At 61.9% G+C, this 223083-nt stretch carries 222 protein-coding genes, 5 pseudogenes and 1 riboswitch (2 of these 228 cut by a window edge); of the genes and pseudogenes, 103 read left to right on the top strand and 124 right to left on the bottom strand.

What is annotated here, in order from left to right; genetic code table 11:
• Both CKW09_RS07860 and phoA read left to right on the top strand, forming a co-directional pair.
• Positions 1-253 carry the end of a glutathione S-transferase N-terminal domain-containing protein gene (locus tag CKW09_RS07860; RefSeq protein ID WP_061798392.1) on the top strand. The gene continues 455 nt to the left of window position 1, outside the view, so the window shows 253 of its 708 coding nt (coding positions 456-708); the start codon falls outside the window, past its left edge; the stop codon is at positions 251-253.
• Positions 254-374: 121 nt separating this feature from the next.
• Positions 375-1802: an alkaline phosphatase gene (gene phoA / locus CKW09_RS07855; RefSeq protein ID WP_061798391.1), complete on the top strand. Its 1428-nt coding sequence runs from the start codon at positions 375-377 to the stop codon at positions 1800-1802.
• A 57-nt stretch (positions 1803-1859) separates the two neighbouring features.
• Here the strand turns inward: phoA and CKW09_RS07850 are convergent, their stop codons facing one another.
• Positions 1860-2483 carry a TetR/AcrR family transcriptional regulator gene (locus CKW09_RS07850; RefSeq protein WP_095096507.1) on the bottom strand — a complete coding sequence of 208 codons (624 nt, stop codon included), beginning with the start codon at positions 2481-2483 and terminating at the stop codon, positions 1860-1862.
• A gap of 97 nt (positions 2484-2580) precedes the next feature.
• Between CKW09_RS07850 and CKW09_RS07845 the strand changes: the two genes are divergently transcribed.
• From CKW09_RS07845 to CKW09_RS07835, 3 genes are all read left to right on the top strand, one after another.
• Positions 2581-3414, top strand: coding sequence for an NmrA family NAD(P)-binding protein (locus CKW09_RS07845; protein ID WP_095096505.1), 834 nt, complete (start codon positions 2581-2583; stop codon positions 3412-3414).
• Between the two features lie 460 nt (positions 3415-3874).
• Positions 3875-5452, top strand: a complete 1578-nt coding sequence (locus tag CKW09_RS07840; RefSeq protein WP_095096503.1) for a malate:quinone oxidoreductase — start codon at positions 3875-3877, stop codon at positions 5450-5452.
• Positions 5453-5656: 204 nt separating this feature from the next.
• Entirely contained in the window at positions 5657-6115 is a 459-nt protein-coding gene (locus CKW09_RS07835; protein ID WP_061798385.1) for a helix-turn-helix domain-containing protein, read from the top strand.
• Positions 6116-6188: 73 nt separating this feature from the next.
• On the opposite strand, the gene CKW09_RS07830 is transcribed toward CKW09_RS07835, so the two are convergent.
• From CKW09_RS07830 to CKW09_RS07815, 4 genes are all read right to left on the bottom strand, one after another.
• Positions 6189-7229, bottom strand: a complete 1041-nt coding sequence (locus tag CKW09_RS07830) for a fimbrial protein (protein ID WP_061797613.1) — start codon at positions 7227-7229, stop codon at positions 6189-6191.
• An 11-nt stretch (positions 7230-7240) separates the two neighbouring features.
• Positions 7241-9856, bottom strand: a complete 2616-nt coding sequence (locus CKW09_RS07825) for a fimbria/pilus outer membrane usher protein (RefSeq protein WP_061797614.1) — start codon at positions 9854-9856, stop codon at positions 7241-7243.
• 26 nt (positions 9857-9882) lie between these two features.
• Complete coding sequence (locus CKW09_RS07820) at positions 9883-10566, bottom strand: fimbrial biogenesis chaperone (protein WP_061797571.1); 684 nt, start codon at positions 10564-10566, stop codon at positions 9883-9885.
• 66 nt (positions 10567-10632) lie between these two features.
• A complete protein-coding gene (locus tag CKW09_RS07815) occupies positions 10633-11160 on the bottom strand; it encodes a fimbrial protein (RefSeq protein WP_061797615.1) in 528 nt (175 codons plus the stop codon).
• Between the two features lie 513 nt (positions 11161-11673).
• On the opposite strand from CKW09_RS07815, the gene CKW09_RS07810 reads away from it, so the two are divergent.
• The 3 genes from CKW09_RS07810 to CKW09_RS07800 all read left to right on the top strand — a co-directional run bounded on the left by CKW09_RS07810 (position 11674) and on the right by CKW09_RS07800 (position 14813).
• Positions 11674-12390, top strand: coding sequence for an EAL domain-containing protein (locus CKW09_RS07810; RefSeq protein ID WP_061797572.1), 717 nt, complete (start codon positions 11674-11676; stop codon positions 12388-12390).
• A gap of 21 nt (positions 12391-12411) precedes the next feature.
• Entirely contained in the window at positions 12412-13002 is a 591-nt protein-coding gene (locus CKW09_RS07805) for a LuxR family transcriptional regulator (protein WP_061797617.1), read from the top strand.
• A 188-nt stretch (positions 13003-13190) separates the two neighbouring features.
• Positions 13191-14813 (top strand): FMN-binding glutamate synthase family protein, encoded by a 1623-nt coding sequence (locus CKW09_RS07800; RefSeq protein WP_061797574.1) that lies wholly within the window; start codon positions 13191-13193, stop codon positions 14811-14813.
• 159 nt (positions 14814-14972) lie between these two features.
• Here the strand turns inward: CKW09_RS07800 and betA are convergent, their stop codons facing one another.
• The 3 genes from betA to betI form a co-directional block, all read right to left on the bottom strand.
• On the bottom strand, positions 14973-16640 hold the full coding sequence (gene betA, locus CKW09_RS07795) for a choline dehydrogenase (protein WP_061797575.1): 1668 nt from the start codon (positions 16638-16640) through the stop codon (positions 14973-14975).
• Between the two features lie 225 nt (positions 16641-16865).
• Complete coding sequence (gene betB, locus CKW09_RS07785) at positions 16866-18338, bottom strand: betaine-aldehyde dehydrogenase (protein ID WP_095096500.1); 1473 nt, start codon at positions 18336-18338, stop codon at positions 16866-16868.
• Positions 18339-18358: 20 nt separating this feature from the next.
• The gene (betI, locus tag CKW09_RS07780; protein ID WP_061797577.1) at positions 18359-18955 is read right to left on the bottom strand and encodes a transcriptional regulator BetI; all 597 of its coding nucleotides are present in this window, start codon (positions 18953-18955) and stop codon (positions 18359-18361) included.
• A 403-nt stretch (positions 18956-19358) separates the two neighbouring features.
• On the opposite strand from betI, the gene CKW09_RS07775 reads away from it, so the two are divergent.
• Entirely contained in the window at positions 19359-21398 is a 2040-nt protein-coding gene (locus tag CKW09_RS07775) for a choline transporter (protein WP_061797578.1), read from the top strand.
• A gap of 51 nt (positions 21399-21449) precedes the next feature.
• On the opposite strand, the gene CKW09_RS07770 is transcribed toward CKW09_RS07775, so the two are convergent.
• Genes CKW09_RS07770 through CKW09_RS07760 form a run of 3 tightly spaced genes read right to left on the bottom strand, consistent with a single transcriptional unit; the run spans position 21450 to position 23184 of the window.
• Positions 21450-21725, bottom strand: a complete 276-nt coding sequence (locus CKW09_RS07770; RefSeq protein WP_061797580.1) for a pentapeptide MXKDX repeat protein — start codon at positions 21723-21725, stop codon at positions 21450-21452.
• Between the two features lie 60 nt (positions 21726-21785).
• On the bottom strand, positions 21786-22562 hold the full coding sequence (locus CKW09_RS07765; protein WP_061797581.1) for a molybdopterin-dependent oxidoreductase: 777 nt from the start codon (positions 22560-22562) through the stop codon (positions 21786-21788).
• Between the two features lie 10 nt (positions 22563-22572).
• On the bottom strand, positions 22573-23184 hold the full coding sequence (locus CKW09_RS07760; RefSeq protein ID WP_095096498.1) for a cytochrome b/b6 domain-containing protein: 612 nt from the start codon (positions 23182-23184) through the stop codon (positions 22573-22575).
• 152 nt (positions 23185-23336) lie between these two features.
• On the opposite strand from CKW09_RS07760, the gene CKW09_RS07755 reads away from it, so the two are divergent.
• Positions 23337-24050, top strand: coding sequence for a response regulator transcription factor (locus CKW09_RS07755; RefSeq protein WP_061797583.1), 714 nt, complete (start codon positions 23337-23339; stop codon positions 24048-24050).
• A 3-nt stretch (positions 24051-24053) separates the two neighbouring features.
• Positions 24054-25520 carry a sensor histidine kinase gene (locus CKW09_RS07750; RefSeq protein ID WP_061797585.1) on the top strand — a complete coding sequence of 489 codons (1467 nt, stop codon included), beginning with the start codon at positions 24054-24056 and terminating at the stop codon, positions 25518-25520.
• A 24-nt stretch (positions 25521-25544) separates the two neighbouring features.
• On the opposite strand, the gene CKW09_RS07745 is transcribed toward CKW09_RS07750, so the two are convergent.
• Both CKW09_RS07745 and CKW09_RS07740 read right to left on the bottom strand, forming a co-directional pair.
• The gene (locus CKW09_RS07745) at positions 25545-26966 is read right to left on the bottom strand and encodes a heavy metal sensor histidine kinase (RefSeq protein WP_095096496.1); all 1422 of its coding nucleotides are present in this window, start codon (positions 26964-26966) and stop codon (positions 25545-25547) included.
• Positions 26963-27634 (bottom strand): heavy metal response regulator transcription factor, encoded by a 672-nt coding sequence (locus CKW09_RS07740; RefSeq protein WP_061797587.1) that lies wholly within the window; start codon positions 27632-27634, stop codon positions 26963-26965. Before CKW09_RS07740 ends, CKW09_RS07745 begins: the two co-directional genes overlap by 4 nt.
• A 140-nt stretch (positions 27635-27774) precedes the next feature.
• On the opposite strand from CKW09_RS07740, the gene CKW09_RS07735 reads away from it, so the two are divergent.
• From CKW09_RS07735 to CKW09_RS07725, 3 genes are read left to right on the top strand one after another with little or no spacing between them, the layout of a single operon-like run.
• Entirely contained in the window at positions 27775-28401 is a 627-nt protein-coding gene (locus tag CKW09_RS07735; RefSeq protein ID WP_095096494.1) for a hypothetical protein, read from the top strand.
• A 14-nt stretch (positions 28402-28415) separates the two neighbouring features.
• Positions 28416-29021 carry a cytochrome b/b6 domain-containing protein gene (locus tag CKW09_RS07730; protein WP_061797589.1) on the top strand — a complete coding sequence of 202 codons (606 nt, stop codon included), beginning with the start codon at positions 28416-28418 and terminating at the stop codon, positions 29019-29021.
• Positions 29014-29781 (top strand): molybdopterin-dependent oxidoreductase, encoded by a 768-nt coding sequence (locus CKW09_RS07725; protein ID WP_061797591.1) that lies wholly within the window; start codon positions 29014-29016, stop codon positions 29779-29781. Before CKW09_RS07730 ends, CKW09_RS07725 begins: the two co-directional genes overlap by 8 nt.
• Before the next feature lie 99 nt (positions 29782-29880).
• On the opposite strand, the gene ygbI is transcribed toward CKW09_RS07725, so the two are convergent.
• Positions 29881-30645, bottom strand: coding sequence for a DNA-binding transcriptional repressor YgbI (ygbI, locus tag CKW09_RS07720; protein WP_061797592.1), 765 nt, complete (start codon positions 30643-30645; stop codon positions 29881-29883).
• 280 nt (positions 30646-30925) lie between these two features.
• Here ygbI and ltnD point away from each other — a divergent pair, with 280 nt between their 5' ends.
• From ltnD to CKW09_RS07690, 6 genes are all read left to right on the top strand, one after another.
• Positions 30926-31840, top strand: coding sequence for an L-threonate dehydrogenase (gene ltnD, locus CKW09_RS07715; protein WP_061797593.1), 915 nt, complete (start codon positions 30926-30928; stop codon positions 31838-31840).
• Positions 31840-33099 carry a 3-oxo-tetronate kinase gene (gene otnK, locus CKW09_RS07710; protein ID WP_061797594.1) on the top strand — a complete coding sequence of 420 codons (1260 nt, stop codon included), beginning with the start codon at positions 31840-31842 and terminating at the stop codon, positions 33097-33099. The genes ltnD and otnK overlap by 1 nt, the downstream gene beginning before the upstream one ends.
• Positions 33096-33728: a 3-oxo-tetronate 4-phosphate decarboxylase gene (otnC, locus tag CKW09_RS07705; RefSeq protein ID WP_061797595.1), complete on the top strand. Its 633-nt coding sequence runs from the start codon at positions 33096-33098 to the stop codon at positions 33726-33728. Before otnK ends, otnC begins: the two co-directional genes overlap by 4 nt.
• Before the next feature lie 3 nt (positions 33729-33731).
• Positions 33732-34508, top strand: coding sequence for a 2-oxo-tetronate isomerase (otnI, locus tag CKW09_RS07700; protein WP_061797597.1), 777 nt, complete (start codon positions 33732-33734; stop codon positions 34506-34508).
• Between the two features lie 104 nt (positions 34509-34612).
• Positions 34613-35983, top strand: coding sequence for a GntP family transporter (locus CKW09_RS07695; RefSeq protein WP_061797599.1), 1371 nt, complete (start codon positions 34613-34615; stop codon positions 35981-35983).
• Positions 35984-36042: 59 nt separating this feature from the next.
• Positions 36043-36573 (top strand): GNAT family N-acetyltransferase, encoded by a 531-nt coding sequence (locus tag CKW09_RS07690; RefSeq protein ID WP_061797600.1) that lies wholly within the window; start codon positions 36043-36045, stop codon positions 36571-36573.
• A 6-nt stretch (positions 36574-36579) separates the two neighbouring features.
• Here the strand turns inward: CKW09_RS07690 and CKW09_RS07685 are convergent, their stop codons facing one another.
• The gene (locus CKW09_RS07685) at positions 36580-37452 is read right to left on the bottom strand and encodes a LysR family transcriptional regulator (RefSeq protein ID WP_095096487.1); all 873 of its coding nucleotides are present in this window, start codon (positions 37450-37452) and stop codon (positions 36580-36582) included.
• A 94-nt stretch (positions 37453-37546) separates the two neighbouring features.
• Here CKW09_RS07685 and CKW09_RS07680 point away from each other — a divergent pair, with 94 nt between their 5' ends.
• Positions 37547-38530, top strand: coding sequence for a nitrilase family protein (locus tag CKW09_RS07680; protein WP_095096481.1), 984 nt, complete (start codon positions 37547-37549; stop codon positions 38528-38530).
• Between the two features lie 104 nt (positions 38531-38634).
• Here the strand turns inward: CKW09_RS07680 and ompX are convergent, their stop codons facing one another.
• On the bottom strand, positions 38635-39153 hold the full coding sequence (ompX, locus tag CKW09_RS07675; protein WP_061797603.1) for an outer membrane protein OmpX: 519 nt from the start codon (positions 39151-39153) through the stop codon (positions 38635-38637).
• Positions 39154-39552: 399 nt separating this feature from the next.
• Here ompX and rhtA point away from each other — a divergent pair, with 399 nt between their 5' ends.
• The gene (gene rhtA / locus CKW09_RS07670) at positions 39553-40440 is read left to right on the top strand and encodes a threonine/homoserine exporter RhtA (protein ID WP_061797605.1); all 888 of its coding nucleotides are present in this window, start codon (positions 39553-39555) and stop codon (positions 40438-40440) included.
• Positions 40441-40465: 25 nt separating this feature from the next.
• On the opposite strand, the gene CKW09_RS07665 is transcribed toward rhtA, so the two are convergent.
• Positions 40466-41011 (bottom strand): P-loop NTPase family protein, encoded by a 546-nt coding sequence (locus CKW09_RS07665; protein WP_095096478.1) that lies wholly within the window; start codon positions 41009-41011, stop codon positions 40466-40468.
• Positions 41012-41395: 384 nt separating this feature from the next.
• Here CKW09_RS07665 and dps point away from each other — a divergent pair, with 384 nt between their 5' ends.
• The 6 genes from dps (at position 41396) to ybiO (ending at position 47268) form a co-directional block, all read left to right on the top strand.
• The gene (gene dps, locus CKW09_RS07660; protein ID WP_061797607.1) at positions 41396-41899 is read left to right on the top strand and encodes a DNA starvation/stationary phase protection protein Dps; all 504 of its coding nucleotides are present in this window, start codon (positions 41396-41398) and stop codon (positions 41897-41899) included.
• Positions 41900-42051: 152 nt separating this feature from the next.
• Positions 42052-42318, top strand: coding sequence for a DksA/TraR family C4-type zinc finger protein (locus CKW09_RS07655; protein WP_061797608.1), 267 nt, complete (start codon positions 42052-42054; stop codon positions 42316-42318).
• Positions 42319-42663: 345 nt separating this feature from the next.
• Positions 42664-43407: a glutamine ABC transporter substrate-binding protein GlnH gene (gene glnH / locus CKW09_RS07645; protein WP_061797609.1), complete on the top strand. Its 744-nt coding sequence runs from the start codon at positions 42664-42666 to the stop codon at positions 43405-43407.
• Between the two features lie 103 nt (positions 43408-43510).
• A complete protein-coding gene (glnP, locus tag CKW09_RS07640) occupies positions 43511-44170 on the top strand; it encodes a glutamine ABC transporter permease GlnP (RefSeq protein ID WP_061797610.1) in 660 nt (219 codons plus the stop codon).
• Complete coding sequence (gene glnQ, locus CKW09_RS07635; protein WP_061797612.1) at positions 44167-44889, top strand: glutamine ABC transporter ATP-binding protein GlnQ; 723 nt, start codon at positions 44167-44169, stop codon at positions 44887-44889. The genes glnP and glnQ overlap by 4 nt, the downstream gene beginning before the upstream one ends.
• 150 nt (positions 44890-45039) lie before the next feature.
• Complete coding sequence (ybiO, locus tag CKW09_RS07630; RefSeq protein WP_095096473.1) at positions 45040-47268, top strand: mechanosensitive channel protein; 2229 nt, start codon at positions 45040-45042, stop codon at positions 47266-47268.
• Here the strand turns inward: ybiO and rlmF are convergent.
• Entirely contained in the window at positions 47265-48230 is a 966-nt protein-coding gene (rlmF, locus tag CKW09_RS07625; protein WP_167387240.1) for a 23S rRNA (adenine(1618)-N(6))-methyltransferase RlmF, read from the bottom strand. The two genes, ybiO and rlmF, sit on opposite strands and share 4 nt — an antisense overlap.
• A 142-nt stretch (positions 48231-48372) precedes the next feature.
• Here rlmF and CKW09_RS07620 point away from each other — a divergent pair, with 142 nt between their 5' ends.
• A complete protein-coding gene (locus tag CKW09_RS07620; RefSeq protein WP_095096464.1) occupies positions 48373-49002 on the top strand; it encodes a flavin reductase family protein in 630 nt (209 codons plus the stop codon).
• Between the two features lie 16 nt (positions 49003-49018).
• Here the strand turns inward: CKW09_RS07620 and CKW09_RS24520 are convergent, their stop codons facing one another.
• The 5 genes from CKW09_RS24520 to CKW09_RS07595 form a co-directional block, all read right to left on the bottom strand.
• The gene (locus CKW09_RS24520) at positions 49019-49291 is read right to left on the bottom strand and encodes a hypothetical protein (protein WP_145957246.1); all 273 of its coding nucleotides are present in this window, start codon (positions 49289-49291) and stop codon (positions 49019-49021) included.
• Positions 49292-49539: 248 nt separating this feature from the next.
• Complete coding sequence (locus CKW09_RS07610) at positions 49540-51396, bottom strand: M3 family metallopeptidase (RefSeq protein WP_095096458.1); 1857 nt, start codon at positions 51394-51396, stop codon at positions 49540-49542.
• Positions 51397-51442: 46 nt separating this feature from the next.
• Positions 51443-52402 carry a DNA-binding protein YbiB gene (gene ybiB, locus CKW09_RS07605; protein WP_061797624.1) on the bottom strand — a complete coding sequence of 320 codons (960 nt, stop codon included), beginning with the start codon at positions 52400-52402 and terminating at the stop codon, positions 51443-51445.
• Positions 52403-52438: 36 nt separating this feature from the next.
• On the bottom strand, positions 52439-53071 hold the full coding sequence (locus tag CKW09_RS07600) for an FMN-binding negative transcriptional regulator (RefSeq protein ID WP_061797626.1): 633 nt from the start codon (positions 53069-53071) through the stop codon (positions 52439-52441).
• 58 nt (positions 53072-53129) lie between these two features.
• Positions 53130-54554, bottom strand: a complete 1425-nt coding sequence (locus CKW09_RS07595; protein ID WP_095096454.1) for an MFS transporter — start codon at positions 54552-54554, stop codon at positions 53130-53132.
• A 100-nt stretch (positions 54555-54654) separates the two neighbouring features.
• Between CKW09_RS07595 and CKW09_RS07590 the strand changes: the two genes are divergently transcribed.
• Positions 54655-55491, top strand: coding sequence for a helix-turn-helix transcriptional regulator (locus tag CKW09_RS07590; RefSeq protein WP_061797629.1), 837 nt, complete (start codon positions 54655-54657; stop codon positions 55489-55491).
• Positions 55492-55493: 2 nt separating this feature from the next.
• Here CKW09_RS07590 and CKW09_RS07585 read toward each other — a convergent pair whose 3' ends face one another.
• From CKW09_RS07585 to prpB, 4 genes are all read right to left on the bottom strand, one after another.
• Positions 55494-56123, bottom strand: coding sequence for a LysE family translocator (locus CKW09_RS07585; protein ID WP_095096451.1), 630 nt, complete (start codon positions 56121-56123; stop codon positions 55494-55496).
• Positions 56124-56200: 77 nt separating this feature from the next.
• Positions 56201-57652: a bifunctional 2-methylcitrate dehydratase/aconitate hydratase gene (locus CKW09_RS07580; protein ID WP_061797798.1), complete on the bottom strand. Its 1452-nt coding sequence runs from the start codon at positions 57650-57652 to the stop codon at positions 56201-56203.
• Between the two features lie 38 nt (positions 57653-57690).
• Entirely contained in the window at positions 57691-58854 is a 1164-nt protein-coding gene (gene prpC / locus CKW09_RS07575; protein WP_061797633.1) for a bifunctional 2-methylcitrate synthase/citrate synthase, read from the bottom strand.
• Between the two features lie 33 nt (positions 58855-58887).
• Entirely contained in the window at positions 58888-59778 is an 891-nt protein-coding gene (prpB, locus tag CKW09_RS07570; protein WP_061797635.1) for a methylisocitrate lyase, read from the bottom strand.
• A 244-nt stretch (positions 59779-60022) separates the two neighbouring features.
• Here prpB and prpR point away from each other — a divergent pair, with 244 nt between their 5' ends.
• On the top strand, positions 60023-61627 hold the full coding sequence (gene prpR, locus CKW09_RS07565; RefSeq protein ID WP_061797636.1) for a propionate catabolism operon regulatory protein PrpR: 1605 nt from the start codon (positions 60023-60025) through the stop codon (positions 61625-61627).
• A 13-nt stretch (positions 61628-61640) separates the two neighbouring features.
• On the opposite strand, the gene CKW09_RS07560 is transcribed toward prpR, so the two are convergent.
• Positions 61641-62549, bottom strand: coding sequence for a DMT family transporter (locus CKW09_RS07560; protein WP_061797637.1), 909 nt, complete (start codon positions 62547-62549; stop codon positions 61641-61643).
• Between the two features lie 137 nt (positions 62550-62686).
• Here CKW09_RS07560 and CKW09_RS07555 point away from each other — a divergent pair, with 137 nt between their 5' ends.
• Positions 62687-63121, top strand: a complete 435-nt coding sequence (locus CKW09_RS07555) for an Lrp/AsnC family transcriptional regulator (RefSeq protein ID WP_095096448.1) — start codon at positions 62687-62689, stop codon at positions 63119-63121.
• On the opposite strand, the gene dinG is transcribed toward CKW09_RS07555, so the two are convergent.
• From dinG to CKW09_RS07535, 4 genes are all read right to left on the bottom strand, one after another.
• The gene (gene dinG / locus CKW09_RS07550; RefSeq protein WP_095096445.1) at positions 63122-65320 is read right to left on the bottom strand and encodes an ATP-dependent DNA helicase DinG; all 2199 of its coding nucleotides are present in this window, start codon (positions 65318-65320) and stop codon (positions 63122-63124) included. It abuts the gene before it with no gap.
• Positions 65321-65371: 51 nt separating this feature from the next.
• The gene (locus CKW09_RS07545) at positions 65372-65779 is read right to left on the bottom strand and encodes a tautomerase family protein (protein ID WP_095096442.1); all 408 of its coding nucleotides are present in this window, start codon (positions 65777-65779) and stop codon (positions 65372-65374) included.
• Positions 65780-65814: 35 nt separating this feature from the next.
• On the bottom strand, positions 65815-66129 hold the full coding sequence (locus tag CKW09_RS07540) for a carboxymuconolactone decarboxylase family protein (RefSeq protein WP_061797642.1): 315 nt from the start codon (positions 66127-66129) through the stop codon (positions 65815-65817).
• A gap of 133 nt (positions 66130-66262) precedes the next feature.
• Entirely contained in the window at positions 66263-66916 is a 654-nt protein-coding gene (locus CKW09_RS07535) for a glutathione S-transferase family protein (RefSeq protein WP_061797643.1), read from the bottom strand.
• Positions 66917-67157: 241 nt separating this feature from the next.
• Here CKW09_RS07535 and ompC point away from each other — a divergent pair, with 241 nt between their 5' ends.
• Complete coding sequence (ompC, locus tag CKW09_RS07530) at positions 67158-68243, top strand: porin OmpC (protein WP_095096437.1); 1086 nt, start codon at positions 67158-67160, stop codon at positions 68241-68243.
• Positions 68244-68437: 194 nt separating this feature from the next.
• Positions 68438-69286: a GNAT family N-acetyltransferase gene (locus tag CKW09_RS07525; RefSeq protein WP_061797646.1), complete on the top strand. Its 849-nt coding sequence runs from the start codon at positions 68438-68440 to the stop codon at positions 69284-69286.
• A 39-nt stretch (positions 69287-69325) separates the two neighbouring features.
• Here CKW09_RS07525 and CKW09_RS07520 read toward each other — a convergent pair whose 3' ends face one another.
• From CKW09_RS07520 to CKW09_RS07505, 4 genes are all read right to left on the bottom strand, one after another.
• Positions 69326-69775, bottom strand: coding sequence for a GNAT family N-acetyltransferase (locus CKW09_RS07520; RefSeq protein ID WP_231922129.1), 450 nt, complete (start codon positions 69773-69775; stop codon positions 69326-69328).
• The gene (locus CKW09_RS07515; RefSeq protein ID WP_095096433.1) at positions 69769-70293 is read right to left on the bottom strand and encodes a GNAT family N-acetyltransferase; all 525 of its coding nucleotides are present in this window, start codon (positions 70291-70293) and stop codon (positions 69769-69771) included. Before CKW09_RS07515 ends, CKW09_RS07520 begins: the two co-directional genes overlap by 7 nt.
• Positions 70294-70295: 2 nt before the next feature.
• Positions 70296-70865: a helix-turn-helix domain-containing protein gene (locus tag CKW09_RS07510; RefSeq protein WP_095096430.1), complete on the bottom strand. Its 570-nt coding sequence runs from the start codon at positions 70863-70865 to the stop codon at positions 70296-70298.
• 69 nt (positions 70866-70934) lie between these two features.
• Positions 70935-72368, bottom strand: a complete 1434-nt coding sequence (locus CKW09_RS07505; protein ID WP_095096428.1) for an MFS transporter — start codon at positions 72366-72368, stop codon at positions 70935-70937.
• Positions 72369-72471: 103 nt separating this feature from the next.
• Here CKW09_RS07505 and CKW09_RS07500 point away from each other — a divergent pair, with 103 nt between their 5' ends.
• The 4 genes from CKW09_RS07500 (at position 72472) to CKW09_RS24700 (ending at position 74982) form a co-directional block, all read left to right on the top strand.
• Complete coding sequence (locus tag CKW09_RS07500) at positions 72472-73125, top strand: helix-turn-helix transcriptional regulator (RefSeq protein ID WP_061797651.1); 654 nt, start codon at positions 72472-72474, stop codon at positions 73123-73125.
• A 50-nt stretch (positions 73126-73175) separates the two neighbouring features.
• On the top strand, positions 73176-73667 hold the full coding sequence (locus CKW09_RS07495) for a DUF2878 domain-containing protein (RefSeq protein ID WP_061797652.1): 492 nt from the start codon (positions 73176-73178) through the stop codon (positions 73665-73667).
• A 116-nt stretch (positions 73668-73783) separates the two neighbouring features.
• Positions 73784-74707, top strand: coding sequence for a drug/metabolite exporter YedA (yedA, locus tag CKW09_RS07490; protein ID WP_061797653.1), 924 nt, complete (start codon positions 73784-73786; stop codon positions 74705-74707).
• A gap of 101 nt (positions 74708-74808) precedes the next feature.
• Positions 74809-74982, top strand: coding sequence for a hypothetical protein (locus CKW09_RS24700; RefSeq protein WP_165283105.1), 174 nt, complete (start codon positions 74809-74811; stop codon positions 74980-74982).
• Between the two features lie 123 nt (positions 74983-75105).
• Here the strand turns inward: CKW09_RS24700 and CKW09_RS07485 are convergent, their stop codons facing one another.
• The 6 genes from CKW09_RS07485 to CKW09_RS07460 all read right to left on the bottom strand — a co-directional run bounded on the left by CKW09_RS07485 (position 75106) and on the right by CKW09_RS07460 (position 80874).
• Complete coding sequence (locus tag CKW09_RS07485) at positions 75106-75888, bottom strand: phosphate/phosphite/phosphonate ABC transporter substrate-binding protein (RefSeq protein ID WP_165283104.1); 783 nt, start codon at positions 75886-75888, stop codon at positions 75106-75108.
• A gap of 6 nt (positions 75889-75894) precedes the next feature.
• On the bottom strand, positions 75895-76689 hold the full coding sequence (locus CKW09_RS07480) for an ABC transporter permease (RefSeq protein ID WP_061797656.1): 795 nt from the start codon (positions 76687-76689) through the stop codon (positions 75895-75897).
• Complete coding sequence (locus tag CKW09_RS07475; protein ID WP_061797657.1) at positions 76686-77621, bottom strand: ABC transporter ATP-binding protein; 936 nt, start codon at positions 77619-77621, stop codon at positions 76686-76688. The genes CKW09_RS07480 and CKW09_RS07475 overlap by 4 nt, the downstream gene beginning before the upstream one ends.
• Positions 77618-78772: an ABC transporter permease gene (locus CKW09_RS07470; protein ID WP_161990705.1), complete on the bottom strand. Its 1155-nt coding sequence runs from the start codon at positions 78770-78772 to the stop codon at positions 77618-77620. Before CKW09_RS07470 ends, CKW09_RS07475 begins: the two co-directional genes overlap by 4 nt.
• Before the next feature lie 76 nt (positions 78773-78848).
• Positions 78849-79778, bottom strand: a complete 930-nt coding sequence (gene osmF, locus CKW09_RS07465) for a glycine betaine ABC transporter substrate-binding protein OsmF (RefSeq protein ID WP_061797658.1) — start codon at positions 79776-79778, stop codon at positions 78849-78851.
• Positions 79779-79806: 28 nt separating this feature from the next.
• Positions 79807-80874, bottom strand: a complete 1068-nt coding sequence (locus CKW09_RS07460) for a fatty acid desaturase (protein WP_061797660.1) — start codon at positions 80872-80874, stop codon at positions 79807-79809.
• A gap of 196 nt (positions 80875-81070) precedes the next feature.
• Here CKW09_RS07460 and CKW09_RS07455 point away from each other — a divergent pair, with 196 nt between their 5' ends.
• Positions 81071-82135 carry an NAD(P)-dependent alcohol dehydrogenase gene (locus CKW09_RS07455; RefSeq protein ID WP_095096418.1) on the top strand — a complete coding sequence of 355 codons (1065 nt, stop codon included), beginning with the start codon at positions 81071-81073 and terminating at the stop codon, positions 82133-82135.
• A gap of 143 nt (positions 82136-82278) precedes the next feature.
• The gene (locus tag CKW09_RS07450; protein WP_061797663.1) at positions 82279-83763 is read left to right on the top strand and encodes an MFS transporter; all 1485 of its coding nucleotides are present in this window, start codon (positions 82279-82281) and stop codon (positions 83761-83763) included.
• Between the two features lie 125 nt (positions 83764-83888).
• Here the strand turns inward: CKW09_RS07450 and CKW09_RS07445 are convergent, their stop codons facing one another.
• Entirely contained in the window at positions 83889-85019 is a 1131-nt protein-coding gene (locus CKW09_RS07445) for a Gfo/Idh/MocA family protein (RefSeq protein ID WP_061797664.1), read from the bottom strand.
• Between the two features lie 320 nt (positions 85020-85339).
• On the bottom strand, positions 85340-85528 hold the full coding sequence (locus tag CKW09_RS07440) for a DUF1127 domain-containing protein (protein WP_095096415.1): 189 nt from the start codon (positions 85526-85528) through the stop codon (positions 85340-85342).
• Positions 85529-85700: 172 nt separating this feature from the next.
• Here CKW09_RS07440 and CKW09_RS07435 point away from each other — a divergent pair, with 172 nt between their 5' ends.
• The 3 genes from CKW09_RS07435 (at position 85701) to CKW09_RS07425 (ending at position 88965) form a co-directional block, all read left to right on the top strand.
• Positions 85701-87137 (top strand): aminotransferase-like domain-containing protein, encoded by a 1437-nt coding sequence (locus CKW09_RS07435; RefSeq protein WP_095096412.1) that lies wholly within the window; start codon positions 85701-85703, stop codon positions 87135-87137.
• A 171-nt stretch (positions 87138-87308) separates the two neighbouring features.
• Positions 87309-88334, top strand: a complete 1026-nt coding sequence (locus tag CKW09_RS07430; RefSeq protein ID WP_061797669.1) for an AraC family transcriptional regulator — start codon at positions 87309-87311, stop codon at positions 88332-88334.
• A gap of 130 nt (positions 88335-88464) precedes the next feature.
• A complete protein-coding gene (locus CKW09_RS07425) occupies positions 88465-88965 on the top strand; it encodes a DUF523 domain-containing protein (protein ID WP_061797670.1) in 501 nt (166 codons plus the stop codon).
• Here the strand turns inward: CKW09_RS07425 and CKW09_RS07420 are convergent.
• Positions 88962-89384: an NUDIX hydrolase gene (locus tag CKW09_RS07420; protein WP_061797671.1), complete on the bottom strand. Its 423-nt coding sequence runs from the start codon at positions 89382-89384 to the stop codon at positions 88962-88964. The genes CKW09_RS07425 and CKW09_RS07420 overlap by 4 nt on opposite strands.
• Positions 89385-89486: 102 nt before the next feature.
• On the opposite strand from CKW09_RS07420, the gene sseA reads away from it, so the two are divergent.
• Positions 89487-90332 carry a 3-mercaptopyruvate sulfurtransferase gene (gene sseA / locus CKW09_RS07415; protein ID WP_095096409.1) on the top strand — a complete coding sequence of 282 codons (846 nt, stop codon included), beginning with the start codon at positions 89487-89489 and terminating at the stop codon, positions 90330-90332.
• Here the strand turns inward: sseA and CKW09_RS07410 are convergent.
• Positions 90329-91198 carry a LysR substrate-binding domain-containing protein gene (locus CKW09_RS07410; protein ID WP_095100059.1) on the bottom strand — a complete coding sequence of 290 codons (870 nt, stop codon included), beginning with the start codon at positions 91196-91198 and terminating at the stop codon, positions 90329-90331. The genes sseA and CKW09_RS07410 overlap by 4 nt on opposite strands.
• Here CKW09_RS07410 and CKW09_RS24695 point away from each other — a divergent pair.
• The 5 genes from CKW09_RS24695 to CKW09_RS07390 all read left to right on the top strand — a co-directional run bounded on the left by CKW09_RS24695 (position 91197) and on the right by CKW09_RS07390 (position 93852).
• The gene (locus CKW09_RS24695; RefSeq protein ID WP_165283103.1) at positions 91197-91367 is read left to right on the top strand and encodes a hypothetical protein; all 171 of its coding nucleotides are present in this window, start codon (positions 91197-91199) and stop codon (positions 91365-91367) included. The genes CKW09_RS07410 and CKW09_RS24695 overlap by 2 nt on opposite strands.
• 76 nt (positions 91368-91443) lie before the next feature.
• The gene (locus CKW09_RS07405; RefSeq protein ID WP_095100057.1) at positions 91444-92679 is read left to right on the top strand and encodes an FAD-dependent oxidoreductase; all 1236 of its coding nucleotides are present in this window, start codon (positions 91444-91446) and stop codon (positions 92677-92679) included.
• A gap of 68 nt (positions 92680-92747) precedes the next feature.
• Positions 92748-93008, top strand: coding sequence for a type II toxin-antitoxin system Phd/YefM family antitoxin (locus tag CKW09_RS07400; protein WP_061797675.1), 261 nt, complete (start codon positions 92748-92750; stop codon positions 93006-93008).
• A gap of 1 nt (position 93009) precedes the next feature.
• The gene (locus tag CKW09_RS07395) at positions 93010-93315 is read left to right on the top strand and encodes a type II toxin-antitoxin system RelE/ParE family toxin (protein WP_073970298.1); all 306 of its coding nucleotides are present in this window, start codon (positions 93010-93012) and stop codon (positions 93313-93315) included.
• A 24-nt stretch (positions 93316-93339) separates the two neighbouring features.
• Positions 93340-93852, top strand: a complete 513-nt coding sequence (locus tag CKW09_RS07390) for a GNAT family N-acetyltransferase (protein ID WP_095096406.1) — start codon at positions 93340-93342, stop codon at positions 93850-93852.
• Between the two features lie 294 nt (positions 93853-94146).
• Here the strand turns inward: CKW09_RS07390 and urtE are convergent, their stop codons facing one another.
• From urtE to CKW09_RS07320, 14 genes and pseudogenes are all read right to left on the bottom strand, one after another.
• Complete coding sequence (urtE, locus tag CKW09_RS07385; protein ID WP_061797679.1) at positions 94147-94845, bottom strand: urea ABC transporter ATP-binding subunit UrtE; 699 nt, start codon at positions 94843-94845, stop codon at positions 94147-94149.
• A 12-nt stretch (positions 94846-94857) separates the two neighbouring features.
• Complete coding sequence (gene urtD / locus CKW09_RS07380; RefSeq protein ID WP_095096403.1) at positions 94858-95664, bottom strand: urea ABC transporter ATP-binding protein UrtD; 807 nt, start codon at positions 95662-95664, stop codon at positions 94858-94860.
• Positions 95661-96737: an urea ABC transporter permease subunit UrtC gene (gene urtC / locus CKW09_RS07375; RefSeq protein WP_095096400.1), complete on the bottom strand. Its 1077-nt coding sequence runs from the start codon at positions 96735-96737 to the stop codon at positions 95661-95663. Before urtC ends, urtD begins: the two co-directional genes overlap by 4 nt.
• Entirely contained in the window at positions 96737-98317 is a 1581-nt protein-coding gene (urtB, locus tag CKW09_RS07370; protein WP_095096397.1) for an urea ABC transporter permease subunit UrtB, read from the bottom strand. Before urtB ends, urtC begins: the two co-directional genes overlap by 1 nt.
• 65 nt (positions 98318-98382) lie before the next feature.
• Positions 98383-99651: pseudogene (gene urtA, locus CKW09_RS07365) on the bottom strand (urea ABC transporter substrate-binding protein).
• A 43-nt stretch (positions 99652-99694) separates the two neighbouring features.
• Positions 99695-100399 (bottom strand): GntR family transcriptional regulator, encoded by a 705-nt coding sequence (locus CKW09_RS07360; RefSeq protein WP_095096394.1) that lies wholly within the window; start codon positions 100397-100399, stop codon positions 99695-99697.
• Between the two features lie 42 nt (positions 100400-100441).
• Positions 100442-104065, bottom strand: coding sequence for an urea carboxylase (gene uca / locus CKW09_RS07355; RefSeq protein ID WP_095100054.1), 3624 nt, complete (start codon positions 104063-104065; stop codon positions 100442-100444).
• Positions 104066-104067: 2 nt separating this feature from the next.
• The gene (gene atzF / locus CKW09_RS07350) at positions 104068-105897 is read right to left on the bottom strand and encodes an allophanate hydrolase (protein WP_061797687.1); all 1830 of its coding nucleotides are present in this window, start codon (positions 105895-105897) and stop codon (positions 104068-104070) included.
• Between the two features lie 204 nt (positions 105898-106101).
• Positions 106102-106566 (bottom strand): YehS family protein, encoded by a 465-nt coding sequence (locus CKW09_RS07345; protein ID WP_061797688.1) that lies wholly within the window; start codon positions 106564-106566, stop codon positions 106102-106104.
• Between the two features lie 121 nt (positions 106567-106687).
• Positions 106688-107584: a phosphonate ABC transporter, permease protein PhnE gene (gene phnE, locus CKW09_RS07340; protein ID WP_095100051.1), complete on the bottom strand. Its 897-nt coding sequence runs from the start codon at positions 107582-107584 to the stop codon at positions 106688-106690.
• Complete coding sequence (gene phnE, locus CKW09_RS07335; protein ID WP_061797690.1) at positions 107584-108447, bottom strand: phosphonate ABC transporter, permease protein PhnE; 864 nt, start codon at positions 108445-108447, stop codon at positions 107584-107586. Before phnE (CKW09_RS07335) ends, phnE (CKW09_RS07340) begins: the two co-directional genes overlap by 1 nt.
• Before the next feature lie 70 nt (positions 108448-108517).
• Complete coding sequence (phnD, locus tag CKW09_RS07330) at positions 108518-109450, bottom strand: phosphonate ABC transporter substrate-binding protein (RefSeq protein ID WP_061797692.1); 933 nt, start codon at positions 109448-109450, stop codon at positions 108518-108520.
• Between the two features lie 45 nt (positions 109451-109495).
• Positions 109496-110329 carry a phosphonate ABC transporter ATP-binding protein gene (phnC, locus tag CKW09_RS07325; RefSeq protein WP_095096391.1) on the bottom strand — a complete coding sequence of 278 codons (834 nt, stop codon included), beginning with the start codon at positions 110327-110329 and terminating at the stop codon, positions 109496-109498.
• Positions 110330-110461: 132 nt separating this feature from the next.
• Positions 110462-111484, bottom strand: a complete 1023-nt coding sequence (locus CKW09_RS07320) for a zinc-binding alcohol dehydrogenase family protein (RefSeq protein WP_061797695.1) — start codon at positions 111482-111484, stop codon at positions 110462-110464.
• A 140-nt stretch (positions 111485-111624) separates the two neighbouring features.
• Between CKW09_RS07320 and CKW09_RS07315 the strand changes: the two genes are divergently transcribed.
• Positions 111625-112530 carry a GntR family transcriptional regulator gene (locus CKW09_RS07315; RefSeq protein WP_061797697.1) on the top strand — a complete coding sequence of 302 codons (906 nt, stop codon included), beginning with the start codon at positions 111625-111627 and terminating at the stop codon, positions 112528-112530.
• A 225-nt stretch (positions 112531-112755) separates the two neighbouring features.
• The gene (locus tag CKW09_RS07310) at positions 112756-114114 is read left to right on the top strand and encodes an MFS transporter (protein WP_061797699.1); all 1359 of its coding nucleotides are present in this window, start codon (positions 112756-112758) and stop codon (positions 114112-114114) included.
• Between the two features lie 41 nt (positions 114115-114155).
• On the opposite strand, the gene trpS is transcribed toward CKW09_RS07310, so the two are convergent.
• Entirely contained in the window at positions 114156-115163 is a 1008-nt protein-coding gene (trpS, locus tag CKW09_RS07305) for a tryptophan--tRNA ligase (protein WP_061797700.1), read from the bottom strand.
• 291 nt (positions 115164-115454) lie between these two features.
• Between trpS and CKW09_RS07300 the strand changes: the two genes are divergently transcribed.
• Positions 115455-116330 carry an NAD(P)-dependent oxidoreductase gene (locus CKW09_RS07300; protein WP_061797701.1) on the top strand — a complete coding sequence of 292 codons (876 nt, stop codon included), beginning with the start codon at positions 115455-115457 and terminating at the stop codon, positions 116328-116330.
• A 33-nt stretch (positions 116331-116363) separates the two neighbouring features.
• Here CKW09_RS07300 and CKW09_RS07295 read toward each other — a convergent pair whose 3' ends face one another.
• The 3 genes from CKW09_RS07295 to CKW09_RS07285 all read right to left on the bottom strand — a co-directional run bounded on the left by CKW09_RS07295 (position 116364) and on the right by CKW09_RS07285 (position 119068).
• A complete protein-coding gene (locus CKW09_RS07295) occupies positions 116364-116891 on the bottom strand; it encodes a cysteine hydrolase family protein (RefSeq protein WP_095096388.1) in 528 nt (175 codons plus the stop codon).
• Positions 116892-116918: 27 nt separating this feature from the next.
• Complete coding sequence (locus tag CKW09_RS07290; protein WP_061797704.1) at positions 116919-118022, bottom strand: suppressor of fused domain protein; 1104 nt, start codon at positions 118020-118022, stop codon at positions 116919-116921.
• Positions 118023-118195: 173 nt separating this feature from the next.
• Positions 118196-119068: an oxygenase MpaB family protein gene (locus CKW09_RS07285; RefSeq protein ID WP_061797705.1), complete on the bottom strand. Its 873-nt coding sequence runs from the start codon at positions 119066-119068 to the stop codon at positions 118196-118198.
• 176 nt (positions 119069-119244) lie between these two features.
• Between CKW09_RS07285 and CKW09_RS07280 the strand changes: the two genes are divergently transcribed.
• Together CKW09_RS07280 and CKW09_RS07275 are read left to right on the top strand one after the other, a co-directional pair.
• A complete protein-coding gene (locus tag CKW09_RS07280) occupies positions 119245-119688 on the top strand; it encodes an acetyltransferase (protein WP_095096385.1) in 444 nt (147 codons plus the stop codon).
• A 61-nt stretch (positions 119689-119749) separates the two neighbouring features.
• Positions 119750-119887 (top strand): annotated as a pseudogene (locus CKW09_RS07275) (MetQ/NlpA family ABC transporter substrate-binding protein); the annotation flags it as partial.
• A 42-nt stretch (positions 119888-119929) separates the two neighbouring features.
• Here CKW09_RS07275 and CKW09_RS07270 read toward each other — a convergent pair.
• Positions 119930-120574, bottom strand: a complete 645-nt coding sequence (locus CKW09_RS07270) for a TetR/AcrR family transcriptional regulator (RefSeq protein WP_095096382.1) — start codon at positions 120572-120574, stop codon at positions 119930-119932.
• 175 nt (positions 120575-120749) lie between these two features.
• Between CKW09_RS07270 and bhsA (CKW09_RS07265) the strand changes: the two genes are divergently transcribed.
• The gene (gene bhsA / locus CKW09_RS07265) at positions 120750-121007 is read left to right on the top strand and encodes a multiple stress resistance protein BhsA (RefSeq protein WP_095096380.1); all 258 of its coding nucleotides are present in this window, start codon (positions 120750-120752) and stop codon (positions 121005-121007) included.
• A gap of 204 nt (positions 121008-121211) precedes the next feature.
• Entirely contained in the window at positions 121212-121469 is a 258-nt protein-coding gene (gene bhsA / locus CKW09_RS07260; RefSeq protein ID WP_095096377.1) for a multiple stress resistance protein BhsA, read from the top strand.
• 87 nt (positions 121470-121556) lie between these two features.
• On the opposite strand, the gene CKW09_RS07255 is transcribed toward bhsA (CKW09_RS07260), so the two are convergent.
• Entirely contained in the window at positions 121557-122486 is a 930-nt protein-coding gene (locus CKW09_RS07255) for a bifunctional helix-turn-helix transcriptional regulator/GNAT family N-acetyltransferase (protein ID WP_095096374.1), read from the bottom strand.
• 472 nt (positions 122487-122958) lie between these two features.
• Here CKW09_RS07255 and amyA point away from each other — a divergent pair, with 472 nt between their 5' ends.
• Both amyA and CKW09_RS07245 read left to right on the top strand, forming a co-directional pair.
• The gene (gene amyA / locus CKW09_RS07250) at positions 122959-124449 is read left to right on the top strand and encodes an alpha-amylase (protein WP_095096371.1); all 1491 of its coding nucleotides are present in this window, start codon (positions 122959-122961) and stop codon (positions 124447-124449) included.
• A gap of 124 nt (positions 124450-124573) precedes the next feature.
• A complete protein-coding gene (locus tag CKW09_RS07245; RefSeq protein ID WP_095096368.1) occupies positions 124574-125422 on the top strand; it encodes a PA4780 family RIO1-like protein kinase in 849 nt (282 codons plus the stop codon).
• Between the two features lie 21 nt (positions 125423-125443).
• Here the strand turns inward: CKW09_RS07245 and CKW09_RS07240 are convergent, their stop codons facing one another.
• The 3 genes from CKW09_RS07240 to lsrG all read right to left on the bottom strand — a co-directional run bounded on the left by CKW09_RS07240 (position 125444) and on the right by lsrG (position 127106).
• Positions 125444-125662, bottom strand: coding sequence for a DUF7661 family protein (locus tag CKW09_RS07240; protein WP_095100048.1), 219 nt, complete (start codon positions 125660-125662; stop codon positions 125444-125446).
• A 165-nt stretch (positions 125663-125827) separates the two neighbouring features.
• Positions 125828-126733 (bottom strand): EamA family transporter, encoded by a 906-nt coding sequence (locus tag CKW09_RS07235; protein ID WP_095096365.1) that lies wholly within the window; start codon positions 126731-126733, stop codon positions 125828-125830.
• A gap of 79 nt (positions 126734-126812) precedes the next feature.
• Positions 126813-127106: a (4S)-4-hydroxy-5-phosphonooxypentane-2,3-dione isomerase gene (gene lsrG, locus CKW09_RS07230; RefSeq protein ID WP_061797717.1), complete on the bottom strand. Its 294-nt coding sequence runs from the start codon at positions 127104-127106 to the stop codon at positions 126813-126815.
• A gap of 189 nt (positions 127107-127295) precedes the next feature.
• On the opposite strand from lsrG, the gene lsrK reads away from it, so the two are divergent.
• The 6 genes from lsrK (at position 127296) to CKW09_RS07200 (ending at position 132876) form a co-directional block, all read left to right on the top strand.
• Entirely contained in the window at positions 127296-128861 is a 1566-nt protein-coding gene (gene lsrK, locus CKW09_RS07225; protein ID WP_061797718.1) for an autoinducer-2 kinase, read from the top strand.
• A gap of 226 nt (positions 128862-129087) precedes the next feature.
• Complete coding sequence (locus CKW09_RS07220) at positions 129088-130272, top strand: MFS transporter (RefSeq protein WP_061797719.1); 1185 nt, start codon at positions 129088-129090, stop codon at positions 130270-130272.
• A 59-nt stretch (positions 130273-130331) separates the two neighbouring features.
• Positions 130332-131228 carry a LysR family transcriptional regulator gene (locus CKW09_RS07215; RefSeq protein WP_061797720.1) on the top strand — a complete coding sequence of 299 codons (897 nt, stop codon included), beginning with the start codon at positions 130332-130334 and terminating at the stop codon, positions 131226-131228.
• A gap of 104 nt (positions 131229-131332) precedes the next feature.
• Positions 131333-131674, top strand: coding sequence for an HNH nuclease YajD (gene yajD, locus CKW09_RS07210; protein WP_061797722.1), 342 nt, complete (start codon positions 131333-131335; stop codon positions 131672-131674).
• 267 nt (positions 131675-131941) lie between these two features.
• Positions 131942-132577 (top strand): AAA family ATPase, encoded by a 636-nt coding sequence (locus CKW09_RS07205; protein WP_061797723.1) that lies wholly within the window; start codon positions 131942-131944, stop codon positions 132575-132577.
• Positions 132574-132876: a hypothetical protein gene (locus CKW09_RS07200; RefSeq protein ID WP_061797724.1), complete on the top strand. Its 303-nt coding sequence runs from the start codon at positions 132574-132576 to the stop codon at positions 132874-132876. The genes CKW09_RS07205 and CKW09_RS07200 overlap by 4 nt, the downstream gene beginning before the upstream one ends.
• Before the next feature lie 56 nt (positions 132877-132932).
• Here CKW09_RS07200 and CKW09_RS07195 read toward each other — a convergent pair whose 3' ends face one another.
• From CKW09_RS07195 to CKW09_RS07170, 6 genes are all read right to left on the bottom strand, one after another.
• Entirely contained in the window at positions 132933-133652 is a 720-nt protein-coding gene (locus tag CKW09_RS07195) for a substrate-binding domain-containing protein (protein WP_095096362.1), read from the bottom strand.
• Positions 133645-134424 carry an ABC transporter ATP-binding protein gene (locus tag CKW09_RS07190; protein WP_095096359.1) on the bottom strand — a complete coding sequence of 260 codons (780 nt, stop codon included), beginning with the start codon at positions 134422-134424 and terminating at the stop codon, positions 133645-133647. The genes CKW09_RS07195 and CKW09_RS07190 overlap by 8 nt, the downstream gene beginning before the upstream one ends.
• On the bottom strand, positions 134417-135415 hold the full coding sequence (locus CKW09_RS07185; protein WP_061797728.1) for a FecCD family ABC transporter permease: 999 nt from the start codon (positions 135413-135415) through the stop codon (positions 134417-134419). The genes CKW09_RS07190 and CKW09_RS07185 overlap by 8 nt, the downstream gene beginning before the upstream one ends.
• On the bottom strand, positions 135415-136461 hold the full coding sequence (locus tag CKW09_RS07180) for an ABC transporter substrate-binding protein (protein ID WP_095096356.1): 1047 nt from the start codon (positions 136459-136461) through the stop codon (positions 135415-135417). The genes CKW09_RS07185 and CKW09_RS07180 overlap by 1 nt, the downstream gene beginning before the upstream one ends.
• Positions 136462-136631: 170 nt before the next feature.
• A complete protein-coding gene (gene bglX, locus CKW09_RS07175; RefSeq protein WP_061797733.1) occupies positions 136632-138929 on the bottom strand; it encodes a beta-glucosidase BglX in 2298 nt (765 codons plus the stop codon).
• Positions 138930-139044: 115 nt separating this feature from the next.
• A complete protein-coding gene (locus CKW09_RS07170) occupies positions 139045-139974 on the bottom strand; it encodes a LysR substrate-binding domain-containing protein (RefSeq protein ID WP_061797735.1) in 930 nt (309 codons plus the stop codon).
• Between the two features lie 119 nt (positions 139975-140093).
• On the opposite strand from CKW09_RS07170, the gene CKW09_RS07165 reads away from it, so the two are divergent.
• Positions 140094-141248, top strand: coding sequence for a methionine aminotransferase (locus CKW09_RS07165; RefSeq protein ID WP_095096353.1), 1155 nt, complete (start codon positions 140094-140096; stop codon positions 141246-141248).
• A gap of 33 nt (positions 141249-141281) precedes the next feature.
• The gene (locus CKW09_RS07160; RefSeq protein ID WP_061797739.1) at positions 141282-142061 is read left to right on the top strand and encodes an ABC transporter substrate-binding protein; all 780 of its coding nucleotides are present in this window, start codon (positions 141282-141284) and stop codon (positions 142059-142061) included.
• Positions 142062-142094: 33 nt separating this feature from the next.
• Here CKW09_RS07160 and ddlA read toward each other — a convergent pair whose 3' ends face one another.
• Positions 142095-143198: a D-alanine--D-alanine ligase gene (gene ddlA, locus CKW09_RS07155; protein ID WP_061797741.1), complete on the bottom strand. Its 1104-nt coding sequence runs from the start codon at positions 143196-143198 to the stop codon at positions 142095-142097.
• Positions 143199-143367: 169 nt separating this feature from the next.
• Here ddlA and CKW09_RS07150 point away from each other — a divergent pair, with 169 nt between their 5' ends.
• The 4 genes from CKW09_RS07150 (at position 143368) to CKW09_RS07135 (ending at position 147492) form a co-directional block, all read left to right on the top strand.
• On the top strand, positions 143368-143571 hold the full coding sequence (locus CKW09_RS07150; protein WP_006324220.1) for a ParD-like family protein: 204 nt from the start codon (positions 143368-143370) through the stop codon (positions 143569-143571).
• Complete coding sequence (gene map, locus CKW09_RS07145) at positions 143568-144362, top strand: type I methionyl aminopeptidase (RefSeq protein WP_061797743.1); 795 nt, start codon at positions 143568-143570, stop codon at positions 144360-144362. Before CKW09_RS07150 ends, map begins: the two co-directional genes overlap by 4 nt.
• Before the next feature lie 118 nt (positions 144363-144480).
• On the top strand, positions 144481-146190 hold the full coding sequence (gene dld / locus CKW09_RS07140) for a D-lactate dehydrogenase (RefSeq protein WP_061797745.1): 1710 nt from the start codon (positions 144481-144483) through the stop codon (positions 146188-146190).
• Positions 146191-146640: 450 nt separating this feature from the next.
• Positions 146641-147492, top strand: a complete 852-nt coding sequence (locus tag CKW09_RS07135; protein ID WP_061797746.1) for a DMT family transporter — start codon at positions 146641-146643, stop codon at positions 147490-147492.
• 51 nt (positions 147493-147543) lie between these two features.
• Here CKW09_RS07135 and CKW09_RS07130 read toward each other — a convergent pair whose 3' ends face one another.
• Positions 147544-148134, bottom strand: coding sequence for a Yip1 family protein (locus CKW09_RS07130; protein WP_061797747.1), 591 nt, complete (start codon positions 148132-148134; stop codon positions 147544-147546).
• A gap of 205 nt (positions 148135-148339) precedes the next feature.
• On the opposite strand from CKW09_RS07130, the gene CKW09_RS07125 reads away from it, so the two are divergent.
• The 4 genes from CKW09_RS07125 (at position 148340) to CKW09_RS07110 (ending at position 151206) form a co-directional block, all read left to right on the top strand.
• Positions 148340-148807, top strand: coding sequence for an acyltransferase (locus CKW09_RS07125; RefSeq protein ID WP_061797748.1), 468 nt, complete (start codon positions 148340-148342; stop codon positions 148805-148807).
• Positions 148807-149349 (top strand): GNAT family N-acetyltransferase, encoded by a 543-nt coding sequence (locus CKW09_RS07120; protein WP_061797750.1) that lies wholly within the window; start codon positions 148807-148809, stop codon positions 149347-149349. The genes CKW09_RS07125 and CKW09_RS07120 overlap by 1 nt, the downstream gene beginning before the upstream one ends.
• Before the next feature lie 102 nt (positions 149350-149451).
• On the top strand, positions 149452-150279 hold the full coding sequence (locus CKW09_RS07115) for a DUF1460 domain-containing protein (RefSeq protein WP_095096350.1): 828 nt from the start codon (positions 149452-149454) through the stop codon (positions 150277-150279).
• A 114-nt stretch (positions 150280-150393) separates the two neighbouring features.
• Positions 150394-151206, top strand: a complete 813-nt coding sequence (locus CKW09_RS07110) for a MetQ/NlpA family lipoprotein (RefSeq protein ID WP_095096347.1) — start codon at positions 150394-150396, stop codon at positions 151204-151206.
• 12 nt (positions 151207-151218) lie between these two features.
• On the opposite strand, the gene CKW09_RS07105 is transcribed toward CKW09_RS07110, so the two are convergent.
• A complete protein-coding gene (locus CKW09_RS07105; protein ID WP_061797753.1) occupies positions 151219-152097 on the bottom strand; it encodes a LysR family transcriptional regulator in 879 nt (292 codons plus the stop codon).
• Between the two features lie 102 nt (positions 152098-152199).
• Between CKW09_RS07105 and CKW09_RS07100 the strand changes: the two genes are divergently transcribed.
• A complete protein-coding gene (locus tag CKW09_RS07100) occupies positions 152200-153126 on the top strand; it encodes a DMT family transporter (RefSeq protein ID WP_095096344.1) in 927 nt (308 codons plus the stop codon).
• A gap of 102 nt (positions 153127-153228) precedes the next feature.
• Positions 153229-153771 (top strand): GNAT family N-acetyltransferase, encoded by a 543-nt coding sequence (locus tag CKW09_RS07095; RefSeq protein ID WP_095096341.1) that lies wholly within the window; start codon positions 153229-153231, stop codon positions 153769-153771.
• Positions 153772-153802: 31 nt separating this feature from the next.
• On the opposite strand, the gene CKW09_RS07090 is transcribed toward CKW09_RS07095, so the two are convergent.
• The 8 genes from CKW09_RS07090 to CKW09_RS07055 form a co-directional block, all read right to left on the bottom strand.
• Positions 153803-154720 carry a DUF808 domain-containing protein gene (locus CKW09_RS07090; protein ID WP_061797756.1) on the bottom strand — a complete coding sequence of 306 codons (918 nt, stop codon included), beginning with the start codon at positions 154718-154720 and terminating at the stop codon, positions 153803-153805.
• 118 nt (positions 154721-154838) lie between these two features.
• Entirely contained in the window at positions 154839-155336 is a 498-nt protein-coding gene (locus CKW09_RS07085) for a GlcG/HbpS family heme-binding protein (protein ID WP_061797757.1), read from the bottom strand.
• Between the two features lie 119 nt (positions 155337-155455).
• A complete protein-coding gene (locus CKW09_RS07080) occupies positions 155456-156076 on the bottom strand; it encodes a response regulator transcription factor (RefSeq protein WP_061797758.1) in 621 nt (206 codons plus the stop codon).
• A gap of 2 nt (positions 156077-156078) precedes the next feature.
• Positions 156079-157395 (bottom strand): sensor histidine kinase, encoded by a 1317-nt coding sequence (locus CKW09_RS07075; protein ID WP_061797759.1) that lies wholly within the window; start codon positions 157393-157395, stop codon positions 156079-156081.
• A 116-nt stretch (positions 157396-157511) separates the two neighbouring features.
• Positions 157512-157910: a VOC family protein gene (locus CKW09_RS07070; protein WP_061797761.1), complete on the bottom strand. Its 399-nt coding sequence runs from the start codon at positions 157908-157910 to the stop codon at positions 157512-157514.
• 153 nt (positions 157911-158063) lie between these two features.
• On the bottom strand, positions 158064-158993 hold the full coding sequence (gene pbpG, locus CKW09_RS07065; protein ID WP_061797762.1) for a D-alanyl-D-alanine endopeptidase: 930 nt from the start codon (positions 158991-158993) through the stop codon (positions 158064-158066).
• Positions 158994-159145: 152 nt separating this feature from the next.
• Positions 159146-160249 (bottom strand): adenosylhomocysteinase, encoded by a 1104-nt coding sequence (locus tag CKW09_RS07060; RefSeq protein ID WP_095096338.1) that lies wholly within the window; start codon positions 160247-160249, stop codon positions 159146-159148.
• Between the two features lie 43 nt (positions 160250-160292).
• Positions 160293-161243: a GlxA family transcriptional regulator gene (locus CKW09_RS07055; RefSeq protein ID WP_061797764.1), complete on the bottom strand. Its 951-nt coding sequence runs from the start codon at positions 161241-161243 to the stop codon at positions 160293-160295.
• A gap of 91 nt (positions 161244-161334) precedes the next feature.
• On the opposite strand from CKW09_RS07055, the gene CKW09_RS07050 reads away from it, so the two are divergent.
• A complete protein-coding gene (locus CKW09_RS07050) occupies positions 161335-162012 on the top strand; it encodes a DJ-1/PfpI family protein (RefSeq protein WP_095096336.1) in 678 nt (225 codons plus the stop codon).
• Between the two features lie 50 nt (positions 162013-162062).
• Positions 162063-162626: a DedA family protein gene (locus CKW09_RS07045; RefSeq protein ID WP_061797768.1), complete on the top strand. Its 564-nt coding sequence runs from the start codon at positions 162063-162065 to the stop codon at positions 162624-162626.
• Between the two features lie 2 nt (positions 162627-162628).
• Here the strand turns inward: CKW09_RS07045 and CKW09_RS07040 are convergent, their stop codons facing one another.
• Both CKW09_RS07040 and CKW09_RS07035 read right to left on the bottom strand, forming a co-directional pair.
• Positions 162629-163252, bottom strand: coding sequence for a LysE family translocator (locus CKW09_RS07040; RefSeq protein ID WP_061797770.1), 624 nt, complete (start codon positions 163250-163252; stop codon positions 162629-162631).
• Positions 163253-163329: 77 nt separating this feature from the next.
• Complete coding sequence (locus CKW09_RS07035) at positions 163330-164223, bottom strand: LysR family transcriptional regulator (protein ID WP_061797772.1); 894 nt, start codon at positions 164221-164223, stop codon at positions 163330-163332.
• Positions 164224-164335: 112 nt separating this feature from the next.
• Between CKW09_RS07035 and CKW09_RS07030 the strand changes: the two genes are divergently transcribed.
• Entirely contained in the window at positions 164336-164773 is a 438-nt protein-coding gene (locus CKW09_RS07030; protein WP_061797774.1) for a PACE efflux transporter, read from the top strand.
• 430 nt (positions 164774-165203) lie between these two features.
• Positions 165204-166670 carry an L-asparagine permease gene (gene ansP / locus CKW09_RS07025; RefSeq protein WP_061797804.1) on the top strand — a complete coding sequence of 489 codons (1467 nt, stop codon included), beginning with the start codon at positions 165204-165206 and terminating at the stop codon, positions 166668-166670.
• A 40-nt stretch (positions 166671-166710) separates the two neighbouring features.
• On the opposite strand, the gene CKW09_RS07020 is transcribed toward ansP, so the two are convergent.
• Complete coding sequence (locus CKW09_RS07020; protein WP_095096333.1) at positions 166711-167490, bottom strand: HalD/BesD family halogenase; 780 nt, start codon at positions 167488-167490, stop codon at positions 166711-166713.
• Between the two features lie 116 nt (positions 167491-167606).
• On the opposite strand from CKW09_RS07020, the gene CKW09_RS07015 reads away from it, so the two are divergent.
• A complete protein-coding gene (locus CKW09_RS07015; protein WP_095096329.1) occupies positions 167607-168503 on the top strand; it encodes a LysR substrate-binding domain-containing protein in 897 nt (298 codons plus the stop codon).
• On the opposite strand, the gene CKW09_RS07010 is transcribed toward CKW09_RS07015, so the two are convergent.
• Entirely contained in the window at positions 168488-169240 is a 753-nt protein-coding gene (locus tag CKW09_RS07010) for an SDR family NAD(P)-dependent oxidoreductase (protein ID WP_061797778.1), read from the bottom strand. The two genes, CKW09_RS07015 and CKW09_RS07010, sit on opposite strands and share 16 nt — an antisense overlap.
• A gap of 135 nt (positions 169241-169375) precedes the next feature.
• On the opposite strand from CKW09_RS07010, the gene CKW09_RS07005 reads away from it, so the two are divergent.
• On the top strand, positions 169376-170140 hold the full coding sequence (locus tag CKW09_RS07005) for an arylamine N-acetyltransferase family protein (protein ID WP_095096325.1): 765 nt from the start codon (positions 169376-169378) through the stop codon (positions 170138-170140).
• Positions 170141-170387: 247 nt separating this feature from the next.
• On the opposite strand, the gene dusC is transcribed toward CKW09_RS07005, so the two are convergent.
• The 4 genes from dusC to CKW09_RS06980 form a co-directional block, all read right to left on the bottom strand.
• Positions 170388-171317, bottom strand: a complete 930-nt coding sequence (dusC, locus tag CKW09_RS06995; RefSeq protein WP_061797780.1) for a tRNA dihydrouridine(16) synthase DusC — start codon at positions 171315-171317, stop codon at positions 170388-170390.
• A gap of 80 nt (positions 171318-171397) precedes the next feature.
• Entirely contained in the window at positions 171398-172360 is a 963-nt protein-coding gene (locus CKW09_RS06990) for a D-2-hydroxyacid dehydrogenase family protein (protein ID WP_095096321.1), read from the bottom strand.
• Between the two features lie 26 nt (positions 172361-172386).
• Complete coding sequence (locus CKW09_RS06985) at positions 172387-172836, bottom strand: universal stress protein (RefSeq protein ID WP_061797783.1); 450 nt, start codon at positions 172834-172836, stop codon at positions 172387-172389.
• A 12-nt stretch (positions 172837-172848) separates the two neighbouring features.
• Positions 172849-173628: an IclR family transcriptional regulator gene (locus CKW09_RS06980; protein WP_061797784.1), complete on the bottom strand. Its 780-nt coding sequence runs from the start codon at positions 173626-173628 to the stop codon at positions 172849-172851.
• Between the two features lie 160 nt (positions 173629-173788).
• Between CKW09_RS06980 and CKW09_RS06975 the strand changes: the two genes are divergently transcribed.
• Together CKW09_RS06975 and CKW09_RS06970 are read left to right on the top strand one after the other, a co-directional pair.
• On the top strand, positions 173789-175393 hold the full coding sequence (locus CKW09_RS06975; protein ID WP_061797785.1) for an MFS transporter: 1605 nt from the start codon (positions 173789-173791) through the stop codon (positions 175391-175393).
• A 2-nt stretch (positions 175394-175395) separates the two neighbouring features.
• Positions 175396-176424, top strand: coding sequence for an HlyD family secretion protein (locus CKW09_RS06970; protein ID WP_061797786.1), 1029 nt, complete (start codon positions 175396-175398; stop codon positions 176422-176424).
• Between the two features lie 58 nt (positions 176425-176482).
• Here CKW09_RS06970 and rhlE read toward each other — a convergent pair whose 3' ends face one another.
• The gene (gene rhlE, locus CKW09_RS06965; RefSeq protein ID WP_061797787.1) at positions 176483-177832 is read right to left on the bottom strand and encodes an ATP-dependent RNA helicase RhlE; all 1350 of its coding nucleotides are present in this window, start codon (positions 177830-177832) and stop codon (positions 176483-176485) included.
• A gap of 301 nt (positions 177833-178133) precedes the next feature.
• Here rhlE and cecR point away from each other — a divergent pair, with 301 nt between their 5' ends.
• The 5 genes from cecR to CKW09_RS06940 are packed head-to-tail and all read left to right on the top strand — an operon-like array spanning position 178134 to position 183853.
• The gene (gene cecR, locus CKW09_RS06960; RefSeq protein ID WP_061797789.1) at positions 178134-178832 is read left to right on the top strand and encodes a transcriptional regulator CecR; all 699 of its coding nucleotides are present in this window, start codon (positions 178134-178136) and stop codon (positions 178830-178832) included.
• 17 nt (positions 178833-178849) lie between these two features.
• The gene (hlyD, locus tag CKW09_RS06955; protein ID WP_061797790.1) at positions 178850-179836 is read left to right on the top strand and encodes a secretion protein HlyD; all 987 of its coding nucleotides are present in this window, start codon (positions 178850-178852) and stop codon (positions 179834-179836) included.
• An 8-nt stretch (positions 179837-179844) separates the two neighbouring features.
• A complete protein-coding gene (locus CKW09_RS06950; RefSeq protein WP_095100042.1) occupies positions 179845-181581 on the top strand; it encodes an ATP-binding cassette domain-containing protein in 1737 nt (578 codons plus the stop codon).
• Positions 181578-182735, top strand: coding sequence for an ABC transporter permease (locus CKW09_RS06945; protein WP_095096319.1), 1158 nt, complete (start codon positions 181578-181580; stop codon positions 182733-182735). The genes CKW09_RS06950 and CKW09_RS06945 overlap by 4 nt, the downstream gene beginning before the upstream one ends.
• Before the next feature lie 11 nt (positions 182736-182746).
• Complete coding sequence (locus CKW09_RS06940) at positions 182747-183853, top strand: ABC transporter permease (RefSeq protein WP_095096317.1); 1107 nt, start codon at positions 182747-182749, stop codon at positions 183851-183853.
• 337 nt (positions 183854-184190) lie between these two features.
• Here the strand turns inward: CKW09_RS06940 and CKW09_RS06935 are convergent, their stop codons facing one another.
• The 16 genes and pseudogenes from CKW09_RS06935 to moaA all read right to left on the bottom strand — a co-directional run bounded on the left by CKW09_RS06935 (position 184191) and on the right by moaA (position 197033).
• Positions 184191-184634: a DUF6386 family protein gene (locus tag CKW09_RS06935; RefSeq protein ID WP_095096315.1), complete on the bottom strand. Its 444-nt coding sequence runs from the start codon at positions 184632-184634 to the stop codon at positions 184191-184193.
• A gap of 19 nt (positions 184635-184653) precedes the next feature.
• Complete coding sequence (locus tag CKW09_RS24515; RefSeq protein ID WP_145957245.1) at positions 184654-184917, bottom strand: polymorphic toxin type 15 domain-containing protein; 264 nt, start codon at positions 184915-184917, stop codon at positions 184654-184656.
• A gap of 34 nt (positions 184918-184951) precedes the next feature.
• Positions 184952-185653, bottom strand: a complete 702-nt coding sequence (locus CKW09_RS24510) for a hypothetical protein (protein WP_145957244.1) — start codon at positions 185651-185653, stop codon at positions 184952-184954.
• A gap of 276 nt (positions 185654-185929) precedes the next feature.
• On the bottom strand, positions 185930-186331 hold the full coding sequence (locus CKW09_RS06925; protein WP_095096314.1) for a hypothetical protein: 402 nt from the start codon (positions 186329-186331) through the stop codon (positions 185930-185932).
• 334 nt (positions 186332-186665) lie between these two features.
• Positions 186666-187421, bottom strand: a pseudogene (locus CKW09_RS06920) (RHS repeat-associated core domain-containing protein); the annotation flags it as partial.
• A gap of 207 nt (positions 187422-187628) precedes the next feature.
• Positions 187629-188006, bottom strand: a complete 378-nt coding sequence (locus CKW09_RS06915; protein WP_095096313.1) for a hypothetical protein — start codon at positions 188004-188006, stop codon at positions 187629-187631.
• Positions 188007-188098: 92 nt separating this feature from the next.
• Positions 188099-188263: a hypothetical protein gene (locus CKW09_RS24690; protein WP_167387239.1), complete on the bottom strand. Its 165-nt coding sequence runs from the start codon at positions 188261-188263 to the stop codon at positions 188099-188101.
• Complete coding sequence (locus CKW09_RS06910; protein WP_095096310.1) at positions 188256-188693, bottom strand: type IV secretion protein Rhs; 438 nt, start codon at positions 188691-188693, stop codon at positions 188256-188258. Before CKW09_RS06910 ends, CKW09_RS24690 begins: the two co-directional genes overlap by 8 nt.
• Positions 188693-192891: pseudogene (locus CKW09_RS06905) on the bottom strand (RHS repeat-associated core domain-containing protein). The gene CKW09_RS06910 and the pseudogene CKW09_RS06905 overlap by 1 nt, the downstream one beginning before the upstream one ends.
• 38 nt (positions 192892-192929) lie before the next feature.
• Positions 192930-193052, bottom strand: a pseudogene (locus tag CKW09_RS24505) (DcrB-related protein); the annotation flags it as partial.
• A 236-nt stretch (positions 193053-193288) separates the two neighbouring features.
• A complete protein-coding gene (locus CKW09_RS06900; RefSeq protein ID WP_033637508.1) occupies positions 193289-193999 on the bottom strand; it encodes a Bax inhibitor-1/YccA family protein in 711 nt (236 codons plus the stop codon).
• Positions 194000-194238: 239 nt separating this feature from the next.
• A complete protein-coding gene (gene moaE, locus CKW09_RS06895) occupies positions 194239-194721 on the bottom strand; it encodes a molybdopterin synthase catalytic subunit MoaE (RefSeq protein ID WP_061800138.1) in 483 nt (160 codons plus the stop codon).
• 2 nt (positions 194722-194723) lie between these two features.
• Entirely contained in the window at positions 194724-194969 is a 246-nt protein-coding gene (gene moaD, locus CKW09_RS06890) for a molybdopterin synthase sulfur carrier subunit (RefSeq protein ID WP_061800139.1), read from the bottom strand.
• On the bottom strand, positions 194966-195445 hold the full coding sequence (gene moaC, locus CKW09_RS06885) for a cyclic pyranopterin monophosphate synthase MoaC (protein ID WP_061800141.1): 480 nt from the start codon (positions 195443-195445) through the stop codon (positions 194966-194968). The genes moaD and moaC overlap by 4 nt, the downstream gene beginning before the upstream one ends.
• A 3-nt stretch (positions 195446-195448) precedes the next feature.
• On the bottom strand, positions 195449-195964 hold the full coding sequence (gene moaB / locus CKW09_RS06880; RefSeq protein WP_061800142.1) for a molybdenum cofactor biosynthesis protein B: 516 nt from the start codon (positions 195962-195964) through the stop codon (positions 195449-195451).
• An 82-nt stretch (positions 195965-196046) separates the two neighbouring features.
• Entirely contained in the window at positions 196047-197033 is a 987-nt protein-coding gene (moaA, locus tag CKW09_RS06875; RefSeq protein WP_061800143.1) for a GTP 3',8-cyclase MoaA, read from the bottom strand.
• A riboswitch (molybdenum cofactor riboswitch) is annotated at positions 197020-197164 on the bottom strand. (Overlaps the previous gene by 14 nt.)
• 408 nt (positions 197165-197572) lie before the next feature.
• Between moaA and yvcK the strand changes: the two genes are divergently transcribed.
• Positions 197573-198490, top strand: coding sequence for a uridine diphosphate-N-acetylglucosamine-binding protein YvcK (gene yvcK / locus CKW09_RS06870; RefSeq protein ID WP_061800144.1), 918 nt, complete (start codon positions 197573-197575; stop codon positions 198488-198490).
• Positions 198491-198503: 13 nt separating this feature from the next.
• On the opposite strand, the gene CKW09_RS06865 is transcribed toward yvcK, so the two are convergent.
• Both CKW09_RS06865 and uvrB read right to left on the bottom strand, forming a co-directional pair.
• On the bottom strand, positions 198504-198761 hold the full coding sequence (locus CKW09_RS06865; protein ID WP_061800146.1) for a VF530 family protein: 258 nt from the start codon (positions 198759-198761) through the stop codon (positions 198504-198506).
• 149 nt (positions 198762-198910) lie between these two features.
• On the bottom strand, positions 198911-200923 hold the full coding sequence (gene uvrB / locus CKW09_RS06860) for an excinuclease ABC subunit UvrB (protein WP_061800148.1): 2013 nt from the start codon (positions 200921-200923) through the stop codon (positions 198911-198913).
• A 1207-nt stretch (positions 200924-202130) separates the two neighbouring features.
• Here uvrB and CKW09_RS06855 point away from each other — a divergent pair.
• Positions 202131-202841: an ATP-binding cassette domain-containing protein gene (locus tag CKW09_RS06855; RefSeq protein ID WP_061800149.1), complete on the top strand. Its 711-nt coding sequence runs from the start codon at positions 202131-202133 to the stop codon at positions 202839-202841.
• Positions 202842-202879: 38 nt separating this feature from the next.
• Here the strand turns inward: CKW09_RS06855 and bioD are convergent, their stop codons facing one another.
• Genes bioD through bioB form a run of 4 tightly spaced genes read right to left on the bottom strand, consistent with a single transcriptional unit; the run spans position 202880 to position 206486 of the window.
• Positions 202880-203554: a dethiobiotin synthase gene (gene bioD / locus CKW09_RS06850; RefSeq protein ID WP_061800150.1), complete on the bottom strand. Its 675-nt coding sequence runs from the start codon at positions 203552-203554 to the stop codon at positions 202880-202882.
• Positions 203547-204314: a malonyl-ACP O-methyltransferase BioC gene (gene bioC, locus CKW09_RS06845; protein ID WP_061800151.1), complete on the bottom strand. Its 768-nt coding sequence runs from the start codon at positions 204312-204314 to the stop codon at positions 203547-203549. The genes bioD and bioC overlap by 8 nt, the downstream gene beginning before the upstream one ends.
• The gene (gene bioF, locus CKW09_RS06840) at positions 204298-205449 is read right to left on the bottom strand and encodes an 8-amino-7-oxononanoate synthase (RefSeq protein ID WP_061800153.1); all 1152 of its coding nucleotides are present in this window, start codon (positions 205447-205449) and stop codon (positions 204298-204300) included. Before bioF ends, bioC begins: the two co-directional genes overlap by 17 nt.
• The gene (gene bioB / locus CKW09_RS06835) at positions 205449-206486 is read right to left on the bottom strand and encodes a biotin synthase BioB (RefSeq protein ID WP_061800181.1); all 1038 of its coding nucleotides are present in this window, start codon (positions 206484-206486) and stop codon (positions 205449-205451) included. Before bioB ends, bioF begins: the two co-directional genes overlap by 1 nt.
• An 88-nt stretch (positions 206487-206574) precedes the next feature.
• Here bioB and bioA point away from each other — a divergent pair, with 88 nt between their 5' ends.
• Positions 206575-207849 carry an adenosylmethionine--8-amino-7-oxononanoate transaminase gene (gene bioA / locus CKW09_RS06830; protein ID WP_061800154.1) on the top strand — a complete coding sequence of 425 codons (1275 nt, stop codon included), beginning with the start codon at positions 206575-206577 and terminating at the stop codon, positions 207847-207849.
• 3 nt (positions 207850-207852) lie between these two features.
• On the opposite strand, the gene CKW09_RS06825 is transcribed toward bioA, so the two are convergent.
• Positions 207853-208254: a YkvA family protein gene (locus tag CKW09_RS06825; protein ID WP_061800155.1), complete on the bottom strand. Its 402-nt coding sequence runs from the start codon at positions 208252-208254 to the stop codon at positions 207853-207855.
• A 2-nt stretch (positions 208255-208256) separates the two neighbouring features.
• The gene (locus CKW09_RS06820; RefSeq protein ID WP_061800156.1) at positions 208257-208532 is read right to left on the bottom strand and encodes a metal/formaldehyde-sensitive transcriptional repressor; all 276 of its coding nucleotides are present in this window, start codon (positions 208530-208532) and stop codon (positions 208257-208259) included.
• Between the two features lie 78 nt (positions 208533-208610).
• On the opposite strand from CKW09_RS06820, the gene dmeF reads away from it, so the two are divergent.
• Both dmeF and CKW09_RS06810 read left to right on the top strand, forming a co-directional pair.
• Positions 208611-209582, top strand: coding sequence for a CDF family Co(II)/Ni(II) efflux transporter DmeF (gene dmeF / locus CKW09_RS06815; RefSeq protein WP_073970378.1), 972 nt, complete (start codon positions 208611-208613; stop codon positions 209580-209582).
• 33 nt (positions 209583-209615) lie between these two features.
• Positions 209616-210098: a kinase inhibitor gene (locus tag CKW09_RS06810; RefSeq protein WP_061800157.1), complete on the top strand. Its 483-nt coding sequence runs from the start codon at positions 209616-209618 to the stop codon at positions 210096-210098.
• A gap of 165 nt (positions 210099-210263) precedes the next feature.
• On the opposite strand, the gene pgl is transcribed toward CKW09_RS06810, so the two are convergent.
• Entirely contained in the window at positions 210264-211259 is a 996-nt protein-coding gene (pgl, locus tag CKW09_RS06805; RefSeq protein ID WP_095096307.1) for a 6-phosphogluconolactonase, read from the bottom strand.
• Between the two features lie 178 nt (positions 211260-211437).
• Between pgl and CKW09_RS06800 the strand changes: the two genes are divergently transcribed.
• Positions 211438-212262, top strand: a complete 825-nt coding sequence (locus tag CKW09_RS06800; protein WP_095096306.1) for a pyridoxal phosphatase — start codon at positions 211438-211440, stop codon at positions 212260-212262.
• Positions 212263-212294: 32 nt separating this feature from the next.
• Here the strand turns inward: CKW09_RS06800 and modC are convergent, their stop codons facing one another.
• From modC to CKW09_RS06780, 4 genes are all read right to left on the bottom strand, one after another.
• Positions 212295-213362 carry a molybdenum ABC transporter ATP-binding protein ModC gene (gene modC, locus CKW09_RS06795; RefSeq protein WP_061800161.1) on the bottom strand — a complete coding sequence of 356 codons (1068 nt, stop codon included), beginning with the start codon at positions 213360-213362 and terminating at the stop codon, positions 212295-212297.
• Entirely contained in the window at positions 213363-214052 is a 690-nt protein-coding gene (gene modB, locus CKW09_RS06790) for a molybdate ABC transporter permease subunit (RefSeq protein ID WP_061800162.1), read from the bottom strand.
• Positions 214049-214822 (bottom strand): molybdate ABC transporter substrate-binding protein, encoded by a 774-nt coding sequence (gene modA, locus CKW09_RS06785; RefSeq protein ID WP_061800184.1) that lies wholly within the window; start codon positions 214820-214822, stop codon positions 214049-214051. The genes modB and modA overlap by 4 nt, the downstream gene beginning before the upstream one ends.
• A 164-nt stretch (positions 214823-214986) precedes the next feature.
• Positions 214987-215136, bottom strand: a complete 150-nt coding sequence (locus CKW09_RS06780) for an AcrZ family multidrug efflux pump-associated protein (RefSeq protein WP_073970379.1) — start codon at positions 215134-215136, stop codon at positions 214987-214989.
• 189 nt (positions 215137-215325) lie between these two features.
• Between CKW09_RS06780 and modE the strand changes: the two genes are divergently transcribed.
• The 8 genes from modE to CKW09_RS06740 all read left to right on the top strand — a co-directional run.
• A complete protein-coding gene (gene modE, locus CKW09_RS06775; protein ID WP_095096303.1) occupies positions 215326-216117 on the top strand; it encodes a molybdenum-dependent transcriptional regulator in 792 nt (263 codons plus the stop codon).
• Positions 216118-216207: 90 nt separating this feature from the next.
• Entirely contained in the window at positions 216208-217680 is a 1473-nt protein-coding gene (modF, locus tag CKW09_RS06770) for a molybdate ABC transporter ATP-binding protein ModF (RefSeq protein ID WP_095100040.1), read from the top strand.
• A gap of 123 nt (positions 217681-217803) precedes the next feature.
• Complete coding sequence (locus tag CKW09_RS06765; RefSeq protein WP_061800166.1) at positions 217804-218376, top strand: cysteine hydrolase family protein; 573 nt, start codon at positions 217804-217806, stop codon at positions 218374-218376.
• Positions 218377-218510: 134 nt separating this feature from the next.
• The gene (locus tag CKW09_RS06760; protein WP_095096301.1) at positions 218511-219329 is read left to right on the top strand and encodes a CPBP family intramembrane glutamic endopeptidase; all 819 of its coding nucleotides are present in this window, start codon (positions 218511-218513) and stop codon (positions 219327-219329) included.
• Positions 219330-219615: 286 nt separating this feature from the next.
• Positions 219616-220668 (top strand): galactose-1-phosphate uridylyltransferase, encoded by a 1053-nt coding sequence (gene galT, locus CKW09_RS06755; RefSeq protein ID WP_061800168.1) that lies wholly within the window; start codon positions 219616-219618, stop codon positions 220666-220668.
• On the top strand, positions 220665-221816 hold the full coding sequence (gene galK, locus CKW09_RS06750) for a galactokinase (protein WP_061800169.1): 1152 nt from the start codon (positions 220665-220667) through the stop codon (positions 221814-221816). Before galT ends, galK begins: the two co-directional genes overlap by 4 nt.
• A complete protein-coding gene (gene galM, locus CKW09_RS06745) occupies positions 221810-222853 on the top strand; it encodes a galactose-1-epimerase (RefSeq protein ID WP_095096299.1) in 1044 nt (347 codons plus the stop codon). Before galK ends, galM begins: the two co-directional genes overlap by 7 nt.
• A gap of 197 nt (positions 222854-223050) precedes the next feature.
• A protein-coding gene (locus CKW09_RS06740; RefSeq protein ID WP_061800172.1) for a PsiF family protein crosses the window boundary here: on the top strand, positions 223051-223083 show its 5' end (the start). The gene runs 309 nt beyond the window's last position; only the first 33 of its 342 coding nucleotides appear in the window; its start codon is at positions 223051-223053; its stop codon lies off the right edge, out of view.

The raw sequence follows: 223083 nt of genomic DNA, 5'->3' as shown, positions 1-223083 counted from the left end.
CTACAAGAATGAATCCAAACGCCTGCTGGGCGTGCTGGAAAGCCGCCTCGAAGGGCGCGACTGGATTATGGGTGAGGAATACGGCATCGCCGATATCTCGCTGCTGGGCTGGGTACGCAACCTGATCGGTTTCTACGAGGCGCGCGAACTGGTGGAATTCGACGGCTTCCCGCGCGTTGGCCGATGGCTGGAACGCGGCCTGGCGCGGCCGGCCGTGCAGCGCGGCCTGAACATTCCGGCGCGAGACGTCTGACGATAAGCGGGGCAGCCGCCGGGCCGCCCCCCTTTCGCCGTCATAAAACTGTCATCACCCTGCACTACTCTCCTGGCGTAACAATTTGATGTTATTTGTATTACGACAAGGAGTTTCCCTCATGCAACCTGCTGTTTCCCTGCTCGCCGGCGCCGTGTTATCCGCCCTGCTGTGCTCTTCCGCCATCGCCGATGACGCCCCTGCCCCTGGCGCCGGGCTTAGCGACCGCGCGGCGCGCGGCAATATCGCCGAACCGGGCGGCGCCCGTCGCCTGAGCGGCGACCAAACCGCCGCGCTGAGGGCCTCGCTGTCGGATAAAACGGTGAAGAACGTCATTTTACTGATCGGCGACGGCATGGGCGATTCCGAAATCACTTCGGCGCGCAACTACGCCGAAGGCGCCGGCGGCTATTTCAAAGGTATCGACGCGCTGCCGTTGACCGGCCAATACACCCACTATTCGCTGGACAAGAAAAGCCACAAGCCGAATTACGTTACCGACTCCGCCGCCTCCGCCACCGCCTGGTCCACCGGGGTAAAAACCTATAACGGCGCGCTCGGGGTGGATGTAAACGGCAAAGATCGGCCGACGTTGCTGGAGATCGCCAAAGCGGCCGGCAAGGCTACCGGCAACGTCTCCACCGCCGAACTGCAGGATGCTACGCCGGCGGCGCAGGTGTCGCACGTCACCTCGCGCAAATGCTATGGTCCGGAAGAAACCAGCGAGAAGTGCGCCGCCAATGCGCTGGAAAACGGCGGCCGCGGCTCGATTACCGAACAGCTGCTGAAAACCCGTGCCGACGTCAGCCTGGGCGGCGGCGCAAAATCCTTCAATCAGCAAGCGAAAAGCGGCGAATGGCAGGGAAAATCACTGAAGGAGCAGGCCGTCGCTCAGGGTTACCAGTGGGTCGGCGATGCCGACGGCCTGCGGGCGGTGACGCTGGCCAACCAGCAAAAACCGCTGCTGGGGCTGTTTGCCGATGGCAACATGCCGGTGCGCTGGCAGGGGCCGAAAGCCTCTTACCACGGCAATATCGACAAGCCGGCGGTCGCCTGCGAGAACAACCCGGCGCGCACCGCCGCCGTGCCAACGCTGGCGGCGATGACCGAAAAAGCCATCGACCTGCTGAAAACCAACCCGAACGGTTTCTTCCTGCAGGTGGAAGGCGCCTCGATCGACAAGCAGGACCATGAGGCCAATCCGTGCGGCCAGTTCGGCGAAACCGTCGATCTGGACGAAGCGGTGCAAAAAGCGCTGGCCTTCGCCCGCGCCGACGGCAACACCCTGGTGATCGTTACCGCCGATCACGCCCACTCCAGCCAGATAATCGCCGTCGACGCCAAGGCGCCGGGCCTGACCCAAACGCTGACCACCAAAGACGGCGCGCCGATGACCATCAGCTACGGCAATGCGGAAGAAGGCTCGCAGGGCCACACCGGCACCCAGCTGCGGGTGGCGGCCTACGGCCCGCATGCCGCCAACGTGGTCGGCCTGACCGATCAGACCGATCTGTTCTTCACCATGCGCGACGCGATGGGCATCAAGTAAGCCGGAAGGCTCGCCGTTTCACCGCCGCCTCTCCTTCCCGCCCGGGAGGGAGAGGGTTCAGGCGTCGGTCAGCACCTTGGCCGCCATCCGCTTGTAGCCGTCCACCAACGCCCGCCCCTCTTGCGGCCCGGTGCTCACCGCCAGCCGCATCGTCGCTTCCCCCAGATGCATCAGCAAAAAGGCCGATTGCTCTATGGCCGTACGCTCCGCCTGCGGCCGCAGGCGCGCTATCGCCGCCGCCAGCAGCGCGCCGTTTAGCCGGCTTTCCGCCACCTCCTCCTCACGCAGCGCCTGGCTGGTCTGGGTCGCCGCCCAGATATCGCGCATGACCGGCTCCGCCATAAACAGCGCGTAGTACTCGTCGATCAGGCCATTAAAGGCGTCGACCAGGCGCGGCAGCGAATCCGCCTGAGCCAGGCCCTGTTCAATGCACTCGCGCGCCTCCTGATTGTATCGCTGCGCCAGCACCCGCACGATGGCGGTTTTATCCGGAAAGTATTGGTACAGCGCGCCGATGGAAATGCCGGCCTTCTGCGCCACTTCGCTCATGCGCATCGCGTCGCTGCCCTGCCGGGCGATCAGCTCGGTCGCGCAATCCAGGATCAGCTTGACCTTTTCGCGGCTGCGCGTTTGGCTGGGTTTACGCCGCAGCGGCAGAATATTTTTTTGCTTGCCATTCATCGTCATCGCTCCATGCATAAAAACCCGCCTTGACAATAATACGAGGGTTTCTCATATTTACAAAACATGAGTGATACTCACATTATAGCGAGGCAACATGAACAGCAGCGAAAAAGACTCACCTATTCTGGTGCTGGGCGCCACCGGCAAAACCGGGCGTCGCGTAGCGGAGCGCCTTCAGCGACTGGGCATGGCGGTGCGCCCCGGGCATCGCGGCGCCGCCATCCCCTTCGACTGGCAAGACAGCGCCGGCTGGCAAGCGGCCTTGCGCGGGGTGAAAAAGGTTTATCTCAGCTACCAGCCCGACCTGGCGGCGCCGGGCGCGGTGGCAACGGTCGCGCATTTTTGCCGTCTGGCGGTAGACGGCGGCGTACAGAAAATCGTGCTGCTCAGCGGGCGCGGCGAAGACGAAGCGCGGCAGGCGGAACAGGCGGTGGCCCGCAGCGGTGCAGACTGGACGGTATTGCGCGCCAGCTGGTTTATGCAGAACTTCAGCGAAAGCTTTATTCTCGACGAGCTGTTGAACGGCGCGCTCGCCCTGCCGCCCGGTGAAATTCCGGAGCCATTTATCGATGCCGATGATATCGCCGAGGCGGCGGTTGCCGCCCTCACCCGCCCCGGCCACGAAAATACGCTGTACGAACTGACCGGCCCGCGCCTGATGACCTTTGCCCAGGCGGTGGCTGAAGTCGCCGCCGCCAGCGGGCGTGAGATCCGCTACCGGCAGGTGCCGGTCGACGAGTATGTCGCTTATCTGCGCGCAGCGCAGCTGCCGGCAGAGTGGGTGGCGTTGCTGGCGTATTTGTTCGGCACCGTGCTGGATGGGCGCAACGCTTCATTGACCGACGGCGTTCAGCGCTGCCTGGGGCGCGCGCCGCGCGACTTCAGCGCCTATACCGCCGCCGCCGCCGGTGTCTGGCAAGCGCAATAACCTCCCCATGGCCGCCCGCCACGGCGGCCATTTGCTTTTTGTTACCGCCCGCCATTTGCAATTTATCCGCAATTATTATGTGATAGCCGAATATCCTTTAATTCCCGCTCGATTAACCCCTGTAAATATCGCGGTTATCCGGCGTCGCGAATAGCGCACGGCTTATTCCTTCCGCAATAATTTTAATATCCCCCACCTTATTTGATTTTTTTAGTTACAAAAGTAGTTTTTAACATTATTGCAAACAATAATACCCCGTCAGTAACCTGAGCCGATCAATTTGTACCCAGGCAGCCTGCAATAGTTCACTTTTCGTTAAAAACCCTATTAACAAAAAGGCATTATCACGCATCTCGGTCCCTGCCGGGCGGTTGGCTTTATTTATTATTTACCAGGGTAACTCCCGATAAATTCTTTCACCTGCAAATGAGTAGAATTTACACACAAGAGATTTGATTAAATGAGAAAATTACTCGTTATGATCTTCTGCCTTAACCTGTTTGGCGTATCGCAGCAGGCAGCGGCAGCAGAGAATAAAACCGTTGATGTGGTATTGATCGGCGGCGGCATCATGAGCGCGACATTGGGCACCTACCTGCATGAGCTGGAGCCAACCTGGACCATCGACATGTACGAGCGCATGAATGGCGTGGCGGAAGAGAGCTCCAACGGCTGGAACAACGCAGGTACCGGCCACTCCGCCTTCAGCGAAATGAACTACACCCCGGAAAAAGCCGATGGCAGCATCGACATCAGCAAGGCGGTAGTGGTTAACGAGTCTTTCGAAATCTCCCGTCAGTTCTGGTCTTATCAGGTGAAGAACGATGTCCTGAAAGATCCGAAATCCTTCATCAACAGCGTGCCGCACATGAGCTTCGTCTGGGGTGACGACAACGTCGACTTCCTGCGCAAACGCTATGCGGCGCTGCAGCACAGCACGCTGTTCCGCGGTATGGAATACTCGGAAGACGCCAACCAGATCAAACAGTGGGCGCCGCTGGTGATGAACGGCCGCGATCCGGCGCAGAAAATCGCCGCGACCCGCATGCCGCTGGGCACCGACGTCAACTTCGGCGTGATCACCCACCAGTTGGTCGATGCGCTGACCAAAAGCGACAAGTTCAAGCTGAACCTGAGCCACGAAGTGCGCGACATCAAGCGCAACGCGGACAACACCTGGAGCGTGACCGTTGCCGATCTGAACCGCGACGGTAAAGAAACCACCGTTAACGCCAAGTTCGTGTTCATCGGCGCGGGCGGCGCTTCCCTGACGCTGCTGCAGAAATCCGGCATTCCGGAAGCGGACGGCTACGGCGGCTTCCCGGTCGGCGGCCAGTTCCTGGTGACCACCAACCCTGAAGTGGCCAACCAGCACCTGGCCAAAGTCTATGGCCTGGCCAGCGTAGGTTCGCCGCCAATGTCGGTGCCGCATCTGGACACCCGCATGCTGGACGGCAAGCGCGTCCTGCTGTTCGGACCTTTCGCCACCTTCTCCAGCAAGTTCCTGAAAAACGGTTCGCTGTTCGATCTGCTGCACTCCCTGAGCACCTCGAACCTGATGCCGATGACCCACGTTGGTCTGGATAACTTCGATCTGGTGAAATACCTGGTTGGCCAGCTGATGATGAACGACGACGATCGCTTCGCCGCGCTGCAAGAGTATTTCCCGCAAGCCAAAAAGGAAGACTGGAAGCTGTGGACCGCCGGCCAGCGCGTGCAGATCATCAAGAAAGACGCCGACAAAGGCGGCGTGTTGCAGTTCGGCACCGAAGTCGTCAGCTCCGAAGACGGCAGCATCGCCGCCCTGCTGGGCGCATCGCCGGGCGCATCCACCGCGGCGCCAATCATGCTGCACCTGATGGAAAAAGTGTTCAAAGATAAAGTGGCGACGCCGGAATGGCAGAGCAAACTGAAAGAGATCATTCCGTCTTACGGCCAAAAGCTGAACGGCGATATTGAAATGACCAACAAGATCCGCGGCTACACCAGCAGCGTTCTGGGTCTGAACTACATCGAAGTGAAACCGGAAACCCACTGATTTCCCATTCGTTTCCTGCTGAAAAGGCCGCGCCGTGCGGCCTTTTTTTATACCCCTGCCGGGACAAGAGCATTTTTAGCCCCCTTTTTGCCCCCCGTTAACACTTGCGTAACCCGATTACGCGGCCTATTATCAAAGAACATTCTTGGATAATTACGCTGAGTCTCTGTGACCGAATGTCGTTTCTGCGGGAGAACTTAAATAATGGATCGCGTCAATATCATTCACGATTTACTGGATTGGATTGAAACTCATCTGGATCAACCGCTGTTGCTGGACAACGTGGCGGCCAAGTCGGGCTACTCCAAGTGGCACCTGCAGCGCATGTTCCGCAGCACCACCGGCCATGCGTTGGGCAGCTACATTCGCGAGCGGCGCCTGTCGCAGGCGGCGCAGGCCCTGCGCTCTACCCCGCGGCCAATCCTCGATATCGCCCTGCAATACCATTTCGATTCCCAGCCGTCGTTTTCACGCGCCTTCAAAAAACAGTTCGGCAAAACGCCGGCGGTCTATCGCCGCACCACCCGCTGGGACGTGGCGGAAGTGCGCCCGCAGCCGATCGCGCCGCTGAACGGGCACCGTCACGAATCGCCGGGCGTGCACCTGTGGTACGCGGGGAAATCCGTGGACGGCGTTTGCACCAGCTGGATGGGCCTGCGTTGAAATAAGCGGGCGGCATAAAAAAAGGGTTCAGCCTTGAATGGACTGAACCCTTTTTACATCGGCGATCGTCGGCCTATTTAAAGGTCACGTCGATATTCGCCGAGGCGCTGAACGGCCCCACTTTAGGGTTGGTGTTCAGCCACTTCAGGCTGGCCAAAAAGTTTTTCTCGACGATGGTGCCGTTGACCAGGCCCAGATCGACCGGGCTGTTCATCGGGATCGGCGTATTCGGCGTCGCCGCCTGCGAAATCAAAATGCCGAAGCCGCTGTCGCTGGTCGGCAGGATCAGATTGTTGTCCTGAACCGGATAGGTGGAGCTGAAGCTGGCCTGCAGCGTTTCCCCCTGGCAGTCCTGACCGGTGGTCGGATCCGACATGTTGGCGGTTACCGAGAACGGCATTTGCTTTTCAATCTTGCCCGCTACCGCATTCTGGCGCGGAATGGTGCCAAAATTCACGGTGGAGCCGTTGTTGGCCACCACGGTGATTTTCGGGTTGCAGGAAATGAACTGAATATTGCCCAGCCCGGAAATATAGGCGTTAAAGTTGCTGTTCGGCGTCCCGTTCAGACCGCCCACCCCATCGACCTGGAATACCGAATAGGCATTGCTGTCGTTGATCTTGCCGCCCGCCGGCGGCGCCTTGCCGGTCGCCTTGATGTAAATGGCGTAGGACACCGTCACCGTCAGCGATTTGGCCGGGGACAAACAGCGGCTGCCGGAGCGGCGGCACTCGGTGCCGGGGCCGACGTCCTGCTTCGCGCCCTTGACCGGTTTGATATCAATGCCGTTATAGGTGACGCCGACCTCGATCGAATTGTGGATCTTGCTCATTTGCGTTTGAGGATCCCAATACAGGAAGGCGTTTTCGCCTCTCGGGTTGTTCCAGTCATCCGTACACTGGAACGAAGAGGTGAAGGTCTGCGAACGCCACAGCAAAGCGCCCGGCGCCGTATTGGCGGTAGACACCTTGATGGCTTTATCCAGCACGATGTCCTGACGGATATTGCCGTTCTGCTTGCACGACAGCGCGTAGCTGCTCTGGGAGAAAGCCCCCAGCGTGACCAGCAGCCCCGCCGCCAGCCCGAAGTTTTTATGCTTTAACAAAGAAGACATAACCATTCCTTTTAGGGTTTTCCACAGGTCAGCGTGAGTTCCTGGTAACCCATCAGCCGTTCGGTCGCCGATTTCAGTTCCGGTACGATCAGCGAGCAGCTTTCGCCCGCGTCGCTGCCCCATTTCACCAGCAGACGATCGCCTGCGGATGCACCTGAAATATAAATATCGCCATTGGTACCTACGGTGCCGTTGTTCTTGCCGTCGGCGCTGAACACGTTGGCGCCGATCGGCGGCACGCTGCCGTCCGCCATTTTGCTGTGCACCAGCAGGCTCTGGCCGGTGTGCGTTTCAAACTTGACGCGGGCGATCGCGCCATAGGTCGGCACCACGTCCCTGGCCGCCATCGGGATATCCAGGCCGTTGCCGATGTCTTCGGTGCGCAGCGCCACGCGGTTATGGCGATAAGGCGATGCGGAAGTCATCACCGCATAGCCGAAACGGTCGATGGCCACGCCCGGCTGGTTTTCCAGTCGAACGCCCCTGGCGTCCTTGGCCTCTACCAGCACGAAGGTATTCTGCAGCGGCTGGGTCAGCGTTACGCCGCCGGCGTGCGCCACAATGCCGCCCGCCACGCCGAGTGAAGACTGCTGGTAATCGTTGCTGTAGCTGTAACCGGCGTTGACCGTCCCCATGCTGCCCTGATAGCCGACGTTGGCCGAGGTCGTCTGGCCGGAGTAGCGATCGTGCCCGCTCTGCAGCGCATAGTTCAGACGGTTGTCATCCAGCGCGGTGCCGCTCAGGCCGGCGCTGTAGGTGTTGCCGCTCTGTTTGCTGTGGCCGGCGTTGAAGCTGGCGGTCATATCGGACGAATCGCGGCTGAAGAAGCTGAACGGAATCGACACGGTCAGGTTGACGCTGCGGTCCTTGTAGCCGTAGTTGCTGCGGCTGTCCTGGTAGAACACGCCGTAGCTGATGTTCTTGTAGCTGCTGTTAAAGCCGGTCTGCACCGTGCGATCCTGGCCGGAGCCGCCCCAGTAAGACTGGTTGCTGAGGTTGGCGTACAGCGTTGAGCTGCCGGCGATGCGCTGGTTGATAGACAGCTCTACGCGCTGGCGCTTGTTGTTGAAACGGCTGGTGTAATAGGTACGGCGACGCGATTCCGCCCAATCCGGCACGCCGAGATTGCGATCGTTTTCGTCGTAGTAATCATTGCGGTAGTAGCCATTCTCATAGCGATCGCGCTCCGCCACGGCGTCCGAAAAATCATAGTAGCCGGAGGTCGAGTAACGGTAGCCGGCGATCTGGAATTCAGTGCCCCAGTCGTTGAGCGACTTGGAGTACAGGAAGCGGAAACTCTCCCCCTGCTTGTCGTCGCCGTTGACCAGATTGGTATCGGAATACGACATATCAAAGGAAACCGCGCCCCAGACGCCGAGGTTTTTGCCGAGGCCCAACACCGCCGAGCGGTAGTTTTCCGCCACCAGCACGCCGCCATAAGGCGTGATGTCATAGGCCATGCCGTGCGACAGCGTGCCCTGCATAAATTTCGGCTGATAACGGCTGGTGCCGTCGTGATATTTACCGGCGGTCAGCTGATAGTCCCAAATCCCTTCACGCAGCATGTTCGGCACCGAAGAGAACGGCACGACAAACGTGGTGCGCGAACCGTTGGCCTCGATCACCGTCACGTTCAGGTTGCCGCTCAGGGTGCTGGGGAAAATATCCGTCAGCGCGAACGGGCCCGGCGGCACGTTGGTGCTGTAGATGGTGTAGCCGTTTTGGCGGATCTCGACGCGGGCGTTGGTCGACGCCACGCCGCGCACCACCGGCGCATACCCGCGCTGGCTTTCCGGCAGCATGTCGTTGGCGCTGGACATCTGCACGCCGCGGAACTGGATGCTGTCGAATACGTTGTTGTTGGTATTGGTCTGGCCGATCACCAGACGGCTGCGCAGGGAAACGAGATCGGTCTCCGCCCAGCTGGAAATATTGTTCCAATGAGAGCCCGCGCCCGACTGCCGATTCAGCGTCGAGTTATTGCGCAGGCGCCAGTCGCCCAGGTTAAGGCCGCTGTTCAGACTCAGGAAGTAGTAATCGGAGGTTTTGTCGTTCTGGTTGTTGCCGTAGCGGTTGTGGTTGCCGCTGAAATTGTAATTGACGAAGCCGGCGTTGATCCCGCGGTCATAGACCTTCGGCGAAATGGCGCCCTGCGGGCGCGGCACCAGGAAGACCTGCGGCACTTCCAGATCCATCCGCTGGATGGCGGCGTCATAGCTCAGCTTGGCGCCCGAGATTTGCTGCGGCAAAGCGTAGCATTGCGCGGCGCCGGCGGTCGCGAGATCGCCAGGCAGCTTGACGCCGTAATCCTGATAATCCTGCGCCGTCAGGCAAGGCGCCACCGGGGCGTCTTTGGCGTCTTTTTTAAATTCGATATCGCGGTGATCGATGCGCTGGCCGTTGAGGTAAATATCAAACGGATATTTGCCCGGCAGAATATCGTCGCCGCTGGCCAACGCGGCCACCTGAGCGACGTTGTCATCGCCGTGGATGAAGGAGGTATTGAACCGTTCCTCCGCCATCGCCAGATGTGAGAATGAAAATGGCACGGCAGAAAAATAAATTACACCATTAATCAGCCTGCCCAAACGTTTTGGCGTGAGGGTCGTTATTTTTTTATGTGCCATTTCTTTCATTCCTTGAAGTGCTTCAATCAGTTCAATGCGACGTTCTTAATCTCGGTGTGGCCGCCGTAGTCGTTGATATAGGTGAACGACATGCTATTGGCCGACTGCGCCCCCTGCGGCAGGGAAATGCGCAGGCTATCGTGCGGGCTCACCATATCGGCGTTCACTTTCCAGCTCTTGCCGCCGCTTTTCAGCGTCAACACGCCCAGCGTGACGTACAGCGGGCCGTTATTGGTCACCACCAGATTGCCGCCCTGACGCTGCCACTTCAGCGCTTCCGCCTGCTGTTGCAGGTTGGCCTTCAGCGCTTCAGGGCGGTAAAACAGCTTGATGCGGGTACGGATCGCCACCTGCAGCACGTTGTCCTGCTTAGGCGTTGGCGGAATTTCCTGTACGTTGACCCAGAGCAGAGATTCTCTGTCCTGCGGCAAACCGCTGCCGGAATAGATAAAACGCAGAATGGCGTCTTTCTTGGCAGCCAGTTTTAAAATGGGAGGCGTAACCACGATCGGTAAATTCTTTGGCATCTGGCTTGAATCGCCGGTATCCAGCCAGGTTTGCACCATATAGGTGTCGTCGCTGTCATTGCTGATTGAGAGCGATGCTGATTTACTTGCGCTGTTATAAATTACACGCGTTGCATCGACCTGAATGCCGGCAAAGGCATTTACGGAAAACGCGAATAAAATACAAGAAAGAATTTTTTTCATCGGAATATCTCAACTCTCAAAATTTAGCCGTCCATGGCCAATAACTCTATCTATCCTGCCAGCGAATTATTTGTATTCGATGGTGAAGGTAGCGTTAGAGTTTGCCTGACCAGCAGTGACCAGATCCTGGTAAGATTTGTAGCGAGCGCGCAGGTTGAACGTCGCAGCGCCTGGGTTGTCGCCATCGGCAGCAACGGTCACGGTAGCTGGGGTAGCCACTTCCTGAGAGATTGGCAGCGTTGCGCCGTTGTTATCCAGGATTTCAACGCCAACGCCGTTAGCGCCGCCGGTTACCGCCAGCAGCTCTGGGTGACCGGCCGGGGTGTTGCCGTCGAAACGCAGGGTGTAGTTGCCTGCTTCGCATTTTTCCAGGCTAATATCGAAAGCTTTAGCGCCGCTGGTAGAACCAGACGTTGGGAATGCGGTAGTAGGATATTTACCCAGGTAAACTTCTTTATTCTGGTCTTTATCAACAACTTTACAGGTAGACTGAACAATTTCACCGGTGAATTTAACGTTGCCGCTTGCAGCCATTGCGTTGGAAGCAGTTGCAGACAATACCAGTGCAGCCAAAGGCAATAATACTTTTTTCATTTCCAGCTCCATAGAACAATAAAATAATCGATTCAGTGCCGGGCTTATATATATGTTGCCGGCACTGAGCATACACTCAGCGATAGCACTCCTTGCTGAAAAGGAGTGTTGCTTCGATGAACCCATTGCGGGACGAAATATAGACTAAGCATATTCTTATTGTTAAATCGTTTAAAACATTCATAAGCCCCCTCTTGATAGGAATAAACTATCAACAAATACCTATCGATCGATGTTGACGATTCAAATGAATAGGAATAATCTGTGTTTGGGAAAGCTTAAGAGTTCATCATTTGGCATTAAGGCATGAAAATTAGGGTATTATCCTGATTATTTACAATATGTAACATATAGAACCGTTTGGACTTTGGCACAAATCACGCGTTAAATGGTCGTCATGAGCCATTCGGCCATTTCGGCGCGCTAAATAAGAAATTTACCAATAAACAGCGGAGTAACTTTCTTTTTACACACAAAAATCAACAAGTTAAATATCAATCCAAGGATTGGGAAATGAGCGGTTCTTTTAGAGAGAAAAATAACGGCATTAATTATGTTTTTCAGCCTATGTTCGCAAAATCCGGACAATTGCTGGCCGTTGAATGCTTATCTCGCTTTACGTTTAATAGCCAGTATGCGCATTTTTCTCCAGAACAATTCTTTCGCCACGCCGATAGCGACACCCGGATTGAGATTTTGTTGGATCAGGTCACTCTGATCGAAAAATATAAACACTGGTTTTATGAAAACCAGGTGATAGCCACATTGAATGTGGACGATCACTCGTTGAAATCCCTGGCCAATAACGGCTTTGCCGAAAGAATTAATGCCATGCGCTGTATTCACTTCGAAATCAGCGAGAACTCAACCCGGCTGGTGAAGGACCGCGTCCATGGCGATCCCTCATTGAATAGTTATTCATTTTGGCTCGATGATTTTGGTTCTGGCTATGCGGGTTTTTCCGCGTTGTACAACAGTCAGTTCCGCTTCGTTAAGCTCGACCGTTTTTTGTTGTGGGACTTTATGAAAAAGTCCGGCGGTGAGGGTTTAATGCGCGCTTTATTGCGTTTTTTTTACCTTAATCATTACAAGGTAATCATCGAAGGAGTTGAAACTCCCGAACATAAGAAATGGCTGGACGAAATGCCATATTACGCACTGCAGGGAAAGCTGTGGAAGGAATCCAGCATCATGGATTTGAACTCGCTTCTTACAGCCGAATACTTTTAACTCAGTATGGTGTTTGCCATTATGTCTAAAAACAATGTTCTGGTGATTAGTGAGTGTAAGTACAGCTATGTCGGCCTTTCAGTGCTGCTGAAAAAACATTACGGTCCTTACGACATTCGCCTGTTTTCCGATTTCATGCACGGCGGCGCCAAGGCGGAGAAGATCATCAAGCATGATATTGCGCTGATCTTTACCTCGCAAAATCTGGAGCAGAGCGTCAACGTGATTGAAAGCCTGGTGTCCCTGCACCAGCAATACAACACCAAAACGCGCATTCTGGTGTTTTATGACGATGAGCGGGTGGTGAAACTGCTGTCGATCCTGGGCATTTCCGTGGAGCTGGTGTCAACGCGCATCCCGCTTTATTCGCTGCAGGAAAAAATACAGCGGCTGCTGGAGAGCAAAGAGCCCGGCGGGATCAAGGTGCAGAAAACCCGCGAACTCAGCCCGGCGGAGAGCGATGTTATCTTTAACCTGCTGCGCGGCGACAGCCTGCTGCATATTGCGGAAAAGCGCGGCACGCACCCCAAGACCATCTTTTCACAGAAATACAGCGCGATGAAAAAGCTGCGGCTGCGCAACATGAGCGCGATCTTCGTCGCCGGCAAATAACCCCCTGGCCAGATTGTTGCGCGGTTCGCCGCGCGGCAACCTTTTCTCGGCCGCCAGGTTAAATTAATGTAACAATAAGCGATCTAGCAGCAACAGCCACATAACATCCACCTCCCGTTGATTAAGATTTGCCCACGGATCTTCCGTGAGTCATGTCGTCTGGATCAAAAAAAACATCAGGAGATGTTATGAAGTCATCATTATTCAGCCGTTATACCTGCTTCGTCGTGAGCATTTTGCTTACCCTGGTTTCATTAGCGCTGATGTTAAACCACCCGTGGTTTTTGCTGCCGGCCCTCGTTTTCGGCTGTTTGAGCGCGCTGGGCATTTACGATCTTACCCAGCAACGCCACGCGATTTGCCGTAACTACCCGATCATCGGCCGCCTGCGCTTCTTCTTCGAGTTTATCCGCCCCGAGCTGCGCCAGTATTTTCTGGAACAGGACAATGAGCAAATCCCGTTTTCGCGCACTCAGCGCACCCTGGTCTATCGCCGCGCCAAAAACGAGATGGGCGACAAGCCGTTCGGCACCCTGCTGGACGTTTATCAAACCGGCTACGAGTGCATCGGCCACTCCATGCGGCCGGTAGAGGTTTCCGATCCCACCAGCTTCCGCGTCGCCATCGGCGGCCCGGCCTGCACGCAGCCCTACTCGGCGTCCATTTTCAATATTTCGGCCATGAGCTTCGGCGCCTTGTCCGCCAACGCCATCCGCGCCCTCAATCTCGGCGCGGCCAAGGGCAATTTCTACCACGACACCGGCGAGGGCAGCATCAGCCGCTATCACCGTGAAAACGGCGGCGATCTGGTCTGGGAGCTGGGCAGCGGCTACTTTGGCTGCCGCACCGCCGACGGGCATTTCGATCCCCGGCGCTTTGCCGAACAGGCGCGCAGCCCGCAGGTGAAGATGATTGAGATAAAACTCAGCCAGGGCGCCAAACCGGGCCATGGCGGCATCCTGCCGGCGAAAAAGGTGGACGCGGAAATCGCCGCCACCCGCGGAGTGCCGCAGGGCGAAGACTGTATTTCCCCGGCCTCGCACAGCGCTTTCACCACCCCGGTGGAAATGATGCATTTCATTCAGCAACTGCGTGAACTGTCGGAGGGTAAGCCCGTCGGCTTCAAGCTGTGTATCGGCCATCCCTGGGAGTTTGTCGCCATCGTCAAGGCGATGCTGCATACCCGCATTCTGCCGGACTTCATCGTGGTGGACGGCAAGGAGGGCGGCACCGGCGCCGCGCCGCTCGAGCTGTCGAACTATATGGGCATGCCGCTGCGCGAAGGGCTGCTGTTCGTGCACAACACCCTGGTGGGCTGCGGGCTGCGCGACCAGATCAAGATCGGCGCCAGCGGCAAGATCATCAGCGCCTTCGACATCGCCAGCGTGCTGGTGCTGGGCGCCGACTGGGTGAACTCGGCGCGCGGCTTTATGTTCGCCGTCGGCTGCATCCAGTCGCAGAGCTGCCACACCAACCACTGCCCGACCGGCGTCGCCACGCAGGATCCGCTGCGGCAAAAGGCGCTGGTGGTGCCGAACAAGGCCGAGCGCGTTTACCATTTCCATCAAAACACGGTAAAAGCGCTGGCGGAAATGCTGGCGGCGGCCGGCGTCAGCCGCCCCGAGCAGCTGACGTCGCACCATATGCTGCGCCGCATCACCTCGACCGAAATCAAGGTCTACGCCGATATCTACTATTACCTGGAACCCGGCGCGCTGCTGCAAAAGGAGATTGAAAGCGACTTTTACGCCCGCATGTGGCGCATGGCGACGCCAAACAGTTTCGATCAGGCGATCTCGCTGCCGGCTTAAGCGGTACATTTATACCCCATAGCCTTAGCGTTGCGGCGTTGTTACCTGCAGTTTGAACGATGGCGGGTATGAATTGCCCCCTCGCCTCGGGGAAGAGCATATGGAGAGGGGTTGCTTGCTACAGCGGCCCTCCCCCTCATCGGCGAGAGGGCATGTCGGTTACTGCTTGCGCGCCGGCGCATCGCCGGCGACATGGTAGTCGGCGGTGCTGCGCGGCAGCGGGGCGCGCTGGCGGATGCGGTCGGCGATCTTCTCGGCGATCATGATGGTGGTGGCGTTCAGGTTGCCGGTGATGATCAACGGCATGATCGACGCATCCACCACCCGCAGCCCTTCCATGCCGTGCACCCGGCCCTGGCCGTCGACCACCGCCATCTCGTCTTCACCCATTTTGCATGAGCAGGACGGGTGGAAAGCGGTTTCGGCATGTTCGCGCACGAAGGCGTCCAGCTGCTCGTCGGTCTGCACCTCCGGCCCCGGGCTGATTTCGCGGCCGCGGTATTCGTCCAACGCCGGCTGCGCCATGATTTCGCGCGTGATGCGGATGGCGTCGCGGAACTCCTGCCAGTCCTGCTCGGTCGCCATATAGTTAAACAGGATGCTCGGATGCTGGCGCGGATCTTTCGATTTCACCTGCACTCGGCCGCGGCTCGGCGAACGCATCGAGCCGACGTGCGCCTGGAAGCCGTGCTCTTTCACCGCGTTGCTGCCGTTGTAGTTAATCGCCACCGGCAGGAAATGGTACTGAATGTTCGGCCAGGCGAACTCTTCGCGGCTGCGGATAAAACCGCCGGCCTCGAACTGGTTGCTGGCGCCCACGCCGGTGCCGTTGAACAGCCACTCCGCGCCGATCTTCGGCTGGTTGAACCATTGCAGCGCCGGATACAGCGACACCGGTTTTTTACAGGCGTACTGCAGATACATTTCCAGGTGGTCCTGCAGGTTCTCGCCAACGCCCGGCAAATCATGCACCAGATTGATGTCGAGGCTTTTCAGCAGGGCCGCCGGGCCGACGCCGGAGCGCTGCAGGATCTGCGGCGAAGCGATGGCCCCGGCGCACAGCAGCACTTCGCGACGCGCGGTGGCGCGGATCGGCTGGTTGCCGTCGCCCTGCAGATAGTTCACCCCCACCGCGCGCTTGCCGTCGAACACAATGTGATCGGTCAGCGCATGGGTGACGATCTTCAGGTTGGGACGCGCGCGCGCCTGATCCAGATAACCGCGGGCGGTGCTGGCGCGGCGGCCTTTCGGCGTCACGGTGCGATCCATCGGGCCAAAGCCTTCCTGCTGATAGCCGTTCAGGTCGTCGGTGCGCGGGTAGCCCGCCTGTACCCCGGCTTCCACCATGGCGTGGAACAGTTCGTTATTGCCGGCTTTCGGCGTGGTGACGCTGACCGGGCCTTCGCCGCCGTGATAATCGTTCGGCCCGATGTCGCGGGTTTCCGCCTTGCGGAAATACGGCAGGCAATCGAGGTAGCTCCAGTCTTCCAGACCCGGCGCCTTCGCCCAGTTGTCGAAGTCCATCGCGTTGCCGCGGATGTAGCACATGCCGTTGATCAGCGAAGAGCCGCCCAGGCCCTTGCCGCGGCCGCACTCCATGCGGCGGTTGTTCATATGCGGCTCAGGATCGGTCTCATACGCCCAGTTGTAGCGGCGGCCCTGCAGCGGGAATGCCAGCGCGGCCGGCATTTGAGTACGGAAATCCATCCGGTAGTCCGGGCCGCCGGCTTCCAGCAGCAGTACGCTGACGTCAGCGTCTTCGGTCAAACGGGTGGCCAATACGTTGCCGGCGGAACCTGCGCCGATAATGATGTAATCGTATTCCATCGATTATCTCCTAAATATTCGTATGCCTGAATGATGCGAATGGCTTGAATTCCGCATGCTGAATATATCAAGGCAGTTTTAGATGCAAAAAAGGATATATCCCCTATGGATTTCGAGTTACAGCTAGGCGACAAGGGCGCAGAGCCCCAGGAGCTTACTCAAGTAAGTGACTGGGGTCTGCGCTCGCAGCCAACAACGCTGTAGTTTGAAAGACGACGGGGATAGTTAAAATACCGAGGCGTAATCGCCCAGCTCGACCTGCACCGATTTAATCTGGGTGTAGTGTTCCAGCGTCGCCAGGCCGTTCTCGCGGCCGACACCGGACTGCTTGTAGCCGCCCACCGGCATTTCCGCCGCCGATTCGCCCCAGGTGTTGATCCAGCAGATGCCGGCCTCCAGCTGGTGGATCACGCGGTGCGCGCGGGTCAGATCGTTGGTCACCAGACCGGCGGCCAGGCCGAAGGTGGTGTCGTTGGCGCGGCGCACCGCCTCTTCTTCCGTCTGGTAGCTGAGAATGCTCATCACCGGGCCGAAGATCTCTTCGCGCACGATTTCCATGTCGTCGCTGCAGTCGCTGAACACCGTCGGCGCCACGTAGGCGCCCTTGGCGAAGTCGCCCTCGGTCACGCGTTCACCGCCGCACAGCAGGCGCGCGCCGCCGTTCTTGCCGCTCTCGATAAAGCGCAGCACCGACTCCATATGGGCAAAGCTGACCAGCGGCCCGAAGTTGGTTTGCGGATCGGTCGGGTCGCCCAGGCGGATGCGCCGTACGCGTTCGAGAATTTTCGCCTCAAACTGCGCCTGCAGCGCGGCCGGCACGAACACCCGGGTGCCGTTGGTGCACACCTGGCCTGAGCTGTAGAAGTTGGCCATCATGGCGATGTCGGCGGCGCGATCCAGATCGGCGTCGTCGAAGACGATCAGGGGGGATTTGCCGCCCAATTCCATGGTGACTTCTTTCAGCGTCGAGCCGGAAGCGTTGGCCATCACCTTCTTGCCGGTTTTCACCCCGCCGGTGAAGGACACTTTCGCGATGCCCGGATGATCGGTCAGGTACTGGCCCACTTCCGCGCCGCTGCCGGTCACCACGTTGAACACGCCGTCCGGCAGGCCGGCCTCGGTGTAGATTTCCGCCAGCTTCAGCGCCGTCAGCGAAGTGACTTCGCTCGGTTTGAAAATCATCGCGTTGCCCGCCGCCAGCGCCGGCGCGGATTTCCACAGCGCGATTTGAATCGGGTAGTTCCAGGCGCCGATACCGGCCACCACGCCCAACGGCTCGCGGCGGGTATAGACAAAGGAGGTGTCGCGCAGCGGGATCTGCTGGCCTTCGATGGCCGGGATCAGGCCGGCGTAGTATTCCAGCACGTCGGCGCCGGTGACGATGTCCACCGCGGTGGTTTCCGCCATCGCCTTGCCGGTATCCAGGGTTTCCAGCGCCGCCAGCTCGTCGTTGCGTTCGCGCAGAATGTCTACCGCGCGGCGCAGGATGCGCGAACGCTCCATCGCCGTCATCGCCGCCCACACCTTTTGTCCGCTGGCCGCGCTGGCAACCGCACGGTTGACGTCTTCAGCGCTGGCGGACTGGACCTCGGCAAGCACTTCGCCATTCGCCGGGTTCACCGCGTTGAAAGTTTTTCCATCGGTACTGTCTACATAAGCGCCATTGATATAGAGCTTCTGCAAGCCAAAACGGGACATAGGATCTCCTTGGGTTGTCCTCAGGGTGGCGTCTGCCCCCGGAGTTGAAACTGAATGTAGTCGGTGGTGAGCGCGATCGCCTGCGCCTGGTTAAACGCCGAACCGCGCAGCGCGCTGCGCAGCCACAGGCCGTCGATCAACGCCGCCAGCCCTTTCGCCGCCAGCCGCGCCTGCGGTTGCGGCAGCGCGCGCCGGAACTCGGCGCACAGGTTGGAATACAGTCGGCGGCCGTTGACCTGCTGCAGCCGATTGAGCTGCGGCTGATGCAGGCTGCTGGCCCAAAAGGCCAGCCAGGTTTTCATCGCCGCGCTGTTGATCTGGCTGTCGTCAAAGTTGCCGGCGACTATCGCCAGCAGCCGTGACGCCGGGCTGTGGTCGTGCAATGCCTGAAGCCGCAATTTCACCGCTTCGCCCAGATGGCTGATCAAATAGCGCATCGTGGCTTCCAGCAGGCCGTTCTTGTCCTTGAAATAATGACTGATGATGCCGTTGGAAACGCCTGCCCGGCGCGCTATCTGCGCGATGGTGGCGTCGTGCATACCCACTTCGTTTACTGCGGCCAGCGTGGCATCAATCAACTGCTGCCTTCTGATTGGCTGCATTCCTACCTTTGGCATAATTCGACTCTCACAAAACCGACTTCGGCCTTATCTCATCGGGTGGATTTCGCTGCCGTTCCACCTGCTGAATCAGGTCTTCATGAGAACTATTAAACTTTTTTTTGATTGAACGTTCAATAAAAATTGCATATATTTTATTGCCGCCTGGTTACAATTTTGTACTTTTCGGTTGTGGAACTGGCTGATTTTTGTGAGGTAATTAACGAATCTGACCAAAATCAGTGGCCCTAAGCGGTTCCCGCCACGAAACAGTTTCTTGTTTCGTTAACAGGCAAAGCGGCAATATTTGGCAAGCAGAATGATGGTTGCCGCCGCCTTTATTCGCGCTTTTTCCGGGCGACGCCTGCGCGTCGTTCAGGTTAGGGTGCGAACACGATTTTACTCAGATCAGAGGATGACGATGACAACACGCGAAACCTCCTCAAAACCGCAGCAGGATCGCCTCAACCCTGTGGTTTTCTTCACGTCGGCGGGGCTGATCCTGGCCTTCTCGCTGATGACCATCTTTTTCACCGACTTCTCCGGGCGCTGGATCACCCGAACCCTGAATTGGGTGTCGACCACCTTCGGTTGGTACTACCTGCTGGCCGCCACCCTGTACATTGTGTTCGTGGTGTTTATCGCCGCCTCGCGCTTCGGCTCCATCAAGCTCGGGCCTGAGCAATCCAAACCGGAATTCAGCCTGATGAGCTGGGCGGCGATGCTGTTCGCCGCCGGCATCGGCATCGACCTGATGTTCTTCTCGGTCGCCGAACCGGTGACCCAGTACATGATGCCGCCGGAGGGCGACGCGCAAACGCTCGAGGCCGCGCGCCAGGCCATGGTGTGGACGCTGTTCCACTACGGCCTCACCGGCTGGTCGATGTACGCGCTGATGGGCATCGCCCTCGGCTACTTCAGCTACCGCTACAACCTGCCGCTGACCATCCGCTCGGCGCTGTACCCGATCTTCGGCAAGCGCATTAACGGCCCGATCGGCCACAGCGTGGATATCGCCGCGGTGCTGGGCACCATCTTCGGCATCGCCACCACCCTGGGCATCGGCGTGGTGCAGCTGAACTACGGCCTGAAGGTGCTGTTCCAGGTGCCGGAAAATCTGACGGTGCAAGGTTCGCTGATCCTGCTGTCGGTGATCATGGCCACCATCTCGGTGACTTCCGGCGTCAATAAGGGCATCCGCATCCTGTCCGAGCTGAACGTGCTGCTGGCGTTGGGGCTGATCCTGTTCGTGTTGTTCTTCGGCGACACCGAGTTCCTGCTGAACGCGCTGGTGCTCAACGTCGGCGATTACATCAACCGCTTTATGGGCATGACGCTCAACAGCTTCGCCTTCGATCGCCCGGTGGAATGGATGAACAACTGGACCCTGTTCTTCTGGGCCTGGTGGGTGGCCTGGTCGCCGTTTGTCGGCCTGTTCCTGGCGCGTATTTCACGCGGCCGCACCATTCGCCAGTTCGTGGTCGGCACGCTGATCATTCCGTTCGTGTTCACCCTGCTGTGGCTGTCGATCTTCGGCAACAGCGCGCTGTACCAGATCATTCACGGCAACGCCGAATTCGCCCAGGAAGTGATGCAGTACCCGGAGCGCGGCTTCTACAGCCTGCTGGCGCAGTACCCGGGCTTCACCTTCAGCGCCTCGGTGGCCACCATCACCGGCCTGCTGTTCTACGTCACCTCGGCGGACTCCGGCTCGCTGGTATTGGGCAACTTCACCTCGCGCCTGGCCGACATCAATAACGACGCGCCGAACTGGCTGCGGATTTTCTGGTCGGTGGCGATCGGCCTGCTGACCATCGGCATGCTGATGACCGACGGCGTGCCCGCGCTGCAGAAGACCACGGTGATCATGGGCTTGCCGTTCAGCTTCGTGATCTTCTTCGTGATGGCCGGACTGTACAAATCGCTGCGGGTCGAGGACTACCGCAGGGCCAGCGCGCTCAGCACCCTGGCGCCGGTGCCGGTTTCCAGCCACGACGTGCTGAACTGGAAACAGCGCCTGTCGCGGGTGATGAACTACCCGGGCACGCAGTACACGCAGAAGATGCTGGATAAAGTGTGCCGCCCGGCGATGCAGGACGTGGCGCGCGAGCTGGAGCTGCGCGGCGCGAAGGTGGAGTTCACCGAGGTGCCGCCGGCGGAAGATGAACGGTTGAACCACCTGGAACTGCTGGTGCGGTTGGGCGAGGAGCAGAACTTCATCTACCAGATCTGGCCGATGCGTTACTCGGTGCCGGGCTTCACCTACCGCGCCCGCTCCGGCAAATCGCACTACTACCGGCTGGAAACCTTCCTGATGGAAGGCACCCAGGGCAACGACCTGATGGACTACAGCAAAGAACAGGTGATTGGCGACATTCTCGACCAGTACGAGAAACACCTGAACTTCCTGCATATTCACCGCGAAGCGCCGGGCAACACCCTGACCTTCCCGGATATGTAACAGGCGCAGGCACGGCCGAAAGGCGCAGTTGTTTAAACTGCGCCTTTTTTATTACTGCCCCATCGCATCCTTTTTCATTTCGTCCTTTTTCATGCCGTCCTTTTTCATCGCCTCCTTGCCCATGTGATCCTTCTTCATGCAGTCTTTACCCATGCAGTCTTTCTTCATGGCATCCTTTTTCATGCCGTCTTTCGCCATGCCGTCGTGCGACATCTGGCTCATGCCGTCCTTCTTCATCGCGTCCTTGCCCATGCCGTCTGCGGCATTGGCACCGGCTACGCCCAACATCAACGCGCTGCACATCATCATTGCGAATAACTTTTTCATGGTATTTCCTTCTTGCGGGTAAAAGACACCTGAGGTGTCGGGGAAGGTTTGCGGCCGCCGTCAGCTGCCGCCAAACCAGTTGTAACCTTGGTCTTCCCAATAGCCGCCGGGGAAGCGATTGGTGACCTCGATGACCTGTATGTGTTTCGGGTTCTTGTAGCCCAGCTTGGTCGGCATGCGCAGCTTCATCGGATAACCGTATTTGCGCGGCAGGATCCGGCCGTCGTAGGTCAACGCCATAATGGTCTGCGGATGCAGCGCGGTGGCCATATCGATGCTGGTGTAGTAGTCGTCGGCGCATTTAAAGCCGACGTAGCGGGCCTGCAGGTCCGCGCCGATCGCCTTGAGAAACGCCGCGAACGGCACCCCGCCCCACTTGCCGATGGCGCTCCAACCTTCGACGCAGATATGGCGCGTCACCTGCTCTATCTGCGCCATGCGATGCAGCTGCGCCAGCGTCCAGTCGCGTTTGTCCAGCACCAGCCCGGCCACCTGCAGCCGATAATCGTCGCCGTCGATCTCCGGCGCATCCTCTTCGCCGTAGAAGGCGTTGAACGGAAACGGCCGGGTGATCATCGATTCCGGGTACACCGGCGCCAGCCGGTCGGCGTTGAACAGCCACCCCTGCACCCGATCGTTGAAGCCGGAAATGCGGCTCAGCGCCTGTTCGACGCTGGCGTTGCCGCTGAGGTCACAGCCGGTGAGCATCGCCACCCCGCCCAGCGTCAGGCCGTTGCGCAAAAAGCGGCGGCGCGACGAAGCCCCCAGCAGCCGCTGCGCCTCTTTGACGATCGCCTGGCCTTCGCTCAGGGTGACAGAGGGCTTATCGGTTTTCATCGTCATCTCCTTAACGCCCACGCAGCATGGCCAGCAAGGTGCGGGGCACCAGCGCCACCATCACCAGATGGATCACCACAAACCCCACCAGCGCCGACATGGCGAAAAAGTGGATATAACGCGCCGCCTCGTAGCCGCCGAGCAGCTCGCGCAGCAGCGGGAACTGCACCGACTTCCACAGCACCAGGCCGGAAAGCGCCAGCAGCACGCTGTCGGCCATCGCGAACAGGTAGGCCGCGCGCTGCACCATGTTGTAATGGCGCGGGTCGGCGTGCCGCAGCCGGCCGCGCAGCGCCGCCGCCAGGTCGGCGAAAAAGCGTCCGGGGCTGAGCGGCCAGAAGCGGCGCTTGAAACGGCCGCTGCACAGGTTGATCAACAGGTAGCACAGCCCGTTAACGCCAAACAGCCACATGCCGGCAAAGTGCCACTGCAGCGCCCCGCCCAACCAGCCGCCGAGCGTCAGCTCGTTGATAAAGCTGAAGTTGAACAGCGGCGATGCGTTGTAGATGCGCCAGCCGCTGGTGACCATGATCAGCATCGCCAGCGCATTCAGCCAGTGCGTCAACCGCAGCCACCGCGGATGCACGATCGGCGGCGTGGTCTGAGTAACGGACATGCTCATGGTGTTCTCCCGGCGGCCAAGGTTGCGATGAGCGAAGTATTCCGCGGATTTGTTCCCCAAGACCTCACGCAAAGTTAAATAAAATGTGATAACTCCCCCCGCGGCGCTTGTGTAGACTTCAGAGAGGATCAGGCAATCAGCGGCGGGGAAAGATGGAAAAAGCGAAGAGAATTTTGATCGTTGAAGATGACGGCGACATCGCCGAGCTGCTGCAGCTGCATCTGCGCGACGAAGGCTATGACATCAGCCACGCCGCCGACGGCAACCTGGGCATGAGGATGCTGGAACAGGGCGGCTGGGACGCGCTGATCCTCGATCTGATGCTGCCCGGCGTCGACGGGCTGGAGATCTGCCGCCGGGCGCGCAACATGACGCGCTATACGCCGATCATCATCACCAGCGCGCGCTCCAGCGAGGTGCACCGCGTGCTGGGGCTGGAGCTGGGCGCCGACGACTATCTGGCCAAGCCCTTCTCGATGCTGGAGCTGGTGGCGCGGGTCAAGGCGCTGTTTCGCCGTCAGGAAGCGATGAGCCGCAACCTGCGCATGGACGCCGGCACGCTGAGTTTCGACGGGCTGACCATCGACCCGATCGCCCGCGAGGTGCAGCTGAATCAGCAGTCCGTCGATCTGACGCCGCGCGAGTTCGACCTGCTGTATTTCTTCGCCCGCCATCCGGGCAAGGTGTTTTCGCGCCTCAGCCTGCTGAACCAGGTGTGGGGCTATCGGCACGAGGGATACGAGCATACGGTGAACACCCATATCAACCGGCTGCGCATCAAAATAGAGAGCAACCCGGCGGAACCCGAGCGCATCCTCACGGTGTGGGGCATGGGCTATAAATTCGCGGCCGCGCCGCAAGAGTGAACCATGAAAAATCTTACCTTAGCGCAACGCCTGACGCTGATCTTCACGCTGTTGATGGTGATCAGCTGCGCCTTTTCCGGCTGGATGCAGGTGCGCAGCAGCACCCAATACAGCCAGGCGGTGATCCAGCGGCTGTCCGGCAACCTGGCGCAGCACATCGCCGCCAGCAACCCGCTGCTGGGCCGGGACGGCCTGAACCCGCAGTCGGTGCATACCCTGTTCGATCAGCTGATGGCGGTGAATCCGAGCGTCGAGGTCTACCTGCTCGATAAACAGGGCCACATCATCGGCAACGCCGCGCCGCAAGGCCGCCTGAAACGGCAAAAGGTCGATCTGCTGCCGCTGCAGGCGCTGCTCGACGGCGCGCGCATGCCGGTGTACGGCGACGATCCGCGCAGCCCCGCCGGCAAAAAAGTGTTCAGCGCCGCGCCGCTGAAGGTCAACGGCCAGATTGAAGGCTATCTGTATGTGGTGCTGCTCGGCGAGGATTATACCGCGTTGGCCAGCAACGCCCAGTTCAGCTCGGCGGTTCACATGGCGCTGTGGTCATCGGGCGTGATGGTGCTGTTCGTCCTGCTGGCCGGCGCTTTCGCCTTCCGCTGGGTGACGCGGCCGATCCGCCGTTTGACCCGCCAGGTCAGCGCCCTGGACAGCGGCGGCATCGCCGCGGTGCAGGCCTATGCCGCTCAGCCGGCCGTCGCGGCGGGGCGCGACGAGGTAAGCCAGCTGCAACAGGCGTTTCGCAGCATGGCGCTGCGCATCGCCGAACAGTGGCAGACGCTGTCGCAGCAGGACCAGCAGCGGCGCGAATTTATCGCCAATATTTCTCACGATCTGCGCACCCCGCTCACCTCGCTGCACGGCTATCTGGAAACGCTGTCGGTAAAATCGGCCAGCCTGAGCGAGAACGATCGCCGACGCTACCTGGAGACCGCGCTGGCGCAAAGCCGCAAGGTGGGCAAACTGGCGCAGGCGCTGTTCGAACTGGCGCGGCTGGAGTACGGCGCGGTCAAGCCGCAGAAAGAGCCGTTTTCGCTCAGCGAGCTGGTGCAGGACGTGTTCCAGAAGTTCGAGCTGGCGGCCGAGGCGCGGCATCAGCGATTGCGCGCCGATATCGCCCCGGGCATTCCGCCGGTGTTCGCCGATCTGAGCATGATCGAACGGGTGCTGACCAACCTGCTGGACAACGCCATTCGCCATACGCCGCAGGGTGGCGAGATCGGCGTGCGTCTGTGGCAGCAGCGAGACCGGGTGCTGGTGCAGGTTAACGACAGCGGCCCCGGCATTCCGCAGGCGCTGCGCGCCGACCTGTTCGTGCGGCCGTCGATCCTGAGCGGCGCGCGCCGTCATGCCGGCGGGCTGGGGCTGATGATCGTACGGCGCATTTTGCAACTGCACGGCAGCGACATTCAGCTGGTCGAGCAGGCGCAAAAAGGCGCCTGCTTCCGCTTCGCCATTCCGTCGCGTTAATCGATGCCGCTGTTCAGCGAAGGATTAATCGGCCCGGGGGAATATCAGGCTAAAGGTGATGCGCGCCGAGGGTTCGCCGGCGATGCATTCGGCGCTGACCTCGCCGCCGTGCAGCGTCATGATGGCGCGCACGATCGACAGCCCCAGCCCGCTGGCGTGAACGCCGGCGCTGCGGGCGGGGTCGGCGCGGTAGAACCTGTCGAACAGCTTGTCGAGATGCGCGGCGGCTAACGGCGGCCCCTGATTGATCACCCGCACCGCCGTTGCGCCGGCTTCGCGGCCTACCCACAGCCGTATCCGGCTGTTTTCATCGGCATAGCGCACCGCATTGGCCACCAGATTGCTCAGCGCCCGCTGAAACAGCATGCCATCCGCCCACAGCGTCCCCTCGCCTTCGCAGCTCAGGGTCATGCCGCGCTCTTCCGCCAACCCTTCAAAATAGTCGGCGACCCGCCGCAGCTCCTGCCCCAGGTCGAGACGGCTGCAGTTCAATACCGACTGCGCTTCGCCGGCGCGCGCCAGAAACAGAATGTTCTCCACCATGCGTGAAATGCGCTCCAGCTCCTCCATGTTGTTCGACAACAGGGTTTCGTATTCCTCCACGCTGCGCGGCTGATACAGCGCCACCTGACAGTGCCCCATCAGCGCCCCGACCGGCGTGCGGATCTCATGCGCCAGATCGGCGGAGAACTGCGTCAGCCGCTGGTAGCCCGCATTCAGGCGATCGAGCATGGCGTTGAACGAACGGGTCAGCTGCCGCAGCTCCTGCGGGGCGCCCTGCTCGCTCAGGCGGGTAGACAGCGTGTTGGGCGTAATCACCGCCGCCTGCGCCGCCATCTTCCACAGCGGCCTCAGGCCCCGGCGCATCACGCCGTACCCCAACAGCGCGATCAACAGAAACGCCACCGCCACTGCGGCGACGATGCGCCACAGGTAGCGCGCCAGCATCTTTTGTTCGTTGACCATCACGTGCGCGGCGGAAATCTGCAGCAGGCTGCCGTCCTCCAGCCGCACCATCGCCGAGGCCGCGCGCAGCGGCACGCCCCGTTCGGTTTCACCGCCGCGCATCGCGTCCAGCGTCTGCGGCCGATCGGCCGGCGTCGGCGTTATCGGCGGCAGCGCCAGCCTGGCGGGATTGACGTTGATGAGCGGCTGTTGCCCCGGATGCTGAAAAATCAGCACGTCCTGTTCGTTGCCCAGCATGTTTTCAAACAGGCCGGTATTGGCGGTAAGCCGGGCCAGGGGAAAGCGCTGGCTCAGCAAATGGCGAAAATACTCCACTCGCCCGGTGACCTGCAGATCGCTGCGCAGGGTCATTTCCTGCCGCATGGCGCTGAACAGATACCAGCCGGTGCCGCTCACCACCAGCGCCGCCACCAGCGCGAACAGCACGGCGGTGCGCAGCGTCAGCGACAGGCTGCGCCAGCGTTGGGCCAGCCCCCTCATGAACGCGGCTCGCAGACATAGCCGATGCCGCGTACGCTATGAATCAGCTTGATGTCGAACGGCCGGTCGATTTTGGCCCGCAGCCGTTTGATCGCCACGTCCACCACGTTGGTGTCGCTGTCGAAGTTCATGTCCCACACCTGCGAGGCGATCAGCGTGCGCGACAGCACTTCGCCCTCGCGCCGCACCAGCAGGTGCAACAGCATGAACTCCTTGTTGGTCAGCGGGATCACCACCTCCTGGCGCACCGCCCTGCGGCGCAGCACGTCGAGCTGCAGATCGGCGATGGCGTAATGGTCAGCTTCGCGCACCGGGCCGCGGCGCAGCAAAGTGCGCAGACGCAGCACCAGCTCGGTAAAGGAAAACGGCTTGATCAGATAATCGTCGGCGCCCAGTTCCAGCCCGTGAATGCGGTCCTGCACGCCGTCGCGCGCGGTCAGAAACAGGATCGGCACGTCGCTTTTCTTGCGCAGCACCTCGATGATTTGCCAGCCGTCCAGCCCCGGCAGCATCACGTCGAGCACGATGGCGTCGTAGCCATGCTCCAGCGCCCGGAACAGCCCGTCGGTGCCGTTGCGCGCCAGATCGACGCTGTACCCCGCTTCACCCAGCCCTTTCTTCAGGTAATTCCCCGTGCTGGTATCGTCTTCAACCACCAGTATTCGCATGCTCGCCACCTCGTTACGCCTGCAAAAATACTAGCAGTTTCGGCGGACAAATTTGATGACATTAATGTCATCAAACGGCCATGGTGCTGTCCCTATTGTTCAACCATGCTTAAGCGGCAAACCCATTCAAGGAGAACTTTATGATTACCCGTCATCGTATCGCCGGTTTACTGTTGTCCAGCCTGCTGCTGTGCAGCGGCGCGGCCGCCGCCGCTCAGGCGCCTGGCAAGGTCATCGCGCCGCTGCGCGGCACCATCGATCAGGTGTCCGACAGCAGCCTGCAGCTCACCGACCGCAAGGGAGAAAAAATCAGCGTCAAGCTTAACCAGCAGACCAAGGTGCTGAGCGTATCGAAAGCCACGCTGGACGACATCAAACCCGACAGCTTTATCGGCACCGCGGCGGTGCCGCAGCCGGACGGCACCCTGAAGGCGCTGGAGGTGCACGTGTTCGCCGCCAGCCTGCGCGGCACCGGCGAAGGGCATTCCGCCTGGGAATCGGCCGACGGCAAGGTGGACACCATGACCAACGGCACCGTCGGCAAGCTGGTTAAATCCAACGGCCGCACGCTGACCGTCAATTATGGCAACCAGCAGAAAACCGTCGCCGTACCGGAAGACGTACCGATCGTCACCCTCGATCCGGGCGATCTCAGCCTGCTGAAGCCGGGCGTGCACATCGTGCTGTTCTCCGCCGCCGACGCCCAGGGCCAACGCGTCGCCACCCGCATTTCCGCCGGCAAAGACGGCACCGTGCCGCCGATGTAATCAGGGAGACGATGATGACCCCCAACGCGCCGCGGCCGGCGCATCGCTGGCCGGTCCGTATTACCCACTGGGTTAACCTGTTCGCCATGATCTGCATGTTCATGAGCGGCTGGGAAATCTATAACGCCTCGCCGCTGTTCGGTTTCCGCTTCCCGCCGCAGATGACGCTCGGCGGCTGGCTGGGCGGCGCGATTGGCTGGCATCTGGCGGTGATGTGGCTGCTGGCGCTCAACGCGCTGTGCTATCTGCTGTGGAGCCTGTTCAGCGGCCATTTTCGCCGCGACCTGTTGCCGCTCGGCGCCGGCGCGCTGCGGCGCGATATCCTGCAGGCGCTGACGCTGCGCCTGCAGCACCGACAGGGCCGCTATAACGCCATTCAAAAATTGATGTATCTCGGGGTGCTGGCGCTGGGAGGGCTGCTGGTGCTTTCCGGGCTGGCCATCTGGAAACCGGTGCAGCTGCAGCATCTGGTGGCGCTGTTCGGCGGCTTTGATACCGCACGCTACGTGCACTTCTTCGCCATGGCCGGCATCGGCCTGTTTGTGGTGATCCACCTTTTGATGGTGATCCTGGTGCCGCGCACGCTGTGGGCGATGATCACGGGAGGCAAGCATGAGTGAGAAAAAAGCGCGTCCCGCCGCGCCAACCCTGGAACCGGCGCAAAAGAAACGGTTAGTGAACCTGCAGCGCCGCTTGATGTTGCGATCCGGACTGACGCTGGGCGGCATCGCCATGCTGACCGGCTGCAACCTGCAGGATGGCGATCAGGTGGATAAAGTGCTGTGGGCCATGTCGCGCTGGAACGATCGGGTGCAGGCGTGGTTGTTCAGCGGCCAGCGGCTGGCGCAAACCTACCGGCCCGACCAGATCACCGACCCCTTTCCGTTCAACGCCTTTTACCCCGAGTACAACGTGCCGGAGGTCGATCTCGCCGGTTACCGGCTCGAGGTCTCGGGCAAGGTAGCGAAACCAGCGCCCTGGACGCTGGAACAGCTGCAGCGGCTGCCGCAGCGAAGCCAGATCACCCGATTGATCTGCATCGAGGGCTGGAGCGCCATCGGCCAGTGGGCCGGCGTACCGCTGCGCACTTTTCTGCAGCACGTCGGCGCGGACCTGACCGCCGGCTACGTCGGCTTCAAGTGCGCCGATCGCTACTACTCCAGCATCGACATGGCGACGGCGCTGCACCCGCAGACCCTGTTGGCGCTGGACTTCGGCGGCAAGCCGCTGCCGGCGGATTACGGTTATCCGCTGCGCCTGCGGGTGCCGACCAAGCTGGGGTTCAAGAACGCCAAGCACATCGCCGCCATTTTCGTCAGCGACGTCAACCCGGGGGGCTACTGGGAAGATCAGGGCTATAACTGGTTCAGCGGCATTTAGTTTTGCGCCGCCGCCGTCGGCGGCGAACGGCAATGGGGCGGGCCGCTTATCCGCCGCTCCACCGTCAAATCGACCTTATCGCCGCCTGTTTTTTTCCCTCTATTCCCCCGCCGTCATCAGCGTAATATCCGCCTGCGAAATCGCCTCGCGCGCGGCGGCGGGCAGGCCGTCGTCGGTAATGATGGCGTCGAACGCGGCGATCGGCAACGCCAGGTAGGTGGCTATCTTGCCGTATTTCGAGGTGTCGCTGAGCAGAATGCAGCGCCGGCTGGCTTCGACAATCGCCTTCTTGACCATCACCTTGTCCTCGTTCGGCGTCGACAGGCCGCGCATGCTCCAGGACGAGGCGGAAATAAACGCCAAATCGATAAACAGCCCGCGCAACGCCTGCGCCGCCGCTTCACCGACGCAGGAACGGTTTTCGCGGCAGACGGTGCCGCCGGTGTGAATGATCCGGCATTGGCTGTGCTCGATCAGGAACCCGGCAATCACGAAGTCATTGGTCACCACCGTCAGATCCTCGCGTTCGCTGATGTGCTTGGCCAGCGCCAGCGTGGTGGTGCCCGCATCCAGATAAACGCAGCTGTTGGGCGGGATCTGCCGCGCCGCCAGTTGGCCGATAGCGGCCTTTTGCCGGCTGAACAGCCCTTCCTTGGTCTGATGGGAAGGCTCGGTCGCCACCCGCTCCGCCGACTGCACGCCCCCCGACACCGCCAGCACCGCCCCCTGCTCCTCCAGCTTTTGCAGATCCCGGCGGATAGTCATGTGCGATACCCCCAGCCGTTCCGTTAATTCGGCTATGCTCACCACGCCGCGTTCGGACACCAGCGCTAGAATTTGTTGATGGCGTTCTACAGGTATCAAGGTTCCCTCTCCGTGCCGCAGTGATAATAATTGTGATTTTACGTCAATTTTCGTTCGGCGACAGCGATAATTATTCGGGCAGCGAAGCGGCGAAGCGTGATGGCTGCATTCTTAATGCCATGTAAGTTAAAGAAATAAATAAAAACTCCTCTGCGAGCGAAACGGTGCGTGTTATTTTTGATTGTTAATTATTGTGATGACGATCGCGGATAAGCGCCACAAAAGCGCTTACATTTAACACAACAAAACAAATTATCACTAAAATTAACAGAGGTATGACATGACAGTGCCAGGGCAATATTCAGTTTGCGTGATCGGGCTGGGCGCGATGGGCATGGGCGCAGCGAAGTCGTGCATCCGCGCCGGGCTGACCACCTACGGCGTCGATCTTAACCCCCAGGCGCTGGCGGCGCTGCGGCAGGCCGGCGCCACGCAGGCGGCGACCAGCGCCGACGCCTTCGCCGCCGAACTGGATGCGGTGTTGCTATTGGTGGTTAACGCCGCCCAGGTGAAACAGATCCTGTTTGGCGAGCGCGGCCTGGCGCCCCGGCTCAAACCCGGCATCCCCCTGATGGTCTCGTCCACCCTTTCCGCCGACGATGCCAAACAGATAGAGCAACAGCTGAAGCCCCTGGGGCTGCATATGCTGGACGCGCCGGTATCCGGCGGCGCGCTCAAGGCGGAGGAGGGCCAGCTGACGGTGATGGCCTCCGGCGCCGAGGCCGCCTTCGACCGGCTGCAGCCGGTGCTGGACGCCATCGCCGGCAAGGTCTACCGCATCGGCGAAGACATTGGCCTGGGCGCGACGGTGAAAATCATTCACCAGCTGCTGGCGGGGGTGCACATCGCCGCCGGGGCGGAGGCCATGGCGCTGGCCGCGCGCGCCGGCATTCCTCTCGACGTGATGTATGACGTGGTGACCCACGCCGCCGGCAATTCCTGGATGTTTGAGAATCGCATGCGCCACGTGGTCGACGGCGACTATGCGCCGAAATCGGCGGTTGATATCTTCGTCAAGGATTTGGGCCTGGTGGCGGACACCGCCAAAGCGCTGCATTTCCCGCTGCCGCTGGCCTCCACCGCCTTCACCATGTTTACCGCCGCCAGCAACGCAGGCTACGGTAAAGAAGACGACAGCGCGGTGATCAAGATCTTTTCCGGCATCGACCTGCCACAGAAGAAGGAGGATCTCTGATGCAGCTCGGCATCATAGCGGACGACTTTACCGGCGCCACCGACATCGCCAGTTTTCTGGTGGAGAACGGCCTGCCGACGGTGCAGCTCAACGGCGTGCCGCAGGATGAGGCTCCGCCCGACGCGCAGGCGGTGGTCATCAGCCTGAAATCTCGCTCCTGCCCGGCGGCCCAGGCGGTAGAACAATCGCTGCAGGCGCTGGCCTGGCTGCAAAAGCAAGGTTGCCGGCGGTTCTACTTCAAATACTGCTCCACCTTCGACAGCAGCGCGCAGGGCAATATCGGCCCGGTGACCGATGCGCTGCTCGACGCGCTGGGCGAAAATCTGACGGTGATCTCGCCGGCGCTGCCGGTGAACGGCCGGACGGTGTATCAGGGCCATCTGTTCGTCGGCGAGCAGCTGCTGTCGGAATCCGGCATGCGCCATCATCCGGTCACGCCGATGACCGACAGCAATCTGCTGCGGCTGATGGAGGCGCAGGCCGCGGGGCGCTGCGGTTTGGTGAGCGCGGCCGAGATGGACCGCGGCGCGGAAGCGGTGAGTGAAAAACTGCGGCGGCTGGCGCAGCAGGGCGTGCGCTATGCGGTGCTGGATACGCTCAACGAGCAACATCTGCTGACCCAGGGCGAAGCGCTGAAAACCATGAAACTGGTGACCGGCGGCTCTGGCCTGGCGATCGGCATCGCCCGCCACGCGGCGCGGCCAGCAGACAAATCGGCGCAGGCCGCCGGCGCGCCGCAGGGCGCGAAAGCGGTGGTGCTGTCCGGCTCCTGCTCCACCATGACCCAGCGGCAGGTGGCGCGTTATCGTCAGCAGGCGACGGCGCAGGCGCTGGAGGTAACGCGCTGTCTGAACGAAACCGATCGCGCCGCCTACGCCGAAGAGCTGGCGGAATGGGCGCAGCGCCACGCGGCCGACGCCCTCGCCCCGCTGCTGTACGCCACCGCCGCGCCGGAGGCCTTGCAACAGACGCAGCGGCAATACGGCGCCGCCGCCAGCCAGGCGGTGGAAGCCCTGTTCGCCGAGCTGGTGAAACGGCTGCGGCAGCGGGGGTTCAGCCGCTTTATCGTCGCCGGCGGCGAAACCTCCGGCGTGGTGACGCAGGCGCTCGGCATTGGCGGTTTTCATATCGGCCCCGGCATTTCTCCCGGCGTGCCCTGGGTGCGCGCCATCGGACAACCGGTTTCACTGGCCCTTAAATCGGGTAATTTCGGCGACGAAAACTTCTTCGCCCGGGCGCAAACGGAGTTTCCAGTATGACATCAACCCCCGAACAGCAGGCGCGCGAAGAGATGGTGCGCCTCGGCGCCTCGTTCTTTCAGCGCGGTTACGCCACCGGCTCCGCCGGCAATCTGTCGCTGCTGCTGGCGGACGGCACGCTGCTGGCGACGCCGACCGGCTCCTGCCTGGGCGAACTGCAGGCCGAGCGGCTGTCCAAGGTCAGCCTGAACGGCGACTGGCTGTCCGGCGACAAACCGTCGAAGGAGATCAGCTTTCACCGTGCGCTCTATCTGAACAACCCGGAATGCAAAGCGGTGGTGCATCTGCACTGTACCTACCTCACCGCCCTCTCTTGCCTGCGGGGGCTGGACAGCGAAAACGCCATCAAGCCATTCACGCCCTACGTGGTGATGCGGGTCGGCAAAGTGCCGGTGGTGCCCTACTATCGGCCCGGCGATCTGCGGCTGGCGGAGGATCTGGCCAGGCTGGCGCCGAATCACCGCGCCTTTCTGCTGGCCAATCACGGGCCGGTGGTGACCGGCAAGGATCTGCGCGCGGCGGCGGACAACGCCGAAGAGATGGAAGATGCGGCGAAGCTGATTTTCACCCTCGGCGACCGCCCGATACGTTATTTGACCGATGACGAAATAGCCGAGTTACGGAGCTGAATCATGCCTAAATTTGCCGCCAATTTATCGACGATGTTTAACGAAGTGCCTTTCCTCGCGCGCTTCGAAGCCGCCGCCGCGCAGGGTTTCAAAGCGGTGGAGTTTTTATTTCCCTATGAATATCCGGCCGAACTGCTGGCGGAAAAGCTGCGCGACAACGGCCTGCGGCAGGTGCTGTTCAACACCGCGCCGGGGGATGCGGCCGCCGGCGAGTGGGGATTGGCGGCGCTGCCGGGCCGCGAACGGGACGCGCGCGCCGATATCGACCGCGCGTTGAGCTACGCCATTGCCCTGGGTTGCCCCTGCGTGCACGTGATGGCCGGCGTTGTTCCGCCGGGCGAAGACCGCCGGCGCTACCGCGACGCCTTTATCGGCAACCTCCGGTATGCCGCCGACGCCTTCGCCCAGCATGGGATCAAGGTGCTGATTGAGGCCCTCAGCCCGCAGGTCAAGCCCGACTATCTGTTTTCCAGCCAGCATCAGGCGGCGGAGCTGGCGGCGGCGGTCGACCGCCCGAACCTGTTTATCCAGTTTGACGTATTCCACGCTCAGTTGGTGGATGGCGATATCAGCGGGCTGATGAACTCGCTGGCCGGGCGCTACGCGCATATCCAGATAGCCTCGGTGCCGGAGCGCCATGAGCCGGACGACGGCGAGCTGAATTATCCCTGGCTGTTCGCCCAGCTGGACGCCCTCGGTTATCAGGGCTGGGTCGGTTGCGAATACCGGCCGCGCGCCGATACCGCCGCCGGGCTCGATTGGGTCAGGCCTTACCTGTAGGTAGTCCGCCAACACCGGTGATTTAACCCTATAAAAATTATACGCACCCGTATCGCCGACCGGCGATCGCGGTGCCTGACGCTTACCCGATAAAGGGCTATCCCATGTCTACCTCTATGCTGTTGATGATTGCCGTATTAGGTGTGGTGCTGCTGTTGCTGATGGTGATTAAGGCGAAAATTCAGCCGTTTGTCGCCCTGCTGGTGGTCAGCCTGCTGGTCGCTTTGGCCAGCGGCATTCCGACCGGTGAAGTGATGAAAGTGATGACCGCAGGCATGGGCGGCGTGCTCGGCTCGGTGACCATCATTATCGGCCTCGGCGCCATGCTCGGCAGAATGATCGAACATTCCGGCGGCGCAGAATCGCTGGCGCAGCGTTTCAGCCAGGCGCTGGGCCCGAAACGCACCATCGCCGCGCTGACTCTCGCCGCCTTCATCCTCGGCATCCCGGTGTTCTTCGACGTCGGCTTTATCATTCTGGCGCCGATCATCTACGGTTTCGCCAAGGTGGCCAAAGTATCGCCGCTGAAGTTCGGCCTGCCGATGGCCGGCGTCATGTTGACGGTGCACGTCGCGCTGCCGCCACACCCGGGCCCGGTGGCCGCCGCCGGCCTGCTGAACGCCGATATCGGCTGGCTGACCATTATCGGCCTCGGCATCTGCATCCCGGTCGGGGTGATTGGTTACTTCGCGGCGAAATACCTCAATCGCAAAGCCTATCCGCTGTCGATAGAGGTGCTGGAACAGCTGCAGCTGGCGGCGCCGGAACCGGCCGCGGAGGGGCGGGCGCCGCTCAGCGATCGCATCAATCCGCCGGGCGCCGGGCTGGTGGCCGCGCTGATCGTCATCCCGATCGCCATCATCATGCTGGGCACGGTTTCCGCCACCCTGCTGCAACCGGGCTCGGCGCTGCGCGACGCGCTGACGTTGCTGGGGTCTCCGGCGGTGGCGCTCATGATAGCCCTGATGCTGGCGTTCTATTTTCTGGCGCTACGCCGCGGCTGGAGCCTGCAGCACGCCGGGGACGTGATGGGCGCCGCGCTGCCGACCGCCGCGGTGGTGATCCTGGTCACCGGCGCCGGCGGCGTATTCGGTAAAGTGCTGGTGGAATCCGGCGTCGGCAAGGCGCTGGCGGAGGTGCTGACCACCATCGGCCTGCCGCTGGTCCCCGCCGCCTTTATCATCTCGCTGGCGCTGCGCGCCTCGCAGGGTTCGGCCACGGTGGCGATCCTGACCACCGGCGGCCTGCTTTCGGAAGCGGTCAGCGGCCTGAATCACCTGCAGCTGGTGCTGGTCACCCTGGCCACCTGCTTCGGCGGGCTGGGGCTGTCGCACGTCAACGACTCCGGTTTTTGGATAGTCACCCGCTACCTTGGACTGTCGGTCGCCGACGGCCTGAAGACCTGGACGGTGCTGACCACCCTGCTCGGCCTGAGCGGCTTCCTGTTCACCTGGCTGCTGTGGCTGATGGTGTAACTTCTCTGGCATACTGGCGGCGTTGGTCACCGCCTTTCACTTTGTGCAGGAGCAGAATAATGATCCCTATCACCGCCGCGCCGACGCTGCTTACCGAGCGTTTACGGCTGGACGCGCATACGCTCGACGACTTTGATGCCCTGGCCGCCCTATGGGCCGATCCTGAGGTCGTGCGCTATATCGGCGGCACGCCGCGCGACCGCGAAGACTCCTGGGGCCGCCTGATGCGCTACGTCGGGCACTGGGCGCTGCTGGGCTACGGCTATTGGGCGGTGCGCGAACGCAGCAGCGGCGCATACCTCGGCAGCATCGGTTTTTCCAACTTTCAGCGCGATATCGACCCGGCGCTCGATGCGCCGGAAATGGGCTGGACGCTGATCGGCACAGCCCAGGGAAAAGGCTACGCCACCGAAGCCCTGCGCGCGGCCCTGACCTGGGGGAAAACCTATTTACCCGGCGACGACGCGGTGTGCATTATTTCTCCGGAAAACCGGGCTTCGCTGGCGTTGGCGCGCAAGGTCGGCTTCACCGAAAGCCACCGCAGCGAATATCATCACAACCCGATAACGGTGATGCGCTGCCCGCTATAATCGCGGTTAGCCTTGTCGGGCGGCCAGCGCCGCCTGAACAAAATTATCCCGCAGCGCGTCAGGCCGCTGCGGGTCCCAGGCGATGCCGACCTGCCACTCCGTCTCCTCGCCGCTCAACGGCAGCATGTCGATGCCCGCCGGGACGATATGCGTCACGCTTTGCGGCAACAGGGCCACGCCGATGCCGGCGGCGACCAGCGCCAGCAACGTTTGAATATCCCCGGCCTGCTGCACCACGTTCGGCGCCAGCCGATGGGCGGCGATAAACCGCAACGACTGGTCGCTCAATCCGCGCCCGCGCTTCGGGGTCAGCTGCAACAGCGGCAGTTGGTTAAACTGCGCCATCACCGCATTGGCCCGCAGCCCGAGCGCCGCCGGCGCGGCCAACACCAGCCTGTCGCTCAGCAAGGCGACGCCGCGCAACGGCCCGTTGACCGGCAGGCGCACGAACCCCACCTGCAGTTCGCCCTGCAGCAGCATCTGATATTGCCGTTCCGAAGGCAGATCCTCCAGCCCGACCGCCACCTCCGGAAAACGCCGGCGAAAGGCGGCCACCAGCCTGGGCGCCAGATCGAAGCTGGACAGGCCAAACCCCAGCGCCAGCCGCCCCGCCTCTCCCTGCACCACCCGCCGCGCACGCTGCTGAAACTGCACATGCTGTTCCACCAGCGCGCGCGCCTCGGGGTACAGCCGCTGCCCGCTGGCGGTGAGCTGCGCGCCCTGCCGCCCGCGCTCAAACAGCCGGGCGCCAAGCTGGGTTTCCAGCGCCTGGATTTGCTTGCTCAACGCCGGCTGGGTGATGCACAGCCGGTTCGCCGCCTGTCGATAGTTGCCCTGTTCGGCCAGCGCCACCAGGGCGCGCAGTTGTCGAATATCCATTCCATCAGGTTATCAAAAGAGGAATTTAATTGATTATACAGTAATCAATCGGCCTGCTGTAATCAACGCAGGACCCCAATCGAAGGTAACGCCAATGACCGCCACCCTGCGCGCCGCGACGGTGCAATTCCAGCACCGCGCCAACGACAAGAACTACAACCTGAAGGTGATGGAGGGCTTTATCGCCCAGGCCGCCGCCGAACGGATCCAACTGCTGGCCTTTCCGGAAATGTCCATCACCGGTTACTGGCACGTACGCCATCTCGCCGAGGCCGAAGTGCGCGCGCTGGCGGAGCCCATCGCCGCCAGCCCTTCCCTGGCGCGCATTCGGCCGCTGGCTGAACGCTACAATATGGCGATCGGCGTGGGCCTGATCGAACTGGGCGATGACGGCAACTGTTACAACGCCTACGCCGTCTGCCTGCCCGACGGCCAGCTGCACCTGCACCGCAAGCTGCATGCCTTCGAACACCCGGCGATCGCCAGCGGCGAGGGCTTTACGGTATTCGATACGCCGTGGGGCGTGCGGGTCGGGGTGCTGATCTGCTGGGACAACAATCTGGTGGAAAACGTGCGCGCCACGGCGCTGCTGGGCGCTGAAGTGTTGCTGGCGCCGCACCAGACCGGCGGCACCCATTCGCGCAGCCCGCACGGCATGAAGCCCATCCCGCTGGCGCTGTGGCAGCAACGTGCGGAAAACCCGCAGGCGATAGAGACGGCGTTTCGCGGCGAGCACGGCCGCGGCTGGCTGATGCGTTGGCTGCCGGCGCGCGCGCACGACAACGGGTTGTTTGTGCTGTTCAGCAACGGCGTGGGGCGCGATGACGACGAAGTGCGCACCGGCAACGCCATGATCCTCGATCCCTACGGCCGCATTCTGGCGGAAACCTGGGCGGCGGCGGACCGCATGGTGATCGCCGATCTCGATCTGTCGTTGATCCCGCTCAGCACCGGCCGCCGCTGGATCCTTGGCCGCCGCCCAGAGTTGTACGCCATCCTCACCCAGCCCCAGGGCTACGAACGCGACGCTCGCAGCGCCCGGTTTTCGCCGCAGCCGGCGCAGAAGCTGGGCAAATAGTCGCCGGCCCGGGCGGCAGGCAAAAAAAAATCCGCCCGAAGGCGGATTTTTATCTGGCGCGGCCTAAAGTGCCGCACGCTCACGCCCTCAGGCGTGGGGAAATCTTAGAAACGGTAGCCTACGCCAACGCTCCAGATGCCAACGTCAACGCTGCGGATACGGCTCTGCTCGTAACCAACATCCAGAGCAACGTCCTGGATTGGGTTGAACTGCAGGCCAGCACCGTAGGTGAAGCCGTAGTCGCTGTTGCCGTTACGGTCGTTGCCGCTTTGAGCGTTGTCGATGTTTTTGCCGTAGCCAACACCAACTACACCGTAGATGCTCGCCCAGTCATTGAAACGGTAAGCTGGACCTGCGGTGATGGAGTTATACTGGGACTTCTGGTAGTAACCGTTCTGAGAACGATCCTTTTCCACGTGGGTGAAGGAACCGATCACGCCCAGTGGGCTGTTGTCGAACTCGTAACGGTACTTCAGGTTGAAACCGTCGGCTTTGTTAGCAACGCCTTGGAGATCACCCTGCGCATAGCCAGCGGATACGGTGCTCTGACCAGCGAATGCGGTACCTGCGCTAACTGCTAATACGCAAGCTGCTACTGCGGAAAGACATGCAATTTTTTTCATAACCACCTCAAACGCGTTTTATTATTAAGTACATCCATTTGTTCATGCTTTGAAAATATAACAAAAAATAGCGTGAAACTCTGCCTTGAATTGAGTGTCTAATGCTTTATATCGTGTAACAGAAGATTTCAAGAACAGCGTATCTGCTTATTTTCGCTCTATTTTCGGCCGTATTCTACGTCTTTCTGTGACAAAAATCACCAATTTAATATCCAGACAATTCTTAAAAAAATGCGCACTTTTTGAACAAAGCCACTGGCAACAGGTCAAACCACGGCGTATTTCACCGCCCCGCACGCCTTTTCTCAGACAGATTTACCCCATTTCATTTACACTGCTCGCCTCCGTATCTCACGCGTCTTCCCAAGGCTGGGGGAGGCACATAAAAGGCCTATAAGGATGTCTTCATCTGCAACCGGCAAGGCGTCGTCCACGCTGCTGCCCATCTGCTTGTTAATCATCGCCATGGTGTCTATTCAGGGCGGCGCGTCGCTGGCCAAAAGCCTGTTCCCGCTGGTTGGCGCCGAAGGCATCACCACGCTGCGCCTGGGTATCGGCACGCTGATCCTGTTCGTTATCTTTCGGCCATGGCGGATGCGCTTCGCCGCAGGCAGCCGCCTGCCGCTGCTGATTTACGGCCTGGCGCTGGGGTCGATGAACTACCTGTTCTATCTGTCGTTGCGCACCGTGCCGCTCGGCATTGCCGTGGCGCTGGAGTTCACCGGCCCGCTGGCGGTCGCCATGTTTTCCTCGCGCCGGCCGATCGATTTTCTCTGGGTGGCGCTGGCGATCGTCGGCCTGTGGTTCCTGCTGCCGCTGGGGCATGGCGTCGCCAGCATCGATCCCTTCGGCGCCGCCTGCGCGCTCGGCGCCGGCGCCTGCTGGGCCGTCTACATTATCTTTGGTCAGAAGGCCGGCGGCGACCACGGGCCGGGCACCGTCGCCGTCGGCTCTCTGATCGCCGCCCTGGTATTTTGCCCGATCGGCGCCTGGCAAACCGGCAGCGCACTGCTGAACGTTGATATCCTGCCCGTGGCGCTGGCGGTGGCCATTCTGTCCACCGCGCTGCCCTATTCGCTGGAAATCATCGCGTTGCCGAAAATTCCGGCGCGCACCTTTGGCACGCTGATGAGCCTGGAACCGGCGATGGCGGCGTTTTCCGGCATGTTGTTCCTCAACGAACACCTGACCGGCGTACAATGGCTGGCGCTGGCGGCAATCATCGCCGCCTCCATGGGGTCGACCTTAACCATCAGGCCCAAGCCGCAAATCGAAAAACTCTCCTGAGCGGCCATCGAGAATATGCCGCGCTTTATCCTGGCCGTTTGACCTGCAGGCTCTGTAAAAAGGCCGCGGCGTGCCGGGGCGAGCGCAGGCGTATAAAGCGCACCTTACCCTCGGCGCGCCGCATCTCCGCCAGATATTTCACCCGATTCTCGCGGTAGGTCCTGAAGGTCCACAGAATAATCGAGTCGCGGCTAAAGAAAGAGCGGCGGAAGCTCTCCCGGTTGCCGGTACCCGGCCACAGTTCGGCGCGCGTGGCCGCACGGCGAATCGCCCGGCGCACCGCCTGATACAGCGTGCGGCAAAAGCCGTAGTCGACCCACACCACCCAGTCGACCTCACGCCATGTGATTGCCTGGGTGCGCGTATAGTTGCCGTCAAGCACCCAACCGCTTCCCGCTTCGGCCAGCGCCTGCTCAACCCGCGGGAAAAACTCGATATCGGGCGTGCCCTGCCAGTCAGGCCGCCAATACAGCCTGTCCATCTCGATATAAGGAACGGCAAGCTTTTCCGCCAGCTTGCGGGCCAGGGTGCTTTTGCCGCTGCCGCTGGTTCCGACCACGTTAATTTTCATAGAATTATGGGGGATCTGAGGGCCAAACGGATCATTTTAGCCGCCAGGTTGCGCGCTATCAATATGAATCTCCGCCCAATTAACAGACTGGCAACAGGCTGGCATCCTATTATTTACCCATATGAAAGATCGGGAAGAAAATACCGCATCACAAATGAAACCCTCTATTCCCCTTAAAACCACCCACAGGAAAATTAAAAAACATTTCGTTTAAATTCATTTAATTACAAATAAAAATAATAACACGCAGGTTTTATTTGCTATTATCTCGTTCGGCCAGGCCTATTTATCCGATAGCCATTTTCGTCCTGCAAAAATAACCGTGACTGCTATAATTATTGCGGCAACAAAATAGGACAACGACTAATCAAGAGGATATCTGATATGAGTACCGCTAAACTGGTGAAAACGAAATCTTCTGACCTGCTGTACACCCGCAACGATCTCGACGAAAAAACCAAACTGGCCGCCATCAAGGCCCTAAACCACCAGGTGGTGCAGTTCATCGACCTGTCGTTGATCACCAAACAGGCGCACTGGAACATGCGCGGCGCCAACTTCATTGCGGTTCATGAAATGCTGGACGGCTTCCGCACCGCCATCATCGACCATCAGGACACCTTCGCCGAACGCGTGGTGCAGCTGGGTGGCGTAGCCCTGGGCACGGTGCAGGTGGTTAATGACAAAACGCCGCTGAAAAGCTACCCGACCCATATTCACAGCGTACAGGAACACCTGAAAGCGCTGGCCGACCGCTATGGTGCGGTGGCGAACGACATCCGCAAGGCGATTACCGAAGTGGAAGATGAAGACACCGCCGACATGTTCACCGCGGCGTCGCGCGATCTGGACAAGTTCCTGTGGTTTATCGAGTCCAACATCGAATAACGCCATTTGGCGCATCATCAACGCAGCCCGGGTTCAAGGGCCGTTCGACAGGCTGCGGGCTTTGCCCCGGCCTGTTTTCTTTTGCATCGCGGTTGCATTGTATGAAAAACGTCCCATATTAAGCAGAGAGGCAACCTTGCAGGGAGGTCACTATGGCAAGCGGATGGGCGGCGGACGGCGCCGTACAGGATCAAATCGATTCCACCGTAGACGATGCGGTGCAACGCGCGCGCGAGGCGCTGGGCCGCGGCGAAAGCGAGCGTTATTGTCAGGAATGCGGCGAAGAAATCCCGCCGGCGCGCCGGCAGGCGCTGAAAGGCGTGCGTTTTTGTCTGGCCTGCCAGACCGCACTGGATAAAAAACACTCCGCCGGCAGTTTGTACAATCGCCGCGGCAGCAAAGACAGCCAGCTGCGCTAAGATTTTTGGCGCGGCGCCCCCTCCCGTCGAACACTCTTGCACCAGATGCAACATCATTGCGTCAGGAAAGTTAGAGTTAGTTATCAATATTGAAGCAAAACCGTTAACTATCGGTTGTTTCACACCCATTATTTGGTTAATGATAGCCCAGTGCACCAAGATAAATCCTATGCACCATTTTGGCGCCTCGGACTGGTGCATAAAAATAATAATTCGCCTATCAGGCACAACATCCGGCTACAACTCTTTGTTTTTATAGTAGTTGAAAACATGGCACGATTTTTTCATGGCACCAACTGCAATATAAAAAATGGGTAATCCGCAACCTGTACAGGAATTCCTCTCATGAAGTCAATTTTTAAAGTCTCCCTGGCCGCACTTTCCCTGGCCTTTGCCGTAAGTTCCCACGCAGCAGACAAACTGGTGGTCGCCACCGACACCGCCTTCGTTCCTTTCGAATTCAAGCAGGGCGATAAATACGTCGGTTTCGATATCGACCTGTGGGCCGCCATCGCCAAGGAACTGAAGCTGGATTACACCCTGAAGCCCATGGATTTCAGCGGCATCATTCCTGCCCTGCAGACCAAGAACGTGGACCTGGCGCTGGCCGGCATCACCATCACCGACGAACGTAAAAAAGCCATCGAGTTCTCCGACGGCTATTACAAAAGCGGCCTGCTGGTGATGGTTAACGCCAACGACGACAGCGTGAAAAGCATCGACGATCTGAACGGCAAAGTGGTGGCGGTGAAGAGCGGCACCGGCTCGGTGGACTACGCCAAACAGCACATTAAAACCAAGGATCTGCGTCAGTTCCCGAACATCGACAACGCCTACATGGAGTTGGGCACCAAACGCGCTGACGCCGTGCTGCACGATACGCCAAACATCCTGTACTTCATCAAGACCGCCGGCGCCGGCAAGTTCAAAACCGTAGGCGACTCGCTGGAGGCTCAGCAATACGGCATCGCTTTCCCGAAAGGCAGCGACGCGCTGCGCGAGAAAGTGAACGGCGCGCTGAAAACCCTGCGCGACAACGGCACCTACAACGAAATCTACAAGAAATGGTTCGGTACCGAGCCTAAGTAATTCAGACGTTGGCAAACTATTGACTTAAGCACAGGGGGGTAGCTTAACCCCCTGCGCTTTGTTGCATCCGATTCCCACGTTTGGGATCACCGGGAGAAATATCATGCAGTTCGACTGGAGCGCCATCTGGCCCGCCATCCCCATTCTGTTGGAAGGCGCCAAAATGACCCTGTGGATTTCGGTCCTCGGTCTGATTGGCGGCCTGATCATCGGCCTCGTCGCCGGCTTTGCCCGTACCTACGGCGGTTGGATCGCCAACCATATCGCCCTGGTGTTTATCGAAGTGATCCGCGGCACGCCGATCGTGGTGCAGGTGATGTTCATCTACTTCGCCCTGCCGATGGCTTTTACCGACTTGCGCATCGACCCGTTCAGCGCCGCGGTGGTCACCATCATGATCAACTCCGGCGCCTACATCGCCGAGATCACCCGCGGTGCGGTGCTGTCGATCCACAACGGCTTCCGCGAAGCCGGCCTGGCGCTCGGCCTGTCGCGGCGCGAAACCATTCGCTACGTCATTATGCCGCTGGCGCTGCGCCGCATGCTGCCGCCGTTGGGCAACCAGTGGATCATCAGCATTAAAGACACCTCGCTGTTCATCGTGATCGGCGTGGCGGAACTGACCCGCCAGGGGCAGGAAATTATTGCCGGTAACTTCCGCGCGCTGGAAATCTGGAGCGCCGTGGCGGTTATTTATCTGATTATTACGCTGGTGCTGAGCTTCGTGCTGCGTCGTCTGGAAAGAAGGATGAAAATCCTGTGATTGAATTTAAAAACGTCTCCAAGCACTTTGGCCAAACCCAGGTGCTGCACAATATCGATCTGAAAATCGACCAGGGTGAAGTGGTGGTGATTATCGGGCCTTCCGGCTCCGGCAAATCCACCCTGCTGCGCTGCATCAACAAACTGGAAGAGATCACCGGCGGCGATCTGATCGTCGACGGCCTGAAGGCCAACGATCCCAAGGTGGACGATCGCCTGATCCGTCAGGAAGCCGGCATGGTATTCCAGCAGTTCTACCTGTTCCCGCACCTGACGGCGCTGGAAAACGTCGCCTTCGGCCCGATTCGCGTTCGCGGCTTGAAAAAGTCGGAGGCGGAAAAGCTGGCGCGTGAGCTGCTGGCCAAGGTCGGCCTGGCCGAGCGTGCGCACCATTATCCGTCCGAGCTGTCCGGCGGCCAGCAACAGCGGGTGGCGATCGCCCGCGCCCTGGCGGTGAAGCCGAAAATGATGCTGTTCGATGAGCCGACCTCCGCGCTCGATCCGGAACTGCGTCATGAAGTGCTGAAGGTGATGCAGGATCTGGCGGAGGAAGGCATGACCATGGTGATCGTTACCCACGAAGTCGGCTTTGCCGAAAAAGTGGCGTCGCGCCTGATCTTCATCGACAAAGGACGGATCGCCGAAGACGGCAATCCGCACGATCTGATCAATCATCCGCCGAGCCCGCGCCTGCAGGAGTTCCTGCAGCACGTTTCCTGACCCCTCCCCGCCACGGCGGGCGCGCTGCGCGCCCGCCGTGGCTTTTAGCACGCGTTACCACGCCCCGCCGCGTTACATTTCCTACTATACTCATTGTTTTTTATCACATTTGTTTTAATTCGCCGATCACGGAACGCCAAGAGAGGAAAAATGCCGCCGAACGCATGCTCCCGATTCAGTTCTCATCTGCGAGAACGTCTGCTGCCCCTGCTGCTGTTGTTGCTGCTGTCAATGTGCGCCGCGCCGCCGGCGCAGAGCGCGCCAACCGCCCCCGCCGATCGGACAGAACAGCAAAAGGCCTCCTACGCCGCCCTGGCTGACATCCTGCAGGATGACCAGGCGCGCGCCGAACTTATCGCGCACCTGAAGCAATCCGCCGGCGAATCGCCCGCCGACAACGCCTCGCCGCCCGCTCGGCCCGAGGCCGAACAAGCGCCGGCGACGCTGAGCGATAGCCTGAACGGCCTGGCGCAGGAAGGCATCGGCAGCCTTAACCAAAAGCTTCACCTGCGGCAAAAGCTGATCGACTCCGGCCCCAAGCGCGTCTTTCAGCCCGATCGCTTCTTCCGCGCTCTGGGTTATTTCTTGCTGACGGTGGCGGTCACCTTCGCCCTGTTCCACCTGATCCGCCGCCTGATCGCCCCGCTGTACAAACGTATGGGCAGCTGGGGGCACAACGCCAGGCTGCAGAACGGCCCCTGGTATAAACGCCCCGCAGCCATCCTCGGCGCCTTCGCCGTCGATCTGCTGGTGTTGGTGCTGGCATTGGCGGCGGGGCACCTGTTCGCCCGCCACGTCAATGCCGACAACGCGACGATCCTGCGCCTGCAAACGCTGTTTCTCAGCGCCTTTGCGGTGATTGAGTTCTTCAAGGCGGTGCTGCGGCTGATCTTCGCGCCCAATTTCGATTATCTGCGGCCTTTTCCCTTCAGCGACGCCGGTGCGCACTACTGGAATAAGCGCCTGGCCTGGCTCAGCGGGCTGATCGGCTACGGCCTGATGGTGCTGGTGCCGGTAGTGGCGGTGCAAATCAGCTACCCGGCGGCGGCGGCGGTGAATCTGGCGGTGATGCTGGCGCTGACGCTGTACGCCATCTGGCTGATCCTGCATAACCGCAAACCGATACAGCAGCAAATCAATCTGCTGGCCACGCGTTCGATGGCGTTCTTCAGCGTGATCCTGCGCGGCCTGGGGCACATCTGGCACCTGCTGGCCATCGCCTATTTCCTGGTGCTGTTTGCGCTTTCACAGCTCGATATCGGCAACAGCCTGCGCTTTATGATGACCGCGACGGTGAAAAGCCTGCTGGTGATCGGCGTGGGCGCCCTGCTTTCCGGCATGCTGACCCGCTGGATTTTCCGACGCATCTCGCTGCCGACCGACGTCAACCTGCGCTACCCGCTGCTGGAACGGCGCATCAACTCCTACATACCCAACGGGCTGAAAATCCTGCGGGTGATGGTGGTACTGACGGTGACGCTGTTCCTGTTCGACGCCTGGCATCTGATCAACCTGCACCAATGGGCGAGCAGCGAGAACGGGGAAAGGGCGATCGGCGGGCTGGTGCATATCCTGTTGATCCTGCTGATTGCGGTGTTCAGCTGGACCCTGCTGGCCAGCATTATCGAACACCGTCTGGCGCTGGAGCTCAGCAACGGCATTCGCCCAAGCGCGCGCGAGCGCACCCTGCTGACGCTGTTTCGCAACGTGCTGGCCATCGTCATCAGCACCATCACCATCATGATCGTGCTGTCGCAGGTGGGGATTAACATTGCGCCGCTGCTGGCGGGCGCCGGCGCGCTCGGCCTGGCGATCAGCTTCGGCGCGCAAACGCTGGTGAAGGACGTGATCACCGGGGTGTTCATTCAGTTCGAAAACGGCATGAACACCGGCGAGTACGTGACCGTCGGCGGCATCACCGGCACCGTCGAACGCATGACCATCCGTTCGATCGGCCTGCGCGACGACTACGGCGTCTATCACATCGTGCCCTTTTCCTCGATCACCACGCTGGCGAACTACGCGCGCGAATTTGGCGTTTACCGCGCCAACTACACCGTCAGCCGCGACGAAGATATCGACCGGGTCAACGAAGTGCTGCATCAGGCCGTCGAGGCGCTGAAACAGGATGAGCAAGTGAAGCATTTCCTGATCGGCGAACCGACGTTCAACGGCGTGGTGGCATTGGGCGATCGCTCATTCACCACCCGCGTTACGGTGCGAACCCAGGCGCTGAAACAGTGGGTGGTGCAATACGCCCTCGACAGGCTGGTGAAGATGCACTTCGACCAGGCCGGCATCAGCATGCCGCAGCAGGCGATGCAGCTGTCGTATGCGCCAGGGCAACCCCAGCCAGAATCCTCCCCCGCGGGGGATTAACGCCAGCGCTCGGCCGCCCAGGCGGCCTGCTGTTCGGCGTCGTGGAAGGTCCAGGCGATGAAGCGGCTGATCTTTTGCCCCTGCGCCATCTCGATGGTGCGCACTTCCGCCGCGCCCGCCAGCTTCAACGCATGATTGAGCGCCGGCAGGGTGGTGTTTTTGGAAATCAGCGAGGTGAACCACAGGCAGTTTTTCGCCTTGCCGACGCTCTCTTCCACCATCTTGCGCACGAAGGCCTCTTCGCCGCCTTCGCACCACAGTTCGTTATTCTTGCCGCCGAAGTTCTGCACCGGCTTATCGGCCACCTCCCCCTTGCCCAGCTTGTGCAGCTTGCGGCGGGTGCTGGCGCGCGCTTCCTGTTCGGAACCGTGGAACGGCGGATTGCACAGCGTGGCGTCGAATTTCTCCGCCACGCCGATGATGCCGGTGAAGATCGACTCCGGCTGTTTCTGCAGGCGCAGACGCACGCTGTTGCGCAGCGTCGGGTTCATCTCGACGATCATTTTGGCCGAGTTGAGCGACACCGGGTCGATTTCGGAACCGGTAAAGCGCCAGCCGTATTCGCGCAGGCCGACGATCGGATAAATGCAGTTGGCGCCGACGCCGACGTCGAGGATCGCCACGCCCTTGCCGCGCGGGATTTCGCCGCCGTTGGCGGTCGCCAGCAGATCCGCCAGATGGTGCAGGTAGTCGGCGCGGCCCGGGATCGGCGGGCACAGGTAGTCCGCCGGAATGTCCCAATGCTCAATGCCATAGAAATGCTGCAGCAGCGCACGGTTGAGCATTTTCACCGCCGCAGGGTCGGCGAAGTCGACCGAGATATCGCCCCAGGCGTTCGGTTTCACGAACGGCTCAAGCGCCGGGCAGCTGGCGATCAGCGCCGGGAAATCGTAGCGTGAACGATGACGGTTGCGCGGATGCAGGCCGCTTTTCTGCTGCGGGAAGCTTTTCTTTTTTTCCACCGTGACGGGCTCTCTTGAAGGTATTTCTGGCGCGTAAGATAACACATCCCCCGCTTAATTGGCGCGGCGGCGGCGGCGCAAACTTGCAGCCGGCGCGAAACCCGTCAAAATAGAAGCTTCGTTGATTATCGCAAGGTCGTCTATGAGCAGTGAATCCCGTTACTACTATGAGCCCGCCGCAGGTCATGGCCTGCCGCACGATCCGCTGAACGCCATCGTCGGCCCGCGCCCCATCGGTTGGATTTCTTCCCGCGGCGCCGACGGCCGGCGCAACCTGGCCCCTTACAGCTTCTTTAACTGCTTCAATTACCGCCCGCCGATCATCGGCTTCGCCAGCACCGGCTGGAAAGACAGCGTGGCGAATATCGTCGAAACCGGCGAGTTCGTCTGGAACCTGGCGACCCGCCCGCTGGCCGAAGCGATGAACAACAGTTCGGCGGCGTTGGCGCGCGGCGAAGACGAGTTCGCCTTCGCCGGCCTCACGCCGCTGCCAGGCCGCCGGGTGCAGGCCGAACGCGTCGCGGAAAGCCCGGTGAATTTCGAATGCCGGCTGACCCAGTGCATTCAGTTGCAAACCGCCGCCGGCGAACAGGTAGAAACCTGGCTGGTGCTGGGGGAAGTGGTGGCGGTGCATATCGATCCCGCGCTGCTGGATGAGCACGGCGTCTACCAGACCGCCGCCGCCGAGCCCATTCTGCGCGCCGGCGGCCCTACGGCCTACTATGGCATCTCCGAGCAGCACCGCTTTGATTTGACCCGACCGACACGCTAAGACCGCCCCCTTTTTTTCACCGAAGGAAAAGGGGGAAATGCGCTTGCTGCTCCATACCATAGTCAGCGAGCGTTTTGTCATTAGGAAGTGAATATTCATAAGTTGCCGCCCAGCTCATTGATCCCCTCAGCAAAACATTCATTTTCATTTGATATTGCCAAACATGCGCCATTTCATGAATGAACCAGTGTTGAAAACCAGCACTTTCCATTGCGTAATCTTCGCGAAAATTCTTTGGCTTGAAATAAATTTCACCATTTGGCGTGACAGCCGTATTGTCATTTTGCAAGCCAAAAGGAAAATATCCTGTCCTGCGTTATGCGCTCTGACGCGAGAATAGTCGATCGCATCTTTATAAATTATTTGGGCTATCCCTTTAGACGTGGTCATATCATCAGTTCCATTGAAAAGCGAAAAACTAACCTACTACATAATCCCCCCATACGCTGGAACACCCTGATTGTTTGGGATAATTCTCCCAAGAAAAAAGCCCCTTCCGGGGCTTTGCAACTAAAAATCGCGGCTCACCCTAGCGCCTCAGGCCAGACGCGCGTTAATCGCCGCGGCGAAATCGCGACACATCCGCTCGTCGCCGTCGGCGTTGTCCGCCAGCAGCGTATCCCCGTCCACCACCCGGATATGCGCCGCCAGGGAGAAATCCGCCGGCGGCTGCGGCCGTGCGGCTGCGGCGGCGATGCATTGCTGCGCCTCATGCCAGGCCTGCGCCACCGTCCGGTTACAGGCCTGGGCCAGATAGTCCGGATTGAAGCCCTCGCCGGTCAGGCTGCGCAGCGTATCGTCATGGCTGACGCCGTTGCCCGGCAGCCAGTAGTGGCGCGCCAGATCCGGCCCTATCGCCGGGTTGTCGGTCAGATAGCCGTCGCGCTGCAGGAAGAATTGGCGGGTCTGCTCCACCGCCATCATCGCCAGCAGATAGCCCTGATAGGAACAGGCCGACTCCAGCGACAGCAAATGCGGGATCGCCAACGTCGGCCGCGGGCTGCCGCTGATGCCGAGGATCTTTTGCTCGACCTCGCGCGCCAGCGCGGTGATCGCCTGCGGCGTGCGCTGTTCATCGTCCCATTGATACAGCGCCCACTCGAAATACGGCACCAGCAGAATGTGCCGTTCGTTGAACGCGCGCATCGGCTGGCGTGCGGCGATGCCGGCCTCGATCAAGGCATCCGGCACCGGCTCATCGGCGGCGTTTTTCGCATAGCGCTTCAGCCAATCGGCGTCATCCAGCAGGCTGTCGCAGAACATCGACTGGGTTTCGGCATAGGCCATCGAGGTCGGCGGGAATTCCTGCGAAAAGCACGGGGCGTTTTGACAAATATTGGCGAAGTGCGCCGCGTGGCCGCCTTCGTGAAACAGGGTATTGAGGCCCTGAGCGCCGCTGCCCACCATGCCCGGCTGCGCCAGGCTGGTGAAGTTGATGCGCGCCGGCAGCCACTTGCCCTGCTGAATGAACGGCGGCACCGGGCCGTGCATAAAGCCGTTCTCATATTTGCCTTGGCGCACCAGCAAGTCGAGATTCAGCTCCGCGCCGCGAAAACCGATGTGCAACCGCTTGAAACTGTTGACCCAGCGCTCCAGCGAGCGGGCGAACGGGAAATAGGGATCCAGCTGGCGGGTCACGTCGCCGGCGCTGGCGAAGCGCAGGTTCCACGGTTCCAGCGCCTGCTGGCCCTTCTCCGCCGCCAGCTGCTGCAGGCTGCGGGCGTTGGCCTCGCGGGTTTCGCGTTCGAAGCGATCGAGAATGGCGAACAGCTGTTCCGGCGTCATGCGCTCGGTTTTGTTCACCTTGTAATCGAAATAGTTGCGGTAGCCCATCCGGCGCGCAAAGCGATTGCGCAGGCCGATCAGTTCCGGCAGCCCGTTATGCAGCAGCCATTGCTCCAGATCGCGCAGCGCGCTCTGCGAGCTGCGGCGATAGTCTTCATGCGGGTTGGTGGCCTGATTGGTCAGCAGCTCGCCAAGCGACGCCGGCACCCGCCGCCCGTCGGCGTTCAAATGCGTGGCCTGATAACCCTTGCGGCGGGAATACAGATCGGCCTCGGCCTGGATTATCTGATCCAGCAGCGCCTGCGCCTCGCCATCTTCAATAACGTTGCAGTCGAAAAAGCGCAGCCAGCCGTTCAGCCCGTGCTGCAGCGCATCGCGCTGCGCATCCTGCGGCAGCCTCTCCAACCCGGCCAACAGCCGGCGGATTTCGCCCATCCGCCGCGGCTCGGCGATAAAGCGCTTATAGGCGCTTTCCGCGGCTGAAAAACGCGCCGAAACCTCTTCATCGCCGATCCCCATGTAGTTCTGCCAGAACAAATCTTCCTTGGCGCGGTGAACGTCGAGATAATCCTGATTCAATTGATTGAAGTAATCGAGAGCCTGTTGCATAACCATCCTTCAGCCGATATGCGTGATGTTCCAGTATAGGCGGGATTCAGGCCTGTCGCAGACGCGCCAGGCCCTGCTCCAGCGTCTCAACCTCGCCGGCGGCCACCAGGCAGCAGGCGATTTGCCGCTGGATCGACAGCGGGATCGCCACCTCCCCCGCCAGGCAACGTTCGATCCAACGGGCGGTGGTGTCGGCGTCCCGGGCGGCCGGCAGCGCCGGGGTTTCATCCTGCCCCGGCCGCTCCAGCAGCACCCGCTGTTCGCCGTCGGCGATATAATGGATCTGCGGGCAGCGCTGCGGGTTGGCGTAGGCTTCCCCCTCGGTGCCGTGCATCAGCAGCCCGCGGGCGCCGATCTGGCGGAAGAAAGACGCCACGCGGCCGACGTACTCCGGGTGCGAAACGCTGGCGAGGCGCAACGCATCCTGCTCGCCAAACGGCGTCGCCAGCTTGGCCAGGGTATGCGCGCTGTTGCGCACCCCCATCCGCCAGCGCAGGCCGAGCTGCCGAGCCAGCGGCGCCGACAGCGCGGACACCGGCATGAATACCGGTTCGCCGCTGTCCAGCCGCCGCTGGGCGTGAACGGCGTCTTCCGACCACGGCAGCCCCAGCGCGCGAAAGGTTTCGGCGCTGGTCACGCGGGTGCTGTCGTCCAACACGCCGTGCACCACCACCGGCAACCCGACTTTCGCCAACAGCAGCGCCAACAGCGGCGTCAGGTTCGCCTGCTTGCGCGCGCCGTTATAGCTCGGCAACACCACCGGCAACGGCCGCCCCTGCGGCGCCTGCAGCGGCAAAACCTGCTGCTGCATCGCCTGATAGAACCCCAGCATTTCCTCTTCGGCTTCGCCCTTGATGCGCAGCGCGATCAGAATGCCGCCCAGTTCCAGCTCAGGCACCTCGTCGGCCAGCATCGCCTGATACAGCGCGAACGCGGTTTGCCGATCCAGATCGCGCGCATGATTTTTGCCGCGACCTATTTCTTTGATAATTTTGCTGTAATCCATCGCCTGCTCCCCTGATGTCACTCTGGTTAGCATACCCTATCCGCGCCGCCGCTCAACCTCCTCCGCCAGCCGCCGCTGCGCCTCACCACCGGCGCGCAGCCCGTCAATCACGCCGTCGATATCCCCGGCGCTGCGGTTCTGGCTCATTTTCCATTTGCCTTCGCGCCGGGTAACGGCGATTTCGATGCCGACAATGCCCCTGATTTGCCCGGCGATATAGCCGGCCGGCGCATCGTCGAGCCGCCAGGGGGCGGGCTGACGCCCCTCCTGCAGCGCCGTCAGCCCCTCCAGCTGCCGCCGCAGCCAAAGCGGATCCTCGATCACCGTCGGCACGCCGTGGAACTGCACCAGGCTGTAATTCCAGGTCGGCACCGCTTTGCCGGTCAGGCGCTTGGATTCATACCAGCCCGGCGAGATATAGCCTTCCGTCCCCTGGAATATCACCAGGCACTCCGGCGTCTGCCGCAGAAGTTTCCAGTGGCCGTTGGCGCGCGACAGATGCGCCCGCAGCCACAGCTGCCCCTGCGGGTCGGCGTCGATCAAAAACGGCAGCGGATCGGCCGTCAGCCCCTGTTCCCCCTGGCTGACCAACATGCCCAACGGATTGGCGCGCGCCAGCGCAAGCTGCGCCTCGAGACGGTCTTCGCGAAATGCGGCGGGTTGATACATAACGTTGGCTCCTCAAGCTCTGCAAATGATGCAGACAGCAATAGCACCCGCCGGCGGTTTACTGAAGATCCACTTTATGCCGCTGTCGGATGATCCACTTAAGCAGCACAAAGGCGATGGCCATCGCCAGCAGGTTGTAGAGCATCGCGCCGGCAAACGCCTGGCCATAGCGCTCCGCCCCGCCGCCGCCGGCCAGCAGCGGCACGAAAAAGGCGCCGCTGGCGACGATGCCCAGCGCGCCGCCCACCTGTTGCACGGTGGAGACCAGCCCGGCCGCCATGCCCGCCTGACGCTCGTGCGCCAGCCCGAGCACCAGATTCAGCAGCGGCGTCATGCTCAGCGCCTGGCCGAAGCCCAACGCCACCAACCCCGGCAACAGCCGCAGCGGATGAACCAACGCCGCACCCCACAGCACCTGAGCCACCAGCAGCGCCAGGCCCGCGGCGTAGACGGCCACGCCTGTCGCCAGCACCTGGTCGCCCCAGCGCTGCGCCAGCCTGGGCGCCAGCATCGACGCCAGCATGAAGGCCAGGCTGGCGGGAGCGAACAGGCTGCCGGCCTGAAACGGCGTCAGCCCCACGCCCGCCTGCAGCAGCAGCGCGAAACAGAGAAAGAAGGAGGAGGCGGTAGAGTAAATCGCCAGCACCACCGCCACGCCATGCGCGAAATGCCCCTGCCGGAACAGCGCCGGGTCGAGCACCGCATCGCCGGAACGCCGCGCCAGCCGCCGCTCCCAGCGGATAAACCCCCACAGCGTCGGCGCCGCCAGCGCCAGCGTCGGCCACACCCACTGCGGCCAGCCGCGTGACGGCCCCTCCAGCAGCGGCACCAACAGCAGCAACAGCCCGCTGGCCGCCAACAGCAAGCCGACGCCATCCAGCCGCTGCGCCTGCGGCAGCCTCGACTCCGGCAGGCGCCGGGCGGCCAGCAGCGCCAGCCCGCCAATCGGCAGATTGATCAGGAAAATCATCCGCCAGCCGCTGCCGAAAACATTCGCCTCAATGATAAACCCGCCGAGGATCTGGCCGAAAATAGCCGCCAGCCCCAGCGTCATGCCCAGCCAGGCAAAGGCGCGCCGCCGTTGATGCGGGTTGTACAACACCCGCAGCAGCGCATAGATTTGCGGGAACAGCAGCGCCGCCGCCGCGCCTTGCAGAAAGCGCGCCACAATCAGCATGCCGAGAGAGCTCGCCGCCCCGCACAACGCCGAGGTCAACGCGAACCCCAGCATGCCGAGACTGAACATCCGCCGCCGCCCGAAGCGATCCCCCAAACGCCCGCCGGCGATCAATAGCACGCCAAACGCCAGCTCATAGCCGGCGACGATCAGCCCAACGCCGGAAAAATCGGCGGCGAACTGCCGTTGGATCACCGGGGCCGCCACGTTGACCACAAACAGGTCGAACACCGTGACAAACCCGCCCAGCAACAACACCGGCAGGCCGGGCAAACCCCGCGTGCCGCAAGATAATGACTGTTCCATAACTGCCTCCAGAAATTGGGATGGCGGCAGTATGGAACATGTCTTAAACTGTTACTATATAGCCACTTATACTATTACTGACAGCAACAGGACGGCCCACATGCCCCCACGCGCGCTCAACCGCACCCGTCAGGAACTGGCGGATTTTTTACGCCAAAAACGCGAACGTCTGACGCCGCAGGCGGTAGGCCTGCCGAGCGGCAGCCGACGCCGCACGCCGGGGCTGCGGCGTGAGGAGGTCGCGGCCCTGGCCGGCGTCGGCCTGACCTGGTACACCTGGCTGGAGCAAGGGCGGGAAATCAATGCGTCGGTGGAGTTTTTGGAGAACCTGGCGCGGGTGCTGAAGCTGGACGCCACCGGCCGCTATCACCTGTTTCTGCTCGCTCATCAACGGCCGCCGGTGTCGGTCGGCCATCAGTGGTGCCAGGTCTCGCCGCTGGTGCGCCGCCTGCTGGACGATTTGACGCGGCGGCCGGCCTACGTGATGAATTTAAGCTGGGACATCATCGCCTGGAACCCGGCGGCGGAGCGGCTGTTCGCTATCGGTGAACGCCCGGCGGAACAGCGCAACATGCTGTGGATGCTGTTCGCCGATCCGCAGCTCAATCAACGGCTGGTGGAATGGCAGGCGCAGGCGCCGCAGGTGCTGGCCAGTTTCCGCCGCGACTACGCCCGCGCGCCGGAAGACGAGGTCATGCGGCAACGGGTACAGGCGCTGGAGCAGGTATCGCCGCAGTTCCGCCAGCTGTGGCAACAGCACGACATTCACGGCCGCTGCCAGGGGCAACGCACCTTCGAGGTGGCGGAGGTCGGCCAGGTCACCTTCGAGCACGCGTCTTTTATCGTCGACGAAGAAAATCATCTGCGGCTGGTGATGTACAGCGCGCTGGCGGATAGCCCGGCCAGCGCGGCGTTTGAAGCGCTATTGCAGGAATAGGCTTATTTGCGGCCGTCGAAAATCAGCTTGCAGGCCAGGCCGGCGAACACCCCGCTCAGCAGGTAATTCGGCCAGCGGGCGCTGAAGCGACGGCCGGCAAAGCGGCTTTTCATGCGGCTGACCGCCAGGATCACCCCGCCGTTGATCAACAACCCGACTAGGTTCAACACCGTGGCCAGCATCAGCATCTGCACCACCACCGAGCCGGCGTGCGGATCGATAAACTGCGGGAACAGCGCCAGCACGAACAGCGCCATTTTGGGATTGAGGATATTGGTGAACAGCCCCTGGCGGAAAATGCGCGCCGTCGGCACCGCCTGCAACCCGGCGGAAGCCTGCAGGCCGCTGCCCGATCGCAGCGTTTTCCACGCCAGATACAGCAAATAGCCCGCGCCGAGCATTCTCACCGCGTCGTAAGCCAGCGGCACGGCGACAAACAGCTGCGACAAACCCAGCGCCGCCGCCAGCGCGTGGCAATAGGTGCCAAGCTGAATGCCCGCCAGCGAGGCGAAACCGGCGCGCCGCCCCTGGCTGATGCTGCGCGAAGCTATCAGCAGCATGTCCGGGCCGGGGGTGAGCGTCAGCGCCAGACAGGCACCGGAAAACAGCAACAGCGTAGCGGCATCAATCATATATCACCTGGGATCGTCGTCGGGAAGCGGAGCTTCCATCATAGCGACGGCGGCGCTTTTTGCCAGCGCCGTTCGCCTCAAATCACCCACAGGTCGAGGTACTCGTTGACCGGCATTTGCTCCAGCCGCTGCCGATCCAGCGAGACCGCCAGAATGCGCTGCCGCTGCAAAGCCGGGAACTGGCGCGCCAGGTTGGTTTTGAATTTCTCGATCAGCAGCGGAATGCCTTCTTCGCGCCGCCGCGCGTGGCCGATAGGATACGCCACCGTCACCTCGTCCAGGGAGCTGCCGTCGGAAAACGTCACCGTCAGCGCATTGGCGATCGCGCGTTTTTCCGGATGGTGGTAATCGCGGGTAAAGGCGGCGTCCTCCTGGCAATGGATCTTGCTGCGCAACGCGTCGATACGCGGGTCAGCGGCCACGTTATCCTCGTAGTCGGCGGCCGTCAGCCGGCCGAACAGCAGCGGGATCGCCACCATATACTGGATGCAGTGATCGCGATCGGCCGGGTTATCCAGCGGCCCCTGCTTATCGATAATGCGCAGGCAGGCTTCATGGGTGCGAATGCTCACCCGGTCGATATCGGCGGCGCTTTTCCCGGCGGCCTGCATCTGCCGGTGCAGCGTCATCGCCGCTTCCACGGCGGTCTGGGCATGAAACTCGGCCGGGAACGAAATCTTGAACAGCACGTTTTCCATCACGTAAGCGCCGTACGGCCGCTGGAAGCGGAAAGGTTTGCCGCCGAACGACACCGCGTAAAACCCCCAGGTCGGCGCCGTCAGCGCCGAAGGGTAACCCATCTCGCCGGTGGCGGCGATCATCGCCAGCCGCACCGCCCGGGAGGTCGCATCCCCCGCCGCCCAAGACTTGCGGGCGCCGGCGTTCGGCGCATGCCGATAGGTGCGCAGCGGCTGCCCGTCCACCCACGCCAGCGAAACCGCGTTGAGGATCTCCGCCCGGCTCAGGCCGAGCATCTGCGCCACCACCGCCGTGGACGCCACCTTCACCAGCAGCACGTGATCCAGCCCGACCCGGTTGAAGGCGTTTTCCAGCGCGATGCAGCCCTGAATTTCATGCGCCTTGATCATGGCGATCAGCACCTGTTTCATGGTCAGCGGCGCCTTGCCCGCCGCCACCGCCTGGCGAGACAGCCAGTCAGCCACCGCCAGGATGCCCCCCAGGTTATCCGAAGGATGCCCCCACTCCGCCGCCAGCCAGGTATCGTTGAAGTCGAGCCAGCGGATCATCGCGCCGATGTTGAACGCCGCCTGGATCGGATCCAGTTGAAAGCGGGTGCCCGGCACCCGGCTGCCGTTGGGCACTTCGGCGCCCGGTACCGTCGGTCCCAGCAATTTTTTGCAGGCCGGGTAGCTCAACGCCTCCAGGCCGCATCCGAGGGTATCCAGCAAACAGTAGTGCGCGGTGCGATAGGCCGCCGGCGTCTCGACGGCCTCTTTCATCACGTAGTCGACGATGTCGACCATTTCGCGGTCGAACGGCGGGCGTGGGGGAGTGGCAGATTCAAGCATGATGATGTCCAATGGTTCCAGGGTAAAACACCGGGCGCTCAGCGCTGATCCAGCGGCACGAAGGGCCGTTCTTCCGGCCCGATATAGTGGGCGGACGGGCGAATGATCTTGTTATCCAACCGCTGTTCGATAATGTGCGCCGACCAGCCGCTGACCCGGGCCATGACGAACAGCGGCGTGAACATTTCGCTGGGCACGCCCAGCAGGTGGTAAGAGACCGCCGAGAACCAATCGAGGTTAGGGAACATCTTTTTGCTGTCTCGCATCACGCTCTCCAGCCGGTCGGCGATGTCGTACAGTTTCATCGCCCCCGCCTCCCGCGAGAGGCGCAGCGCAATCTCCTTGATCACCTGATGGCGCGGGTCCGACAGGGTGTACACCGGGTGCCCGAAGCCGATAACCACCTCTTTGTTGTCGATGCGGCGGCGGATGTCGCTCTCCGCCTCGTCGGGCGTTTCGTAGCGCTGCTGGATCTCCAGCGACACTTCGTTGGCGCCGCCGTGCTTCGGCCCGCGCAGCGCGCCGATCGCGCCGACGATCGCCGAATAGATGTCGGAGCCGGTGCCGGCGATCACCCGGCCGGTAAAGGTCGAGGCGTTGAACTCATGCTCGGCGTACAGGATCAATGAAGCGTGCATCGCCTGCTCCCAGCTGGCGGAAGGCGGCTCGCCGTGCAACAGGTGCAGAAAGTGAGCGCCGATGGAGTCGTCGTCGGTTTCCGGCTGGATGCGTTCGCCGTTGTGGCTGTAGTGATACCAGTAGAGCAGCATCGATCCCAGCGACGCCAGCAGCCGGTCGGCGATGTCGCGGGCGCCGGCGGCGCCGTGCTGCTCTTTTTCCGGCAGGGTGCAGCCCAATGCCGAGACGCCGGTGCGCATCACGTCCATCGGATGAGAGGCCGCCGGCAGGGCTTCCAGCACCGTGCGCACGCTGGCCGGCAGACCGCGCAGCGCCTTCAGCCGGTGTTTATAGGCCAGCAGCTCGTCGCGGTTCGGCAGCTTGCCGTGGATCAGCAGGTGGGCAACCTCTTCAAACTCGCAGTGGCGCGCAAGATCGAGAATGTCGTAACCGCGATAGTGCAGATCGTTGCCGCTGCGCCCCACGGTGCACAGCGCGGTATTGCCGGCGGGCACGCCGGACAGCGACACGGATTTTTTCGGCTTATCGCCGGTCGGGCTTGACGGGGGGATCGCTGGATTCATGCTGTCCTCGTTTGGCTTTTCCGGGGACGCCGCTCATTCGCCGCGTTGGCGGGCGAACAAGGCGTCGAGTTTCTCTTCGAACAAATAGTAGTTGATGCTTTCGTACAGCTCATTGCGGGTCTGCATGGCGTCAATCACGTTTTTCTGCGTGCCTTCCGCGCGTAACGCCTGGTACACCCGTTCCGCCGCGCGATTCATCGCCCGGAAGGCCGACAGCGGGTACAGCGCCATATCTACCCGGGCGCTGCGCAATTCCTCGGTGGTGAACAGCGGCGTCGCGCCGAATTCGGTAATGTTGGCGAGGATCGGCACCTGCGTGGCCTCGGCGAACCGGCGATACATGCCCAGCTCGGTGATCGCCTCCGGGAACAGCATGTCGGCGCCGGCCGCCACGTACGCCCGGGCGCGTTCGATCGCCGCCTCCAACCCTTCCACCGCCAGCGCGTCGGTGCGCGCCATGATCACGAAATCCGGATCGCTGCGCGCGTCTACCGCCGCCCGGATGCGATCCACCATCTCATCGGTGGAAACGATGGCCTTGTTGGGGCGATGGCCGCAGCGTTTGGCGCCGACCTGATCCTCGATATGCAGCGCCGCCGCTCCGGCCTTGATCACCGAGCGCACCGTGCGGGCGACGTTGAACGCCGAGGCGCCGAAACCGCTGTCCACGTCCACCAACAGCGGCAACGGGCAAACGTCGGTAATGCGGCGAATATCGGTCAGCACATCGTCCAGGGTGGATATCCCCAGGTCCGGCAGCCCCAGCGAACCGGCCGCCACGCCGCCGCCGGAAAGGTAGATGGCCTGAAATCCGGCGCGCTGCGCCAGCAGGGCGTGGTTGGCGTTGATCGCGCCGGCGATTTGCAACGGGTGTTCTTTACTCAGCGCCTGGCGAAAGGCCAGGCCTGGTGAGCGCAGCGTCATGGCGTTCTCTCCGATGGGCAGTATGAAACACAGAGAGCAAGGGGCGGGCCAGGTTGGCGGCCGGCGCGAATAAAAATAAAAATCATTTGAAAACAATGAAGTGAATTTCAATCTGCCTGCTCAAGCGCGCCCGGCGGAGCGCCAGGGTTTCAACAGGCGTTGCAATCCGCGTTTCACTATTTTTTTGAAACATCGTTGAAACGCGGCTACACCTAAAGCATCTCCTCGGTTTGGTGACCCTTAAATGCGCGACGACAACCCCCAACCCGGCGTTCAGGACAAACCGGTTATATGGACCCTTTCCGTTACCCGCCTGTTCGACCTGTTCCGGGACATCAGCCTGGAGTTCGACCACCTGGCGACCATTACCCCGATTCGCCTGGGCTTCGAGGAGGCGGTGCGGCACATCCGCGAAAAGCTGGCCAGCGAGCACTGCGACGCCATCATCGCCGCCGGCTCCAACGGCGCCTACCTGAAAAGCCGCCTGTCGATACCGGTGATCCTGATCAAGCCCGGCGGTTTCGACCTGCTGCAGGCGCTGAGCAAAGCGCGCAAAACCAGCGAACGGATCGGCGTCATCACCTATAAAGCCCCGCTGCCTGCGCTGCTGGAGTTCCAGCAAACGTTCGACCTGCCGCTGGAACAGCGCAGCTACGTCACCGAAGAGGACGCCCGCGACCAAGTCGCCGAACTGAAAGCCGCCGGCATTCGGACCCTGGTCGGCGCAGGGTTGATCAGCAGTCTGGCGGAAGAAGCCGGGCTCACCGCCATTTTTCTCTATTCGGCCGCCACCATTCGCGCCGCCTTCAGCGACGCGCTGGACGTCACCCGTCTGGTGCAGGCCAACGCCAAACGCAGCGGCGATGACGCCGCGCGCAACCTGCTGCAACCGCGCTACGGGCTCGGCGACTTGCGGGGCGCCTCGCCGCAGATAGAGCAGGTGCGGCGCACCATCTTGCTGTACGCCCGTTCCCCGGCGGCGGTGTTGATCGAGGGCGAAACCGGCACCGGCAAGGAGCTGGCGGCGCAGGCGATCCACCGGGAGTATTTTTCCCGCCGCGGCACCTTGCCCAGAGGGCAAACGCCGCCTTTCGTCGCCATCAACTGCGGCGCCATCGCCGAATCGCTGCTGGAGGCCGAACTGTTCGGCTATGAGGAAGGCGCCTTTACCGGCTCGCGGCGCGGCGGCCGGCGCGGGCTGCTGGAGACCGCCAACGGCGGCACCCTGTTTCTGGATGAGATCGGCGAAATGCCGCGCCATCTGCAAACCCGGCTGCTGCGCGCGCTGGAGGAAAAAGCCGTCACCCGGGTGGGCGGCCAGCGGCCGGTAGCGGTCGATTTTAGGGTCATCAGCGCCACCCACAGCCATCTGGAGCAGGCGATTCGGCAGGGGGATTTTCGCGCCGATCTGTTCTATCGCCTGAGCGCCCTGCGCCTGCATCTGCCGCCGCTGCGGGAGCGAGGCGACGACCTTCCCGCCCTGGCTAAACACTTTCTGAAGCAGTCGCTGGCGGCGCTCGACGTGCCGCTGACGGAGCCGCTGCGCGCCGGCATGGCCGGTTGCTACGCCGCGCTGCAGCGTTACGCCTGGCCCGGCAATCTTCGGGAGCTGCGCAACATGATGGAACGGCTGGCGCTGATGCTGAGCACCGGCGCGGCGCCGACCGAAGAAACCCTGCTTTGGCTGCTGCCGGAGCTGGCCGCCGCGCCGCCGCGCTGCGGAACCCGGGAGCCGCCGCCCAGCGCGCAGGCGGCCCTGGCGCGGTTCGGTGGCGATCACGCCGCCACCGCCCGATTTTTGGGGATCAGCCGCACCACCTTATGGCGCCGGCTGAAAAAACAGGCCTGATCACCTCGCCGCCTCAGCCGCCGCGCTGGCCGTCCGGCGCCGGCGTCAAGCGCAGCCGCCGCTCGCCCAGCAGGTTCATGCCCGCCGCCGCCAGCAGAATGACGGCCGCGCCGATCAGCTGCAGCGCCACCAGCCGATGGCCGAACGCCAAGCGATCCACCAGCATGGCGGCGATCGGGTAGATAAACGACAGCGAGCCGATCAGGTTGGTCGGCAGTTTCTGCAGCGCACCGTACATCAGCACGTACATCAGCCCGGTGTGCAGCACGCCCAGCGTCGCCAGCATGCCCCATTGCCCGGCGCTGACCGGCGCCTGGAAATCCACCAGCGGCAACAGCATCACCACCCCGACGGTCACCTGGATCAGCGCGATCACGTGCGGCGGCGTGCCCTTCAGCCGCTTGGCGGCCAACGCCATCAGCGCATAGAAAAACGCCGCGCCGAGCGACAGCGCAATGCCCAGCAGATAGTGGTTCTGCCCGCCCGCCTGCCGCGGCTGCGCCAGCACCACCATCATCATGCCGCCGAACGCCAGCGCCAGCCACAGCAGCTTGCGGGCGGTCAGCTGCTCGCCGAGAAACAGCGCCCCCAGCCCCACCAGCATAAACGGCTGGGTGTTGTACACGGCGGTGGCGATGGAAATGGAGGCGTAAGAATAGGCGGCGAACAGCAGCAGCCAGTTGATCACCAGCGCCACGCCGCCGGCGATGGCCAGCAGCAGCGTAGCCCGCGTCAGGATGCCGGGACGCAGCTGGCCCATTGCCGCGCAAATCGCCAGCAGCACCGGCGCCCCCACCGCGCAGCGCCAGAACACCACGTTGAATACCGATTGCCCGGACATCAGCACAAACCAGCCGATGCTGCCGGAAATCAACATCGCCGCAACCATCTCTACCGAACCGCGCTTTATCTCCGCATTCATGCCGTTTTCCTCAATGCTCAGCCAAGGGGCTTAGCTTGCGGCTTTGCGGCGCGGCTTTCCATGGCATAAATAAGGCCAATATGCTTAACTGCCTTTTTATTGCAGGTAAAAATGACAGAATACCTAATGGAGGCGTTATGGATGATATCGATCGCCAGATCCTGACCATTCTGGCCGAAGAAGCGCGAGCGTCGTTGAAAACGCTGAGCGCCAAAGCGGGGCTGTCGTCACCCAGCACTGCCGAGCGGCTGCGGCGGCTGGAGGAAAACGGCGTGATCCAGGGCTATACCCTGAACGTCAATCTGCAGGCGCTCGGCTATGCCTTTCAGTCGCTGGTGCGCATCAAGCCGCTGCCGGGCATGCTGAAGAAGGTCGAACAGCTGATCCAGGCGCTTCCCGAGGCGATTGAGTGCGACAAGGTGACCGGCGAAGACTGCTTCATCGTGCGCCTGGTGGCGCATTCGATGGAGCAGCTCGACCAGATCCTCGATCGGCTGGCCGAGCACGCGCAGAGCAATACCTCGATAGTGAAGACCACGCCGGTGAAGCGCCGCCTGCCGCCGCTGCGGTAGCTAACGCCGGCGCCGCTTGGCGAAAGGGTTGCCGCGTTTTTTCTCTTTCTTCGCCGCGTCGGCGGCGGATTTCAGCGCCGCCAGGTGCGCCTTGTCGGCTGCGGGCACCGCGCGTTGTTCTATCGGGAACACCGGCAGCGAAGCCAGCAGCCGCGCGCCGTAGCTTTTGGTCAGCAGCCGCCGATCGTAAATCACGATCTCGCCGCGGCATTCGTTGCTGCGGATCAAACGGCCAACCTGCTGGATCAGGTTAAACGAGGCGCTCGGCAGACTCTGCACTTCAAACGGATAACGCTTCAGCGATTTCAGCCATTCGCCCTCGGTGACGATCACCGGGCTGTCGATCGGCGGGAAGGCAATCTTGTGAATGTGCACCTGGGTCAACAGTTCACCTTTCAGATCCAGCCCTTCGGCGAACGACTGCAGGCCGACCAGCACGCTGGCGCCCCCCTTTTCCACCCGTTTGCGGTGCTCCTCCACCAGCCGGTAACGCGGCTGATCGCCCTGCACCAGCAGCATCAGCCGCAGATCGGTGACGTAACCGAGGAAGGTCTGCATCGCCCGGTGGCTGCTGAACAGGATCAGCATGCCCTTGTGCCGGCCGCCGGCCTGCTCGGCGCGGAAGAAGCGCGCCATCTCCTCCAAATGTTCCGCCTCGTTGGCGATCGCCGGTTCAAAGCGCATCTGCGGGATGACTATCTTGCCCTGCTCAACGTGGTTGAACGGCGAAGACAGCGTCTCGAAACGGTCGCCGGCCTTCTCGCTCAGCCCGCTCATTTCCTGCAGCCGCGCAAAGCTGTTCAGCGAGCGCAGCGTCGCCGAGGTGACCACCACGTGCGGCACCTTGCGCCACAGCAGCTTTTCCAGCTGGTCGCTGACGCGGATGCCGACGCAGTGCAGATACAGATGGGTCACGTTATCGCGCAGATCGCGGGTCACCCACTTGGAGATCGGCGCATTGGAGGATTTGTCCAGCGCCGCCAGCCGCCACAGCTTGCTCATCGCCTCCAGATAGCCCAGGGTGCGGCTCATCTGAATGATCGCCCGGTGCAGGCGCATGATGTCGTGTTTGCCGGTCTGTTCGGTGAGATCGTTAAGCACGAACTCCGCCAGCCCGCGCAGCGCGTCGGTGAGCTTGAACAGCCGCGCGCAGCTCTCCACCATCTCCGCCGGCAGCTCGCCCATTTCGAAACGATGCTCGGCCACCACGCTGTCGGTGGGCAGAAAGAGGCTGACCTGGCGTTCAAAGACCTGCACCAGCTCGCGCAGCTCTTCGCAGTGATTCTTCAGCCGCTCGCCGTTGGCCAGCCCCGGCGGGTTCTTCGGCCGGTATTGGGTCATGCACTGTTCGACCTGGCGCACGATCGTGTCCAGCTGCAGGTTGGTGGACAGCGCGGTGATTTCGCCGTCGATCTCCAGCGCGTCGCGCGCCACCTCCGGCAGATGGTGCCCTTCGTCCAGCACCAGCAGCAGCTCTTTCGGGTTCGGCAGCACCGACTCGGTCTCCAGCGCCGCCATCACCAGCGCATGGTTGGCCACCACCACGTCGGCGTTCTCAATCTCTTTGCGGGCGAGGTAAAACGGGCATTCGCGGATGTAGTGGCAGTTGCGCCCCAGGCAGTTGGCCTTGTCGGTGCTCAGCTTGGCCCACAGCGGATCCGCGATGGACAGCTGATAATGGTCGCGCAGCCCGTCCCATTCGTGGCGGCTGAGCGCCTTGGTCAGCTTTTGGCACAGCGCCTGCTCTTCTCCGCTGGAAGGCGCCAGCTCATCGTCGAGAAACAGCGTCAGATCGCCCTGCTCGCTGACGTCGGTGCTCATCGCCGCCAGGTTGCGCGGGCAGACATAGCGCCTGCGGCCAAAGGCGCCGGTGAACTTCAGGTCGGGAATGATCTTCTTCAGCAGCGGCAGATCCTTGCTGTAGATCTGATCCTGCAGCGCCACGTTGGCGGTGCTCACCACCAGCGGCTTGCTCTCCGCACGCCCGACGGCGATGCCCGGGATCAAATAGGACAGCGTTTTGCCGACGCCGGTCGGCGCTTCGATCGCCAGATGGCGCGGGTAGTCGCCGGCCAGGGTTTTCGCCACTTCGGCGATCATCTGCCGCTGGGGAGCGCGGGAAATAAAATCCGGTATTTGTTGCTGCAGGGCTTTGTACCACTGGCCTATCTGATCTTTAACTGCGGAGGAGAGCGCCATTCAACTCTTATCTAAACGAAATGATGGCGCCATTGTCCCACAGACCGAGGGTCACGTCAGCCCGGGCGACGCCGGAGTTTCAATCATTGAGGCGCGCCCCGCACTGAACGACCATTCGTCCAACCGGGTGGTGGTGATCACCACCATCAGATCTTCGGGGCGCAGCTGCAGGTTTTCCGCCAGCAGCGCCGCCAGCCGCTGATAAAAGCGCTGCTTGGTGGCGGTGTCGCGCGGGCGGCCGATGGTGATGTAAAACAACACGAAATCCGCCGAACGCGGCCCGCCGAGGTAGTCGCGATCGTACACCAGCTGGCCGGGCCGGTACTGGTCGATAACCTGAAACTTGTCGGCCGGCGGTACGCTGAAGGTGTCGACCAGCGACTGTTGCAGGCTGTCTGACAGCCGACGCAGATAGTCGGCGGATTTTCCCTGATGCAGGGCAATGCGGCTAAAAGGCATGGGTTACTCTCCCGTAGGGGGCATAACATTCGCCCCTATAATTCCAATTCACGCAGGCGCGCCACCGCGGAGGCCGCAGCGGGCCAGCCGGCGTAAAACGCCAAATGGGTGATCAGTTCGGCCAGCTGTTCGCGGCTGACGCCGTTGCGCTGCGCCAGTTGCAAATGAAACGGCAGCTGCTCCAGACGATTCAGCGCCACCAGGGCGGCGACGGTAATCAGGCTGCGCTCGCGCGGGGCAAGCTGCGGCCGCCGCCAGACGTCGTCGAATAAGACGCTGTCGCTAAGCTGCGCCAGCTTGGGGGCGATATCGCCGAAGGCCTGTTGGCCGGGCGGTTGACTTGATGGCATCACACACTCCTGTCGGTTAACGAATGGCCCTAGGCTACTCGCCGACGCAGCGGGTGAAAATCGGGATTTTCAACGCTAAAGGTTCATAAAAACGGGATGGTTAATGCCCCCCGTTTGACGCGAGGGGCAAGGTCTACTCCAGCGGGGCGACGTGGTCGAAATGCGCCTGGAACAACGCATTCAGTTCCGGGCGCTGCTCGACCCGCCCGGCGATGGCGAGCAGCCGAGGGGCCTGCGGCAGGAACCAACGTCGGCCCGGCCGCCAGTTGCACATCACCGCCACGTACAGATCCAGCGCGCTGAAGGTTTTGCCGAGGAACCAGGGCCCGGCTTCGCTGGCGGCGGCGTCAAGCTGCAGCAACAATTGCTGGCGATAGCGCAGGATCTCCTCCGCCAGGCGCTCCGGCTCCCGCGTTTTCGGCAACCAGCGTTGCGGATGATCGGCATAGGTAAAGGTGGGGTAAATTTCGGCGTTGATAAACATCAGCCAGCGCAGGAAACGCGGCAACAGCGCGGAACCGGCCGGCGGCGCCAGCTCGGCGTGCGGCGCGCGATCGTGCAGCAACAGGATTATCGCCGCGCTTTCCGTCATCACTTCGTCATTGGGCAGAATTAAGGTAGGCACCTGCCCCAGCGGATTCAGCGCCAGCAGGCGGTCGCGTTCCGGGCTGTCGAGCGCGTAGTCCACCTCCTCGTAACCCCAGGGGAAAGCGGTCAGTTCCAGCGCGGCGGCGACGATGGTCGAGCCGCTGCCGCAGGCGCCAAGCAATGTATAAGTATCACGCATGATTCCTCCTGCAATCAGGAACGCTATCGCTAACTGTAGACCAGCCGCCGACAGTTGTCCGGCGAGAAAATTCACTCTTTACGCGACTTTTTTAATCGAACGATACGGAAATGAATATTTTGTCATAAATGGATCACATTACTAGGGTAAAAAATCTCCGCCGCCAACATTCAGGCGGCGCGGCAACACAGCAATGCAACTGATGATAAGCGTCTTTCAATCGAATAAAGCAGGGTAAACCATGAAACCTAATCTTCTGGCCGTTATTATTCCGGCACTTTTAATTGCGCAGACAGCACAGGCAGCAGAAATCTACAATAAAGACGGTAATAAACTTGATTTTTACGGCCGGGTAAAAGCACTGCACTATTTCTCTGACGATACCGGCAACGATGGCGATAAAACCTACGTGCGCATCGGTTTTAAAGGCGCGACGCAGATTAACGACATGCTGACCGGTTACGGCCAGTGGGAATATCAAATTTCCGCTAACCATACTGAATCCGACAGCGCGAAAGACACTAAAACCCGTTTGGGCTTCGCCGGTCTGAAATATAAAGATATCGGCTCCTTCGACTACGGCCGCAATTACGGCATCATTTATGACGTCGGTGCCTGGACGGATATGCTGCCGGAATTCGGCGACGACGCCTACGTTAAAACCGACAACTTCATGAACGGCCGCACCAACGGCGTCGCCACCTACCGCAACAACGACTTCTTCGGCCTGGTCGACGGCCTGAAGTTCGCGGTGCAGTATCAGGGCAAGAACGAAAACGACGGCCGCTCCGGCAGCAAGGCGAACGGCGACGGCTGGGGCCTGTCTTCCAGCTACGAAGTCATCGACGGCCTGAGCTTCGGCGCCGCCTATGCCTCTTCCAACCGCACCGCCAGCCAGAAAGCGGGCACCTTCGGTAAAGGCGACAGGGCCGATATCTGGGCCGCCGGCATGAAATATGACAACAACGACGTTTACCTGGCCGCGACTTATTCGCAGAGCCGTAATATCGCACCTATTTCCGTTCCCGTTAATGCCTCAAGCGTCAGCGGCTTCGCCAATAAAGCGGAAGGTCTGGAATTGGTGGCGCAATATCAGTTCGATTTCGGCCTGCGCCCATCGCTGGGTTATGTCCAGCAGAAAGGTAAAGATATTGAAGGCATCGGCGATGCCGACCTGGTTAAATACATCGACGTGGGCGCGTATTATTACTTCAACAAAAATATGTCGACCTATATTGACTATAAAATCAACCAGCTCGACAACGATAATAAATTGGGTCTGAAAGACGACGACGTGATCGCCGTCGCCCTGACCTACCAGTTCTGATGCTACGAATAACCACCACTGCAAACTTTAGCTGTATTTGATCACCCAGAGTTTATTTCGCCGGGCGGCTGCGTCCGGCTTTTTTCTTTTGTGCCGATCAGCGCCGCCCATATCACGGAACGCCAGGGACAAACTTGCCTAACAAAACAAACGGGTCTAGATGTATAGCTTCCTTCCTTTCACTGGAAACCGCCATGCACAACGACGGACCGTTTGAATACCGCCATGCCCTGGGCTACAGCAGCGAGCAACTGGCGCATATCCTCAGCCACTGTTTCGAAGACTATCTCGTTCCCTTCGTGATCGACGGCCCCGGCTTCGCCGGCCGCTTCGGCGCCGAAGATCTCAGCCTTGGCGACAGCGTTGTCGTCATTCACCGCCAGCAACCGGTAGCCATCGCGCTGATCGCCCGCCGCGGCCAGCACAGCCGGGTGGCGGCGCTGTCCATCCGGCCGGAAATGCGCGGCAAAGGCCTGGGCCAGACGCTGATGCGGCGACTGGTCAGCGATGCCAGAGCGCGCGGCGACCGGCGGCTGTCGCTGGAAGTGATCGAACACAACGACGCCGGGCTGGCGCTGTACCACCGCGCCGGGCTGCGCATCGTCCGCACCCTGACCGGGCATCAGGCGCCGGAGCCTGCGCCGGCGGAAAGCGTCGCGCTGCAGGAGATCGACCCGCTGCTCCTCAGCCACCGCCTCACGGCGGAGGGCGCCACCGACCAGCCCTGGCTGGTCGCCCCCGAAACGCTGTTCAAGCTGCCGGGCAAGCCGCGCGCCTTTACCCTCGATCGCCAGGCCTACGCGGTGGTGATGCCCGGCGCCGAAAAATGCTTCCTGCGCATGATTTATGTGCCGCCGCCGCAGCGCGGCAAAGGCCATGCCCGCACGCTGCTGGCCGCGCTGCAGACGCGGTTCGCGCCGCTGCCGCTGGCGGCCGGCGTTTACGTTCCCGAGGTGGCGGCGCCGTTCTTCGAGCGGCTCGGCTGGCGGCAGGAGCCGCTGCGCCAGTTTGAAATGATGATGACCCTGGCCAGCCCGCAATAACCGCCGGCGTACCGCAGGGGCCAGGCGCCTGCGGTATCGTCACAAGGTTTTCTCGAAGCAGAGCGCCTGCGCATTCCCCTGATAACGGCCATAGTTTTCACGCACCCGATACCCCCGCGCCAGGTAGAATCCGACCGCTCGCTGATTGACCCGGCGCGTTTCCAACCACAGCTGCCGATACCCCTGCAGCCGTGCGCGTTGCTCCAGAGCGTGCAGCAGATAACCGCCGATGCCGTTACCGGCCTCACGAACGTACATGCGCTTTAATTCCGCAACCTCAGCGGTCAGCCGACGTAACGCACCGCAGGCTATCGCTTCACCGGCAGCATTACGCACCAACAGGCAACATCCGCCATCGGCATCGAGAGCAGCGGCATCAAATGAAGCTGCGCCGCCGTCGCCGGTAATTTCCGCCAACCGCGCCGACAGTTCCGTCATCAGCGCCTGCGCCTGCGGGGAAACCGCCTCGACAGATTCGATGGTCAGCACGGCAGCAATTTATACATATAGCTGGTGGCGTCCAATGCGCCGCCGTTGCTGGCCATGGCGTACTGCGGAATGCTGCCGGCCAGTTCGAAGCCCAGCCGGCGGTACAGGCCTTCGGCGGTATCGCCGGTCAGGGTGTCCAGCACCAGCAGATGGCGCCGATGTTCTGCCGCCAGCCTCTGCAGCGCCAGCATCAGCTGACGGGCAATCCCCTGCCGGCGCGCCTGCGGATGCACCATCAGCTTGAGCACCTCGGCGCGATGGCGGCCGTTGTCCGGCATATCCAGCAGCAGTTGCACGGTGCCGACCACCCGCCCGGCCTGGCGCGCCACCAGCATCGCCCGATCGCCCCGCTCAATCGCCGGCAGCAGACGACGCCAGAAGGCCTGCGCCTGCTCCAGCGTAAACGGCATCACAAAGCCGATGCTGGCCCCCTGCGCCACGCTGGCCAGCAGCATATCGGCCAGTTCCGGGATCGCGCGTTCCGCCGCGGCGGCGTCCAGTTGTTGTATGTCAGTCATGGTTATGGCCTGCAGATAACGAGGGTGTAATGGGCCGGCTCAGCGCCGGGGATGTGAAATCTTGACGCGCCGAACAGCCGATAGCGCAGGCAGTCGCCGGGGGCCAGACGGAAAGTGCGGCCCTCCAGCGTCAGCTCCAGGCTACCCGCCAGCAGCCATAAATGGTGTTCCAGCGCCGGGATGGACGGCATGTCATAGTCGATCAACGCACCGGCCTCGAGCCGGCCTTCGACAAACTCGGCCCTGTACAGCGCGGCGGGCGGCGAAACCGAACGGCGGTGAAAGCCGCTGGCGCCGTCTACCCACACCGGCTGCTGCTCCCGGCGCAGCAGCTCCGGCGGCTCGTCTTCTATTTCGCTCAACAGGCGCGACATGGTCAGCCCATAGGCGGCGCACAGCCGGTTCATCAATGAAGCCGTCGGGCTGGTTTCTCCCCGTTCCACCCTCGACAGCGTCGCCCGGCTGATGGCGGTCCGCTGCGCCAGCTCCTCCAGCGACCAGCCGTGCCGCTGGCGCAAATCGGCCAGCCGCTGCGCCAGCCTGAGGTCGGCATTGTCCAATCCGTTATCCACTGTGTAAGCCCCACCGTTGAAATCTCATATAAGAGAAATAATCTCAAATAAGGGATTGGTCAAGCGAATTTAAACGTGATCGTTTTGCCGCCGGCGCTCCGGCGGCTCAATCGCCGCGCAGCGCCAGGCGCTGAACACCGCCAGCAGCGGGGCCAGGGCGAACAGCAAAAACAGCCAGCGCGCCGCCGAAGCCGCCCCGGCTGCGCCGCCCGGCTCGTTCAACCCGGCCAGGTTGGCAATCATGCCGGCCAGCGCGGCGCCGAAGGCGGTGGCGAACAGCTGCACCGTGGTGATCGACGCGCCAGCGATGTCCTTGTCCGCGTCGGACGCCACCTGCAGGATGCGCGTCAGCAGGTGCGGCCAGCCAAAACCGATGCCGAACCCGACCAGCGTCAGGGCAATGACGATCGGCGCCAGCGCCAGCCAGTGGCCGCCGGAAGGCACCGGCATCAGGATGGCCAGCGCCAGCAGCCCCACCAGCACAAACAGCGGCCCGCTGACGATCGCCCGGCGGATGCCCGCCCCGCGCCAGCCGGAGCTGAGAATTTCCGACAGCGTCCAACCCGCCGCCATGGTGGCCGCGATATAACCGGAAATCAGCGGCGACTGGCCGTGCAGCAGCTGCAGGAAGTACGGCACGAAAATCTCGCTGGTCATGCCGATAACCAGCAGCGAAACGGTAAGGTACAGCGAGGCCTGCGCAGAACCGCGTCGCAACGCGCCCTGCGGCAGCAGCCGGGCGCGCGACTGCCCCTCCCGCCGCATGAGCCAGGCCATCAGCGCCAGCGACAGCGCGATGCCCGCCAGATTGAGCCAGGCGCTGTCCGCCAGGCTGCCGGCGGAGACCACCAGCACCGCCGTCGCCAACAGCGCCAGCTGGGCCAACGGCAGCGGCGCCGCCGCCTGCCGAGGCCGGCCTTTCGGCAGGATCATGAAGGTAAAGCCGGCGTACAGCGCCATGATCGGCAACAGAATGCCGAAGGCCCAGCGCCAGGCGTGCAGTTCGGCAAAAATGCCGCCTACCGCCGGCCCCACCAGCGTCGCTATGCCCCACATTGCCGAGATCAGCGCCATCGCGCGCGGCCACAGTTTCTGTTCGAACACCAGGTTAATCATCGCGTAGGAGAGCGCAAAGATCAGGCCGCCGCCGAACCCCTGCACCGTGCGGCCAATCAGCATCACCGGCATCGACGGCGCCAGCGCGCACAGCGCCGCCCCGGCGATGAAAAACAGCGAGGCCACCAGATAAGCGCTGCGCGCGCCGTAACCGCTGAGCAGGCGGGCCGACAGCGCCGAACCGAGAATCGACGCCACCACGAACAGCGTGGTATTCCAGGCGTAGAGATCCAGGCCGCCAATATCCTGCACTACCGAAGGCAGAATGGTGGTGGCGACCAGGATATTGATCGCATGCAGCGCAACGCCGAGTGAGAGCGCGATCGCACTGGCGGCGTTTTTGCCGGAAAAAAGATCGCTCCAGCGGCTATCATCGTTGGTTATCACGGTGGTGGTCCTGTTTTCAGAGTAATGGCATTGAGTTGAGGGTGATATTGCGCTAAATTTAACAAGAGTTATCTTGGAATAAATTAGGGCGAGGCGGAGAAATATGTCAAGAATAAACTTGGAAAATGGCGTAAGCACAGCACAATCGGTCAGCGACCGTTTGCTGACGCTGTTGAAAACCCGCGGCCCGCAGCAAGCCTCAGAGGCAGGAAAAGTCCTTGGCACCACCGGTGAAGCGGCGCGGCAGCAGTTCGTGAAGCTGGCGAAAGAAGGCCTGGTGGAAGCGGTCGCCGAAACGCGCGGCGTCGGGCGCCCGGTGCAGCTGTGGCATTTGACCGTCGCCGGCAACGCCCGTTTTCCGGACACCCACGCCGAACTGACGGTCCAGCTGTTGCGTACCGTGCGCGACAAACTGGGCGAGCAAGCGGTCGATTTGCTGATCGACACCCGCGAGCAGGAAACCCGCATCAACTACAAGCAGGCGATGATCGGCGCCACCGATCTGCAGGAACGCGTCGCGCGGCTGGCCGCCATCCGCAGCCGCGAAGGCTACATGGCCGAATGGCGTCAGCAGGAGGACGGCTCTTACCTGCTGGTGGAGAACCATTGCCCAATCTGCGCCGCCGCCACCGTTTGTCAGGGCTTTTGCCGCGCGGAGCTGAGCGTTTTTGCCGAAGTGCTGCAGGCGCAGGTAGAACGTTCCGAGCACATTCTGGCCGGCGCGCGCCGCTGCGCCTACCGCATTTCCGTATCGTAAAAGCGGATCGCGGCAATGAAACGCATTAACCCGTCAACGAGAGAAGAGCCATGAAACCTCATGCCGGATTTTGGCTGGCGACGCTGGGGCTCGGCGTCTGCTGGCTGCTGGCGCTGCTGACCCACGACCGGCTCAACGGCATTCTGTTGGCCGGCGCCGCGCTGGCGTTGATCTTCACCCCCGGCTCCCGGCGCAAAGGCGCGTTGATCGCCGCCCTCGGCGGCATCGGCATGGATGGCCTGTGGAGCTACAGCGGCGTGCTGCATTACCACAATCATATCGGCCTGCCGCTGTGGGTGATCGCGCTGTGGGTAGGCTTCGGCTGCTGGTGGAGCTGGGTGCTGGAGGTGGTCAGAGCCGCCCCCTGGCCGTTGGCGGTGTCAGGCGCCGTCGTCGGGCCTTTCGCCTACGCCGTCAGTTGGAAGCTGGGCACGCTGCAGCCGGGCGTGCCGCCGGAAATCATGCTGCTGCTGCTCGCCATCGGCGGGTCGGTTTATCTGCCGGCGGTGAGTTGGCTGCAGTTGAAAAAGAGCGGGTTCTGAAGGCCGTTAATGGCCTTCGCCCCGGCAAAAAAAGTTCGCAAAGCCGTTGCTTATTCGCTGTCCGATCGGGTTTACTGAGTCCTCTAATAATAACCTTCCCTGCAGAATAAACATCCATGCTGAGCCAAAATAGCCGTAACGTCCTGCCGTTGGTTGGGGCGCTGTTTACGTTATATATTGTCTGGGGTTCCACCTACTTTGTGATTCGTCTGGGCGTAGAAAGCTGGCCACCGCTGATGATGGCCGGCATCCGCTTTCTGACCGCCGGCATCCTGCTGTTCAGCTTCCTGGCGCTGCGCGGCCATGCGTTGCCGACGCCGAAGCAGTGGCTGGCCGCCGGCACCATCGGCATTCTGCTGCTGGCGGTGGGCAACGGCCTGGTCACGGTGGCGGAGCATCAGCATGTGCCCTCCGGCATCGCCGCGGTGATGGTCGCCACCGTGCCGCTGTTCACCCTGTGTTTCAGCCTGCTGTGGGGCATGCGCAATACCCGGCTGGAATGGGCGGGCATCGCCCTGGGGCTGGTGGGCATCGTGCTGTTGAATACCGGCAATAACCTGGTCGGCAATCCGACCGGCGCGCTGCTGATCCTGCTGGCTTCGGCCAGCTGGGCCTTCGGCTCGGTGCTGGGATCGCGCATTTCGTTGCCCGTCGGGCCCATGGCCGGGGCGGCGGAGATGCTGGTGGCGGGCGCGGTGCTGCTGGTCGCCAGCCGGCTCAGCGGCGAGCACCTCGGCCAGATGCCAGGCGCCGGCGGCTTTTTCGCGCTGGGGTATCTGATAATCTTCGGCTCGATGCTGGCGATCAGCGCCTACATGTTCTTGCTGAAGAACGTGCGGCCGGCGGTCGCCACCAGCTACGCCTACGTTAACCCGGTGGTTGCGGTGCTGCTCGGCATCGGCTTCGCCGGCGAATCTCTGGCGCCGCGTGAATGGATGGCGCTGGTGATTATCGTTGCGGCGGTGGTGTTGGTGACGCTGGGGAAATACCTGTTCGCCCGCCCGGCCGGCGTGCGATCGGTGGAATGTGAAAAACGGTGACCAAAATGGCGGTCTGCGGGCCGCCGTTAAAAACGATTCTTGTTTCACCCGGCGAAGGGTCTATAATTCCCGCTGTTCCGAGCAACCGTGAAATCATTCCTATGCTGAAAAAAGCGTTCGTCGTCGTCATCGCCCTGTGCGCCTTCGGTTCCCTGGGCGGCGTATTCCTCGCCGGGTTGAACATCTACACCCGTTCCACCACGCCGCAAGAAGAAACCGCCGCCAGCGACGCCTCCGCCACTCAGGCGCCGGCAGACAGCCTTCAGGCCAAGTAATCCCCCGTACCGCCAGCGCCACCGTACATGGCGCTGCGCTGGGCTGCTCTCCCGCGGCTGAAAAAGCGATGAGCGCCAACTGGCCCAGCTGTCTAGGCGGCAGATCAGCAACCTTGCTTAGCGTTAAAGCGCCGTTACGCCCTGCGCCGCGGCCTGCTGCTCCAGCGCGCTGATCGCCTGATAGGCCGAACGCGGCACCAGGCTGAAATCGCCGATCAGCAGGCTGTCGCCGATCGTTTCGTCCAGCATCGCCCTGGCGCCGGCGCGCAGTATCTCCAGCTGTTCCGGCGGCGTGCTTGCCGAGGTGATCAGCGGCAAGCCCGGCACCGCCGCGGTGCGGCCGATAATTTTCAAACCGTCCAGCGCCCGCGGCTGCGCGCGGCGCAGCAGCTCCATGCTGATGCTGTCGATGGCGGCGATGTCCGCCTGCCCGCTCTGGATCAGCTTCAGCGACTGATAGTGCGCGCCGGAGGCGATGGCGCTGCCAAAAAACTTTCCGTCCTGGGCCAGCGGCGCGACCAGCGCGCGCAGGCCGTTGTAACCGGACTGCGAATCGGTGCTGTTGTAAGCCGCCACCCGGCCGCGAAAATCGGCCAGCCGCTCGCCGGGATCCTCGGCGCGCACCACCAGCCAGCTGCGGTAGTTCGGGCCGTCGCAGCCTTCTACGCGGTAATGATAAGTGCCGACCAGCTGCACCTGCGGCAGCGTGCTGACCAGCGGGTAACCGCAGGTCTGGCTGAGCAGCAGATCGTCGCGCTGCCAGTGCTGCGCCAAGTTATCCGGCCAACTGAGCTGCTCCGGCAGCGCTTCCAACCCCAGCTGCAGCAATTTGCCGCGCAGCACCCGCCAGAAAGACTCGGCCTGCTGATGGCCGACGCCGTACATCGGTAAAGATACCTGCCTCATTTGCCCTTACCCCGCTGAAGAAGTGGCCAGCGTCTGCTGACGCCAGGCGGTGAGATAACGAACCCAACGTTCGAACAGCATGTCGGTAATGATAGCCAGCAGGGCCACGACTGCCGCCCCCTGGATCACATAGGCGGTATTAAACCCGCTCAGGCCGATGATGATCGGCGAACCGAGCGTTTTAGTGCCGACGGTGGAGGCGATGGCGGCGGTGCCGATGTTGATGATCACCGACGTGCGAATGCCGGCGACGATCACCGGCGCCGCCAGCGGCAGCTCGACGCGCCATAAAATTTGCCAGGCGCTCATCCCCACGCCGCGGGCGATTTCACGCGTGGAAGCCGGTACCGACTCGATGCCCGCCAGCGTGCCCTGCAGGATCGGCAGCAGGCCGTACAGCACCAGCGCAATGATCGCCGGCTGCTCGCTGAAGCCCATCACCGGCACCGCCACCGCCAGCACCGCGACCGGCGGGAAGGTCTGCCCCACCGCCACCAGGGTCTCCACCAGCGAGCGGAACTCCTTCCCGGCGCGGCGGGTAACGCCGACGCCCGCCGCCACGCCGATCGCCACGGCGATCAGGCTGGAAACCGCCACCAGCGACAGGTGGGCGCCCACCAGCGAAATAAAGCTGTCCTGCTGATATACCGGCCGTTCCAGATCGGGAAACCAGGCGGCGAACAGGCCGTGCAAATGCGTCATGCCGAACACCAGCGCCAACAACAGCGCCAGCGTCCAGGGCAGCGGATCGCGTAACCGGCGCAGCCGACGCGCGCCCTGCGGCGCCTGTTGCCGGCTCATGACAGCGCCTTGTCGGCGATCAGATCGGTAAAGTGCAGCACCCCCAGCGCCTCCCCCCGTTCGCCCACCACCGGCAGGCGATCGCTGCCGCGCGCCACGAATACCGACAGCGCTTCGCGCAGGCTCATGGCCGCGGCGATGGGTTCGCCTTCGGCGACGCCGGGCCGCACCCGTTCGGCGACCCTGCCCAGCGCCAACAGCTTGATGCCGCGATCGCTGCGGCCAAAGAAATCGCGCACGAAGTCATTGGCCGGCTCGGTCAACAGTTCCAGCGGCGTACCCTGCTGCACTACCCGCCCCTGATCGAGCAGCACGATGCGGTCCGCCAGCCCCAGCGCCTCGTCGATGTCATGCGTGACCAGCACGATGGTGCGATCCGAGAGCTGGTGAATGCGCGCAATCTCGGCCTGCAGCGCCGCCCGCGTCACCGGATCGAGCGCGCCGAAGGGTTCATCCATCAGCAGCACCTCGGGATCGGCGGCCAGCGCGCGCGCCACCCCCACCCGCTGCTGCTGCCCGCCGGACAGCTGATGCGGATAGCGGCTGCGGAACAGTTCCGGCTCCAGATGCAGCAGCTCCAGCAGCTCGGTCACCCGATCGCGAATGCGCGCGCGCGGCCATTTCAACAGCTGCGGCACGGTGGCGATATTCTCCTCCACCGTCCAGTGCGGAAACAGGCCGATCGACTGGATCGCATAGCCCATGCGGCGCCGCAGATCCTGCGGTTTGAATTTCTGGATCTCTTCACCGGCAAAGTAAATCTTGCCGGCGTCATGCTCGATCAATCGGTTGATCATTTTCAGGGTGGTGGACTTGCCGGAACCCGAGGTGCCGATCAACACGGTGAATTCGCCCTCGGCGATCTGCAGCCTGAGGTCGTCCACCGCCGGCTTGCCCTGAAAAATCTTGCTGACATGGTCAAAGTGAATCATCGGCGCGACACTTCCAAAATTGAAACAATGAATTTAAACAGCGAATCGACGATTACCGCCATCAGGATCACCGGGATCACCCCCAGCAGCACCAGATCCAGCGCGCTGCTGAGCAGCCCCTGGAATACGATGGCGCCAAAGCCGCCGGCGCCGATCAGCGCCGCCACCACCGCCATGCCGACGGTCTGCACCGCCAGGATGCGCACCCCGGTCAGAAACAGCGGCAGCGCCAACGGCAACTGCACCCGCAGGAAAATCTGCCCGCGGGTCAGCCCCATGCCGGTCGCGGATTCAATCACGCTGGCCGGCACGCTCTGCAGCCCGGCCACCACGCTGCGCACCAGCGGCAGCAAGGCATACAGCACCAGGGCGACTATCGCCGGCGCCATGCCGATACCGCTGACGCCGTGTTCCGCCAGCCAGGGCACCGCCGTCGCCAGCCCCGCCAGCGGCGCAATCAGCAGGCCGAACAGCGCAATCGACGGCACGGTCTGAATGATGTTGAGCGTAGAGAATATCGGGGTCTGCCAGCGTTCGGAGCGGAAACACAGCACCCCCAGCGGCACGCCGATCGCCAACGCCGGCGCCAGCGTCGCCAGCAGGATGGTCAGATGCTGCCACAGCGCGGCGTCGAACACGTCCTGCCGGTTGTGATATTCCTTCAGCAGCGACAGCTGATCGAGCTGATGGCTGAACAGCAGCGCCGCCGTCGGCAGCACCGCCAGCGTATTGCCCAGAATGCGCCACAGGTGCGAAGCGGTGATGCGCGTCATGGCATCGGCGGCGATCAACAGGCTCAACGCCATCATCAGCCAGCAGCCGCTGCCCCAGGAGGTGCGCGCCAGCCGCGAGCCCTGCTGCGCCAACTGCCCGGCGGCGTGGCCGCTGAGCCAGAAGGTCAGCGTCAGCAAACCGCAGGCGGCCAGCGCCGTCAAACAGGCCCGGCGGCGCAGCGGCCGCAGCAGGCTGAGGATCGCCAGCGCCAGCATCGGCAGCAGCAGCCACAGCGCCGGGCCGTGCAACAGGGAAATCAGGGAAATGCTTTTGCCCGACAGCAGGCGATTGGGGGCATAGCTGAGGAACGGCAGGCCAAACGCGGCCAGCAGCAACAGGATAAACAGTGTCAGTAATACGCGGTTATTTACGGCAATCAAAGAAACTCTCCGGCTCCATAACAAATGGGCCCTGTTCTCCCCCTCTTCCGGCGGAAGAGGGGGAGCCTCAGCGCTATCCCTTAACAAACCCTTTCTCTTTCAGGTAAGCGGCCGCCACCTGTTTGGCGTCCTGGCCCTCCACCGCAATCTGCGCGTTGAGCTTCTGCAGCGTCGGGCCGTCCAGCGAGGCGAAGACCGGCTTCAGCAACTCGGGGATATTGGCGTGCTGCTTCAGAGCCGCTTCGCGAATGATCGGCGCCGGGGCGTAAATCGGTTGCACCCCTTTAGGATCCTCCAGCGTCTGCAAACCCAGCGCCGCCACCGGGCCGTCGGTGCCGTAGGCCATCGCCGCATTCACGCCGGAGGTCTGTTCCGCCGCCGCCTTGATGGTCACCGCGGTATCGCCGCCGGCCAGCGACAGCAGCTGATCCTGATTCAGTTTGAAGCCGTAGGCGTTCTGGAACGCCGGCAGCGCATCCGGGCGTTCGATGAATTCCGCCGACGCCGCCAGCTTGAATTTGCCGCCGCCGCTGATCCACTTGCCAAGGTCGGCCAGGGTTTTCAGATGGTTGGCGTCCGCCACGTCCTGACGAATGGCGATAGTCCAGGTGTTGTTGGCCGGCGCAGCGTCCAACCAGACGATTTTATTTTTGTCGTAATCGAGCTGCTTCACCTTTTCGAATCCGGCCCGAGCGTTTTTCCACGCCGGATCTTTCTCATCGGAGAAGAAGAACGCGCCGTTGCCGGTGTATTCCGGATACAGGTCAATCTCGCCGGAAGCGATCGCCCCGCGCAACACCTTGGTGGTGCCGAGCTGCAGCTTGTTGGTGGTCTTGATGCCGTTGGATTCCAGCACCTGCACGATGATGTTGCCGAGCAGCGAGCCTTCGGTGTCGATCTTGGAACCGACGCGCACCGAGTCCGCCGCCTGCGCCAGGCCGCTGGCGGCCAGCAGGGTCAGCGCCAGTGCAAAGAAACGTCCGCGTGATGGGGTGATTGCCATACTTTTCCTCTGGTTGTGTGCTTTCCGGCTATTTGGCCAGATCGGTTGGAAAATCTTGAGAAGCGCGCTTCCATCGCGCAATTAATGTCTCCGCCGGCCAGGCTTCGCCATCGCCCGGCGGCTGTTCAGGCGGCTCGCCGCCGCTGAACGGGTGGACCCCGACGTCGATGGGCGTAAACGCATAATCGTTCACCCACGCGCCATAGCCCTGCACCACGAATCCCTGGCTGCGCTGCCGATAGGCGCCGCGCTCCGCCAGATACACCTCGCGTAAACCGTACCACGGCAGGCCCGGCAGATCATGGTGTACTAAATGATAGTTCAGATTGAGAAACAGCAGCCGCCACGGCCAGCCCGCCTCATTAATAATAGAACGTGCCTGCGGGGCTTCCACGGCGCGGTGCTCGAAAAACGATCTCACCTTGGTCAGCGCCAGCGCCGGGTAGCTGACGGCCAGCAGATAAAATGCCGCGCCGACGCCCTGCGCCTGCAGCCAGCGCAGCACCGCCGCCAGCAGCAGCAGATGCACCAGCCACATCGCCAGCGTGCGCCGCTCGCCGCCGGCGACAGCCTTCAGCGCCTGGCCCAGCGTGGCGGCGATATCCAACGCCGGGCCCAGCGCCACCCGGCCGGCCAGCGTATTGCGCACGCCGGCCAGCACGGGGAAGAGCCGCGGAAAACGCCGCCACTGCGCCTCGCTGAAATAATAGCTTTCGGGATCCTCATGCGGATCGGTCAGGTGTTCGTTGCGGTGGTGCCGAATATGCGAATCGCGATACAGGCCATAGGGATACCACACCGCCAGCGGCAACAGGCCGAACAGCTGATTGACCCGCGGCCAGCGCGTCGGATGGCCGTGGATCAGCTCATGTTGCAGCGACAGATACCAGGTGGTGAGCAGGATCAGCAGCGGCGTGCCGAGCCAGGGGCCCAGCGCCTGCCAATAGTGCGCAACGCCGAACCAGCCGCCGTATACCGCCGCCATAATCCCCCAGGTGGGCAGCTCCAACCGCCAATACCAACGCCGATAAAGCTGCCGGATCCGCTGACGTTGTTCAGGGTGCAAATAGTGGCTGTGGCTTTTTTCCAGGGGCATGCTGCGGCTCGCGTAAGGGGATTTTCCTCAGTATCTGCGAGCCGCAGGGCCGCTCAAAATAACGAAAGCGGCAAAGCAAAGTTAAAAATCAGCTGGTTGCATGAGCCGCCCGGCGATCTGGCCGTCTTGCCCCGCCGTGCGGCGGGGAAACTATAATCAGAAGGACCTGAAACACCTTCTCAACGGGCAAAAGCGAATGAACGAGCCACGGCCGCATCGGGCGGCGGTAGTCAGCGCAGAAGGCGCCCCCCTGGCGTTTCGCCGGCTGCGGCTGCGGCCGCCGCGGGCGGATGAGGTGCGGGTGCGGCTGGCGGCCTGCGGCATCTGCCATACCGACCTCAGCTGCTGCGCCGGCGCCGCCGCAGGCTCGATTCTCGGCCATGAGGGCGCCGGCATCGTCGAGCAGATCGGCAGCGCGGTGCGCAGCGTGCAGCCGGGGGATGCGGTGGTGCTGTCCTATCAGTCCTGCGGCCGCTGCCCGGCCTGCCTGCGGCAAAACCCGGCGCACTGCGAGCACTTCTGGCGGCTCAACTTTGCGTTTCAGCGGCTGGACGGCAGCAGTGGCTACCCCGCTCCGCTGCATGGCCATTTCTTCGGCCAATCCTCGTTCGCCAGCCACAGCCTGGCGAACGAACGCAACCTGGTAAAAGTGCCGAAGGAACTGCCGCTGCCGGTGCTGGCGCCGCTCGGCTGCGGATTGCAAACCGGCGCCGGCACCGTCATCAACACCCTCGACGTGCAGGCCGGGCAGAGCCTGCTGATCGTCGGCGTCGGTACGGTCGGCATGGCCGCATTGATGGCGGCCCGCATCCGGCGCGCCGCCCCCATCATCGCGCTGGATATTCATCCGCAGCGCCTGCGGCTGGCGAGCGAGCTGGGCGCCACCGCCGCGCTGCACGGCGAAGATCCGCAGTTGGAACGGCAGTTGCGGCGGCTGGCTCCGCAGCTGGATCACGCGGTGGAAACCAGCGGCGATGCGCGGTTGGATCGGCTGGCGCGCGCGCTGCTGCGCCCCGGCGGCGGCATGGCGCGCCTGGCCGGCGGCCCGGCGATGAAACTTTCTCACGATCGCCGGGTATTGAGCGTGATCCAGGGCGACGCCGTGCCGCAGCGATTCATCCCGTGGATGATTGCCCGCTGGCAGGACGGTCAGTTTCCGTTCGATCGGCTGATTCGCTTCTATCCGTTTCAGGACATCAACCGGGCGCTGGCCGAGGCGCAGGCGGGTTTGGCGATCAAAGCGGTGCTGCGCTGGGATTAATCCCCGCCAGGAGCATGGTTAAATTCCTCTTAACATGATGATTTTTCAACAACCTGCGGTTGTAAGCTTATAACCAGAAAGAATTGGTGAGCGCCGACGGCGCACCGTTATGCTCGGATTTTTGCCTACCAAGAAAAAATATCATGTCCAGTTATATTGCGGCGCCCGGCGCCCTTTCTGCAGGGAATTCAGATTTTCCGCCCGGCGAGGCGGTCCTCCTCCGCAACGCCGCCGACGTCTCGACGCTGGTCAACGGCGGCGCGGCCAAACGCAACAACGCCCGGGTGGTGGTGGCGATTGCGCTGGGCGGCGTATTCCTCGACGCCTACGATCTGGGCGCGCTGGCGTTCGGCATCAAGGACGTAGCGCGCGAATTCAACCTGACGCCCACCGGCACCGGCCTGGTGGCCTCGGCCATCACCTTCGGGGCGATCATCGGCGCCTTTATCGGCGGGTACCTGACCGACAAGATTGGTCGCTACCGGGTGTTTATGGCCGATATGTTCTTCTTCGTGGTCGCCGCGCTGGCCTGCGCCTTTGCACCCAATGAGTGGGTGCTGGGCGGCGCGCGTTTTGTGATGGGCCTCGGGGTCGGCATCGATCTGCCGGTGGCGATGGCGTTTCTGGCGGAGTTTTCCAAGCTGTCCGGGCGCGGCAACAAGGCGGCGCGCATCGCCATGTGGTGCCCCACCTGGTATGCGGCGATCAGCATCTCCTACCTGCTGGTGCTGCTGCTGTATGCGGTATTGCCGGAAAGCCATACCGACTGGCTGTGGCGTTTGATCCTCGGTTTCGGCGCGGTGCCGGCGCTGGCGATCATCGCCATTCGCAGCCGCTATATGAGCGAGTCGCCGGTATGGGCAGCCAACCAGGGCGATCTCGAGGGCGCGGCGGCCATTCTGCGCCGCTCCTATAACGTCAACGCCGTGGTGGCCGCGGATGCCGAACGCGGCAAACCGGCGCAGGCCCGGCGCGCGTCATGGCGCAACTACGGCGCGCTGCTGCAGGGGGTTTATCTGCGCCGCACCATTTTGGCCACGGTTATCGCCATCGCCTCCTCGTTCGCCTATAACGCCGTGGCCTTCGGGCTGCCGGTGATCTTGTCCAGCTTCCTGGCGCAGTCGATGCTCAGCACCATTTTGGTGTCGCTGGCGCTGAACCTGCTGTTCGCCTTTGTCGGCGGGCTGATTGCGGTGCGGCTGGTGCCGAGGGTGGGCGCCTGGAAAATGACCGTGCTGGGCTACGCGTTCCAGCTGGCGGCGCTGCTGGGGCTGGCGCTGATCGGCAGGCCGGACGGCGGCGCGGAGGCGGCGGTATCGATCGGCATGCTGGCGCTGTTCTTGCTGGGGCAGGGCTTCGGCCCGGGCTCGCACAGCATGACCTTCGCTTCGCTGAGCTACCCGACCTCGCTGCGCGGCGTGGGCGTCGGTTTCAACCAAACGCTGATGCGCTCCAGCTCCACCCTGTCGCTGTTCTTGTTCCCGGTGCTGTCCGCAGCGCTGGGCACCGGGGTGTTTTGGGTGATCGCCCTGGCGCCGCTGGCCGGGCTGGCGGCGTTGCTGAGCATTCGCTGGGAGCCCTCTGGCTACGACGTGGACGCGGAAGATTTCCAGTCGACCGCGTCATAAACAGCGGGCGCGATACTCATGAGCATTGCGCATTAAGTTAACAAACTGGCAGGCTAATAACTTATTAAGGTATTAATTGACCAGGTTAACGGCGCTTCCCGACCGGGGAGCGCCATCCCGACGCGTCAGTCGCGGTTAATCTCCAGCCAGCGCCGCTGCTCCGCGGAAGCGGCAATCGCATCCAGCACGCAAGACACCTTCCAGCCCTCTTCGAAATCCGGCCACAGGCGGTCGCCGGCGGCGATGCCGTTGACCAAATCGCGGATCTCCACCGTCTTCTGATCGTTAAAGCCGATGCCGTGCCCGGCGCTGATGCAAAACGCGGCGTAGTCCGGATGCTGCGGCCCCACCAGCAGCGTTTTGAAGCCCTGCCGCGCCGCCGGTTCATCGTGGCGGTACAGCTTCAGCTCGGCCATCCGCTCCTGGGTGTAGCTCAAGGTGCCTTTGGTGCCGGTCACCACGTAGGTCAGCCCCATTTTGCGCCCGCAGGCGATGCGCGAGGTTTCGATGGTGCCCATCGCGCCGCCGGCGAAACGCACCAGCGCGCTGGCCTGATCTTCGTTTTCCACCGGGTGCATCCGCGTCGGGTCGTTAGCGTCCGGACGCTGTTTGATGATGGTCTGCATATCGCCGGACACCGCCACGATGTCCCCCACCAGGTAATGCGCCATATTGACGATGTGCGCCGCCAGATCGCCCAACGCCCCCAGGCCGGCGGTGGCTTTGCGGCAGTGCCAGTCGATCGGCGTGCGCGGATCGGCCAGATAATCCTCGTTGTGGGTGCCGTAAAAATGCACCACGTCGCCGATCTCGCCGTTGGCGATGATCTCGCGCGCCAGCTGGCTGGTGGGGTTTTTCATATAGTTGAAGCCCACCAGCGTTTTGACCCCTTTGGCGCGGGCGGCCTGCACCATCTCCGCCGCGTCGGCGGCGTCCAGCGCCAACGGTTTTTCGGAATAGACGTGTTTGCCGTGGCGGATCGCCTCCAGCGCCATCTCTTTATGCAGGAAGTTCGGGGCGCAGATATCCACCACATCAATCGCCGGGTCGGCAACCAGTTGCCGCCAGTCGCCGGTCGAACGCGCAAAGCCGAATTCGGCCGCACGCTGCGCCGCCAGCTCCGGCGTCACCTCCGCCAGCATCGCCAACACCAGCTCGCCCTTCAATGGAAATACCGTAGCGGCCTGCGCATAAGCGATGGCGTGACAACGCCCAATATAGCCGGTGCCGATTAACCCAACGCGTACCTGTTTCATCACCCTCTCCCGTTGCCGATGTCCATAACGTGGCGGCGCGTCACACAATGAAACGCACCATCTGACACAGGTTTATATGAAATATAAATTTCAATAACAAGCCGGAGATAACATAAAAATGATATTCGTGATGGCGTTCATGAAACGCTGATAGATGGCTGCAACGGCCCAGGGGCGGTTCGCAATCTCCCCCGGCCGGAGCGGCTAAAATGAATCGTTTATTTCAAAATCAGCGTCGAGCGGCAGCTGATGTGCCGGTCCACAATATCTTGCGCAGGTTGATCGAGGATGCCTTGCCCAGTAGCTTCAGCATCGCGCCCTTACTCCAGCCAAAAAGCCTTGCGCCCTTCCCGCCGCGCTTGCGCGCGGGTCAGGCCGATGTCCGCCAGCTGCGCGTCGTCCAGCAACAGCAGCGATTGGCGAGTGCGGTAGCGCAGCAGATAGCGGCGCCAGGGGAAAAACAGTAACCGGCGCGGTGCCGGCGCGCCATCAGCGGACAGTGTCATCATCATTTTCTCCTTCGTGATCCTGCATTGATGATGCGACGCCGGGGGAAAACAATACAGATTCACGCAGGCGATATTTTTTCCATACAAAAGCTGTCTCGGCGCATCTGAATGGTCTACTTTAACAGCATCTGTACCGCTTTTTTATTCCCTTTCCCTTACTTTAGGCATCTGTATGACACGCTACGCCAGGCTGGCCGCCATCCTAAGCCAGCGCATAGAACAGGGTCTGTATCCGGCCGGCGACCGCCTGCCTTCGGTTCGCGCGCTGAGCCAGGAACACGGCGTCAGCATCAGCACGGTGCAACAGGCCTATCGCCAGCTGGAGGAGCGCCAACTGGTGGAGGCGCGCCCCAAGTCGGGTTACTTCGTGCGGCCGCGGCGGGCGCCGGCGGCGCTGCCGGCCGTTACCGCGCCGGTGCAGCGCCCGGTGGATATTTCCCAGTGGGAACAGGTGCTGGAACTGATCCGCAGCAAGCCGCGCGCCGGCCTGATACAGCTGGGGCGCGGCATGCCGGATATCGCTGAACCGACGATGAAGCCGTTGATGAAAGCGCTGCGGGACGCGGCCCGCCACGGTGATTTACGCAGCCTTTACTATGACAGCATTCAGGGAGTCAGCGCGCTGCGCGAGCAAATCGCCCGCCTGCTGCTGGATTCCGGCTGCCGCATCGACGCCGAACAGCTGATGATCACCACCGGCTGCCAGGAGGCGCTGTCCGCCGGGTTGCGCGCGGTGTGCCGACCCGGCGACATCGTGGCGGTCGATTCCCCTTGCTTCCACGGCACCATGCAGACGCTGAAAGGGTTGGGCATCAGGGCGCTGGAAATCCCGACCGATCCGCTAGACGGCATCAGCCTGGCCGCGCTGGAAATGGCGCTGGAGCAGTGGCCGGTCAAGGCTATCCTGTTGACCCCCAACTGCAACAACCCGCTGGGTTACATCATGCCGGAGGCGAACAAGCGACGCTTGCTGACGCTGGCGCAGCGCCACGACGCGGCGATTATCGAAGACGACGTGTATGGGGATATCGCCTACCAGTATCCGCGGCCGCGCACCATCAAGTCGTTCGACGAGGACGGCCGCGTGCTGCTGTGCAGCTCATTCTCCAAAACGCTGGCGCCCGGCCTGCGCGTCGGCTGGATCGCCCCCGGCCGCTATCTGGAACGGGTGCTGCATATGAAGTACATTGGCTCCGGTTCGACGGCCACCCAGCCGCAGCTGGCGATCGCCGACTTTATTCGCCATGGCCACTACCTGCTGCATCTGCGGCGCATGCGCGCCCGCTATCAGCAGAACCGCGATCGGATGACCGACTGGATCATGAAATACTTCCCGGCCGGCACCCGCGTCAGCCAGCCGCGCGGCGGTTTTATGCTGTGGATCGAGCTGGATGAAGAGTTCGATACCCTGCGGCTGAATCGCTATCTCGAGCAGCAAGGCGTGCAGATCGCCGTCGGCAGCATTTTTTCCGCCTCAGGCAAATACCGCAACTGCCTGCGCATCAACTACGCGGCCAAACTGAGCGCGGAGATCGAACAGGCGGTACTGCGGGTCGGCGCCACCGTGCAGCAACTGATGGCGGCCGATACATTGGCGCGATCGGATTAGCTTTTGGCGCAATGGGATTATCGGCGCACCGCCTAACCTTCTAGAGTGAAACCTCACCCCACGAGCAGGTAAGGAAGGTTGTCATGTCTCACTCTCAGGTATGGTTAATTACCGGCAGTTCGCGCGGTCTCGGCCGGCAGTTGGCGGCGGGAAAATCATAAGGAGCAAGCAGTGAGCAGCGATCAAATCCCGGTTTCCAGCGCCCTCGCGGTTCGCCTGGCGGCGCTGGGGGTGGACATCGAACGGGTCGGCCAGTTGGCCGGCCTGCCCGCCGGCCTGCTCAGCGACCGGCGCGAAAAGATCAGGCTGACCACCCGGCAGTTCTTCGCTACCTGGCGCGCCCTCGCCCGCCTGACCGACGATGCCGCCTTCGGCCTGCGTCTTGGCGGCGACGTGGCGCCGGAGCACTACGACATCGCCTCGGTCGCCGCGCTGCATTCCGCCACTCTGGGCGAGGCGCTGCAGAAGGTCGCCCGCTACAAGCGGCTGGTTTGCCCGGAAGAACTGATGCTGGTGGAGGACGGCGACAGCGTGCGGCTGCATACCCGTTGGATCATGGCCGAAGGCCACGCGCCGACGCTGTTGATCGACGCCATGTTCGCCTCCATCACCACCCTGTGCCGCCGCGGCACCGGCCTGGCCATCCAGCCGCGGGCCATTGAGCTGACGCGGCGCCGGGACCCGGCCTCGCCGCTGCCGGGGCATTTTGCCTGCCCGGTGCATTTCGACGCGCCGCTGGACGTGCTGGTATTCGATCGCGCGCTGATGCGGCAACCTTTCATCACCTACAATCAGGACATGCTGGCGCTGTTGTTGCCGGGGCTGGAGGCCGAGCTGGCCAAGACGCGCGAAGAGAGCGACCTGCCGGCGCAGGTGATGGCGATCCTCGGCCGCAGCATGCGCGGCCAGCGCCCCAGCGTCAACAGCGTCGCCGCCGAGCTGTACGTCAGCCCGCGCACCCTGCAGCGCCGCCTGCAGCAGCACGGCTACAGCTACCAGCAGCTGCTGGACAAAACCCGCCATCGCACCGCCTGCCAACTGCTGGCGGACACCGACCTGGAGCCGGGTGAAATCGCCTTCGTGCTGGGTTTCGAAGAGCTTAATTCGTTCAGCCGCGCCTTTATGCAGTGGGAAGCGCTGACGCCGAACCGCTGGCGTACTCAGCGCACGGCGGGCAAACAGGGGAACAGGATATGAAAGTGATATTATTCGGCGCCGGCGGCATGGTCGGCCAGGCGCTGACAGCCGCGCCCTGATTCTGCTAGCATAAAGCCGCGCGCGCGGGCGGTTTGCCCGCGCTTTCGCCACTGCGACAGAGACCGACATCATGCCGTCAAACATTCTCCTCAGCGCCTGCCTGGCCGGCTTTAAAGTTCGCTACAACGGATCCGACAAACCCCTGATCGACGCCACCCTGCAGCGCTGGCGACACGAAGGCCGCCTGGTGGTGTGCTGCCCCGAACTGGCCGCCGGTTTTTCCACCCCGCGCCCCGCGGCGGAAATCACCCCGCAGGGCGATGGCGCCGCGGTGATCGCCCTGCGGGCGCGGGTCATCGAATCCGGCGGCGGCGACGTCACCAGCCAATACCTGCTCGGCGCGCATCTGGCGCTGGAAACCGCCCGCCGCCACGGCTGCCGTTTCGCCCTGCTGACCGACGGCAGCCCTTCCTGCGGCAGCCGATTCATCTACGACGGCACGTTCGGCGGGCAAACCCGAGCCGGCAGCGGCGTCACCGCCGAGTTGCTGCGCCAGCATGGCGTCGAGGTGTTTTCCGACCGTCAACTGCCGGCGCTGATCGCCCGGATTGCGCATGAGGACGGCCGTTAATCCCGCTGTATCAGGTATTCGGCCAGCCGCCGTTGCAGGTGCGCAATGCCCTGCGGATGGTGAATGAACTCCGCGATGGGCATCATCCGCCAATCCTGCCCCTCATCGCCAAAGCGAATGGCGGCGATCTGCTCCGGCCGGATATCGCCCACCATAAACCAGGTCGGCGGATAGCCGGGGAAAATGCCGTCGTAGCGCCGCCGCCAGCCGACCTGCCGCGCGCCGATGAGCAGGCCGAACTCCTCCCAGGTTTCGCGCCGCACGCACTGCAGCGGCGTTTCGCCGTTCTCGCGCCCGCCGCCGGGCAGATCCCAGAGACCGGGCCAGGGAATGCCCGGCTTGTCATCGCGTTGATACACCAGCAATCGATCGTCGCAGCGCAGCGCGATTTTCGCCCCGCCGAAGCTTGCGTTAGCCATGCCACCTCAAATTGTCCGCCACCAATGCCGCTCATCATACCCCATCCCCTCGCCCCCTGGTGTATAGTGAAAATCCGTTTTCACCACAGGCGAACAATGACGATGAACTCTCCTTTTCTGGTTACTCCCCAATGGCTTGCGCAACATATCAACGATGAAGATCTGGCGGTGGTCGACGTCAGGATGTCCCCGGTTGGCCTGACGCCGAAAAAAGACATGCTCGCCGAATTCGAACGCGGCCATATTCCGGGCGCGGTGTACTTCGACATCGATGACGTGGCGGACAAAAATACCGATCTGCCGCATATGCTGCCGACGGCGGAGGCTTTCGCCGCGGCGGCCGGCAGGCTGGGCCTCAGCGAAAAACGACGCATCGTGTTTTATGACGAGGGCAATCAGTTTTCGGCGCCGCGCGGCTGGTGGACCTTCCGCAACTTCGGCGCGCGGCAGGTTTACCTGCTGGACGAGGGCCTGAACGGCTGGACGGCGCTGGGCCAACCTTTGGAAACCGGTGCGGCGCAGCCGACGGCGCGCACCTTCAACGCCCGCTTCAACGCCGACGCGGTAGTGAATATGCAGCAGGTGGAACAGGCGCTGAACAGCGAAGTGCAGATCCTGGACGCCCGCGCCGCGCCGCGTTTCTACGCCGAAGCGCCGGAACCGCGCCCGGGCCTGCACCGCGGGCATATTCCCGGCAGCATCAATATTCCCTATGGCGAGCTGCTGGAAAACGGCCGTTTCAAATCGCTGGCGGCGCTAAAGCAAACCTTCAGCGATAAGGGGGTAGACATCAATGGCCCGATCGTCACCAGCTGCGGTTCCGGCGTGACGGCGGCGGTGCTGGCGTTCGGCCTGCTGTCGCTCGGCGCGCCGCAGGTCAAACTGTACGACGGCGCCTGGACCGAATGGGGCGCGCTGAGCGGCCGGCAGCCGATCGAACAGGATTAACCGTTAATCCGCTCGACCACGATTTGCGCCAGCCGCTGGATGGCGGCGGAGGGATGATCCTCGGCGCGATGCAACACCACGCCGAGTCGGCCAAGCGGCGGCAGCACGCCGGGCGCCAGCGGGGCCAGGCCCGGCGGCAGCCCGGCGTCGGTGCGCAGCGTCACGCCCAGCCCGGCGCTGACCGCCGCCCAAATGCCGTTCAGGCTGCGGCTGGTAAAAGCGATGCGCCACGGAATGCCGGCGCCATCCAGCGCCTGGATGGCGGCGCTGCGCATCAGACAGGGCGCATCGAACATCACCAGCGGCAGCGGTTCATCCCCGCTCTGCCAGGGCGCCGGGTCAAAGTTCGGCGAGGCTATCCAGCGCAGCTGCCGCTGCCCGAGCGCCTGATGAAACGGCGAACGCAGGCCGCCATCCCAGGCCAGCGACAGGTCCAGCTGGCCTTTCACCACCCATTCGATCAGTTCGGCGTTGCGGGCGATGCGCGCCTCGATGCGCACCTTGGGATTGGCGCGGGCAAAGCTGCCCAGCACCTGCGGCAAGAAGGTTTCGCCGAAGTCCTCCTGCAGCCCCAGCCGCACCGTCCCCTGCAAATTCAGCCCGCGCACCGCGGCGGCGGCCTCGTCGTTCAGCTCCAACAGGCGCCGCGCGTAGCCAAGCAGCGTTTCGCCGGCCTCGGTCATCACCATGCCGCGCCCGGCCTTGCGCAGGATCGGCGCGCCCACCTGCTGCTCCAGCTTTTTCAAATGCGCGCTGACCGCCGAGGTTGAGCGCCCCAGCCGCTCCGCCGCTCTGGCGAAGCTGCCCAGCTCAACGCCGGTGACGTAGCTGCGCAAGTCCTCGAGATCGAAGGTAATTCGCCGCATGCTGACCATCCTGATTTTGCGAACTGTTAGCCTGAATAATGCCGAATTTTACCGTTTAAAGATGGCGCGTCGCGCTCTGCGGGTCAACGTCTTTCAATACCCTCCCTGCGGGTTTCGCGCCGGTCTTCCTTTTGACCACACTGCGCCGCGGGTTGACAGCCAAACATGATATTGACAATCATTATCAATACTGCATTTTCAATGACCATCTGCCGGATGCGGATCGTCTCTCGGAGCCAACCGCCATGTCACCATCCGCGATCACACCTTACGCCACCGCCTGCTGCATCGTTGGCGGCGGCCCGGCCGGACTGATGCTCGGCTACCTGCTGGCGCGAGCGGGAATTAACGTCACGGTGCTGGAGAAGCACGCCGACTTCCTGCGCGATTTCCGCGGCGACACCATTCATCCTTCCACGCTGGAAATCATGCACCAGCTGGGCTTGCTCGATGCGCTGCTCGAGCTGCCGCACCAGCGCGCCGAAACGCTGCACGCCGAGATCGCCGGGCGCGACATTACGCTGGCGGACTTCACCCGCCTGCCGACGCGCTGCAAGTTTATCGCCTTCATGCCGCAGTGGGAGTTTCTCAACTTTCTGGCGGAACAGGCCGCGGCTTTCCCCAATTTTACCTTGATCAAATCGGCGCGGGCGCACCGGCTGTTGTACGATCGCGGCCAGGCATGCGGGGTGCTGGCCGAGACCCCGGCAGGCCCGATACGCGTGCGCTGTCAGCTGGTGGTCGGTACCGACGGGCGCAATTCGCTGGTGCGGGAACAGGCGGCGCTCAGCAGCCAGTCGTTCGGTTCGCCGCGCGACGTGCTGTGGATGAAGCTCGGCAAGCTGCCCGGCGATCCGGCCTGGTCGATGGGCCACACCGGGCCGAAGCAAAACTTCATCATGATCGATCGGGGTGACTACTGGCAGTGCGGCTATTCGATCGACAAAGGCAGCTTTGAAACGATCCAACAGGGTGGCCTGGAGAAGTTTCTGCTGCACATCGCCGAAGTGGCGCCGTTTCAGGACGATCGCCTGCAGGAGATCGCCGGCTGGGATCAGGTCAAACTGTTAAGCATTCGCATCGATCGTCTGGATCGCTGGGCGAAGCCGGGGGTGCTGTGCATCGGCGACGCCGCGCACGCCATGTCGCCGATCGGCGGCGTCGGCGTCAACCTGGCGATTCAGGATGCGGTGGCCACCGCCAACGCCATTATTCCGCCGCTGCGCCAGCACCGCCTGCAGCTGAAGCACCTGCGGCAGGTGCAACGCCGCCGCAGCTTCCCCACCAAGGCCACCCAGTTTCTGCAAATTAAAATGAGCCGGCGCCGGCCGAAAAAACGCCGCACCGGCGGCGGCTCCAGCCTGATGACCCGCGTCGGCAACAGCCGCTGGCTGCCGCGCCTGTTCGGCCGCATCATCGGCCTGGGCTTCCGGCGCGAAACGCCGCAGCATCTGTCCAACGAGACCTGCACACCGGAATAACATTGGTGATTTTTTCATCGCACCGTATAATGGTTAAATCGAACGATTTAATTAACTGGAGCGATTAAATGTACGCACTCACCGCGAACGAGGCCAAAACCCAATTCGGCGATTTACTGCTCAAGGCACAGCGTGAACCGGTCCAAATCAATCGCAACGGCAAACCGGTCGCGGTCGTCATGTCGGTAGAAGACTACCAGGCGCTGGAAGATCTCAAATTACGCGCACTGCAGCAAAAAATCGCGCAGGCCACCGCCGAGGAAGACGCGGGTAAGGCGGTAGACGGCGATGCCTTCTTCAACCATCTGCTCACCGATGAAACCGACTGATATGCCCACGTTTCACCTCATCCCGCAGGCCCAACAAGATCTGCTGGCTATTCGTCATTTCACCGTCGAGCACTGGGGCAAAGCACAATCTCGTCGCTATCTTGAGCAGTTGAGAGATGTCATGCATCATCTGGCGGATATGCCGGAAGCGGGTAAAGCCCACTTTCACGATTTGGGCGAAGAGATACGCAGTTTTCCTTACGCCAGCCATAGGATCTACTACCGCAGCCGCCCAGCCGGCATTACCGTTCTGGCCGTTCTGCATCAGGCGATGGTGCCCCACCGGCATCTGGAACAACGGCTGTAATTTTTCTTACTCAAAGGGGTCCAGATGTTCACTGTCCGCCAGGCCACCCTCGCCGACGCCGCTCTGGTGAGCGACATCGGCATCCGCACCTATCAGGCGCACTTTGGCGAACTTTGGCGCTACCCGGCGGAGTTGGCCGCCTTTCTGGCGCAAAACTTCTCAATGCCAGTGGTGAGCCAAACGCTGCAAGATCCCGCCGTCTGCTGGCTGCTCTGCCATAAAGCGGAGCGGCTGATCGGCTATGCGCGGCTCAACCTCGACAGCCTGCTGGCGCCAACCCAAACCCGCGGCGCCGAGCTGCAGAAAATCTATTTTTTGCCGGGTTATGCCGGCAGCGGCTATGGCCAGCGCCTGTTCGAACAGGTACAGCAGCGGGCCATCGACCGCCGGCAAAAGACGCTGTGGCTGGAAGTGTTGCAGCGCAACACCGACGCCCAGCGCTTTTACCGGCGCCAGGGGCTGCAGATCTGCGGCGAGACCTGCTACACCAGCGCCCAGGGCTCGATAGGCATCTGGTATATGAGCAAAACGCTGTAATGCGTTCGCACTCCCGGGCCAACGCAGGTCGGCGGGAATCGCGTTGCAGCATCAAAACCAGCAGCGCCAGCGCGCTGGGCAGCGTATACAGCAAGGCCTCCAGCTGCACCTCCATCTGGCTTTCGATAACCTTAGCCACCACCCACTCGGCAGAAATATCGATGCAATCGGCCCCGGTCTATGGGTATTGCCCGTCGCCAACCACCTGATTTATTTTCGACAGCAGGGGCGGGAGGTGAATGCTGCATCATTCCCGAGATCCGCTCAGCCAATCCTTTTTAAGCTGACCCAACGTCAAATCGCCACCAGCCCGCGCACCCCGTCTTGCTCCATCGCGCTGCCGGCGCCGCGCTGCACGATGCTGCCGCGCGACATCACCAGGTAGCTGTCCGCCAGTTCGGCGGCGAAGTCATAGAATTGTTCCACCAGCAGGATCGCCATGTCGCCGCGCGCCGCCAGCTGTTTGATCACCGCGCCGATCTCCTTGATCACCGAAGGCTGGATCCCTTCGGTCGGCTCGTCGAGGATCAACAGCTGCGGCCGGCAGGCCAGCGCCCGGCCGATCGCCAGCTGCTGCTGCTGCCCGCCGGAAAGATCGCCGCCGCGCCGATCCTTCATCTGCCGCAACACCGGGAACAGGGCATAAATGTGCTCCGGCACGCTGCGCGCCTCGGCGCCGGAAAAACGCGCCAGGCCCATCAGCAGGTTTTCCTCCACCGTCAGGCGCGGGAAAATCTCCCGGCCCTGCGGCACATAGGCGATGCCGGCCTGCACCCGCTGGTGCGGCTTTTTGCCGTTGATCGCCTGGCCCCGCCAGCTGATGCCGCCGCTGCGCGCCGGGATCAGGCCCATCAGGCATTTCAGCAGCGTGGTCTTGCCCACGCCGTTGCGGCCCAGCAGGCAGGTCACCTCACCGATCCTCGCCTCGAACGACAGGCCGCGCAGGATGTGGCTGCCGCCATAATATTGATTTAATTCACTTACCTGCAGCATAACGGTTGCTCCTCAGCGCCCCAGATACACGTCTATCACCCGCTCGTCGGCCTGCACCTGCGCCAATGAGCCCTCCGCCAACACCTGCCCCTGATGCAGCACCGTCACGTGATCGGCAATGGTTTCCACAAAGCCCATGTCATGTTCCACCACCATCAGCGAATGCTTGCCCGCCAACGAGCGGAACAGTTCGGCGGTGTATTCGGTTTCGGCGTCGGTCATGCCGGCCGCCGGTTCGTCGAGCAGCAGCAGGTGCGGCTCCTGCACCAGCAGCATGCCGATTTCCAGAAACTGTTTCTGCCCGTGCGACAACAGCCCGGCGGGCCGGTGGCGCTCGCGGTCCAGCCGCAGGGTTTGCAGCATTTCGTCGATGCGGTCGCGCTGTTCGCCGCTCAGCCTGGCCCGCAGGCAGGCCCAGACCGATTTCTGCGTTTTCTGGGCAATCTCCAGATTCTCGAACACCGTCAGCGCCTCAAATACCGTCGGCTTCTGGAACTTGCGGCCGATGCCGGCGCGGGCGATCTGCATCGGCTCCAGGCGGGTCAGATCGACGGTCTGATCGTAAAGCACGCTGCCGCTGTCCGGCCGGGTTTTGCCGGTGATCACGTCCATCAGCGTGGTCTTGCCCGCGCCGTTGGGGCCAATCACGCAGCGCAGTTCGCCGACGCCGATCCGTAGCGACAGGTCGGTCAGGGCGCGGAAACCGTCGAAGCTGACGTTGATGTTATCCAGCGCCAGCACCGGGTCGGTTTGCCGGCGGCGTTTGTCCGCCGGCAGCGGCTGGGTAAACAGCTCGTCGGTAATCTGTTGGCCATTCATGGCGTTTTCCTCCTGCGCAGCAAGCCGATCACCCCTTTCGGCAGAAACAGCGTGACCAGGATAAACATCAGGCCGAGGAAGAACTGCCAGTATTCGGGAATGGCCATGGTGAACCAGCTCTTGGCGCCGTTGACGATGCCGGCGCCGAGCAGCGGCCCCACCAGGGTGCCGCGCCCGCCGAGCGCCACCCAGATGGCGGCCTCGATCGAATTGGTCGGCGACATCTCGCCGGGGTTGATGATGCCTACCTGCGGCACATACAGCGCGCCGGCCAGGCCGCACAGCACCGCCGACAGCGTCCAGACAAACAGCTTGAAGCCTTTCGGATCATAGCCGCAAAACGTCAGGCGGTTTTCCGCGTCGCGCACCGCGGTCAACACCCGGCCGAATTTGCTGCGCGCCAGCGCAAAACCGAGAGCCAGGCTGGCGGCCAGCAGCAGCACCGTCGCCAGGAACAGCGCCACCCGGGTGCCGGTAGCGGTAATCGGAAAACCGAGCAGCGTGGTGAAGCCGGTGAAGCCGTTGTTGCCGCCGAAGCCGGTCTCGTTGCGGAAGAACAACAGCATGCCGGCGTAGGTCAGCGCCTGGGTCATGATGGAAAAATACACCCCTTTAATCTTCGAGCGGAAGGCGAAATACCCGAAGACCAAGGCCAGCAGGCCCGGCACCAGCACCATCAGGCACAGCGCCCAGGCGAAGTATTGGGTGCCGCTCCAGAACCACGGCAGTTCGTTCCAGGAAAGAAACGCCATGAACGCCGGCAGCCCGTCGCCCGCCGCCTGGCGCATCAGGTACATGCCCATGGCGTAACCGCCGAGGGCGAAAAACAGCCCGTGGCCGAGCGACAGCAGCCCGGCATAGCCCCACACCAGATCGAGCGCCACCGCCACGATGGCGTAGCACAGGATTTTGCCCGCCAGCGTCAGGGTATAGGTGGAGATCGCCAGCGGGTGATCCGCCGGCAGCAGCGCCAGAAACGGCATGATCAACAGCGCCAGCAGCACCGGCACGCCGATGCTCAGCGCCAGCCGCGGCGCCTTCTGGGCGCCGGTTACGGTCAATGGTTGGCTCATCAGTCGATCACCCTGCCCTTGAGAGAGAACAGCCCCTGGGGACGTTTTTGAATAAACAGAACGATCAGCGCCAGGATCAGGATCTTGCCCAATACGGCGCCGATCTGCGGTTCGAGGATCTTGTTGAGAATGCCGAGGCCAAATGCCGCCGCCACCGTCCCCGCCAGTTGGCCGACGCCGCCGAGCACCACCACCAGGAAAGAATCGATGATGTAGCCCTGCCCCAGCTCCGGCCCGACGTTGCCGAGCTGCGACAGCGCCACCCCGCCCAGCCCGGCGATGCCGGAGCCCAGCCCGAACGCCAGCATGTCCACCTGACCGGTGGGCACCCCGCAGCAGGCGGCCATGGCGCGGTTCTGCGTCACCGCGCGCACGTTCATGCCGAGGCGCGTCTTGTTCAGCAACAGCCAGGTCAGCGCCAACACCAGCGCCACGAACAGGATCACCGCGATGCGGTTCCACGGCAGCACCAGGTTCGGCAGCAGCTGCACGCCGCCCGACAGCCATGCCGGGTTGGCGACTTCGACGTTCTGGGCGCCGAACAGCACCCGCACCAGTTGGATCAGCACCAGGCTGATGCCCCAGGTGGCCAGCAGGGTCTCCAGCGGCCTGCCGTACAGGTGACGGATCACCGTGCGCTCCAGCGTCATGCCGATGCCGGCGGTGATGGCGAAGGCCACCGGCAGCGCCGCCAACGGGTACAGCGCCAGCCACTGCGGCGCCAGCTGCTGGAACACCCCCTGCACCAGATAGGCCGAATAGGCGCCGAGCATCAGCATTTCGCCGTGCGCCATGTTGATCACCCCCAGCAGGCCGTAGGTGATCGCCAGCCCGAGCGCCGCCAGCAGCAGGATCGAACCGAGCGACAGGCCGGTAAACGCCTGGCCGAGCAGATCGCCGATCATCAGCCGGTGCTGCACGCGGCTCAGGCTGTGCTGCGCCTCGGCGCGCACCGCGGCGTCCGGTTCGTGGGCGGCGTCGCTCAGCGCCTGCAGCCGGGTCTGGGTTTCCGGGTCGCCCGACTCCCCCAGCAGCCGCACCGCGTTAAGCCGCACCTGCGGGCTGGCGTCGCTCAGCTGCAGGTTCGCCAGCGCAATGCTCAGCGCCTCGCGCACCCGGGCGTCTTTTTCCTGCGCCAGCCGTTGGGTCAGCAGCGGCAGCTGGTCGCTTTGCGCCTCGCGCTGCAGCGCGCTGGCGGCCTGCAGCCGCAGCGCCGGATCCCCGCTGACCAGCCGCTGCGCCGACAGCGCATTGGCAATCAGGATGCGCAGGCGGTTGTTCAGCCACAGCTTCTTCGGCGTGCCGACCGGCGCCGCGTCCCCCTCCAGCGGCAGATAACCGTCGCCCTGCAGGACAAAGGCGCGTTTGGCTTCGTCGATCGCCACGTTTTCCTGCTTCAGCGCCTGCAGCAACGGCAGCCGCGCGGCGTCCGGCGCGGCCGCCCAGGCCTGCAGCAGCCTGGCCTGCTGCGTGCGGTTGGCCGCCGCGAAATCATCGGCCGGCCCGGCCTGCGCGAACGGCGGCAGCCAGCACAGCAGCCAAAGCCAGCGGCGAAAATGAAAGAAAAATGGAAGTTGCATCGGCAGCCTCTTCTGTCGGGGGCCGGGCGTGCCCGGCCCATTGCGTTAACGCGGGATGGCGGCTGTTACTTGCCGCCTTTTACCGGGTGATCCGGCTTTTTGTCGTTGCCGGCAATGTACGGGCTCCACGGCTGGGCGCGCACCGGCGCATCGGTCTGCCACACCACGTTGAACTGGCCGTTGCCTTCAATTTCGCCGATCATCACCGGCTTGTGCAGGTGGTGGTTGGTCTGATCCATGGTCAGGGTGAAGCCCGACGGCGCGGCGAAGGTCTGCCCGGCCATCGCTGCGCGCACCTTGTCGACGTCGGTGGTGCCGGCCTTCTCCACCGCCTGCGCCCACATATGGATGCCGACGTAGGTGGCCTCCATCGGATCGTTGGTCACCGCCGTGGCGTAATTCGGCAGGTTGTGCGCCTTGGCGTAGGCTTTCCATTCGCTGACGAACTGCTTGTTGGTCGGGTTGTCCACCGATTCGAAGTAGTTCCAGGCCGCCAGGTTGCCCACCAGCGGTTTGGTGTCGATGCCGCGCAGCTCTTCCTCGCCGACCGAGAAAGCGATCACCGGCACGTCGGTGGCCTTGAGGCCCTGATTGGCCAGCTCTTTGTAGAACGGCACGTTGGAATCGCCGTTGATGGTGGAGATCACCGCGGTTTTGCCGCCGGCGGAGAATTTCTTGATATTCGCCACTATGGTCTGGTAATCGCTGTAGCCGAACGGGGTTTAAACTTCTTCGATGTCTTTATCCTGTACGCCCTTGCTGTGCAGGAAGGCGCGCAGGATCTTGTTGGTGGTGCGCGGGTAGACATAGTCGGTGCCCAGCAGGAAGAAACGCTTGGCCGAGCCGCCGTCTTCGCTCAGCAGGTATTCCACCGCCGGGATCGCCTGCTGGTTCGGCGCCGCGCCGGTGTAGAACACGTTCGGCGACATCTCTTCGCCTTCGTACTGCACCGGATAGAACAGCAGCCCGTTCAACTCCTCAAACACCGGCAGCACCGACTTGCGCGACACCGAAGTCCAGCAGCCAAACACCGCCGCCACCTTGTCCTGGCTCAGCAGCTGGCGCGCCTTCTCGGCAAACAGCGGCCAGTTGGAGGCCGGATCCACCACCACCGGCTCCAATTTTTTCCCCAACACCCCGCCCTTGGCGTTGATGTCGTCGATGGTCATCAGCGCCACGTCCTTCAGCGGCGTTTCGGAGATGGCCATGGTGCCGGACAGCGAGCTCAGAATGCCGACCTTGATGGTGTCGGCGGCCTGCGCGCTCCAGGCCATCCCCATGCCGAGCACGCTGGCGGACAGCGCAAAAACTTTTATGAAGTGACGACGTTGCATAATTCAAACTCCTGATGTGTGTGAAAAAATGGATAGCGAAAATTCACTCCGCGCGATCAGGTTGTCGCGATCGCGCCTGGTGCAACATATGCAGGGTTATTTTTCGTACTTCGGCCTTGCTGACGGCGATATGCTGCGTGAGCAGCGTTTGCGCCTCTCCGGTTTGGCGTTGCAGGATCGCCCGCAGGATGGCGGCGTGTTCGTTATAGGTGGCGTCGACCCGCGCGCCCTGAGTGAAATCCAGCCGGCGGATGATGCGGATCTTCTCGGTCAGATCGCGGTGGATGCGCGCCATTTCGCCGTTGCCCGCCGCCGCCACCAGCGCCATATGGAACTGTTCGTCGTGCACTGAAACCGCCTTGCCGTCCGCCAGGCGCGGATCGTCGGTCCAGAATTTTCCCAGCGCCGCCAACGCCGGCGGCGTCTCGGTGCGGGCGCACAGCCTGGCCACCGCTTCGCGCTCCAGGACGATGCGCAGGTCGTACAGCTCTTCGAAATAGGCGAAGTCGAACGGCCGCACCTGCCAGCCGCTGCGGAAATGCACCTCGACATAGCCTTCGCGCTCCAGCCGGAACAGCGCCTGACGCACCGGCGTGCGGCTGGCCTGCATGCGCATCGCGACCTCGTTCTCGCTGAAGCGATCGCCCGGCAGCAGTTGAAAATCGAAAATGTCGTCCTTGAGCTGCAGGTAAATGCGCTCCGCCAGCCCTTCCGGCCGCGCTTTACCGCGATTGTTGGTGATTTGCATGGTTACCCTCTCCGCGGGCGCGGCCCGCCGCGCCCGCCGTTATCAACCGGCGTGTTCCAGCCACAGCAACGCATCCCCCGGCCCTACCGGCCGCCCCTGCTGACAGCCGATGCGCTTGACGACCCCGGCGCGCGGCGCGGTGACCGCCAGCTCCATCTTCATCGCTTCGACCACGATCAGCGGCTGCCCGGCCGCCACGCTTTGCCCCGGCTCCACCAGGATCTTCCATACGTTGCCGTTCAGATCGGCGCTGACCAGATAGCCGTCAATCTCCTCTTCGTCGTCATCCGGCGGCAGCAGCTGCGCTTCGGCTTCGTCCTCATCGGCCCGCCAGCGCGCCACTTCGTGGCTGAAGGCCTGCTGCTGCCGCCGCTGGAAATCGGCGATGTCGGCGGCGTTGTCCGCCAGAAAACGCGCGTATGCGGCGAAGTCGAACTCGCTGTCCTCGATGCGCACCTGCGCGCGCCCTTCGCGGAAGGCTTCCCGCTGCGCCTCCAGCTCCTGTTCGCTGACCGGGTAGAAACGCACCTGGTCGAAGAAGCGCAGCAGCCAGGGTTCACCGGCGCTGAACTGCGGGTTCTTGAGGAATTTGTTCCAGATCGGCAGCGTGCGCCCGACCAGCTGATAGCCGCCCGGCGAATCCATGCCGTAGATGCACATGTACATGCCGCCGATGCCGACCGTGCCCTCGGCGGTGTGGGTGCGCGCCGGGTTGTATTTGGAGCTCAGCAGGCGATGGCGCGGGTCGATCGGCACCGCGCAGGGCGCGCCGAGATAAACGTCTCCCAGCCCGAGGATCAGGTAACTGGCGTCGAAGATGATGTCGCGCACCTGTTCTCGGCTGCTCAGCCCGTTGATGCGCTGGATGAAATCGACGTTGTTCGGCAGCCAGGGTGCGGATGAGCGCACCGTCTGCTGATAGCGTTCCACCGCGCCCAGCGTGGCGCCGTCCTCGAACGCCATCGGCAGCCAGAGGGTGCGCGTCGGCACCTTCAGCTGGCTGACGTCGCCCAGCGCCTGCTCGCGCGCCAGCAGGCGCTGCAGCAGATCGGCCTGGCCGATCGCCCGGCTGTCGTAACGGATCTGCAGCGAACGCACGCCCGGCGCCAGCTCCGCCACGCCGGGGATCGTCTCCTGACGCAGCGACTGCATCAGCAGGTGGATGCGCAGGCGCAGCGCCAGATCGAGCAGGTTGTCGCCGTACTCCATCAGGATGTAACCGTCCCCCGCCTGGCGGTAGACCACCGCCGGGCGCCCTTCCGCCGCCGGCAACGCCGCCAGCACCGCGGCGGAAACGGTCGCCGCCGGCGTCAGGTCCGGCGCCGGCAAGGTGATGGCCTTCACCGCCGCCAGCGCTTCAATGCTGCCGAGCTGCGCCTGCTCCAGCGACTGCGCCTGTTTGAAACCGATCGGATGGAAGCGAATGCGATCGCCCGGTTTGACCTGGCCGACCTTCCACAGCTCGGCCTTGGCGATGGTCACCGGGCAGACGAAGCCGCCGAGGCTCGGCCCGTCGCGGGTCAGGATCACCGGGAAATCGCCGGTAAAGTTGACCGAACCGATCGCGTACTCGCAGTCGTGCACGTTGGACGGGTGCAGCCCGGCTTCGCCGCCGTCCTGCCGCGCCCAGTCGGGTTTCGGCCCCGCCAGCCGCACGCCGAGGCGGTTGGAGTTGTAGTGCACCTGCCATTCTTCGGCGAAAAACCGCTCGATCGACGCCGGGGTGAAGAAATCCGGCGCGCCGTGCGGCCCGTACAACACGCCGATATTCCACAGGCTGTCGTAGTGCGGGATCAGGCTGGCGTCCATTGCCTGCGGCGCGGCGATCGGCGCCGGAGTGGTGCTGGCCGCCAGCGCCGGCTGGCCGATCGCCAGCATGTCCGCCACCCGCAGCGTGCGGCCGGCGTGGCCGCCGAACTGGCCGAGGGCGAACGTGGAGCGGCTGCCGAGATAAACCGGCACGTCGAACCCGTTGCGCACCGCCAGATAGGTGCGGCAGCCGTGGGTGGCGCGCCCCAGCGTCAGCACCTGGCCGGCCCGAATGGCGATCGGCTGCCAGTAGGCCGCCGGTTCGCCATCCACATCGGCCGGGCAATCGGCGCCGGTCAGGGCGATGACCGCGTCGCAGTGGAAGCGCAGGGTCGGCCCCTGCAGGGTAAACTCCAACCCGGCGGCGTCCGGATGGTTGCCGACGATGCGGTTCGCCAGCCGGAAGGCGAAGTCGTCCATCGGCCCCGACGGCGGCACGCCGATATCCCAGTAGCCGAGGCGGCCGGGGTAGTCCTGCACGCTGCTGTAGGTGCCGGGCTGCAGCACTTCGACGCAGTGCGGCTGGAAGCTGAAGCCGTCCAGCATGCGGGTCCAGACTTCACCGGCGGTGAATTGCGGCGTGGCGATCGCCTGCCGCAGGTAATCGAGGTTGGTGGCGATGCCGTGCAGACGGGTAGCGTCCAGCGCCGCGCTCAGCTTCTCCAGCGCCTGCCGGCGGTCGTCCCCGTGCACGATCAGCTTGGCGATCATCGGGTCGTAGAATGCCGACACCTCGCTGCCGGTCGCCACCCAGCCGTCGACGCGCACTCCGGCGGGGAAATGCACCTCGGTCAGCACGCCGGGGCTGGGCTGGAAGTTTTTCAGCGGATCTTCGGCGTAGAGGCGCACCTCGATCGCCGCCCCCTGCGGCGCGCGCTGCAGCGCCGCCCAGTCCAGCGCATCGCCCGCCGCCACCTGCAGCATGCATTCAATCAGGTCCAGGCCGGTGACCATTTCGGTGACCGGGTGCTCCACCTGCAAGCGGGTGTTGACCTCGAGGAAGTAAAACTCGTCGCGCGCGCCGTCGTAGATGAACTCTACGGTGCCGGCGCTGCGATAGTCGACCGACTCGCCCAGCGTGACCGCCGCCCGATGCAGCGCCTGGCGGGTCGCCGCCGGCAGGTTCGGCGCCGGGGTTTCCTCCACCACCTTCTGGTTGCGGCGCTGCAGCGAACAGTCGCGCTCGCCCAGCGCCACCACCCGGCCCTGGCCGTCGCCGAAGATCTGCACCTCAACGTGGCGCGCCTTATCGACAAAGCGTTCGATAAAGGCGCCGGCGTCGCGGAAGAACTGCTCACCGAGCCGTTTTACGCTGTCGTAGGCGTCGCGCAGCGCCGGCTCGTCATCGCAGCGCGTCAGGCCGATACCGCCGCCGCCGGCGGTGGTTTTCAGCATCACCGGATAACCGATGCGCGCAGCGGCGTCGACCGCCTGCTCCACGCTGTCCAGCAGGCCGGTGCCCGGCGTCATCGGCACCTGCGCCACCGCCGCCAGCTCGCGCGCCCGGTGCTTCAGGCCGAACTCGCGGATCTGCGCCGCCGTCGGGCCGATAAAGGCGATGCCCGCCGCGGCGCAGGCGTCGGCGAATTCGGCGCTCTCGGACAAAAAACCGTAGCCGGGATAGATCGCCTGGGCGCCGGTGGCGGCCGCGGCGGCCAGGATTTTGTCGATGCGCAGATAGCTGTCGGCGGCTTTTTCACCGCCGAGCGCCACCGCCCGATCGGCCTCGGCCACGTGCGGCGCATTGCGGTCGGCGTCGGAGTAAACCGCCACGCTGGTCACCCCGAGACGCTTCAGGGTGCGGATGGCGCGGCAGGCGATTTCGCCGCGGTTGGCGATCAATACGGTAGTAAACATGTTCATGCCCCCTTAACGCTGGCGAGATAGTCGCGCCAGCCGCCAAACTCAGTGATATCCGTGGCGCCTGCCAGCGCCCAGGGTTCGCAGATAAAACCCTTCACCCGACGGCCGTCGGCCAGCAGCAGCGTGCCGATGCCCAGCGGCGCCGGAATTTCGGCCACGAACTCGCCGAAGCGCGCCAGCGGGATATCCCACAGTTCGACGCTGATGGCCGCGCCCTGCGCGTCGCGCACCAGACCCGGCTTCGGCGGCTGGGTATCGGCCAGCGCGTACAGCCGGTAGCACGGCGCGGTGAGGGTCTGCTCGACCTGCACCGCAGCGCGCTGCGTCAGCTGGAAATTGAGCGGCATGCCGCTAAGGTGAGCGCCCACTACCGCCACCCGCACATGCTGCGTCGAGGGTGTCGCCGCCGGCTCGGGCGGCAGTGCCCGCCCGGTGGCGCCGAGCGGCAGGTTTTGCCGGCGCTGCCAGCGCTGGCCGAACGCCGCCAGCGCCCGGTCATGCCAGGCCGGCGCAATCAGGGTGATGCCTGCGGGCAGGCCGTCTTCGCGCAGCGGCGCCGGCAGCGCCAGCGCGCTCAGATCCGCCAGGTTGGTGAAGTTGGTGTAGGTGCCGAACTGCGAGTTGAACAGCACCGGCTCCTGGGCCATCTCAGCCAGGGTGCGGATGGTCGGCGACGTCGGCACCACCAGCGCGTCGAACGGCGCCAGCCGCTGCGCGATTTGCCGCGCCAGTTCGGCGCGCAGGTATTCCGCCTTATAGGCATCGCAGGCGCTGTACGCCAACCCGTTGCTGACGATGCCGCGCACCACCGGATCGATGGCCTGGGGGTTGTTTTGCAACATCGCCTCGACCGCGACGGTACGTTCCGCCACCCAGGGGCCGTAATAGAGCTGCTCCGCCAGTTGGCGAAACGGCGTGAAGTCGATGGGTTCCAGCGTGGCGCCGCCGCGCTGCAGCTGAGCCAGCGCCCGGTGAAATGCCCGCTCGGCCTGCTCGTCGCCGAAAAACTCCAGCCGATCGGGCACGGCGAAGCGCGGCGCGGCGGGAATATCCGCCGGCGCGCCGTTCGGGTTGCAACGGGAGTAAGGATCTGCGGCGTCGAAGCCGCCCGCCAGTTCGGCCACTCGCGCCGCATCGGCCACCGTCAGCGCAAACACCGACACCGCGTCGTTCAGCCGGCAAGCCGGCACCACGCCGCGGTTGGACAACCAGCCCTTGGTCGGCTTCAGGCCAACGATATTATTGAAACCGGCCGGCACGCGCCCGGAGCCGGCGGTGTCGGTGCCCAGAGCAAACGGCATCAGGCCGCGCGCCACCACCGAAGCGGAGCCGGAGCTGGAGCCGCCGCTGACGTAGCGTTCGTCGAAGCTGTTGACCACTGCGCCGTGCGGCGAGCGAGTGCCGACCAACCCTGTAGCGAACTGGTCGAGGTTGGTTTTGCCCATCACCACCGCGCCGGCGGCGCACAGGTTGGCCACCACGGCGGCATCCGCCTGCGCCCGATAGCTGAACGCCGGGCAGGCGGCGCTGGTTGGCCAGCCGCCGACGTCGATATTGTCTTTTACCGCAAAGGGCACGCCGAACAACGGCAACCGGCTGAGATCGCCGGCGACCGCTTCCAGCCGCCGCGCCAGCTGCAGATACTGGCTTTCCCGCTGTTCCGGGGTAGCCAGATACAGCCAGGCGCGGTCATTCAGGCTCAGGCCGGCGGCCAACGCCTCCAGCGCGGATCGCACGCCGGCGAGCCGTTCGCCCGCCGGGCACGTTTGATAATGGTGTTGCCATTCACCGAGGGTGAAACCGCAGAGATCAACAGGCTGAGTCATGGGTTGAATTCCATCTGGTACACAAGATGGGATTCAACAGAGCAACCGGCGTGCCAGTTTTTAATCTCATGATTTCAATAAATTATAATTAAAACTTATGACGCGAAAGTAAAAAACCTGCACCAGCGGCGCGCAGCGGCCGGACAAAAAGAGTGCAAAAAAAAAGCGCCGTCTCGCGACGGCGCCTGATGGGATGAGGGGGGTTTAGGCGCCGCGAATGCGCTGCGCCAGCCCCTTGAGGAAATAACGCAGCATCTGATCGCCGCACGGGCGGTAGTTTTTGGTGCCTTCTTTGCGGAACAGCGCGCTCAGTTCCGGCTTGGAGATACGGAAATCCACCGCGGTGAAAATCTGATGCATATCGGTGTCTTTCAGCTCGAACGCCACGCGCAGCTTTTTCAGCACCAGGTTGTTGGTGATGGGCAGCTCAATCTCCGGCGCCGGGAATTTGTCGTCCTTGCCGCGCTTGAAAAACACCAGGCCGTTCAGGAAATGCGCCATCACTTCGTCCGGGCACTTTTCAAACCCCGGTTCGCCTTCTTTGATGACGTAAGCGCCCATCGCCGAGACCTCGACGTCGAAATTATCCAGTTTGATAATCTCGACCATTTTCGCGTCGTTAATACTCAGCATGTAGCGCACGCTGCGCAGCACATCGTTGTTAATCATGGAGTTAAATTGCCTTTAGCTTGTAAACCGGGAAGAGGCGCGCAGTGTGAACCGAAAAACACGCCCTATACCCGCCATACTTGGAATATGTGCGGCAGTATAGGGATCGGCAAGGGGTTTCTCAATCGATTTGGCTTTTTTGCCGATACAGCGGGATATCTTCGCCGATAATGTACTTATTGCGCAGCATCGACGACAGCTTGTCCATAATCATCACCACACCCACCAGGATCAGCGTGATGAACATCACCACGTCCCAGTTCCACAGCCGCATGTTCTCCGCGTACACCAGGCCGATGCCGCCGGCGCCGACAAAGCCCAGCACCGCGGCGGAGCGGGTGTTGGATTCGATCTGGTACAGGCTGAGCGCCAGGAAGGTGGGGAACGACTGGGTGAAAATGCCGTAACGGTGCTTCTGCAGGCCGTTGGCGCCGACCGCCGTCAGGCCGCGGCTGGGGGACTTGTCCACCGCCTCGTGCCCTTCCGCGTACAGTTTGCCCAGCAGCCCGACGTCCTGCATCACTATCGCCAGCACCCCGGCCAGCGGCCCCATGCCGACGGCGCGCACGAAAATCAGCCCCCAGATCGCCATGTCGATGCCGCGGAAAATGTCCAGCAGCCGGCGCACCACCAGCGATATCGGCCGCAACAGCGGCGTCGACATCACGTTGCGCGCGGCGAAGAACGACAGCGGCAGCGCAATCAGCGACGCGGTCAAGGTACCGGCGAACACGATGGCGATGGTGATGCCGATCTGCTGGAAGTAGTACATGAACGGCCAGTTGGCGAAATCATGCCAGACGAACATCCGCACGAAGTAACGCCCCAGCTGCTGGCAACCGTTGATGAACTGCGGCCAGGCAATGCCGAAGAACTGAAAGAAAAACAGGTAATACAGCGCGATCGCCGCCGCCACCACGCCAAGCGTGCGCAGGTAGCGCCGCTGCTGGGAGAAAATCTCCGGATGCTGTTGCTTCAACTGGTGCAGCGTTGCCGCCGACACCGCAGGCCCTGACATCATTTTTTCCCCTCCACTACCCGCTTGCGCAATTCGCCCGAGGCGTAATCCAGCAGCGAAACCACCAGAATGATCAGCAGCAGCGTCATGCTGACCTGATCGTAACGGTCGAGCTTGATATTGGTCATCAGCTCCTGGCCGATGCCGCCCGCCCCCACCAGCCCCAAAATGGTCGACTGGCGAAAGTTGATCTCCAGCCGCATGAAGCTGTAGGACAAAAACACCGGCTTCACCTGCGGCCACAGGCCGAAACGCATGCGCTGCAGCGGCGTGGCGCCGCAGGCCGCCAGCCCGCGCACCGGTTTGTTGGAGGCGGTCTCAATCGATTCATAAAACAGCTTGGTCAGGCTGCCGATGGTGTGCAGCGCCAACGCCAGAAAGCCCGGAATGGCGCCGATGCCGAACGCCATCACGAACATCACCGCCCACGCCAGCTCCGGCATGGTGCGCAAAAACGCCACCAGCGTGCGAATGCCCCAGCGCAGCGACGCCGGGCTGTGGGTATTGTTGGCCGCCAAAAACGCCAGCCCCCCGGCCACCATCACCGACAGAATGGTCGCCGCCAGCGCCAGCTGCAGCGTTTCCCAGATCAGCGGCAGCTGGATATTCAGGCGATAACCCCAGTAGGCGAGCGAACCTTCGGTATGGCCGTCGGCGAACAGCAGGCGCCAGTGCAGCGTCGGGACGGTTTCCGCCAGGTAGTCGAAGAAGTGGGGCATGGACAGCCAGACGGTGTGCAGGTTGAACTCGGCGAGGTTGCCGGCGCCCAGATAGAGCGCCGCCAGCCCCAGCGACCACAGCAGCGCTTCACGCTTTTGCTTGCCGCGGATCCGTTGGTAATACTGTGCAAAATCGCTATTCAAAATAGTCTTCCATCTTTATGGCACGAGAGGCCCGGCGCGCCGGGCCCCTTGGAGGACGCAAGGTCGGGAATTAACGGTCGCCTTTGGTCAGTTCACGTTTCATATCGATGATGTTCTGGTATTCCGCCAGGGTGGTGTCGCCGATGTGCTGTTTGCCGCCCATCGCCTTGATAAAGCATGAGTGGTCTTCTTTATCCAGCTTCTTGATGGCGGTAACCACCCTGGCCTTGAAGTCGGCCGGCAGCGCATTGCTCACCAGGATCGGGCCGTTCGGGATCAGCGGCGACTGCCAGATGATGCGGATCTGCTTCATCAGGTCCGGGTGATCCATGCGGATCATGCGGGTGAAGGCACCGCTGGTATAGCCGGTGTTGTAGTCGCCAATCATCGACGCCCAGGTCACCGCGCCTTCAAACTGGCCGTTCAGCACGCCGAGGATGTCCTGCTCGTGGCCGCCGGAGAAGGTCACGCTGGAGAAGGCGTTGTCGTATTTGTTGTCGACCGTGCCGCCGAACAGCTTCTTGAACGCCTGGTTCGGGATCAGGAAGCCGGAGGTAGAGTCCGGATCGGCGAAGCCGATGGCCTTGCCCTTCAGATCTTCCAGCTTCTGGTACGGGCTGCCGGCTTTGACCACCACCACCGAGTGATAGCCGCGCGACTGGTCGACGTCGTCGACCGCGATGCCGACGATATCCACCGCTTTCGGATCCTTGATGTACACCGAAGCAAAGGAAGATGGCGACATGCTCAACACCAGATCGATCTTGCCGCCCAGCAGGCCCTGGATCACGCCGGAGTAGTCGGAAGAGTTGCGCAGCTTGGTGTCGACGCTCAGCTCCTTGTCCAGAAACTGCTTCACGCACTGGTTATCGCCGATCTGCTGGGTGGCGTTTTGCCCGCCGAGAATGCCCAGGTTCAGCTCTTTCGGCGCATCCGCCGCGGCAGCATTAAATACCATCATCGCGCCGGCCATCAGGGGGGTCAGACTCAGTACTTTTTTCATTACGATGCCTTGTGTGTAAAAGGTAAAAGTGAAGGTAAAAGTGAATCAATGGATCTGATTGGCTTCCTCGCCGTACAGCTGGTGCAGGATCCTTTCGTTCAGCAGCGACGGATGCCCGTCGAACACGATTTTGCCCTGGGCGATGCCGATCACCCGGGTGCAGTATTCCCGCACCAGTTCGACCGAGTGCAGGTTCACCATCACCGCGATGTCGTTCTCGCTGACTTTCTGCAGCGCATCCATGATGCGGCGGGTATTTTTGGGATCGAGCGAGGCGACCGGCTCATCGGCCAGCAGAATTTTGGGGTTCTGCATCAGCGCGCGGCAGATGGCCACCCGCTGCATCTGCCCGCCGGACAGGTTCTCGGCGCGCTGCAGCGCATGCGGCAGCATATTGAGCCACTGCAGCAGCTCGATGGCGCGCGCGCGGTCGGCGTCGTCGAACAGTTTGAAGAAGGACTTCAGGGTGGAGGTATGGCTGAGGCGGCCCAGCAGCACGTTGGTCATCACGTCCAGCCGCGGCACCAGGCAGAAATCCTGGAAGATCATGCCGCAGCGGGCGCGCCACTGGCGCATCTGGCGGGCGGAAAGCTGGGCGATGTCCTGCGCCACGCCGTCGTCTTCAAAGTGCAGCATCTCGCCGCAGCTGGAAGGGATGGTGCCGTTCAGGGTGTGCAACAGGGTGGATTTGCCGGCGCCGGAGCGCCCGATCACCGCCACGAACTCGCCGGCGTGCAGATCGAAGTTGATGTCGTCCAGCACCCGCTGCTGCGCTTTATAGGCTTTGCCCAAGCCTTTTACCGACAAGACCTTGCGTGTCGATAGCGGTTGCTGCCCTGGAAAGTCGGTTTGTGCAAGTTTTAACAGTGCCTGAGCCATATGATTTCTCTGATTTCAGTGGCTAATCATTATGGGCACCTATTAACGAATAAGTTTATGACATCTGGATGATGGTTTTATGGCTGGGAAATGACGCGTGTCGCGCTCCCCCAGCCGGAGGACAACCGGGGATTAAAAGCGAATAACGCCTTTAATCAACGCCGTGTTATTGATCACCTGCGCTTCGTAATGCTGCGCCAGGGTGGCGAACTCAAAGTGATGCGACAGCATCATCCCGGCGGTGAGCCGCCCCGCGGCCATCAGGCGACCGACCTTGACGAAGTCTTCTTCCGTCGCGTTGCGGCTGCCCATCAGGGTGGCCTCCTTTTTGTGAAACTCCGGGTCGGAGAACCGCAGGTCGCCTTTGAACAGCCCGACAAAGACGATGCCGCCGCCGTGGCGGATCACATTGACGGCGTTGTTCATCGCCTGCGGATTGCCGGTGGCGTCGATCACTTTAGCCGCCAGCATGCCGTCAAACTGCCCGCGCAGCGCCGCATCGAACCCGTCGGCCGCCGGATCGAGCGTCGGCAGCCCCAGCACCTGTTCGACATGCCGCCGCCGTTCGGGGCGGGTGTCGGCCACCACCACCCGCGCGCCGTCGGCCTGGGCTATCGCCGCCACGCCCAGGCCGATAGGCCCGGCGCCGACCACCAACAGGTGCTCATCCGGCGACAGCGCCGCGCGGCGCACCGCATGGGCGCTGATGGCGAACGGTTCAATCAGCGCCGCCGCCTCCGGCGCCACGTCGTCCACCGCCAGCAGGTTGCCGGCCGGCACGCTGAGATACTCGCAGAAAGCGCCGTCCTGATGCACGCCGATCACCGAAATGTTCTCGCAGCAGTTGGTCTTGCCGCTCAGGCAGGCGCCACAGCGGCGGCAGGAAAGATAAGGGATCACCGCGACGCGCTGGCCCACTCGCCAGCCGGCCGTTTGATCGCCGAGGCTGACAATCTCGGCGCATATTTCATGGCCCAAAACGCGCGGGTAACTAAAGAAAGGCTGCTGACCGGACCAGGCGTGAATATCGGTTCCGCAAATTCCCACGGCAATCATCTTTATTACCGCTTCGCCCGCAGCGGCAACGGGTAGCGGGCGTTGGCGATAGCGCAATTCCGTCGGTTGCTCGCACACTAATACCTTCATTGTTTTCATAACGTCCCCTTTTGCTCGGTAAGAACGTTATTAAATAAAAAAACCGCCGGGCTTCGCGCCGCAACAAAAATCTGTGAGGGACGACAAAATAAACCGCTTTAAATTGGTTTTAAATAGATAAAAAACACCCGAGACTCAGCATGAGCAGAACCCAGAACCTGCGCCACAATGTGGTTAACCAGATGATCGACGGCATCAGCAACGGCCACCTTGGTTCACCGCTGCCTTCCCAGGCGGCGTTGGCCGAGATGTACAATATCAGCCGCACCACCGTGCGCCATGCGCTGGCGCATTTCTTCCAGCGCGGCGTACTGGAAAAGGTCGGCGACGACTATGTCGTGGTACGCCGGCCGCAGGCGGAGGACGGTTTCGACTGCCAAAGCCTGTCGCTGGACGAGCAGGGAAAAAAGTTCGAAAAAGCCTTTTATCAGATGATCAATCAAAAGCAGCTGCGCGCCGGGGACGCCTTCAGCGAGCTGCAGCTGGCGCGCGCGGTCAACGTCAGCCCGGTGGTGGTGCGGGAGTTCCTGCTGCACTTCAGCCGCTACAACCTGATCGACAGCGTCAGGCGCGGGCAGTGGAGCATGAAGAAGTTTGACCGGCGCTACGCCGAGCAGCTGTTCGAGCTGCGCCAGATGTTGGAAACGCACGCCCTTTCCCACTTTATCAATCTGCCGGGGCACGACGAGCGCTGGCTGCAGGCCAAAGAGCTGCTGAGCCGTCACCGCCAGCTGCGGGAAAACATCAGCGACAACTATCGCCGTTTCTCGCAGCTGGACCGCGACTTCCACCGGCTGATCCTGTCCGCCGCCAACAATCCGTTTTTCAACCAGTCGCTGGAGATCATTTCGGTGATTTTCCATTTCCACTACCAGTGGGACGAAACCGACCTGAAGCAAAGGAATATCGTGGCGATCGACGAACACATGACCATCCTCAGCGCGCTGATCTGCCGCAACGATCAGGAAGCCATCAGCGGTCTGCACCGCCATCTGGACACCGCCAAACAGTCGATGATCCGCTCGATAAATCAGGCCGGCGCCTGAGCCGCAGGGGTGTTTTTTATCGATAAAAAACACCCCTGCGTCATTTAAAACCGATAAAGAGCAGCAAAATACCGGCCGCCGCACGGAACCGCGACAAAACCGCCAGCCAATATATTTCGCCATCTAGGCTTACTGCCGAACACCTGCTACTGCCCTCGTCAACACACCGTCCAGGGGAATACCCGGAATAATAAATATTATTAATGCGAAATTCTGGAGGACAAGATGGAAAGAAGTCGCGCCATTAACCGCGGAAAAGAAGCGGCCGATCCTTATTCGGCCGGCCCGATCCCGATGCCGCCGGCCGGCATGCTGGTCCGCTCGGCGAAAATAAAGAAAATTCAAACCACGGCCATGCTGCTGTTATTTATGGCGGCAATAATTAACTTTCTGGACCGCAGCTCGCTCTCAGTGGCGAACTCCACCATTCGTGAGGAAATGGGCCTGAGCGGCACCGAGATCGGCCTGCTGCTGTCGGCGTTCTCATTGGCCTACGGCATCGCCCAACTGCCCTGCGGGCCGCTGCTGGATCGCAAGGGACCGCGCATCATGCTGGGCTTGGGCATGTTCGTCTGGTCGGTATTCCAGACGCTGTCCGGCATGATCCACAACTTCACCCAGTTCATCTGGGTGCGCATCGGCCTGGGGATCGGCGAAGCGCCGATGAACCCCTGCGGCGTGAAGGTGATCAACGACTGGTTCAACATCAAGGATCGCGGCATGCCGATGGGGATTTTCAATGCCGCCTCCACCATCGGGCTGGCGATCAGCCCGCCAATCCTCACCGCCATGATGCTGGTCTTCGGCTGGCGCGGCATGTTCATCACCATCGGCGTGCTGGGGATAGCGCTGTCGATCGGCTGGTACATGCTGTACCGCAACCGCCGGGACGTTAGCCTGAGCGCCCAGGAACAGGCCTATTTGAACGCCGGCAGCGTCAGCGCGCGGCCGGAGCCGATGAACTTCCGCGAGTGGCGCGCGCTGTTCAAAAACCGCACCATGTGGGGCATGATGATCGGCTTCAGCGGCATCAATTACACCGCCTGGCTGTATCTGGCCTGGCTGCCCGGCTACCTGCAGACCACCTACCACCTGGACCTGAAAAGCACCGGCCTGATGAGCGCCATTCCGTTCCTGTTCGGCGCCGCCGGCATGCTGTCGAACGGCTTCGTGACCGACTTTCTGGTGCGCCGCGGCATGGCGCCGCTGAAAAGCCGCAAGATCTGCATCGTGGCCGGCATGCTGCTCTCGGCCTCCTTTACCGCCGTGGTCCCACAGGCGACCACCACCTACAGCGCGGTGCTGTTGATCGGCATGGCGCTGTTCTGCATCCACTTTGCCGGCACCTCCTGCTGGGGGCTGATCCACGTCGCGGTGACCTCGCGCATGACCGCGTCGGTGGGCAGCATCCAGAACTTCGCCAGCTTTATCTTCGCCTCGTTCGCGCCGGTGATCACCGGTTGGATCCTGGATACCACCCACTCCTTCAGCCTGGCGCTGACCCTGTGCGCATGCTTCACCGTCATCGGCGCGCTGTCGTATGTCTTCGTGGTCAAACACCCGATCGTCGACGGCGCAGCCTGACGCTCCCCCAAGGCCCGCTCCCCGCTTGGCGGGAGCGGCGTTCAATCCAGCGCAAAGAAATCCAGCCCCAGCGCCGCTTTAACCTGCGCCAGCGTCCGCTGGCTGACCTGATGCGCGCGCCGGGTGCCCTCCTGCAGCACCCGCAGCAGCTCGCCCTTGTCGGCGATGAAATCCGCCCGGCGGGTGCGGATCGGTTCGAGCAGGCTTTGCAGGCAGTCTTCCAGCAGGCGTTTGATCTTCACGTCGCCCAACCCGCCGCGGCGATAGTGCGCCTTCAGCTCCGCCACCAGCGCCGCGTCCTCGCAGAAAGCGTCCAGGTAGGTGAACACCATATTGCCCTCCACCTTGCCGGGATCGCTGACGCGCACATGGCCGGGATCGGTGTACATGCTCATCACCGCCCGGTGCACCTCGTCGGCGCCGGCGCCCAGCGCAATGGCGTTGCCGCGCGATTTCGACATCTTGCCCCGGCCGTCCAGCCCCGGCAGGCGGTCGACCTTGCTCAGCAGCGGACGGCACTCCGTCAGCACCGCCTGGCCGGTGACGTGGTTGAAACGCCGCACGATTTCATTGGTTTGTTCGAGCATCGGCAGTTGATCTGCGCCGACCGGCACGTGGGTGGCGCCAAACGCGGTGATGTCCGCCGCCTGGCTGACCGGATAGATCAGAAAACCGGCCGGCAGGCTGCGGGCGAAGTCTTTTTCGACGATTTCGCTTTTTACCGTCGGATTGCGCTCCAGCCGCGCCACGCTGACCAGATTGAGGTAGTACAGGGTCAGTTCGGTCAGCGCCGGCAGCGCCGACTGCAGGCAGATCGTGGTTTTCAGCGGGTCGATGCCCACCGCCAGATAATCCGCCACCACGTTCAGCACGTTGGCGCTGATTTTTTGCGGGTTGCTGCCGTTGTCGGTCAACCCCTGCAGATCCGCCACCATCACCGTTTGCCGATGCTGATGCTGCAGCTCAACCCGCTGGCGCAGCGAGCCGACGTAGTGACCTAAATGCAGAGGGCCGGTGGCGCGATCGCCGGTAAGAATGGTGTAACTCATTGCCTTGCTCCTGAAGGTAAATACACCGCCGGATCAACGCAATAAAAAATGCCGCCCGAACCGGCGGCATTGAAAATAGATGTGAATACCCGTGCCGCCTCAGTAGAGGCGCCACCATGACTGGCTATGGAGGGAAAGCAGGGGCGTATTCATGCGACTAAGGTATACCCCAATCGATAATGATGTCAACGGTGGCGCCCGAGTCGGTTAAGAAAGCGTTACATTCCGGCGCTGGCGTTCCTGGCCCGGCGCGCTAGGGTGAAGGGACTCAACCTGAAAAAGGAACGCGTGATGAAGATCGGATTTGCCGGATTGGGAGGGATGGGCAGCGCCATGGCGGCCAACCTGTTGCGGGCGGGCTTTGCGCTGAAGGTGTGGAACCGTTCGCCGCAGGCGGCGCAACCGCTGGTCGCCGCCGGCGCACTGCAGGCGCAGCGGCCCGAAGAGCTGGCCGAGGTGGAGGTGCTGATCACCATGCTGGCCAACGACGCCGCCACCCAGCAGGTGGTGGTGGACAGCGGGCTGCTGCAGCGGCTCAGGCCGGGGACCACCCACATCAATATGGCGACGGTCTCCGTCGAGCTGGCCAGGCGGCTGGCGGCCCAACACCAGGAGCGCGGCGTCGGCTACGTCGCCGCGCCGGTGCTCGGCCGGGTCGACGTGGCCGCCGCCGGCAAGCTGAACATCCTGGCGGCCGGCGATGCGCGGCTGCTGGCGCAGGTGCAGCCGCTGTTCGACGCGCTCGGCCAGCAAACCTGGCATTTCGGCGAGCGCCCCGAACAGGCCAACATCGTCAAGATCGCCACCAATTTCACGCTGGCCAGCGCCATCGAGGCCATGGCGGAGGGCAGCGCGCTGGTGCGCAACTACGGGGTTTCCAGCGCCGACTACCTGCAGATGCTGACCAGCACCGCCTTCGCCTCGCCGGCCTACCAGGGCTACGGCGCGCTGATCGCCGCGGAGCGATATTCGCCGGCCGGTTTTAAACTGGCGCTGGGGTTGAAGGATGTCGGGCTGGCGCTGGAAGCCGGCGCCAATAGCCATACGCCGATGCCGTTCGCCGGCGTGCTGAAGGATAACTTCCTCGACGCGATGGCGCAGGGCGATGCGGATTTGGACTGGGCGGCGCTGGCCAAGGTGGCGGCGCGAAGAGCGGGACTGGCGTAAAGCGACGGGCCCGGCAAGCCGGGCCCGTCGGCGTCAGAAGCGGACGTCCGCCGTCGGCAGCGCATTGATCGCCACGCCGAAGCTCTCGATGTTCGACAGCGTGGCGTTATGGTGCTCGCGGATCTGCCGGCCGCTGGCGTGCGGCTTGTCGTGGCTGGTGTGGGCGTCCGCCGCCAGCGTGACCGGGTAGCCGAGACCGGCGGCGCGGCGGGTGGTGGTATCGACGCAAAACTCGGTGGAGTAGCCGCAGATCACCAGCCGAGAGACGCCGTTGGCGATCAGCAGCGGCCCGAGGCGGGTGCGCAGGAACGAATCCGGCGTGGTTTTCTCCACCCGATGATCGCCCTCCTCCACCTGCAGACCGGCGTGCAGCCGCCAGGCGTCGCTGCCGTGAGGCAGCTCTTGGTGCGCGGTTTGGTGCTGAATGAAAATCACCGGCGCGCCGGCCTTGCGGGCGCCGGCGCTCAGCCGATTGATACGCTCCACCACCGCCCCGGCGTCCGCCGGCGGTGGCGTGAACAATCCCTCTTGCACATCGATGACCAACAGCGCTGACTTCATGACGTTTCCTCGCTTAAAAAGACCGCTTCAGCATACCGGCTGCCGCGGGCGGAAGATATGATCGACGCCCTGTTCGCGCAGCTTGCCGATCAGATCGTGCCCGCCGTTCGGCGTGGCCTGCGCCAGCTGGCGTTCGGCTTCGAACACCGGGCTGGCCCAAAAGATATTCACCGGGTCGCCATACTGCTTCGGCAGCGTCAGATGCTCGTGGTACGGGTAAAACGACGACGATAACACATAGCCTGCGTAGCCCAGCGGCGCCACTTCGGACTCCAGCGTATGCCCCTCGCCGAACCAGGTCAGCCTGGCCCAGGGCGCATGCGCGAAGCCGGCCAGCGCGCTGGCCATCTGCACCGCGTTGTCTTCGGTCATATACTGGCTGTCGATGGCGATGCCCATTTCCATGCGGCGATAGCGCGAGGCGTCGTCGTTGAACAGGATTTCCACCCAGGGCATCGGCCGAATGCTGACGCCCATGGTGAGGAAATAATAGATGCCGTCGCGCTCATGCTGGGTGATGGCCATCGGCGGCCATTTGCCCTGATCGATGGCGTAGTATTTTACCGACGGACCAAAATGCGGTTCGTAACGCGCCTGATAGTCGCTCTGCATTTTCGGCCAGGGGTTGCCTTCTTCCCGCTGCCAGCTGCGCCAGAATTGACGGGTGTTTTCCGCCAGCGCGTACTGGGTATTGGTGGACGCCGAACCGAGCGGATAAGCCAGCGGGCTTTCCTTGATGCAGCTGGCGGAATAGCACACCGAATGATCGATATACAGGCTCCAGCCGGGGATCACCGCCAACAGTTGGCCGTAGTACCACAGCGCGGCGCCGTCGTCGCTTTCGGTCCACACCACCATCAATCCTTCGGGATTGAGCGGCGCTTCCCCCTCCAGGTTGCGGCAAAACTCGGCCGCCAGCATCGGCGGCTGGCCCTGTTCCAGCGCGGCGCGATCTTCCTGCAGCGGCGCGGCGGCCAGGTTGCGCAGCCAACAGGCGCGCACCTGAAAACGTTCGCCGGTTTCTTCGGTTGGGTAGATATAGAAATAAGCTGCCCGATGATCTTGCTGAACCACCGCGACCAGCGTCTGGTTCTCATTACTGACTTCAGCAAGTACGTATGACTCGTTCATATCACCTCAATAGGGTCAGGGCGCAGGCAAAAGTGTGCTGCGCGCTAAAATGGAATTTGGCTTTTCCCAAGTGTAAAGCGCATTACTGGCCGAATCACCCGTAAAAGTCTCAAAAGCGACCGTAAGCGGAGAGAAACATTGGGTTATTGCTAATAACTATAGTGCGCGTCGGCTCAGGAGGCGCGGCTAATTCGCCGCTGGGCGCGCTGATAAGAGCCGTTGCGCATCGACCCGCGCAGCACTTTGCCGACCCCGGCGACGCCGGTGCGCACCAGCCGCCGCCGCAGCGCGCCGGGATGAAAATCAAACTGCCGCTGCGCCCAGGGCGGCAGCAGATCGATCCCCGCCTGCATCACCAGCGCGGCGAAAGGCCGCGCCAGCGCACTGGGCGCCGGGGCGGCCAGCAGAATGCGCGCCACTTCCCGCGTACGCGCATCGCACGCCAGCTGCGGCCGCATCCGCTGCAGATAATCCTCCACCTGCGCGCAGGAGGTTGGGATATCGCGCGCGCCCAGCGCGGCGGCGATGCGCGCCGCCTCCCGGTAATACCGGTCCTGCGAATCGCGGGAGAGTTGCGGGTTGCGGTAGCGCAGATGGCTCGCCAAAAAGCGGCTGCTTTCCGCCACGTGCACCCAGGTGAGCAGGTCGGGATCGCTGGCGGCATAGGGGGTGCCGTCGCTGCCGACGCCATTGACCCGCAGGTGTATGGCCTTGACTTTGGCGATCAGCCTTTCGGCTTCGGCGGTGGGCCCGAAGGTGGTGACGGAGACGAACTGACTGGTGCGGCGCAGGCGGCCAAGCATGTCTGCGCGAAAATTGGAGTGATCCCACACCCCGGCCAGCGCCAGCGGGTGCAGCATCTGCAGCAGCAAAGCGCTGACGCCGCCGCACAGCATCGAGGTGAAATCATTGTGCACTTGCCAGATGACCGACTGCGGGCCAAACAGGCCGGGATCGCCCGGCGGATTTTCGAAGTCCACTCCGCCGAGCGCCAGCCCGGTCAAGCCTATTACCTGTTTTTCAATCGCCGCGCGCACCGCTTCCATCTGCCTGACCTCGTTTACCGCCCGGGGCCAGTGTAACACGCGGCCCGCGGTCCCGATCGCCCGGCCGGCGCCGAACGGGAACCCGCGACAGGCGGCGCGGCGAATTCGCCGTTGCCAGACGCCGGGGACGGGCTTAAATTTATTGGTTATGCATTCATTAAATAACGGACATTGCAATGATTACCATCAGAGCACGCGCGGCGCAAGACAACGCGCAACTGGCAGAGATCTGGCAGCGGTCGGTGCGCGCCACCCACCACTTTCTCACCGAAGACAATATCGCCCAGCTGTACCCGCTGGTGCTTAACGACTACCTGCCGGCGGTCAGCGTCTGGGTAGCCGAAGATCGGCCGGGGCATCCGTGCGGCTTTATCGGACTGGACGGCAACAAGGTGGAGATGCTGTTTATCGACGCCGAACAGCGCGGCAAGGGCGTGGGCCGGGCGCTATTGGCGCACGCGGAGACGCTGCACGACGAACTGCAGCTGGACGTTAACGAGCAGAATCCGCAGGCCAGCGGTTTTTATCGCCATTACGGTTTCGAGGTCACCGGCCGCTCGGCGCTGGACGGCCAGGGCAACCCTTTCCCGCTGCTGCACATGAAGCTGGAAAAACGCTAATATCGAACCGATCGGCATCTACTCGAAAAAATACAAAAGCCTGAAGGATCTGCCGGACAACGCCAACATCATCACCGTGCAGCGGGCGGACGTGAACAAGCCGGAGATCGTGGCGTTGGTGAAGGCGCTGCACTCCAAACCGATCCAGGACTTTATCCGCCAGAAATACCAGGGCGCGGTGATCCCGGTTAATCAGTAACCCCCGCCCCACGGCCCGGCGCAAGCCGGGCCCATCCGATACTTATACCTTATTGCCAATCTGGCTGAGACGCGGCCACACCAGCATCAGCGCATCCAGCAGCCGCAGCAAATCCTCTCGCCCCGCCCCTTCGCGCGCCTGCACCGACATACCCTCTATGGTGCAGATAATGTATTTGGCCAGCAGTGCGGTATCGGTTTTCGCCAACAGTTCCCCCTGCTGCACCTTGCGGTCAAAACAGTCCTTCAGGCTGGCTTCCTGCGCATGATGTTTGCGGCGCAGCATTTGGGCGACGTCATCCGAGGAAGATGACAGCGCAGCGGAGGCGCACACCATAAAGCAGCCGGACGGGGTGTCCGGATCGGTAAATACCTCGGCGGAAGAGCGCACGTAGGCTTCGACGATCTCCGCCACCGGCAACTCCTGTTCCAACAGCTGGTTGGTGCAGGTGGCGTATTTTTGCAGGTAGCGCTCGACCGCCGCGCGGAACAGCCCTTCCTTGTTGCCGAACTCGGCGTACAGAGTGGGCGCCTTGGCGCCGGTCACTTCGACCAGGTCCGCCAACGAGGTGGACTCATAACCGTGCCGCCAGAACAGTTCGAGTGCGCTTTCCAACGCACGGTCACGATCAAACTGTTTCGGTCTGCCGCGGCTTTTCTTGGCGCAGACCTCTTCATCGATGCTCATAGACCCTCTCTTATCCCGCCCCGCAGCAGGGCTGACAAATTAAATTAACGATCATTATAAAAAAATATTGCGCCGCCGTCGAGAAGCGATTAGCATTTAGTTATCGATCGTTAATAAATATTGACGACAGACAGACAAAACGCCATATCACCCTTATCGGATAGGAATTAACATCATGAAAAACTTAAAAATAACTCTGGCAGCCATCGCCCTTGCCGGCGCATCCTTCGGCAGCTTCGCCGCCGATCTGGTCAACAGCCAACCGCAGGATCAGCAAAAAGTGGGCGTGATCAGCGTCAGCGGCGCCTCTGATATCACCTCGCTGGAAGCCGGCCTGGCGGCCAAAGCCGATCAAGCCGGAGCCAAATCCTTCCGCATCATCGGCGCAGGCGGCAACAACCAGCTGCATGGCACCGCAGTAATTTATAAATAACAATGCGTTAAGCGTCATTCATCGCCACGGTACCCGGGCAAAGCCCATGAGATGAACGACGAAATAGCACAAATTAATTAACGAGCATTAAAAAAATACTTGCAAAGCGTCGAACCGGCGTCTAACATTAAATTATCGATCGTTAATTAATTTAACGACCAAACAGAACAAACATCATACAGAACAGAGATAGGAAATAAGACCATGAAAAACCTGAAAATTACCATCGCCGCTATCGCACTGGCCTCAGTTTCTTTCGGTAGTTTCGCCGCTGAACTGGTTAACGCTCAGCCTGCCGACCTGCAAAAAGCCGGCGTCGTGACCGTTAGCGGGGCTTCAGACCTCAGCAGCCTGGAAAACAAACTGGCGGCCAAGGCGGACGAAGCCGGCGCCAAATCCTTCCAGATCATCGCGACCACCGGCGACAACAAAATGCACGGTACGGCGATCATCTACAATTAATGCCTGAACCGGCGACAGTGCAAAGAGGCGGCGTTAGCCGCCTTTTGTTTTATGCCCCGCCCGCTGCGCCACCGTCATTGAAATCGCTTACGTCCCGCTATTTTGCAGATCCTTCAGCATGCAGACGTTGCAGCCATGGTGCCCGGTATTGCCGCGCCTCTCCGTCAGCAACGAAAAGCCGAGCGCCTGATACAGACCCAACGCCTCTTTCAACTGTTCGGTGGTTTCCAGATAACAGTAACGATAGCCGGCCGCCCGCGCCGCCTTCAGCGCCTGCACCACCATATAGCGCGCCATGCCCAGCCCGCGCACGCCGGGTTTGAAAAACAGCTTTTGCAGCTCGCAATAGCCCGGATCGCCGCCGGCCAGCGGCGCGATGCCGACGCCGCCCGCCACCTGCCCATCCCGCTCCACCACCCAATACCTGCCGCCGTTTTCGCGGTACAGGCCGGTCAAGCGTTCAAGATCCGGGTCATGCAGGCTGACCCCTTCCATTTTATCCATGCCGTACTCGCGAAATACGTCGCGAATAATCTCGGCCATCGCCGCGTCGTCAGCGGGCGCGATCGGCCGCACTTTCAGCCTGGCGTCGCGCTGCTGGCGGGCGCTGCGCAACGCCGCGGTCATTTTGCGCAGCGCCGCGGTGGTGCTCGCCAGCTCGTCGTCGTCCAGCTGCGCCAGCGCCGCCTGCATAAACGCGTCGGCGTCGGCGTCGATGGCCGCCAGCATCCTGCGCCCGGTTTTACTCAATCGGTGCAGGCTATGCCGCTTGTCGTCGGGGTGATCCAGCGTGTCGATCATGCCGGCCGCCACCAGGCTGCGCAGCGCCCTGCTGGCGCTGGCCTTGTCGATGCACAGGCGGGCCGCCAGCTCGGTGACCCCCAGCGGCCGCTCACTGGCTTCGATCATCAGGTGGATCTGCAACGGTGAAAAACGCGTGCCGTTGCTTTGCTTGTTCAGCATGCCGAACTCTCTGACCAGATTGCGCGATAATGCTCTGAAATCCCTGATATTCACTGCGCTATTCCCCGTAATTCCGGCGGCGCGCGCCCTCGGCCGCACGCCGCCATTGGTTGATAGTGTTATCTAATTTTCGTCATAACGATAACGCATAATCAACGACGGATGAATATCCAGTCGCGCCAGCGAATATGTCAAAATATTTCAATATTCAGCATTAAATATCAATTAAATTTAAATAAATGAAATTAAAAACCAGTAGTTAAATAATTAATGGATTGAAATCTCGACAGAAAACCAATCATTACGCTAGAAAAGCCAACATATAAAAACCAAGCAAATGAATTAAAACAAAAAACAAGTAAAGTTAACGCCAACAACCTTACCGCTATCGGTACAACAACGGTTACATATTTCCGCCGCGTCTCTCCCACCTCCCAACGCCTTTTCCCTTTTGCCGAAATTAGCCCATGCTTTAAACGGACGCGGAGAAAACTCACCTCTTTCTGGCTAACCGGGATGCTGGCTCATGACGAAAAAAACCACGCTGCTGCAATTCTTCCACTGGTACTACCCCGATGGCGGCAAGCTTTGGCAAGAAGCCGCGGAACGCGCGCCGCATTTGGCCGGGCTGGGCGTCACCGATCTGTGGCTACCGCCCGCTTACAAGGGCGCTTCCGGCGGTTACTCCGTCGGCTACGACACCTACGATCTGTTCGACCTGGGCGAGTTTGACCAAAAAGGCAGCCGCGCCACCAAGTACGGCGATAAGGCGGCGCTGGCCCGGGCCGCCGCCGCGCTGCGCGATAACGGCATGCGGATCATTTACGACGTGGTGTTCAACCACAAGATGGGCGCGGACGAAAAAGAGCGGGTGCACGTTTATAAAGTGGACGCCAACAACCGCAACGATATCGACGACCAGGGTTTCGATGCGCTGGCCTACACCCGCTTCACCTTCCCCGGCCGGCAGGGCGCCTATTCCAAATTCATCTGGGACTATAAATGCTTCAGCGGCGTCGACTACGTTGAGCAGCCGGACGACAAAGGGGTGTTCAAAATCGCCAACGACTATGGCGACGACGGCTGGAACGACCAGGTCGGCGATGAGAAAGGCAACTTCGACTATCTGATGGGCGCAGACGTCGAGTTTCGCAACGGCGCGGTGGCGGAAGAGCTGAAGTACTGGGCGCGCTGGCTGATGGAGAGCCTGCCGTGCGACGGTTTCCGCTTGGACGCCGCCAAACATATCCCCGCCTGGTTCTTCAAGGAATGGGCGAGTCACGTGCGCGACAGCGCACAACGCGATCTGTTTATCGTCGCCGAATACTGGTCGCACGATCTGGCGGCACTGCGGCAATATATCGAGCTGGTGGACGGCAAGGTGATGCTGTTCGACGTGGCGCTGCACCTGAAATTCCACCAGGCGTCGAAACAGGGCGACGGCTTCGACATGGCGCAGATATTCACCGACACCCTGACCGCCGCCGACCCGGCGCACGCGGTGACGCTGGTGGCCAACCACGACACCCAGCCGCTGCAGTCGCTGGAAGCGCCGGTGGAGCCCTGGTTCAAGCCACTGGCCTATGCGCTGATCCTGCTGCGCGAACAGGGCGTGCCCTGCGTGTTTTACCCCGACCTGTACGGCGCCAGCTATAAGGATAAAGGCCGCGACGGCGCGGAGTATCAGATTGACATGCCGGCGATCCCGGCGCTGGAAAAGCTGATCCAGGCGCGCCAGCGCTTCGCCAACGGCGCGCAAACCGACTACTTCGACGATCGGCACTGCGTGGCCTTCAGCCGCAGCGGCACCGCGGAAGCGCCGGGCTGCGTGGTGGTGCTGACCAACGGCGCGGAAAGCGCCAAAGCGGTGACGCTCGGCGCCGATCTGGCGCACACCGCCTGGCGCGATTTTCTCGGCAACCGTCAGGATGAAATCACCACCGACGAACGGGGCACCGCCAGCTTCCCGGTGAACGGCGGCAGCGTCAGCCTGTGGGTATTGGCGGAAAATCTGTAACCCTTTCGCCGTCACGGCGAACAGACGTGACGGCGGCAAAACTAATTTTTAGCTTTCTGGTCTAAATTACGCTAACAACAGCGCAAACCATTCACAGCGGAGCCTAAATAGGGTACAAGGCTGCATGAAAATTCCAAAACGACTCCAGCCATTGGTAGATGATGGTTTAATCGACGACGTCATCCGCCGTTTAAAAAGTGGCAAAGAAGCCGACGTATTTATCGTGCGCTGCGGCGAAGAGATCCGCTGCGCCAAAGTGTATAAAGAAGCAGACAAACGCAACTTCAAGCAGGCCGTGCATTACCAGGAAGGCCGCAAGGTGCGCAACAGCCGCGACGCGCGCGCCATGAGCAAAGGCTCCAGGTTCGGTCGCCGGCAGCAGGAAGAAGCCTGGCAAAACACCGAAGTGGACGCGCTGTACCTGCTGGCCAAGGCCGGGGTGCGGGTGCCGCAGCCGGACATTTGCCTGGACGGCGTGCTGCTGATGGAACTGATCACCGACGAAGAGGGATTGGTGGCGCCGCGCCTGAGCGACGTCACCCTGACGCCGGAGCAGGCGCGGGCCGACCACGCGCTGATGATGAACTACGCGGTGCGCATGCTGTGCGCCGGCCTGGTGCACGGCGACCTGTCGGAATTCAACGTGTTGATGGACAAAAACGGCCCGGTGATTATCGACCTGCCGCAGGTGGTGGACGCCGCCGCCAACAACCACGCCAAAAGCATGTTCGAGCGCGATATCAACAACATGTCGCAGTATTACGGCCAATATGCGCCGGAGCTGCTCACCAGCAAATATGCCAGGGAAATCTGGGCGCTGTATCAGGAAGGCAACCTGACGCCGGAAAGCGCGCTCAGCGGCAAGTTCGTCGAGAGCAATAAACGCGCCGACGTGGGCTCGGTGCTGGAAGAGATCCAGGCCGCCAGCGAAGAACATCAGCGCCAGCTGATGGCCCGCAACGAAGAAGATTAAGGGCCCGGTCGGCCGACCGGGCTACTCGATTCTGAACACCTCCGGCCGCTGTGGCGTCGCCGCTTCGTGATAGATATCCGCCAGATAGCCGGCGATCTCCTCCTCGTTCAACGCCCAGGGCAAAACGATGTCGTAACAGCGCGCGTATTTGCGCTCCGGCAGGGTGACGTTGAACAGCAGCCACGCCTCACCGACGCGTTTTACCCCCATCAGGCGACCGAACACGTTAAAAATCATCATGCGCATTTTCCTCCATGGCCGGTTTTAGGCTATAACACTCTGACTCAGCCGCATTGAAAAGGACACCGCGTGACGGAAAATACCCCGCAGTTCTGGCGTGACCCGCAGCTGCCAGAATGCGGCTCGGCGCCGACAAAGTATTGAACGGAATCACCCTGCGCCCGATTATCGGGCTGCGGCCGCCCGCCAGCGCGGCAAACCGAAGGTATTCACCGCCATGCCGGCCAGCACCAACAGGGCGCCGCCCAGCTGCGGCGGCGACAGCGCTTCGTCCAGCAGCAGCCAGCCGCTGAACAAACCGACCAGCGGTACCAGCAGGGCCAACGGCGCCACCCGCCAGGTTTCATAGCGCCCCAGCAGGCTGCCCCATACCGAATAGCCGAACAGCGTGGCGGCAAACGCCAGATAGGCGATCACCAGCAGCGTGTTCAGCTGCAGGTGGCTCAGGCTGGCCAGCACCACCTGCCGGCCATCGAACAGCCAGCTGCAGGCCAGAAAAGGCACTACCGGGATCGGCGCGCTCCACACCACCAGCGGCAAAATGCCCTGCTGCGGGAAACCGGACAGGATCTTTTTATTGGTCAAATTGCCCAGCGCCCAGGAGAACGCCGCCGCCAGCGTCAGCAGCAGGCCCGCCAGCGGCACGGCGGCCACGCCGGCCTTATGCAGGCTGGCCTCCGCCAGCACCAGCATGCCGAGGGTGGCGATCGCGATGCCGGCCAGGTGGTTGGCCCGCAGCCTTTCCTTCATCAGCAGCACGCCCAGCAGCAAGGTGAAGAACACCTGCGCCTGCAGCACCAGCGAGGCCAGCCCGGCCGGCATTCCCACCTTGAGCGCGAAAAACAGGAAGGCGAACTGCGCAAAGCTCATGGTCATGCCATACAACAGCAGCCATTTCCACGGCAGCGCCGGCCGGGGGATAAACAACATGGCCGGGAACGCCACCAGCAAAAAGCGCAGCCCGGCCAGCAGAAACGGCGGCATGTCCTGCAGGCCATATTTGATGATGACGAAATTCACGCCCCAAATAACCACCACCAGCAGCGCCAACAGCCGATCGCGCAATATCATTTTCGCCCCGCTTATCTCACTGAAAACCCACGTTGCTTTTCAGATTACAACCAAACCGGGCGAATAAACACCGGCGCGTTTACTCCGGCATCAGGCCGATAAAGGTGGTTTTCTTGCGCGGGCCGGTCATCAGCGCTTCCAGTTGCTGCACGCACTGCAGGTAATGCGGCGTTCGCTTATGCGCCGCCACCGCCTGCTCGTCGCGGTAGGCTTCGTAGATATAAAAACGCGTCGGGATGTTTTCATCCTGCAGCACGTCGAAGCGCAGGTTGCCCGGTTCGTCGATCGCCCCCAGATGGTTGGCGCGGAAGACCGCGATAAACTCGGCGATCTTGTCCTGTTTAACGTTAATCTCTACCAGAGTGACGTGCATGACGGCTCCTTGTTTGAACTGCGCACAATAAAATGGCTCTTTCAAACCATAGGTTTATTCGCGCCATTTTCCCCTTTGCGGCGGCAATTTTGCCGCCCCGCTCACAAATCCAGCCGGCGCCGGCCCTCCGTTCCCCTGCGGGATGAGGTGACATCTATAGTTAAGATCCCACCCCTGAGAGTGTGAGCTATGGATAACTATTTGATGGCGTTGGACGCGGGAACCGGCAGTATTCGCGCGGTAATCTTCGATCTGGCGGGCAACCAGGTAGCGTACGGCCAGGCCGAGTGGCATCACCTGGCGGTGGCGGGCGTGCCCGGCTCGATGGAGTTTGATCTCAGCCGCAACTGGCAGCTGGCCTGCCAGTGCATCGGCCAGGCGCTGCAGCGCGCCGGTTTGTCGCCCCAGGCGATCCGCGCCGTATCCTGCTGTTCGATGCGCGAAGGCATCGTGCTGTACGATCGCAACGGGGTGCCTATCTGGGCCTGCGCCAATGTCGATGCGCGCGCCAGCCACGAGGTCAGCGAACTCAAAGAGCTGCACGACAACAATTTCGAACGCGAGGTGTATCAATATTCCGGCCAAACGCTGGCGCTGAGCGCCATGCCGCGCCTGCTGTGGCTGGCGCATCATCGGCCGGATATTTATCGCCAGGCGGCGACGCTGACCATGATCAGCGACTGGCTGGCGAACATGCTGAGCGGCGAACTGGCGGTGGATCCTTCCAACGCCGGCACCACCGGCATGCTGGATTTGGTGAGCCGCGACTGGCGGCCGGCGCTGCTCGACATGGCCGGGCTGCGCGCCGATATTCTCTCGCCGGTGAAGGAAACCGGCAGCCTGCTGGGGCGCGTCACCGAGCAGGCGGCGCAGGAGAGCGGATTGCTGCGCGGCACGCCGGTGGTGATGGGCGGCGGCGACGTGCAGCTCGGCAGCCTGGGGCTGGGCGTGGTGCGCGCCGGGCAAACCGCGGTGCTGGGCGGCACCTTCTGGCAGCAGATAGTCAACCTGCCGGAACCGGCTACCGATCCGGACATGAACATTCGCATCAATCCCCATGTGATCCCCGGCATGGCGCAGGCGGAGTCCATCAGCTTCTTCACGGGTCTGACCATGCGCTGGTTCCGCGACGCCTTCTGCGCCGAAGAAAAGCTGCTGGCGGAACGGCTGGGCGTCGACGCCTACAGCCTGCTGGAGGATATGGCGGTCAGGGTGCCGCCGGGCGCCTACGGCGTGATGCCGATATTCTCCGACGCCATGCATTTCAAAACCTGGTACCACGCCGCGCCGTCGTTCATCAACATGTCGATCGATCCGGAGCGCTGCAACAAACAGACCCTGTTCCGCGCGCTGGAAGAGAACGCCGCTATCGTTTCCGCCTGCAACCTGGAACAGATCGCCCATTTCTCCGGCGTGCGGGCGCAGTCGCTGGTCTTCGCCGGCGGCGGCGCCAAGGGCAAGCTGTGGAGCCAGATCCTCAGCGACGTCACCGGCCTGCCGGTGCGGGTGCCGGTGGTGAAGGAAGCCACCGCGCTGGGCTGCGCGATTGCCGCCGGGGTCGGTGCCGGGCTGTACGAGTCGTTGGCCGCTACCGGCGAGCGGCTGGTGCGCTGGGAACGGGAATATCAGCCCGACATGGCCAATCATGAACTGTACCTGCGCCAGAAAGAAACCTGGCGCCAGGTCTATGCCGATCAGCTGACGCTGGTGGACCACGGCCTGACCACTTCGCTGTGGAAAGCGCCGGGCTTGTGATCGCCGGGCCTATTGCGCCCGGCGGATAAGCTTATGACATTAATTCCTTTCCGCCGAATACGCGGCGTTGGCCGCGTATTCGCTTGCCGTGCGCGATTATTCCCCCTCAGAAACAGTGTAACCACCGCTAACGGATTTATCCGCCGCAACGGCCTGCGTAAATTGTGATCTCTGTCACTCCGCGCCTGGCGCGCGGTTAACGCATTCACCTGAGAAGAGCGGCGCTATGCTGAATAATAACGATAAACCTGCACCTTCACCCTGGCTGGCGGTGTTCTCGCTAACGGTCGCCTGTTTCGTGATGGTCACCACCGAGTTTCTGCCTATCGGCCTGCTGACCAACATCGCCCCCGCTCTCGGCGTCAGCACCGGCACCGCCGGGCTGATGGTCACCATGCCCGGCATCGTCGCGGCGGTGGCGGCACCGGTGCTTAGCCTGGCTTCGGGCCGGTTGGATCGGCGCCTGCTGATGCTGGGGCTGTCGCTGTTGCTGATGGTCTCCAACCTGGTGTCGGCGCTGGCGGTCAACTTCCCGATGATGCTGCTGGGCCGCGTGCTGTTGGGCATCTGCGTCGGCGGCTTCTGGTCGTTCGCCGCCAACTACGGCCGCCATCTGGTGCCGGAGGCCAGCCAGGGCCGCGCCACCGCGCTGATCCTGAGCGGCATTTCGGTCGGCGCGGTGTGCGGCGTCCCCGCCGGGGCGCTGATTGGCGATCTGTTCGGCTGGCGCGCCGCCTTCTTCGGCAGCGCAGTGCTGGCGGTTGGCGTGCTGTTGGCGCAGCTGCGGCTGCTGACATCGGTACCGCCAAGCCGGCCGGTAACGCCGCGCGATCTGCTGCTGCCGCTGCGCCTGCCGATGGCGCGCATTGGCCTCATCGCCATCGTGCTGCTGTTTATCGGCCACTTCGCCGCTTATACCTACCTGCGCCCGCTGCTGCAGCAGGTGTTCGTGCTCAGCCCGTCGGCGATCTCGCTGCAGCTGCTGGCCTACGGCGCCATCGGCCTGCTGGGCACCTTCCTCGGCGAGCGACTGGCCGAACGCAGCCTGCGCGCCACCTTTATCCTGATCGCCGCCATGCTGGCGGGCATACTGATCGTTTCGCCGTTCCTCAGCGGCATCGCCGGCGCCACGCTGATGGTGGTGGTCTGGGGGCTGGCCTTCGGCGCGGTGCCGGTCTGCGCCACCAACTGGATGTTCGCCGCGGTGCCGCAGGCCCCGGAAGCCGGGCAGGCTTTGCTGGTGTGCGTGATCCAGATTGCGTTGGCCTCCGGCGCGCTGCTGGGCGGCGAAGTGGTCGACTGGCAGGGCGTCAGCAGCGCCATGCTGTTCGGCGGCGCGCTGACGCTCTCCGCCGCGTTGGTATTTGGCCTGAGCTTGCGCTCCGGCATGATTGGCGCTAAACAGTCATAATCATTGTCTATCAGCAGAAACACCCCCCGGCGATCGTCGGGGTTTTGCATCGAGAGCCTATGGACCATCATTTACTCGCTATCCGGGTGTTCAACCGCGTGGTGGAAACCGGCGGCTTCACCCGCGCCGCCGACTCGCTGCGGATGCCGAAGGCCACCGTCACCAAGCTGATCCAGAGTCTGGAGGATCACCTGCAGACCAAGCTGTTCCAGCGCACCACCCGCAGCGTGTCGGTCACCGCCGAAGGCGAGTGCTATTACCAGCGCACGGTGAAATGGCTGGCGGAGCTGGAACAGATGGAAGGCTGCCTGACCGAATCGCAAAGTTCGCCGCAGGGGGTGCTGCGCATCGACGCCGGCGGCTCGACCGCCCGCCAGCTGCTGCTGCCGGCGCTGCCCGGTTTTTTTGCGCGCTATCCGCAGATACAGATTGATCTGAGCGTCAGCGATCGCATTATCGATCTGATTAGCGACAGCGCCGACTGCGTGATCCGCAGCGGCCCGCTGGCCGACTCCAGCCTGATCGCCCGGCGGCTGTTCGAACTGGACTGGGTCACCTGCGCCACCCCGGCCTACCTGGCGCGTCACGGCACGCCGCACCATCCCTGCTCCCTGGAGCAGGGCTATCCGCTGGCGCACTATCGCCATGCGCTCAACGACCGCATTCATCCGCTGCACTTTGTCGATCGCGGCAAAGAGATCGATATCCAGCAGCGCTATCCGGTCAGCGTCAACGAAGGCAATGCGCTGCTGGCCGCCGGGCTGGCCGGGCTTGGCATTATTCAGACCTTCCGCTTTATGGCGCAGCCGCATCTCGACAGCGGCGAACTGGTCAGCCTGCTGCACGACTGGCAGCCGCCGCCGGAGCAAATGTACGTGGTATATCCCTCCAACCGCCACCTGAGCGGCAAGCTGCGGGCGTTTATCGACTGGGCAGTGGAGACTTTCCAGGGATGAATAACTGATTAACCGTTCGGCACAGAGATGCGCCGCACGTTGTCATCCGCCGGTCTGTGGTATTATCCGCTGCAATACTGTGACTACCCTGCGGACAACCTCTCATGGCCTATATCCCAAAAAACTACGCAAAGCTGGAAACCGGCTACCGCGAAAAAGCGCTGAAACTTTTCCCCTGGGTGTGCGGACGCTGTTCGCGCGAGTTTGTCTATTCCAACCTGCGCGAACTGACGGTGCACCATATCGACCACGACCACAGCAATAATCCGGAGGACGGCAGCAATTGGGAGATGCTGTGCCTGTATTGCCACGATCACGAACACTCCAAATACACCGAAGCCGACCAATACGGCTCCAGCGTGGTGGCCGGTGAAGATGCGCAAAAGGACGTCGGCGTCGCCACGCACAACCCGTTCGCCGATCTGAAAGCGATGATGAAGAAGTGACCCCGAATAGCTTAATAAGCAGTTAACTTATTAAGCTATTAATTTACCAAAACCCCGCCGGCCGCCGATTTCCCAGAGAATTCCTACTTACCCGCTTAGTAAGTTGCCAGCAAAATAAGCTGCGCAGTTAAGCGCATACTCGCTTGGCAAGCCGCCGCAGTTGGGGCATATTGTTCACGAGTTGTCGTTGTTAACCTGTTTAATTATCAACCTGATAAGCGCATTAACTTAATAAGTTACCCGCTTAATAACTTGAGAGATGGCAGCATGATTGTTCTGATTGGCTCGCAGAAAGGTGGCGTAGGGAAGTCGACAAAAGCGGTGAATATCGCCGGATATCTGATCCTCAAGCAGGGAAAGACGGCGATCATCGTCGACGCCGACGACCAAAAATCAATCATGACCTGGTATAACGATCGCCAGAACGTCGACGGCCTGCCGCACATTCCGGTGGTCGCCGCCTCGGGCAAAATCAAGGAAACCCTGCTGGAGCTGGATCGTCACTATGACTACGTGATTGTCGACACCGCCGGCCGCGACAGCGCCGAACTGCGCTCCGGCCTGCTGGCCGCCGACCTGTTCCTCTCCCCGCTGCGCCCTTCGCAGATGGACCTCGACACCATCGGCTACCTGTCGGAAATGTTCTCCACCGCCCAGGAATACAACGAGAAGGTGAAAGGCTATATCGTGCTGAACATGTGCCCGACCAATATCTTCATCAACGAGGCCAACGAAGCGGCGCAGGTGCTGAGCGAGTATCCGGAGTTCACGCTGGTGAGCAACCGCCTGTGCGACCGCAAGATTTATCGCGATGCCTGGGGGGAAGCGATCACCGTGCATGAGGCGCATAACGAAAAAGCGCAGACGGAAATCGAAAGCCTGGTGAAAGAGGTGATCCTGTGAAAAAGCGCACGCCGACCCATCGCATGTCGGAAGACGAGTTCATCAACAGCGCCACCTCGCACACCCTGATCCCCCCCGCCCCGGCGCCCGAAGCCAAACCGGCCGGCCGCAAACGCACCTATAAGGCGATTTCGGTCAGCCTGACCGACAGCCACGTCGAAGCCATCGATGAGGTGATCGTGCAGGCGGCGCGCAACGGCATCGTGCGCATTACCCGCTCCGATATCATCAAGCTGGCGATCGACGGGCTGGCGGACAAAAGCGAAGAACAGCTGCTGCAGCTGCTGAAAAAACTGTAGCCAGCTGCCAGCCTGCCAACTTAATAAGTCGGCAGGCTATGACTGCGCCGCGGACCTCACGGCGGCAAAAAACCATTCCGCCGCAGAATTTCCTGCCCCTGCTCAGCCAAAATAAAGTCGGCCAGCCGCTGCGCCCACACATCCAGCAGGCACAGGCCGTAATCGGCCATCACCGCCAATGGCGGCTCAAACTGCCGCACCGCCAGCGCGGGGTAAGCGGCCAGCGCCGGCGCATAGCTGGCGTAACCGAGAAAAATGTCCGCCAGCCCGCTGTCGATCAGATATTCCGCCGCCAGCCGCCCCGACGGGATCGGCGCAGAATGCTCTCCCCCCACCAACGCCAAAGCCCGAAGACGCAGCGCTTCCCCCTGCCCCGGCTCTCGTCGTTCGATGCGTTCGAACAGCTGCTGCGCGTAATCGCCGGACGGATCGGCGCCCGGCGTCGAGGTGGCGAGCCGCCAGCGCGGATCGCATAACGTCTCGGCCAACGGGCGCTCGGTCAACGGCGGGATATTGCGCACCGTGGCGCACAGCCGGTTGCGGGCAAACACCGTCACCGGCTGCGCCATGCCCAACGCCGCCAAACGCTGCGGATGCGCCAGGTTGGCCGAGGCGAACAGCTGCGGTCGCTCGCCGTTTTCGATGCGCCGGCACAGCAGGCCGGCCGGGGCGAACACCGCCTCCACCGCCGCGCCGCTCTGTGCCTGAAACGCCGCCAACAGCGGCGCAAACGCCAGCCGCAGGCTGCCGGCGGCGTACAGCAGGATATCAGTCATGTTCGCGCTCCCGTAGGCTGCGATACAGCGGCACCAGCGTGGCGTACCGGCGGCCGTCCACCTCCAGCGGCACCCGTTCAATGGCCAACTCAAACAGCGGCGACAGGCATTCCGGCGTCAGCACTTCCGCGCAGGGCCCCAGCCGATAACGCCCTGCGCTGCCCAGCAGCAAGGCGCGGTCGGCCACCGCATGGGCGTGATTGGGTTGATGGGTGGAGAACATCACCGCCATGCCCCGCTCGCGCGCCAGCCGGTCCATCAGGCTCAGCAGCCGATCCTGATAATGCAGGTCCAGCGCCGAGGTCGGTTCATCCAAAATCAGAATTTCGCAACGCATCGCCAACGCGCGGGCGATCAGCGCCAGCTGCCGCTGCCCGCCCGACAGGCTGCCAAATTCGCGCTCGGCCAGGCTCAGCAGATCCAGCGACTGCAGCGCCTCTTTGGCCAGGCGATGATCCTGCGCCGACGGCGAACGAAACAGCCCGACGTGGCGCGCCCGCCCCATCAGCACGATGTCCAGCACCCGGTAGGCAAACGGCGGAGTAAAATGCTGCGGCACAAAGCCGATATCGCCGCCGCGCTCAACCTGCCCCTGCTGCAGCGGCACACCGCCCAGCAACAGCTGCAGCAGCGTGCTCTTGCCGCGCCCGTTGGGGCCCAGCACCGCCAACACCTCGCCGCGCCGCAGTTGCAAGCTCAGTTGCCGAAACAGCGGCTGGCCGCCGGGCCAGGCAAAACCCAGTCCCCTGGCGGTCAATAAGGCTTCAGCCATGCCACCCCCTCAGCTGCGCGCGGCGCAGCAGCAGCGCGAACAGCGGCGCGCCGATCAACGCCGTCAGAATGCCCAACGGGATCTCACTGCTGCTCAGGGTGCGCGCCAGATCGTCGATCAGCAGCATATACAGCGCGCCGAGGCACATTGAGGCCGGCAGCAGGCGGCGGTGATCCGGCCCCACCAGCAGCCGGGCGATATGCGGGATCACCAACCCCACCCAGCCGATGCTGCCGCTCACCGCCACCTGCGCGGCGACGATGGCGGCGCACAGCGTGAGGATCAGCCAGCGGGTACGCTCGACGTTGACCCCCAGCGCCGCGGCGTCCTCATCCCCCAACGACAGCAGGTTGATGCGCCAGCGCAGCGCCAACAGCACGCCGCCGGCCAGCAGCAGCGGCAAAAACAGCGTCAACAGCTTCGGTTTATCGGCGGTGGCGAAGCTGCCGAGCAGCCAGAACACGATGCTCGGCAGCTTCTCTTCGGTGTCGGCCAGGTACTGCAGCAGGCTGACGCAGGCGGAGAAAAAACCGCTGAGGATCACCCCGGCCAGCACCAACGACAAAATATTGCGCCGGGCGATGGCGCTGGTGATGGCGAAAATCAACAGCAACGCCGCCATGCCGAACGCAAAGGCCGACAGCAGCAACGCCGCCATCGGCAGGCTAAGCAAGATGGCCAGGGTGCCGCCGAAGGCCGCGCCGGAAGAGACGCCGATAATGTGCGGATCGACCAGCGGGTTGCGGAACACCCCCTGCAGCGCTGCGCCGCACAGCGCCAGCGCCGCGCCGGCCCCCATCGCCAGCAGCACCCGCGGCACCCGCACGCCGAGGATCACCTGGCGCTGCACCGCATCGACGCCGTGATGCTGGCCGATGAACGGCTCCAGCAGGATAGCCAGGCTGTGCGTCATCGGCACCTGATAGCGGCCGACACCCAGCGACAGCAGCGCGCAGCCCAGCGTCAGCAATACCAGCCAACCGAGCCTCATTACCCGCTCCGGCAACAGCCGGCGCGATAGTATTGGCGATAGTAAGCGTCAATCCGCTGCTGCAGATTGACGTCGCTGAAACGCTGCGGGTAGAGCGTTTTCGCCATCCACAGTTCGCCCAGCGCCATCGCTTCCGGCATCGGGTAACCCCAGGCCTTGGCGTATTCCGGCATCAGATACACCCGGTGATGTTTAACCGCGTCGATCGCCTGCCACTGCGGCGAGCCGAGGATCTGCTTCACGACGTCCGGGTAGCGTTCCTGCACGAAAATCACCGCCGGGTTCCACTTCAGCACGTCCTCGATCGACACCTGCTTAAAACCCTGAATATCCTTCGCCGCCACGTTCAGCGCGCCGGCGTGCTGCATCATCAGCCCGGTATATTTACCGGCGCCGTAGGTGGTGAGACCCGGGTTAGCCATATACACCCGCACCCGCTGGTCCGCCGGCAGGCCGCGTAGCCGATCGGCCACCAGCCCGCGCTGCTGGAACACGTCCTGGATCAGCGCCTCGGCCTGCGGCTGACGCCCCATCACCGTGCCGATCAGGCGAATGCCGTCCTGCAGCCCCAGGCTGTAGGCCCGGTCTTCATCGCTCAGCACCGGGTTCATTTTACCGGCCTGATCGGCCGCCTCGCGGCGCAGTGAAATCGCCACCACCGGAATGCCCGCCCGCTCTATCTGCGCGATCATCTCCGGCGGCGCATAGTTGGCGACAAACACCACCTGCGGATGCAGCCCGATCAGGCTCTCGATGTTGACCGTGGTCAGATCGCCCGGCATCGGCAGGCTCGCCAGACTCGGCGCCAGCCGCAGGTAGTTCGGCCCCAGCTGTTTTTTCCAGCTGCCGAGCACGCCCACCACCTGATCCATCGCGTCGAGCTGCACCAGCAGATTCAGCGTCTGGTGTTGCAGCACCACGGCGCGGGTGATGTGATCGGGCAGCGTGACCCGGCGATTAAGCTGGTCGGTGACCTGGCGATCCGCCAGGGCGGCGGTGGAAAAAAGAAGAAAAACCAGCAGCAGGCGCGGGAGTCGTTTGAACATGGGGGATTACCGGTTGACTAACGTTATATACATAATGATATAGCGATAGGCCGAATGAAACAATCAACCGCCTCCGGCAGCGCACGATAATAAGAAGCGCGACGGCGGCGGTACAGGCCGGGTAACCCGCGATGGATCCCCCCTCTCACCGGCCGGAGAGGGGGAGAGATTTACTTCAGCGTAAAACTTTGCGCCTGCACGTTGTCGGAATCCAGACCGACGAATACGTTGAACTTGCCCGGTTCTGCGCCCCACTTCAGGCTGGCGTTATAGAACTTGAGGTCGTCCTCGGTGACTGGCAGCTCCACCCGTTGCGACTGGCCGGCCTTCAGCATCACCTTTTTGAAATTGCGCAGCTCTTTCACCGGCCGGCTGACCGAGGCGGTCACGTCCTGCAGATACAGCTGCACTACGGCGGCGCCGTCGTATTTGCCGGTGTTTTTCAGCGTAACGCTGGCGGTGATTTTGCCGTTGCGCGCCAGGCTCGGGCTGGAAAGCGTCAGGCCCGACAGGCTGAAGGTGGTGTAGCTCAGGCCGTAGCCAAACGGATACAGCGGGCCGTTCGGCGAGTCAAAGTAACGCGAGGTGTACTTGCCCGGATTTTCTTTGCCGAACGGACGGCCGGTATTCAGGTGATTGTAGTACAACGGGATCTGGCCAACCGAACGCGGGAAGGTCATCGGCAGCTTGCCCGACGGGTTATAGTCGCCGAACAGCACGTCGGCCACCGCGTTGCCGCCCTCGGTGCCGCTGTACCAGGTCTCCAGCATCGCGTCCGCCTGCTGGCTTTCCCAACTGAGCGCCAGCGGCCGGCCGTTCATCAGCACCAGCACCAGCGGCTTGCCGGTGGCCTTCAGCGCGGCGATCAGGTCGCGCTGGCTCTGCGGGATGGTGATATCCGCGCGGCTTGAGGCTTCGTGCGCCATCCCCTGCGACTCGCCCACCACCGCCACCACCACGTCGGCCTTGTTGGCCGCCTGCACCGCTTCGTCGATCATCTGCTGCGGCGGCCGGGTGTCGAACGCCACCGCCGGCTCATACTCGTTCAGATAGTCGATAATGCTTTTGTCCTGCGTGACGTTGGCGCCCTTGGCGTAGAGGATCTGCGCCTTGTCGCCCACCGCGCGCTCCAGCCCTTCGCGCAGGGTGACCGACTGCTTGGCCACCCCGGCGGCCGACCAGCTGCCCATCACGTCGCGCTGGCTATCGGCCATCGGCCCGACCAGCGCAATGGTGGCCTGCTTGCTCAGCGGCAGCGTGTGTTTATCGTTTTTCAGCAACACCAGGGTCTTGCGCGCCACCACCCGCGCTTCGGCGCGATGCAAACGGCTTTCGGCGTTGGTGTCCTGCGGATCGGACCCGACCGGCCCCAGGTGCGTATAAGGATCCTTGAACAGACCCATGTCGTATTTGGTGTTCAACACGTCGCGGCAGGCGCGGTCGATTTCACTCTCCGACACCAGCCCGTCTTTCACCAACCCCGGCAGGTATTTGTCGTAGTACTCGTCGCTCATGCTCATATCGACGCCGGAGGTGATCGCCAGCCGCACCGCATCGCGGGCGTCCTCGGCCACGCCGTGTTTGATCAGCTCCTTGATCGCGCCGTGATCGCTGATGGTGATGCCCTTGAAGCCCCACTGGTCACGCAACAGCTCTTTCAACAGCCACGGGTTGGCGGTGGCCGGAATGCCGTTGATCGAATTGAGCGATACCATTACCCCGCCGCTGCCGGCGTCCACCGCCGCCTTATACGGCGGCAGGTAATCCTGATGCATGCGCAGCGGGCTCATGTCGACGGTGTTGTAATCGCGGCCGCCCTCGGTGGCGCCATACAGCGCGAAGTGTTTGACGCTGGCCATCACCGAGCCGGGTTTGGACGGATCGCCGTTCTGGTAGGCGTCGACCATCACCTTGGCGATTTTAGACACCAGCCAGGTGTCCTCGCCGAAGCCTTCGGATACCCGGCCCCAGCGCGGATCGCGGGTAATGTCGACCATCGGCGCGAAGGTCATGTTGAGGCCGTCGTCGCTGGCCTCCTGCGCCGCCACCCGCCCGCTGAGGGCGATGGCCTCCAGATCGAAGCTGGCCGCCAGCCCGAGGCTGATCGGGAATACCGTACGCTGGCCGTGCACCACGTCGTAGGCGAAGAACAGCGGGATCTTGAGGCGGCTGAGCTGCATCGCCTGATCCTGCATCGCCCGGATGTCGGGCCGGGTGACGGTGTTGAAGATGGCGCCGATCTGCCCCTTGCTGATGCCGTCGCGGATCGCCTCTTTCGGATTATCCGGGCCGACGCTGATCAGCCGCAGCTGGCCGATTTTCTCTTCCAGCGTCATCTGCTTCATCAGGTTGCTGACGAAGACATCGCGCTGCTGGGCGTGAATGCCCTGCGCTATCGGCGTTTCCTGCGCAAAAGCCGGGCTGATGGCCAGACCGGACAACATACTCACCACACAAAGCCATTTCATGTTGTTTTATCTCAGGCGTGTTCCCGCCGCAGAAGGCCGCAGGATGATTAATCAAAGTGAAGAAACAGTTTGCCACACTCTGTTTCATCGCAAAGGGAATTCGTATCGTTAATATTTACAAAGCATTACAGGCGACGGAAAGGGTTTTTCGCTGCCAGGCGCGGCTGTTGGCCGCCTCGTCGCCGAGGAAACTCACCAGCGCGGCTAATGTCGGCGGCAGCACCGCCCGTTCAGGATAGACCAAATAATAGGCCGCGCCGCTGACCACGCTGAGCGGGAACGGCGTGACGATACGCTGCGCCTGGATGTCTTCTTCCAGCAGGCACAGATCGCCGATGGCGATGCCGAACCCCTGCAGGGCGGCGCTCATCGCCAGATCCAGCGTATCGAAGTGCTGCGCCTTGCCGGAGGGCAGCGCGTCGCTCCCCGCCGCCTTCAGCCACATCAGCCAGTCGCGCCGATCGCGCGTCGGGTGCAGCAGGGTTTTGTCCGCCAGATCGGCGGGCAGCGGCGGGCGCGACAAATCCGGCAGATAAGACGGCGTGCAGACCGGGGTGAGAATTTCGTCGAACAGATGATGCGCCGTCAGCTTTTTGCCCGGCGGCCGGCCGAACGCCACCGCGGCGTCGAAATGCTCCGCGCCGAAGTCCAGCCCGTGCGACACCGATGCGGTCAGCTCGATGTGCATTTCCGGCCGTTCGTTCTGCAGCCGGATGATGCGCGGCAGCACCCAGCGCATGGCGCAGGTCGGGCACTTGATGCGCAGCGTGCCCGGCTGCGCCCCGACGCGCTCCAGCGCTTCGTCCAACTGGCCCAGCGCCTGCTGCACCGGCGCCAACAGCATGGCGCCCTGCGGCGTCAGCGTCAGGCCGCGCGCCCGGCGGATGAACAGCGGATAACCCAACCGCTGCTCCAGCCCGAGGATCTGGCGGCTGACCGCCCCCTGCGTCAGGTGCAGCGCCTGGGCGGCATGGGTAAAGTTGAGGCGTTGCGCCACCGCAACGAAGGTTTTCAACACGTCGAGCGACGGCAGCGTCATCGGCATGGCGGGCCTCGATTAGGTATGATTTGAATGCATGGCTAGTATGACAAACTTTCCCTTGTCCGCCTATCCGGCCTGATGCCTAATCGTTCGATACTTCCCTTCCTTGCCTGGAGCCCATCATGCAGAGCGCCTGCTCACATCGCTCAAAGCTGCCGGACGTCGGCACCACCATTTTCACCGTGATCGGCCAGCTCAGCGCCGAACACCAGGCCCTGAACCTGTCGCAGGGCGCGCCCAATTTCGCCTGTGAACCGCAGCTGGTCGAGGCGGTGGCGCAAGCCATGCGTGCAGGTCATAACCAATATGCCCCGATGAGCGGCGTGGCGGCGTTGCGCGCTGCGCTGGCGGCTAAAGTCGAAACATTGTATGGCGCCCGCTACGATGCCGACGAAGAAATCACGGTCATCGCCAGCGCCAGCGAAGGATTGTACTCGGCAATCAGCGCGCTGGTGCACCCGGGCGACGAGGTGATCTACTTCGAGCCGGCGTTCGACAGCTACGCGCCGATTGTCCGGCTGCAGGGCGCTACGCCGGTGGCCATCAAGCTGTCGCTGCAGGATCTGCACATCGACTGGGACGAGGTCGCCGCCGCCATCAACGCCAGGACGCGGATGATCATCGTCAACAGCCCGCACAACCCGACCGGCAGCGTGTTCGACGAGCACGACATCGCCCGCCTGACCGCGCTGACCCGCAATACCGACATCGTGATTTTGTCCGATGAAGTATACGAACACGTGGTGTTCGACGGCGATATCCACCACAGCATGGCGCGTCATCCGCAGCTGGCCGAACGCAGCGTGATCGTGTCGTCGTTCGGCAAGACCTATCACGTCACCGGCTGGCGCGTCGGTTACTGCATGGCGCCGGCGGCGCTGATGGACGAGATCCGCAAGGTGCACCAGTTCATGGTGTTCTCCGCCGATACGCCGATGCAGTACGCCTTCGCCGCGGCGCTGGACAACCCGCAAAGCTATCTGGGGCTGGCCGAGTTTTACCGGCAAAAACGCGATCTGCTGGCCGGCGCGCTGCAAAATTCGCGCTTTGAATTGCTGCCCAGCCGTGGCAGCTTCTTTATGCTGGCCCGCTTTAGCGGTTTCAGCGACGAAAGCGACAACGATTTCGCCGTGCGTTTAATTCGCCAGGCCAAGGTCGCGACTATCCCGCTGTCGGCGTTCTACAGCGACGGCACCGACACCGGCATCATCCGGCTGAGTTTTGCAAAAGATAACGAGACCCTGCGGGAAGGCGCGCGTCGTCTGAGCCAGGTGTAATTTTTGTTTGACCATGGGAAAGGGGCACTGACTATGAAAGCACTGAAAACGCTGATCGCCGCGGGATGCCTGCTGGCCGCCGGCTCCGCGCCGGCGGCGGAAAACACCCTGCGCTTCGGCCTGGAGGCGTTGTACCCGCCGTTTGAATCCAAATCCGCCAGCGGCAAGCTGGAGGGCTTCGATATCGATCTGGGCAACGCGGTATGCGCCGCCGCCCAGTTGAAATGCAGCTGGGTGGAAACCTCGTTCGACAGCCTGATCCCGGCGCTGCAGGCGCGCAAGTTTGACGCCATCAATTCGGCGATGAACGTCACCGACCAGCGTCGCCGGGCGATCGCCTTTACCGATTCAATCTACCAGGTGCCGAACCGGCTGATCGCCAGGGCCGACAGCGGCTTGCTGCCGGACGCCAAATCGCTGGCGGGCAAACGCGTCGGCGTGCTGCAGGGCTCGATTCAGGAGATTTACGCCAAGGCGCACTGGGCGCCGCAGGGCGTGGACGTGGTCTCTTATCAGGACCAGAACCAGGTTTATCTCGATCTGGCCGCCGGGCGCCTCGACGCCACGCTGGTGATGGCGCCGTCGGGCCAAAGCGGCTTCCTGTCGCAGCCGGACGGCAAGGGCTTCGCCTTTGTCGGCGACGCGGTCAGCGACGACAAGATCCTCGGCGAAGGCATCGCCTTCGGCCTGCGCAAAGACGATGCGGCGCTGCAGAAAAAGCTGAATGAGGCGATCGCCAAGGTGAAGCAGCAAGGCACGGTCGCCGCGCTGTCGAAGAAGTATTTTGGCGATATAGACGTGGCGGTGAAATAAAGCACCGGGGTGGAATTTCCGCCCCTGATGCTTTTAGCGTTCGAACACCGAGCTGTGCAGCGCGCGATCTTGCTGATGACGCTCCAGCGCCAGCTCGATCAGACGGGTGATCAGTTCGCCGTAGCCGATGCCGCTGGCGGCCCACAGCTTGGGATACATGCTGATGTTGGTGAAACCCGGCAGCGTGTTGATTTCGTTAATCACCACGTTGTTGTCCGGCGTCAGGAATACGTCGACCCGCGCCAGGCCGAAACACTCCAGCGCCCGGAACGCTTTCAGCGCCACCTCGCGAATTTTATCGCTCACTTCCGGTTCGATGGCCGCCGGCACCACCACCTGAGCGCCCTGCTCGTTGATGTATTTGGTGTCGTAAGAATAGAAAGCGTCGCTCAACACAATCTCGCCGCACAGGCTGGCCTGCGGTTCGTCGTTGCCCAGCACCGCACACTCGATCTCGCGGCCGACGATCGCCGACTCCACCAGCACCTTATGGTCGAAGCCGAACGCCAGCGCCACCGCCGCATCAAAGCCGGCGCGATCCTGCACCTTGCTGACGCCCACCGAGGAGCCCTGATTGGCCGGTTTGATAAACAGCGGCAGGCCCAAACGCTCGCTCAGCTGTTCAAAGCTGAACTTGCCGCGGTTGGCGCGCGTCAGGGTGACGAACGGCGCCACCGCCAGCCCGGCGTCGCGCAGCAGGCGCTTGGTCACGTCCTTGTCCATGCTCACCGCCGACCCCAGCACCCCGGCGCCGACGAACGGCATGTTGGCCATCCGCAGCAGGCCCTGCAACGAGCCGTCCTCACCCAGCGTACCGTGCACGATCGGGAATATCACATCGAGCTGGCCCAGCGGGCCGGCGCTGCCGGCTTCGATCAGCTGCTGTTTTTCCTGGCCCGGGATCAGCGCCACGTTTTTATTCGAGCGGTTCAGCGCGATCAGCGCCGGATCCTCCGCATTCAGCAGATAGTTGGAGGCATCGTTAACGTGCCATTGCCCCTGTTTGTCGATACCCAACAGCGTGACGTCAAACTTCTCTTTGTCGATAGCATCCACAATGTTCTTGGCCGACTGCAGCGACACCTCATGCTCAGCCGATTTACCGCCGAAGATCACCCCAACACGTAGTTTAGTCACGCCTAAAATCCTTCTGAAAAATCATGGCAAAAAAGTCGTTTATCACAATAAACGCATTGCCCGGCGGCGGCAATCGTTGTCACCAGGAATCTTCTTACGCCACGGAATGCCACATCCTCACCATCCAAAACGTATACACTTCGTATATTGTTCGTTTCAGGAGCCGCCGATGGGCATCGTAAAAATTTCAGACGCGCTGCATGACGATCTGCGCCTCGCCAGCCTGACCATGACGCGCTCGATCAACGCGCAGGCGGAGTACTGGATCAAGATAGGCATGCTGGCCGAGTTCCATCCGGAACTGACCTACCCGCAACTGGTGAAAAAAATGATGAAAGATAACGCGCTGACGCTGAAGGAGATTGTCGGGTGAAAGAGATTGTGATCAAAACGCCGGAAGAGATTGCCAAAATGCGTCACTCTGGCGCCCTGTTGGCCAAGGTGTTTGCTATGCTCGATGAGGTGATTGTCGAAGGCATCTCGACCATGGAAATCAACGACCGCGCCGAGGCGTTCATCGTTGATGAGCTGAAATCGCGCCCGTCCAGCAAGGGACAGTACGATTTTCCCTATGTGCTGAACACCTCGATCGACGAAGTGGTGTGTCACGGCATTCCGTCGGTCAGCAAAATCCTGCGTTCGGGCATGATTGTCAACGTCGACATCACGCTGGAAAACGGCGGCTATATCGCCGACTCCAGCAAGATGTACTGCATCGGCCAGGTGACGCCGCTGGCCAAGCGGCTGGTGAACAATGTGTACGAATCGATGTGGCAGGGCATCCGCGCGGTGAAGCCGGGCGCGACGCTGGGCGATATCGGCCACGCCATTCAGCAGCACGCCGAACGGGCCGGCTACGCCATCGTGCGCGAATACTGCGGCCACGGCATCGGCCGTGACATGCACGAAGAGCCGGCGGTGCTGCACTTCGGCCAACCGGGCACCGGCATGGCGCTGCAGGAAGGCATGGTGTTTACCATCGAGCCGATGATCAACCAGGGCGACCGCCGCATCAAGCAGAAGAAAGACGGCTGGACGGTGATCACCCGCGACAAGAAGCTGTCCGCCCAATGGGAGCACACCCTGGCGGTTACCGCCGACGGCGTGGAAATTCTGACGCTGCGCGACGAAGAGCGCCGGGCCGGGTATGCAGAACGTTATTAAACCACTAGCTTAACAAGCTAATAAGCCACTAATTTAGCATTGCCTGCGGCATGCGCATTGCGGCCAGCGCCCTGTGGGCCGCACTGTGCAAGACCCCGGGTATGACAGGGAGATCGGCATGACGCAGTCAGGCAACCAGGCGTTTCTCAACCAGCTCAAAGACATCGTCGGCGGCCCGCAGCTGCTGACCGGCGAACGCAGCACCGAACGTTACCGTAAAGGATTCCGCTCCGGCGAAGGCCAGGCGCTGGCGGTGGTGTTCCCCACCCGCCTGCTGCAGCTGTGGCGCATTCTGGAGGCCTGCGTGGCCGCCGACAAGATTGTCATCATGCAGGCGGCCAACACCGGCCTGACCGAGGGTTCGACGCCCAGCGGCAACGACTATGACCGCGATATCGTCATCGTCAGCACGCTGCGCCTCGACCACGTCCAGGTGCTGGACGACGGCAAACAGGTGGTCGGCTTCCCCGGCAGCACGCTGAATCGGCTGGAAAAGCTGTTGAAACCCTACGGCCGCGAGCCGCATTCGGTGATCGGCTCCTCCTGCATCGGCGCCTCGGTGATCGGCGGCGTGTGCAACAACTCCGGCGGTTCGTTGGTGAAACGCGGCCCGGCCTACACCGAGATGGCGCTGTACGCCCAGCTGGGCGAAGACGGCCAGCTGCGGCTGGTGAACCATCTGGGGATTAAGCTCGGCGATACGCCGGAAGAGATCCTCACCCGGCTGGAAAAAGGCGACTATCGGCCGGAAGACGTCGAGCACGGCGAGCTGCGCGCCTCCGACAACGAATACGCCAGCCGGGTGCGCGACGTCGATGCCGACACCCCTTCCCGCTTCAACGCCGACAAACGCCGCCTGTTTGAGGCCTCCGGCTGCGCCGGCAAGCTGGCGGTGTTTGCCGTGCGGCTCGATACCTTCGAAAAGGAAGGCAAGGAGCAGGTGTTTTATATCGGCACCAACGACACCGCGGTATTGACCGAACTGCGCCGCCATATGCTGAGCAAATTCGAGAACCTGCCGGTCGCCGGCGAGTACATGCACCGCGATATATTCGACATCGCCGAGGTGTACGGCAAAGACACCTTTATGATGATCGACAAGCTCGGCACCGATCAGATGCCGCGCTTCTTTACCCTGAAGGGGCGCATGGACGCCAGCCTGAACAAGCTGCCGCTGCTGCCGCACAACCTGACCGACCGGCTGATGCAGGGGCTGAGCCATTTTGCGCCCAGCCACCTGCCCAAACGCATGAAGGAATACCGCGAGCGCTTCGAACATCACCTGCTGCTGAAGATGGCCGGGCCGGGGGTGGAAGAGGCGCAGCAGTATCTGAGCCGCTACTTCTCGCAGGCTGACGGCGCCTTCTTCGCCTGCACCGCCGACGAGGGCAAGAAGGCGTTCCTGCACCGCTTTGCCGCCGCCGGCGCGGCGGTGCGCTACCATGCGGTGCACGCCGACAAGGTGGAGGATATCCTGGCGCTGGACATCGCCCTGCGCCGCAACGATACCGAGTGGTTCGAAACCCTGCCGCCGGAGATCGACAGCCAGCTGGTGCACAAGCTGTATTACGGCCACTTTATGTGCCACGTGTTCCACCAGGACTACGTGGTGAAAAAAGGCGTCGACAGCCATGCGCTGAAAGAGAAAATGCTCGAAATACTCGATCGTCGCGGCGCCGAATACCCGGCGGAGCATAACGTCGGCCACCTGTACCAGGCCAAGCCGGATCTGCAGGCGTTTTACCGCGCCGCCGACCCGACCAACAGCTTCAACCCCGGCCTCGGCAAAACCAGCAAGCGCAAAGGCTGGGCCGGCAACGCCCGGTAACATCTGCCGGCGGCGTATGCCATACCAGCGGCGACATCGAACCAGCCAAAGAGTGGGCCTCGCGCATTAAGGCCGGTATGGCGTACATCAACTCGCTGACCAACACCGGCCCGGGGCGCGCTGATTTTATGTTGCGCGCCCCGACAAACTTGATTATCTTTAATCCGTTATCCTTTCCCGGCACCCAGGAAAATTCATGATGCAGTTTGCGCACGCTACGGACCCGACAACCGCGACCCTTCCGGCCGCCGTTTCGCCGTGCGCACCCTCCGCCCCACCCGCCGTTTCTTCTGTCGTCTCCGCGGTCGCCGCTTACCCGCCACGCATCGTGGTTGTGCGCTAAGCCAAACCGACCGTTTACTTACCTCCGGCTTACTGTCAATTTTTTGCGCTCGGGCGTAGACCGCCGCGCATGCCGGAGCCTGTAATTTTCACGACAGGTGAAATGAAATGCGATTACCTTCTCACTGGGCCAACGCCGGCCTGGCTACGCTGTTCGTCCTGCTATGGAGCAGCGGCGCGATCTTCTCCCGCTGGGGTCTGGAGCACGCCTCCGCCTTCGCTTTCCTGTTCTTCCGCTGCGCCATCGCGCTGGCGCTGCTGCTGGCCATCGGCCTGTGGCGACGGCAATGGCTGCCCGCCCCCGGCACCCGCTGGCGCGTTGCGCTGATCGGGCTGCTGATGATCGGCAGCTACCAGATTTGCTATCTGCTGGCGCTGGAAAGGGGCATTACCCCCGGGGTGCTGGCCACGCTGCTCGGCGTGCAGCCGATCCTCACCCAGTTCATCACCGAACGGCGCTGCGCCGGGCTGCGCGGCCTCGGCCTGCTGCTGGCGCTGGCCGGGCTGACGCTGGTGGTGTATCAAAGCCTGATGGTGGCTCACTTCTCGCTTATCGGCATGCTGTGCGCCTTTATCGCGCTGGGCTGCATGACCGCCGGCACCCTGTTGCAAAAAGGCATGGCCCAGCCGCCGCTGGCGGTGTTGCCGCTGCAGTACGCCGTCGGGCTGTCGATGTGCGCGCTGGCGCTGCCGTTCGAGCCGCTGCGGGTGGCGTGGCGGCTGGAGTTCGTGCTGCCGCTGCTGTGGATGGCGGTGGTGATTTCGGTGCTGGCGACCTTCCTGCTGTACCGGCTGATCCAGCGCGGCAACCTGGTGCAGGTCACCAGCCTGTTTTATCTGATCCCGGCGGTCACCGCCCTGCTGGATTATCTGCTGCTCGGCCACGCGCTGGCGGCGATGAGCCTGTTGGGCATGGCCGGCATCGTGCTCGGCGTGATGCTGGTGTTCCGCCGGCCTTAAAAAGCAAAAGCCCCTCGCGCCGGCGGCGCGAGGGGCAACAACGAGCTCAGCTTAGAATAACCAGGAACCATACCCCCACAGCAGCACCGTCACCCCGAGCAGAAACTCCAGCAGCAGGATGCCGATGGCGAAGGTCGAGCTGGAGAAGATAAACCCTTCCTTGCTGTCGATATTCAGGAAGTGCGGGATGCCCAGATTGAGCAGATAACCCGAGTAGCACAGGCCGACGATGCCGACGAACAGGCACAGCCACACCACCGGATAAAGCGCCACTACCCCGCTGAGGAACATCGGGGTGGCGACATAGCCGGCAAACACCATGCAGCGATGCAAGCTGGGGCGCGATTCATAACGGCGCGCCATCCAGTGAATGACTTTCCCCATGATCGCCACGCCCGCCAACATCAGCAGGTAAAACGCCACGGCGGTATACAATGCGGTAAACATATCGAGCCGGATCGCATGCCCCTCTCCGGAGAGCCACCCCAGCTGAGTGGTGCCGATAAAGGCGCAGACCACCGGGATCGCCGCCAGTAACAACACGTGATGGGTGTATAGGTGCGAGACGCTTTCGTTCTCGCTTTTAATGTGTTCGAACTCGGTGCTTGGATGCGCCAGCAGTCCCCAAACATGATTAACCATGAGACACCTCCTCCATCGCCGTAGGTCGCGATCGGCGAACGAATTTCACACCTCTGACGGATTGCTGCCCGTACGAGGATTGCGGCCACGGGGCTCTCTCCCCTGCACTAATTATAGTCTTTTGCCGAAAAAACGTGCGGAAAGCCGCGAGACGGCGGCGGTTTGTCTTATAATCCCTCCAGTGAGCAAAGCCGTGAGGAATGCCATGTCATCTGCCATAACCCTGCGTCAGGCGGGAATTGTCGACGTTGACGCCGGGCGCAACGTCACCCTGATCGAACCCTGCAACCTGTACGGCTGCCGGCTCGGCGACGACGTCTTCGTCGGCCCGTTTGTCGAGATCCAGCGCAATGTCAGCATCGGCGCGCGCAGCAAGATCCAGTCGCACAGCTTTATCTGCGAATACGTCACCCTCGGAGAGGACTGTTTTGTCGGCCACAACGTCACCTTCGCCAACGACCTGTTTAAACAGGGCGCGCCCAATGCCGATCCGGCGAGCTGGGGCCGCACGCGCATCGGCGATCGGGTGGCCATCGGCTCCGGCGCCACCGTGCTGGCGGTAGCTATCTGCAGCGACGCGGTGATTGGCGCCGGGGCGGTGGTCACCCGCGACATCACGCGCCGCGGGATCTACGCCGGCAATCCGGCGCGCTTAATCCGGGAGCTGACATGATGGGCCCGGCCATTCAGATCGCCGCCGTCGGTCAGCTGCCCGCCGGCTATCTGGCAAGCTGCGACTTCAGCTTTCAGATAACCTGCTATGCCCAGCCGCTGTTCGACACCCCGATCGACCGCTGGCCGATCCGCCCGGTAGCGCCGTTTCGCAAGCACTATCCGCTGGCGCCGTTCGTCAATGAGGAAAGCGAGACCTTCCTCGCCCGCCACCGCGGCGAAGCCGTCGGCCATATCACCCTGAGCAAAAACTGGAATGGCTATACGCTGATTGAGGAGATCGCGGTCGGCGCCCACGTACGCCGCCTGGGGGTCGCCAGCGCGCTGCTGGACTGCGCCAAAGACTGGGCGCGGCGACAGGAAACCTCAGGTATGATGCTGGAGACGCAGAACAACAATCTGGTGGCCTGCCGCTGCTATCAGCGCTACGGGTTTATCCTCGGCGGCATCGACCACCTGCTGTACCGCGCGCAACCGGAAATCGCCGACCATGAAATCGCGCTGTTCTGGTATCTGCCGTTCAACAGCGAGATCGGCTACTGATGTGGGTCATCGTTTAGACTGTGTTTAATGCTTAACCACTCGCCAAGGGATGAGAACTGTTATCATTTATATGATAACCACGCGAAACCATTGGAGGGTTGAATGTACAAGGTTGTTTTACTGATGCTAGTTATAGCCATGAACGGGTGTACCCCGCGTCCGCCTGCCGACGCGCCGCCGAATACCGCGTCATCCCCGACGGATCCCCAGGTGAAGATCGACGACGCCACCTCAAGCAAGCTCGATGAGATCCTCGCGCTGCGCACCGGCTGGCCTGCCGGGCAGGCCGCTGGCCGCACCCGCGCGCTGATCGCGCAGCAATTCCTCGGCACGCCTTACGTCGCCAACAGGCTGATCGGTTCGCAGCATACGCCGGAGCAGCTGGTGATCGACTTCCGCGGGCTGGATTGCTTTACCTACATCGACTACGTCGAAGCGCTCAGCCAGGCCGATACCCGCGCCGGGTTCGTCCGGCGTCTGATCCGGACCCGCTATGTCAACGGCGAGGTCAGCTTCCAACAGCGCAAACACTTCTTCACCGACTGGGCGCAGCGGCCTGCGGCGGTGGCGAAAGACATCACCGCGCAGCTCAGCCCGCACGCCGTTACGCTGAACAAAAACCTCAACGAGAAAGCGGACGGCAGCCGCTATCTGCCGGGGCTGGACAACCTGCGCCGCAGCGTCACCTATATCCCCAGCGACCATGTCGACGCCAAGGTGCTGGCCCAGCTGCGCACCGGCGATTATATCGGCATCTATACCAACCTGCCGGGGCTGGACGTCACCCATACCGGCATCTTTGTCATGACCGACGGCGGCCCGGTGCTGCGCAACGCGTCATCGCGCAAGGAAAACATGCGGGTGGTGGATTCGCCCTTTATGGATTACGTGCTGGCCACGCCGGGTATCCTGGTGCTGCGCCCGCTTTAACGGTTATTAGCTATAGCCGTTTGTGCTGAACAAGCATTTGACTTGGCCGGCGGTTCAGGCTTAGCTGTCAGAACAAAACCAACTGATTTTATTGTTCTTTTCAGGGAGAAGTCGATGACCAAAAGCTGGCGTTTCACCCCTCTGCTGGCGGCTTTGGCCGCCGTGATGGCGCTGCAGGGCTGCGATCAAAAAACCGACCAGAATCACATCAAGGTCGGGGTGATTAACGGCGCCGAACAGGACGTGGCGGAGGTCGCCAGGCAGGTGGCGAAAGATAAATACGGTTTGGAGGTCGAACTGGTCAGCTTCAGCGGCTCTTTGCTGCCGAACGACGCCACCGACAAAGGCGAGCTGGACGCCAACGTGTTCCAGCACCGGCCGTTCCTCGAGCAGCAAAACAAGGATCACGGCTACAGGCTGGTGGCGGTCGGCAATACCTTCGTGTTCCCGATGGCCGGCTACTCGAAGAAAATCAAATCGCTGAAAGAGTTGCAGGACGGCGCGGTGATCGCCATTCCGCTCGACCCGACCAACCTTGGCCGCGCCCTGCTGCTGCTGGAAAAAACCGGCCTGATCGGTTTGAAACCGGGCAAGGGGCTGTTGCCCACCGCGCTGGACATCAGCGCCAACCCGCATAACTACAAAATCATGGAGCTGGAAGGCGCACAGCTGCCGCACGTGCTGGACGACCCGAAAGTCACCGTCGCCATCATCAGCACCACCTATATCAACCAGACCGGGCTGACGCCGACCAAAGACGGCATCTTTATCGAAGACAAAAATTCGCCGTACACCAACATCATCGTGACGCGCGAAGACAACCGGCATGCGCAAAAGGTGCAAAACTTCGTCAAGGCCTACGAATCGGACGAGGTAGCCAAAGCCGCGGAGAGCATCTTCAACGGCGGCGCGGTAAAAGGCTGGTAAACCGCGGTCATTTCACCCGGCGGCGTCCACCAGCCGGGTGATCCCCGCCGCCCCCGCATAGCACTCCAGCAAAAACGCCGTCACGGCGACAATGCCCGGCGCATGGCGAATATCATCATGCACCGTCAGCCAGATCTCGCGGCTCAGCGCCTGCTCCGGCGACAGCCGCTGCAACCCGGCGTCCTGCGCCACAAAATGCGGCAACAGCGCCACGCCGGCGCCGGCAACCGCCGCGGCGGCCTGGATCATCAGATCATTGCTGCGCAGCGCCAGCGGCCGCGAACCCGCCTGTGCCAACAGCCAGCGCTGCTGCGCCGGCGCGGCGCGATCGTCGTGATAGCCGATAAACGCGCGCTCCGCATCCGGCGTAACCTGCAGATAATCCGCGTCGGCGTACAGGCCAAACTCCACCGTGCCGATTTTCCTCGCCACCAGATCGCTTTCATTGGCGCGACTGAGCCGGACGGCGATGTCGGCTTCGCCGCGCAACAGCGAGCGGTTAGCGGTATCCGCCAGCAAGACGGGCCGCAGATCCGGATAACGTCTCTGCAGCTCGCCGAGGCGCGGCGCGATCAGCTTCACCCCCATTACCGGCGGTACACTCAATGTCACCTCGCCCGATACGCCCTGCCGCCCCCCCAGCGCCGCGCGCCCGACGGCAAACGCATTGAGCGCCATGGCGTCGCCCTGCTCGGCGATGCGTAACCCATCGGCAGTCATCAGGTAACTGCGTGGGCGACGATCCACCAGCTTCAGCTGCAACGACGCCTCCAGGCTGGCGATGCGCCGTGCCACGGTGGCGTGATCGACCTGCAGGCTGCGTGCCGCGCCGGACAGCGATTTTTCGCGTGCGAAAACCATAAAGTAGTGCAGATCTTCCCAGTTGAACATGGGTGTTTTCTCACATGCCAAGTGAATGTATAGGGAATTCTACCGCAAAGAGCACGAGCGCAAACTGTTTCCCGTTCGCATTATCAACAAAAGGAAACCGTTATGACCCCTTCTCTGCCGCTGGCCTATTTGGGCGTGATCGTCGCCACCTTTTTTTGGGGCACCAATTTCAACGTCGGCGCTTACATCATCGCCCATCAGCCGCCGATTAGCGCCTCGATAGAACGTTTCAGCCTGGCGACCTTGATGCTGTTGCTGGTGTTCGGCCTGCGCGGCCAGCTGCGCCTCAGCGCGCTGAAAAACAACTGGCCGGCCTATCTGGGCCTCGGGGTGCTCGGCTTTACGGTATTTAACCTGTGCACCTTCTTTGGCCTGCAATCCACCTCGCCGGTCAACGGCGCGCTGATCCTCGCCACCACGCCGCTGTGGACCATGGTGTTCAGTGTCATCTGGGAGCATGAAAAACTGAGCCCGGCGCGCGTCACCGGTTTGCTCTCCGGGTTTATCGGCGTGGCGCTGGTGATCACCCAGGGCGATATCCAGACGCTGTTGCGACTGGATATCAGCCCCGGCGACGGCATCATTCTGCTCGGCAGCCTGGCCTGGGCGCTGAATATGGTCGGCACCCGACGGTGGGTGCGCAACGCCACCGCCGTCGAAACCACCAGCTACTCGATGCTGTTCGGCACGCTGGCGCTGCTGCCGCTGGGCATGCTGTTCGAAGATCCCCGGCAAAGCCTGGCCGCCGCCCCGCTCGGCGTGCATGCCGCGGTGGCGTATCTGGCACTGTGCGGTTCACTGCTGGCCTATTTGTTGTGGTTCAACGGGCTGGAAAAAATCGGTTCGGTGCGCACCGCGATCTTCTTTAATCTGGCGCCGGTATTCACCATGCTGGTGGCTACCCTCACCGGCCATACCCCTAACCTCTGGCAACTGGCCGGGGCGGCATGGGTGATCCTCGGGGTGCTGCTGGCATCCGGCGCGCTGCGGCGTTTGGCGCCGGCGCATCCGGCGGCCAGGCAGCCATAGGTTTTCCTTATCTTCGCTATAAGAAAGCCCGATTTACCTTAACCTCGGGCCGGGAGCATAATGCGGCTATCTTCTGATTTATCACGGTAAACAGGAACCGCCATGATGCTTTCCGCCCCGCTACTGACCCTCACGGACGCCACGCCCGACGACATGGCCGCGATACAGCAGATTTACGCTCACCATGTGCTGCACGGCGCGGCGTCGTTTGAAGAAACCCCGCCGACGCTGGCGGAAATGCAGCAGCGGCGCAGCCAGGTGCTGCAAGCCGGCCTGCCCTGGCTGGTGGCCAAAAGCGACGGCCGCATCCTCGGCTACTGTTACGCGACGCCCTATCGGCCGCGCCCGGCTTACCGATATACGGTGGAGGACTCGGTGTATATCGCCGAAGGCCAGCAGGGCAACGGCATCGGCAAAGCGCTGTTGGCTGCGCTGATCGCCCGCTGCGAACAAGGCCCCTGGCGGCAAATGCTGGCGATCGTCGGCGATTCGGCCGCCAATCAAGGTTCGCTGGCGCTGCACCAAAAGCTGGGGTTCAACGACGTGGGCACGCTGAAAGCGGTGGGTTTTAAATTGGGAGAGTGGCGCGACACCCACATCATGCAGCGTGCGCTGGGCGAAAGCGGCGCTACTGCGCCGCGGTGAACATGGCGGGGGCAGGACGCCCCCGTTTTTGTCAGGCTTTCAAACGCGCGCGGATGGCGCCCAGCGACGACACCAGCAACAGCACCGCAGCGCCGGCGATCAGGCCGAACGCCACGTTCAGCAATGCCGGAATGACGCCCTGCAGAATATGGCCAAAGGTCGGCACCACGGTGGCGTAAGACGCCCAGTCCTCGAACAGGTGGTGCACCGGCGGCAGACCGTGGGTCAGGATGCCGCCCCCGACCATAAACATGGCGATGGTGCCGACGATCGACAGCGTTTTCATCAGGTATGGCGCGGCGCTGACGATGCCGCTGCCGAGCGTGCGGGCCAGCGCGCCGCTTTTGCGGCTCAGGTACAATCCCAGATCGTCCAGCTTGACGATGCCCGCCACGATGCCGTAAACCCCCACCGTCATCACGATGGCGATGCCGCACAGCACGATCACCTGTTGGCTGAACGCCGCGCCGGCGACGGTGCCCAGCGTGATGGCGATAATCTCGGCGGACAGCACGAAGTCGGTTCGCACCGCCCCTTTTACCTTGCGTTTCTCATAAGCCGCCACGTCCTCGTTGGCGTCCAGCGTTTCCTGTGCCTCCGGCGTCGATTTGGCATGCGCCAGGCTGTGGTACACCTTCTCGAAGCCTTCGTAGCACAGGTAGGCGCCGCCCACCATCAGCAGCGGCGTGATGGCCCAGGGCGCAAAGGCGCTGATCAGCAGCGCCAGCGGCACCAGAATGGCCTTATTGATCAACGAGCCCTTGGCGACGCTCCACACCACCGGCAGTTCACGGTCGGCCTTTACCCCACTGACCTGTTGCGCGTTCAGCGCCAGATCGTCCCCCAGTACCCCGGCGGTTTTTTTCGCCGCCATTTTGGTCATCAACGAGACGTCGTCCAGCAGTGAAGCGATGTCATCGATTAAAGTCAGTAAGCTACTTCCGGCCAAAGTGGTTCATCCTTTTTAAATTCATGGGTCATTATCCGTTTAGCATAGCGGTAAACCCCCATAAATGTGTATGAGATGATGGCGGAAAATACGTTGATCACTGACCTGGCGTCAAAACTTAGCCGGCTTTCAGGCTGCTCTGGGCGCTTTTCAACGCCTCTAATGCGCATTGCTGATCCAGATGCCCGCCCGGCGCGCCGCCGACGCCGATGGCGCCGACGACTTCTTCGCCCGATTTCACCGGCACGCCGCCGGCCAACAGCAGGAACCCGGGGATATCGCGCAGGTTGGCCGCACCGGCGTTCGCCTGGGCGCCCTTCATGACGTTTTCTGTCGCATTGCGGGTCGTCAGGGCGGTAAACGCCTTCATTCGGCTGGCTTCCACCGTGTGGGGGCCGGCGTTGTCCATTCTCTTGATCACCAGCGGCGTGCCGGCGCGATCCACCACGGTCACGGCGACGTTGTAGTTGCCGGCGCCGCAGGCCCGGATAGCGCTTTGCGCCAGCCGATCGGCCAGTTCGAGGGAGAGGGAATGTTGCGACACCACGCCGCCGGCCGCGTGGGCGAATGACGCCAGGCCGCCGATTAACACCAGGCTTGAGATAATGCGTTTCATATTGACTTGCTCCTTGCTTATTCCTTATGGATATCAGGGATAGTAAAAGGAGCCGCTTCGGCGGGCTATTGGCGCGATTACCTACGGCGCTAGGTAGTTATACCTAGACACCGGCGGTTTTAGGGCTTTTTCCGCAGCGCCAGCTCGCCGTAGACGTTCATCAGTTTGGGCAGCGAATTGACGTCGAGCTTGGCGAATATATTGGCGCGATGCGCCTCGACGGTGCGCGGAGACAGCGAAAAGCTGCGGGCGATCTCTTTGCTCGAACGTCCTTGCACGATCTGCTCGAAGACGTCGTTTTCACGGGCGGTCAGGGTAGCCAGCCGGCTTTGCATCAGCCGCAGTTGCCGTTGCCGCTGCTGCAATTGCCTTTGCTGTTCCAATGCGCTGCCGACCACTTCAAACAGCAAATCCGCATCGATCGGTTTGGTGAGGAATTCGAAGGCGCCGTTTTTGAACGCCCGGCGGCAGAGATCGATATTCGCGTGCCCGGTCATGATGATCACCGGGATCTCCAACCCCTGCCGCCTCCACTCGTCCAACAGCGTCAACCCGGTCTTGCCTGGCATCCTGATGTCCAGCAGCATACAGCCGGTCAGCGCATGCAGTTCACCGACGCTCTGTTCGAAAGACGGGGCGCTGTCGTACGCCTGCGTCTGCCAACCCACGGTGCCCAGCAGCGCGCTGAGCGAGGAACGAATCGCCGCTTCGTCATCAATCAGATAAATATACTGTGTCATCGTCACTCCTGAGCATGCACGGGCAGCCAAATCCTGAAGCAGGCGCCCTGCCCCGCGATATTGCTCGCCTCGATGCTGCCATTAAGGCGCTGTACCAGCGTGTCCGTCAGCGCCATCCCCAGCCCGATGCCATTGGCGCGCGTGGTGAAAAAGGGCATGAACACCTGCTGCAAAGCCTGCTCCGACAGCCCGGGGCCGCCATCGGTGAGGGTCAGCGCGATGCCGTCGTCAGCGGCGCCGGCCTCCAGTCTGATCCATGCCGTGCCCGCGGCCTTGTCGGCTTGCGCCTGCACCGCGTTGTTCAGGATATTGTGCAGAATTTGCTCTACCCACAGCGGCGGTGCGAACAGCAGGGGCAAACCGTCGGGAATGCGGCTGCTGACCTTGATCCTGTTGCGGCGGATTTCGTTGTCCAACAGCGTCGTCACCCTCGCCCAAAGCGGCCCCAGCGCCACCGGTTGGTAATCGACCTGCTCGCTGACCAGTTTCTGCCGGAATTGCTGCAGCAGCGCGTCCGTACGCTTAATTTGCACCACGGCGGCCTCCAGCAGCGGCGGCAGCTGTTCGACCTGCTGGTGCCGCAGCAGACGCAATGCGGTTTGGTTATAGCTTAAAATGGCGGTGAGCGGTTGGTTAAGCTCATGCACGATGCCGGCGGTGAGTTCCCCCAGGGTATTCAGGCGCGTAAGTTCGGCGTAATGGGCGCGTAAATCGGCAATATCGCGCCGGCGCTGGTTGGCGCGATATTGGCTGACCAGATACAGCGCCAGCCCCCAAAACAGGGCCGGCGACAGGATTGTCGGCCAGGGCAACGCAGCCCAGTCGGGGTTATCGCCGGCGGCGAGCACGAAAGGTTGCGACTGGCTGGCGATCACTTTTTCCCACTGCCAATAATAGCGCCGCTCCGCTACGCCCCGCTCGAACAGCGGCCGATCGTGCCAAAGAACCGCCAGGTGGCCGAAGGCATTTTTCCCCGCCAGCTCGCCGATCAGCCGGTTCAGGTCGATCAGCACGGATTGTTTTTCGGCGTTGAGCCAGTAGCGGCCATTCGGCTCCACCACGATAGCGCGCCGCGGCTCAATGCTCGGATGCGGCCGCCAGCGAATAATTTGCGGAAAAATGCGCTGCACTTCCCAGCGGTATCGGCTTGCCGGCAATAGCGGAATGATCGCGTCATGCTGCGACAGCTTCACCGTCACATCGCGATAAAGAATGCGAAAGTTCGCGCTTTTCTCTTCATATTGCTGCTGCAAAAAATAAGCGCTCAGCCCAGCGCCGGACAGCAACGTAAGCAGCGTCCAGCCTATTATTTTCACCATACCCCATGCGTACCCTGCGCAGATCCCCTTGACATTTAATAGCATAAAAGGCGCGGCGATGGGATTCGGCAGCGCAGGGCACGGCTAAAAAAATCAGGCCGGATGCCGTCTTGCCTCTATCCCGCTGCCGGCACGTTCAGCTGCCAGGACAGGCCAAAGCGATCGTTGAGCCAGCCGAAACGCGCGCTGAAGCCGTAATCATCCGGCGGCATCAGCACCTTGCCCTCTTCCGCCAGCCGGGCGAACACCCGCTCCAGCTCGGCTTCGCTGGCCAGATTGACGAACAGCGAAACCGCCGGGGTAAAGCTGAAATCGTGGCTGATCGGGCTGTCGATAAACACCAGGTTCTGCCGATCAAAATCGATGGTGGCGTGTTTAATCAGCCGCTTGCCGTCGGGCGTCTCGTCATAGTGCTGCAGCTGCGTCACCCTGAAGCGTTCAAACAGCTCGCTATACAGCGCGATCGCCTGCTGGGCCGCGCCCTGAAACATCACAAAGGTTGAAACCTGGCTCATCGGGTTTGCTCCGCTAACGATGTGGCATTAATGGAGGATAGCGGATAAACGCAGCTGCGCACCGGCGATATTGGCGCGCAGGATGTGATGGCCATCGCGAGAGAGGATTTGTCATCAAGCGGCCCGCGGCAAGGGCGGCAGGCCGTGAGCGGATTACTCGGTTTCGTTTTTCGCCAGACGGGCGTCTTTTTGGCGGCGGTAGTCGCGGGCGGCGGCCGGGATTGGCGTCACCTTGCCGGTTTCAATCCAGCTGCGCAGGCGGTTGGCGTCGGCAAAATGGGTATATTTGCCGAACGCATCCAGCACCACCAGCGACACCGAGCGGCTGCCGATCATAGTGCGCATCGCCAGACAGTGGCCCGCTTCATTGGTGAAGCCGGTCTTGGTCAGCTGAATGTTCCATTTCGGGTTATACACCAGGTGGTTGGTGTTGCGGAACGGCAGCTGATAGTTAGGATCCTTGAAGCTGGCCGTCCGTTCGGTGGTGGTGCTGAGCTGACCAATCAGCGGATACTGCTTGGTGGCGATCAGCAATTTGGTCAGGTCGCGCGCGGTCGAGACGTTATGAATCGACAGCCCGGTCGGCTCCACGTAATGGGTGTTGGTCATGCCGAGCGATTTGGCCTTGGCGTTCATCGCTTTGATGAAGGCGTTGTAACCGCCCGGATAATGGTGCGCCAGGCTGGCGGCGGCGCGGTTTTCCGAAGACATCAGCGCCAGCAGCAGCATGTCCTTGCGGCTGATCTCACTGTTCAGACGCACCCGCGAGTAGACCCCTTTCATTTCCGGCGTCTGGTGGATGTCTACCGACAGCATCTCGTCCAGCGGCAAATGGGCATCCAGCGTCACCATCGCGGTCATCAGCTTGGTGATCGAGGCGATCGGCACCACTTCGTCGGGGTTGCGCGCATACATTACCTTGTGGGTCTGCATATCCACCACCATGGCGCTGCCGGACGCCAGCTCGGGCTGGGTGGCGTGCGTGGCCGCGGCGTTGTCGCTGGCCAGCGCGCGCGGCGCGAAGCCTGCGCCCGCCTGCAAAGCGAGCAGGGTTAGTACCAAAACACGTATTTTCACATGCATTACTCTGAAATGGGGGGCTTGAACTTAGCGGATTATATGTGAGGGTTCGGCGCTTGGCACTGGGATTATGCGTCGCATTTGTGACAAATTCTGTCGGCGCAAAAACGACGCAAACCGCGGGCGCTCAGGGACCAGCGCCCGCGATTGAAAAGTTACAGCGCGGGTTGCCATGCCGACTGCGGCAGCAGGTACAAACCGGCTTGCTGCTGCGCGCCGGCGCCGACGATGTGGCCGATGCCGGCCGCCATCACCGCCAGCGTCACGTCGAAGGCGTTCAGGCTGTCGCCGTAGCCCGCCGTCAGGTTGAACATCGAGCCGTTGGCCAGCAAATAGAGCGTTTTCCCCGCCAGTTGGTAAGCGTTAACAAACGGCATTGGCTCGCTGTGCGGCAGGTGTTGCAGGAAAGCGACGTCGATCTCTTCCGCCACGTGGCCGACGTTGAGGATAAACGCCCCGTCCTTCGCCTGCTGCAAATGGCTCGCCGACAGCACGTTTTTCGCGCCGGTGGCGGTGGCGATCACGTCCGCCTGGCCCACCGCCGCCGCCAGGTCGACCACCGGCCAGCCGTCATACCGCGCCTGCAGCGCCCGCGCCGGATCGATTTCCGCCACTGTCACCTGGCCGCCGTAGGCCCTGGCCGCCGCAGCCACGCCCTGCCCGACCAGCCCGTAACCGATCACCAGCACGGACTTTTCATGCAGGGTCAGGTGGGTGGTCTGGAAGAAGGTATGCCAGGCGGTCAGGCCGACCATATGGCGGTTGTGCAACCCCTCTTTCACCGGCAGGTCGTCCCAGTTGAAGATCGGGTAACGCGGCGCCATGCCGTTCAGGCGGCTGATGCCGGAACCGGTCGCCTCCAGACCGGCGATAATCTGCGGCCCGCCGGCGCTCTGGTGCAGGCGAGCGGTCAGATCCGCCCCCATTTCGCACAGGTGAGTCGGCCGCCAGGCCAGCGCGCGATCGAAAGACGCCGACCAGTCGGCGGCGCTCATGTCGCGCCAGGCGTGTGCCTGCGCGCCCCGCCGCTCCAGCCAGGCGACCACGTCGTCCTGTACCGTGGTCGGGTTGCAGGTGGTGAGGTAAACCGCCGCGCCCTTGTCCAGCAGGCCGGCCACCAGCGGCGCCATTTTCAGATCCAGGTGCATGTTGCACGCCAGCCGCACGCCGTTAAGGTCCGGCAGCGCCGCCACCGCCGCGCGGGTGCGCGGCATATGGCGCATCGCCCAGGTCAACTCGCTCTCAAAATCCTGATACATCCGTTGCTCCTCTATTGCGCCGCGCCGTCGGGGCACGGCAGAATTATTGGTCGGCCCGTCGGCTGAGCCGCCTGATCGCCTGCGGCGACAGGCCAAACAGGCGAATAAACGCCCGCCGCATGCGTTCCGGATCGCTGAAGCCCACCGCGCGGGCAATCGTTTCCAGCGCCTCGCTGCCTTCTTCGATGCGCAACCTGGCCGCCTCGACCCGCAGCTGTTCGATCACCTTGGCCGGCGTCTGCCCGGTTTCGGCGCGGAACAGCCGGCCGAACTGCCGCTCGCTCAGGCAGGCGGCGGCGGCCAGATCCGCCACCGCCAGCGGTTGCCGCAAGCGTTCACGCGCGAAGGAAAGCGCGGCGCGAATGCGATCGGACGACGGGTTCAGCTCCAGCAGCAACGAATACTGCGACTGGCCCCCGGGGCGGCGGTGATACACCACCAGCTGGCGCGCCACGCCGGCGGCGACCGTCTCCCCCAAATCGTCCTCAATCAGCGCCAGCGCCAGATCTATGCCGGCGCTGATGCCGGCCGAGGTCCAGATATCGCCGTCACGAATGAAGATCCGATTGCTGTCGACGCGGATACGCGGATAGCGCTGCTGCAGCTGCGCCGCATGGTACCAATGGGTGGTGGCGCGTTTGCCGTCCAGCAGCCCGCAGGCCGCCAGAATAAACGCGCCGGTGCAAACGCTGGCGATACGGCGCGTCCGCCGGCGCTGGGTCAGCAAGAAATCCGCCAGCAACGACGACTGCGCCGCCGCCTCGTTGCCGCGCCCGCCGGCCACCACCAGCGTATCGAAACGGGCGTTGTCGCAGGGCCGGGTGGCGATCTCTACCCCGGCCGAACTGGCCACCATGCCGCCCTGCGGCGAAATGGCCAGGCAGCGATAGGCCGGCGCGTCGGTGAACTGGTTGACGTTGTCGAACGCCGCCAGCGGCCCGGCGAAATCCAACAGGTTAAAACCGGGAAAAACCACGAAGCCGATAGTTTTCATGATGGCGCTTTTTGAGGGTTATCCGTCATATCAGCCAAAATCATGGCGGCTATTATTAACCAGGTCAAACTACAAAACTGAGGCGAATGTCATGTCTGCACCATTAGTGATTGTTTTTCCTATCTATCAGGGCGTTACCCAGCTCGACTTCACCGGTCCGCTACAGTTTTTGCGCCGCATGCCGGGAGCGGAAATTATCGTCGCCTCGGTGGACGGCGCCGATATCGCCTCGGAAGGCCTGCATTTCACCCGGCTGCAAAAGTTGCAGGAGGTGACTCGCTGCGACGTACTGTGCGTGCCGGGCGGCGGCGGCTGCGTCCAGGCGCTGCAGGATGCGCGTTTTATGCGGCAAATTCGTCGGCTCGGCCCGGATGCGCGCTACCTGACCTCGGTATGCACCGGTTCGCTGATCCTGGCCGCCGCCGGCCTGCTGCAGGGCAAACGCGCCGCCTGCCACTGGTCGATGCGCGACAGCCTGGCGCTGTTCGGCGCCATCCCCAGCAGCGCGCGCGTGGAACGCGACGGCAACGTGATCAGCGGCGGCGGCGTCACCGCCGGCATCGACTTCGCGCTGGCGCTGATCGCCGAGCTGCATGACGAGGAAACCGCGCAGATGATCCAGCTGTATCTGGAATACGCCCCGGCGCCGCCGTTCCAGGGCGGCACACCGGAGCTGGCGCCGCCGCACATTCTGGCCAGGGTTCAGGCGCAAATGGCGGACAGCCTGCGGCTGCGGCGGGAACAGGTGGCGCTGTTAGCCCAGGGGTGACGATCGGGCGTATACTTGCTCTTATGCGTCAGTCACATAAGGAGTGAGCGATGACCGATCTGGCCCATTACATTACGGAATATGGCTACTGGGCACTGTTTATCGGCTGTCTGGCTGAGGGGGAAACCATCACCCTGCTGGGCGGCATCGCCGCCCATGAAGGGTTGTTGCATTGGCCGCTGGCGATCGCCGTGGTGGCGTTGGGCGGCACGCTGGGCGATCAGTTGCTGTATTTCCTCGGCCGTCGCTATGAAGGACGGGTGATTTCCCGGCTGAAGGGGCAAGAGAAACGCATCGCCCGCGCCAGAAAATTAATTGCACGCCATCCGATGCTGTTCGTGATCGGCGTGCGTTTTATGTATGGCTTCCGCATTATCGGCCCGGTGCTGATCGGCGCCAGCAGGTTGCCGCCGTCGCGTTTCGTGCCGCTGAACGTTTTCGGCGCCATCCTGTGGGCGAGCATCTTCGTCATGCTCGGCTATTTTGGCGGTCAGGCGATCGAAGGTTTCGTCAGCGGTCTCGACAAAAAACTCTCCAGCCTGCTGTTCGTCGCGCTGGCGATCGCGGTGATTTTGCTGCTGCGCTTCTGGTGGCGCCGCCGCCATGCCGATTAACGCTAGCGGCTCAGCATCAGCTTCAGCCCGAGCAGCGCCAGCACGCCGCCGCTCAGCCGATCGAACCAGGCCTTGAAGCGCAGATAGATGCGGCGCGGGCGCGGCGAAGACAGCACGAAGGCCACAAAGGCGTACCACAGCACGTCCACCGTCAGCGCGATCGTCGGCAGCAGCAGATACATCAGCGGCGAAATCTCGTGGCTGAGCAGCGCGGCGAACACGCTGCCGAACACGATGGCGGTGTTCGGGTTGCCCAACTGGGTCAGCAGGCCGGTGGTGAACGCCTTGCGCATGCCCAGTGGCCGGCTGCCAACCGCCTCTACGTTCAACGGACGGCTGGCGCCGCGCAGCATGTTGAACGCCAGGTAGATCAAATAGGCGCCGCCCAACAGCTTGAGCGTGCCGTACAGCCAGGGCAGCGCCAACAGCAACGATTGCAAGCCCAGCAACGCCAGCAGCGCGAAGATAAAGCAGCCGACGCCCATCCCCAGGGCGACGGCCATGCCGGCGCGGCGCGAAGAGGCCACCGCGGTGCGCGCCACCAGAATAAAGCTTTGCCCCGGGCTCATCGCCCCCAGCGCGATCGCGCCGGTAATGCTCAATACCGATAACAGCGTCTCGTTCATCTTGCCCTCTGCCTCGTGATAGTCACGTCGTTCAAGGTAGCGCAGCGATGAAAATAAAAGCAACAGGTACGCGGACGTCACGCCGCCGGCGGCGCATCGCGCATCAGGGCCACCAGCTCGCGGGCGGCCTTGTCCAGCGGCCGGCTTTTCAGCCAGATCAGGTGCATCGGCAGGCGCAGCTCATTCTTGGTATTCTTGAATTTCAGTCGCACCAGTCGCCCCTGCGCCAGCAGCGGCGCGGTCAGCGACAGCGGGAAATTGCCCCAGCCCAATCCGGCCTCGACCATGTTCAACGCCATCGGCAGGCTGTCGGTGCGCCAATAAGATTCCGCCACCCGCGGCCGCAGATCGACCATCGGCAGATCGCGGCTGGCCACCATGATCTGCCGCACGTTGACCAGATCTTCCAGAAACAGCTCATCCGCCGCACCGCTCAGCGCCGGATGCTGCGGCGACAGCGTGGCCACCAGCGATTCGGCGCCGACGAAATGAAACTGCTCCGCGCTGTTGACGTTCAGCCCGCCGAACGCCAGACAAACGCTCACCCGGCCCTGATGCAGCATATGCAACACCTCATCCTGCGGCGCGGTCAGCACCTCGATATCCAGCAGCGGGTAGCGCTGCGACAGGGTTTTCACCGCCGCCAACAGCCCGGCGCCGTTGATGTCCGACGTCACGCCGATCGAAAGTCGGCTTTCCAGCCCCTGAGAGAGCTCGATGGCGTGCACCTGCAGCTGCCTGAGCTGGTCGGCGATCAGCCGCGCATGGGGCGCCAGCGCCAATGCCAGCGCGGTCGGCGTCGGTTCGCGGTGCGAACGGTCGAACAGCGGGAAGCCGAGCTCCGCCTCCATGTTGGCGATCGCCATGCTGACGGCGGAAGGCACTCGCCGCAGCGAACGCGCAGCGGCGGAAAACGATCCGCGATCCAGCACCGCCAGAAACAGCTCGATGTTGTCACTGGAAAAATTCATTGCGTTACCTGTCAGAATATCTGACAGCTCCTGACTTTTTCTATCAATACGATTGACGCTATCTTAGCCGTCGTCGCCAAACAGACAACAAAAAATAAGTCAGGAGAAAACAATGCAAGGCGTTAAACGCAAACTGGTGTATGTCACCGCCTACGAAATCATCGGCATGGCGATCTCGGCGCTTGGGCTGGCGCTGCTGTCGGGCCATGCGCCCAGCAGCACCGGGCCGCTGGCGGTGGTGATCACCAGCATCGCGGTCAGCTGGAACTTTATTTACAACTCGCTGTATGAAAGCTGGGAAAGCCGCCAGGTTTCGCGCACCCGCACGCTCAAGCGGCGCATCCTGCATGCGGTGGGTTTTCAACTGACGCTGGTGATGTATCTGATCCCGCTGATCGCCTGGTGGATGGGCATTACGCTGTGGCAGGCGCTGCTGCTGGATATGGCGCTGATCGTCATCATCCCGTGCTACACCTTCCTGTTCAACTGGGCGTTCGACAGGCTGTTTGGCCTGCCCGCCTCGGCCCTGCCGGCCGGTGAATCGGCCTGAATCCTCCCCCGCACAACGCGCCTGCCGTAAAACCCTCTTTACCTCGGCAGGCGCGCCAATATTTCCGCTCTTATTTCATCCCGCGAAATATAAGAACAACTCCCTGTAATTTGCACGGTAATTATTATTTTGTGATTTTAATCACTTTTTATTCCTCGCTATTTCCGTATTGATAGATTTATACATCTTATTGAATAATATATTCTTTTATATATGGATTAAAAAATAAACACAATTGCTCACGATTTATACGCAGGTTTTTTTGCCACATTTACGGAGAAAAGGTAGCATGCCTCGCCGTTATTTCATGGCGGCTGTACACACAATAAACAACAGAATGATGCCACGACCTCATTCTCATAACGATTGGCGGTAGCAATCGTTTGCTCTTCGAGCAGGGTTAACCATAGACAGGTAAACAGGACGGATGATGCAATCAGATAAAAAGTCTGCGCATGACAAGCACGCAGCCAGAAGACGTTGGTTAGACTCCCATGAATCCGGTTATCACAAGAGCATGGGCAACCGGCAAATACAAATGATCGCCATCGGCGGGTCGATCGGCACCGGTCTGTTCCTCGGCACCGGCGGGCGGCTGGAACTGGCCGGGCCGGCACTGGCGCTGGTCTATCTGGTGTGCGGGATTTTCTCGTTCTTTATTCTGCGCGCGCTGGGCGAGCTGGTGCTGCACCGCCCTTCCAGCGGCAGCTTCGTGTCTTACGCCCGTGAGTTCCTCGGCGAAAAAGCCTCTTACGTCGCCGGCTGGATGTATTTCCTGAACTGGGCGATGACCGGCATCGTCGACATCACCGCAGTGGCGCTTTACATGCACTATTGGGGCACCTTCGCCGACGTGCCGCAGTGGCTGTTCGCGCTCTGCGCCCTCGGGGTGGTCGCCACCATGAACATGATCGGCGTGAAATGGTTCGCCGAGATGGAATTCTGGTTTGCCTTGATCAAGGTGGTCGCCATCGCGCTGTTCCTGGTGGTGGGCGTGGTGTTTCTCGGCACCGGCACCCCGGTGGCGGGCCACACCACCGGCCTGCACCTGATCACCGAAAACGGCGGTATGTTCCCGCACGGCCTGCTGCCCGCGCTGGTGCTGGTGCAAGGGGTAATCTTCGCCTTCGCCGGCATCGAGCTGATCGGCACCGCCGCCGGCGAATGCAAGGATCCGGCCAAAATGATGCCGAAGGCCATCAACAGCGTCATCTGGCGCATCGGCCTGTTCTACGTCGGTTCGGTGGTGCTGCTGGTGCTGCTGCTGCCGTGGAACGCCTATCAGGCGGGCCAGAGCCCGTTCGTTACCTTCTTCAGCAAACTGGGCGTGCCATACATCGGCACCGTCATGAACATCGTGGTGTTGACCGCGGCGCTGTCCAGCCTCAACTCCGGCCTGTACTCCACCGGCCGCATCCTGCGCTCCCTGGCGATGGGCGGCTCGGCGCCGAAGTTCATGGCCAAAATGAGCGGCCAGCAGGTGCCCTACGCCGGCATCCTGGTGACCTGCGGCATCTACGTGATCGGCGTGGTGCTGAACTATCTGGTGCCTTCGCGGGTGTTCGAGATCGTGTTGAACATCGCCTCGCTGGGCATCATCGCCTCGTGGGCGTTTATCATCGTCTGCCAAATGCGCCTGCGCAAAGCGGTGCGCGAAGGCCGCGCCCAGCCGGTATCCTTCAGAATGCCCGGCGCGCCGTTCACCTCCTGGCTGACGCTGGCGTTCCTGCTGGCGGTGGTTGTCATGATGGCGTTCGACTACCCGAACGGCACCTGGACCATCGCCACCATCCCGGTGCTGGCGGTGCTGCTGACGCTGGGCTGGTTCGGCCTGCGCAAGCGCGCGCAGGAGGTGAAGCTGGAACAGCAGGCTCACGAAGAGCAATCGACGCACTAACCCCGCGAGCCGCCCCAACCGGGGCGGTTTTTTTTATCCGCTACAGCCGGCCGTAGAAGGTCATTCTGGCGCTTTCCGACAGCATGATGCCCGGCTGAGCGTTGTAGGCCAGCACCACCAGCATACGGGTAGCGTTACCCTCGGTCGGCGTCACCCGATGCATGGCGTTGCGCCCGCGAAACAGCACCAGGTCCCCCTCTCCGATCGCCAATCGCTTCACCGCCCGCCGGCCGTCCAGCACCTGCGTCACCCCGGCGTAGTTCATCTCGCCGCCGTCGGCGTCGCGCAGGTTTTCCACATATTCGAAGTGCCCGCCGGCTTCGGGCTTCTGTATCAGCAGCGTAATGGCGAACGACGAATTGTCGAAATGCCAGCCCAATTCTTGCCCGGCACGGGCGTAATGCAGATTGATCGACGACAGCCGATCGGCATAGGGATAAAGCTGCTCCTCGCCCAGCACCGCACAGAGAAAATCACGGAACGGTAGTGCGTCATACAGGGTGCGCAGCGGCGACTGCGCCGGAATGTCTTCATCGGTAATGCAGCCCTTGGACGACACCACCAGCCGGTTGCGCGCATGCCCGGCGGGCAGGCTTTCGTCCTGCGGCCGCAGATACACGTTGTGTTTGCTGGCGGCGTAGAACGCCGCGGGGCTGTGCTCCGCCCCTTCCAGCCGCACGGTTGCCAGCGCCGCTGCGCTCAAAAAACCCGGCAGCACCAGCGCGCCGGCGGCGTCCAGCGTTTGCCTGCAGCGCGTCCGAAAGGCCGGATCGCCGATCGGGTTAACGGATAAATCAACAATATTAGCGAGTTGCCGCATGACATTCCCCTGGATGCGCGATGGCCGGATACCCCCCACTGTAACCAATGGCGCATTGCCGCCATAACAAAAATACGTTATGGATAAGCTAACCGATTCTTAACGATAATCCTGCCATGAACTCACCGTCCCGCGGGCGTTTGCCCAAACTGAGCGCCATTCTGGCGTTCGAAACCGCCGCCCGCACCGGCAGCCTGGCCAGCGCGGCGGACAGCCTGGCGCTCACCGCCGCCGCCGTCAGCCAGCAGATCCGCCAGTTGGAACAGCATTTGGGCATCCCGCTGTTTATCCGCGCCAAACGCGGCGTGACGCTGACCGAACAGGGGGCGGACTATCTGGCTTACGTGCAGGAAGCCTTCGAGACGCTGCGGGTGGCGCAACAGCATGTCGATCGCCAGCGCGGCAAGCAAACGCTGACGGTGTTCGCGCTGCCGGCGCTGGCGTCAAAATGGCTGAACCCGGCGATCGGCGACTGGCAGGCGCTCAGCCCCGATGGCGATCTGCGCCTGCACGCCACCCATGCCGCAGTGGATTTCGCCCACTCGGCGGCGGATTTCGCCCTGTGCTTCGGCGATCAGGATTACCCGCTGCTGGAGAAGGTGCGGCTGTTTCAGGACCGGGTGCAGCCGGTGTGCAGCCCGGATCTGCGCAGCCAGGGCGACTGGACGCAACGCCCGCTGATCCACCTGGACTGGGGCAAGGAAAGCCAGTTTTTGCCCGGCTGGCATGAATGGTTCAGCGCCGCCGGTCTGCAACCGCCGCCGCGGCGCGGCCTGACTTATAACCTGACCTCGCTGGCCATTGACGCCGCCGTGCAGGGGCGCGGGGCGCTGCTCGGCCAACGCGGGCTGATCGAACGCGAGCTGGCCAGCGGCGCGCTGGTCCCGCTGGCCGAACCGGCGCTGCCGCTCAGCAAGCCCTACTACGTGGTCTATCCGCAGCGCACGCTGGACAAACCCGGCGCGGCGGCGTTTCTGCGCTGGCTGCAGGCACTGAGTCAACGCGCGGTATAGCCGCCGTCGATGCTGTAGAACGCGCCGGTGGTGAAGCTGCTGTCGTCCGACAGCAAAAAAGCCACCGTTTTCGCCACTTCTTCCCGGGTCGCCATTCGCCCCATCGGGTGCGATGCGGCCATTTGCCGGCGCAGCTGCGCCGGCAGTTCCCCCATCGCCGGCGTGTCCACATAACCCGGCCCAACGGCGTTGACCCGCACGCCTTGCGCGGCAAACTCCAACGCCGCCGAGCGCGTCAGGCCGAGAATGCCGTGCTTGGCGGCGGTATAAGGCGCAATCCCGGCGATGCCCACCACGCCGTTGGCGGAAGAGAGGTTCACCACCGCCCCGCCACCGCTGGCGACAATCGCCGGCAACGCATATTTCATGCCGAAAAAAGTCCCGCTGAGACAGGTTTCAATCACCTCACGCCAGTCTTCGTTGGCGTACTGGCTGATGGGCACCTCATGTGGCCCGGTAATGCCGGCGTTATTGACCAGGCAATGGAGCCCGCCGCAGCGCTGCAGCGTGCCCTCAATGCCGCGGCTCACCGATTGCGGGTCGCGCACGTCCATCACCAGCGGGATCGCCCGCCGCTCGCTGGGATCAATTTTCGCCGCGGCCGCCGCCAGGGTTTCCCGGTGGCGGCCGGTCATCATCACCGTCGCTCCGCGGTGGAACAGCTCGGCGGCAACCGCCTCGCCGATGCCGGTGGATGCGCCGGTTACCAGCGCTACCCGATGCGCGAAATCCTGCATATCGCCTCCTCGTGCTTAAGCCTGCATTAAGGCTAGAACAGGCGAGTGTCAGTTTCTGGCAGCAGCACATTTTGCCCTCACAAAGCGAAAAAAGCCCGCTACCTTATGCCTACTTTTCCTCATGCGAGAGACGCCGTGGACAAACAACGCTACCTGCAGCATATCGGCTTTGCAGGCGCCGCCAGACCCGACCTTACCACGCTGCAGCAGCTGCATCACCGCCATATGCTGAGCGTGCCGTTCGAGAATCTGAGCATTATTTATCGGCAGGGCATCCACCTTGAGGAACAGGCTTTGTTCAGTAAAATTGTCGATCGCAACCGCGGCGGCTTTTGCTATGAGCTGAACAAAATGTTCGCCCTGCTGCTGCAGGACATCGGCTTTGACGTCCAGTTTATTTCCGGCGAGATCCGCGCCCGCGACGGCCATTTCGGCCCGGCCTACGACCATCTGGCGCTGCGGGTGGAACTGGAGGGGCAATTCTGGCTGGTGGACGTCGGCTTCGGCGACTCCTTCCTGACGCCGTTGAAAATCGCCCCCGCCGAGCCGCAACCCCAGGCCAGCGGCACCTTCCATCTGGAGCGCGAAGGCGACTATTACCTGCTGGAGCGCCGCAACGGCGATCGGAGCTCGCACGCCAAAACCCTGTACCGCTTTACCGTACAACCCCGGGCGCTGAGCGAGTTCGACGGCATGTGCCACTACCACAGCAGCTCGCCGGAATCGCATTTTACCCAGCGGCTGGTGTGCTCGCGGCCCACGGAAAACGGCCGGGTGACGCTCAGCGACAACAAGCTGATCCTGACCGAAGATCATCAGCGCCACGAAACGACGCTGCATTCCGAGCGGCAACGCCGCGACGCGCTGTGGCGCCACTTCGCCATTGATCTGGACGCCTGAGCCGCTGCCGGACAATCCGCGGGGGATATTCCCCGTCTCGTATTAACTTGACCGCTATGAGTTATGACCTGTACCGGCAAGGTATTTGCCGAAGCCATCGGTGAACTGTCGAATAAACAGGGCGCCAGCCTGGAAGGGCGGGAAAAGACCATTCAGGATATCGAGATGGAAATTAACCGTCTCGACCACGGATCCCGACAAGGCGAATTAAAACCAAACCCGCCGCGTGCGGGTTGGGTATTTCTCGTCAGCGACAAATCACCCGCGCAATATCGCCTGAGGTTGTCAGCGCGCGTATTTCGCTGAACAGCTCGGTGGCTTCGTCATATTCTTTACGCAGATACCCCAGCCACTGTTTGATGCGCGCCACGTGATATAAACCGGTATCGCCCTGCTTTTCCAGATGCACGTATTTTTGCAGCAGCTGCACCACCTGCGGCCAGGGCATGCGCGGTTCGTTGTATTTCACCACCCGGCTCAGGTTCGGCACGTTGAGCGCGCCGCGCCCCAGCATCACTGCGTCGCAGCCGGTGGTTCGCAGGCAATCCTGCGCGCTCCGGTAGTCCCAGATCTCGCCGTTGGCGATCACCGGAATGGACAGGCGCCGGCGAATTTCGCCGATCGCCGCCCAGTTGATGCGCTCCGCCTTGTAACCGTCCTCTTTAGTGCGCCCGTGCACCGCCAGCTCGGTGGCGCCGGCCTGCTGCACAGCATCGGCAATCTCAAGGCTGCGGCTGGCGCAATCCCAGCCCAGCCGCACCTTCACCGTCACCGGCAGATGCTCCGGCACCGCGGCGCGCATCGCTTTGGCGCCCTGATAAATAAGTTCCGGGTCTTTCAGCAGCGTCGCCCCGCCGCCGCTGCCGTTGACCAGCTTGGACGGGCAACCGCAGTTAAGATCGACGCCGTAAGAGCCCAGCTCCACCGCGCGGGCGGCGTTCTCCGCCAGCCACTGCGCATGTTGGCCCAGCAGCTGTACCCGCACCAGCGTGCCGGACGGCGTGCGGCTGGCGTGATGCAGCTCCGGGCACAGACGATAAAACGACTTGGCGGGCAATAGCTGATCGACCACGCGCAGGAATTCGGTGATGCACAGGTCGTAGTCGTTCACCTCGGTGAGCAATTCGCGCACCAAAGAATCGAGAACGCCCTCCATCGGAGCCAATAATACGCGCATGATCACCCCAGCTGAAAAAAGACCCGCAATGATACGGGCGAATGCCCGCGGCAGACAAGCCTCTCAGTGGATTAAAGCGCTCAGCGCTCCAACCGGCGTATCGGCTCGCCGGCGAGAAACGCCTCGATGTCCTCGACCGCCTCGCGGAAGTAGGTGCGGTAGTTGTCGTCGGCCACGTAGCCCAGGTGCGGCGTCGCCAGCACGTTGGGCAGGCGGCGGAAAACATCGTCGGCCGCCAGGGGTTCGGTCTCGAACACGTCCAGCCCGGCGCCGGCGATCCGCCCCTGCAGCAATGCCTCGACCAACGCCGCCCGATCGACGATCGCCGCGCGCGAGGTGTTGATCAGGTAGGCGGTGGCTTTCATCGCCTCCAGCTCATCGCGCCCCACCAGCCCGCGGCTGCGCTCGCTCAGCACCAGGTGAACGGACACAAAGTCGCTCTGCTCGAACAGCGCCCGTTTTGATGGCGCCAGTTCGGCGCCGTGCCGTGCGGCCCGTTCCGCCGTCAGGTTTTGGCTCCAGGCCAGCACCCGCATGCCGAACGCCTGCGCCACCTGCGCCATCTGGCCGCCAATTTTGCCCAATCCCAACAGGCCCAGCGTTTTGCCCCGCAGCGTGACGCCCAACGCCTGCTGCCAGGGGCCGTTGTTCCGCAATCCGACGCTTTCCGGCACGATATGCTTCGCCAGCCCGAGCAGCAGCGCCCAGGTCAGTTCCATCGGCGCGGCCGAGCCGCTGGCGGTGCCGCAAACCACCACGCCGCGTTCGGCGGCGGCGGCCAGATCGATGGCGGCGTTGCGCATGCCCGAGGTGATCAGCAGCTTCAGCTTCGGCAGGCGCGCCAGCAGCGAGGCGCTTATCGGCGTGCGTTCGCGCATGATCACCAGAATGTCGCAGTCCTGCAGGTGCACCGCCAGCTCCGCCTCATCGGTAAAATGCGCGCCGATGGCGAACACCTCGAGCCGATCGGCCACCGCTGACCAGTCCGCCATATCGAGTGCCACCTGCTGGTAATCATCGAGAATTGCACACTTCAGTTTCATCTTCGGCTCCGGAAAAGCGGAGGCGGTCAATCGGCGCGTACGTCGATCAGCACCGGGCAGTCGGCGTTTTCTATCACCGAAGCGCTGTGCGAGCCTCGCAATAAACGGTTAAAGGGTGAGAGATGCCGGCGGCCCATAATAATCATGGCGGCATTCAGCGCTTTAGCCTGGGCAACGATGGTTTCCGCCGGTTCCCCGGCCACCACCCGGCCCCGCGCGCTGACGCCGGCCTCCTTCAGTTCGCTCAGCGCCTGGCGCACTACGGCGGCCGCGGCGCTTTGTTCATCCTGCGCGCAGCCAAAATCCGCCGGATCTTCGCCGAGGGTAATGTCGAAGGGGCCGGTCATGGAATAGCTGAGATCCACACAGCATAGCACCACTACCGCCGCCCGTTGGGCCGCCCCCTGTTCGGCCGCCAATGCAATCACTTTGCGGGCGGTGGCGGAGTTATCAACCGCGACCAACAGCGTTTTCATCGTCTTCTCCCGTTAATCTCGCGCCGCGCCTTTGCCAATCTCATCGATCAGCGCCTCTTTGCACTTGAGGATTTCCTCGCGGTAGCGAGCTTCATTCTTGGCTAACCGACTGCTGGGCACCAACAGGCTGATGGAGAAACGCCCCAGAATGGTGTCGATGGCCACCGCCATGGTGGAGACGCCTTCCAGCGTTTCCTCCCGATCGTAAGACAGGCCGGTGCGGCGTATTTCGGCCAAGCGCTCCATCAGCGCCGGGAAATCGCGCACGGTCAAGTCGGTCACCGCCTGGTAGGCTTCGCCCAGCAGGTCCCGCGCCGCATCATCGCTGTTCAGCGCCAGCAGCGCCCGCCCGCCGGAGGTGCTGTACAGCGGCAAGTTCATGCCGATACGCGGCACCACCCGCAGCTCCCGATCCGCCACAATGTAGTGCACCACCGCCAGCTGCAGCCCGCTGGCTCGCCCCAGAGAAACCGTCTCGCCGGTGGCGTCGCTCAATGCCTGCAGCCAGGGGGTGGCGATCGCCACCATTTCAGTGTGCACGCTGGCGATCAGCCGCAGCAGCGACGGCCCCAGACGCACGCCGCCGGCGCCGCCGCGCACCAGCTGCACCGAATCCAGCGCGTTGACGATACGCTGCACGGTAGAACGCGGCAGATCGACCGCCGCGGCGATTTCACCCAGGCTCATGCCGTTCGGTTTTTCCCCCAGCGCATCGAGGATTTTCGCCGCACGGGTGATGACCTGAATGCCGCCGGCCCTTTCATCATCGCAATAGCTTGAAGGTTCAGACATAGCGCTTCTCTTCCTGACGTTTGGCCCACACTGTAACATTTTTCTATTCATTCGGGCACGCCGTACCGCATTGCAATACATTGCATCACAATGTAGCATGCGTCACATTGTACCACCATGCAATACAGTGCATCGTTGGTTTCGTTTCTGGAGTCACGCTATGAATGTTCAGCCTGCGCCCGTCGCCGCACCGCATCCTTTCACCCTGCGCTTGGCATTAGGCCTGCTGGGGGTGCTGATTGCCGCCCTGACTTCGGGGCTGAATGATCGGCTAAGCGATTTGGCGTTGGCGGATATTCGCGCGGCTATCGGCATCGGTTACGATCAGGGCAGCTGGATCATCTCGGCCTATCAGGCGGCGGAAGTCGCGGCGATGATGGTTGCGCCCTGGTTTGCCGTGACCTTCTCGCTGCGCCGTTTCGCTCTGGTGATGACCGGCGGTTTTACCGCGGTCGCGGTGATCCAGCCTTTGCTCTCTGACCCCACGCTGTTTATTGCGCTGCGGATAGTGCAAGGCCTGTTTGGCGGCGCGCTGCCGCCGCTGCTGATGACGGTGGCGCTGCGCTTTTTGCCGCCGGGCATCAAACTTTACGGATTGGCCGCCTACGCGCTCACCGCCACCTTTGGCCCCAACGTTGCGGCGCCGCTGGCGGCGCTGTGGACCGATAATCTGGGCTGGCAGTTTATTTTTTGGCAGGCGATCCCGCTGTGCCTGATCGCCTTTGGCTTGATGAGCTGGGGCTTGCCGCAGGATCCGTTACGCCTGGAGCGTTTGCGCCAGATAGACGGGTTCGGCATGCTGACCGGCTGCAGCGGCATGGCGCTGTTGATCCTCTCGCTGACGCAGGGAGAGCGTCTCGACTGGTTTAATTCGCCGCTGATTAGCCTGATGTTGCCGGTTTCCATCGCGCTGCTGGCGACGTTTTTGATCAATGAGTGGTTTCACCCCTTGCCGCTGTTCAAACTGCAAATGCTGCAGCGAATCAACCTGTCTTACAGCTTGCTGACGCTGGCGGGCGTGCTGCTCCTGGCGCTGTCCGGCTCGCTGCTGCCGTCGTTCTACTTTTCGCAGGTGGCGGGATTCCGCACCGCGCAATTCGCGCCGCTGGCGCTGGCCATCGGCTTGCCGCAGCTGGTGATAGCGCCGTTTATCGCCGCCCTGCTGAATCTGCGCTGGATCGACTGCCGCTGGATGCTGGCCGCCGGCGCCGCGCTGATCGTCGGCTCTTGCCTGCTGGGCATGCAGCTGACCGACGACTGGGCGCGGCAAAACTTCTGGCTGCTGCAGATCATGCAGGCATTTGGCCAACCGATGATGATTTTGTCGGTGTTGCTGACCTCCACCAGCACGGTGCTGGCGCCGGAAGGCCCCTTCGCCTCGGCGATGTTTAACAGCGTGCGCGGGTTTTCCAGCGTGGCGGCGGGCTGCCTGGTCGAGAACTTTATGAGCCATCGTGAGAAGTTTCACTCGCAGGTACTGGTCGATCGCCTGGGTAACCGCCCGTGGCTGATGACCGCCGACACCGCGCAAAACGCCGGCGGCAGCGCGCCGCTGCTGCCCGACGGCAGCGTCAGCTCCACGGAAAATCTCAGTCATTTTTCGACGCTGGTCAGGCATCAGGCGACCCTTCTCAGCATCAGCGACGCCTACCTGCTGATTATCGGCTGCGCCCTGCTGTTTGTTCTGCTGACCGCCTGGCTGCCCAAGCGCGTTTATCCGCCACAGACGCTGTTGCCTCTCGTTCCAAAAACATCAGGATCATAACCATGAGCTTCACACCTGCAAAACGAACCCTAACCCTGGCGCTGCTGCTGCTGATGCTGCTGGCCGTGGCTTTCTTTGTGCGTTCGGCGCTCAACCGCCACCAGTTTCGCACCGACGACGCCGTGGTGCTCGCCGACTATACGCTGGTGGCGCCGAAGATTTCCGGCTATGTCGGCAGCGTTGACGTCAGCGATAACCAGCAGGTAAAAGCCGGCGACGTGCTGGCCACCCTCGACGATCGCGATTACCGGGTCGCGCTGGAAACCGCCGAGGCCAACCTGCAGATAAGCCAGGCCAAGCTGGCCAGCATTCAGGCCCAGCTTGATCAGCAGCAGGCGAACATCGCTCAGCAGCAGGCGGCCGTCAGCGCCAGCCAGGCCACGCTCAACTATGCGGGCCAGAATGCCGATCGCTACCGCCGGCTGTTGAAAACCGGCACCGTCACCGCCGACGAACAGCAGAAGTCCGCCTCCGTGATGCAGACCGCGGCGGCGCAGCTGAAGCAAAATCAGGCGGCGACCGTCGCCGCGCGCAAAGGCGTCGGCGTGTTGCAGGCCAGCCAAAAGCAGGCCGAAGCGGATATCGCCGCCTCCCAGGCCAGCGTGGATCAGGCGCGGCTCAACCTGTCCTATACCAAGATCATCGCGCCGATCGACGGCACCGTCGGCCAGCGCGCCGTGCGCCAGGGCGCCTGGGTTTCCGCCGGCACGCGCCTGCTGGCGGTGGTGCCGCTGCAGCAAACCTACGTGGTCGCCAATTTTCTGGAAACCCAGCTGGCCAACGTGACCGCCGGCCAGCCGGTATCCGTCAGCGTGGATGCGCTGCCCGGCGTAACGCTGCGCGGCCACGTCGACAGCATCGCGCCGGCGACCGGCGCCACCTTCGCCGCCATCAGCGCCGACAACGCCACCGGCAACTACACCAAGGTGGTGCAGCGCCTGCCGGTGAAAATTCTGCTGGAGCCGAATCAAGCGGCATTGCCCCGCCTGCGCGTCGGCATGTCGGTGGTGCCGGAACTCGAGATGCGCTGATGCGCGCAAAAAAAAAAGCCACCGTAGAAACGGTGGCTTGATAGCGAGGGATAACGCCTTATTCAGCCGGTTTGCGGCTGCGCGGGCGGCGCGAAGGCGCGCCCGAACGGCGTTGGCCTTCGCCCTGCGGACGGGCGCCGCCGCCGCGGTTTTCACGCTGGCCGCCATTGCCGCCGCCGTTGCCGGAGCGCTGACCGCCGCCGTTGCCGCGCGGCGCACCGCGCCCGCCGCCCTGGCGGCCGTTGATGATCGGCTCGGCTTTAATGCTCGGATCCGGCTCATAGCCCGGCAGAGCGATACGCGGGATCTCACGCTTCAGCAGGCGCTCGATATCGCGCAGCAGTTTGTGCTCATCCACGCACACCAGTGAAATCGCTTCGCCGGTGCGTTCCGCGCGGCCGGTACGGCCGATGCGGTGCACGTAGTCTTCCGGCACGTTAGGCAGCTCGTAGTTCACCACGTGCGGCAGCTGGTCGATGTCCAGACCGCGCGCCGCGATGTCGGTAGCCACCAGCACGCGGATCTTGCCGTCTTTGAAATCGGCCAATGCGCGGGTGCGGGCGCCCTGGCTTTTATTGCCGTGGATCGCCGCGGCGGTGATGCCGTCCTTGTTCAGCTGTTCGGCCAAATGGTTGGCGCCGTGCTTGGTGCGGTTGAACACCAGCACCTGCTTCCAGTCGCCTTCGCCGATCATCTGCGACAGCAGTTCCCGCTTACGCTTCTTGTCGACGAAGTGCACGCTTTGTTCGATCTGTTCGGACGCGGTGTTGCGGCGCGCCACTTCCACCGAGGCCGGGTTGTGCAGCAGCTTGTTGGCCAACGCCTTGATGTCGTCGGAGAAGGTCGCCGAGAACAGCAGGTTCTGACGCTTGGCGGGCAGCTTGGCCAGCACGCGGCGGATATCATGGATAAAGCCCATATCCAGCATGCGGTCAGCTTCGTCCAGCACCAGAATTTCAATTTTGGACAGGTCAACCGCGTTCTGGTGTTCCAGATCCAGCAGGCGACCCGGCGTTGCCACCAGAATGTCGACGCCGCCGCGCAGCTTCATCATCTGCGGGTTGATGCTCACGCCGCCAAACACCACCAGCGAGCGCAGGCGCAGGTGTTTGCTGTAGGCATCGACGTTTTCGCCGATCTGCGCAGCCAGCTCGCGAGTTGGCGTCAGGATCAGCGCGCGCACCGGGCGGCGGCCTTTGACCGGGTGGTCATGCTTGCTCAGCAGCTGCAACAGCGGCAGGGTAAAGCCAGCGGTTTTACCGGTACCGGTCTGGGCGCTGGCCATCAGGTCACGACCTTCCAACACGACAGGAATAGCCTGACGCTGAATTGGCGTAGGTTCGCGATAGCCCTGTTCTTCAACAGCGCGCAGAATTTCAGCACTTAAGCCGAGGGTTTCAAATGACATAAAGAGAAAAACTCCAGATCCCCCCTAACCTAACAGTGTTCGGTGCAGTTTCCTGGGAGGATGATCAGACGGGACATTAAGCATGACCACGAGGGATTGGCACAAACTGCAGTGCACCAAGCGGGCGATTGTAGCAGAAGTCGAACAAGAAAAGGCAACTTTAAGGTCTGATAGCACAATATGCCGTAAATTCAGCATTGTCTGAAGAATGACCATAAAAACCCCGTGGTTTAAGGTTGCATTTTGCGCAATCTGGCATAAAGTCAATCATACGATTGATTAACTTTTGCGAGCGCGCCTTATGCCTTCATCCGTGAACAATCAAACCGCCGGCCGGGCGCGCGGCGAGCTGGCTCGCCGGCAGCTGATCGCCGCCGCCGTCGAGATGTTCGGCGAGTACGGGCTGCAGGGCGCCACCACCCGCGATATCGCCCAGCGCGCCGGGCAGAATATCGCCGCCATCACCTACTACTTCAACTCCAAAGAGGGGCTGTACCTGGCCGTCGCCCAGTGGATCGCCGACTTTATCCAGCAGGCATTCCGCCCGTTAGCCGAGGAAATCGACCACTTCTGGCAGCAGCCCGCCGAACGGCGCGCACCGGAGCAATATCTGCATTTTCTGCAACGCGGGCTGCTGGCGTTCAGCGAATTGATGACCCAGCCGCACACGCTGAACCTCAGCAAAATCATGTCGCGCGAACAGCTTTCCCCCACCGAAGCCTACCCGCTGATCCACCGGCAGGTGGTGGCGCCGCTGCACGAAAAGCTGTGCCGCCTGCTGGCGGCCTATACCGGCATCGCCCCCGGCTCGACCAAAATCGTGCTGCACACCCATGCGCTGATCGGCGAGGTGCTGTCGTTCCGCGTGGCGCGGGAAACCATCCGCCGCCAGGCCGGCTGGCAGCAGATAGGCGAGCATGAGGCCGCGCAGATCGGCGAAGTGCTGAGCGAACACATTGAGATTCTGGTTAACGGGCTGCGCCGGCGTCACGGCGCATAATGCAGGCAGGGAGTGTTATGAACAAGAAACGCAGTGCCTTGATCGTCGCGGCAATAGTGCTGATCGCCGCCGCCGTTTACGGCTTTTGGTATTACCAACAGCGGCAGGAGCGGCCGCTGACGCTGTACGGCAACGTCGATATCCGCACGGTGAACCTCGGCTTCCGCGTTGGCGGGCGGCTGGCTTCGCTGACGGTGGACGAAGGCGACGCCATCCAGCCGGGCCAGCTGCTCGGCAAGCTGGATGACGCCCCCTACCGCAATGCCTTGCAGCAGGCGGAGGCCAACGTCGGCAGCGCCCGCGCCAAGCTGGCGCTGCTGCAGGCCGGCTACCGCGCCGAAGAAATCGCCCAGGTGCGTTCGGAGATGGCCCAGCGCCTGTCGGCCTTCAGCTATGCCGATAGCTTCCTGAAACGCCAGCAGGGCCTGTGGGCGAAAAACGCCACCTCGGCCGATGCGCTGGAAGACGCCCGCACCGCGCGCAATCAGGCGCAGGCCAACCTGCAGGCGGCCAGGGACAAGCTGGCGCAGTACCTCAGCGGCAACCGGCCGCAGGAAATCGAACAGGCCAGGGCCAGCCTGGCGCAGAGCGAAGCGGCGCTGGCGCAGGCGCGGCTGGATTTGCAGGACACCGCCCTGACCTCCCCCTCCGCCGGCACCCTGCTGACCCGCGCCGTGGAACCCGGCACCATGCTCAGCGCCGGCGGCACGGTGTTTACCCTCTCGCTGACCCAGCCGGTATGGGTGCGCGCCTATGTCAACGAAACCAGCCTGGGCAAAGCGGTGCCCGGCACCGAGCTGGAGATCTATACCGACGGCCGGCCGAACAGGCCGTACCACGGCAAGATTGGCTTCGTGTCGCCCACCGCCGAATTCACGCCGAAAAGCGTCGAAACGCCGGACCTGCGCACCGATCTGGTGTACCGCCTGCGGGTGATCGTCACCGACGCCGACGACGCGCTGCGCCAGGGCATGCCGGTGACCATTCACTTCGCCACCCCCTGAGGATGCTCATGGAACAGGCGCACACTATCGAACTGGAGGCGCTGGAGAAACGCTTCCCGTCGTTGGAAAAACCGGCGGTCGCCAGCCTGACCACCACCTTGCGCAGCGGCGCGGTCACCGGCCTGGTCGGCCCGGACGGCGCCGGCAAAACCACCCTGCTGCGCATGCTGGCCGGGCTGCTGAAGCCCAGCAGCGGTACGCTGCGCGTCGCCGGGCTGGATCCGATCGCTCAGGATCGCCGGCTGCACGCCATTCTCGGCTATATGCCGCAAAAGTTCGGCCTGTATGAAGATCTGACGGTGATGGAAAACCTGACGCTGTACGCCGATCTGCGCGGCGTGGTCGGCGATTTGCGCAGGCAAACCTTCGATCGGCTGCTGGCCTTTACCGATCTCAGCCGCTTCACCGGGCGGCTGGCGGGCAAGCTGTCCGGCGGCATGAAGCAAAAGCTCGGCCTGGCCTGCACCCTGGTGGGCGAGCCGCAGGTGCTGCTGCTGGATGAGCCGGGGGTCGGCGTGGATCCGATCTCGCGCCGCGAGCTGTGGCGCATGGTGCACGAGCTGGCCAACGACGGCATGCTGATCCTGTGGAGCACCTCGTATCTTGACGAGGCCGAGCAGTGCCGCGAAGTGCTGCTGCTCAACGAAGGCGAGCTGCTGTTCAGCGGCGCGCCGCAGGATCTGACCCGGCGCATGGCCGGGCGCACGGTATTGATCGACGCCCCGGCCGGCAGCCACCGCTCCTTGCTGCAGCGGGCGATCTGCCTGCCGGCGGTGACCGACGGGGTGATCCAGGGCAAATACCTGCGTTTGATCCTGAAGCAGGGAGAGGATCATCGGCAGTTGTTGCAGGCCCTGGATCTGCCGAACGCCGAGCTGAACGAGGCGGATCCGCGCTTTGAGGATGCGTTTATCGATCTGCTCGGCGGCGGCCCCCACAGCAAATCGGCGCTGGCGGAGATCATGCCGACCGTCGAGGGCCAACACGGCGAAACGGTGATCGAAGCCCAGGGGCTGACCAAGAAATTCGGCGACTTCGCCGCCACCGACCACGTGGATTTCAAGGTGCGGCGCGGCGAGATCTTCGGCCTGCTGGGGCCGAACGGCGCCGGCAAGTCCACCACCTTCAAGATGATGTGCGGGCTGCTGGTGCCCTCGGACGGCAAGGCGCTGGTGCTGGGCATGGATTTGAAGACCAGCTCCGGCAAGGCGCGCCAGCATCTGGGCTATATGGCGCAAAAGTTCTCGCTGTACGGCAACCTGACGGTGGCGCAGAACCTGACGTTTTTCTCCGGCGTCTACGGCCTGAACGGCAAGGCGCAGCGCGGCAAAATCGACGAGATGTCGCGCGCCTTTAACTTCGGACCGATCCTCAATCAAACGCCGGACTCGCTGCCGCTCGGCTTCAAGCAGCGGCTGGCGCTGGCCTGCGCGCTGATGCATGAGCCGGATATTCTGTTTCTCGACGAGCCGACCTCCGGCGTCGATCCGCTGACCCGCCGCGAGTTCTGGTTGCACATCAACGGCATGGTCGACAAGGGCGTCACGGTGATGGTCACTACCCACTTTATGGACGAGGCGGAATATTGCGATCGCATCGGGCTGGTGTACCGCGGCAAGATCATCGCCGCCGGTACGCCGGACGACCTCAAACAGCAGGTGGCCCGCGACGATAACCCCAACCCCACCATGGAGCAGGCGTTTATCGAACTGGTGCAGGGCTACGACGAGGAGGAACGAGGGTGAGTGACAACCGGAAGACCCCGCTCGACGACGGCGGCTTTTCCTGGCGCCGGCTGCGTGCGCTGTGCCTGAAAGAGACCCGGCAAATCCTGCGCGACCCCAGCAGCGGGTTGATCGCCTTCGTCATCCCGCTGATGCTGCTGTTTATCTTCGGCTACGGCATCAACCTGGACTCCAGCAAGCTGCGGCTGGGCATCCTGATGGAGCAGCAGAGCGAGGACGCGCGCGATCTGGCCAACGCCTTCGCCGGTTCGCCCTATATCGAACCGACCATCAGCGACAACCGCCGGCAGCTGATCCAGCAGATGCAGGCCGGCACCATCCGCGGGCTGGTGGTGATCCCCAACGATTTCGACCAGCAGATGGCGCGGCCGCACGCCAGCGCGCCGATTCAAATCATCACCGACGGCAGCGAGCCGAATACCGCCAACTTCGTGCAGGGCTATACCCAGGGGGTGTGGCAAGTCTGGCAGCGGCAGCGCGCCGCCGACGCCGGGCGCGAAGACCCGCCGTTGATCGACGTGCAGATGCGCTACTGGTTCAACCCGGCGGCCATCAGCCGCCACTACATCATCCCCGGCGCCATCACCATCATCATGACGGTGATCGGCGCCATCCTCACCTCGCTGGTGATCGCCCGCGAATGGGAGCGCGGCACCATGGAGGCGCTGCTCTCCACCCAGGTGACGCGCAGCGAGCTGCTGTTGTCCAAGCTGGTGCCTTACTACTTCCTCGGCATGATCGCCATGGCGCTGTGCATGGCGGTGTCGGTCTGGGTGCTCGGCGTGCCCTATCGCGGTTCATTATTGATCCTGTTCGTCATCAGCAGCCTGTTCCTCGCCAGCACCCTCGGCATGGGGCTGCTGATCTCCACCGTCACCCGCAACCAGTTCAACGCGGCGATGGTGGCGCTGAACGCCGCCTTTCTGCCGTCGATCATGCTGTCCGGCTTTATTTTCCAGATCGACAGCATGCCGGCCATCGTGCGCGCCGTGACCTACATCATTCCGGCGCGCTACTTCGTCAGCACGCTGCAGACGCTGTTCCTGGCGGGCAACGTCGGCACGGTGCTGCTGATTAACCTGCTGTTCCTGATCGCCTCGGCGGTGGTGTTTATCGGCCTGACGGCCTGGAAGACCCAGCGGCGGCTGGATTAAGGGAGGAAAGCATGTTTCACCGCTTGTGGACGTTAATCATCAAGGAAATGCAGACGCTGCTGCGCGATCCGCAAACCCGCACCATTCTGATTATGCCGGTGATCCTGCAGGTGTTGCTGTTTCCGTTCGCCGCCACGCTGGAAGTGACCAACGCCACCATCGCGGTTTACAGCGAAGACGGCGGGCACGCTTCGGTGGAGCTGACCCAGCGCTTCGCCAAGGCCAAGGCGTTTTCTCACGTGCTGCTGTTGCGCAGCCCGCAGGAAATCAAGACCGCCATCGACAACCAGAAGGCCCTGCTGCTGATCCGCTTCCCGGCGCAGTTCTCGCGCGATATCGCCAGCGGCAACGCCGCGCCGCTGCAGCTGCTGCTCGACGGGCGCAATTCCAACAGCGCGCAGATCGCCGCCAACTACGTGCAGCAGATTGTGCAGGACTACCAGAACGAGCTGATCGACGGCCGCGCCAAACCGAACAACAGCGAGCTGGCGGTGCGCAACTGGTATAACCCGAATCTGGACTACAAGTGGTTCGTGGTGCCTTCGCTGATCGCCATGATCACCACCATCGGCGTATTGATCGTGACTTCGCTGTCGGTGGCGCGCGAGCGTGAACAGGGCACGCTGGAACAGCTGCTGGTCTCGCCGCTGACCACCTGGCAGATATTCATCGGCAAGGCGGTGCCGGCGCTGATCGTCGCCACCTTCCAGGCCTCTATCGTGCTGCTGATCGGCATCTTTTTGTATCAGATCCCGTTCGCCGGCTCGCTGCTGCTGTTCTACGCCACCATGCTGATCTACGGGCTGTCGCTGGTGGGCTTCGGCCTGCTGATCTCGTCGCTGTGCGCCACCCAACAGCAGGCGTTTATCGGCGTGTTCGTGTTTATGATGCCGGCCATTCTGCTCTCCGGCTACGTTTCGCCGGTGGAGAACATGCCGGTGTGGCTGCAGAACCTGACCTGGGTCAACCCGATCCGCCACTTCACCGACATTACCAAACAGATTTACCTGAAGGACGCCAGCTTCGGCATTATCTGGCACAGCCTGTGGCCGCTGCTGGTGATTACCGCCACCACCGGCAGCGCCGCCTACGCCATGTTCCGCCGGAAAATCGCATAGTGGGCCCTGGGGTATCCGACAGGCATCGCTACCGACATCATGAGGGGGCAATCTCAGCAACAGGCTGATTTTCATGGTCTGTATACCTGCGGGGATAGAACCCGCACAGGGTGCCATCGGTCGATCAACAAGGCAGCAAAGACGTTTTTATCGGATTATGAAAATTTTAATTAGCATCCAAGCATATGTGTTAATCGCTTGAGGAAAGCTTGGCATGCTTCATTTTCATTATCATAAAACTTTTCTTCGGTTCGTTGCCCTCTCTCACTGTAGAAAATGGACCAAATAGACGCTCACCCGCATCTCGACGTGGACTGGATGCGGGATAACGGTGAAATCAGATTCTAATTAATTCAATCTCTTCATTTTTATTTTTACTACTTTTAATAAATGAAATGGCTATATCGAAAGAGTCTCTTTTAAATCTTACTTCGTAACTGCCTATATCCAATATCAAAAATACACCTGACATATAATCAGAACCGTCAGGCTCAAGGTCACCACCGCTAGTATCTTCCCCTGCGCCAACAAAAACCTTTCCTGAAGGCACATTCAAAAATAACGACTTATAGCCCTCACTTATGTCATCAATAACTCGAACCGTATACTGACCGTCCTCCCCAAGATTCAAAAACAACACGTTGCCTTTATTTACTTCATCCAGTTCATCCTCTGGAATGCTCCACCAATCAGCATCGTCGCCAACTCTATGCTTTAAAGAAACCAAATCAAAAACTGACAAGGTCGCAGTATCTGTTGTGAAAGAGAAAGTCTTATTCATACACCCTCCTATTGAAATATTATTTCACTAATTCGGTCTCCCGGTTGGAGGCCTGATTTTCTACCCGCATTTTTAAAGAGCTACCAACACTTTTATTTATTGATTCATTGAGCATTTGTAATCTTTGTGTTGGTGAACCACCAACAATCAAATCAACTGGATGATCTGCATTCAGTTTTGTGCAGGCCGCTTTCGTCGTCCTGGTACTGCCCGGCGTAACGCAGCGTATTGCGCGCCATTGTGCCTGGCCGCGCCCTCTACCGTTTACCCCTGCAACTTGCATTTGCTCTCCCTCTATTATCACATTTCAAGCATCTTCATCCTTTACGTCTTGACTCAATTAATTGTAACTGTTTAGAGAAATCAATTGGATAAAGATGAGTACTATTTTTTGCAATATATTCAAGCAAAGGTGCGTTATTCTTTTTCACCACATGATGATTTATATATGAATAGTCATCATCTATATACCCACCCTTATATATAATAAAAAACCTCTCAGCAGACAATGTCTCACCAAAATAAACTTTAAATATACTATCCGCACTGTTATTATAACCTTTTATAACATCAAGTAGTGAGGCTGAAAATACGCACTCAGGTTTATTATCCAATAAAAAATAAACACCCACTCCGTTATATATATTGCTATATATAGTTTTTACAACATCTTCACTTAAATCACCATTAATCAAAGCCATATCAATAAAGTAATTATTATCATTGATCTTTACATCCTCTTTTTTTATTATATGTTTTTTAAGATCCATTAACCCTATCTTACCTACTGCACGTTTTATTGTTTTTAACTTGTCACTTACACTAGTTGTGTAATAATCATCCTCGAAAAATAAAATCCTTTTTCCTTTGAAGGAGTTTATTATACTATGTAAACTTTCGATGTATAAATCATACTCTGATAATGAAAATACATAGGTTAAAGATAAACCGGCATTATTTTCATCGACACCAATTCTTTCCAGGCTCGTCTTACCGCTCGTGGCTAGTTCACTTTTCATTAGAAACACCGCCCCCCTTTATATTTATCCGTATTTCTTGGATGGCCTTTTTCATAAGAGAAATGCTCCCCTTTAGTACCATGATAGTGCGGCTTTTCGAACGTATCATTATCAGTAAATATATGCCATTGGTGGTGTGCTTTCACCCGCCCGGCTTCGACATAATTGTGTAATCCTTCAGGGTAATATTATCCTTAACAGTAAGCTCTTGAGTATGACAGAGAGGATTAGCAATCTACTCCAATTGTGATCTGGGGATCATCATTTTCAACATTCCTATAAAAATGTAAATCCGAAAAAATTATTTGGATCTAATGACAAAAGCCTTTCATTATCACCATCTTTATATTCAATAATAACCATTGAAAACGAATTAAAATCATAATTCACCATTTTTATTTTTACTTCCTGTTCTGTTTTAAATGCTTGTGAATATATTGACATTAACGAAAAACAATCGTCATCATCAACTTCGAACCACTCCGCTATATCAACAATTTTTTTTGACTGAACAAGCCCATCATCGTTAATATAAATTTCAAAAGTGGAGTCTTCTATAACAAAATAAATTCGATCATACATGGGGTGAAACACGAGTGGTGTTTCTGAATCTAAATACCCAGTGACAATCACATCACTTACAATTCTATTACTTGCATATTTAATAAAGTTTTTCATACACCCTCATCTATGGAGAAAAAACAATCCCAAGATCCATACCTTTTCCTGACTCGATAAGAGTCACAAATTCTTCCTTGCCATCTGACAGTTTTTTAGAAATATAAGTCATTCCCTCACCTCGGTATACCTCCATAACCGGCTGGCCTTTCTTAATAGTTCCTTGACCTATATGAACTAATTTTCCACTATCGCGTAAATGTTCAATATCTTTTAGAAACTCAGCGCCTTCATCCACTTTCCACTTTGGATATTTTTTCCCTAAATAGTTTTCTAGGATTCCTTTATGCCGGATAAAATGGTCTTTGAAATTTTTACCAGGCTGTATGCTGCAACTAGTTAGTCCCAGCGGGTCCACCCACATAAGTGGATTCAGCCCATAAGCATATAAATTAAATCCACCTGCCAGCCCAATCGGATCCTGGGTGGTGAAGCGCCCCACCTCCGGCTCGTAGTAACGGAACAGATTATAGTGCAGGCCGCTCTCGTCGTCCTGGTACTGCCCGGCGTAGCGCAGCGGTTGATCGTACTGCGCGCCATTGCGCCTGGCCGCGCCCTCTACCGTTTGCCCCTGCAGCTTGCCGAAGGTGTCGTAGTTGCCAGACCAGCGCAGGTTGCCCGCCGCATCGCTCACCTCCAGCGGCGCGCTGTTCAGATCCGTGTGGTACCAATACATCTCCGCCGAACGGCTGTCGCCCGCCTGCTCCAGCGCCGCCAACGGGCTCCACGGGCTGGCCGGATCGTAGCTCCAGCTGCGGCGGCTGCCGTCTGCCCGCTGCTCCTGCAGCAGCCGGTAACCCTGCCACACAAAGCGCGTTGTCTGCGCCGCTTTGCCCTTGTAGCTGACCGTCTTGCGCGTGCGGCGCCCCAGCGCGTCGTAGTGATACTGCGCGTCGAACTCGCCCTGCGGCCCGCGGCCGCGCGCCTGTATCAGTCGGTTATCGGCGTCGTAGCGATAGTGCTGCTCATAAATGCCGTTGCGCCGGCTGATCAGGTTGCCCCAGGCGTCGTAACGGTAGAACAACTTCTGCCAATGCGTCAGGCGGTTGTCGGCGACAGGCGCCAGCGGCAGGTGCGCGTCGATGTCGTTCTATAGACTTATATCTACGATTTTTATTTTTAAAAAACCGTCTACAAAGACTACAGGGGACTTTGAAAGTCATGGAGAACTATTAAATAAATTTGTAGAAACTTAGCCACCACGCAAACTTTCTTAAAAAGTCAAGCCCACTCTGTAAATAAGTCGCATCAATAAGTATAGAAAAATCCGCCAGCACTCTTCCCTGCTAACTCTTAATTAGTCACTGAAAACAAAACTTTCTTCAGCTAATTTATTAGCTTTACTATATTGAGCCTCCCACTCTAAATAACCAGCAGGCTGTTTACGCTCGATATCCTTTAACCAGTACTGTTCACCATAAGCTATCAGCATTGCCCAATGATACTCAAGCTCATGGCTTCTGAGGCATACTGCCATATAATTACGAATAGGTTTGCATACTAAAGAGGACGATAAAACCAATGATTCTGCTTCATCTTCAGATTTATGTGCATACTTAATAATAATGCCTTTAAGCATCTCCACCCAAGTGTGAAAGTTGAAAATCACAGTTTCTCTCGGGTCGTCTTCATCTTTGAAAACAATACCATCAACAATTTCTTTGCTGCCCTTCATGATTGACAACCTCCAACTTTAAATTTATTAGACACCTAAGCTGATTTATTGGAATAAGTAGCAGCATCACCTACGCTCTCAAGGAAACTCAACTAAAATGCAACTACCCAAGTTAAGAAATTAGGCCCATAAGAATATAAAATACCACCCATACCACCCATACCACCCATACCACCCATACCACCCATACCACCCATACCACCCATACCACCCATACCACCCATACCACCCATACCATCCATATAAAAATCAGACATTAGAAACACCAAAATCAATATATCCCTCAGAGCTAATTACAATGCACCATTTTTTATTCCTTTCAAATAAATAGTGGTGCTGAGGTATGTTTTTTATAGCCAGCTCGAGAAATCTAGAGATTTCATCCGAACTCATTTTCACTGCAAAATCCAAGGATGAATCATTGATGTAATAAATTTCGTTGCTCATGTCAATTTCTTTCTTTATTGCACCATCTTTTAAAAAAGAAAAAACCTGAGATACCCATGATTGATAATCGCCATGCAACTCAATAAATCTATGCCGTTTCGTTCGTGACCAATTTATTTTAGAACCTGTCCATTCGAAAGAGTCAGACAACTCATCGGCAATAGTCTCCCAATCATCTATGATATCTAAATTAACAGATAACTCACTTATTTTAAATCTAATATCATCATCAAGTGTCATTACATCCCTCTCCACGGTTTTGACGGTAAATTAAATAGTTCCTGAAGTTTTGTCACTGTAGATTCTTTTGTATCAAACAAGAAGTGTTCGCCCTTGTCCTTTCCGCTAAAGACATTGATATGAGCACCACTTCTTTCATCATATTCAATCCTAAATCCTGTTTTACCATCAAGAGTTGTCATTCCAACGGGTTGTCCTCTAGTTGCACCAAATTTACCTGTATTGACTCTTTCAGCTTTAAAATCGCGATCTTCAAGCCATTTAAGTGCTTTATTCCTGGCTTGTTCATAGGAATCTTTCGGTGTTTTCTCTGCCTTACACAGCTGGGCACTCAACCCAAACGGATCCACCCACCCCAACGGGTTCGGCGCATACTGATACAGGTTCAACCCGCCGCGCAGCCCAATCGGATCCTGGGTGGTAAAGCGCCCCACCTCCGGCTCGTAGTAACGGAACAGATTATAGTGCAGGCCGCTCTCGTCGTCCTGATACTGCCCGGCGTAGCGCAGCGGTTGATCGTATTGCGCGCCATTGCGCCTGGCCGCGCCCTCTACCGTTTGCCCCTGCAGCTTGCCGAAGGTGTCGTATTGCCCGGACCAGCGCAGGTTGCCCGCCGCATCGGTCACCTCCAGCGGCGCGCTGTTCAGATCCGTGTGGTACCAGTAAATCTCCGCCGAACGGCTGTCGCCCGCCTGCTCCAGCGCCGCCAACGGGCTCCACGGGCTGGCCGGATCGTAGCTCCAGCTGCGGCGGCTGCCGTCTGCCCGCTGCTCCTGCAGCAGCCGGTAACCCTGCCACACAAAGCGCGTTGTCTGCGCCGCTTTGCCCTTGTAGCTGACCGTCTTGCGCGTGCGGCGCCCCACGCGTCGTAGTGATACTGCGCGTCGAACTCGCCCTGCGGCCCGCGGCCGCGCGCCTGTATCAGCCGGTTATCGGCGTCGTAGCGATAGTGCTGCTCATAAATGCCGTTGCGCCGGCTGATCAGGTTGCCCCAGGCGTCGTAACGGTAGAACAACTTCTGCCAATGCGTCAGGCGGTTGTCGGCGACAGGCGCCAGCGGCAGGTGCGTTTCCACGTCGCTGTTGGGGCCTTTTTCCCCCAGCAGGTTATCCGCCATGTCGTACACCAACCGGCTACCCGGCTTGCCCTGCGCGGGTTCGCGATGCTGCAGCAGGCGGCCTTCGGCGTCGTAGCCGTAGTGCACCTCGCCGCGCAGCGCATCGCTAACGCCGGCCAGCTCGCCGCGCCCGGTATAGCGGAATGCCCGCCACAGCGCGCCGTCTTCCGGCCGGGTCAGCTTGTCGTGGCCGAAGGCGCTGCTTTGCCAGCTGCGGCGCCCCATTTCGTCATAGCGCCGCTGTTGCTGCAGCGCGCCCTGGCTGCGGCCGGTTTCCCGGTGCAGGCGATCGCGGGTGAACTCGCTCACCACCTGCTGGTTGAATTTGATGGCGCTGGCGTGGCCGGAACCGTAATACAGCCACTGCAGGCGATCGCCCTGCGGCAGGGTCAGCGCCTGCAGGTTGGCCAGCGCATCCCACTGGTACTGCAGCTCGCCGTTTACGCCCTGTTCGCTGAGCAGCCGCCCGGCCGCGTCGTAGCGCATGCTGACGCTGTCTTCCTCGATGCCCTGCGTCACCCCAAGCGCCGTCGGGGTGCGGCTCAGCCGGCTCAGCCGCCCCATGGCGTCAAAGCGATAATGCCATTCCGCGCTGGCGTTGCCGCGCCACGCCAGCTGCCCGGCTTCGTCGAAGCGGAAGCGCTGCACGCGCTGCGTCAGTTCGCCGGCGCCGCCCGGCAGGCCGACCTCGCGATGTTCTTCCAGCAATCCCGCCGCGCCGTAGCGGTAATAATTGCTGACCTGGTCCGGCCGCTGTTCGGCCAGCACGCGGCCCACGGCGTCGTAGCTGAATCGATATTCGCCGCCGTTGCCGTTTTCCAACCGCGTCAGCCAGCCCTGCGGGCTGTAGTGGTAACGGCGGGTGCGGCCGATGCGGTCGGTCACGCTGCTCGGCAGGCCCAGCGCGTTGTATTGCCAGCGGGTCAGGCTGCCCAACGCATCCTGATGCTCGGCCAGCTGGCCGCGCTCATTCCAGTTGAAGCGCTCTTCGCTGCCGTCCGGCTGGATCAGGCTATGCAGCCGCCCGCCGTGGTCCCATTGGTAGCGGGTCACGTGGCCTTCGGCATCGGTCTGCGCGCTCAGCTGGCCCTGAGAGTCATAGGCGTAGGCGGTCACGCTGCCGGAACAGTCGGTATAGCGCGTCAGCAGCCCGCGCGCGTTCCACTCCAGCTTCACTTCGCCGCCCAGCGCATCGATCACCCGGCTCGGCAGGCTCTCTTCGTCATCCGGGTAGTGATAGAGCGTGGCGTTGTCCAGCGCGTCCACATAGCGGGTCGGCCGGCCCAGCGTATCCCAGTGCTGGCATTCGCGGCTGCCGTCGGGATAGGTGACGGAGAACAACCGGCCGCTGTTGCGGGAATACTGATAGGTCGTTTTGCGGCCGAGCGGGTCGGTTTCACTCAGCAGGCGGCCGTAGGCGTCCCATTCGCTCTGGCGCTGGGCGCCGCCGGGCAGCAGCACGCTGCACAGCTCGCCGTTTTGATAGATAAAACCGTAGCGCCGCTGGTCGAAGTCGGTGAACTGCGCCACGTTGTCGTCGTCATCCAGCTGCCAGTCCGCCCGCTTGCCGTCTTCGCGGGTGGCGCTGCGGCGGCCACCGGCGAAATCGTAGCTGAAGTCCAGCCGTTCGCCGGCGCTGTTGCGATACGCCACCACCCGCGGCACACCCTCAATCTCCTGCCACAGGTATTCGTTCAGCAGCCCGGCGGCGTCCTGGTGGCTGGCCATCAGGCCGTCGCGCCAGCTGAAACGCCGCGTCACCTCGCCGGCGCGGTTGCTCACCGTCACCAGTTGGCCATGCTCATCGTAGCCATAGTGCGCCAGCGGCAGCTCGCCTTCGGCGGTTTGCAGCGCCACCTCGCTCAGGCGACCGTTCAGGTAGCGGCACGCCAGGCGTTGCCCGCCGCTGTCCACCAGTTCGAGCAGCCGGCCGTCGTCGTCGTAAAACAACGAGCTGGCGTTGCCGATGGCGTCGGTGACCATGCTGAGGCGGCTGGGCTGGTCGCCCGCCAGCGGCGGGTAGTGATAAATCTGTTCGCCGACGTCAAACAGCTGCCAGCTGCCGTCGGCGTTGTGCATCAGCCAGCACTTTTCGGCTTCGCAGTAGGTTTTGTGCCCGCGCGCTACCATCGGGAAGGCAACATAGTCACCGGAAGGCGCGCGCCACACCAGGCCGTCCTGCCAGGTCTGCAGGCTGCTCTCCCAGAACAGGCTCCAGCCGCGCCCCAGCACGCTGTCGCCGGGGTTGCCGCTGCGCCAGTAACGTTGCCAGGCCACCGGCAGACGCGACGGCAGCACGAAATCGAGTTCGTCCTCGCCGTCGAGGAATTTTTGGCCGCTGACGATATCCACCGGCCGGGCGATGATGCCGGCCGCGGCGGTGGCGGTCATCAAGGTGCCAAAACGGCAGGCGACGCGCCCCAGCTTGTTGATGCCGGGCAGCTTGCCGAGCATCTTGCCCAATGCGCCCAGCTTGCCGACGGCGCCGCCCACGCCGCCCACCAGGCCAGCGAACAGCAGCGTCAGGTCGGAAGCCTTGTACAGCCAGTCCGGCACTTCGGGTTTAATCGGCAGCGTGGTCACCGTGCCGCCGCCGATGAACACGTTGGGCGAGCCTTCCATCACCTGCGCGTCGCAGTTGGTTTTATCCCCCACCCGCGCGGCCGGCTGGCCGTTGATGCTGACCTTGTCGGAGCCCTGCGCCATCTGCATGCTCGGGCCGTCGTCGCTGCACGCCACCTGGCTGACGGTGGCGATGGCCGCCGGTTTGCCGTTGATGAAGACGTTGGGCGAACCGGTGACAATCTTGCCCTTCGGCGTCAGGCTGCCGGCCCCGGCGTCGGCAATGCCGTCACGCGCCGCGGTGGCCGCCTCGCCGGTGAGATAGCCCACCGCCAGGCTGGCGCCGATCAACAGCACGCCCACGCCCACGCAGGATGCCGCCAGGCCGGCGACGAACAGCGCGCCCGCCGCCACCGCGCCGGCGGCGGCGATCAGGCCGCCGACGAGGGTGCCGGCGATCATCCCGGCCAGGGCGTGCGAATGCCCGATGGTATCGCCGACGCGCGCCGCTTCGGTCATGGTAAGTTCCTTTTACGCAGGGTCATCATGATTCAGGCCGCCGGTTGCAACGCAGCGCGGGAAATATTGATCGAGGGGGTAACGTCATCGCCGGCCAGCGGCACGTTGAGGCTACGGTCGCCGTAACCTTCGCTAAAGGCACAACGGGAGAAATCAGGCATCGCAGGATCCTTTTGCTTAACGAAGGCTTAAGCATCGCATAAGAGAAGCGCAAAGGAAAACCCATCAGCTGCCACGAGGGGCCGAGAGCGCCGGTTCCTTAACTAAGCGGGGCTACAGACCGTCGCCGCCTACGCCATGTTCCGCCGAAAAATCGCATAAAAAAGGCTCTGTCACGTAGCGTGCAGAGCCTGGTAAATCCTATGGACTTTAAGTTGCGGCTGGAAAGACGACGGATTTAGCGGCGGTTGCCGAAAATACGCAGCAGCATCAGGAACAGGTTGATGAAATCGAGATACAGCGTCAGCGCGCCGACGATGGCGTATTTGCGGAAGCTGTCTTTATCATCGGCGTTCAGCTGCTCGCCCATCGCCTTCAGTTTCTGGGTGTCGTAAGCGGTCAGGCCAACGAATACCACCACCCCGATATAGGTAATCGCCCACATCAGCGCGGTGCTTTTCAGCCAGATATTCACCAGCGAAGCCAACACGATGCCGATCAGCGCCATAAACAGCATGCTGCCGAAGCCGCTCAGGTCGCGCTTGGTGGTGTAGCCGTACAGGCTCATCGCGCCGAACATGCCGGCGGTCACCACGAAGGTGCTGGCGATCGAGCTGTAGGTGTAGGCGATGAAGATGCTCGACAGCGTCAGCCCGGTCAGCGCCGAATACAGCATGAACAGCGAGGTGGCCACCGCGCCGCTGAGGCGGTTGACCATGCCGGAAATCACGAACACCAGCGCCAGCTGCGCGATGATCAGGCCAAAGAAGGTGATCTGGCTGGAGAAGATGAAATTGAGGATCGCGGGCGTATTGGCCGCGTACCAGGAAACGAACGCCGTCAGCAGCAAACCGCAGGTCATCCAGCCATAAACCTGCGCCATATAAGCCTGAATGCCGCTGTTGGCACGTTCGACGATAGAACCATTAGAGCGTGGATATCGGTCCATGACGGTTACCTTTTGCGTAGTAAACAAGATTTCGAGCCCCTGCGACGCGGGGTTCGCCTGCTATAAGCGTACCACAGAAAACATCGGCCGAAAGCGGCAAAGGTATTGATTTGTTTCCGCTGTTACGCGTTATACCCTAAATAATTGGAGTTGCATCAAGGCGGCAACCGAGCGAATCCCCGGGAACTCAGATAGCTAAGTGACTGGGGTAAGCAAAGGCAGCCAACACGGATGCGGCTTCAAGTATGACGGGTATCTTTAGCCGCCTGATGCCAGCGTTCCGCCGCCTGACGATCGCTGTCGCGCGCGTCGACCCAGCGATCGCCCTGGCCGGTGGCCTCGCGCTTCCAGAACGGCGCGCGGGTTTTCAAATAATCCATGATGAACTCATTGGCGGCGAACGCCATGCTGCGGTGCGCGCTGGTCACGCCCACGAACACGATCTCATCGCCGGGGAACAGCGCGCCGATCCGGTGGATCACCGTTACGCGCTGCAGCGGCCAACGGCCGCGCGCCTGCGTCACGATCTCCGCCAGCGCTTTCTCGGTCATGCCCGGGTAGTGCTCCAGCGTCAGCGCACTGACGTCATCGCCCAGATTATGGTTGCGCACCTTGCCGGTGAAGGTCACTACCGCGCCGTCGTCGTCGCACTGCGCCAGCCACTGATATTCGTCACCGACGCTGAACGGCGCTTCGCCGACGCGGATACGGGTATTTTCCATTATTAACCTCCGGTTACCGGTGGGAAGAACGCCACCTCATCGCCGGCGCGCAGCGGATGTTCGTTGGCCACCAGCGATTGGTTGACCGCCGTCAGCAGCTTGCCGGACTCCAGCGCCAACGCCCAGCGATCGCCGCGGGCGCACAACGCCTGACGCAACGCCTCCACCGTCGGGTAATCGGCCGGCATCGCCAGGTCGCCGGTACCCACCAGTTCGCGCACCTGCGCAAAGAAAAGAATATTGATCATGCGTTCACCTTAAAGTCACCGGATTTGCCGCCGCTTTTCGCCAGCAGCCGCACCGGGCCGATAACCATGTCCTTCTGCACCGCCTTGCACATATCGTAGATGGTCAGCGCCGCGACCGAAGCGGCGGTCAGGGCCTCCATCTCGACGCCGGTTTTACCGGTCAGCCGACAGCAGGTTTCGATACGCACCCGATTATGTTGCGGCTGGGCCTCCAGTTGCACTTCAACCTTGCTCAACATCAGCGGATGGCACAGCGGGATCAGATCCCAGGTACGTTTGGCCGCCTGAATGCCGGCGATGCGCGCCGTGGCGAACACGTCGCCCTTGTGATGGCTGCCGTCGATAATCATCGCCAGCGTGGCGGGCAGCATCTCGACGAAGGCTTCGGCGCGCGCCTCGCGTACCGTTTCGTTCTTGCCGGAGACGTCAACCATATGGGCTTCGCCCGCGGCGTTAATGTGGGTCAGCTGTGTCATAACTTATGGCTTCTTCAAATGTGGCTGGAAGTTGCACGGGCGATGGCGCGCGTCCAACTGCTCTTCAATAATCCGCTCCCAGGCGGTGCGGCAGGCGCGGGTGGAGCCCGGCATGGCGAAGATCACCGTCTGGTTGGCCAGGCCGGCCAGCGCCCGCGACTGAATGGTGGCGGTGCCGATCTCTTCGTACGACACCATGCGGAACAGTTCGCCGAACCCTTCCACCTCGCGGTCGAACAGCGGCAGCAGCGCTTCCGGCGTATTGTCGCGCGCGGTAAAACCGGTGCCGCCGGTAATCAACACCGCCTGCAGCCGTTCGTCGGCGATCCAGGCCGAAACCTGCGCGCGGATCTGATAAATATTGTCTTTGACGATGGCGCGTTCCACCACCTGATGCCCGGCTTCCTGCGCGGCTTCCTGCAGATATTGGCCCGAAGTGTCATCCGCCGCGCCGCGGCTGTCCGAGACGGTCAGGATGGCGACGTTCGCCGCAATAAATTCACTGCTCGCATGGCTCATTGTTCAATATGCTCCTGTTATGGGTTCCCCCGCGGGTTTCAAGCGGCGGCCAACAACGCCGCGGCATGAAATGCGCCGGGTATCAACCGCCGATAAACGACAGGTTCTGCGTAATGCCGCTGTTGCCCTGGTGCAGGAAATGGGTCTGTTTCTTGCTCAGCAATCCGTCCTGAATGCGCGCCTTCAGCGCATCCAGCTGGCCGTCATCCGCCAGCAGATCGCGCAGGGTGATACCCTGCTCGCCGAACAGGCACAGGTGCAGGTTGCCGATGGCGGATACCCGCAGCCGGTTGCAGCTGGCGCAGAAATCTTTTTCATACGGCATGATTAATCCGACTTCGCCCTGATAGTCCGGATGGCTGAACACCTGCGCCGGGCCGTCGCTGCGGCCGCGCGGCTGGCGCTGCCAGCCCTGCCGTTCGAGCTGCAGGCGGATCACTTCGCCGGAGACGTGGTGCCGGCGGAACAGGCTGCCGCCTTCGCCGGTTTCCATCAGTTCGATAAAGCGCAGCTGGATCGGGCGATCCTTAATCCAGTGGAGAAAGGTGTCTAGCTGCTGGTGGTTGACGTCGCGCATCAGCACCGCGTTGACCTTGACCTTGCTGAAGCCGGCGCTGAAGGCGGCGTCAATGCCCTCCATCACCTGGCGGAACTTGTCCTGGCCGGTAATGGCGTGAAACTGACGCGCGTCGAGGCTGTCGACGCTGACGTTGATGGCCGTCAGGCCGGCCTCGCGCCAGCCGGCGACGTCACGCGCCAGCCGGTAGCCGTTGGTGGTTACCGCCAGCGTACGGATGGCCGGATTTTCACGCACCGCGGCGATAATCTCGGTGAAGTCGCGCCGCAGCGAAGGCTCGCCGCCGGTCAAGCGCACCTTCTCGGTGCCCAGTTCGGCGAACGCGCGGCCGACGCGCCGGATTTCGTCCAGCGACAGGAAGGTTTTCGGGCTGCCGGTGGGTTTGTAACCGTCGGGCAAGCAGTATGTGCAACGGAAATTGCACACGTCGGTGATCGACAAGCGCAGGTAATAGAACTTGCGCTCGTAAGCATCAATGAGTTGCGGCACCATAACACCTTTCCAAAGTCGGGAGATGCGAGCGTTTCCGCTCTGCACCCTGGTGGCTGACTTCGCCACGGCCCAAGCGCCATATCGTTCTGCAAGAACAACGTAGGCCCAGGGGCTAGGAGTTTTGATTTCGATTCCCGCTGTTTGAGTAGCCGGAACGAAACCGTGGTTTTCAGCAAAATTCTAGCGCTAAACGTCGACGATAGCCAACGAGTAATTTCGCTATATAATTGTGTATACAGCGTTTTTTGCCCGCTGCTAATTCTGCAATACCATAATAAACGCCGCTTATGCAGGTGAATTGACCAGAGTCACGCAAATGACACTCTTTTTCCTTAAATAATCGGCGTTGCCTCCCGGCGGCAAAAACGGGACACATCGGCCGGGAACCGATTGGCACAGCGCGTGCGCCGGCCCTTTGAGCGAAACCGGGGAGCGGCGCAGCCAACGCGGAGGCAATTTCAGGTATGACGGGTATATCGCGTTTTTACGCCGGATCCGCTACTTTATGCAGGCAGTTCTGCCTCTTTGTAAGGAAATTTATGCGCAATCGTACCCTGGCCGATCTCGATCGGGTGGTGGCATTAGGCGGCGGCCATGGTCTTGGCCGCGTGATGTCAGCCCTGTCGTCTTTAGGATCCCGCTTAACCGGCATCGTCACCACCACCGATAACGGCGGCTCCACCGGCCGCATACGCCGTTCGGAAGGCGGCATTGCCTGGGGCGATACCCGCAACTGCCTGAACCAGCTGATCACCGAGCCCAGCGTCGCCTCGGCGATGTTTGAATACCGCTTCAGCGGCAACGGCGAGCTGTCCGGCCATAACCTCGGCAACCTGATGCTGAAGGCGCTGGATCACCTCAGCGTGCGCCCGTTGGAGGCGATCAATCTGGTGCGCAGCCTGCTGAAAGTGGACGCCGCCCTGATCCCGATGTCCGAGCAGCCGGTGGATCTGATGGCGCATGACCACGAAGGCAACCACGTCTACGGCGAGGTGAACGTCGATCAGCTGACCGCTATGCCGCAGGAGTTGATGCTGTCGCCGCACGTCAACGCCACGCGCGAGGCGCTGGACGCCATCGCCCAGGCCGACGTGATCCTGATCGGGCCGGGCAGCTTTCTGACCAGCCTGATGCCGCTGCTGCTGCTGGGTGACCTCACTCAGGCCCTGCGCCGCAGCAGCGCCAATATGATTTATATCGACAACCTGGGGCGCGAGCTGAGCGTCGCCGCAGCAGCGCTGTCGCTGAAGGACAAGCTGATGCTGATGGAGGAGAAAATCGGCCGTCAGATGATCGATGCGGTGATCGTCGGCCCGGGCGTGGACGCCAGTGAAGTGCGGGAGCGGGTGGTGATTCAGCAGCCGCTGGACGCGAGCGACGTTCCTTATCGCCACGATCGGCAGCTGCTGCGTCAGGCGCTGGATCAGGCGCTGGTGGAATTGGCCGCCCGCGCCTGAGATGAAAACAGGCTCAGTCGCGCCCGCGCAGCCACGGATTGTCGCTGGCGGCGCGGCTCACCATATCGATATACAACTCTTCCACCTGCTTGCGCGCCCAGGGCGTGCGGCGCAAAAACTTCAGGCTGGACTTGATGCTCGGATCGCTGCTGAAACAGTTGATGCGAATGCGTTCGGCCAGCCCGGACCAGCCGTAGCTCTCCACCAGTTTGTTCAGCAGTTGTTCCAGCGTAACGCCGTGTAGCGGATCTTTGGACTGGTGTTCGGTCATGGTCAATGCTCATCGTGGTCAAAACAGGCCGCACACCATAATCAGCTTTGCCGGGTGCGACAAGAAATTTATATCCTGCGTCTTGCAAACCGCCGGGCTGCGGCGAGCAATCCATCGGCCATGTGCCCTGAATCGGCTCTCGTTGTGCGTTACGAAATGGCGATAAACTGCTCGCGCAGCTGATGGATTTCGTCGCGCAGCGCCGCGGCCTGTTCGAACTCCAGGTTTTGCGCATGGGTGTACATTTGCCCCTCCAGCTCGCGGATCTTCTGATCCAGCGCCTTCGGCGTCAGGTTCTGGTACTGCGCGGCGCTCTCGGCGGCCTTGCCCTTGCCCTTGTTCCTGCTGCGATTGCCCGGCTGGCCCAGCTGCAGGATATCGCCGATTTTCTTGTTCAGCCCCTGCGGCACGATGCCGTTTTCTTCATTGTACGCCTGCTGCTTGGCCCGGCGGCGCTCGGTTTCGCCGATGGCTTTGGCCATCGAATCGGTGATGCGATCGCCGTACAGGATCGCCTTGCCGTTCAGGTTGCGCGCCGCGCGGCCGATGGTCTGGATCAGCGAACGCTCGGAGCGCAGGAAGCCTTCCTTGTCCGCGTCCAAAATCGCCACCAGCGACACTTCGGGCATGTCGAGCCCCTCACGCAACAGGTTGATGCCCACCAGCACGTCAAACTCGCCCAGGCGCAAATCGCGAATGATTTCGACCCGTTCCACGGTATCGATGTCGGAGTGCAGGTAGCGCACGCGCTCGCCGTGTTCTTCCAGATATTCGGTCAGGTCTTCCGCCATGCGTTTGGTCAGGGTGGTCACCAGCACGCGCTCGTTGATAGCCACCCGCTTGCGGATCTCCGACAGCAGATCGTCCACCTGGGTGGTAACCGGCCGCACTTCCACTACCGGATCCAGCAGCCCGGTAGGCCGCACCACCTGATCGACAAGATCGCCGCCGGATTTCTCCAGCTCGTATTTGCCCGGCGTGGCGGACACGTAAATGGTCTGCGGCGCCAGCGCCTCGAACTCTTCGAAGCGCAGCGGGCGGTTGTCGAGCGCCGAGGGCAGGCGAAAGCCATATTCCACCAGCGTTTCCTTGCGCGATCGGTCGCCTTTGAACATGCCGCCGATCTGCGGGATGGTGACGTGGGATTCGTCGACCACCAGCAGGCCGTCCGCCGGCAGGTAATCGAACAGGGTCGGCGGCGGCTCGCCCTCGCCGCGCCCGGACAGGTAGCGCGAATAGTTTTCAATGCCCGAGCAGTAACCCAGCTCGTTCATCATCTCCAGATCGAACTGGGTGCGCTGCGTCAGACGCTGTTCTTCCAGCAGCTTGTTGTTGGCCAGCAGCACTTTGCGGCGGTCGGCCAGATCGACCTTGATCTCTTCCATCGCCTGAATGATCCGCTCGCGCGGGGTCACGTAGTGCGACTTGGGGTAAATGGTAAAGCGCGGCACCACCTGCTCGATCTGCCCGGTCAGCGGATCGAACAGCGACAGCCGCTCCACTTCTTCGTCGAACAGCTCGACCCGCAGCGCCAGCTCGTCCGACTCCGCCGGGAAGATGTCGATCACCTCGCCGCGCACGCGGAAGGTGGCGCGCTGGAACGCCTGATCGTTGCGGCTGTATTGCAGCTCCGCCAGCCGGCGCAAAATGGAGCGCTGATCGATGATCATGCCCTTGGTCAGGTGCAGCATCATCTTCAGGTACAGATCCGGATCGCCCAGGCCGTAGATCGCCGAGACCGAGGCCACCACCACCACATCGCGCCGCTCCAGCAGCGCCTTGGTGGCGGAAAGCCGCATCTGTTCGATGTGTTCGTTCACCGAGGCGTCTTTTTCAATGAAGGTGTCGGAGCTGGGAACGTAGGCCTCCGGCTGGTAGTAGTCGTAGTAGGAAACAAAATACTCCACCGCATTCTCGGGGAAGAACTCTTTCATCTCGCCATACAGCTGCGCCGCCAGCGTCTTGTTAGGCGCCAGCACCATGGTGGGCCGATTCAGATCGGCGATCACGTTGGCGATGGTGAAGGTCTTGCCCGAACCTGTCACCCCCAGCAGCGTCTGGTGCGCCAGGCCGTCTTCCAGCCCTTCTTCCAGCTTGCGGATGGCTTCCGGCTGATCGCCGGCCGGTTTGAAATCAGAATGCAGTTTGAAAATTTTGCTCATTGGCTCGGCTACCCTGTGGAGATGCGCGCGCTCAGGCGGCCACCCGGTTGATGTCCCCCGAACGGCCCCTAATTATGGAAAGAGGCGGTGATTTACGCCAGTGCCTATGATACTGGATATAAAACCAGCTTCAAGCGGATTCGTCGCCTTAACGTGCGGCCAGCCGCGAGGAATGCACCGCCAGAGTTACAGTGCCGTGACATTTTTATTGTCAATAACAGATTTATCCCCAGAACTCGTCACGAATTAACTTATTGATAGCACTGCGGCGAAAAATCATACATAGAAACTCCCTCAATGCATTGGCGGCTTGATTTTAAATAAACTATTGATATTTATTTGTTTTAATAAAAAGACGAGAATGCGGACAAAGCGCACAGAACCCGCGTCCGCTCTCGCTTCCCGCCGCTTTTCTAAATCTAATGCACAAGGTTATCCACAGGAATAGTGGATAACTCTCACCGCCCCGCCCGTGACGGGAGTTGCGGAAAGAACGCTTTTCGCCTTTTCCTCGCCCCAAAATGGCTTTTTTAGTCATTTTTTCATAAAAATATCGATTTGTTTATGCCGATTAATGCTAAAAATATCCATTGCCAAAAGCGTATTCGGCCCATTCCGGCGACATGCTCACCTTCTCGCCGCCAACGGCGAAATTGTTTGCACCATAACTATTCTCTTCAGCACCGGAAAAGTGCAAAAAATGTTCGCGTTAACTTCCCCGTCATTTTCGCGCCGCGGCGTCAGGCCAGCCCACGCCTGAAAATCGCTTAACAAGACCATAACAAACGCCGATTTCCAGCACCGCTAAAAGTTGGCCTGAGAGTTGCAATACCCTTTCTGGCGAGAGTGCGGCCAGGCGAGATAACGCGCCGCTTATGGCAGATTTGTCTGCCGCCGCCGCGCCGGAGACATTGCGACAAATGACTGGCATTTCGAATGTACAGACGCAAGAGCGGGGATAAATCGCCATTACGCGTCATTTTTAGCTGCATATCTTGCCGCTAACCGGCCACTGGCTACCTATTTTCAGGTAATCGGCACGGCATTTTGTTCTGGACATTAAAACACTCGGGAAATAAATCGCTAACGCGCTGCGCTGGCAGGAAGTGGATAACGCACGGACGCGGACGTTCGATTGCGGTCGCGGAGCCGGCCCGTCGGGGCACCAGTCCACGAGTGAAATACGGGTCTTTGAGGAGAATGCCGGATGTTAAGTTTACGGTCAGTAAATCAGTTTTATGGGCAAAACCACACGCTGTGGGATATCAACCTGGAGCTGCCGCGCGGCCAGTGCACCGTCTTGATCGGCCGCAACGGGGTGGGCAAGACCACGCTGGTCAACTGCATCATGGGCCACCTGCCGGTGGTCAGCGGCAGCATGACCTGGCAGCTGGCGGACGAGCCGCCGCAAAACCTGCTGCAGCAGCCGGTGGAAACCCGCGCGGCGCTGGGCATCAGCTACGTGCCGCAGGGGCGACAGATATTTTCGCAGCTGAGCGTGGAGGAAAATCTGCAGGTGGCGCTGATGGCGGGCCGCGATAAAAACCGCCGCATTCCGCCGCTGATCTACAGCCTGTTTCCGCACCTGCGTGAGATGCGCGGCCGCCGCGCCGGCGATTTATGCGATGGGGAGCAACAGCAGCTGGCGATCGGCCGCGCGCTGGTGCTGGAGCCGGAGCTGCTGATCCTCGACGAACCTACGGCGGGCGTGCAGCCCTCTATCGCCGCGGACATCGGCGGGGTGATCCGCAAGCTGAACCGCGAGCTGGGCATGACCATTCTGCTGGTGGAACACAAGCTGCCGTTTGTGCGGCGGGTGGCGGATCGTTTTTGCCTGATGGATCAAGGGCGCGACGTGGCGCATGGTTCGCTGGAACAGCTGGATGAGGAGTTGATCAATGCCTATCTGGCGGTGTGAGATGAAAACGCGAAGGGGGCGCCGTTCCCCCCCACGCGTTATAGCCGGCCGAGATCCAGGTACTGGCCCAGCGGCTGGCGCCCGGCGTCGGGCAAGTGCGGGATTTCGCCCAGCAACGGCGCCGGCAGCAGGCGGTGCAGCGTCGCCAGGTACTCCCGGTGCCGCCTGCCGGGCGGGCTGACGTCGTTGGCGATCCAACCGGCCAGCGGCAGCCCCGCCTGGCGGATTGCCTGCGCGGTCAGCAGCGCATGGTTGATGCAGCCCAACTTGATGCCCACCACCAGGATCACCGGCAGCCGTTCCTGCTGCACCCAGTCGGCGAAAGTGTGCCGCTCGGACAGCGGCGTAAACCATCCGCCGGCGCCCTCCACCAACAGCCAGTCGGCGCGCTGCTCCAGCCGGCGCAAACCGGCGGACAGCCGCGCCAGTTCGATCGGCCGCCCCTCGTCGGCGCTGACGATGTGCGGCGAGGTCGGCTCGGCGAAAACGTAAGGATTCACTTCGTCGTAGCTTAGCGCCACGCCGCTGTTGGCCTGCAGCGCCAGCGCATCGCCATTGCGCAACCCGTCAGCGGTCATCTCGCTGCCGGAAGCCACCGGCTTGTAACCGGCGCTGCGATAGCCCGCCAGATTGGCCGCCTGCAACAGCGCGCTGCTGGCCACGGTTTTCCCCACTTCGGTGTCGGTGCCGGTAACGAACCAACGCTTAATCACGATAAATCACTCCATAAACCAGATGATAGCTGAGCGGAAACTGCCCCTGTCGGCACGGATAGGCCGCCTGTAACGCCGCGAGCCGCCGACGCGACATCAGCCCGCCTTCGCGGCCCCGATGCAGGTGAGTGGCGCCGATGCCCTTCAGCGATCGCATCAGCGCCATCACGTCCGGGTAATCCAGGGTTCGCCATTCCGACTCGAGACGGTGGCGATAGCCGGCGCAGGCGGCGCGGATGTCCGCCAGCGGGAGAAACGCATTGACGTGGCGCTCGCCGTCCACCTGTTGCCAGGCGTCGCCCAGCTCGCGCAGCGAGCCCTGCGCCAGGGTGGAAAACAGGATAACGCCGCCGGGCCGGGTCACCCGGTACAGCTCCGCCAGCGCCGCGGGCAGAGAGCTGCACCACTGCACCACCAGGCTGCTGAAGCAGATGTCCATCGCCGCCGAGGGCAGCGGCACGTTTTCGATGTCGCCCAGCAGATAGTGGTCCGCCGCCTGTTGCCGGCGGGCGAACGCCAGCATGCCGGGCGCCAGATCGAGCGCGGTCACCTGCTTGCCCAGCTCGCGCCAGCGGCGGCTGAAATAGCCGGTGCCGCAGCCGGCGTCCAGCAGCTGCTCGCCCGGCCGATCCCCTCCCATCCCCAGCAAGCGCTCGCCAACATCGCGCTGCAGCGCCGCCGCCGCATCGTAGCTGTTCGCCGCCCGGCTGAAAGCCGAGGCCACCGCCTGTTTGTTCACCGATTCAAAGGCTGACGTCATGCAGCACCTCCAGCAGGCGATCGATGTCCTGCGGCCGGTGAGCCGCCGTCAGGGTAATGCGCAGCCGCGCACCGCCCGGCGGTACCGTCGGCGGGCGAATGGCGCTCACCCACAGGCCCCGTTCGCGCAGGCGCTGCGCCAGATCGAGCGTACGCTGATTGTCGCCCACCAGCAGCGGCTGGATGGCGGTGTCGGATGCCGTCAGGGTCAACGACAGCCCCGCCGCGCCCTGGCGGAAACGCCGGATATTGTCCCGCAGCCGGGCCCGCAGTTCGTCGCCCTGCTGAATGCGCAGCAGCGCCGCCTGCAGCGCGCAGGCCTGCGCCGGCGGCATCGCGGTGCTGTAAATCAAATGCCGGGCGAACTGCAGCAGGTATTCGGCGGTCGGTTCGTCGCACAATACCGCCGCGCCGCTGACGCCGAACGCCTTGCCGAAGGTCGCCACCAACAGCTCGGGCCGCACGCCCTGCTGCCAACAGCTGCCGCGCCCCTGCTCGCCGCGCACGCCGATGCCGTGCGCGTCGTCGACCATCAGCCAGGCCCCCGCCGCGCGGGTCAGGCGGTGCATCTCCGCCAGCGGCGCGCTGTCGCCGTCCATGCTGAACACCCCTTCAGTCACCGCCAGCCGCTGCCCGGCGCAGGGCTTGGCCAACAGGCTCGCCAGCGCCTGCGGCTGGTTGTGACGAAACCGGCGCAGCTGGGCCGGCGACTGCGCCGCCGCCTCCAGCAGCGACGCGTGGCTGAGGCGATCGGCCAGAATGCGATCGTCCGCCTGCAGCAGCGCCGCCAGCAGCGCCTGATTGGCGGCGTAGCCGGAAATGAACAGCAGCGCGCGCGGGTAGCCGAGCCACTCCGCCAGCCGCTGCTCCAACGCCTGATGCGCGGTACAGAAGCCGGTAACGTGGCCGGAACCGCCGCTGCCGACGCCATACTGCTGCGCTCCCTGTTGCCAGGCGGCGATCACCTGCGCATCCTGGCTCAGGCCCAGGTAGTCATTGCCGGAAAAGTTCAGATAGCGCTCGCCGTCGAGCAGGATCTGGCGGCCGTTGCCGCCCTGATTCACCTGACGGCGGCGATAGGCCGCGCTCTGCCGCCGCTCATCCAGCGCGTCTTCAATGCGTCGTTGCCAGTTCATCACAGCGCCGCGTTGTAAAACTCTGCGGTATCGGCGTGCAGCAGCTGCTCGGTCAGCGCCTGCTGCTGCTGATTGTCGCCGTGCTCGGTTTCGGTCTGCTGCGGGTTCAGGCCCAGCTTGCGGAACAGCTGCAGGTCCTTGTCTTCTTCCGGGTTCGGCGTGGTCAGCAGCTTGCAGCCGTAGAAGATCGAGTTGGCCCCGGCCATAAAGCACATCGCCTGGGTCTGTTCGTTCATCTGCTCGCGGCCGGCGGAGAGGCGCACGTAGGAGGCCGGCATCATGATGCGCGCCACCGCGATGGTGCGGATAAAATCGAACGGATCGACGTCGTCGTTATCCGCCAGCGGGGTACCTTTCACCTTCACCAGCATGTTGATCGGCACGCTCTCCGGCGGCTTCGGCAGGTTGGCCAGCTGCACCAGCAGCCCTGCGCGGTCACGCACCGTTTCGCCCAGCCCGACGATGCCGCCGGAGCAGACTTTAATGCCGGCGCCGCGCACCTTGTCCAGCGTATCCAGACGTTCCTGATAGCTGCGGGTGGTGATGATGTTGCCGTAGAATTCCGGTGAGGTATCGAGGTTATGGTTGTAATAATCCAGCCCGGCCTCCGCCAGCCGCTCGGCCTGGGTGCCGTCCAGCGTGCCCAGCGTCATGCAGGTCTCCATGCCCATCGCCTTCACCCCCTGTACCATTTGCTGCAGGTAAGGCATATCGCGCTCGTGCGGGTTTTTCCACGCCGCCCCCATGCAGAAACGGGTCGAACCGGCCGCTTTGGCCTGGCGCGCCGAGTCCAGCACCTGTTCCACCTGCATCAGCCGCTCCGACTCCAGGCCGGTTTTATAGCGCGAACTTTGCGGGCAATATTTGCAGTCTTCCGGGCAGGCGCCGGTCTTGATCGACAACAGCGTGCTGACCTGCACCTGGCGCGGGTCAAAGTGCCGGCGGTGTACGGTTTGCGCCTCAAACAACAGTTCGAGCAAGGGTTTGTCAAACAGGGCCTGGGCAAGCCCCACTGTCCAGTGAATGCGATCGGCCATCATGGCGTCTCCAAAACGAAAAAGTGTCGTCAGTTTAGATATTGTGGATATACTGTCAACCATTCTGAATTCAATTTGGTTTACAAGTATGTCTATCACCGCATCCGACCTGGAGTTTGACCAGCGTCATATCTGGCACCCCTACACCTCGATGAGCCGCCCTCTCCCCTGTTATCCGGTCGCCGCCGCCCGCGGCGTCGAACTGCAGCTGGCCGACGGCCGGTTGCTGGTGGACGGCATGTCCTCCTGGTGGGCGGCGATCCACGGCTACAACCACCCGCAGCTGAACCTGGCGGCCACGCAGCAGTTGGAAAAGATGTCGCACGTGATGTTCGGCGGCATGACTCATCCCGCCGCCATCGCGCTGTGCCGCCGGCTGGTGGACATGACGCCGGAAGCGCTGCAGTGCGTGTTCCTGGCGGATTCCGGCTCGGTGGCGGTGGAAGTGTCATTGAAGATGGCGCTGCAGTACTGGCAGGCGCGCGGTGAACGGCGGCAGCGTGTTTTGACCCTGCGCCATGGCTATCACGGCGATACCTTCGGCGCGATGTCGGTATGCGATCCGGAAAACTCGATGCACAGCCTGTATCAGGGCTACCTGGCGCCGCACCTGTTCGCCACCGCGCCGCAGTGCCGCTTCGACGGCGAATGGGACGAAAACGACATCGCGCCGTTCGCCGCACTGCTGGAACAGCACGCCGGCGAAGTGGCGGCGGTGATCCTGGAGCCGGTGGTGCAAGGCGCCGGCGGCATGCGCATCTATCATCCGACCTACCTCAAGCGGGTGCGCGAGCTGTGCGACCGTTACCGGGTGCTGCTGATCGCCGATGAAATCGCCACCGGTTTCGGCCGCACCGGCAGGCTGTTCGCCTGTGAACACGCCGGGGTGGTGCCGGACATCCTCTGCCTGGGCAAGGCGCTGACCGGCGGCTATATGACGCTGTCGGCCACCCTGACCACCCGCCACGTGGCGGACACCATCAGCAACGGCGCGGCGGGCTGCTTTATGCACGGCCCCACCTTTATGGGCAACCCGTTGGCCTGCGCGGTGGCCGAAGCCAGCCTGGCGCTGCTGGCGGAAAATCGCTGGCAGTCGCAGGTGAGCGCCATCGAAAGCCAGCTGAAACGGCAACTGCTGCCGCTGGCGGCATTGCCAAAAGTGGCGGATGTGCGGGTGCTGGGCGCGATCGGGGTGGTGGAAATGCACGAACCTGTGGACGTGGCGCAGCTGCAGCGCGGGTTCGTCGAGCGCGGGGTATGGATCCGGCCGTTCGGCAAGCTGATCTATCTGATGCCGCCCTACGTCATCACGCCGGAACAGCTCGGCCGCCTGACCGCCGCGGTGGCGGCGGCGGTGCAATAACCCTTACCAGTGCTGGTCCAGATAGCGGGCCAGCAACACCAGGCAGAGGATCCACAGCAGAATGATCATCACCGCCGCCATGCGGCCGGTGGGATTGTCGAGGCGCTTTTGCGCCTTCTCGCGCAGTTCGGCCATCAGCGGTTTGGGGATCAGGCGCACCGCCAGCATGATGCCCAACGGCACGACGATCACATCGTCCAGATAGCCCAGCACCGGGATGAAATCCGGGATCAGATCGATAGGCGATACCGCATAACCGGCCACCAGCAGCGCGATCAGCTTGGCGTACCAGGGCGTGCGCCGATCGCGGGCGGCCAGCCACAGCGCATAGATGTCGCGCCTGATGCCCTTGGCCCAGCGGCGCAGCCAGCCGAACCACGGCGTGCGTTTTTTCAATGAAATCATGGTTACTTCATATAGGAACGTAAAACTGTCATCAGTTGTTCGATGTCCTGCTCGCGCTGCTGCGGGGTAGCGTCCTGCGCCGCGAGATGCTCGCGCACGTGCCCTTCCAGCACCTGCGCCATCAAACCGTTTACCGCGCCCCGTACCGCCGCGATCTGCTGCAGAATAGCAGAACATTCGCCGCCGTTCTCCAGCGCACGCTCCAGCGCCTCGGCCTGGCCCTTAATGCGGCGCACGCGCGCCAGCAATTTTTTCTGATCCTTGATGGTATGACTCATCGCTGCCTTCTCATTGTTATTTACTATACTGGGGTATAGTATAATTCGGTGTTATTCACTTCGCTGAGGATCCTGATTATGACGTCGCACGCTCCCGCCCTGCGCCGCGAACACAGCCACGTATTTGACGATGGTAACCCATTGGCCGAAAGGAATACCAGATGGGCGGTGATGCTCACCGCCGGTATGATGGCGATCGAAATCGCCGGCGGCTGGCTGTTCAACTCAATGGCGTTGCTGGCCGACGGCTGGCACATGAGTTCGCACGCGCTGGCGCTCGGCCTGTCGGTGCTGGCCTACGCGGCCGCGCGGCGGCTGGCGAAAGATCGCCGCTTCAGCCTCGGCACCTGGAAAATAGAAGTGCTGGCCGGTTACACCAGCGCGGTGCTGTTGGTGCTGGTGGCCGCGCTGATGCTGTTCCAGTCGGCGGAACGGCTGCTGAACCCCAGCCCGATCCACTATAACCAGGCTATCGCCATCGGGCTGGTCGGGCTGGGCGTCAACCTGCTTTGCGCCTGGCTGCTGCGCGACGGCGGCCACCACCACCATCATGGGCACGAGCATAGCCACGACCACCACCACGACCTGAACCTGCGTTCCGCCTACCTCCATGTCATCGCCGACGCCGCCACCTCGCTGCTGGCGATCGTCGCGCTGTTCGGCGGCAAGCTGTGGGGCGCCAACTGGCTGGATCCGTTGATGGGCATCGTCGGCGCGGTGATGGTCGCCGCCTGGGCCTACAGCCTGATGCGCGACAGCGGAAAAATTCTGCTCGACGCCGAAATGGACGCGCCGGTGGCCGATGACATCCGCCAGGCGTTGGCTGAATCGGGCCACGCGCTGAACCTCACCGATCTGCACCTGGGGCGCATCGGCAAGGGCAAATATCACTGCGTGATCGCGTTGAGCAGCGCCGATCGCACCCTCACCGCCGACCGGGTGCGCCAACTGCTGGCCGTGCATCATGAACTGGTGCACGTCACGGTCGAGATCAACCGGCCGCCGCTGGCGCAGGGGGTTGTATTGTTCCGCCAAAACGATCTAGCTTAAGGGCTCGGCTTTTATCGACAACTGGGAGTCATTATGGCTTTTCGTTTGTACAGCAACGACCTGCAGGACGGCGCAAAAATGCCAGAGCGCCAGGTATTTAACGGCATGGGCTACCACGGCGATAACCTGTCGCCGCATCTGGCCTGGGATGGCGTGCCGGAAGGCACCAAAAGTTTCGCGATCGCCGTTTACGATCCCGATGCCCCGACCGGTTCCGGCTGGTGGCACTGGGTGGTGGCCAATATCCCCGCGCAGGTGCGTGAGCTGCCTCAGGGCGCCGGCTCCGGCAAGGCGGCGCTGCCGGCCGGCGCCATTCAAACCCGCACCGACTTCGGCTCCGCCGGTTACGGCGGCGCGGCGCCGCCGCAGGGCGAAAGCCACCGCTACCAGTTCACCGTACATGCGCTGGACGTGGACAGCATCGAGGTGGATGAGGGCGCCAGCGGCGCGCTGGTGGGCTTCAACGTGCACTTCCACAGCCTCGGCAGCGCCACGCTTACGGTGAAATACAGCTGATTTTGCGGCAAAAAAACGGCCTCTCCTTTCCAATAATTCATACCCTATGAATTTCAAGTTGCAGCCAGGCGCCAAGCTCGCTCATCCCCGGAGCTTACTCAAGTAAGTGACAGGGTGAGCGAGTGCAGGTAACAACGCTGCAGCTTGAAAGGCGACGGGTATTAATTACTTGGCTAACACGCTCACCCACATCGGGCCCTTGCCCACCGGATATCGCGCCAGCGTAGTCAGTTTGCCGCTGCTTTGATCGATCTCATGCACCGCAATATGATCGGACTTCTGGCCGGAAGAAATCACGAAACGGCCGCTGTGATCGATGTTGAAGCCGCGCGGCTGCGCTTCGGTTGGGTGGTGGCCAACCGCCGACAGCGTGCCGCCGTCTTCGGAAACGCTGAAGATGCTCAGAATGCTGGCGGTGCGGTCGCTGGTGTACAGGAAACGGCCGTCCGGCGTGATGTGAATGTCCGCCGCCCAGCGGGTGCCGTCGAAATCGGCCGGCATGATGTCCAGGGTTTGCGCCAGGGCGTATTCGCCGCCGTTTTCCGAGATTGCCAACACGTCCACCGTGCCGTCCAGCTCGTTCACGCAGTATGCGTACCGGTCATTGTGGTGGAACGCCATATGGCGCGGGCCTGCGCCGGCGGCGGTGTCCACCGCTTGCTGCGCGTGCGGCGTCAACTGGCCGGCCAGGCTCAGGTCGAACAAGCGAATGCGGTCTTCCTTCAGGCAGGGCACCAGCACCAGCTGATTGGTCGGATCGATGTTCGCCGAATGCGGCGCGGTCAGGCCGTCGATCTGCTGAATAGGCGCAATCACCACGCCGTCATGGCCGATTGGGCTGACGCTGGCGCAGTTGCCGCTGTAGGAGGCGGAGAACAGGTAACGCCCCTGCAAATCGGTGGAGATATGGGTCGGGCTGCCCGGCAGCGGCGCCATGCCGGCCTGCTGCAGCGTGCCGTCCGCTTCGATGCGGTAGCTGACGATGCCGAACTCCGGACGCACGCCGACGTACAGATGGGTTTTATCCGGATGAATCGCCATCGGCTGCACCTGGCCCGGCACGTCAACGGTCTGCAGCAGCGCCAGCGCGCCGGCGGCGTCCAACTGCCACACGTGGATCTGCTGGCTTTCCGGGCTGGCGACATAAACGATTTGCTTCATTTTTTCTCCTTGCATAGGGTAAAAGAGAAACCGGTTTCAGGTTTTTCGGTTTCCCCTAGCTTACCTCACATCCGCGACATAACAACCCTGCGATTCACCTGAAATCTGCGCAGTTTTCTCCATGGGCCATCCGGTGTACCATCGGGTTAGTTTTCATGCTAACGATAATGAGATCCCTATGAGCTACCGCGTCATCGCCCTCGATCTGGACGGCACCCTGCTGGACAACCAAAAACGCATTTTACCGCAGTCGCTGGAAGCGCTGGCGCAAGCGCGCGCCGCCGGCGTGAAGGTCGTGGTGGTCACCGGCCGCCACCACGTCGCGATCCATCCGTTCTATCAGGCGCTGCAAATCGATACCCCGGCCATCTGCTGCAACGGCACCTATTTGTACGACTTCCAGCAGCAAAAGGTGCTGGCCGCCGATCCGCTGCCGAAAGACCAGGCCAAACTGGTGCTGCAGATGCTCAAGCAGAGCGATATCCACGGCCTGATGTACGTCGACAACGCCATGCTGTATCAGGAGCCGAGCGGCCACGTCACCCGCTCGCTGGCCTGGGCCGAGACGCTGCCGCAGGCGCAGCGCCCGACGCTGCTGCAGGTCAACAGCCTGGCGCAGGCGGCCGATGAGGCGCAGTCGATCTGGAAATTCGCCACCTCGCACGCCGATATTCCGGCGCTGCGCGCCTTTGCCGAAACGGTGGAGAAAGAGCTGGGGCTGGCGTGCGAATGGTCATGGCACGATCAGGTGGACATCGCCAAGGGCGGCAACAGCAAGGGCAAACGCCTGCGGCAATGGGTGGAATCTCAGGGGCTGAGCATGGATCAGGTGGTGGCGTTCGGCGATAACTACAACGATCTGAGCATGCTGGAAGCGGTCGGCCTGGGCGTGGCGATGGGCAACGCCGACGAGGCTATCAAGGCGCGCGCCGATCTGACGATCGCCGATCACCTGCAGCCGGGCATCGCCGAGGTGATCCGCACGCGGGTGCTGGGGCAATAACTTTCCCGGCCCCCGCCTGCCGGGGGCCGTTTTCAGCGCGTCTCGCGGCTGATAGACACGCTTTTCACCTGCGCATACAGCCACTGGCCGGGGCGAATCGCCAACTCGTCGCGCGCCCAGGGCGTAATGCGCGCCCAAAGTACGTGCTCCCCCACCGCCAGTTTGACCTCCACCTGCCCGTCGACCTCCAGGCATTCGCTGACCTTGGCAGGCAGCACGTTGCGAATGCTGCTGTTGACCGGCGGCTGCAGCACCAGCGACACGTCGGCGGCGTTGATGCGGATGCGCAGCGGGGTGCCCAGTTCGGCGTCGATGCCGCCGACCCACAGCCGCCGATCGCCCAGCGCCAGCGCGGTCATGGCATAGCGCGGATGATGTTCTATCACGGTGACGCGCAGCACGCTGCTCTGATCCTCTCGCTGCAGCCAGGGGCGCAGCGCGCTGCTGGCCCAGACCTCCTCCAGCCCGCCGAACGCCCGCACCTGGCCGTTATCCAGCACCATCACCCGTTCGGCCAGCCGCAGAATTTCATCCATACTGTGGCTGACGTAAAGGATCGGGATATTGACGTCCTGCGCCAGCCGCTCCAGGTACGGCAGCAGCTCGCGCTTGCGCGGCAAGTCCAGCGAGGCCAGCGGTTCGTCCATCAGCAGCAGCTCGGGCGCGGTCAGCAGGGCGCGGCCGATCGCCACCCGCTGCTTCTCGCCGCCGGACAGCGTCAGCGGCAGCCGATTGAGCAGCGGCCCGATGCCCAGCAGCTCGACGATATCGTCGAACTGGCCGCGCATGCCGGCCGCCATGCCGTATTGCAGGTTGCCGCGCACCCGATAATGCGGGAACAGGCGCGCATCCTGAAACACATAGCCGATGCGGCGTTTTTCCGGCGGCAGCCACACCCCGGCGGCGGTGTCCGCCAGCGTGCGGCCATTGAGCGCGATGCGCCCCTCCTGCAGCCGGGTCAATCCGCCAATCGCATTGATCAATGAGGTTTTGCCCGCCCCGGACAACCCGAAAATCGCGGTGATGCCCTGCGCCGGCAGAGCGGCGCGCACGTTCAGATGAAGATCGCCCAGCCGCTGCGAGAAATCCAGCTCCAGCATTTACGCCCCCATCCGTTTGCGGCCCCAGCGGGCCAGCCACTCGGAAACCATCAGCGAGGCCAGCGACAGCACGATGGCGATGACGCACAGGCGCGCGGCGGCGGCCTCGGCGCCCGGCGTTTCAATCAGGGTATACATCGCCAGCGGAATGGTGCGGGTCTCGCCGGGGATATTGGACACGAAGGTAATGGTGGCGCCGAACTCGCCCAACGAACGGGCGAAGGCCAGTACCACGCCGACGATCACGCCGGGCAGCGAAAGCGGCAGCGTGATGGTGAAAAACACCCGCCACGGGTTGGCGCCCAGCGTGCGCGCCGCCTGCTCGAGCCGGGTGTCCACCGCCTCCAGCGCCAGCCGGATGGCGCGCACCATCAGCGGAAACGCCACCACGGCGGAAGCCAGCGCGGCGCCGCGCCAGCTGAAACTGAAGCTGAAGCCGAACCAGTCGTACAGCCGCTCGCCTATCGCGCCGCGCCGCCCCATGGCGATCAGCAACAGATAGCCGACCACCACCGGCGGCAGCACCAGCGGCAGGTGGATCACGCCGTCCAGCAGCGCTTTGCCGGGGAACCGACAGCGCACCAGGATCCAGGCCATCAGAATGCCGAACGGCAGGCTGCACGCCACCGCCAGGCCGGAGACTTTCAGGCTCAGCTCAACCGCCTGCCACTCATACTCACTCAGAATCATTTACGCGGGGTGAATCCATAATGTTCGAAAATGGCGGCCGCTTCCGGGCTCTTCAGATAGGTATAGAAAGCGCTGACCGTCGGGGTCTGACGATCTTTAACAATCGCCATCGGATATTCAACCGGTTTATGACTGTCTTCCGGGAACAGCGCCACGACCTTGACCTTGTCGCTGGCTACCGCGTCCGAGCCATACACGACGCCCAGCGGCGCTTCACCGCGCTCCACCAGCGCCATGGCGCTGCGCACGTTGTTGGCTCGCGCCAGCTTGGGTTCCAGCGCGGCCCAGGCGCCGAGATTTTGCAGCGCCTCCTTGGCGTAAATGCCGGCGGGCACGTGATCCGGATCGCCCACCGCCAGGCGGCCGCCGTTCAGCAGCCTGGCCCAGTCGGTCTGCTTGTCGATGCTGATTTTATCCTGCTTGCCGTCCTTCGCCGCGATCAGCACCAGCTCGTTGCCCAGCAGGGTATAACGGCTGTCTTTCACCATTTGCTGTTTATCGATGGCGTAATCCATCCACTGCTGATCGGCGGAGATAAACACGTCGGCCGGCGCGCCCTGTTCGATCTGACGCGCCAGCGTCGACGAAGAGGCGAAGGAAGACACCACCTGCACGTCCTTGCCCTTTTGATACTGGGTGGCGATGTCCTGCAGCGCGTTAGTCAGCGAGGCGGCGGCGAATACGGTGATTTTTTCCGCCGCCGAGGCCTGCGCCACCAGGCCGGACGCCAATACCATACCGCCAAGCCATTTGGTCCATTGCTGTTTCATGATTTTCATTTTCTCCGCCGGTTAACGTGCATTATCACTCTTCGTTATATAAAAAATAATATAACGTGGCGCGGAAGCTTGTCATGCGGTTTATCGGCAGGATGAGAGATAACTTGAGAAACGCCCGTCGCAGGTGGCGGCGGGCGTTCGGGATGGGGGGACGGTCAGTGCTGGGTGCGGTTTTCTTTCGAGCGGCCCACTTTGGAGAAGATGTTGAAGACCTCCGCCAAACCGTAGATCAGGCCGAGAATGATCGCCATAACCACCGGCACCATTACGACGGCAAATACCAGACTTTTCAATAATTCCAACATGATGGCCTCGCTTAACGGCTTATTGAGCGGCAATGCGCACCGCCACATAAGGGATAGTTTACCCCAAAAGATCGGCAAAACGGGGTTATTTTAAACAGCCGGCGACATTTGTAACCGGCCAAACGTGCCATTTGGCGCTTTGCGGCCAAATCGGCGACAATAAGACTTTTGCAGCCGACAGGACGCGTTATGCAGGCCGAAATTCTCCTTACCTTAAAACTCCAGCAAAAACTGTTCGCCGATCCGCGCCGCATCGCGCTGCTGAAACAGGTGCAACACACCGGCTCCATCAGCCAGGGCGCCAAGCTGGCGGGCATCAGCTACAAAAGCGCCTGGGATGCCATCAACGAAATGAACCGGTTGGCGGAGCACACGGTGGTGGAACGCGCCACCGGCGGCAAAGGCGGCGGCGGCGCCCAGGTCACCCGCTACGGCCAGCGGCTGATCCAGCTGTACGATCTGCTGGGCCAGGTGCAGCAAAAAGCCTTCGACGTGCTGCAGCAGGACAGCCTGCCGCTCGACAGCCTGCTGGCGGCCATTTCACGGTTTTCGCTGCAGACCAGCGCGCGCAACCAGTTTTTCGGCACCGTGATCGAACGCGACCACCAGCAGGTGCAGCAGCATCTGGCTATTTTGTTGAACGACGGCCAGACCCGCCTGGCGGCGGCGATCACTCAGCAGAGCGCCGATCGGCTGCGGCTGGTTCCCGGCAAAGAAGTGCTGGCGCTGATCAAGGCTCCCTGGGTGAAGCTGAGCGTCGAGACGCCGCGGGCCGATGCCGCGCACAATGCGCTGGCGGGCGTGGTGGCCAGCATTCAGCCGGGCGCCGAGTACAGCGAAGTGCTGGTGACGCTGGCCGGCGGTGAAACCCTGTGCGCCACCCTGAGCACCGCAGAGTTGCAGGCGCTGAAGCTGAGCCCCGGCGCCGCGGTGCACGCGCTGTTTAACGCCGACCAGGTGATCGTCGCCACGTTGTGCTAAGCGCAACGTGACGTTGCATTTTTGTTGATTGACATCGCTGTGCAATGCGCCTATTTCTAAGGCAAACAATTGCATAAAAAGGAACAGGTGATGTCGTCGTTGCACATTTCGCAAGGTTCATTTCGCTTAAGCGATACCCGTACCCTGACGCTGGAGGCGCTGCACATCCAGTCCGGCGACAGCTGGGCGTTCGTCGGCGCCAACGGCAGCGGCAAATCCGCCCTGGCCCGTGCGCTGGCCGATGAACTGACCCTGCTCAATGGCGAACGCCGCAGCGATTTCAAACGGGTGGTGCGCATTTCCTTCGAACAGCTGCAAAAGCTGGTCAGCGACGAATGGCAACGCAACAACACCGATCTGCTCAGCCCCGGCGAAGAAGACACCGGCCGCACCGCGGCGGAAATCATTCAGGAAGAGGTCAGCGATCCGGCGCGCTGCGCGGAGCTGGCCACCCAGTTCGGCATCGCCCCCCTGCTGTCGCGCCGCTTCAAATACCTTTCCACCGGTGAAACGCGCAAAACCCTGCTGTGCCGGGCGCTGATGCCGCAGCCCGATCTGCTGATCCTCGATGAACCCTTCGACGGGCTGGACGTGCACTCGCGCGCCCAGCTGGCCGCCCTGCTGAGCGATCTCTGCGCGCAGGGTTACACCCTGGTCCTGGTGCTCAACCGCTTTGACGAAATACCGGATTTTATCCAACAGGTCGGCGTGCTGGCCGATTGCACCCTGACCAGTCAGGGCGCGCGGCCGCAGGTGATGGCGGAGGCGCTGGTGGCGCAGCTGGCGCACAGCGAAAACCTGCAAGGGCTGGCGCTGCCGGAAACCGAAGATCCGGCGCAGCCAGCCGGGCTGCCGGCGGATCGCCCGCTGATCGTACTGCGCGACGGGGTGGTCAGTTACAACGACCGGCCGATCCTCAATCATCTGGACTGGCAGGTGAACCCCGGCGAACACTGGCAGATCGTCGGGCCGAACGGCGCGGGAAAGTCCACGCTGCTCAGCCTGATCACCGGCGATCATCCGCAGGGCTACAGTAACGATCTGACGTTGTTCGGCCGCCGCCGCGGCAGCGGCGAAACCATCTGGGAGATCAAACGCCATATCGGCTACGTCAGCAGCAGCCTGCACCTGGATTACCGCGTCAGCAGCAGCGTGCGCAACGTGGTGTTGTCCGGCTTCTTTGACTCCATCGGCATCTATCAGGCGGTGTCGGATCGCCAGCAGCAGCTCACCGACCAATGGCTGGCGCTGCTGGGGCTCGGCGGCGCGCAGGGAGACGCTCCCTTCCACAGCCTCTCCTGGGGCCAGCAGCGGCTGGCGCTGATCGCCCGCGCGCTGGTCAAGCATCCGGCGCTGTTGATCCTCGATGAACCGCTGCAGGGGCTGGATCCGCTCAATCGCCAGCTGGTGCGCCGCTTCATTGACGTGCTGATCGGCCAGGGCGCCACCCAGCTGCTGTTCGTTTCGCACCACGCCGAAGACGCGCCGCAATGCATCACCCACCGTCTGAGCTTCGTGCCCGACGGCGACGACTACCGTTATCGCCATCAGCAGCTAGCCTGAGCCCGCCCCGGATGGGTGGGGCTTCGCCACTCATCCGATGACATATCCGGCAACACTTCCCCGCAACGCATCACATTTGGCCTTTTATCATAAAGAGATAGCAGGCCATTTTCTGGAGACCCTATGTCCGCCGCGCTGATTATTATCGATCTGATCGAGGATCTGATTGGCCCCAAAGGGCGCGCAAACCACTGCCGCGAACAGGCGGCAGCGAGCCATCTTATCGCCAACGTCAATGCCGCCGCGGCCTACGCCCGGGTGCGAAAAATCCCGGTCATCTGGGTAAGGGTGGGCTTCGCCGACGATTATCACGATATTCCCCCGCACTCGCCGCTGTTCAATCAGTTGAAACAGATCGGCGCCCTGCGCCTGAGCAGCCCGGGTTGCCAATGGGTGCCCGAGCTACGGCGGGAACCGGAGGATTTGCGGTTCGAAAAAACGGCGGTTTCGGCCTTCAGCGGTAACAATTTGTTAGCCTGGCTGCAGCAGCACCGCTGCCATCATTTACTGCTGGGCGGCGTCAGCACCCCGCTGGCGATCGAAAGCACCGCGCGCCAGGCGCACGACGCCGGTTTCCAGGTGACGGTATTGCAGGATCTCTGCGCCGCGCCCACGCAGGAACTGCATCAACAAAGCCTGGATACCCTGCAGAACCTGGCGGAAATCACCCGTTCGCCCAGTTGGATGAAGCGTTGACGAGGGCGCGAGCCCACTGCCCCGACCTTTAGTGTCATTTCCCTGTGCTACTATCCGCTTTAGCGCTCAGCTTCGCCATATTCGCACGCCGCAAAGGCATTGAGCGCCGTGTGCATATTTTAAAGGGACATATTATGTGGGGCGTACTTGCTGCTTCGTTATTTTTCTTGCCGTTTAACCGGTTGATAGCCTGGTTAATTTTGGCCGCATCGGCGGGTATGGGGCTCTATCATGGCGTGCTGACGCCGCTCAGCCTGGGGTATTTGCTGGTCATCGTTGCGCTGGCGTGGCTGCGGCATCATTTTCGCGCCAAAGGTCATCTGGCGCTCGTCTTCGAAGCCCTGGTGATCGCCGGCTGCGTAGCGCTGTTCCTGCATCTGGTGCCGGATATCCATAACCAGTTGATGATAGTCGGTGAAAAAGCCGGCCCGCTCAGCGCGCCTTTCACCATGTATTACAACTTCGATAAGGCGCTGGTACCCTTCCTGCTGTTCGCCTGCCTGCCCACGTTGTTTTCGGCCAATACCGGCCAGCGCGCCGGAAAATCGGCCTGGATCGCCCTGCTGGCCAGCGTTCCCGCGCTGTTGCTGCTGGCGGTGGCGCTGGGCGGGCTGAAAATAGAGCCGCACGCGCCCGCCTGGATCCTGCCGTTCCTGATGGCCAACCTGTTCTTCGTCTGCATGGCCGAAGAGGCGCTGTTCCGCGGCTATCTGCAGCAACGCCTCGGCCAGTGGCTGGGCGCCTGGCCGGCGCTGATCGTCGCCGCCGCCGTCTTTGGCGCGGCGCATCTGGCCGGCGGCCTGCTGATGGTGGCGTTCGCCACGCTGGCCGGGGTGATTTACGGCCTGGCCTGGATGTGGAGCGGCCGTCTGTGGGTGCCGATCCTGTTCCATTTCGGGCTTAATCTGACGCACCTGCTGTTGTTCACCTACCCGCTGTACCAGCATCCATAAAACCTCAACGCCGGCAGGCATTTTTCTGCCGGCATTATGGATGAAAACGCTATCATCATAATATCCCCAGGGCTCATGTTCCGCTAAACCCCCATCCCCGCAGCGCGGCCTCGCCGATCGTCGCTCGAGTGTAAACGATTCCATTATTCGCGCTAGATCACCTTTTCCTCTGCGTAAGCATGCTATCTTTTTGCCCATCATTATCTCTTTACCCAGTGAAGGGCGCCGCAACCGGTGAGTGAAAGCGATTACATCACGCCGCGTCAGCGCCGAGAAAGGAAACGCCATGACGGAGTTTAATCCCATCGACCATCCCCATCGCCGCTATAACCCGTTAACCGGGCAGTGGGTACTGGTTTCGCCGCACCGCGCCAAGCGCCCCTGGCAAGGACAGCAAGAACCGCTGCCCAACGCCGCGCTGCCGTCGCACGATCCCCACTGCTTCCTGTGCCCGGGCAACACCCGCGTCACCGGCGACAAAAACCCTGATTACCGCGACACCTACGTCTTCGTCAATGACTTCGCGGCGCTGATGAGCGATACCCCGCAGGCGCCGGAGAGCGAAGATCCGCTGATGCGCTGCCAAAGCGCGCGCGGCACCAGCCGGGTGATCTGCTTTTCCCCCGATCACGGCAAAACCCTGCCCGAGCTGCCGCTGCCGGCGCTGGAGAAGGTCGTCGCCACCTGGCAGGCGCAAACCGCCGAACTGGGCCGGCGCTATCCGTGGGTGCAGCTGTTCGAAAACAAGGGCGCGGCGATGGGTTGCTCCAACCCGCATCCGCACGGGCAAGTCTGGGCCAACAGCTTCCTGCCGAACGAGGTCGAACGCGAAGATCGCCTGCAGCGCGAGTATTTTCAGCAGCGCCATTCCCCGCTGCTGCTGGACTATATGCGGCGGGAATTGGCCGCCGGCGACCGCACCGTGGTGGAAACCGAGCACTGGCTGGCGGTGGTGCCGTACTGGGCCGCCTGGCCGTTTGAAACGCTGCTGCTGCCAAAAGCGGCGGTGCCGCGCATTACCGATCTCAGCGCCGCGCAGGCCGCCGATCTGGCGCTGGCGCTCAAAAAGCTGACCAGCCGCTATGACAACCTGTTCCAGTGCTCTTTCCCCTACTCCATGGGCTGGCACGGCGCGCCGTTCAATGGCGCCGACAACCGCCACTGGCAGCTGCACGCCCATTTCTATCCGCCGCTGCTGCGTTCGGCCACCGTGCGCAAGTTTATGGTGGGTTACGAGATGCTGGCGGAAACCCAGCGCGATCTGACCGCTGAACAGGCCGCAGAGCGTCTGCGCGCCGTCAGCGATATTCATTACCGTGAAGCCGGAGCCCAAGCATGAGCCTGAAACAACATACCCACCGCATTTTTACCGAGCACTTCGGCTACGCGCCCGCGCTGACCATTCAGGCGCCGGGCCGGGTGAATCTGATCGGCGAACATACCGATTATAACGACGGTTTCGTACTGCCCTGCGCCATCGATTACCAGACCCTGATCGCCTGCGCCAAACGCGACGATCGCCAGATCCGCGCGATCGCCGCCGATTATGACAACCAGCAGGATCTGTTTTCGCTCGACGATCCGATCGTCCGCCATCCGACTCAGCGCTGGTCCGATTACGTGCGCGGCGTGGTGAAACACCTGCAAAGCCGCAACCCGGATTTTGGCGGCGCCGATTTGGTGATCGCCGGCGACGTGCCGCAGGGTGCGGGCCTCAGCTCTTCCGCTTCGCTGGAGGTGGCCGTGGGCCAGGCGCTGCAGGCGCTGTATGCGCTGCCGTTGGACGGCGTGGCGCTGGCGCTGAACGGCCAGGAAGCGGAGAACCGGTTCGTCGGCTGCAACTGCGGCATTATGGATCAGCTGATTTCCGCGCTCGGCCAACGGGATCACGCCCTGCTGATCGACTGCCGCACGCTGTCGACGCGGGCGGTATCGGTACCGGACAATATTGCGGTGGTGATCATCAATTCGAATGTAAAACGCGGTTTGGTCGACAGCGAATACAACACCCGCCGCAGACAATGTGAAGAAGCGGCGCGTTTCTTTGGCGTCAAGGCATTGCGCGACGTCAGCCCGGAGCTGTTTTTCTCGATCCAGCACGAGCTGGATCCGATCGTCGCCAAACGGGCGCGCCATGTGATCACCGAAAACGATCGTACCCTGGCGGCGGCCGATGCGCTGGCGGCCGGCGACATGCCGCTGATGGGCCGATTGATGGCGGAGTCGCATGCCTCAATGCGCGATGATTTCGAAATCACCGTGCCGCCGATCGATCGGCTGGTGGAGATCGTCAAAGCGATCGTCGGCGATCGCGGCGGCGTGCGCATGACCGGCGGCGGCTTTGGCGGCTGCGTCGTCGCCCTGATGCCGCAGGCGCTGGTTGAGCCGGTGCGCGCCGCAGTGGCGCGGGAATATCCGCTGCAGACCGACGGGCTGCGGGAAACGTTTTACGTGTGCAAAGCGTCGCAGGGGGCTGGCTCATGCTGATGGACAGCGCTGAACGGGCGCCGGACGGGCAGCCCTATCAACTGACCCGGCTGCAAAACGCCGCCGGCATGACGGTGACGCTGATGGACTGGGGCGCCACCTGGCTCTCTGCCGCGCTGCCGCTGAGATCCGGTGAACTGCGCGAGCTGCTGCTGGGCTGCCGCACGCCGGCGGACTACCTGCGCCAGAGCGCCTACCTTGGCGCCACCGTCGGGCGCTACGCCAACCGCATCGCCCATGCCAGCCTGCCCCTGGACGGCAAAGCGCATCCGCTGGTCGCCAATCAGGGCCAGCACCAGCTGCACGGCGGCCCTGAAGGCTTTCATGCGCGGCGCTGGCGGCGGGTGCAACAGGACGCGCGGCAGGTGTGCTACGCGCTGCATTCGGCGGACGGCGATCAGGGCTTTCCCGGCAATCTGGCGGTGCAGGTCCGCTACCATCTCACCGCCGACAACCGATTGGAAATCACCTATCAGGCGCAGACCGATCGCGCCTGCCCGGTGAACCTGACCAATCACGCCTACTTCAACCTGGACGGCGCCGGCAGCGACGCGCGCCGCCAGCGACTGCAGCTGTTTGCCGATCGTTATCTGCCGGTCGACGGCGAAGGCATACCCAGTGGCGATCTGACGCCGGTGGACGGCAGCGGCATGGATTTTCGCCGGCCGAAAACGCTGCTGCAGGATTTTCTGCGCGACCCTTGCCAGCAGCAGGTCAACGGTTACGATCACGCTTATCTGCTGCACCGCACCTGCGGCGCGCTGGACAGCCCGGCGGCGCACCTGTGGTCCGCCGATAACCGCGTGCAGATGAGCGTTTTCACCCGTGCGCCGGCGCTGCAGCTGTACAGCGGCAATCATCTGGCCGGCACCCCGGCGCGCGACGGCGGCAGCTACGCCAATTACGCCGGCGTGGCGCTGGAGAGCGAGTTTTTGCCGGACAGCCCGCACCATCCCGAGTGGCCGCAGCCGAGCTGCTGGCTGCAGCCGGGGCAGAGCTATCACAGCGCCACCCATTATCAGTTTTATCCGATCTGACCCGCCGCGCCCCTTGCCGTGCGGCCGGGGGCGATTTGTTATAAATGCTTACCTTTTTCCCGCCCCGCCCCGCCGGCGCACGCCTTTCCTTATTCCAACCCGCGCACTAGAATCAGGCTACCGTGATAAGCACAACGCCTTGTGCAACGTCACAATTTTAGGCCAATGCCGGCCAATCAATAGCTGAAGGAACACCTATGCGTCTGATCACTGCACTTCCATTACTGGCG

The organism is Serratia ficaria, assembly GCF_900187015.1.
In the GTDB taxonomy this organism is placed as follows: domain Bacteria; phylum Pseudomonadota; class Gammaproteobacteria; order Enterobacterales; family Enterobacteriaceae; genus Serratia; species Serratia ficaria.
Note: the sequence above shows the minus strand (reverse complement) of the source record. Positions and strands in the feature narration are given on the sequence as shown.

What these genes read in the sequence shown, in the direction of transcription:
- phoA (WP_061798391.1), top strand. Translation starts at nt 375, where the DNA reads ATGCAACCTGCTGTTTCCCTGCTCGCCGGCGCCGTGTTATCCGCCCTG.
- CKW09_RS07850 (WP_095096507.1), bottom strand. Translation starts at nt 2,483, where the DNA reads ATGAATGGCAAGCAAAAAAATATTCTGCCGCTGCGGCGTAAACCCAGC.
- CKW09_RS07845 (WP_095096505.1), top strand. Translation starts at nt 2,581, where the DNA reads ATGAACAGCAGCGAAAAAGACTCACCTATTCTGGTGCTGGGCGCCACC.
- CKW09_RS07840 (WP_095096503.1), top strand. Translation starts at nt 3,875, where the DNA reads ATGAGAAAATTACTCGTTATGATCTTCTGCCTTAACCTGTTTGGCGTA.
- CKW09_RS07835 (WP_061798385.1), top strand. Translation starts at nt 5,657, where the DNA reads ATGGATCGCGTCAATATCATTCACGATTTACTGGATTGGATTGAAACT.
- CKW09_RS07830 (WP_061797613.1), bottom strand. Translation starts at nt 7,229, where the DNA reads ATGTCTTCTTTGTTAAAGCATAAAAACTTCGGGCTGGCGGCGGGGCTG.
- CKW09_RS07825 (WP_061797614.1), bottom strand. Translation starts at nt 9,856, where the DNA reads ATGGCACATAAAAAAATAACGACCCTCACGCCAAAACGTTTGGGCAGG.
- CKW09_RS07820 (WP_061797571.1), bottom strand. Translation starts at nt 10,566, where the DNA reads ATGAAAAAAATTCTTTCTTGTATTTTATTCGCGTTTTCCGTAAATGCC.
- CKW09_RS07815 (WP_061797615.1), bottom strand. Translation starts at nt 11,160, where the DNA reads ATGAAAAAAGTATTATTGCCTTTGGCTGCACTGGTATTGTCTGCAACT.
- CKW09_RS07810 (WP_061797572.1), top strand. Translation starts at nt 11,674, where the DNA reads ATGAGCGGTTCTTTTAGAGAGAAAAATAACGGCATTAATTATGTTTTT.
- CKW09_RS07805 (WP_061797617.1), top strand. Translation starts at nt 12,412, where the DNA reads ATGTCTAAAAACAATGTTCTGGTGATTAGTGAGTGTAAGTACAGCTAT.
- CKW09_RS07800 (WP_061797574.1), top strand. Translation starts at nt 13,191, where the DNA reads ATGAAGTCATCATTATTCAGCCGTTATACCTGCTTCGTCGTGAGCATT.
- betA (WP_061797575.1), bottom strand. Translation starts at nt 16,640, where the DNA reads ATGGAATACGATTACATCATTATCGGCGCAGGTTCCGCCGGCAACGTA.
- betB (WP_095096500.1), bottom strand. Translation starts at nt 18,338, where the DNA reads ATGTCCCGTTTTGGCTTGCAGAAGCTCTATATCAATGGCGCTTATGTA.
- betI (WP_061797577.1), bottom strand. Translation starts at nt 18,955, where the DNA reads ATGCCAAAGGTAGGAATGCAGCCAATCAGAAGGCAGCAGTTGATTGAT.
- CKW09_RS07775 (WP_061797578.1), top strand. Translation starts at nt 19,359, where the DNA reads ATGACAACACGCGAAACCTCCTCAAAACCGCAGCAGGATCGCCTCAAC.
- CKW09_RS07770 (WP_061797580.1), bottom strand. Translation starts at nt 21,725, where the DNA reads ATGAAAAAGTTATTCGCAATGATGATGTGCAGCGCGTTGATGTTGGGC.
- CKW09_RS07765 (WP_061797581.1), bottom strand. Translation starts at nt 22,562, where the DNA reads ATGAAAACCGATAAGCCCTCTGTCACCCTGAGCGAAGGCCAGGCGATC.
- CKW09_RS07760 (WP_095096498.1), bottom strand. Translation starts at nt 23,184, where the DNA reads ATGAGCATGTCCGTTACTCAGACCACGCCGCCGATCGTGCATCCGCGG.
- CKW09_RS07755 (WP_061797583.1), top strand. Translation starts at nt 23,337, where the DNA reads ATGGAAAAAGCGAAGAGAATTTTGATCGTTGAAGATGACGGCGACATC.
- CKW09_RS07750 (WP_061797585.1), top strand. Translation starts at nt 24,054, where the DNA reads ATGAAAAATCTTACCTTAGCGCAACGCCTGACGCTGATCTTCACGCTG.
- CKW09_RS07745 (WP_095096496.1), bottom strand. Translation starts at nt 26,966, where the DNA reads ATGAGGGGGCTGGCCCAACGCTGGCGCAGCCTGTCGCTGACGCTGCGC.
- CKW09_RS07740 (WP_061797587.1), bottom strand. Translation starts at nt 27,634, where the DNA reads ATGCGAATACTGGTGGTTGAAGACGATACCAGCACGGGGAATTACCTG.
- CKW09_RS07735 (WP_095096494.1), top strand. Translation starts at nt 27,775, where the DNA reads ATGATTACCCGTCATCGTATCGCCGGTTTACTGTTGTCCAGCCTGCTG.
- CKW09_RS07730 (WP_061797589.1), top strand. Translation starts at nt 28,416, where the DNA reads ATGACCCCCAACGCGCCGCGGCCGGCGCATCGCTGGCCGGTCCGTATT.
- CKW09_RS07725 (WP_061797591.1), top strand. Translation starts at nt 29,014, where the DNA reads ATGAGTGAGAAAAAAGCGCGTCCCGCCGCGCCAACCCTGGAACCGGCG.
- ltnD (WP_061797593.1), top strand. Translation starts at nt 30,926, where the DNA reads ATGACAGTGCCAGGGCAATATTCAGTTTGCGTGATCGGGCTGGGCGCG.
- otnK (WP_061797594.1), top strand. Translation starts at nt 31,840, where the DNA reads ATGCAGCTCGGCATCATAGCGGACGACTTTACCGGCGCCACCGACATC.
- otnC (WP_061797595.1), top strand. Translation starts at nt 33,096, where the DNA reads ATGACATCAACCCCCGAACAGCAGGCGCGCGAAGAGATGGTGCGCCTC.
- otnI (WP_061797597.1), top strand. Translation starts at nt 33,732, where the DNA reads ATGCCTAAATTTGCCGCCAATTTATCGACGATGTTTAACGAAGTGCCT.
- CKW09_RS07695 (WP_061797599.1), top strand. Translation starts at nt 34,613, where the DNA reads ATGTCTACCTCTATGCTGTTGATGATTGCCGTATTAGGTGTGGTGCTG.
- CKW09_RS07690 (WP_061797600.1), top strand. Translation starts at nt 36,043, where the DNA reads ATGATCCCTATCACCGCCGCGCCGACGCTGCTTACCGAGCGTTTACGG.
- CKW09_RS07685 (WP_095096487.1), bottom strand. Translation starts at nt 37,452, where the DNA reads ATGGATATTCGACAACTGCGCGCCCTGGTGGCGCTGGCCGAACAGGGC.
- CKW09_RS07680 (WP_095096481.1), top strand. Translation starts at nt 37,547, where the DNA reads ATGACCGCCACCCTGCGCGCCGCGACGGTGCAATTCCAGCACCGCGCC.
- ompX (WP_061797603.1), bottom strand. Translation starts at nt 39,153, where the DNA reads ATGAAAAAAATTGCATGTCTTTCCGCAGTAGCAGCTTGCGTATTAGCA.
- rhtA (WP_061797605.1), top strand. Translation starts at nt 39,553, where the DNA reads ATGTCTTCATCTGCAACCGGCAAGGCGTCGTCCACGCTGCTGCCCATC.
- CKW09_RS07665 (WP_095096478.1), bottom strand. Translation starts at nt 41,011, where the DNA reads ATGAAAATTAACGTGGTCGGAACCAGCGGCAGCGGCAAAAGCACCCTG.
- dps (WP_061797607.1), top strand. Translation starts at nt 41,396, where the DNA reads ATGAGTACCGCTAAACTGGTGAAAACGAAATCTTCTGACCTGCTGTAC.
- CKW09_RS07655 (WP_061797608.1), top strand. Translation starts at nt 42,052, where the DNA reads ATGGCAAGCGGATGGGCGGCGGACGGCGCCGTACAGGATCAAATCGAT.
- glnH (WP_061797609.1), top strand. Translation starts at nt 42,664, where the DNA reads ATGAAGTCAATTTTTAAAGTCTCCCTGGCCGCACTTTCCCTGGCCTTT.
- glnP (WP_061797610.1), top strand. Translation starts at nt 43,511, where the DNA reads ATGCAGTTCGACTGGAGCGCCATCTGGCCCGCCATCCCCATTCTGTTG.
- ybiO (WP_095096473.1), top strand. Translation starts at nt 45,040, where the DNA reads ATGCCGCCGAACGCATGCTCCCGATTCAGTTCTCATCTGCGAGAACGT.
- CKW09_RS07620 (WP_095096464.1), top strand. Translation starts at nt 48,373, where the DNA reads ATGAGCAGTGAATCCCGTTACTACTATGAGCCCGCCGCAGGTCATGGC.
- CKW09_RS07610 (WP_095096458.1), bottom strand. Translation starts at nt 51,396, where the DNA reads ATGCAACAGGCTCTCGATTACTTCAATCAATTGAATCAGGATTATCTC.
- ybiB (WP_061797624.1), bottom strand. Translation starts at nt 52,402, where the DNA reads ATGGATTACAGCAAAATTATCAAAGAAATAGGTCGCGGCAAAAATCAT.
- CKW09_RS07600 (WP_061797626.1), bottom strand. Translation starts at nt 53,071, where the DNA reads ATGTATCAACCCGCCGCATTTCGCGAAGACCGTCTCGAGGCGCAGCTT.
- CKW09_RS07595 (WP_095096454.1), bottom strand. Translation starts at nt 54,554, where the DNA reads ATGGAACAGTCATTATCTTGCGGCACGCGGGGTTTGCCCGGCCTGCCG.
- CKW09_RS07590 (WP_061797629.1), top strand. Translation starts at nt 54,655, where the DNA reads ATGCCCCCACGCGCGCTCAACCGCACCCGTCAGGAACTGGCGGATTTT.
- CKW09_RS07585 (WP_095096451.1), bottom strand. Translation starts at nt 56,123, where the DNA reads ATGATTGATGCCGCTACGCTGTTGCTGTTTTCCGGTGCCTGTCTGGCG.
- CKW09_RS07580 (WP_061797798.1), bottom strand. Translation starts at nt 57,652, where the DNA reads ATGCTTGAATCTGCCACTCCCCCACGCCCGCCGTTCGACCGCGAAATG.
- prpC (WP_061797633.1), bottom strand. Translation starts at nt 58,854, where the DNA reads ATGAATCCAGCGATCCCCCCGTCAAGCCCGACCGGCGATAAGCCGAAA.
- prpB (WP_061797635.1), bottom strand. Translation starts at nt 59,778, where the DNA reads ATGACGCTGCGCTCACCAGGCCTGGCCTTTCGCCAGGCGCTGAGTAAA.
- prpR (WP_061797636.1), top strand. Translation starts at nt 60,023, where the DNA reads ATGCGCGACGACAACCCCCAACCCGGCGTTCAGGACAAACCGGTTATA.
- CKW09_RS07560 (WP_061797637.1), bottom strand. Translation starts at nt 62,549, where the DNA reads ATGAATGCGGAGATAAAGCGCGGTTCGGTAGAGATGGTTGCGGCGATG.
- CKW09_RS07555 (WP_095096448.1), top strand. Translation starts at nt 62,687, where the DNA reads ATGGATGATATCGATCGCCAGATCCTGACCATTCTGGCCGAAGAAGCG.
- dinG (WP_095096445.1), bottom strand. Translation starts at nt 65,320, where the DNA reads ATGGCGCTCTCCTCCGCAGTTAAAGATCAGATAGGCCAGTGGTACAAA.
- CKW09_RS07545 (WP_095096442.1), bottom strand. Translation starts at nt 65,779, where the DNA reads ATGCCTTTTAGCCGCATTGCCCTGCATCAGGGAAAATCCGCCGACTAT.
- CKW09_RS07540 (WP_061797642.1), bottom strand. Translation starts at nt 66,129, where the DNA reads ATGCCATCAAGTCAACCGCCCGGCCAACAGGCCTTCGGCGATATCGCC.
- CKW09_RS07535 (WP_061797643.1), bottom strand. Translation starts at nt 66,916, where the DNA reads ATGCGTGATACTTATACATTGCTTGGCGCCTGCGGCAGCGGCTCGACC.
- ompC (WP_095096437.1), top strand. Translation starts at nt 67,158, where the DNA reads ATGAAACCTAATCTTCTGGCCGTTATTATTCCGGCACTTTTAATTGCG.
- CKW09_RS07525 (WP_061797646.1), top strand. Translation starts at nt 68,438, where the DNA reads ATGCACAACGACGGACCGTTTGAATACCGCCATGCCCTGGGCTACAGC.
- CKW09_RS07515 (WP_095096433.1), bottom strand. Translation starts at nt 70,293, where the DNA reads ATGACTGACATACAACAACTGGACGCCGCCGCGGCGGAACGCGCGATC.
- CKW09_RS07500 (WP_061797651.1), top strand. Translation starts at nt 72,472, where the DNA reads ATGTCAAGAATAAACTTGGAAAATGGCGTAAGCACAGCACAATCGGTC.
- CKW09_RS07495 (WP_061797652.1), top strand. Translation starts at nt 73,176, where the DNA reads ATGAAACCTCATGCCGGATTTTGGCTGGCGACGCTGGGGCTCGGCGTC.
- yedA (WP_061797653.1), top strand. Translation starts at nt 73,784, where the DNA reads ATGCTGAGCCAAAATAGCCGTAACGTCCTGCCGTTGGTTGGGGCGCTG.
- CKW09_RS24700 (WP_165283105.1), top strand. Translation starts at nt 74,809, where the DNA reads ATGCTGAAAAAAGCGTTCGTCGTCGTCATCGCCCTGTGCGCCTTCGGT.
- CKW09_RS07485 (WP_165283104.1), bottom strand. Translation starts at nt 75,888, where the DNA reads ATGAGGCAGGTATCTTTACCGATGTACGGCGTCGGCCATCAGCAGGCC.
- CKW09_RS07480 (WP_061797656.1), bottom strand. Translation starts at nt 76,689, where the DNA reads ATGAGCCGGCAACAGGCGCCGCAGGGCGCGCGTCGGCTGCGCCGGTTA.
- CKW09_RS07475 (WP_061797657.1), bottom strand. Translation starts at nt 77,621, where the DNA reads ATGATTCACTTTGACCATGTCAGCAAGATTTTTCAGGGCAAGCCGGCG.
- osmF (WP_061797658.1), bottom strand. Translation starts at nt 79,778, where the DNA reads ATGGCAATCACCCCATCACGCGGACGTTTCTTTGCACTGGCGCTGACC.
- CKW09_RS07460 (WP_061797660.1), bottom strand. Translation starts at nt 80,874, where the DNA reads ATGCCCCTGGAAAAAAGCCACAGCCACTATTTGCACCCTGAACAACGT.
- CKW09_RS07455 (WP_095096418.1), top strand. Translation starts at nt 81,071, where the DNA reads ATGAACGAGCCACGGCCGCATCGGGCGGCGGTAGTCAGCGCAGAAGGC.
- CKW09_RS07450 (WP_061797663.1), top strand. Translation starts at nt 82,279, where the DNA reads ATGTCCAGTTATATTGCGGCGCCCGGCGCCCTTTCTGCAGGGAATTCA.
- CKW09_RS07445 (WP_061797664.1), bottom strand. Translation starts at nt 85,019, where the DNA reads ATGAAACAGGTACGCGTTGGGTTAATCGGCACCGGCTATATTGGGCGT.
- CKW09_RS07440 (WP_095096415.1), bottom strand. Translation starts at nt 85,528, where the DNA reads ATGATGACACTGTCCGCTGATGGCGCGCCGGCACCGCGCCGGTTACTG.
- CKW09_RS07435 (WP_095096412.1), top strand. Translation starts at nt 85,701, where the DNA reads ATGACACGCTACGCCAGGCTGGCCGCCATCCTAAGCCAGCGCATAGAA.
- CKW09_RS07425 (WP_061797670.1), top strand. Translation starts at nt 88,465, where the DNA reads ATGCCGTCAAACATTCTCCTCAGCGCCTGCCTGGCCGGCTTTAAAGTT.
- CKW09_RS07420 (WP_061797671.1), bottom strand. Translation starts at nt 89,384, where the DNA reads ATGGCTAACGCAAGCTTCGGCGGGGCGAAAATCGCGCTGCGCTGCGAC.
- sseA (WP_095096409.1), top strand. Translation starts at nt 89,487, where the DNA reads ATGAACTCTCCTTTTCTGGTTACTCCCCAATGGCTTGCGCAACATATC.
- CKW09_RS24695 (WP_165283103.1), top strand. Translation starts at nt 91,197, where the DNA reads ATGCTGACCATCCTGATTTTGCGAACTGTTAGCCTGAATAATGCCGAA.
- CKW09_RS07410 (WP_095100059.1), bottom strand. Translation starts at nt 91,198, where the DNA reads ATGCGGCGAATTACCTTCGATCTCGAGGACTTGCGCAGCTACGTCACC.
- CKW09_RS07405 (WP_095100057.1), top strand. Translation starts at nt 91,444, where the DNA reads ATGTCACCATCCGCGATCACACCTTACGCCACCGCCTGCTGCATCGTT.
- CKW09_RS07400 (WP_061797675.1), top strand. Translation starts at nt 92,748, where the DNA reads ATGTACGCACTCACCGCGAACGAGGCCAAAACCCAATTCGGCGATTTA.
- CKW09_RS07395 (WP_073970298.1), top strand. Translation starts at nt 93,010, where the DNA reads ATGCCCACGTTTCACCTCATCCCGCAGGCCCAACAAGATCTGCTGGCT.
- CKW09_RS07390 (WP_095096406.1), top strand. Translation starts at nt 93,340, where the DNA reads ATGTTCACTGTCCGCCAGGCCACCCTCGCCGACGCCGCTCTGGTGAGC.
- urtE (WP_061797679.1), bottom strand. Translation starts at nt 94,845, where the DNA reads ATGCTGCAGGTAAGTGAATTAAATCAATATTATGGCGGCAGCCACATC.
- urtD (WP_095096403.1), bottom strand. Translation starts at nt 95,664, where the DNA reads ATGAATGGCCAACAGATTACCGACGAGCTGTTTACCCAGCCGCTGCCG.
- urtC (WP_095096400.1), bottom strand. Translation starts at nt 96,737, where the DNA reads ATGAGCCAACCATTGACCGTAACCGGCGCCCAGAAGGCGCCGCGGCTG.
- urtB (WP_095096397.1), bottom strand. Translation starts at nt 98,317, where the DNA reads ATGCAACTTCCATTTTTCTTTCATTTTCGCCGCTGGCTTTGGCTGCTG.
- CKW09_RS07360 (WP_095096394.1), bottom strand. Translation starts at nt 100,399, where the DNA reads ATGCAAATCACCAACAATCGCGGTAAAGCGCGGCCGGAAGGGCTGGCG.
- uca (WP_095100054.1), bottom strand. Translation starts at nt 104,065, where the DNA reads ATGTTTACTACCGTATTGATCGCCAACCGCGGCGAAATCGCCTGCCGC.
- atzF (WP_061797687.1), bottom strand. Translation starts at nt 105,897, where the DNA reads ATGACTCAGCCTGTTGATCTCTGCGGTTTCACCCTCGGTGAATGGCAA.
- CKW09_RS07345 (WP_061797688.1), bottom strand. Translation starts at nt 106,566, where the DNA reads ATGATTAACAACGATGTGCTGCGCAGCGTGCGCTACATGCTGAGTATT.
- phnE (WP_095100051.1), bottom strand. Translation starts at nt 107,584, where the DNA reads ATGTCAGGGCCTGCGGTGTCGGCGGCAACGCTGCACCAGTTGAAGCAA.
- phnD (WP_061797692.1), bottom strand. Translation starts at nt 109,450, where the DNA reads ATGAAAAAAGTACTGAGTCTGACCCCCCTGATGGCCGGCGCGATGATG.
- phnC (WP_095096391.1), bottom strand. Translation starts at nt 110,329, where the DNA reads ATGGCTCAGGCACTGTTAAAACTTGCACAAACCGACTTTCCAGGGCAG.
- CKW09_RS07320 (WP_061797695.1), bottom strand. Translation starts at nt 111,484, where the DNA reads ATGAAAACAATGAAGGTATTAGTGTGCGAGCAACCGACGGAATTGCGC.
- CKW09_RS07315 (WP_061797697.1), top strand. Translation starts at nt 111,625, where the DNA reads ATGAGCAGAACCCAGAACCTGCGCCACAATGTGGTTAACCAGATGATC.
- CKW09_RS07310 (WP_061797699.1), top strand. Translation starts at nt 112,756, where the DNA reads ATGGAAAGAAGTCGCGCCATTAACCGCGGAAAAGAAGCGGCCGATCCT.
- trpS (WP_061797700.1), bottom strand. Translation starts at nt 115,163, where the DNA reads ATGAGTTACACCATTCTTACCGGCGATCGCGCCACCGGCCCTCTGCAT.
- CKW09_RS07300 (WP_061797701.1), top strand. Translation starts at nt 115,455, where the DNA reads ATGAAGATCGGATTTGCCGGATTGGGAGGGATGGGCAGCGCCATGGCG.
- CKW09_RS07295 (WP_095096388.1), bottom strand. Translation starts at nt 116,891, where the DNA reads ATGAAGTCAGCGCTGTTGGTCATCGATGTGCAAGAGGGATTGTTCACG.
- CKW09_RS07290 (WP_061797704.1), bottom strand. Translation starts at nt 118,022, where the DNA reads ATGAACGAGTCATACGTACTTGCTGAAGTCAGTAATGAGAACCAGACG.
- CKW09_RS07285 (WP_061797705.1), bottom strand. Translation starts at nt 119,068, where the DNA reads ATGGAAGCGGTGCGCGCGGCGATTGAAAAACAGGTAATAGGCTTGACC.
- CKW09_RS07280 (WP_095096385.1), top strand. Translation starts at nt 119,245, where the DNA reads ATGATTACCATCAGAGCACGCGCGGCGCAAGACAACGCGCAACTGGCA.
- CKW09_RS07270 (WP_095096382.1), bottom strand. Translation starts at nt 120,574, where the DNA reads ATGAGCATCGATGAAGAGGTCTGCGCCAAGAAAAGCCGCGGCAGACCG.
- bhsA (WP_095096380.1), top strand. Translation starts at nt 120,750, where the DNA reads ATGAAAAACTTAAAAATAACTCTGGCAGCCATCGCCCTTGCCGGCGCA.
- bhsA (WP_095096377.1), top strand. Translation starts at nt 121,212, where the DNA reads ATGAAAAACCTGAAAATTACCATCGCCGCTATCGCACTGGCCTCAGTT.
- amyA (WP_095096371.1), top strand. Translation starts at nt 122,959, where the DNA reads ATGACGAAAAAAACCACGCTGCTGCAATTCTTCCACTGGTACTACCCC.
- CKW09_RS07245 (WP_095096368.1), top strand. Translation starts at nt 124,574, where the DNA reads ATGAAAATTCCAAAACGACTCCAGCCATTGGTAGATGATGGTTTAATC.
- CKW09_RS07240 (WP_095100048.1), bottom strand. Translation starts at nt 125,662, where the DNA reads ATGATGATTTTTAACGTGTTCGGTCGCCTGATGGGGGTAAAACGCGTC.
- CKW09_RS07235 (WP_095096365.1), bottom strand. Translation starts at nt 126,733, where the DNA reads ATGATATTGCGCGATCGGCTGTTGGCGCTGCTGGTGGTGGTTATTTGG.
- lsrG (WP_061797717.1), bottom strand. Translation starts at nt 127,106, where the DNA reads ATGCACGTCACTCTGGTAGAGATTAACGTTAAACAGGACAAGATCGCC.
- lsrK (WP_061797718.1), top strand. Translation starts at nt 127,296, where the DNA reads ATGGATAACTATTTGATGGCGTTGGACGCGGGAACCGGCAGTATTCGC.
- CKW09_RS07220 (WP_061797719.1), top strand. Translation starts at nt 129,088, where the DNA reads ATGCTGAATAATAACGATAAACCTGCACCTTCACCCTGGCTGGCGGTG.
- CKW09_RS07215 (WP_061797720.1), top strand. Translation starts at nt 130,332, where the DNA reads ATGGACCATCATTTACTCGCTATCCGGGTGTTCAACCGCGTGGTGGAA.
- yajD (WP_061797722.1), top strand. Translation starts at nt 131,333, where the DNA reads ATGGCCTATATCCCAAAAAACTACGCAAAGCTGGAAACCGGCTACCGC.
- CKW09_RS07205 (WP_061797723.1), top strand. Translation starts at nt 131,942, where the DNA reads ATGATTGTTCTGATTGGCTCGCAGAAAGGTGGCGTAGGGAAGTCGACA.
- CKW09_RS07195 (WP_095096362.1), bottom strand. Translation starts at nt 133,652, where the DNA reads ATGACTGATATCCTGCTGTACGCCGCCGGCAGCCTGCGGCTGGCGTTT.
- CKW09_RS07190 (WP_095096359.1), bottom strand. Translation starts at nt 134,424, where the DNA reads ATGGCTGAAGCCTTATTGACCGCCAGGGGACTGGGTTTTGCCTGGCCC.
- CKW09_RS07185 (WP_061797728.1), bottom strand. Translation starts at nt 135,415, where the DNA reads ATGAGGCTCGGTTGGCTGGTATTGCTGACGCTGGGCTGCGCGCTGCTG.
- CKW09_RS07180 (WP_095096356.1), bottom strand. Translation starts at nt 136,461, where the DNA reads ATGTTCAAACGACTCCCGCGCCTGCTGCTGGTTTTTCTTCTTTTTTCC.
- bglX (WP_061797733.1), bottom strand. Translation starts at nt 138,929, where the DNA reads ATGAAATGGCTTTGTGTGGTGAGTATGTTGTCCGGTCTGGCCATCAGC.
- CKW09_RS07170 (WP_061797735.1), bottom strand. Translation starts at nt 139,974, where the DNA reads ATGCCGATGACGCTGCCGTCGCTCGACGTGTTGAAAACCTTCGTTGCG.
- CKW09_RS07165 (WP_095096353.1), top strand. Translation starts at nt 140,094, where the DNA reads ATGCAGAGCGCCTGCTCACATCGCTCAAAGCTGCCGGACGTCGGCACC.
- CKW09_RS07160 (WP_061797739.1), top strand. Translation starts at nt 141,282, where the DNA reads ATGAAAGCACTGAAAACGCTGATCGCCGCGGGATGCCTGCTGGCCGCC.
- CKW09_RS07150 (WP_006324220.1), top strand. Translation starts at nt 143,368, where the DNA reads ATGGGCATCGTAAAAATTTCAGACGCGCTGCATGACGATCTGCGCCTC.
- dld (WP_061797745.1), top strand. Translation starts at nt 144,481, where the DNA reads ATGACGCAGTCAGGCAACCAGGCGTTTCTCAACCAGCTCAAAGACATC.
- CKW09_RS07135 (WP_061797746.1), top strand. Translation starts at nt 146,641, where the DNA reads ATGCGATTACCTTCTCACTGGGCCAACGCCGGCCTGGCTACGCTGTTC.
- CKW09_RS07130 (WP_061797747.1), bottom strand. Translation starts at nt 148,134, where the DNA reads ATGGTTAATCATGTTTGGGGACTGCTGGCGCATCCAAGCACCGAGTTC.
- CKW09_RS07125 (WP_061797748.1), top strand. Translation starts at nt 148,340, where the DNA reads ATGTCATCTGCCATAACCCTGCGTCAGGCGGGAATTGTCGACGTTGAC.
- CKW09_RS07120 (WP_061797750.1), top strand. Translation starts at nt 148,807, where the DNA reads ATGGGCCCGGCCATTCAGATCGCCGCCGTCGGTCAGCTGCCCGCCGGC.
- CKW09_RS07115 (WP_095096350.1), top strand. Translation starts at nt 149,452, where the DNA reads ATGTACAAGGTTGTTTTACTGATGCTAGTTATAGCCATGAACGGGTGT.
- CKW09_RS07110 (WP_095096347.1), top strand. Translation starts at nt 150,394, where the DNA reads ATGACCAAAAGCTGGCGTTTCACCCCTCTGCTGGCGGCTTTGGCCGCC.
- CKW09_RS07105 (WP_061797753.1), bottom strand. Translation starts at nt 152,097, where the DNA reads ATGTTCAACTGGGAAGATCTGCACTACTTTATGGTTTTCGCACGCGAA.
- CKW09_RS07100 (WP_095096344.1), top strand. Translation starts at nt 152,200, where the DNA reads ATGACCCCTTCTCTGCCGCTGGCCTATTTGGGCGTGATCGTCGCCACC.
- CKW09_RS07095 (WP_095096341.1), top strand. Translation starts at nt 153,229, where the DNA reads ATGATGCTTTCCGCCCCGCTACTGACCCTCACGGACGCCACGCCCGAC.
- CKW09_RS07085 (WP_061797757.1), bottom strand. Translation starts at nt 155,336, where the DNA reads ATGAAACGCATTATCTCAAGCCTGGTGTTAATCGGCGGCCTGGCGTCA.
- CKW09_RS07080 (WP_061797758.1), bottom strand. Translation starts at nt 156,076, where the DNA reads ATGACACAGTATATTTATCTGATTGATGACGAAGCGGCGATTCGTTCC.
- CKW09_RS07075 (WP_061797759.1), bottom strand. Translation starts at nt 157,395, where the DNA reads ATGGTGAAAATAATAGGCTGGACGCTGCTTACGTTGCTGTCCGGCGCT.
- CKW09_RS07070 (WP_061797761.1), bottom strand. Translation starts at nt 157,910, where the DNA reads ATGAGCCAGGTTTCAACCTTTGTGATGTTTCAGGGCGCGGCCCAGCAG.
- pbpG (WP_061797762.1), bottom strand. Translation starts at nt 158,993, where the DNA reads ATGCATGTGAAAATACGTGTTTTGGTACTAACCCTGCTCGCTTTGCAG.
- CKW09_RS07060 (WP_095096338.1), bottom strand. Translation starts at nt 160,249, where the DNA reads ATGTATCAGGATTTTGAGAGCGAGTTGACCTGGGCGATGCGCCATATG.
- CKW09_RS07055 (WP_061797764.1), bottom strand. Translation starts at nt 161,243, where the DNA reads ATGAAAACTATCGGCTTCGTGGTTTTTCCCGGTTTTAACCTGTTGGAT.
- CKW09_RS07050 (WP_095096336.1), top strand. Translation starts at nt 161,335, where the DNA reads ATGTCTGCACCATTAGTGATTGTTTTTCCTATCTATCAGGGCGTTACC.
- CKW09_RS07045 (WP_061797768.1), top strand. Translation starts at nt 162,063, where the DNA reads ATGACCGATCTGGCCCATTACATTACGGAATATGGCTACTGGGCACTG.
- CKW09_RS07040 (WP_061797770.1), bottom strand. Translation starts at nt 163,252, where the DNA reads ATGAACGAGACGCTGTTATCGGTATTGAGCATTACCGGCGCGATCGCG.
- CKW09_RS07035 (WP_061797772.1), bottom strand. Translation starts at nt 164,223, where the DNA reads ATGAATTTTTCCAGTGACAACATCGAGCTGTTTCTGGCGGTGCTGGAT.
- CKW09_RS07030 (WP_061797774.1), top strand. Translation starts at nt 164,336, where the DNA reads ATGCAAGGCGTTAAACGCAAACTGGTGTATGTCACCGCCTACGAAATC.
- ansP (WP_061797804.1), top strand. Translation starts at nt 165,204, where the DNA reads ATGCAATCAGATAAAAAGTCTGCGCATGACAAGCACGCAGCCAGAAGA.
- CKW09_RS07020 (WP_095096333.1), bottom strand. Translation starts at nt 167,490, where the DNA reads ATGCGGCAACTCGCTAATATTGTTGATTTATCCGTTAACCCGATCGGC.
- CKW09_RS07015 (WP_095096329.1), top strand. Translation starts at nt 167,607, where the DNA reads ATGAACTCACCGTCCCGCGGGCGTTTGCCCAAACTGAGCGCCATTCTG.
- CKW09_RS07010 (WP_061797778.1), bottom strand. Translation starts at nt 169,240, where the DNA reads ATGCAGGATTTCGCGCATCGGGTAGCGCTGGTAACCGGCGCATCCACC.
- dusC (WP_061797780.1), bottom strand. Translation starts at nt 171,317, where the DNA reads ATGCGCGTATTATTGGCTCCGATGGAGGGCGTTCTCGATTCTTTGGTG.
- CKW09_RS06990 (WP_095096321.1), bottom strand. Translation starts at nt 172,360, where the DNA reads ATGAAACTGAAGTGTGCAATTCTCGATGATTACCAGCAGGTGGCACTC.
- CKW09_RS06985 (WP_061797783.1), bottom strand. Translation starts at nt 172,836, where the DNA reads ATGAAAACGCTGTTGGTCGCGGTTGATAACTCCGCCACCGCCCGCAAA.
- CKW09_RS06980 (WP_061797784.1), bottom strand. Translation starts at nt 173,628, where the DNA reads ATGTCTGAACCTTCAAGCTATTGCGATGATGAAAGGGCCGGCGGCATT.
- CKW09_RS06975 (WP_061797785.1), top strand. Translation starts at nt 173,789, where the DNA reads ATGAATGTTCAGCCTGCGCCCGTCGCCGCACCGCATCCTTTCACCCTG.
- CKW09_RS06970 (WP_061797786.1), top strand. Translation starts at nt 175,396, where the DNA reads ATGAGCTTCACACCTGCAAAACGAACCCTAACCCTGGCGCTGCTGCTG.
- rhlE (WP_061797787.1), bottom strand. Translation starts at nt 177,832, where the DNA reads ATGTCATTTGAAACCCTCGGCTTAAGTGCTGAAATTCTGCGCGCTGTT.
- cecR (WP_061797789.1), top strand. Translation starts at nt 178,134, where the DNA reads ATGCCTTCATCCGTGAACAATCAAACCGCCGGCCGGGCGCGCGGCGAG.
- hlyD (WP_061797790.1), top strand. Translation starts at nt 178,850, where the DNA reads ATGAACAAGAAACGCAGTGCCTTGATCGTCGCGGCAATAGTGCTGATC.
- CKW09_RS06950 (WP_095100042.1), top strand. Translation starts at nt 179,845, where the DNA reads ATGGAACAGGCGCACACTATCGAACTGGAGGCGCTGGAGAAACGCTTC.
- CKW09_RS06940 (WP_095096317.1), top strand. Translation starts at nt 182,747, where the DNA reads ATGTTTCACCGCTTGTGGACGTTAATCATCAAGGAAATGCAGACGCTG.
- CKW09_RS06935 (WP_095096315.1), bottom strand. Translation starts at nt 184,634, where the DNA reads ATGAATAAGACTTTCTCTTTCACAACAGATACTGCGACCTTGTCAGTT.
- CKW09_RS24515 (WP_145957245.1), bottom strand. Translation starts at nt 184,917, where the DNA reads ATGCAAGTTGCAGGGGTAAACGGTAGAGGGCGCGGCCAGGCACAATGG.
- CKW09_RS24510 (WP_145957244.1), bottom strand. Translation starts at nt 185,653, where the DNA reads ATGAAAAGTGAACTAGCCACGAGCGGTAAGACGAGCCTGGAAAGAATT.
- CKW09_RS06925 (WP_095096314.1), bottom strand. Translation starts at nt 186,331, where the DNA reads ATGAAAAACTTTATTAAATATGCAAGTAATAGAATTGTAAGTGATGTG.
- CKW09_RS06915 (WP_095096313.1), bottom strand. Translation starts at nt 188,006, where the DNA reads ATGAAGGGCAGCAAAGAAATTGTTGATGGTATTGTTTTCAAAGATGAA.
- CKW09_RS24690 (WP_167387239.1), bottom strand. Translation starts at nt 188,263, where the DNA reads ATGTCTGATTTTTATATGGATGGTATGGGTGGTATGGGTGGTATGGGT.
- CKW09_RS06910 (WP_095096310.1), bottom strand. Translation starts at nt 188,693, where the DNA reads ATGACACTTGATGATGATATTAGATTTAAAATAAGTGAGTTATCTGTT.
- CKW09_RS06900 (WP_033637508.1), bottom strand. Translation starts at nt 193,999, where the DNA reads ATGGACCGATATCCACGCTCTAATGGTTCTATCGTCGAACGTGCCAAC.
- moaE (WP_061800138.1), bottom strand. Translation starts at nt 194,721, where the DNA reads ATGGAAAATACCCGTATCCGCGTCGGCGAAGCGCCGTTCAGCGTCGGT.
- moaD (WP_061800139.1), bottom strand. Translation starts at nt 194,969, where the DNA reads ATGATCAATATTCTTTTCTTTGCGCAGGTGCGCGAACTGGTGGGTACC.
- moaC (WP_061800141.1), bottom strand. Translation starts at nt 195,445, where the DNA reads ATGACACAGCTGACCCACATTAACGCCGCGGGCGAAGCCCATATGGTT.
- moaB (WP_061800142.1), bottom strand. Translation starts at nt 195,964, where the DNA reads ATGAGCCATGCGAGCAGTGAATTTATTGCGGCGAACGTCGCCATCCTG.
- moaA (WP_061800143.1), bottom strand. Translation starts at nt 197,033, where the DNA reads ATGGTGCCGCAACTCATTGATGCTTACGAGCGCAAGTTCTATTACCTG.
- yvcK (WP_061800144.1), top strand. Translation starts at nt 197,573, where the DNA reads ATGCGCAATCGTACCCTGGCCGATCTCGATCGGGTGGTGGCATTAGGC.
- CKW09_RS06865 (WP_061800146.1), bottom strand. Translation starts at nt 198,761, where the DNA reads ATGACCGAACACCAGTCCAAAGATCCGCTACACGGCGTTACGCTGGAA.
- uvrB (WP_061800148.1), bottom strand. Translation starts at nt 200,923, where the DNA reads ATGAGCAAAATTTTCAAACTGCATTCTGATTTCAAACCGGCCGGCGAT.
- CKW09_RS06855 (WP_061800149.1), top strand. Translation starts at nt 202,131, where the DNA reads ATGTTAAGTTTACGGTCAGTAAATCAGTTTTATGGGCAAAACCACACG.
- bioC (WP_061800151.1), bottom strand. Translation starts at nt 204,314, where the DNA reads ATGACGTCAGCCTTTGAATCGGTGAACAAACAGGCGGTGGCCTCGGCT.
- bioF (WP_061800153.1), bottom strand. Translation starts at nt 205,449, where the DNA reads ATGAACTGGCAACGACGCATTGAAGACGCGCTGGATGAGCGGCGGCAG.
- bioB (WP_061800181.1), bottom strand. Translation starts at nt 206,486, where the DNA reads ATGGCCGATCGCATTCACTGGACAGTGGGGCTTGCCCAGGCCCTGTTT.
- bioA (WP_061800154.1), top strand. Translation starts at nt 206,575, where the DNA reads ATGTCTATCACCGCATCCGACCTGGAGTTTGACCAGCGTCATATCTGG.
- CKW09_RS06825 (WP_061800155.1), bottom strand. Translation starts at nt 208,254, where the DNA reads ATGATTTCATTGAAAAAACGCACGCCGTGGTTCGGCTGGCTGCGCCGC.
- CKW09_RS06820 (WP_061800156.1), bottom strand. Translation starts at nt 208,532, where the DNA reads ATGAGTCATACCATCAAGGATCAGAAAAAATTGCTGGCGCGCGTGCGC.
- dmeF (WP_073970378.1), top strand. Translation starts at nt 208,611, where the DNA reads ATGACGTCGCACGCTCCCGCCCTGCGCCGCGAACACAGCCACGTATTT.
- CKW09_RS06810 (WP_061800157.1), top strand. Translation starts at nt 209,616, where the DNA reads ATGGCTTTTCGTTTGTACAGCAACGACCTGCAGGACGGCGCAAAAATG.
- pgl (WP_095096307.1), bottom strand. Translation starts at nt 211,259, where the DNA reads ATGAAGCAAATCGTTTATGTCGCCAGCCCGGAAAGCCAGCAGATCCAC.
- CKW09_RS06800 (WP_095096306.1), top strand. Translation starts at nt 211,438, where the DNA reads ATGAGCTACCGCGTCATCGCCCTCGATCTGGACGGCACCCTGCTGGAC.
- modC (WP_061800161.1), bottom strand. Translation starts at nt 213,362, where the DNA reads ATGCTGGAGCTGGATTTCTCGCAGCGGCTGGGCGATCTTCATCTGAAC.
- modB (WP_061800162.1), bottom strand. Translation starts at nt 214,052, where the DNA reads ATGATTCTGAGTGAGTATGAGTGGCAGGCGGTTGAGCTGAGCCTGAAA.
- modA (WP_061800184.1), bottom strand. Translation starts at nt 214,822, where the DNA reads ATGAAACAGCAATGGACCAAATGGCTTGGCGGTATGGTATTGGCGTCC.
- CKW09_RS06780 (WP_073970379.1), bottom strand. Translation starts at nt 215,136, where the DNA reads ATGTTGGAATTATTGAAAAGTCTGGTATTTGCCGTCGTAATGGTGCCG.
- modE (WP_095096303.1), top strand. Translation starts at nt 215,326, where the DNA reads ATGCAGGCCGAAATTCTCCTTACCTTAAAACTCCAGCAAAAACTGTTC.
- modF (WP_095100040.1), top strand. Translation starts at nt 216,208, where the DNA reads ATGTCGTCGTTGCACATTTCGCAAGGTTCATTTCGCTTAAGCGATACC.
- CKW09_RS06765 (WP_061800166.1), top strand. Translation starts at nt 217,804, where the DNA reads ATGTCCGCCGCGCTGATTATTATCGATCTGATCGAGGATCTGATTGGC.
- CKW09_RS06760 (WP_095096301.1), top strand. Translation starts at nt 218,511, where the DNA reads ATGTGGGGCGTACTTGCTGCTTCGTTATTTTTCTTGCCGTTTAACCGG.
- galT (WP_061800168.1), top strand. Translation starts at nt 219,616, where the DNA reads ATGACGGAGTTTAATCCCATCGACCATCCCCATCGCCGCTATAACCCG.
- galK (WP_061800169.1), top strand. Translation starts at nt 220,665, where the DNA reads ATGAGCCTGAAACAACATACCCACCGCATTTTTACCGAGCACTTCGGC.
- galM (WP_095096299.1), top strand. Translation starts at nt 221,810, where the DNA reads ATGCTGATGGACAGCGCTGAACGGGCGCCGGACGGGCAGCCCTATCAA.